Source organism: Pedobacter sp. CFBP9032 (assembly GCF_034045265.1).
Taxonomy (GTDB): Bacteria; Bacteroidota; Bacteroidia; order Sphingobacteriales; family Sphingobacteriaceae; genus Pedobacter.
Map to the genome: position 1 here is coordinate 57,672 of NZ_JAXCWE010000001.1, position 230,686 is coordinate 288,357.

At 37.4% G+C, this 230,686-nt stretch carries 209 protein-coding genes and 1 tRNA gene (2 of these 210 only partly in view); 85 read left to right on the forward strand and 125 right to left on the reverse strand.

Going from position 1 to position 230,686, the window contains the following annotated elements:
- From SOM16_RS00240 to SOM16_RS00255, 4 genes are all read left to right on the forward strand, one after another.
- A protein-coding gene (locus SOM16_RS00240; protein ID WP_320462001.1) for a hypothetical protein crosses the window boundary here: on the forward strand, positions 1 to 42 show its 3' portion. It extends 165 nt beyond the left edge of the window; only the last 42 of its 207 coding nucleotides appear in the window; its start codon lies off the left edge, out of view; its stop codon occupies positions 40 to 42.
- Between the two features lie 62 nt (positions 43 to 104).
- Positions 105 to 614, forward strand: a complete 510-nt coding sequence (locus SOM16_RS00245; protein WP_320462002.1) for a hypothetical protein — start codon at positions 105 to 107, stop codon at positions 612 to 614.
- A gap of 465 nt (positions 615 to 1,079) precedes the next feature.
- Complete coding sequence (locus SOM16_RS00250) at positions 1,080 to 1,637, forward strand: hypothetical protein (protein ID WP_320462003.1); 558 nt, start codon at positions 1,080 to 1,082, stop codon at positions 1,635 to 1,637.
- Positions 1,638 to 2,150: 513 nt separating this feature from the next.
- Complete coding sequence (locus SOM16_RS00255; RefSeq protein ID WP_320462004.1) at positions 2,151 to 2,465, forward strand: helix-turn-helix domain-containing protein; 315 nt, start codon at positions 2,151 to 2,153, stop codon at positions 2,463 to 2,465.
- 104 nt (positions 2,466 to 2,569) lie between these two features.
- On the opposite strand, the gene SOM16_RS00260 is transcribed toward SOM16_RS00255, so the two are convergent.
- Entirely contained in the window at positions 2,570 to 3,034 is a 465-nt protein-coding gene (locus SOM16_RS00260) for a lipocalin family protein (RefSeq protein ID WP_320462005.1), read from the reverse strand.
- 381 nt (positions 3,035 to 3,415) lie between these two features.
- Here SOM16_RS00260 and SOM16_RS00265 point away from each other — a divergent pair, with 381 nt between their 5' ends.
- Complete coding sequence (locus SOM16_RS00265; RefSeq protein WP_320462006.1) at positions 3,416 to 3,874, forward strand: hypothetical protein; 459 nt, start codon at positions 3,416 to 3,418, stop codon at positions 3,872 to 3,874.
- Between the two features lie 332 nt (positions 3,875 to 4,206).
- On the opposite strand, the gene SOM16_RS00270 is transcribed toward SOM16_RS00265, so the two are convergent.
- From SOM16_RS00270 to SOM16_RS00280, 3 genes are all read right to left on the reverse strand, one after another.
- A tRNA-Ala gene (locus tag SOM16_RS00270) sits at positions 4,207 to 4,280 on the reverse strand.
- A gap of 310 nt (positions 4,281 to 4,590) precedes the next feature.
- Entirely contained in the window at positions 4,591 to 5,238 is a 648-nt protein-coding gene (locus SOM16_RS00275) for a chloramphenicol acetyltransferase (RefSeq protein WP_320462007.1), read from the reverse strand.
- Positions 5,235 to 5,930 (reverse strand): HAD family hydrolase, encoded by a 696-nt coding sequence (locus SOM16_RS00280; RefSeq protein WP_320462008.1) that lies wholly within the window; start codon positions 5,928 to 5,930, stop codon positions 5,235 to 5,237. The genes SOM16_RS00275 and SOM16_RS00280 overlap by 4 nt, the downstream gene beginning before the upstream one ends.
- 77 nt (positions 5,931 to 6,007) lie before the next feature.
- Here SOM16_RS00280 and SOM16_RS00285 point away from each other — a divergent pair, with 77 nt between their 5' ends.
- The 3 genes from SOM16_RS00285 to SOM16_RS00295 all read left to right on the forward strand — a co-directional run bounded on the left by SOM16_RS00285 (position 6,008) and on the right by SOM16_RS00295 (position 8,674).
- Positions 6,008 to 6,625 carry a Crp/Fnr family transcriptional regulator gene (locus SOM16_RS00285; protein ID WP_320462009.1) on the forward strand — a complete coding sequence of 206 codons (618 nt, stop codon included), beginning with the start codon at positions 6,008 to 6,010 and terminating at the stop codon, positions 6,623 to 6,625.
- A 297-nt stretch (positions 6,626 to 6,922) separates the two neighbouring features.
- Positions 6,923 to 7,537, forward strand: a complete 615-nt coding sequence (locus tag SOM16_RS00290) for a hypothetical protein (RefSeq protein ID WP_320462010.1) — start codon at positions 6,923 to 6,925, stop codon at positions 7,535 to 7,537.
- Positions 7,538 to 8,047: 510 nt separating this feature from the next.
- A complete protein-coding gene (locus tag SOM16_RS00295) occupies positions 8,048 to 8,674 on the forward strand; it encodes a carbonic anhydrase (protein WP_320462011.1) in 627 nt (208 codons plus the stop codon).
- A gap of 210 nt (positions 8,675 to 8,884) precedes the next feature.
- On the opposite strand, the gene SOM16_RS00300 is transcribed toward SOM16_RS00295, so the two are convergent.
- The 4 genes from SOM16_RS00300 to SOM16_RS00315 form a co-directional block, all read right to left on the reverse strand.
- Positions 8,885 to 9,649: an SDR family NAD(P)-dependent oxidoreductase gene (locus SOM16_RS00300; protein ID WP_414692238.1), complete on the reverse strand. Its 765-nt coding sequence runs from the start codon at positions 9,647 to 9,649 to the stop codon at positions 8,885 to 8,887.
- Positions 9,650 to 9,741: 92 nt separating this feature from the next.
- Complete coding sequence (gene kduI / locus SOM16_RS00305) at positions 9,742 to 10,581, reverse strand: 5-dehydro-4-deoxy-D-glucuronate isomerase (protein WP_320462012.1); 840 nt, start codon at positions 10,579 to 10,581, stop codon at positions 9,742 to 9,744.
- Positions 10,582 to 10,941: 360 nt separating this feature from the next.
- Positions 10,942 to 11,961, reverse strand: a complete 1,020-nt coding sequence (locus SOM16_RS00310) for a hypothetical protein (protein WP_320462013.1) — start codon at positions 11,959 to 11,961, stop codon at positions 10,942 to 10,944.
- 63 nt (positions 11,962 to 12,024) lie between these two features.
- Positions 12,025 to 12,867 (reverse strand): XAC2610-related protein, encoded by an 843-nt coding sequence (locus tag SOM16_RS00315; RefSeq protein WP_320462014.1) that lies wholly within the window; start codon positions 12,865 to 12,867, stop codon positions 12,025 to 12,027.
- Positions 12,868 to 12,963: 96 nt separating this feature from the next.
- Here SOM16_RS00315 and SOM16_RS00320 point away from each other — a divergent pair, with 96 nt between their 5' ends.
- The 3 genes from SOM16_RS00320 to SOM16_RS00330 are packed head-to-tail and all read left to right on the forward strand — an operon-like array spanning position 12,964 to position 15,152.
- The gene (locus SOM16_RS00320) at positions 12,964 to 13,404 is read left to right on the forward strand and encodes a hypothetical protein (protein WP_320462015.1); all 441 of its coding nucleotides are present in this window, start codon (positions 12,964 to 12,966) and stop codon (positions 13,402 to 13,404) included.
- Positions 13,405 to 13,407: 3 nt separating this feature from the next.
- Positions 13,408 to 14,721: a peptidoglycan DD-metalloendopeptidase family protein gene (locus SOM16_RS00325; RefSeq protein WP_320462016.1), complete on the forward strand. Its 1,314-nt coding sequence runs from the start codon at positions 13,408 to 13,410 to the stop codon at positions 14,719 to 14,721.
- A gap of 8 nt (positions 14,722 to 14,729) precedes the next feature.
- Positions 14,730 to 15,152, forward strand: a complete 423-nt coding sequence (locus tag SOM16_RS00330; protein ID WP_320462017.1) for a secondary thiamine-phosphate synthase enzyme YjbQ — start codon at positions 14,730 to 14,732, stop codon at positions 15,150 to 15,152.
- A 90-nt stretch (positions 15,153 to 15,242) separates the two neighbouring features.
- Here the strand turns inward: SOM16_RS00330 and SOM16_RS00335 are convergent, their stop codons facing one another.
- The 16 genes from SOM16_RS00335 to surE form a co-directional block, all read right to left on the reverse strand.
- A complete protein-coding gene (locus SOM16_RS00335; RefSeq protein ID WP_320462018.1) occupies positions 15,243 to 16,223 on the reverse strand; it encodes a YihY/virulence factor BrkB family protein in 981 nt (326 codons plus the stop codon).
- Positions 16,224 to 16,317: 94 nt separating this feature from the next.
- On the reverse strand, positions 16,318 to 18,918 hold the full coding sequence (locus tag SOM16_RS00340) for a PAS domain-containing protein (protein ID WP_320462019.1): 2,601 nt from the start codon (positions 18,916 to 18,918) through the stop codon (positions 16,318 to 16,320).
- 136 nt (positions 18,919 to 19,054) lie between these two features.
- Positions 19,055 to 20,374, reverse strand: a complete 1,320-nt coding sequence (locus SOM16_RS00345; protein ID WP_320462020.1) for an alpha/beta hydrolase — start codon at positions 20,372 to 20,374, stop codon at positions 19,055 to 19,057.
- A gap of 1,131 nt (positions 20,375 to 21,505) precedes the next feature.
- Positions 21,506 to 21,895, reverse strand: a complete 390-nt coding sequence (locus SOM16_RS00350) for a LiaF transmembrane domain-containing protein (protein ID WP_320462021.1) — start codon at positions 21,893 to 21,895, stop codon at positions 21,506 to 21,508.
- Positions 21,896 to 22,043: 148 nt separating this feature from the next.
- On the reverse strand, positions 22,044 to 22,733 hold the full coding sequence (rpiA, locus tag SOM16_RS00355; RefSeq protein WP_320462022.1) for a ribose-5-phosphate isomerase RpiA: 690 nt from the start codon (positions 22,731 to 22,733) through the stop codon (positions 22,044 to 22,046).
- A gap of 296 nt (positions 22,734 to 23,029) precedes the next feature.
- Complete coding sequence (locus SOM16_RS00360) at positions 23,030 to 25,318, reverse strand: GH92 family glycosyl hydrolase (protein ID WP_320462023.1); 2,289 nt, start codon at positions 25,316 to 25,318, stop codon at positions 23,030 to 23,032.
- A gap of 30 nt (positions 25,319 to 25,348) precedes the next feature.
- Positions 25,349 to 26,020 (reverse strand): basic secretory protein-like protein, encoded by a 672-nt coding sequence (locus SOM16_RS00365; protein WP_320462024.1) that lies wholly within the window; start codon positions 26,018 to 26,020, stop codon positions 25,349 to 25,351.
- Positions 26,021 to 26,168: 148 nt separating this feature from the next.
- Positions 26,169 to 27,152 carry a basic secretory protein-like protein gene (locus tag SOM16_RS00370; protein ID WP_320462025.1) on the reverse strand — a complete coding sequence of 328 codons (984 nt, stop codon included), beginning with the start codon at positions 27,150 to 27,152 and terminating at the stop codon, positions 26,169 to 26,171.
- A gap of 331 nt (positions 27,153 to 27,483) precedes the next feature.
- Positions 27,484 to 28,353, reverse strand: a complete 870-nt coding sequence (locus SOM16_RS00375) for an ROK family protein (protein ID WP_320462026.1) — start codon at positions 28,351 to 28,353, stop codon at positions 27,484 to 27,486.
- A 152-nt stretch (positions 28,354 to 28,505) separates the two neighbouring features.
- Entirely contained in the window at positions 28,506 to 30,950 is a 2,445-nt protein-coding gene (locus SOM16_RS00380; protein ID WP_320462027.1) for a glutaminase family protein, read from the reverse strand.
- Positions 30,951 to 31,160: 210 nt separating this feature from the next.
- Complete coding sequence (locus SOM16_RS00385; RefSeq protein ID WP_320462028.1) at positions 31,161 to 32,162, reverse strand: LacI family DNA-binding transcriptional regulator; 1,002 nt, start codon at positions 32,160 to 32,162, stop codon at positions 31,161 to 31,163.
- A 169-nt stretch (positions 32,163 to 32,331) separates the two neighbouring features.
- The gene (locus SOM16_RS00390; RefSeq protein WP_320462029.1) at positions 32,332 to 33,984 is read right to left on the reverse strand and encodes a RagB/SusD family nutrient uptake outer membrane protein; all 1,653 of its coding nucleotides are present in this window, start codon (positions 33,982 to 33,984) and stop codon (positions 32,332 to 32,334) included.
- Positions 33,985 to 33,997: 13 nt separating this feature from the next.
- Positions 33,998 to 37,033, reverse strand: a complete 3,036-nt coding sequence (locus SOM16_RS00395; protein ID WP_320462030.1) for a SusC/RagA family TonB-linked outer membrane protein — start codon at positions 37,031 to 37,033, stop codon at positions 33,998 to 34,000.
- Positions 37,034 to 37,318: 285 nt separating this feature from the next.
- Complete coding sequence (lpxB, locus tag SOM16_RS00400) at positions 37,319 to 38,422, reverse strand: lipid-A-disaccharide synthase (protein ID WP_320462031.1); 1,104 nt, start codon at positions 38,420 to 38,422, stop codon at positions 37,319 to 37,321.
- A 138-nt stretch (positions 38,423 to 38,560) separates the two neighbouring features.
- Positions 38,561 to 38,833, reverse strand: a complete 273-nt coding sequence (locus tag SOM16_RS00405; RefSeq protein ID WP_320462032.1) for a stationary phase survival protein SurE — start codon at positions 38,831 to 38,833, stop codon at positions 38,561 to 38,563.
- 8 nt (positions 38,834 to 38,841) lie between these two features.
- On the reverse strand, positions 38,842 to 39,684 hold the full coding sequence (gene surE / locus SOM16_RS00410; protein WP_320462033.1) for a 5'/3'-nucleotidase SurE: 843 nt from the start codon (positions 39,682 to 39,684) through the stop codon (positions 38,842 to 38,844).
- Positions 39,685 to 39,894: 210 nt separating this feature from the next.
- On the opposite strand from surE, the gene SOM16_RS00415 reads away from it, so the two are divergent.
- Entirely contained in the window at positions 39,895 to 42,828 is a 2,934-nt protein-coding gene (locus tag SOM16_RS00415) for a M16 family metallopeptidase (protein WP_320462034.1), read from the forward strand.
- 778 nt (positions 42,829 to 43,606) lie between these two features.
- Here the strand turns inward: SOM16_RS00415 and SOM16_RS00420 are convergent.
- A complete protein-coding gene (locus SOM16_RS00420) occupies positions 43,607 to 44,656 on the reverse strand; it encodes a glycoside hydrolase family 130 protein (RefSeq protein ID WP_320462035.1) in 1,050 nt (349 codons plus the stop codon).
- A 425-nt stretch (positions 44,657 to 45,081) separates the two neighbouring features.
- Between SOM16_RS00420 and SOM16_RS00425 the strand changes: the two genes are divergently transcribed.
- Positions 45,082 to 48,093, forward strand: coding sequence for a TonB-dependent receptor (locus tag SOM16_RS00425; protein WP_320462036.1), 3,012 nt, complete (start codon positions 45,082 to 45,084; stop codon positions 48,091 to 48,093).
- 14 nt (positions 48,094 to 48,107) lie between these two features.
- On the forward strand, positions 48,108 to 49,475 hold the full coding sequence (locus tag SOM16_RS00430; RefSeq protein ID WP_320462037.1) for a RagB/SusD family nutrient uptake outer membrane protein: 1,368 nt from the start codon (positions 48,108 to 48,110) through the stop codon (positions 49,473 to 49,475).
- Positions 49,476 to 49,544: 69 nt separating this feature from the next.
- Here the strand turns inward: SOM16_RS00430 and acs are convergent, their stop codons facing one another.
- Positions 49,545 to 51,443 carry an acetate--CoA ligase gene (acs, locus tag SOM16_RS00435; RefSeq protein WP_320462038.1) on the reverse strand — a complete coding sequence of 633 codons (1,899 nt, stop codon included), beginning with the start codon at positions 51,441 to 51,443 and terminating at the stop codon, positions 49,545 to 49,547.
- Positions 51,444 to 51,656: 213 nt separating this feature from the next.
- On the opposite strand from acs, the gene rpmB reads away from it, so the two are divergent.
- The 7 genes from rpmB to SOM16_RS00470 all read left to right on the forward strand — a co-directional run bounded on the left by rpmB (position 51,657) and on the right by SOM16_RS00470 (position 55,894).
- Positions 51,657 to 51,890 carry a 50S ribosomal protein L28 gene (rpmB, locus tag SOM16_RS00440; RefSeq protein WP_025145121.1) on the forward strand — a complete coding sequence of 78 codons (234 nt, stop codon included), beginning with the start codon at positions 51,657 to 51,659 and terminating at the stop codon, positions 51,888 to 51,890.
- A 43-nt stretch (positions 51,891 to 51,933) separates the two neighbouring features.
- Complete coding sequence (gene rpmG, locus SOM16_RS00445) at positions 51,934 to 52,116, forward strand: 50S ribosomal protein L33 (protein ID WP_010599807.1); 183 nt, start codon at positions 51,934 to 51,936, stop codon at positions 52,114 to 52,116.
- An 81-nt stretch (positions 52,117 to 52,197) separates the two neighbouring features.
- On the forward strand, positions 52,198 to 52,353 hold the full coding sequence (locus SOM16_RS00450; protein ID WP_231464195.1) for a DUF4295 domain-containing protein: 156 nt from the start codon (positions 52,198 to 52,200) through the stop codon (positions 52,351 to 52,353).
- Between the two features lie 83 nt (positions 52,354 to 52,436).
- Positions 52,437 to 53,399 (forward strand): signal recognition particle-docking protein FtsY, encoded by a 963-nt coding sequence (ftsY, locus tag SOM16_RS00455; protein ID WP_320462039.1) that lies wholly within the window; start codon positions 52,437 to 52,439, stop codon positions 53,397 to 53,399.
- An 83-nt stretch (positions 53,400 to 53,482) separates the two neighbouring features.
- The gene (locus SOM16_RS00460) at positions 53,483 to 53,857 is read left to right on the forward strand and encodes a GxxExxY protein (RefSeq protein WP_320462040.1); all 375 of its coding nucleotides are present in this window, start codon (positions 53,483 to 53,485) and stop codon (positions 53,855 to 53,857) included.
- 83 nt (positions 53,858 to 53,940) lie between these two features.
- A complete protein-coding gene (rimO, locus tag SOM16_RS00465; RefSeq protein ID WP_320462041.1) occupies positions 53,941 to 55,272 on the forward strand; it encodes a 30S ribosomal protein S12 methylthiotransferase RimO in 1,332 nt (443 codons plus the stop codon).
- 118 nt (positions 55,273 to 55,390) lie between these two features.
- Positions 55,391 to 55,894 (forward strand): hypothetical protein, encoded by a 504-nt coding sequence (locus SOM16_RS00470; RefSeq protein ID WP_320462042.1) that lies wholly within the window; start codon positions 55,391 to 55,393, stop codon positions 55,892 to 55,894.
- Positions 55,895 to 55,950: 56 nt separating this feature from the next.
- Here the strand turns inward: SOM16_RS00470 and SOM16_RS00475 are convergent, their stop codons facing one another.
- The 4 genes from SOM16_RS00475 to SOM16_RS00490 all read right to left on the reverse strand — a co-directional run bounded on the left by SOM16_RS00475 (position 55,951) and on the right by SOM16_RS00490 (position 60,550).
- Entirely contained in the window at positions 55,951 to 56,292 is a 342-nt protein-coding gene (locus SOM16_RS00475) for a hypothetical protein (protein ID WP_320462043.1), read from the reverse strand.
- Positions 56,293 to 56,474: 182 nt separating this feature from the next.
- Positions 56,475 to 57,473 (reverse strand): NAD(P)H-dependent glycerol-3-phosphate dehydrogenase, encoded by a 999-nt coding sequence (locus tag SOM16_RS00480; protein ID WP_320462044.1) that lies wholly within the window; start codon positions 57,471 to 57,473, stop codon positions 56,475 to 56,477.
- 166 nt (positions 57,474 to 57,639) lie between these two features.
- Complete coding sequence (locus tag SOM16_RS00485; protein WP_320462045.1) at positions 57,640 to 58,974, reverse strand: efflux RND transporter periplasmic adaptor subunit; 1,335 nt, start codon at positions 58,972 to 58,974, stop codon at positions 57,640 to 57,642.
- A gap of 226 nt (positions 58,975 to 59,200) precedes the next feature.
- Entirely contained in the window at positions 59,201 to 60,550 is a 1,350-nt protein-coding gene (locus tag SOM16_RS00490; RefSeq protein WP_320462046.1) for a TolC family protein, read from the reverse strand.
- Positions 60,551 to 60,630: 80 nt separating this feature from the next.
- Here SOM16_RS00490 and SOM16_RS00495 point away from each other — a divergent pair, with 80 nt between their 5' ends.
- Both SOM16_RS00495 and SOM16_RS00500 read left to right on the forward strand, forming a co-directional pair.
- Entirely contained in the window at positions 60,631 to 61,287 is a 657-nt protein-coding gene (locus SOM16_RS00495; protein WP_320462047.1) for a polysaccharide deacetylase family protein, read from the forward strand.
- A gap of 288 nt (positions 61,288 to 61,575) precedes the next feature.
- Positions 61,576 to 63,855, forward strand: coding sequence for an aconitate hydratase (locus tag SOM16_RS00500; RefSeq protein ID WP_320462048.1), 2,280 nt, complete (start codon positions 61,576 to 61,578; stop codon positions 63,853 to 63,855).
- Between the two features lie 1,616 nt (positions 63,856 to 65,471).
- Here the strand turns inward: SOM16_RS00500 and SOM16_RS00505 are convergent.
- Together SOM16_RS00505 and SOM16_RS00510 are read right to left on the reverse strand one after the other, a co-directional pair.
- On the reverse strand, positions 65,472 to 66,809 hold the full coding sequence (locus tag SOM16_RS00505; protein WP_320462049.1) for a GH1 family beta-glucosidase: 1,338 nt from the start codon (positions 66,807 to 66,809) through the stop codon (positions 65,472 to 65,474).
- A gap of 104 nt (positions 66,810 to 66,913) precedes the next feature.
- Complete coding sequence (locus SOM16_RS00510) at positions 66,914 to 68,728, reverse strand: MutS-related protein (RefSeq protein ID WP_320462050.1); 1,815 nt, start codon at positions 68,726 to 68,728, stop codon at positions 66,914 to 66,916.
- A 43-nt stretch (positions 68,729 to 68,771) separates the two neighbouring features.
- On the opposite strand from SOM16_RS00510, the gene rlmH reads away from it, so the two are divergent.
- Complete coding sequence (rlmH, locus tag SOM16_RS00515) at positions 68,772 to 69,245, forward strand: 23S rRNA (pseudouridine(1915)-N(3))-methyltransferase RlmH (protein ID WP_320462051.1); 474 nt, start codon at positions 68,772 to 68,774, stop codon at positions 69,243 to 69,245.
- 103 nt (positions 69,246 to 69,348) lie between these two features.
- Positions 69,349 to 69,471, forward strand: coding sequence for a hypothetical protein (locus SOM16_RS00520; protein WP_320462052.1), 123 nt, complete (start codon positions 69,349 to 69,351; stop codon positions 69,469 to 69,471).
- A 52-nt stretch (positions 69,472 to 69,523) separates the two neighbouring features.
- On the opposite strand, the gene SOM16_RS00525 is transcribed toward SOM16_RS00520, so the two are convergent.
- Both SOM16_RS00525 and SOM16_RS00530 read right to left on the reverse strand, forming a co-directional pair.
- Entirely contained in the window at positions 69,524 to 70,066 is a 543-nt protein-coding gene (locus SOM16_RS00525; protein WP_320462053.1) for a DUF5606 domain-containing protein, read from the reverse strand.
- Positions 70,067 to 70,138: 72 nt separating this feature from the next.
- Complete coding sequence (locus SOM16_RS00530; protein ID WP_320462054.1) at positions 70,139 to 70,600, reverse strand: peptidylprolyl isomerase; 462 nt, start codon at positions 70,598 to 70,600, stop codon at positions 70,139 to 70,141.
- A gap of 235 nt (positions 70,601 to 70,835) precedes the next feature.
- Between SOM16_RS00530 and SOM16_RS00535 the strand changes: the two genes are divergently transcribed.
- On the forward strand, positions 70,836 to 72,017 hold the full coding sequence (locus SOM16_RS00535) for an asparagine synthetase B (protein ID WP_320462666.1): 1,182 nt from the start codon (positions 70,836 to 70,838) through the stop codon (positions 72,015 to 72,017).
- Between the two features lie 376 nt (positions 72,018 to 72,393).
- Entirely contained in the window at positions 72,394 to 73,140 is a 747-nt protein-coding gene (locus tag SOM16_RS00540; RefSeq protein WP_320462055.1) for an outer membrane beta-barrel protein, read from the forward strand.
- A gap of 94 nt (positions 73,141 to 73,234) precedes the next feature.
- Here SOM16_RS00540 and SOM16_RS00545 read toward each other — a convergent pair whose 3' ends face one another.
- Genes SOM16_RS00545 through lpxK form a run of 3 tightly spaced genes read right to left on the reverse strand, consistent with a single transcriptional unit; the run spans position 73,235 to position 77,082 of the window.
- Positions 73,235 to 75,232 (reverse strand): putative porin, encoded by a 1,998-nt coding sequence (locus tag SOM16_RS00545; RefSeq protein ID WP_320462056.1) that lies wholly within the window; start codon positions 75,230 to 75,232, stop codon positions 73,235 to 73,237.
- Between the two features lies 1 nt (position 75,233).
- A complete protein-coding gene (locus tag SOM16_RS00550) occupies positions 75,234 to 76,049 on the reverse strand; it encodes a purine-nucleoside phosphorylase (protein ID WP_320462057.1) in 816 nt (271 codons plus the stop codon).
- Positions 76,021 to 77,082 (reverse strand): tetraacyldisaccharide 4'-kinase, encoded by a 1,062-nt coding sequence (gene lpxK, locus SOM16_RS00555; protein WP_320462058.1) that lies wholly within the window; start codon positions 77,080 to 77,082, stop codon positions 76,021 to 76,023. Before lpxK ends, SOM16_RS00550 begins: the two co-directional genes overlap by 29 nt.
- 301 nt (positions 77,083 to 77,383) lie before the next feature.
- On the opposite strand from lpxK, the gene SOM16_RS00560 reads away from it, so the two are divergent.
- The 8 genes from SOM16_RS00560 (at position 77,384) to SOM16_RS00595 (ending at position 83,970) form a co-directional block, all read left to right on the forward strand.
- Positions 77,384 to 78,523, forward strand: a complete 1,140-nt coding sequence (locus SOM16_RS00560) for a sterol desaturase family protein (protein WP_320462059.1) — start codon at positions 77,384 to 77,386, stop codon at positions 78,521 to 78,523.
- Between the two features lie 131 nt (positions 78,524 to 78,654).
- Complete coding sequence (locus tag SOM16_RS00565; RefSeq protein ID WP_320462060.1) at positions 78,655 to 79,779, forward strand: NAD(P)/FAD-dependent oxidoreductase; 1,125 nt, start codon at positions 78,655 to 78,657, stop codon at positions 79,777 to 79,779.
- On the forward strand, positions 79,780 to 80,493 hold the full coding sequence (locus tag SOM16_RS00570) for a methyltransferase domain-containing protein (RefSeq protein ID WP_320462061.1): 714 nt from the start codon (positions 79,780 to 79,782) through the stop codon (positions 80,491 to 80,493).
- Positions 80,490 to 81,542, forward strand: a complete 1,053-nt coding sequence (locus SOM16_RS00575) for a type III polyketide synthase (RefSeq protein WP_320462062.1) — start codon at positions 80,490 to 80,492, stop codon at positions 81,540 to 81,542. Before SOM16_RS00570 ends, SOM16_RS00575 begins: the two co-directional genes overlap by 4 nt.
- A complete protein-coding gene (locus SOM16_RS00580) occupies positions 81,536 to 81,991 on the forward strand; it encodes a 3-hydroxyacyl-ACP dehydratase FabZ family protein (protein ID WP_320462063.1) in 456 nt (151 codons plus the stop codon). Before SOM16_RS00575 ends, SOM16_RS00580 begins: the two co-directional genes overlap by 7 nt.
- Positions 81,984 to 83,258 (forward strand): beta-ketoacyl-[acyl-carrier-protein] synthase family protein, encoded by a 1,275-nt coding sequence (locus tag SOM16_RS00585; RefSeq protein ID WP_320462064.1) that lies wholly within the window; start codon positions 81,984 to 81,986, stop codon positions 83,256 to 83,258. The genes SOM16_RS00580 and SOM16_RS00585 overlap by 8 nt, the downstream gene beginning before the upstream one ends.
- Complete coding sequence (locus SOM16_RS00590) at positions 83,255 to 83,509, forward strand: acyl carrier protein (RefSeq protein WP_320462065.1); 255 nt, start codon at positions 83,255 to 83,257, stop codon at positions 83,507 to 83,509. The genes SOM16_RS00585 and SOM16_RS00590 overlap by 4 nt, the downstream gene beginning before the upstream one ends.
- A complete protein-coding gene (locus SOM16_RS00595; protein WP_320462066.1) occupies positions 83,506 to 83,970 on the forward strand; it encodes a 4'-phosphopantetheinyl transferase superfamily protein in 465 nt (154 codons plus the stop codon). The genes SOM16_RS00590 and SOM16_RS00595 overlap by 4 nt, the downstream gene beginning before the upstream one ends.
- 129 nt (positions 83,971 to 84,099) lie before the next feature.
- Here SOM16_RS00595 and SOM16_RS00600 read toward each other — a convergent pair whose 3' ends face one another.
- The 8 genes from SOM16_RS00600 to SOM16_RS00630 form a co-directional block, all read right to left on the reverse strand.
- On the reverse strand, positions 84,100 to 84,900 hold the full coding sequence (locus tag SOM16_RS00600; protein WP_320462067.1) for a type II CAAX endopeptidase family protein: 801 nt from the start codon (positions 84,898 to 84,900) through the stop codon (positions 84,100 to 84,102).
- Between the two features lie 149 nt (positions 84,901 to 85,049).
- Positions 85,050 to 85,250 carry a hypothetical protein gene (locus tag SOM16_RS00605; RefSeq protein ID WP_320462068.1) on the reverse strand — a complete coding sequence of 67 codons (201 nt, stop codon included), beginning with the start codon at positions 85,248 to 85,250 and terminating at the stop codon, positions 85,050 to 85,052.
- A gap of 87 nt (positions 85,251 to 85,337) precedes the next feature.
- Positions 85,338 to 85,646 (reverse strand): HTH domain-containing protein, encoded by a 309-nt coding sequence (locus SOM16_RS00610; protein WP_320462069.1) that lies wholly within the window; start codon positions 85,644 to 85,646, stop codon positions 85,338 to 85,340.
- A 37-nt stretch (positions 85,647 to 85,683) separates the two neighbouring features.
- On the reverse strand, positions 85,684 to 87,891 hold the full coding sequence (locus SOM16_RS00615; protein WP_320462070.1) for a peptidase domain-containing ABC transporter: 2,208 nt from the start codon (positions 87,889 to 87,891) through the stop codon (positions 85,684 to 85,686).
- 51 nt (positions 87,892 to 87,942) lie between these two features.
- Positions 87,943 to 89,103 carry an HlyD family secretion protein gene (locus tag SOM16_RS00620; RefSeq protein WP_320462071.1) on the reverse strand — a complete coding sequence of 387 codons (1,161 nt, stop codon included), beginning with the start codon at positions 89,101 to 89,103 and terminating at the stop codon, positions 87,943 to 87,945.
- Positions 89,104 to 89,997: 894 nt separating this feature from the next.
- Positions 89,998 to 90,456, reverse strand: coding sequence for a type II CAAX prenyl endopeptidase Rce1 family protein (locus SOM16_RS23200; protein ID WP_414692239.1), 459 nt, complete (start codon positions 90,454 to 90,456; stop codon positions 89,998 to 90,000).
- A gap of 51 nt (positions 90,457 to 90,507) precedes the next feature.
- Positions 90,508 to 90,681: a hypothetical protein gene (locus tag SOM16_RS00625; RefSeq protein ID WP_320462072.1), complete on the reverse strand. Its 174-nt coding sequence runs from the start codon at positions 90,679 to 90,681 to the stop codon at positions 90,508 to 90,510.
- 5 nt (positions 90,682 to 90,686) lie between these two features.
- A complete protein-coding gene (locus SOM16_RS00630; RefSeq protein ID WP_320462073.1) occupies positions 90,687 to 90,887 on the reverse strand; it encodes a hypothetical protein in 201 nt (66 codons plus the stop codon).
- 378 nt (positions 90,888 to 91,265) lie between these two features.
- Here SOM16_RS00630 and SOM16_RS00635 point away from each other — a divergent pair, with 378 nt between their 5' ends.
- The 7 genes from SOM16_RS00635 (at position 91,266) to pruA (ending at position 99,401) form a co-directional block, all read left to right on the forward strand.
- Positions 91,266 to 91,733 (forward strand): hypothetical protein, encoded by a 468-nt coding sequence (locus tag SOM16_RS00635; protein ID WP_320462074.1) that lies wholly within the window; start codon positions 91,266 to 91,268, stop codon positions 91,731 to 91,733.
- A 461-nt stretch (positions 91,734 to 92,194) separates the two neighbouring features.
- Positions 92,195 to 93,610, forward strand: coding sequence for a S41 family peptidase (locus tag SOM16_RS00640; RefSeq protein ID WP_320462075.1), 1,416 nt, complete (start codon positions 92,195 to 92,197; stop codon positions 93,608 to 93,610).
- Positions 93,611 to 93,742: 132 nt separating this feature from the next.
- On the forward strand, positions 93,743 to 93,922 hold the full coding sequence (locus tag SOM16_RS00645) for a hypothetical protein (RefSeq protein ID WP_320462076.1): 180 nt from the start codon (positions 93,743 to 93,745) through the stop codon (positions 93,920 to 93,922).
- Between the two features lie 58 nt (positions 93,923 to 93,980).
- The gene (locus SOM16_RS00650) at positions 93,981 to 95,405 is read left to right on the forward strand and encodes a S41 family peptidase (RefSeq protein WP_320462077.1); all 1,425 of its coding nucleotides are present in this window, start codon (positions 93,981 to 93,983) and stop codon (positions 95,403 to 95,405) included.
- Between the two features lie 2 nt (positions 95,406 to 95,407).
- Positions 95,408 to 96,526: a sensor histidine kinase gene (locus SOM16_RS00655; protein WP_320462078.1), complete on the forward strand. Its 1,119-nt coding sequence runs from the start codon at positions 95,408 to 95,410 to the stop codon at positions 96,524 to 96,526.
- On the forward strand, positions 96,523 to 97,245 hold the full coding sequence (locus tag SOM16_RS00660) for a LytTR family DNA-binding domain-containing protein (RefSeq protein ID WP_320462079.1): 723 nt from the start codon (positions 96,523 to 96,525) through the stop codon (positions 97,243 to 97,245). The genes SOM16_RS00655 and SOM16_RS00660 overlap by 4 nt, the downstream gene beginning before the upstream one ends.
- Positions 97,246 to 97,766: 521 nt before the next feature.
- Entirely contained in the window at positions 97,767 to 99,401 is a 1,635-nt protein-coding gene (gene pruA / locus SOM16_RS00665; protein WP_320462080.1) for an L-glutamate gamma-semialdehyde dehydrogenase, read from the forward strand.
- A 372-nt stretch (positions 99,402 to 99,773) separates the two neighbouring features.
- On the opposite strand, the gene can is transcribed toward pruA, so the two are convergent.
- The 3 genes from can to SOM16_RS00680 all read right to left on the reverse strand — a co-directional run bounded on the left by can (position 99,774) and on the right by SOM16_RS00680 (position 102,476).
- The gene (gene can, locus SOM16_RS00670; protein ID WP_320462081.1) at positions 99,774 to 100,430 is read right to left on the reverse strand and encodes a carbonate dehydratase; all 657 of its coding nucleotides are present in this window, start codon (positions 100,428 to 100,430) and stop codon (positions 99,774 to 99,776) included.
- Between the two features lie 2 nt (positions 100,431 to 100,432).
- On the reverse strand, positions 100,433 to 102,037 hold the full coding sequence (locus tag SOM16_RS00675; RefSeq protein ID WP_320462082.1) for a SulP family inorganic anion transporter: 1,605 nt from the start codon (positions 102,035 to 102,037) through the stop codon (positions 100,433 to 100,435).
- Between the two features lie 148 nt (positions 102,038 to 102,185).
- A complete protein-coding gene (locus SOM16_RS00680; protein WP_320462083.1) occupies positions 102,186 to 102,476 on the reverse strand; it encodes a hypothetical protein in 291 nt (96 codons plus the stop codon).
- A gap of 401 nt (positions 102,477 to 102,877) precedes the next feature.
- Between SOM16_RS00680 and SOM16_RS00685 the strand changes: the two genes are divergently transcribed.
- From SOM16_RS00685 to gpmA, 6 genes are all read left to right on the forward strand, one after another.
- On the forward strand, positions 102,878 to 104,419 hold the full coding sequence (locus tag SOM16_RS00685) for an acyl-CoA carboxylase subunit beta (protein ID WP_320462084.1): 1,542 nt from the start codon (positions 102,878 to 102,880) through the stop codon (positions 104,417 to 104,419).
- Positions 104,420 to 104,520: 101 nt separating this feature from the next.
- Complete coding sequence (locus SOM16_RS00690) at positions 104,521 to 105,699, forward strand: MFS transporter (RefSeq protein WP_320462085.1); 1,179 nt, start codon at positions 104,521 to 104,523, stop codon at positions 105,697 to 105,699.
- Between the two features lie 5 nt (positions 105,700 to 105,704).
- Complete coding sequence (locus SOM16_RS00695; protein WP_320462086.1) at positions 105,705 to 106,154, forward strand: GNAT family N-acetyltransferase; 450 nt, start codon at positions 105,705 to 105,707, stop codon at positions 106,152 to 106,154.
- A 24-nt stretch (positions 106,155 to 106,178) separates the two neighbouring features.
- Positions 106,179 to 107,315, forward strand: coding sequence for a M42 family metallopeptidase (locus SOM16_RS00700; protein ID WP_320462087.1), 1,137 nt, complete (start codon positions 106,179 to 106,181; stop codon positions 107,313 to 107,315).
- Complete coding sequence (locus SOM16_RS00705; protein WP_320462088.1) at positions 107,315 to 107,581, forward strand: hypothetical protein; 267 nt, start codon at positions 107,315 to 107,317, stop codon at positions 107,579 to 107,581. Before SOM16_RS00700 ends, SOM16_RS00705 begins: the two co-directional genes overlap by 1 nt.
- Before the next feature lie 128 nt (positions 107,582 to 107,709).
- Positions 107,710 to 108,399: a 2,3-diphosphoglycerate-dependent phosphoglycerate mutase gene (gpmA, locus tag SOM16_RS00710; RefSeq protein ID WP_320462089.1), complete on the forward strand. Its 690-nt coding sequence runs from the start codon at positions 107,710 to 107,712 to the stop codon at positions 108,397 to 108,399.
- Positions 108,400 to 108,414: 15 nt separating this feature from the next.
- On the opposite strand, the gene cobA is transcribed toward gpmA, so the two are convergent.
- A complete protein-coding gene (gene cobA / locus SOM16_RS00715) occupies positions 108,415 to 109,173 on the reverse strand; it encodes a uroporphyrinogen-III C-methyltransferase (protein WP_320462090.1) in 759 nt (252 codons plus the stop codon).
- A 260-nt stretch (positions 109,174 to 109,433) separates the two neighbouring features.
- On the opposite strand from cobA, the gene nirB reads away from it, so the two are divergent.
- The gene (gene nirB / locus SOM16_RS00720) at positions 109,434 to 111,938 is read left to right on the forward strand and encodes a nitrite reductase large subunit NirB (RefSeq protein WP_320462091.1); all 2,505 of its coding nucleotides are present in this window, start codon (positions 109,434 to 109,436) and stop codon (positions 111,936 to 111,938) included.
- A gap of 293 nt (positions 111,939 to 112,231) precedes the next feature.
- Positions 112,232 to 112,624 (forward strand): hypothetical protein, encoded by a 393-nt coding sequence (locus tag SOM16_RS00725; protein ID WP_320462092.1) that lies wholly within the window; start codon positions 112,232 to 112,234, stop codon positions 112,622 to 112,624.
- Between the two features lie 43 nt (positions 112,625 to 112,667).
- Here the strand turns inward: SOM16_RS00725 and xth are convergent, their stop codons facing one another.
- Complete coding sequence (xth, locus tag SOM16_RS00730) at positions 112,668 to 113,450, reverse strand: exodeoxyribonuclease III (RefSeq protein WP_320462093.1); 783 nt, start codon at positions 113,448 to 113,450, stop codon at positions 112,668 to 112,670.
- A gap of 107 nt (positions 113,451 to 113,557) precedes the next feature.
- Between xth and SOM16_RS00735 the strand changes: the two genes are divergently transcribed.
- The 4 genes from SOM16_RS00735 (at position 113,558) to SOM16_RS00750 (ending at position 117,242) form a co-directional block, all read left to right on the forward strand.
- Positions 113,558 to 114,022, forward strand: a complete 465-nt coding sequence (locus tag SOM16_RS00735) for a hypothetical protein (RefSeq protein WP_320462094.1) — start codon at positions 113,558 to 113,560, stop codon at positions 114,020 to 114,022.
- Complete coding sequence (locus SOM16_RS00740) at positions 114,012 to 114,506, forward strand: hypothetical protein (RefSeq protein ID WP_320462095.1); 495 nt, start codon at positions 114,012 to 114,014, stop codon at positions 114,504 to 114,506. The genes SOM16_RS00735 and SOM16_RS00740 overlap by 11 nt, the downstream gene beginning before the upstream one ends.
- Before the next feature lie 1,481 nt (positions 114,507 to 115,987).
- Entirely contained in the window at positions 115,988 to 116,569 is a 582-nt protein-coding gene (locus SOM16_RS00745) for a DUF1543 domain-containing protein (RefSeq protein WP_320462096.1), read from the forward strand.
- Positions 116,570 to 116,654: 85 nt separating this feature from the next.
- Positions 116,655 to 117,242 carry a DUF4142 domain-containing protein gene (locus tag SOM16_RS00750; protein WP_320462097.1) on the forward strand — a complete coding sequence of 196 codons (588 nt, stop codon included), beginning with the start codon at positions 116,655 to 116,657 and terminating at the stop codon, positions 117,240 to 117,242.
- A 122-nt stretch (positions 117,243 to 117,364) separates the two neighbouring features.
- Here the strand turns inward: SOM16_RS00750 and SOM16_RS00755 are convergent, their stop codons facing one another.
- From SOM16_RS00755 to SOM16_RS00765, 3 genes are all read right to left on the reverse strand, one after another.
- The gene (locus SOM16_RS00755; RefSeq protein WP_320462098.1) at positions 117,365 to 119,077 is read right to left on the reverse strand and encodes an FAD/NAD(P)-binding protein; all 1,713 of its coding nucleotides are present in this window, start codon (positions 119,075 to 119,077) and stop codon (positions 117,365 to 117,367) included.
- A gap of 278 nt (positions 119,078 to 119,355) precedes the next feature.
- Positions 119,356 to 121,830 carry a PAS domain S-box protein gene (locus SOM16_RS00760; protein ID WP_320462099.1) on the reverse strand — a complete coding sequence of 825 codons (2,475 nt, stop codon included), beginning with the start codon at positions 121,828 to 121,830 and terminating at the stop codon, positions 119,356 to 119,358.
- Positions 121,831 to 122,459: 629 nt separating this feature from the next.
- Positions 122,460 to 122,882 carry a hypothetical protein gene (locus SOM16_RS00765; protein ID WP_320462100.1) on the reverse strand — a complete coding sequence of 141 codons (423 nt, stop codon included), beginning with the start codon at positions 122,880 to 122,882 and terminating at the stop codon, positions 122,460 to 122,462.
- A gap of 428 nt (positions 122,883 to 123,310) precedes the next feature.
- Between SOM16_RS00765 and SOM16_RS00770 the strand changes: the two genes are divergently transcribed.
- From SOM16_RS00770 to SOM16_RS00800, 7 genes are all read left to right on the forward strand, one after another.
- A complete protein-coding gene (locus SOM16_RS00770) occupies positions 123,311 to 125,728 on the forward strand; it encodes an alpha/beta hydrolase family protein (RefSeq protein ID WP_320462101.1) in 2,418 nt (805 codons plus the stop codon).
- Between the two features lie 531 nt (positions 125,729 to 126,259).
- The gene (locus tag SOM16_RS00775) at positions 126,260 to 126,667 is read left to right on the forward strand and encodes a helix-turn-helix transcriptional regulator (protein WP_320462102.1); all 408 of its coding nucleotides are present in this window, start codon (positions 126,260 to 126,262) and stop codon (positions 126,665 to 126,667) included.
- A 232-nt stretch (positions 126,668 to 126,899) separates the two neighbouring features.
- Positions 126,900 to 127,796: a J domain-containing protein gene (locus tag SOM16_RS00780; RefSeq protein WP_320462103.1), complete on the forward strand. Its 897-nt coding sequence runs from the start codon at positions 126,900 to 126,902 to the stop codon at positions 127,794 to 127,796.
- 5 nt (positions 127,797 to 127,801) lie between these two features.
- Positions 127,802 to 128,098, forward strand: coding sequence for a chaperone modulator CbpM (locus SOM16_RS00785; RefSeq protein ID WP_320462104.1), 297 nt, complete (start codon positions 127,802 to 127,804; stop codon positions 128,096 to 128,098).
- Between the two features lie 98 nt (positions 128,099 to 128,196).
- Positions 128,197 to 129,765 (forward strand): helicase HerA-like domain-containing protein, encoded by a 1,569-nt coding sequence (locus tag SOM16_RS00790; RefSeq protein ID WP_320462105.1) that lies wholly within the window; start codon positions 128,197 to 128,199, stop codon positions 129,763 to 129,765.
- A gap of 59 nt (positions 129,766 to 129,824) precedes the next feature.
- Positions 129,825 to 130,724: a nucleotidyltransferase family protein gene (locus SOM16_RS00795; protein WP_320462667.1), complete on the forward strand. Its 900-nt coding sequence runs from the start codon at positions 129,825 to 129,827 to the stop codon at positions 130,722 to 130,724.
- Positions 130,715 to 131,794 carry an aminoglycoside phosphotransferase family protein gene (locus SOM16_RS00800; protein ID WP_320462106.1) on the forward strand — a complete coding sequence of 360 codons (1,080 nt, stop codon included), beginning with the start codon at positions 130,715 to 130,717 and terminating at the stop codon, positions 131,792 to 131,794. The genes SOM16_RS00795 and SOM16_RS00800 overlap by 10 nt, the downstream gene beginning before the upstream one ends.
- Before the next feature lie 530 nt (positions 131,795 to 132,324).
- On the opposite strand, the gene dnaK is transcribed toward SOM16_RS00800, so the two are convergent.
- Complete coding sequence (gene dnaK, locus SOM16_RS00805; RefSeq protein ID WP_320462107.1) at positions 132,325 to 134,235, reverse strand: molecular chaperone DnaK; 1,911 nt, start codon at positions 134,233 to 134,235, stop codon at positions 132,325 to 132,327.
- A 421-nt stretch (positions 134,236 to 134,656) separates the two neighbouring features.
- Between dnaK and SOM16_RS00810 the strand changes: the two genes are divergently transcribed.
- Complete coding sequence (locus tag SOM16_RS00810) at positions 134,657 to 135,016, forward strand: DUF1304 domain-containing protein (protein WP_320462108.1); 360 nt, start codon at positions 134,657 to 134,659, stop codon at positions 135,014 to 135,016.
- 335 nt (positions 135,017 to 135,351) lie between these two features.
- Here the strand turns inward: SOM16_RS00810 and SOM16_RS00815 are convergent, their stop codons facing one another.
- On the reverse strand, positions 135,352 to 136,581 hold the full coding sequence (locus SOM16_RS00815) for an SAM-dependent methyltransferase (RefSeq protein WP_320462109.1): 1,230 nt from the start codon (positions 136,579 to 136,581) through the stop codon (positions 135,352 to 135,354).
- 279 nt (positions 136,582 to 136,860) lie between these two features.
- Between SOM16_RS00815 and SOM16_RS00820 the strand changes: the two genes are divergently transcribed.
- Complete coding sequence (locus SOM16_RS00820; RefSeq protein WP_320462110.1) at positions 136,861 to 138,597, forward strand: GMC family oxidoreductase; 1,737 nt, start codon at positions 136,861 to 136,863, stop codon at positions 138,595 to 138,597.
- Between the two features lie 10 nt (positions 138,598 to 138,607).
- Positions 138,608 to 139,246: a gluconate 2-dehydrogenase subunit 3 family protein gene (locus tag SOM16_RS00825; protein WP_320462111.1), complete on the forward strand. Its 639-nt coding sequence runs from the start codon at positions 138,608 to 138,610 to the stop codon at positions 139,244 to 139,246.
- 94 nt (positions 139,247 to 139,340) lie between these two features.
- On the opposite strand, the gene SOM16_RS00830 is transcribed toward SOM16_RS00825, so the two are convergent.
- The 35 genes from SOM16_RS00830 to SOM16_RS01000 form a co-directional block, all read right to left on the reverse strand.
- Positions 139,341 to 142,313, reverse strand: a complete 2,973-nt coding sequence (locus SOM16_RS00830) for a glycoside hydrolase domain-containing protein (RefSeq protein ID WP_320462112.1) — start codon at positions 142,311 to 142,313, stop codon at positions 139,341 to 139,343.
- A 353-nt stretch (positions 142,314 to 142,666) separates the two neighbouring features.
- Entirely contained in the window at positions 142,667 to 143,203 is a 537-nt protein-coding gene (gene rplQ / locus SOM16_RS00835; RefSeq protein ID WP_320462113.1) for a 50S ribosomal protein L17, read from the reverse strand.
- 126 nt (positions 143,204 to 143,329) lie between these two features.
- Positions 143,330 to 144,322 (reverse strand): DNA-directed RNA polymerase subunit alpha, encoded by a 993-nt coding sequence (locus SOM16_RS00840; RefSeq protein WP_056848536.1) that lies wholly within the window; start codon positions 144,320 to 144,322, stop codon positions 143,330 to 143,332.
- A gap of 85 nt (positions 144,323 to 144,407) precedes the next feature.
- Complete coding sequence (rpsD, locus tag SOM16_RS00845; protein ID WP_029282720.1) at positions 144,408 to 145,016, reverse strand: 30S ribosomal protein S4; 609 nt, start codon at positions 145,014 to 145,016, stop codon at positions 144,408 to 144,410.
- A gap of 62 nt (positions 145,017 to 145,078) precedes the next feature.
- Positions 145,079 to 145,468, reverse strand: a complete 390-nt coding sequence (gene rpsK, locus SOM16_RS00850; protein WP_131532654.1) for a 30S ribosomal protein S11 — start codon at positions 145,466 to 145,468, stop codon at positions 145,079 to 145,081.
- 98 nt (positions 145,469 to 145,566) lie between these two features.
- Complete coding sequence (gene rpsM, locus SOM16_RS00855) at positions 145,567 to 145,944, reverse strand: 30S ribosomal protein S13 (protein WP_010599886.1); 378 nt, start codon at positions 145,942 to 145,944, stop codon at positions 145,567 to 145,569.
- Between the two features lie 69 nt (positions 145,945 to 146,013).
- A complete protein-coding gene (gene rpmJ, locus SOM16_RS00860) occupies positions 146,014 to 146,130 on the reverse strand; it encodes a 50S ribosomal protein L36 (protein WP_010599887.1) in 117 nt (38 codons plus the stop codon).
- A 1-nt stretch (position 146,131) separates the two neighbouring features.
- Positions 146,132 to 146,350: a translation initiation factor IF-1 gene (gene infA, locus SOM16_RS00865; protein WP_010599888.1), complete on the reverse strand. Its 219-nt coding sequence runs from the start codon at positions 146,348 to 146,350 to the stop codon at positions 146,132 to 146,134.
- A 71-nt stretch (positions 146,351 to 146,421) separates the two neighbouring features.
- Positions 146,422 to 147,207 (reverse strand): type I methionyl aminopeptidase, encoded by a 786-nt coding sequence (gene map / locus SOM16_RS00870; protein ID WP_320462668.1) that lies wholly within the window; start codon positions 147,205 to 147,207, stop codon positions 146,422 to 146,424.
- 90 nt (positions 147,208 to 147,297) lie between these two features.
- Positions 147,298 to 148,638, reverse strand: coding sequence for a preprotein translocase subunit SecY (secY, locus tag SOM16_RS00875; protein WP_132530118.1), 1,341 nt, complete (start codon positions 148,636 to 148,638; stop codon positions 147,298 to 147,300).
- A 7-nt stretch (positions 148,639 to 148,645) separates the two neighbouring features.
- On the reverse strand, positions 148,646 to 149,092 hold the full coding sequence (rplO, locus tag SOM16_RS00880; protein WP_154281254.1) for a 50S ribosomal protein L15: 447 nt from the start codon (positions 149,090 to 149,092) through the stop codon (positions 148,646 to 148,648).
- A gap of 135 nt (positions 149,093 to 149,227) precedes the next feature.
- Positions 149,228 to 149,407 carry a 50S ribosomal protein L30 gene (rpmD, locus tag SOM16_RS00885; RefSeq protein ID WP_320462114.1) on the reverse strand — a complete coding sequence of 60 codons (180 nt, stop codon included), beginning with the start codon at positions 149,405 to 149,407 and terminating at the stop codon, positions 149,228 to 149,230.
- A gap of 4 nt (positions 149,408 to 149,411) precedes the next feature.
- Positions 149,412 to 149,915, reverse strand: coding sequence for a 30S ribosomal protein S5 (gene rpsE, locus SOM16_RS00890; RefSeq protein ID WP_225872289.1), 504 nt, complete (start codon positions 149,913 to 149,915; stop codon positions 149,412 to 149,414).
- A gap of 32 nt (positions 149,916 to 149,947) precedes the next feature.
- Complete coding sequence (gene rplR / locus SOM16_RS00895; RefSeq protein WP_422662190.1) at positions 149,948 to 150,310, reverse strand: 50S ribosomal protein L18; 363 nt, start codon at positions 150,308 to 150,310, stop codon at positions 149,948 to 149,950.
- The gene (rplF, locus tag SOM16_RS00900; RefSeq protein WP_320462116.1) at positions 150,307 to 150,864 is read right to left on the reverse strand and encodes a 50S ribosomal protein L6; all 558 of its coding nucleotides are present in this window, start codon (positions 150,862 to 150,864) and stop codon (positions 150,307 to 150,309) included. The genes rplR and rplF overlap by 4 nt, the downstream gene beginning before the upstream one ends.
- Positions 150,865 to 150,883: 19 nt before the next feature.
- On the reverse strand, positions 150,884 to 151,282 hold the full coding sequence (gene rpsH / locus SOM16_RS00905; protein WP_056869756.1) for a 30S ribosomal protein S8: 399 nt from the start codon (positions 151,280 to 151,282) through the stop codon (positions 150,884 to 150,886).
- A gap of 157 nt (positions 151,283 to 151,439) precedes the next feature.
- Positions 151,440 to 151,709 carry a 30S ribosomal protein S14 gene (gene rpsN, locus SOM16_RS00910; protein ID WP_010599897.1) on the reverse strand — a complete coding sequence of 90 codons (270 nt, stop codon included), beginning with the start codon at positions 151,707 to 151,709 and terminating at the stop codon, positions 151,440 to 151,442.
- The gene (gene rplE / locus SOM16_RS00915) at positions 151,709 to 152,275 is read right to left on the reverse strand and encodes a 50S ribosomal protein L5 (RefSeq protein ID WP_088301915.1); all 567 of its coding nucleotides are present in this window, start codon (positions 152,273 to 152,275) and stop codon (positions 151,709 to 151,711) included. The genes rpsN and rplE overlap by 1 nt, the downstream gene beginning before the upstream one ends.
- Positions 152,272 to 152,613 carry a 50S ribosomal protein L24 gene (gene rplX, locus SOM16_RS00920; RefSeq protein ID WP_025145216.1) on the reverse strand — a complete coding sequence of 114 codons (342 nt, stop codon included), beginning with the start codon at positions 152,611 to 152,613 and terminating at the stop codon, positions 152,272 to 152,274. The genes rplE and rplX overlap by 4 nt, the downstream gene beginning before the upstream one ends.
- A gap of 1 nt (position 152,614) precedes the next feature.
- Complete coding sequence (gene rplN / locus SOM16_RS00925) at positions 152,615 to 152,983, reverse strand: 50S ribosomal protein L14 (RefSeq protein ID WP_010599900.1); 369 nt, start codon at positions 152,981 to 152,983, stop codon at positions 152,615 to 152,617.
- Between the two features lies 1 nt (position 152,984).
- Positions 152,985 to 153,239 carry a 30S ribosomal protein S17 gene (rpsQ, locus tag SOM16_RS00930; RefSeq protein ID WP_010599901.1) on the reverse strand — a complete coding sequence of 85 codons (255 nt, stop codon included), beginning with the start codon at positions 153,237 to 153,239 and terminating at the stop codon, positions 152,985 to 152,987.
- A 13-nt stretch (positions 153,240 to 153,252) separates the two neighbouring features.
- Complete coding sequence (rpmC, locus tag SOM16_RS00935) at positions 153,253 to 153,465, reverse strand: 50S ribosomal protein L29 (protein ID WP_132530128.1); 213 nt, start codon at positions 153,463 to 153,465, stop codon at positions 153,253 to 153,255.
- Positions 153,466 to 153,537: 72 nt separating this feature from the next.
- Complete coding sequence (gene rplP, locus SOM16_RS00940) at positions 153,538 to 153,960, reverse strand: 50S ribosomal protein L16 (RefSeq protein ID WP_010599903.1); 423 nt, start codon at positions 153,958 to 153,960, stop codon at positions 153,538 to 153,540.
- 40 nt (positions 153,961 to 154,000) lie between these two features.
- Entirely contained in the window at positions 154,001 to 154,852 is an 852-nt protein-coding gene (gene rpsC / locus SOM16_RS00945) for a 30S ribosomal protein S3 (RefSeq protein ID WP_029282699.1), read from the reverse strand.
- Between the two features lie 9 nt (positions 154,853 to 154,861).
- Complete coding sequence (gene rplV, locus SOM16_RS00950) at positions 154,862 to 155,224, reverse strand: 50S ribosomal protein L22 (protein WP_320462117.1); 363 nt, start codon at positions 155,222 to 155,224, stop codon at positions 154,862 to 154,864.
- 7 nt (positions 155,225 to 155,231) lie between these two features.
- Positions 155,232 to 155,498: a 30S ribosomal protein S19 gene (rpsS, locus tag SOM16_RS00955; RefSeq protein ID WP_010599906.1), complete on the reverse strand. Its 267-nt coding sequence runs from the start codon at positions 155,496 to 155,498 to the stop codon at positions 155,232 to 155,234.
- Positions 155,498 to 156,322 carry a 50S ribosomal protein L2 gene (gene rplB, locus SOM16_RS00960; RefSeq protein WP_029282695.1) on the reverse strand — a complete coding sequence of 275 codons (825 nt, stop codon included), beginning with the start codon at positions 156,320 to 156,322 and terminating at the stop codon, positions 155,498 to 155,500. The genes rpsS and rplB overlap by 1 nt, the downstream gene beginning before the upstream one ends.
- Before the next feature lie 20 nt (positions 156,323 to 156,342).
- On the reverse strand, positions 156,343 to 156,633 hold the full coding sequence (gene rplW, locus SOM16_RS00965) for a 50S ribosomal protein L23 (RefSeq protein ID WP_029282693.1): 291 nt from the start codon (positions 156,631 to 156,633) through the stop codon (positions 156,343 to 156,345).
- Between the two features lies 1 nt (position 156,634).
- On the reverse strand, positions 156,635 to 157,264 hold the full coding sequence (gene rplD, locus SOM16_RS00970; RefSeq protein WP_088301913.1) for a 50S ribosomal protein L4: 630 nt from the start codon (positions 157,262 to 157,264) through the stop codon (positions 156,635 to 156,637).
- Positions 157,265 to 157,268: 4 nt separating this feature from the next.
- Positions 157,269 to 157,886 (reverse strand): 50S ribosomal protein L3, encoded by a 618-nt coding sequence (gene rplC, locus SOM16_RS00975; RefSeq protein WP_320462118.1) that lies wholly within the window; start codon positions 157,884 to 157,886, stop codon positions 157,269 to 157,271.
- Between the two features lie 262 nt (positions 157,887 to 158,148).
- Positions 158,149 to 158,712 carry a hypothetical protein gene (locus tag SOM16_RS00980; protein WP_320462119.1) on the reverse strand — a complete coding sequence of 188 codons (564 nt, stop codon included), beginning with the start codon at positions 158,710 to 158,712 and terminating at the stop codon, positions 158,149 to 158,151.
- Positions 158,713 to 159,367: 655 nt separating this feature from the next.
- The gene (locus SOM16_RS00985) at positions 159,368 to 159,763 is read right to left on the reverse strand and encodes a DUF1634 domain-containing protein (protein WP_320462120.1); all 396 of its coding nucleotides are present in this window, start codon (positions 159,761 to 159,763) and stop codon (positions 159,368 to 159,370) included.
- On the reverse strand, positions 159,763 to 160,596 hold the full coding sequence (locus SOM16_RS00990) for a sulfite exporter TauE/SafE family protein (RefSeq protein ID WP_320462121.1): 834 nt from the start codon (positions 160,594 to 160,596) through the stop codon (positions 159,763 to 159,765). Before SOM16_RS00990 ends, SOM16_RS00985 begins: the two co-directional genes overlap by 1 nt.
- 412 nt (positions 160,597 to 161,008) lie before the next feature.
- Positions 161,009 to 161,596, reverse strand: a complete 588-nt coding sequence (locus SOM16_RS00995; RefSeq protein WP_320462122.1) for a hypothetical protein — start codon at positions 161,594 to 161,596, stop codon at positions 161,009 to 161,011.
- 9 nt (positions 161,597 to 161,605) lie between these two features.
- Positions 161,606 to 162,883 carry a prephenate dehydrogenase gene (locus tag SOM16_RS01000; protein WP_320462123.1) on the reverse strand — a complete coding sequence of 426 codons (1,278 nt, stop codon included), beginning with the start codon at positions 162,881 to 162,883 and terminating at the stop codon, positions 161,606 to 161,608.
- Positions 162,884 to 163,023: 140 nt separating this feature from the next.
- Between SOM16_RS01000 and SOM16_RS01005 the strand changes: the two genes are divergently transcribed.
- Positions 163,024 to 163,635, forward strand: a complete 612-nt coding sequence (locus tag SOM16_RS01005; protein ID WP_320462124.1) for a hypothetical protein — start codon at positions 163,024 to 163,026, stop codon at positions 163,633 to 163,635.
- A gap of 32 nt (positions 163,636 to 163,667) precedes the next feature.
- Here the strand turns inward: SOM16_RS01005 and SOM16_RS01010 are convergent, their stop codons facing one another.
- From SOM16_RS01010 to SOM16_RS01020, 3 genes are all read right to left on the reverse strand, one after another.
- A complete protein-coding gene (locus SOM16_RS01010; protein WP_320462125.1) occupies positions 163,668 to 164,306 on the reverse strand; it encodes a YiiX/YebB-like N1pC/P60 family cysteine hydrolase in 639 nt (212 codons plus the stop codon).
- Between the two features lie 11 nt (positions 164,307 to 164,317).
- Positions 164,318 to 165,661: a dGTP triphosphohydrolase gene (gene dgt / locus SOM16_RS01015; protein ID WP_320462126.1), complete on the reverse strand. Its 1,344-nt coding sequence runs from the start codon at positions 165,659 to 165,661 to the stop codon at positions 164,318 to 164,320.
- A 249-nt stretch (positions 165,662 to 165,910) separates the two neighbouring features.
- Positions 165,911 to 168,520: an MGH1-like glycoside hydrolase domain-containing protein gene (locus SOM16_RS01020; RefSeq protein ID WP_320462127.1), complete on the reverse strand. Its 2,610-nt coding sequence runs from the start codon at positions 168,518 to 168,520 to the stop codon at positions 165,911 to 165,913.
- A 154-nt stretch (positions 168,521 to 168,674) separates the two neighbouring features.
- Between SOM16_RS01020 and SOM16_RS01025 the strand changes: the two genes are divergently transcribed.
- On the forward strand, positions 168,675 to 169,061 hold the full coding sequence (locus SOM16_RS01025; RefSeq protein WP_320462128.1) for a hypothetical protein: 387 nt from the start codon (positions 168,675 to 168,677) through the stop codon (positions 169,059 to 169,061).
- A 9-nt stretch (positions 169,062 to 169,070) separates the two neighbouring features.
- Positions 169,071 to 169,265 (forward strand): hypothetical protein, encoded by a 195-nt coding sequence (locus tag SOM16_RS01030; protein WP_320462129.1) that lies wholly within the window; start codon positions 169,071 to 169,073, stop codon positions 169,263 to 169,265.
- A 273-nt stretch (positions 169,266 to 169,538) separates the two neighbouring features.
- Here the strand turns inward: SOM16_RS01030 and SOM16_RS01035 are convergent, their stop codons facing one another.
- Positions 169,539 to 169,820 carry a hypothetical protein gene (locus SOM16_RS01035; RefSeq protein WP_320462130.1) on the reverse strand — a complete coding sequence of 94 codons (282 nt, stop codon included), beginning with the start codon at positions 169,818 to 169,820 and terminating at the stop codon, positions 169,539 to 169,541.
- 335 nt (positions 169,821 to 170,155) lie between these two features.
- Here SOM16_RS01035 and SOM16_RS01040 point away from each other — a divergent pair, with 335 nt between their 5' ends.
- The gene (locus tag SOM16_RS01040; protein WP_320462131.1) at positions 170,156 to 170,812 is read left to right on the forward strand and encodes a response regulator transcription factor; all 657 of its coding nucleotides are present in this window, start codon (positions 170,156 to 170,158) and stop codon (positions 170,810 to 170,812) included.
- Positions 170,813 to 170,816: 4 nt separating this feature from the next.
- Here SOM16_RS01040 and SOM16_RS01045 read toward each other — a convergent pair whose 3' ends face one another.
- The 10 genes from SOM16_RS01045 to SOM16_RS01090 all read right to left on the reverse strand — a co-directional run bounded on the left by SOM16_RS01045 (position 170,817) and on the right by SOM16_RS01090 (position 184,679).
- A complete protein-coding gene (locus SOM16_RS01045; protein WP_320462132.1) occupies positions 170,817 to 171,086 on the reverse strand; it encodes a hypothetical protein in 270 nt (89 codons plus the stop codon).
- 75 nt (positions 171,087 to 171,161) lie between these two features.
- Entirely contained in the window at positions 171,162 to 171,467 is a 306-nt protein-coding gene (rpsJ, locus tag SOM16_RS01050; RefSeq protein WP_008244591.1) for a 30S ribosomal protein S10, read from the reverse strand.
- 144 nt (positions 171,468 to 171,611) lie between these two features.
- Entirely contained in the window at positions 171,612 to 173,726 is a 2,115-nt protein-coding gene (gene fusA / locus SOM16_RS01055) for an elongation factor G (RefSeq protein ID WP_320462133.1), read from the reverse strand.
- A gap of 48 nt (positions 173,727 to 173,774) precedes the next feature.
- A complete protein-coding gene (gene rpsG / locus SOM16_RS01060; protein ID WP_109929341.1) occupies positions 173,775 to 174,242 on the reverse strand; it encodes a 30S ribosomal protein S7 in 468 nt (155 codons plus the stop codon).
- Positions 174,243 to 174,259: 17 nt separating this feature from the next.
- Positions 174,260 to 174,673, reverse strand: a complete 414-nt coding sequence (gene rpsL / locus SOM16_RS01065; protein ID WP_012780770.1) for a 30S ribosomal protein S12 — start codon at positions 174,671 to 174,673, stop codon at positions 174,260 to 174,262.
- Positions 174,674 to 175,007: 334 nt separating this feature from the next.
- Positions 175,008 to 177,821 carry a TonB-dependent receptor gene (locus SOM16_RS01070; protein ID WP_320462134.1) on the reverse strand — a complete coding sequence of 938 codons (2,814 nt, stop codon included), beginning with the start codon at positions 177,819 to 177,821 and terminating at the stop codon, positions 175,008 to 175,010.
- 263 nt (positions 177,822 to 178,084) lie between these two features.
- Positions 178,085 to 179,401, reverse strand: coding sequence for an adenosylhomocysteinase (gene ahcY / locus SOM16_RS01075; RefSeq protein ID WP_320462135.1), 1,317 nt, complete (start codon positions 179,399 to 179,401; stop codon positions 178,085 to 178,087).
- A 1,001-nt stretch (positions 179,402 to 180,402) separates the two neighbouring features.
- Positions 180,403 to 181,851: a M20/M25/M40 family metallo-hydrolase gene (locus SOM16_RS01080; RefSeq protein ID WP_320462136.1), complete on the reverse strand. Its 1,449-nt coding sequence runs from the start codon at positions 181,849 to 181,851 to the stop codon at positions 180,403 to 180,405.
- Positions 181,852 to 182,658: 807 nt separating this feature from the next.
- Positions 182,659 to 183,708: a TerC/Alx family metal homeostasis membrane protein gene (locus SOM16_RS01085; protein WP_320462137.1), complete on the reverse strand. Its 1,050-nt coding sequence runs from the start codon at positions 183,706 to 183,708 to the stop codon at positions 182,659 to 182,661.
- Complete coding sequence (locus SOM16_RS01090; RefSeq protein WP_320462138.1) at positions 183,708 to 184,679, reverse strand: polyprenyl synthetase family protein; 972 nt, start codon at positions 184,677 to 184,679, stop codon at positions 183,708 to 183,710. The genes SOM16_RS01085 and SOM16_RS01090 overlap by 1 nt, the downstream gene beginning before the upstream one ends.
- 290 nt (positions 184,680 to 184,969) lie before the next feature.
- Here SOM16_RS01090 and SOM16_RS01095 point away from each other — a divergent pair, with 290 nt between their 5' ends.
- Positions 184,970 to 185,977 (forward strand): alpha/beta hydrolase, encoded by a 1,008-nt coding sequence (locus tag SOM16_RS01095; RefSeq protein ID WP_320462139.1) that lies wholly within the window; start codon positions 184,970 to 184,972, stop codon positions 185,975 to 185,977.
- Between the two features lie 103 nt (positions 185,978 to 186,080).
- On the opposite strand, the gene SOM16_RS01100 is transcribed toward SOM16_RS01095, so the two are convergent.
- From SOM16_RS01100 to SOM16_RS01125, 6 genes are all read right to left on the reverse strand, one after another.
- Positions 186,081 to 187,055: a YpdA family putative bacillithiol disulfide reductase gene (locus SOM16_RS01100; protein WP_320462140.1), complete on the reverse strand. Its 975-nt coding sequence runs from the start codon at positions 187,053 to 187,055 to the stop codon at positions 186,081 to 186,083.
- Positions 187,056 to 187,865: 810 nt separating this feature from the next.
- Positions 187,866 to 189,278, reverse strand: a complete 1,413-nt coding sequence (locus SOM16_RS01105) for an MBL fold metallo-hydrolase (RefSeq protein WP_320462141.1) — start codon at positions 189,276 to 189,278, stop codon at positions 187,866 to 187,868.
- Positions 189,279 to 189,450: 172 nt separating this feature from the next.
- Positions 189,451 to 190,470 carry a type I asparaginase gene (locus tag SOM16_RS01110; RefSeq protein ID WP_320462142.1) on the reverse strand — a complete coding sequence of 340 codons (1,020 nt, stop codon included), beginning with the start codon at positions 190,468 to 190,470 and terminating at the stop codon, positions 189,451 to 189,453.
- A gap of 205 nt (positions 190,471 to 190,675) precedes the next feature.
- Entirely contained in the window at positions 190,676 to 191,443 is a 768-nt protein-coding gene (locus SOM16_RS01115; RefSeq protein WP_320462143.1) for a TatD family hydrolase, read from the reverse strand.
- A 115-nt stretch (positions 191,444 to 191,558) separates the two neighbouring features.
- Positions 191,559 to 194,468, reverse strand: a complete 2,910-nt coding sequence (gene uvrA / locus SOM16_RS01120; RefSeq protein WP_320462144.1) for an excinuclease ABC subunit UvrA — start codon at positions 194,466 to 194,468, stop codon at positions 191,559 to 191,561.
- A gap of 111 nt (positions 194,469 to 194,579) precedes the next feature.
- Positions 194,580 to 195,539 (reverse strand): hypothetical protein, encoded by a 960-nt coding sequence (locus tag SOM16_RS01125; RefSeq protein WP_320462145.1) that lies wholly within the window; start codon positions 195,537 to 195,539, stop codon positions 194,580 to 194,582.
- Positions 195,540 to 195,693: 154 nt separating this feature from the next.
- Here SOM16_RS01125 and SOM16_RS01130 point away from each other — a divergent pair, with 154 nt between their 5' ends.
- Positions 195,694 to 195,903, forward strand: coding sequence for a DUF6364 family protein (locus SOM16_RS01130; protein ID WP_320462146.1), 210 nt, complete (start codon positions 195,694 to 195,696; stop codon positions 195,901 to 195,903).
- A 94-nt stretch (positions 195,904 to 195,997) separates the two neighbouring features.
- On the opposite strand, the gene SOM16_RS01135 is transcribed toward SOM16_RS01130, so the two are convergent.
- Together SOM16_RS01135 and SOM16_RS01140 are read right to left on the reverse strand one after the other, a co-directional pair.
- A complete protein-coding gene (locus SOM16_RS01135) occupies positions 195,998 to 197,041 on the reverse strand; it encodes a ferredoxin--NADP reductase (protein WP_320462147.1) in 1,044 nt (347 codons plus the stop codon).
- A gap of 804 nt (positions 197,042 to 197,845) precedes the next feature.
- Complete coding sequence (locus SOM16_RS01140; protein WP_320462148.1) at positions 197,846 to 198,628, reverse strand: lytic transglycosylase domain-containing protein; 783 nt, start codon at positions 198,626 to 198,628, stop codon at positions 197,846 to 197,848.
- Between the two features lie 265 nt (positions 198,629 to 198,893).
- Between SOM16_RS01140 and SOM16_RS01145 the strand changes: the two genes are divergently transcribed.
- Both SOM16_RS01145 and SOM16_RS01150 read left to right on the forward strand, forming a co-directional pair.
- Entirely contained in the window at positions 198,894 to 200,483 is a 1,590-nt protein-coding gene (locus SOM16_RS01145) for a pseudouridine synthase (RefSeq protein ID WP_320462149.1), read from the forward strand.
- A 181-nt stretch (positions 200,484 to 200,664) separates the two neighbouring features.
- A complete protein-coding gene (locus SOM16_RS01150; RefSeq protein ID WP_320462150.1) occupies positions 200,665 to 201,777 on the forward strand; it encodes a lactonase family protein in 1,113 nt (370 codons plus the stop codon).
- A gap of 280 nt (positions 201,778 to 202,057) precedes the next feature.
- Here SOM16_RS01150 and SOM16_RS01155 read toward each other — a convergent pair whose 3' ends face one another.
- From SOM16_RS01155 to tilS, 4 genes are all read right to left on the reverse strand, one after another.
- Positions 202,058 to 202,504 carry a KTSC domain-containing protein gene (locus tag SOM16_RS01155; protein ID WP_154281500.1) on the reverse strand — a complete coding sequence of 149 codons (447 nt, stop codon included), beginning with the start codon at positions 202,502 to 202,504 and terminating at the stop codon, positions 202,058 to 202,060.
- A 225-nt stretch (positions 202,505 to 202,729) separates the two neighbouring features.
- Complete coding sequence (bshA, locus tag SOM16_RS01160) at positions 202,730 to 203,872, reverse strand: N-acetyl-alpha-D-glucosaminyl L-malate synthase BshA (RefSeq protein WP_320462151.1); 1,143 nt, start codon at positions 203,870 to 203,872, stop codon at positions 202,730 to 202,732.
- Between the two features lie 456 nt (positions 203,873 to 204,328).
- On the reverse strand, positions 204,329 to 204,817 hold the full coding sequence (locus tag SOM16_RS01165; RefSeq protein ID WP_029282618.1) for a hypothetical protein: 489 nt from the start codon (positions 204,815 to 204,817) through the stop codon (positions 204,329 to 204,331).
- Positions 204,818 to 206,149, reverse strand: coding sequence for a tRNA lysidine(34) synthetase TilS (gene tilS / locus SOM16_RS01170; protein ID WP_320462152.1), 1,332 nt, complete (start codon positions 206,147 to 206,149; stop codon positions 204,818 to 204,820).
- 167 nt (positions 206,150 to 206,316) lie between these two features.
- Here tilS and SOM16_RS01175 point away from each other — a divergent pair, with 167 nt between their 5' ends.
- The gene (locus SOM16_RS01175; protein WP_341850287.1) at positions 206,317 to 208,557 is read left to right on the forward strand and encodes an OstA-like protein; all 2,241 of its coding nucleotides are present in this window, start codon (positions 206,317 to 206,319) and stop codon (positions 208,555 to 208,557) included.
- 5 nt (positions 208,558 to 208,562) lie between these two features.
- On the opposite strand, the gene SOM16_RS01180 is transcribed toward SOM16_RS01175, so the two are convergent.
- Together SOM16_RS01180 and SOM16_RS01185 are read right to left on the reverse strand one after the other, a co-directional pair.
- A complete protein-coding gene (locus SOM16_RS01180) occupies positions 208,563 to 209,138 on the reverse strand; it encodes a non-canonical purine NTP diphosphatase (protein ID WP_320462154.1) in 576 nt (191 codons plus the stop codon).
- Positions 209,139 to 209,335: 197 nt separating this feature from the next.
- A complete protein-coding gene (locus SOM16_RS01185) occupies positions 209,336 to 209,989 on the reverse strand; it encodes a hypothetical protein (protein ID WP_320462155.1) in 654 nt (217 codons plus the stop codon).
- Positions 209,990 to 210,083: 94 nt separating this feature from the next.
- Here SOM16_RS01185 and SOM16_RS01190 point away from each other — a divergent pair, with 94 nt between their 5' ends.
- The 6 genes from SOM16_RS01190 to SOM16_RS01215 all read left to right on the forward strand — a co-directional run bounded on the left by SOM16_RS01190 (position 210,084) and on the right by SOM16_RS01215 (position 214,835).
- Complete coding sequence (locus SOM16_RS01190; RefSeq protein ID WP_320462156.1) at positions 210,084 to 210,680, forward strand: hypothetical protein; 597 nt, start codon at positions 210,084 to 210,086, stop codon at positions 210,678 to 210,680.
- Between the two features lie 38 nt (positions 210,681 to 210,718).
- On the forward strand, positions 210,719 to 212,098 hold the full coding sequence (locus tag SOM16_RS01195; RefSeq protein ID WP_320462669.1) for a peptidylprolyl isomerase: 1,380 nt from the start codon (positions 210,719 to 210,721) through the stop codon (positions 212,096 to 212,098).
- A 5-nt stretch (positions 212,099 to 212,103) separates the two neighbouring features.
- A complete protein-coding gene (locus tag SOM16_RS01200) occupies positions 212,104 to 213,066 on the forward strand; it encodes a MoxR family ATPase (RefSeq protein ID WP_320462157.1) in 963 nt (320 codons plus the stop codon).
- A gap of 110 nt (positions 213,067 to 213,176) precedes the next feature.
- Complete coding sequence (locus tag SOM16_RS01205; protein ID WP_320462158.1) at positions 213,177 to 213,716, forward strand: hypothetical protein; 540 nt, start codon at positions 213,177 to 213,179, stop codon at positions 213,714 to 213,716.
- Positions 213,717 to 213,981: 265 nt separating this feature from the next.
- On the forward strand, positions 213,982 to 214,503 hold the full coding sequence (locus SOM16_RS01210; RefSeq protein WP_320462159.1) for a hypothetical protein: 522 nt from the start codon (positions 213,982 to 213,984) through the stop codon (positions 214,501 to 214,503).
- A gap of 128 nt (positions 214,504 to 214,631) precedes the next feature.
- Positions 214,632 to 214,835 carry a hypothetical protein gene (locus tag SOM16_RS01215; RefSeq protein WP_320462160.1) on the forward strand — a complete coding sequence of 68 codons (204 nt, stop codon included), beginning with the start codon at positions 214,632 to 214,634 and terminating at the stop codon, positions 214,833 to 214,835.
- Positions 214,836 to 214,889: 54 nt separating this feature from the next.
- On the opposite strand, the gene SOM16_RS01220 is transcribed toward SOM16_RS01215, so the two are convergent.
- From SOM16_RS01220 to msrA, 5 genes are all read right to left on the reverse strand, one after another.
- A complete protein-coding gene (locus SOM16_RS01220; protein WP_320462161.1) occupies positions 214,890 to 215,774 on the reverse strand; it encodes a glycerophosphodiester phosphodiesterase family protein in 885 nt (294 codons plus the stop codon).
- A gap of 139 nt (positions 215,775 to 215,913) precedes the next feature.
- A complete protein-coding gene (locus tag SOM16_RS01225; protein WP_320462162.1) occupies positions 215,914 to 216,771 on the reverse strand; it encodes a nuclear transport factor 2 family protein in 858 nt (285 codons plus the stop codon).
- An 80-nt stretch (positions 216,772 to 216,851) separates the two neighbouring features.
- Positions 216,852 to 217,835 carry a M28 family peptidase gene (locus SOM16_RS01230; RefSeq protein WP_320462163.1) on the reverse strand — a complete coding sequence of 328 codons (984 nt, stop codon included), beginning with the start codon at positions 217,833 to 217,835 and terminating at the stop codon, positions 216,852 to 216,854.
- 69 nt (positions 217,836 to 217,904) lie between these two features.
- On the reverse strand, positions 217,905 to 219,365 hold the full coding sequence (cysS, locus tag SOM16_RS01235) for a cysteine--tRNA ligase (RefSeq protein WP_320462164.1): 1,461 nt from the start codon (positions 219,363 to 219,365) through the stop codon (positions 217,905 to 217,907).
- A 160-nt stretch (positions 219,366 to 219,525) separates the two neighbouring features.
- Positions 219,526 to 220,125 carry a peptide-methionine (S)-S-oxide reductase MsrA gene (gene msrA, locus SOM16_RS01240; protein ID WP_320462165.1) on the reverse strand — a complete coding sequence of 200 codons (600 nt, stop codon included), beginning with the start codon at positions 220,123 to 220,125 and terminating at the stop codon, positions 219,526 to 219,528.
- Positions 220,126 to 220,362: 237 nt separating this feature from the next.
- Between msrA and SOM16_RS01245 the strand changes: the two genes are divergently transcribed.
- Together SOM16_RS01245 and SOM16_RS01250 are read left to right on the forward strand one after the other, a co-directional pair.
- Positions 220,363 to 221,325, forward strand: coding sequence for an isopenicillin N synthase family dioxygenase (locus SOM16_RS01245; protein WP_320462166.1), 963 nt, complete (start codon positions 220,363 to 220,365; stop codon positions 221,323 to 221,325).
- Between the two features lie 124 nt (positions 221,326 to 221,449).
- Positions 221,450 to 222,292 carry a DUF6929 family protein gene (locus SOM16_RS01250; RefSeq protein WP_320462167.1) on the forward strand — a complete coding sequence of 281 codons (843 nt, stop codon included), beginning with the start codon at positions 221,450 to 221,452 and terminating at the stop codon, positions 222,290 to 222,292.
- Between the two features lie 129 nt (positions 222,293 to 222,421).
- Here SOM16_RS01250 and SOM16_RS01255 read toward each other — a convergent pair whose 3' ends face one another.
- Entirely contained in the window at positions 222,422 to 224,239 is a 1,818-nt protein-coding gene (locus tag SOM16_RS01255) for a serine hydrolase domain-containing protein (protein WP_320462168.1), read from the reverse strand.
- A complete protein-coding gene (locus tag SOM16_RS01260; RefSeq protein ID WP_320462169.1) occupies positions 224,226 to 225,860 on the reverse strand; it encodes an amidohydrolase in 1,635 nt (544 codons plus the stop codon). The genes SOM16_RS01255 and SOM16_RS01260 overlap by 14 nt, the downstream gene beginning before the upstream one ends.
- Before the next feature lie 229 nt (positions 225,861 to 226,089).
- Between SOM16_RS01260 and mutL the strand changes: the two genes are divergently transcribed.
- The 4 genes from mutL to SOM16_RS01280 form a co-directional block, all read left to right on the forward strand.
- Positions 226,090 to 227,928, forward strand: a complete 1,839-nt coding sequence (mutL, locus tag SOM16_RS01265; RefSeq protein WP_320462170.1) for a DNA mismatch repair endonuclease MutL — start codon at positions 226,090 to 226,092, stop codon at positions 227,926 to 227,928.
- Between the two features lie 106 nt (positions 227,929 to 228,034).
- Positions 228,035 to 228,775: a rhomboid family intramembrane serine protease gene (locus SOM16_RS01270; RefSeq protein ID WP_320462171.1), complete on the forward strand. Its 741-nt coding sequence runs from the start codon at positions 228,035 to 228,037 to the stop codon at positions 228,773 to 228,775.
- Positions 228,768 to 229,622 carry a rhomboid family intramembrane serine protease gene (locus tag SOM16_RS01275; protein ID WP_320462172.1) on the forward strand — a complete coding sequence of 285 codons (855 nt, stop codon included), beginning with the start codon at positions 228,768 to 228,770 and terminating at the stop codon, positions 229,620 to 229,622. Before SOM16_RS01270 ends, SOM16_RS01275 begins: the two co-directional genes overlap by 8 nt.
- On the forward strand, positions 229,622 to 230,686 hold the 5' portion of the coding sequence (locus tag SOM16_RS01280; protein WP_320462173.1) for an endonuclease/exonuclease/phosphatase family protein. 60 nt of this gene lie beyond the right edge of the window; the window shows 1,065 of its 1,125 coding nt (coding positions 1-1,065); its start codon is at positions 229,622 to 229,624; its stop codon lies beyond the right edge, outside the window. Before SOM16_RS01275 ends, SOM16_RS01280 begins: the two co-directional genes overlap by 1 nt.

A 230,686-nucleotide genomic window follows, 5' to 3' on the forward strand; every position in this document is an offset into this window, starting at 1 on the left:
GGGGAGCCTTTGACAATAACCATTGAAGAAAACAATACTTAATAATTGCCACCCTATCCTCTGGGGGTATAATACCCTAACCATTTACCACTTACAAACCTGTTATGACTACTCAAAATAAAAACCAAAACACTCGGCTACCTGATCAGGTAGTAGCTAATCTGGAAGATCTTAAGTTTAAGATATCAGAATTTTTTGATATCATAGGTTACGATGATTATAGCGCCCTATTAATTGAATTAGTTAGCGCAGTAAGCGGTCCAGATCCAAGATGCGGTAAAAGAAGTCATTTTGAGATTGCTGGCGCTGTGGATCAATTAAACCTCTTGACGGAAATACTGCGGAGCGCCCAAATACATGTTGAGATATTAAATAACTTACAACCCGGTTTCCAGGGTAATAACTTAGGTTTAATAGATATCATTCATATGGATATTGAGGGGATACGCAGTAATCTGTTCCATTGTTTAGGTAGCTGGATTTACCAAGATGTAACGGGAAATGCAGATTTAGCTTACATAGCTTCAGTCTCTCAACAATTTTTGGAAGTGTTGGATTGGTTATTCTCAGCCAATATGTTTAACGATGAAGCGAAAGGGGGTAACAATGCTTAATAATCAACCCTACTGAAGAAAGATTCTTACATATTGTTATCTCTAAATTTGAAACATTATACAGTATTTCAGACATTGAACACCATCTAAAAGACCTATTGCTAGCTGATAGCAAACATTTCAGCCGGGGATATAGAAACTCATCACTATGCCTTTAAAGTGACCGCAGCGCATGCGATTAGTTCATTTCTGCGGAGTCTTGAATTGGCTTTTAGCTTAATATGCATTACGGATAGACCTGAATTAGAAGCAATTCAGGCGGAATTAGATAAGATAGACTTAATGGATGTGGAGTCCCTATTTGCTAAACCCTTATCATGATGGATAGCGAAGGATTCGGACTATGAAGGCCAAGACATATACGAAATTGCAGAAACTTCCAATACATATAATACAGTTCAATATATCATTGAATTGTGATTTGAACTAAACGAAAAATTAACCACCACTCAAAACTAAACTACCATGCAAACTAACCAAAAAGCTGCGGGCCTGATCAAGACCCTTGAAAAATTAAATAAGGATGTTGCTAAAAGCGGCATCCTTGCCGAAAGCATCAGCGCTGAGCAAGAGTATTTACTTGATCAAATCATTCATAGTTTTTCGCAATCAATACGTCATATCGAAACCGCAGCGCCAGTGCTTAGATTAGACAGATTGAAGGTGTTTTTAAATCATTTGAAAACCGGAAAACTATGTCAAAAGTTTGAATTCGGTGATCATACCCTAACTGCGGAATACGCGGAACTATTCTCTGAATATTGGGGTAAACACTTTGATAAACGGGGAATGATGACCGGTAAGTATAAACTCCTTGAATGCTCAAGCTTTGAAGGTGAAAGGTTTTTCTTTGGTTTAACCTGGAAACAACAAACACACCTTACATTTTGCTATAGTCAAAACCCTGAATGGGGAAATGTTAAGATTACTGGCAGAACCAGTAGAGCCAAGTTAATTGAGAATATAGAACAGTTCGTAGCTTATTTTGAGAATGGGGGCCGTCAATGTTTGGTTTACCAATAATTACAACTCATTGGACACTCACCAATTATACATTAGTAGGTGGTGCTACTAAGTACAAATTAGGAGCAAATCAATCGAGTAAACACCAGTTACAGCGTTATAAATTTGCAGGTAATTTCAAATTACTATCAAACAAGAAGCCATTGTGCGAAAATCACACATTGATAAAAATAGCCTGGTTACAACCATAAGGTGCTGATTTCTGAATTGATAGATTCATGAGCCAGAAAAGCAAACCTATCAGATTCATGTATCCGAAAATCGGACAGGTTGGTGATCGGCTAATATGCGTAAGGGTTAGATTGTAGTGATTCATTTCGAAAATCCAATTTTATAATTTCGTTCATTGTCAGTAAGTTACCTAATAATGGAAGCAAAAATATGCCATATTATTACATGACTAGAGACGGGTTTACTTTCACTGCTATGATAGATTTCTGCCTTAGGAAGATCAAAGGGATTTAAGTCGACCATTAAAGGGGCAAAACGAAACTGTGATTACAATATTTCAGAATGAAAGCAATATTTTTGCTTAAAAAGAAATACATGGATAAGCCAAATGTTGCAATAGTAGACAACGCATTGTTAGAACGATTAATATCAAAGATTGAGAATCTTGAGCAAATGGTCATAAGCCAATTGGAGGAAATTTCAGAAGCTAAAAAATCTTATCTCACATTAGAGGAAACTGGTAGATTGTTGAATATGAGTGAGAAATGGATGCACACTAATAAGCATGAAATAGGATGCTCCAAGACGGGTGGAAAATGGTTATTTCAGAGAAAACATATTAGAGAATACATAGAGCAAGATTTCTTTAAAAAATAGCAGAAGCAAATTCAATTTTTCAAAGTGCGAATTAAAGGTAACACATTTTGTAGATTCAGGTAACAGCAAATGCCGACTAAGCCATACAGAAATGTGTGGCTTTTTTAGTATTCGCAGTTTGGATCACTTTTTTCGCAAGCACCTTTTACAGCATATATCTCTACTATATCAAGTTTCCCATCGCCATCAAAATCAACGGTTATAGAAACATCAAAATTAGTTTCATTTAAACGGAGGATCTTGTAATAAGAATCCTTTGGGCCTCGTAAAACTAAATTTTCGCCTTCCAATCGCCAAATAGTAGAGCCACTAGTAGCAGTACAATTAGCATTGTATAGATTTTCATCATATTGATGATCACGGCCAGGTCGATTTCTAAAGTAAAAGGCATCTTTTGTTTTGCATTTATGAACATATGGCGTATTTACACCATTTAACTTGATGCTTTCATAAACCCACCTGCCTAAAACTTGGGACTCGTTGTATACAATTTTGTTTTGTTCTTCTTCTTTTCCTTTCTTACAAGAGAAAGCAAAAGCAATTATGAGTAGCGCTAAAATTTTCTTCATGCACAAAATTATAAAATTTAAGCTATTAAAATTAGGTTTTCTTTTGGGATTCTGAATTAAAAAATCAATGGTTTCGCGGACCTTTAATGTCCTCGAAGAGGTATGAGATTTATGCTAACTTATTAGCCACTCGAAATAAGTGCCACCAGATATTCCGTATTTTATCGGTAAATTAGCTATTAATCAAGAAAAGCCTTGGATGTAAAGGCTTTCTTTCAAACTAACCAAAGCATGATTTTTATTTTATCGGCTGGATATTTTTAGAGGTTAATGGTTGAAATAGATTAAGCAATATTGCAACATAAATTTCGGTATGTTTAAAGAATTTAACTGTGATGTAAAGCCTAATCATGACCCTACTCCTTTAAATTCATTATAATTATGAAAAAATCTATTTTGACGCTATTCGTATTATTGCCATTTGCAGTTTTTGCACAGAAACAAGAAAGCACTCCCTTCCCTGGAGCAACGAAAATAATTATACAGAATAATAATAGCGCAGCCGATAACTACACCCTTACCGCGGAAAAACTACTCGATCAAAGCTATATGATCGATAAAAGCGATAAAGAGTTTTACCAGCTTTATACTGGTGGAATTAAAGTATACGGAGAAGGATCAGTACGTTTGATGTCGCTTTATGTCTTGAATAGAAAAGGTAGCATTACGATAGTTGGCAGAACAAAGAAAACCGAACAACTTAGAATAGTGAACACGCCACAAGACACGGATAATTATGAAAATGCTGTTTATAAAAAATCTTTATTAATGAAAAATGTTTATGAGAAAATGGAACAGTTTGCGAAATCAATCGGCGGCACTATAGTTTATTCTGAGTAATTTTAGGAATGAGAAGGCTTTACAAACCCGACGTCGTTATTGCTGAACGTGAGAAAACGTGAGATGTTGATTTTTCGTCACACTTGATGTAGATTATTAGCCTCCCCAAAATTGGGGGCATTGAATCTTAATTGAGATCCAAAAAATGGTGAACGTGATCCGGCCTAAATCATTTAATATTTTATCCTAATAGCAACGAAAGGATTATTCAAAGATAAATCAACTTGAAGGACAAACCCTTCTGAAAGTACCCCCTTTAGTACCCCCACAGGGATTTATAATACAAAAAAAGCCTTCAACACTTGCTGAAGGCTTAATATTCGTTTTAAAGGTGGAGAATATCGGATTCGAACCGATCACCTCTTCACTGCCAGCGAAGCGCTCTAGCCAAATGAGCTAATCCCCCTTGTGCAGCAAAAATAGTAATTAGTTTAGCTAAAGCAAATGATAATTAATTATTATTTTCATCTAAATTTTAACGTTCGAATTTAATTGCAAAAACGGCCATAATTGAGATCACACTTAAGGCCGATGGAAAAGGGTGATTAATAAAAAGGAAAAGTATAAAAAAAGCAACCGTTAAGAGCACCAAAAACATGAATGCCTTAAAAATAGTATCCATCTGAAACACGGCTATTATTGCTAAAAGGCAAATACATATGGTAATGGAGGTGAGAAACATAAGCCTAATTTATAAGCTTAATATTAAGCCTTCATTATGTGGCAATTAAGTCGCTGGTTTTTTGATTTAAAAGATCCTGATACACAGAGACAAATTGAGAAACATGAAAGCCATCCATCAAGGCATGGTTAACATGAATAGAAACCGACATTAACTTTCGCCCACCTTCCTCGCGCACCTGGCCAAAAGATAATTTCGGACAGCTGTCTTTAAAAGAGAAATTGCGTGCATGCGAAATAGATTTAAAGTTAAGCCAGGGTAAAGCAGAACAATGGATCACGTTTTCACCACCGGCTGATGGAATCAAACCCGTGCTATTTTCAACTTTATTAATTTCTTTCATCGCCCCAGCTTTAAAAGATTCAAAATCGGGATGAAAGTCGATATACCCAAAGCCGAAAGTTCCGTTTGGCCGGTTAATGGTTGCAGAAGCATGAACTTGCTCATATTTCCAAACTTCACCATCAATAATGCGGTAACGAAACGGCTCTATGCTATTTGCGGCTAATAGAGATTTATGTAAATAGAGCAAAAAGAATGAAACGTCCTTTTCTTTTGCTTCGAGATATGTTGCCGTACAATCTACCGATACTGTTACGCCAAAAAAAGGCTCATCGAATGTATTAAAAAATTCGAAATGGTCTTTCCTAATCCAGCTATTAAGATCTAATTTTTCCTTCATATCATTAATTTTAGTAAAACTTCAGATAGATTTTCCATCTGATAAAAGTTTGGGTGCTCAATCGTATGATCGATATGCTCATGTACCCAGGTGGTATGAAAAGGAATGTGAACGGCATTTCCGCCGATGGCTAAAACAGGCAAAACATCAGATTTAAGTGAATTGCCAAGCATCAAAAATTCCTCAGGTTTACAATCCAGGTGCTTTATTAATTTTTGATAATCTTTATCCTGCTTGTCGCTCATAATCTCAATATGATGAAAATAATGATCAAGACCAGACTTCGTGAGCTTCCTTTGCTGATCAAGCAGATCACCTTTGGTAGCTACAACTAACTTGAATTTCCCGTACAAAGCTTTCAAAACCTCTTCTACGCCATCGAGCAATTCTACAGGTTTATTTAACATTTCCTGTCCTAAATCTATCACCTTCTGAATAATAGCCGGATCTATTTTCCCTTCCGTAATCCGAAGAATAGCTTCAATCATACTCAACATAAACCCCTTAATTCCGTAACCATATAGGGGTAAATTCGCAATTTCAGTTTTATATAACTCAGCTACGGTACTGTGCCTGGGCAGGAAGTTTTCTAAAAGCGCAGCAAACTGCTCTTCAACTTCACGAAAGTAGGGCTCGTTTACCCAAAGGGTGTCATCGGCATCAAATGCAATTACAGTAATTTGGTTATTCATTTTATGCTTATTTTTATTGCGACAAAAGTAAAATATCCAAACCACTCCATAAAGGACATTTGTCCATCACACAAGATATGCTCCGTACCAACCTTCAATTTCTGTCCTTTATCGAAAACTTTTGTCGCGAAAATACCGATTCAAAAATTTTGCTTAAAACTTTCAAACCCAGGCACAGATTTGTTCGCCAGGGAGAAACCATCACTAATATTTATATGATTAAAGATGGCATTACAAAATGTTTCATATCAGAAGAGAATGGCAAAGATTTCATCATGGAATTTTTAGGTAAGGGAGAGGTAATTGGCGAACTGGAAGCGCTAAAAAAAATGGAATGCCTTTGCAATGTGGAAGCCATAAGTGAGGTAACCGTTTATGCCATTCCTGATTATGTTTTTTCTGAACTGATTGCTAAAAACACCGTTTTTACCAACTTCCTCTTACAGGAATTATCCACCCGAATTATTCATACAAGCGCAAGAGCATCTTTTCAACAACTTTATACGCTAGAATATGGCTTATCAAAACTATTAACGCTCCAGGACGAAGCGCAAATCATGATCTCAAAAGAAGATATGGCTGCTTATCTGGGCATCTCTCTAAGAAGTTTTAACAGAACTTTAAGATCACTTATGGATAAAAATACCTTGTCTGCGAACCATAACAATACAAATCTTCATGTGGTTAACGAGTAAAACTTAAAACAACAAACTGATAATCTTACATTTAAAAATAAATATTCCAGCCTTGTAACGTTTTCAATAAAACATTCGTTTAACAGTTGAAACAATAGTATAAAAGAATATATTTGTAAGTCTTATAAACTAACGTTTAAGCATGTTGCAATACAATAAATAAATTTATTCTAACCACATTTTATCAATAAACTAGTGAGAAGCTCGTTTAGGCAAGTTTCAACTAACCAAATTCTTCTTATTACATCATTGATAAGCTGTGAACTGAAGCAGATTATCTTTATTAATATCAAAAATATGAGTGCTCATATAAATATTTACACCAATTCGCTTACGGATAATCTGATCCCAGAAATCGTTGAACGCTTAAATCAGCATGAAAAAGTGTTAAGCCTGGAGCAGTCATTTACTTTTAAAAACCCAAGAAGCATCCTGTCTCTGGCATTTAGATGGACTAAACCTAGCATCGAAATTTTAAATACCAGCGTATTAAAGGTACAATTCAGCACCTCTTTTAAACCTTTTGAACTTTCTGAATTTAAAAAGAAGAATGTTCGCCAAAAAGTGGTGAAGCAAAGCTTCATCGATAAATTATTGCGTAAAAAGAAAAAAAAGGTTTACAAACCAATCAAAATCAGTGCGGAAGTGGAAGCCCAACTTAAAGGATTTAAAAAAGTCTTCTCTATCAAATATTACCCCGGAAATTTATTCGAACATCACCTGGCAACACTATTAGGTAGTATTGTGACCGAAATGGGACAAGGAATTTGTCATTTTACAAATGAAGACATTTGGTACACCGATAAAAATGCTGTTGCAGAATGTATGGCCAATCTTTACTCGTTAGAAGATCTTTCAACATTAGCAGAAGAAAAAGTTATTCCTGTTGCTCCTGTTAAAATCGGTGTCTAAATTTATAGCACTTCGTTTTTAAATAGTTTTCCAGTAATAAATCAGCTATCATTCTTAACTGCTTTTTATTGCCGGTTATAAGGCGCTCTGCTGTTGCATAGTTTAAATAAAGCGTAGCTGTGTTAATTTCATCAAATCCCCTTTGCCATCCTTTTTACAGAGGATCATTGTTTTATGTTTTAAACTTAATTAGCAGTTTAAACAGCCATCAAACTTTTAAAGTAGAAATTTGTTAAATATTCTTTACAATAGACCTATTGTATTTGTCGTTAATAGGTATTAAATACAATAGATTAATTCAATTTAATGGCTTAATTTATTTTGTCTAAACGGGATCGCATCTGCCATATAGCATTTGCAGACAAGATAAAATATAAAATAGTTCATCAGGAATAAAATTATTTTGAGTTGAAAAAATCAATTTCTGATAAAGATTTTTATTTTTGAAGATATCATAAGAATCCTGATTGCATCCTTATTAACATATTACCTTAAATTAGAAAGAAAAACATGAATGTAGAAGACGTTTTTAAAAATAACGAAGAATGGATCGGCAGAAAGTTGGCCAATAATCCTGATTACTTTACTGAGTTAGCAAAGGGACAAACGCCTGAATTTTTATACATTGGTTGTTCTGACAGTAGGGTAACTGCAGAAGATTTAATGGGAATCCAGCCCGGACAAGCATTTATTCACAGAAATATTGCCAACCTGGTAAACAATGTAGATTTAAGTGTGATGACGGTATTAAACTATGCTGTTCGCCATTTAAAAGTGAAGCACATTATCGTATGTGGTCATTACAATTGTGGAGGCGTTAAGGCTGCCATGCAACCAGCTGATATGGGGATTTTAAACCCATGGCTGAGAAACATCCGTGATGTTTACCGCACACACAAAGATGAGTTAAATGCCATTGAAGATGAAGGCGTTCGTTATAACAGATTAGTAGAACTAAACGTTCAGGAACAATGTGTAAACTTGTTAAAAACAGCAGCCGTACAGGAAGCCATTACTTTAAGAGGCTTAACCGTACAGGGCTGGGTTTTTGACATTCATACCGGCCGTTTAATTGATTTAAAAATTGATTTCGAAGCTATTTTAAAAGACATTAAAGAGATTTATAATCTTTTTTAGTCGTTAAAAGACAGCGGTACGAAGCCGGTTGTTCGTTAGGTAAATTTAACCAGATGGTTTAAGACATCAGGTTAGGTCCTAAACGCAAATATTAAAAAAAACCGATGTACGGATTATGAAGCTAATGCCTCACCCCGCACATCGGTCTTTCCATATCTTGACTCCTAAATTTAGACTCTGGACTCAAGACGTTAAACTTACGACTCCAAACTATCTACCCATCCAACCGCCATCTACGGTTAAGATCGTTCCGTGAACGTAATCACTTGCATTAGACGCAAGAAACAATGTTGGCCCTTTAAAGTCTTCTGGCGTTCCCCACCTGCCTGCCGGAATACGAGATAATATAGAAGTACTTCTATCCTGGTCTTCTCTCAATGCCGAGGTGTTATCTGTAGCGATATAACCTGGAGCAATAGCGTTTACATTAACTCCTTTAGCGGCCCATTCATTTGCAAATGCCTTAGTAAGTGAAGCAATTGCACCTTTACTCGCTGCATAACCTGGTACAGTAATTCCACCTTGGAATGATAATAAGGATGCTGTAAAAATAACTTTTCCACTTCCTCTGGCAATCATATCCCGGCCAATTTCCCTGGTTAAAATAAAAGGAGCATCCTGGTTTACCGCAATAACTTCATCCCACATCTCATCAGGATGTTCAGCAATGGGTTTACGTAGAATAGTTCCGGCGTTATTTACAAGGATATCAATCACAGGATGATCAGTTTTTACTTTTGCAGCAAAAGCCACTGTTGCCTCTCGCTGACCAAAATCACACTGATACGCATAAAACTTCCTTCCTAGTGCCAAAACTTCCTTTTCAATCGCACTATCCCGAAGCTCCAGACTCGCCGAAACCCCGATAATATCTGCACCAGCCTCTGCTAAAGCCAACGCCATAGCCTTGCCTATTCCTCTTTTGCAGCCTGTTACCAAAGCAGTTTTACCTGCTAAATCAAATATTTTTGACATTTTAATTTTTTAGTTCTTTGTTATTAAGCGATCTAATATTCAATTTACAAATGCAGAAAGAATAACCGCTAAAATAATGATAGTTGTTTAAATTATTTTAAATCAGTAATTGCACAGTGATCCATATCGCCGTAATCAAGATTTTCTCCCGCCATACCCCAGATAAAGGTATAATTGCTCGTTCCTGCTCCAGAATGGATAGACCAGTTTGGCGAGATAACAGCCTGATCGTTTTGCATCCAGATGTGACGCGTTTCCTGTGGCTGACCCATAAAATGGCAAACACTTTGGTTTTGTGGAACTTCAAAATAAAAATAAGCTTCCATTCTCCTGTCATGCGTATGCGCAGGCATCGTATTCCAAACACTTCCAGATTTTAATTCTGTCATTCCCATCTGCAACTGACAGGTAGGCAAAACACTGTTTACTAAAAGTTTATTAATAATCCGGTGATTCGCCGTTTCAGGTGTACCAAGCTCAACAATTTCTGCTTCAGCTTTACTTACTTTTCTGGTGGGATAGGTATGGTGTGCAGGTGCAGAATTGATGTATAATTTAGTTGGCTCAGCAGCATCTGCCGATTCAAATGAAACTACCTTTGTTCCTTTTCCAATGTATAAGGCTTCTTTATAGTCCAGTTCAAATTGCTCACCATCAGCTGTAACAATGGCCTTTCCGCCTACATTGATCATTCCTAATTCTCTACGTTCTAAAAAGTAAGTGGCTTTTAAATCATCAGGGTTAGGCAAATCCAGTTTCTGGTTAACAGGCATTGCACCACCCACAATATATCTATCAAAATGTGATAAGGTTAAATTAATCTGGTCGGGCTCAAAAACATTTTCAATTAAAAAATTTTCACGCAATGCTGCGGTGTCCATTTGTTTAACTTCTTTTGGGCTTTGGGCGTAACGGCTTTCGAATTTATTCATGGTTAAAGTTTGAGATGTGTTAAAGCTGAATCATCAACTCTTATTCACAAATATATTTAACCCATGCTTATTATTTGAATTAATACTCAACTTTGTAGTCTTTTTTGATAAAAAATCTATAAACTGAGCTGATGGGTTAACTACATTCGATAGTTATTTATGGCCTATTATAAAGGCGTTGTGACTACCATTCTGATGCTTATTTTGTAAAGAAAGTATCCTAAAGCGCCTTATCTATCTTGTACCATAAATTTAAATATTTAAGTGATATTCTACAGATATTTCAACAGCTCCGCTTATTTTCTATTTGATACCACAATTTTCCGCCCATCGTTTAGATAACAAGTGGTATAACCTTTATCACGTTTGTAAAACATATTTGATCAAATACAATTTCTTAGGGCTGGGCGAATAAAAGGCGAAGTCATGCGGCGAACAGTAAAACGCAGGGTTAAAGAGCTCAGCAGCATCACCTGCCTCTTTAACGGTATATAAACTAGGTTTAAAACCATTGTGTTTCTCTTTTTCTATTATTAATTTTTCTACCATAAATTCAAAATCACGATTAGCAATTGTGGTTTTAAAATAACCTTTACCACGCCAGTTGTAGGTACCAAAGCCACCACTGCCGCCGCCTATTACATGATAATATTTCATTTTTTCTTCCGGATGAAAACCAAGAAGCTGCACGTCTTTCGGAATTTGGAAATTAACTTCTCCGGTTCTGAAAACAATATTACGGTACCTATCAGCACTTTCTTCATCAGGCACATTGGTATACGCTGCCATTTTTTGCCACATCAGGTGCCACTTTTCATCCTGATAAAAATAAAATTGCCTGTAATAACCGCTGTCTTTTACAAAACTCTTAAAGAAATAATAAACACTATGCTTTTGTGCCTTTTGTATAATTAACCGCTCCTGCTCTGGATTAAATTTATAGTCGGTATTTAATTCAACCATCTCCTGCCTGGTCGTATCGCCATTTAGCGGCCAGGTGTTAAAATAAGAATCTTCATCGCTGGTGTAAACAATGAAATTACCTACAAATTCTGCCCAATGTTTTTGATTGGCGATGTATAATGAATCGGTAACGTTCCCTTTACGATCAAGTTTATAAAATTGATAATCACCCTTAGTATCTTCATCTTTGCCAGCATCCAAATAAACAATCAGCTGATCATGAACAGATTTGAAAATTCGAATGGGATTCGGAGATGCTGCCACAGAAATTTTTGCTTCACAGAATAAGCTAACCTTAAAATCTTTCGATTGATAGTTTTCATTAATTTCATGGAAGGCGGCATACTTAGCAGGAACTGGCGCTTTGTTCACCTCTGTAATTAATCTTTCAGATCGAAAATAAAAAACTACTGCCACCACTATAAAGATTAAAACAAGTATCCATATCAACATTTTTTTCATTTTCTCCCCATATACAGATTAAAGATTCAACTCCTTTGACCGAAGCCAAATCAATCTATTGTTTGTAGAAAACCTATAAGTATCCTGCCACCAGCGCGCACCTCCACGGCAGGTACTAAATAGTAATTTCTTTTTTTTATCCAAAGTAACATCGCAAAGGCTGCTGCATTCAGCATGTTTAAAATCTGGTTCGATCATTTTTTCAAACCGCTTACTTTCCGGATGATATAACCAAATTCCAAAAGTTCTGTACACTCCCATCCCTGCATCCGGAATGGAAAAACCCAAGTCGTCATAACCGTCAAAATTATAATCTTCAACATAACTTTGCCTTCTGGCATCTGGCGAATCTACATTTGGCAAAATCACTGAAGTGGTTTGTCCGTTAGGATATTTAATCTCCAGCTTGTTGTTACTGATACGGTTGAAATTGATAAGTGCATCATGTACAATCAACGTGCTATTTCCAGAGTCTTCCTTATTTTGAAGCTGCTGTAATTCAAAGCGCCTGCCATCTTTTTTACGGAAATACCAACTATTTTCTATAGCATTTACTTTTTTGGTCAGGCCGTATTGGCCATTTACTTTCCCCGCGATCATCTCGTCCCACACATAAGTTACTACATCCGGTTTCCCGCTACTACGGCCACTGGTATCAACGCCATAACTTTTAATCCGCAAGGCGATCATATTGGCTTGCCCTTTATATTTCACACCAGCACCTTTTCCTTCGTTGCCAAAATAAAGATCCAGCGTAAATGGTTTACTTAAACCTACAGATTGGAGTCTGATGGGTTGTGCAAAAGACTTGCCCGCAAGCATTATTAAAAACCCAAAAATGATAATGGCTATTCTTTTCATGTTAAACTTAAGCTAATCTATCAATTTTGTGCCACCTAGCAAAGCTAAAGCTCCCCTATTTCAAAACAATTTCACCATTAATCGGCTTATAATTACATGAAAGTTTTAAAAGCAATTTTAGCAGGTTTTGCTGGTGCAGCGGCCTTAAATATATTACATGAAACTGTTCGCAGGTTTGACCGTGATGCACCGAGGGTTGATTTATTAGGAGAAGAAGCCCTAACCAAATCTTTGAACAGCCTCAATATTAAAGCGCCTACCGGCGATAATCTTTATGCGGCTACGCTGGCTGGAGATCTCATTAGCAACGGAATTTATTATACCACCATCGCCATGTCTGGCAGTAAAAATCTCTATCTCAAAAGTGCAGTTGCAGGCATAACGGCTGGTTTAGGTGCAATAAAACTTCCGGATAAAATGGGATTGGATGATGAACCCGTTACTAAAACAGATAAAACCAAAGTGCTCACAGTAGCCTGGTACCTGATTGGTGGATTGGTTACCGCAGCTGTTTTTAACCGCTTAAACAGAGATTAGCTGATGAGGAAACTGCAGTATATTTTTATTTTAATACTCACGTCAATCACTTTTATTTCTTGTAAAACAGGTTCGGTAAATCTATTCAAAGCAGCTAGTCCGCACGAACAGTACAAAATAAAACTAGAAACTGCTGGTTTAGACAAAACTGCGATGGGCTTGGCCTGGATAAGCGCTGCAGAATCGAGTATTCAAAAAGCGTTAAACATCAATTTACCCTATAAAGAAACGGGCTATTTCGATGCCGGTAAAATTCCGGCCGCAGCCTATCAGTTCTCCGCAACTAAGGGGCAAAAAATTACCATCAGTTTAAATAAAAAACCTGTGCAATCTGCGCTATATCTGGATCTCTGGCACCTTACCGATATTAATAATCCAAAGCGAATTGCATCAGCCGATACCTTGAACAACCCGATCCAATACGACATAGATGAAACAGGAAATTATTTAATCCGGCTGCAGCCAGAACTACTTCAAAATGTAGCATATACGCTGGAAATTACTACCGGACCTTCACTGGCTTTTCCTACACAATCGAAAAGCAAAAGTATTGGCAGTTTCTGGGGAGATGGAAGAGATAATAATGCGAGGAAGCATGAAGGTGTTGATATTTTTGGACCGCGTAGAAGTCCGGTTGTGGCAAGTGCCGCCGGAACGATTACCCGTGTAAATGAAAATAACCTCGGCGGAAAAGTAGTCTGGCTTAGACCAAAAGGAAAAGACTACACCTTATATTATGCTCACCTGGATGAACAGGTTGCCAGAGAAGGCCAGGAAGTAAAAATTGGCGACACGATAGGCCTGATGGGCAATACCGGAAATGCCAGGACGACTGTTACTCATCTGCATTTTGGCATCTATACCTTCGGCGGCGCAGTAAATCCCCTCCCTTATATCGATCCCGTTACCAAAACGCCTGCCAACATCAATGCGGCACTTGGTAACCTGAACAAGATATTGAGAACCTCTTCCAAAGTAAATTTATATGGTTCACCAGAAAATAAAGCATCGATAGTAACTACATTAAGCCCGGAAACGATCATCAATGTTCATTCAGCAACTGGAAATTATTATAAAGTAGCGTTACCAGATGGAAAAATCGGCTTTATTAATAGCAACGCACTCCGCCAAACGATAAAGCCACTTCGAAAATTAACGATCAAGATCGCGCAGGAAAACGTATATGACCAACCTGATAGTTTAGCGGCAATTAAAATTAATTTAAAGGCAGGTCAAACCGTTAGCGTACTGGGTAATTTTAACAATTATCAGTTAATCAGTGACGAAAATGCGCAAGTTGGATGGATTGTCAAGTAAATTTGAAAATGAAAATATTTCAACAAGCGCTATCGTTAAGGGAACGAAGACGAGGATTTCATATTATAACGGACGAAGTGGAAAATGCACTACCCGAAATTAGGGAAATCAAAACCGGAATCTGCCAGGTTTTTATTCAGCATACTTCTGCTTCCTTAACGATTAATGAGAATGCAGACCCAACCGTTAGGGTAGATTTTGAAATGTTTTTCAATAAAACCGTTAAGGAAAATGACCCCAACTATAGACATGACTACGAAGGATCTGATGACATGCCTGCCCATCTAAAATCTGCAATTCTCGGGAGTTCGGTTAGTATTCCAATCACCAACGGAAGGCTTGCCTTGGGCACCTGGCAAGGAATTTATCTATGTGAGCATCGAAATTATGGTGGCTCCAGAAAATTGGTAATCACTGCCTGGGGTCAGTAATCCGTAGTTAAATCTAATCATTTTGTAATGAAGTTTATTAACGTTACAAACATAAACAACATATCAAACTTAACGGTAGATAACCAGGTACTACTTATCTTCTGCATGTTGCTTAACTTCTTCCACCAGTTCTGGATGGTTATCCTGAATAGAACCGCCACCCGTTTCTACTTCAACTTCTTTTGTTGTTACGGCATAATGCGATGGATAGATTTCTGATCCATAAGCTATAGCATAAGCTTTGGTAAATTCTGCACCGAAGTAAAGGATAATAGAGGAATAATAAGTCCACAGCAATACGACCACTAAAGATCCAGTAGCACCATATGTACCGCCTACGTCACTTTGCCCGATATAAAGTGAAATTCCAAATTTACCAACCATAAACAAAACGGCAGTAACCACAGCACCGGCAATTACGTCTTTCCATTTGATGATGGCATCCGGTAATACCTTAAATATTACACCAAAAATCAGAGAAATAACAGCCAATGTTACCGCTTGGTTAACTACATAGAACACATAGTAAGAAACATCTGCAAAACGAGCTTGCAACCTGCCGCTAAAAGCATCTAAAAGTGATGTTACTCCTAAAGAAACTAACAAAACAAATCCTAAACTAATAATCACAGAGAAGGATAAAAAACGATTTTGAAGCATTTTTACCCAGCCTCTTTTTGGCTTCGGCTTAATTCCCCAAATGGTGTTTATGGAATCCTGGATATCACCAAAAATAGTCGTTGAACCGATTAACAGCGTAACAATTCCAATAATTAGTGCAAAGGTGCTTTTGCCATCCAGGTAGGCATTTTTAATCAGCGTTTGTAACGATGTGGCAGACTCCCGGCCCAGAAAACTTTCTAGCTGCTCATATACCTGTCCTTCTGCAATTTCTCGTCCTAAAAATATACCACACAAGGAAATGACAACAACCAGCAATGGCGCCATAGAAAAAACGGTATAATAGGCCAGTGAGCCACTTAACTTGGTTACTTTATGATCGCCAAAACCTGTAAAAGCTGCTTTAAGCACGCTCCATAATCCCTTTAAAGTTATTTTAGTTTTAGCCATAAGTATCGGATAGAATAAATAGTATCTATGTCTTAACCACCTAAAAGCAGAATTGTTTAGCTTTTATAGGAATGATCAAGATGTTATCTTCCAATCAGGCAATTACTGGAATAGAAAAACAGAATGTAGAACCTTTGCCTTCTACAGAATCAACCCAGATTCTACCGCCTAATCTTTTTACAATTTCTGAAGAGATATACAAGCCTAAACCTAAGCCAGGAAAGGTATGTTCCTTTTCGCCACTTACGCGGTAAAACTGCTCAAAAACATGATCTTGTAATTCGGCGCTGATGCCAATTCCATAATCCCTCACCGACACCTGAACGCTATCCTGATGATCGGCCGTATAAATGATCACTTCATTTGCCTCCGGAGAATATTTAACAGCATTGGTTAACAAATTGGTAATTACCTGGCAGATGCGATCCCGATCACCTACAATAGTTTTTTTAAAGCTTAAATCTGAATGAATGATATGTTTAAATGATGTCCGCTGCACATCTTCTATTACTTCCTCCACCATTTCATTAAAATCAAATGCTGTTTCATTAAACTGCATCCTTCCTGAGTTAATTTTGGTTACATCGAGCAAGTCGCTGATGAGATTAGTTAAACGGTCTACCTGTTTATTCATTTTGCCCAAGAGATCGGCATTTTTGAAATCGCCCGAACGTTTAAACATTGATTCCAGCACCTGCGCATAGGCCTTCAGGCTGGTTACGGGTGTTTTTAATTCATGACTGGCAATACCTAAGAAATTATCTTTTTGTTTTTCCAGTTCCTTTTGGTCGTGCACATCAGTATTTGTACCATACCATTTTATAATGTTTCCATCGGTATCTTTTAATGGAATGGCCCGCACCAGGTGCCAGCGGTAATTTCCAAACTTATCCAGGCTACGGAATTCGGTCTCGTACGGATTACCACTTTTCAGCGAGGCATTCCAAATTTTAACTGCATTTGAAATATCATCCGGATGAACATTTTCTACCCAGCGGTTACCAAGTGTTTCTTCATCGTTTTTACCAGTTTGATCAAACCATCTTTTATTGATATAATCTAAATTTCCATCTGGCTTACTTGACCAAACTACAGGAGGCACGCTATTCGCTAAAAACTCCAGCTCATCAACAGCATTTTGTAAGGCTGCATTTTTATCTGCAAGAATTTTCCTGATATTTAATTCCGGCCTTAAATCTCTTGCTATAGCAGCAATAGCCATCGGTGTATTGGTAAACTCTTCCCTGATCATGTAAAATTGCTTATGAATCGGGATAATCTCTGCTGTTACCTGGTGTAATAGTTCCAATTCTCCAGACCATTTGCCATCAGCAAACAGCTTAGGAAATACCTCATTTTTAATTTTTTCATTCGATGATTCAGTATGGTAATCGAACAGGTGCGTATTTAGAATCTGATCTTCCTTTATACCAATAAGTGCAATCCCGGAAGGATTAATGTACCTGGTATATCCATCAATATCGCAATAGTTACAAAAATCTTCACTACTATCAATAATCGTAGCCAGTTTCTGAAGTTCTGCTTTCACCCGAATTTCCGGTCTCAAATCTCTGGCAGTAGCACCCCTTCCGATAACCGCTCCGGTCTCCGGGTCCTTGATTAATAAATAACTGACCATACAAGGGATTGTTTCCTTCGTTTGATAATTAAGCAGGGTGATGTTGCCTGTCCAGCCCTTCACTTCATCAATTTCATTGATAATCCGATTTTGAACACGGTCTAATTCTTCAGGCGTATAAAAATCTTTTGCACTGAATGTAGTTACATCGGCATCCAGCGCAATGCCCAACATTTTTCTGGAAGCTTCATTCATATAGATCAAATTACCATCCAGATCGGCAATCGTCATGTGATCTGCATTATTATTCACCAATGTTAACAACTGGTGCTCCCGCTGCCTGGCTTTAACTTCGTTGGTAATATCCTGCACGATTCCAGCAAAGCGATAGGCAATATGGTCCTCATTTAAATAAGCCTTCCCCCTACAGTGAACCCACCTGATCTGCTTATTTGCTTCGCCGATGGTGCGGTATTTTATGTCATAATGGCTATCATCATTAATTGCCCGGGCTACAGCATTGCGCACCATTTCTTCATCTTCTGGGTGAATGCAAGACAATACTTCTTCATATCCGATTTCTCCTTCATTACGAAAGCCAAAAAGTTCCCGGCATTTTGCATCCCAGTTAACCTGATTATTAATCAGATCCAGATCCCAAGTACCAATTTCGGCAGATAAGAGCGCAAAAGATAAACGTTGCTGCGTTTCAATAACCTGTTTTTTGGCGTTAACCAGTTCAGTAAGGTGCGCCGCAGTATTGATAATGGCGAAAACTTTGCCATCGTCATTTTTGATTGGCTTATAATTAAAAGTGAAATAAAAGGTTTGTAAAGTGCCATCAACTACCAGATTGGCCGGAAATTCTTTTGTATAATAGGTTTCTCCACTTTGAAAAACCTGCCTCAGGATTTCCAAAAATGGTTGTCCCTCAAGTTCTGGAACAGCTTCCATTAGTTTAGTTCCGATGACTGATGCAGGTTTGCCCCATAGATCAAGCATGGCTTGGTTGGCAGCCATTACAACCGTATCTTCTCCAACATATATAGCCGTTGGCATAGGCGATGCCTCTACGAGCGATTTATATCTCTCCGCCTCAGAAAATTGCGATACCATTAAATAGTTTTGTTCATTAAAGATATAAAATAAGCCATTACTTAATGAAAAATAAAAGGTAATAAAAATACCCCCAAACAGTGTCTAACTTTTTGGGGGCAGTGCATTAATCAGTGCTCTTGTGTTGTTGTGGTAATTATTTGGCTTTAATCCATGTAGCCAGATCATTTATGAGCACTTCTGAAACATTTTTTGGCACCAGGTATTGGGCTGTTGTAGTCTTTTCAGTTTGCTCACTAAGCAGGTGATTTAATGTCGGATAATATTTTAGCTGAACATTCTTCTTTTTTCCTAAAGCAGCGTTCCAAAGGTCGAAATCAGCTTTGCTGACCTGAAAATCATTACCTCCCTGTACAATGAAGATACGTTGTTTGTTTAATCCTTTGGCAACCGAAACCTGATTGTAAACATTTAAATCTATCCAATATTTAGCGGAGATACCTAAAATTACAGAATCTGGTTTTATAGTAGTTCCCAACTGGGTAATTCTGCTTTTATTAATTTCTTTTATCGCATCGCTTAACTGCTTTTTATTCGCTGCTGTTGTATCTTTTGATAAATTAAACATGTATTGATTTTGCTCAATGATGAGATCGGTGAATTTTCTGGCTGGTGCGGCAGCAAGAATAATCCCTGAAACTTCTGGCGATGTTGCTGCCAACCTCGGCGCTAACATACCACCTAAGCTATGTCCAAATACGAATACCTGCTTTGCGTCTGCACCGGGAATGGTTTTAGCCAATGCAATTGCAGCAGTGGCATCATCTAGTACTTCTTCTTTTACCGTATATATCTTAGAAAACTCGTTAGGATAAACTAAAGTTCTTTTTACATAGCGTACAGAAGCAATTCCTTTGGCCGCTAAACCGCTTGCAAGATCTTTGAAGGGTTTATTAGCACCTACGGTTTCGTCCATATCACTTGGCCCTGAACCATGAACAAATACCACTACCGGGAAATTCTTTGCATTTTTTGGGGTAGTAATGATAGTTGCAAGCTGCCTGCCCGCTGGACCTAGATAAACTGATTTTTCGCTATACAGATTGGTATCTGCGTAAACCGGCTTTGAATAGGCAGATGTTGTTTTAGCAGGGGCTAGAAAAATACCAACTATTTTCTGTGCTTTATTAAAGCCTAAAATAAAATTCTGATTACCATTGCTGAACTTGCCTTCAACGGTTACGGCAAAAAATTCACCCTGTGCCCTGCTTTGAATGGCATCAAAAGATTCTGCCTTTCCGAATTTTGTACCCATATCAAACCAGAGTTTCTTAAGACCGTCTTCTGTTAGCTTTGATTTTAAGGTATCATCGAAAGTAGCATGCGCATCGGCAAACTTTTCTTCCTGTAATAATTTAAAAAAATCATTAGCACTGTTGAATAGCTGAATAACGTTTTGGGAGAATGCGCTGGTGGTAAATAATAAAGCGACTACTATTAATATACTTTTTTTCATGTAGTGATGGGAGTTTTCGTACAATATTCAAAGTTAATAATATTTGGCACTCAAAACCTATCGGATCAACTACCCATTTAGTTTTAACTTTTTTTAACATTTATTAAAATTCGGGTAAATACGTGTAGATTCTCTTGCCGAGAAATCAGACATCGACCGATAGAATAAAGGTTTGACCAGTAGAGCTTGGTTACTTGCTTCTGCGAAAATCTTCTTAATCTGCGGGAAAAATTATTGCATACTTATCAGCGCCTTACCAAATAGCCTGCCTTCAACACAAAATCGACTAATTGTCAAATGCTTACATCAATATTGATTTCGGTTGGTGTGACAGCAACTGATAGAAAAAAGCTTGCAAAGCTTGGCCCGCAGATCAAAAGGATTTCGCAAATTTTTGTTAATTGCCTACTAATCGATAGCTCACCAATATGCCTACAATTAACATTACACTAACTAATTATCAATCGCTTACACCAATATTAATTTGGGTCGGTGAGACACCGACTAATAGAATAAAGGTTTGGCCAGTAGATCTTTGGTACTTGCTTCTGCGAAAATCTTCTTAATCTGCGGGAAAAATTATTGCATACTTATCAGTGCCCTACTAATTGGCCTACCTTCAATACAAAACCGACTAATTATCAAATACTTGCATCAATACTGATTTCGGTTGGTGAGACAGCAACAGATAGAAAAATAGCTTACAAAGCTTGGCCCGCAGATCAAAACGATTTCGCAAATTTTTGTTACTTGCCTACTCATCGATAGCTCACCAATATGCCTACGCTTAACATTATAGAATAAAGGTTTGGCAAGCAGAACTTGGTTAATTGCTTCTGCGAAAATCTTCTTAATCTGCGGGATAAATTATTGCATACTTATCAGCGTCCTACTAATTGGCCCATAAACAGCATCAGTAATTATTTTTTTTAAATAAAAATATACCCAAGCACAATATTTCGATATCTCAGCGTTTATGTATGTGAGAGCGTTAATTTAGATGACGGGGATACTGCCTTAATGGTGGAATCCCCGTTTCTTTTTGCATAAGTTTTTCTAAAAATATGGAGATAAAAAAAAGGGACTATTGCTAGAAAGTCCCTTTTGATCTATATGATGGAGTTAAGAATTTTAAAAGTTAATGCCTTCTTTTTTCGCTGTGGAGTGTTGGCCAAATTGATCGAAAGACTTGATTTTTTTAGGTTTTAAAATTAAATACACACCAAGACCTATAAGAACAAGTGCACTAGTGGCTCTTGATAAATCAAAATCGAACAGTGAGATGTCTTTCAAGGTGAAGATGCCGCCGATGATAGCAATGGCCAACCAACTGCCACTTTCAAAGTTTCTACGGTAGCCCAACCATAAACCAACTCCCAACATAGCAGTATGCCAGCTTAAAATCCAGTGGGGAATATCTAACCCTGTGTTTCTCAGCATAAAGATAGCTCCGATTACCAAAAGTAAAATACCTAAGCCAAATTGTTTATTGTCGTGATTTTTGTTAATGAAATTTTCCATGATCGTTTTGATTTATATTCAAATGTATCACGAAAATGAGGGCAGGAAAATGGCTATTCCCTTAACAACTTTAATTCATCGGTGAGTTAAATAATTTTGTCGGTTAAAATATTTCCGATCTTTTTAGCCAACTGATTTTCCCGGTGAATTACTTAAAAATAATGATTTCTGATCGCTCACTCATGATCACCTGGGTAGTTAAATCAATAAATAAGCCATGAGCCAATAAACCATCAATTTTATTTAAAGCGTTAGAAAGTGCTTTGGGGTTGTCTATCAAACCAAAATCTGCATCAATGATCAGGTTTCCGTTATCGGTAAAGTAGTCTTGATCACCTGTCATTCTCTTTTTTCCTTTACCATGCAGTTTAGTGAGCTGATCAAAAACATATTGATAAGCCAGAGGAATCACTTCGATCGGAACTGTGAATGAACCTAATTTCTTAACTCTTTTAGAGGCATCGGTTACAATAATTGCATTTTTACTCATCGAAGCCACAATTTTTTCGCGGAACAAGGCCCCGCCCCCTCCTTTTATCAAATCTAGACCTTCGGTAAATTCATCAGCACCATCAATACTGATATCTACGGAAGAAATTTCTCCCAAATTTAGGACCTCAATGCCTAACGCCTTTGCCAGTTCTTCGGTTCGGAGGGAGCTTGCCACTGCTTTGATGTTCAACCCTTCTGCAACTAATTTACCCAACTCCTTTATTGCAAATGTTGCAGTAGTTCCGGTACCTAAACCCACAATATCTCCATTTTTAACCAGTTTAACAGCCGCTTTTGCAGCTGCAAGCTTCTCTGCATTCTGGTGATTTTGATCGATGATTCCCATAGGGTAAAACTAAGAAAATTTGTTGAGCGTTTTTGCAGGGAGGTTTTTGTTGTTTGTTGATCGCTGGGCGTTTTTTCCTTCTTAGTCTTGCGTTGAGTATTAAATGTTATTCACCTCATTGCAGCTTAAGCACGTAATTAAAGCATATCGGTTAAAGGCAAAATAATATAAACAAAAAAATTATTGCACAGATGCAATAATTCCTTTTAATAACGTTTATATAACTGAGAGCGTTAATTTAGATGATGGGGATTCTGCAACTGTGGAATCCCCATTTCTTTTTGCCCTCAGGTTTTTTATTTTTCTGTTGATAGTGAATAAGGAAAATCAACCGGGTTAGCACCTCTAGTTTTGTTCGGTGTTGCCGTCATATTGAAGTTTAATACTGCTCCTTTTTGCAAACCACTGTGGCTGATCCAGTTTTTTGAATAAGGCTTTCCATTTAACTGTAACGATTGTACATAACGGTTGCTATCGCTATTTGCAGCTGCATTAATGGTTACCGTTTTGCCGTTGTCTAATGTTAAAGTCACCTTCTTAAATAAAGGCGCACCCAACACATACTGATCTACAGCTGGCGTTACCGGATAAAATCCCATCGCCGAGAAAACATACCATGCAGATGTTTGTCCGTTATCTTCATCTCCACAATACCCATCTGGCGTTGGTTTGTACATTCTGTTCATTGTCTCTCTAACCCAATATTGCGTTTTATAAGGCGCACCACCATAATTATATAAGTAAATCATGTGCTGAATCGGTTGGTTACCATGCGCATACTGACCCATATTCGCAATCTGCATTTCACGGATCTCATGAATTACACCGCCATAAGCACTTTCATCAAATACCGGTGGCATAGAGAAAACAGAATCCAGCTTGGTTACAAACTGCTTATGTCCGCCCATTAATTTAGCTAACCCATCCACATCCTGAAATACCGACCAGGTGTAATGCCAGCTGTTGCCTTCTGTAAAGGCGCCGCCCCATTTAAATGGACTAAACGGTGTTTGGAAACTACCATCTTTATTTTTACCCCTCATCAAACCAGAAGCCGGATCAAAAAGGTTTTTGTAATTCATTGCTCTTTTTTTGTAAATATCAATCTCCGATGCTGGTTTGCCTAAAGCTCTTCCTAATTGATAAATGGTAAAGTCATCATATGAATACTCTAAGGTTTTCGCTGCATTTTCATTTTTTTTCACGTCGAAAGGTACGTAGCCCAATTCATTGTAATACTTCACCCCGTCGCGACCAACTGCCTCAATCGGACCTTCATTGTTAGCACCATGTTTTAAAGCATCCCATAAGGTTTGAATATCATAACCACGCAAACCTTTGATATAAGCATCAGAAACCACTGAAGCGGAGTTGTTACCCACCATAATATTTGCATAACCCGGGCTGCTCCACTCCGGCAACCATCCGCCTTCTTTGTAATCGTTTATTAAACCTTCCTGCATTTCTTTATTAATGGAAGGATAAACCAGATTTAAGAATGGATATAACGCACGGAACGTATCCCAGAAACCTGTTCCTGCAAACATATAACCAGGTAAAGTCTGCCCGTTATAAGGACTCCAGTGTACCACTTTATTGTTGGCATCTACTTCATATAATTTGTTCGGGAAGAATAAAGTACGGTATAAGCAAGAATAGAAAGTACGGGTTTGATCAATCGTGCCACCTTCTACTGCAATTTTATTCAGCGTTTTGTTCCAGATGGCTCTGCCTTTTGCTTTTGTAGCGTCGAAACCATCGTTGGCTAACTCTCTTTTTAAATTCAGATCAGCCTGTTCGAAACTGATAAATGATGAAGCTACTTTTGCAGTAACCTGCTCACCTTTGTTGGTTTTGAAACCGATGATGGCACCACTATGATCGCTTTCTAATTCAAGCTCATCGTCTTTAAGCTTATTGCCACTCCAGGTTTTAGCCAGCTTAAAATCTTTATTAAAATAAATAACAAAATAATTTTTGAAGTTCTTTGGCAGTGGGCCACGTGCATATTTTGTAGTATAGCCGATAATTTTGCGTTCAGCAGGAATGATTTTGATGTAAGAACCCTTGTTTAAAGCATCTACTACTACATAAGAACTATCTGTTTTAGGAAAAGTAAATCTGAACTGTGCCGCTCTTTCGGTAGGCGTTATTTCAGTAGTTACATCGGCATCTGCTAAATAAACACTGTAATAATAAGGTTTTGATACCTCCGCCTTGTGGCTAAACCAACTGGCACGTTCATCTTCTGCAAATCTCATCTTACCAGTTACCGGCATGATAGAGAAAGCAGCGTAATCATTCATCCATGGTGAGGGCTGATGCGTTTGTTTAAAACCACGGATTTTATCAGCGTCATAAGTATAAGCCCATCCATCGCCCATTTTTCCAGTTTGAGGGGTCCACATATTCATCCCCCATGGCAAACCAATAGCAGGATAAGTATTTCCGTTTGATAAACTCGGCTTAGATTGCGTGCCCATCAGGGGATTAATCCAGTCTACAGGATCTGTAATTTTGCCCACCGTTTGTGCAAAGCTGGCAGATGCAGCGAAGCTGAGGAAAGCAATAAATAGTTTTTTCATTCTTATGGTATTATGGTGTGTTTTGAAAAGTTAAAGCTCAGGATTTTTTACGTAATCTGCCCACAGTCCGTCTAAATCTTTGCCGGTTAATTTCACCCAGATTTCCGGTTGATAGGTATGGTCTCTTAACGAAGCATCAACTGCTTTTATGGTACCCGACTTCACATTTTTTTCTATCCAGGCAAAAAATCTTGCGGTAATTCTGTAGCTGTTTTTGTAAGTATGTTCGGGTTTTAGTGCTGGTAAAATCCATTTTGCTCCAGCATTATCCACACCGAATTTAAAACGGGCATAATCTGCAATGCCTTCAGTTAACCAACCAGGGCCTACACTTCTGCCATAATCCTGAACAATATGCATTACTTCATGTGTAACTACATCAATATCTTCAGGATGTTTATCCATCCAGATGGAACTGTAGGTTACTTTTCCATCTGATGTTGCTGCAACACCTTTGTAGGCCGTATCAATCGAAAACTTAACCGATTTTAAAGTTTTTGGATTGTATTCTTTCGCCAGTTTCGGATAGACAACAAAGAACGTTTCAATCAATCTTTTTTTCAACTTTGGATCGAGCGCTGCATAGTTACTTTCAAAGGTAAGTGTGTAGCCGTTTTTCTTAATTGTTTCTTGTGCCTGAGTCTTCGAAAATGGCAAAATTGCCGCAAAAGCTAACGAAGTTAAAAGGGATATTTTTTTCATCTAAATTATTTTCAATGTTTTGGTTAGCTATAGTTATGCAAATTAAAGATAATCTGTAAAACGTTTTAGTAATCACTCAAAAATTTTACGTTGTTGGCATATTACCTAATTTAAATCATGTGTTAAGCCATTTAATACTATTAATTTGCTATTCCTGATTGGCTTTACTACTATACTTTAATTTTAACTGATCTGGATTTTGAGCGTATTCCTGCCACAACTGATCAATAGATTTACCTGTTAAGCTACTCCAGCTTTGTGCTGTATATTGATGTGCCCGCAACTGCTGATCCAGATTAGCGATTAAACCTGATTTTACATTTTGTTCCAGCCAGGCGAAAAACCTAGCCGTAATGCGGTAGCTGTTCTGATAACTTTGTTTAGTATTAAAGGCAGGCAAACTCCATTTAGAACCCACATTATCTACCCCATATTGGTAACGTACGTAATCTGCAATGCCTTCTGTTAGCCAAACCGGACCAGCACTATAACCATAACCCTGAACAATGTGCATGGTTTCATGTGTAACTACGTCTATATCTGTTGGATGTGCCTTTAAATAACCTGCACTAAAAAGAATCCGGTTTCCACTGGCTTCTGCAACTGCCTTATAGGCGGTATCCACTACGAAAAGTACATCATGCGTGGATTTATTGTTGAATGTTTTTACAAGTGTGGGATAAATTTCGAAGTAGGTATCAATTAATTTCTGCCTCAACAACGGATCTAGAAGTGGGTCTTTACTAATGAAAGTAAGTTTATAACCTTTCTTTTTTTGTGTTGAAAAGCTTGACCAGTTTTTAGTAAACGCACTCCGTAAATGTTTTTCAATCTTTTTTTGTGATTTTCCTTTTACCCAGTCACTGTTAACAATTATTTCGCCAGCCTTTGCGCTAATATCTGTTGTTTCCCTATTATTGAAAGTCAGGTCTGCACTTCTTTTAGTTCGGTAGCCATCTGCTAATGCAAACCATGGATACACCTTATAAAATGCAGCAGATAGTTTATCTTTTGTTTTCTGATCTGCAATCTGCTGATCGTCTTTAATGGTAACCTGGTAGCCTTTTGATTGAGCAAATGAAGAAAATGAAATGAGCAAGATTACCGTTATTGTAAAGAGATATTTAATCATGTTGTTTGTATTTGGAAACAATTATTTTGTTTGTTTTTTAGTTATATGTGGCACTGGCATTAATCTCACAAATTAAACTAAAACGTTTTAGTTTTTGTGTCTCAAAAAAGCCTGCTATCCAGGCAGGCTTTTAAAGTGAAAAATCTAAATTTCCACTGATCTCCAATTAAATCTACTAAAACGTTTTAAATCATTACAATAATAAGATTATTCTCGAATAAAAAAGATTTTTTTTTGAAGGAAAAACCTAAAAATTTATCAAGTCCTGTAGTTAATTAATAATGTTACTAAACACGCCATTTTTCTTATTTAAAATGTGTGTTTATTTAAATCAAATTCTATCGCAACAACTTGCAGCACCAATTAATGTTGCATGTTCTTTCAGTTGAGATATTCTAATGCTTGCATCCACATCATTCCCTTTCAATGTAGCATTCAGTTCTGGTGCAAAGGCATTAAAAGCCTGAGATATATTGCCGCCAATAACTACCATATCTATTTTATGTTCGTTAATTACAGGAATCAGAAATTGGGCAAGGTTATAACCAAATTCCATAAACACCCTGGTGGCCAAATGATCGGTGTCAGCAATTTCGACTAATTCCTTTACGCCTGCCAATTCCGTTCCGCTAAGATGTTTATACCGTTTAACGAACCAACGGGTAGAAAGATAATCTTCAGCGATCCCCTCCATAAACGGCGAATTCCACAAATCAGCATCAATCGCTTTTAATTTAGTGCTCAATGATGAGCCTAATCCCGTTCCCAATGTTAAACCTAATACATTCGAATTACCTTTTGCGGCTCCTGCAAAAACTTCGCCTTGAAGAAAGCCAGCGGCATCATTTATAAAATGTATGTTTTCCAAAGGAATTTCCAGTCGTTTGGCTAATTCTTCTTTAACATTAACATTGTAAAGTGCCTTAAATTTATCCTGATCTTTAATAAGTGAAATACCTTCTTTGTAATCAAACGGACCAGGCATAGCTATTCCTATATATCGATTCCCGTTTTTGATATTGTTAAACGATTGGTCGATGATCATACACCAGGCGGATAAAATGTCTTCTTTACTCTCCCGCGAATTTACAGGGCTACGTTTGATTGAATCATCAATCAGGGTTCTTGTTTCTAAATCTACCAAGGCGGCCGTAATATGCGAGCCGCCAATATCCACACCCAATGCTACAGGCTTTTCCATTCTTTATTTTTATTTCTATTTTAATTTTATGCTATTTAAGACGCGGCCGTTATTATCTAAACATTTGAGTTTAAAAAGCTGATTCAATTATTATTTAGGAAAGGAATCCATAATTCATTTTTATCAGCTTCATGAATACATTCTATTTTCACTTACTTGATGTTCCACTGATCTGCCAGCAGCTTAATGAAATAACCACCAACAACACTTCGTGCCTGAAATCCAGTTTTTGTTCCCGTTTTGGTTTCATGCCAGTCTGTTAACGGAACCTTGCTTGTGGTTTCAGTGGCAAATTTATGAACAGGCGCTATAAATTTTTCAAAATCTACTTGGTTGTCTGCCAGCGTTGCAGTCCAAATAATCCAATCGGATTTAGTATAATCCTTCCGACTATCTAATGGCAAGCCAAATTCATTTTGTTTAGTTAAATAATAATCTATTTCCTTTTTGTATACCGCTTTCGGGAAGAGATCCAATTTTAAGAGCTTATCCCAAACCAGATTATATTTCTGGCTCCAGGTATTTTTATCATTAAAGGTTAGCGCGAAGTGATCACCACCATCGGCAAGTGTCTGCCAGTTTTTAGCCATTCCTAAGGCTGCATTTCTATATTTCGCAGCTATTCCTTTCTTACCGGATAATTCGGCCATTTGCGCGTAAGCACCTAATCCAACTATTGCTTTCACAGATAAATTTGCGTTTCTGGCAAGGTGGCCAGCAAAATCATCTGTACATAACTGATTAGCCGGATCAAAGCCCTCTTTCAGCAGGTAATCTGCCCAGATAGACATCACCTCCCAATGTTTAGCGGCATATAGCGTGTTACCATCTGCACGCGTAATGGCAGCAGTAAGAATCAACATATTTCCTGCTTCTTCTACAGGCATATCTTCTCCATAAATTTGTCCGTTGGCAACCGGATAAACACCAATATCGTGAGCAGGATAAGGTTTTTTCCATTTGCCGCTTTCAGCATAATAGAAAATTCCGTTCAACATTCCTTTTAATAATTCAGGATTGTAAAGTAGATATTGAGGTGCCGAAGGATAGGTAACATCAACTGTATTGATGAAACCTCCGCTGAAATTTTCTTTGGAGAGGAAAAGTAGATCGCCATTTGGTGCATAAACAATTTTGTGTGCCGCGATACTTTGCCTATAGGCAAGTTTGCATAAATCTGCATATTCTTTCCCGCCCACTTTTGTAGCATCTGCAAGAAGGCTGGCATCGAAAGCTTTAGTTTTGGCCTGAAGCATAGCATAATCCATATTGGCTGCAGATAATTGATCTTCGAAACGGGTTGTTGCAGATTTTCTCCAGATTGGCAACAGCTGATTGCCAAAGTATTCGATTGATTTCAAATCATCATAACCCAGCATCAGATATTTTTCTACGGGTTTAGAAGTCACAGTTCCAAATGGAATTACAGTACCTAAATCCTGTGCTTTAACATTTATCGCTTGTGAAACTTTTGGATATTTCCCTGTTTTAAATGCATTGATATTATCACCTTGCTTCCCAATAAATTGCAGGGCATTAAATTTTGCTGGCACTGCAATGTACAGGTAACCCCAGTCAATCCGGAGATCATCATTCTTCTCTTTCAGCACAGGCTGCTCTACGGTTCCGGCTTTTAAAATAGAAAGTTCGTTTTTAGTACTTTTCCAGGCTGAAACAGGCTGGTTGGGCGTATTTACAGCCAGATTTGAGGAGGCACTAAAATAAACATCAACTTTGTGCGCTCTTGTATCTGCAGATTTTATGGAGTAGGTAATATAACTGATTGGCCTGGCGGTTAGTTTTACGTCGTTTAAAAGCAAGGGAGAGGTAAAAGTTAAATTAAGATTTACACCACCTGCATTAAAAGTATAAGTGGTATTGGTGGCGCCGACAGTTACATTGGTTTGTGTTGCATTGATTATGTTTCCAGCTGCAGGAACTTCTTCTACAATACCGGCATCCAAAAACCTGCCGCCAGCAGTATTTTTACAATCGATGGCTAAGATATTCTCTCCGGCCTTTAAAACACCCTCCGGAATTGGGATATAAATGTATTCGTGCACCCATCCCTCCTTTTGATAAAGGAGTTGGCCATTCAGGTAAACGTTTACATTATCATCATGGTTAAGCTTTAAATACTTTGTTGCAGTCGACTTTTTATCAATAGAGAATTTTCTGCGGTAAAAGATTTCGTCTGTATTCCATTTGGTTTTAGAAAGCTGGTCGTCTCCAAAAGGCGCTTCCCCCTTCATCCAGGAGGCCTCATTGAAATTTAGTGTCGTCCATCCTTCTAAAGGTTTTTTTAAGAAATAACTGGCTTGATATTTTTCTTCATCAGCCGCAGCCAGAATCGTTTTATACGTTTTACTATCTGCGCCTAAAAAGCGGTAAAACCGATTGTCTACTTTTATAATTCCAGTTAGAGAATGTTCCTTGCCGGTCCAATGCTTGGTTGCAGATTGATTTAGTCCATCACCAAAAGACCAGATACTTAAATAAGTATCGTGGGTAATTAAAGGATAAGCTGGCGCTTTGTCTTGTGCGAAGGTACACATGCTGTATACCATTAAAAACGCCAGTGTATAAAAATTTTTCATAATGATTTGGTTAGTTTCTTATTTATAGTGTTTGGCAAGCCAAAACAATGGTGATGATAACTTTATTTACGAATTAGCACTAAAATTGGAACGAACATTTTAAAACTTAAAAAATCAAATTTACGTAAATCGTTTTACCTTTTCAATATTAGAGAGTAAAGTAAACATTTACAATGCCTGGCAGTAACATTTACATTACCGACTTAGAATTTATCTTTGAATGAGTTTAGCAGGGAGTATGATGTGTTGATTATCGAGCTTTGATTTGGAGGAAAGCTGACTTAGAATCAACTGGATCACTGTCTCCGCAATCTCCTCAAGCGGTTGTTGCACAGCAGAAATTCCTGGAGTATGTAGCTCAAAAACTTCATGATCATCATAGGCAATTACACCAAAGTCATTTCCAACTTGCTTCCCCATTTTTTTTAATACCTTGAGTCCGCTTATGGCTAAATAATTAGTTGCGAAGAGTACTGCGTCTATTTCTTTCGAATGGAAAAGTTTTTCCATTTGTGCCATGGTTTCTTTTTCTTCCTGATTAAAATGAACTTTTAGTACCAGGTTTTCATTATAAACCATGCCGTGATCGGCCAGTGCCTTTTCGTAACCCGCCAAACGCTCTGTAATTTGTTGTACATCAATATCGGTAGTAACCAGGGAGATTTTCTTCTTTCCTTGCTTAATAAAACTTTCTACAGATTGGTAAGTAGCTTTGAAATGATCTGCACCCACGTAATTGGTATCTAAATCCGGCAGGTTTCTATCGAACAGGATAACGGGTTTATTATCAGCAATAAGGTGTTGAATATCTTCTTCCAAACCCTTAATTGGCGAGATAATATAAGCATCAACCTTTCTGGATTTGAACATATTGATCAGATCTTTAGCCTTTTCTAAGCTATTTTCTGTACTGGAATAAATGATTTTATATCCTTTTTTGTAAGCCTTATCTTCAATTAACCTGGCTATTCTGGAAAAGAATGAGTTTGAAATATCTTCAATAATTAATCCGATGATATTTGAATTTCCAGTTCTTAAACTTCTGGCAATTTGATTTGGCTTATAGCCTTTCTCTGCAATAATTTTTTCTACTTTTTTAATTACGGCTTCACTAATCGACTTATCTCTGGCTTTACCATTGATAATGAAAGAAACTGTAGTGATTGATACACCGGCTGCAACAGCAATATCTTTTATAGAGAGACTTTTCATTTATAGCATATATTTTACTGGGGTGAATTGCAGGCCAACCAACAAAACCAGCCTGAGTTTAGCTAATATAATGCATAATCATTAACATTGATAAATTTAACGAAATGGAATGCAATTATTTTAACTATAAATAAAAAAAGGCGCCAGTTGGCGCCTTTTTGTTTACTTATTAATAACCCGGATTTTGAGCTAAATTTTCGTTTAAAGTTCGTTGGATTAAAGGAATTGGAAATAACTGTCTGAATGGTGCAGACGGTGTATGATCCCACCATGTGGCGGTATGGAATTTACCAAAACGGATTAAGTCATCACGCCTGAAGCCTTCGAATACAAACTCACGCCCTCTTTCGTTCAATAATTCATCCAGTGTTAAGCTAGCCGTGGTATATTGATTGGCTGGCCAGTTGGCTTCTGTAAAAGCTCTTTTTTTACAATCGTTAATGAGCTGAACGGCTTCTGCATTTGCAGCACCACCGTTTTTACGCATAATGGCTTCCGCCTTAGCAAAGTAAATCCAAGTCAGGCGATACAAGTTCCAGTCAGTACAATTGTAATTTAAATCAATACCAATTGGGTTACCATTCACTATGCCGGCTACGTTGTTACCCAGTTTATATTTGTTAAAACGCACACCACTATTCTCTTCACCTTCACTCATGTTTGAAACCGTTGAATTGGCTCTTGCACGGCGAATTTCATCCACGAAAATAATTTGCTGATCGCTATATTCGTTTCCTCCACTGGCAAGTGCTGGCTGACCATTATCAAAACGAACTTGTGGACCTTGAAGCAACCAGGTAGATTTTCTTAAATCGTCATTGCTGTATTTATTGTAATTTCCAGGAACCATTACTACACCATTGTTTCCGTTTCTGGAACCACCATAAATACGGTCTTGCTGGAAGTGAAAAAATTCACTTGTCCACGAGGGTTGCGAATTTGCAATTCTAAATTCATAAGCAATTGCAAAAATTACCTCTTTCGATAAATCGTTGGTAGTTTTAAATTGATCTGTAATGTTCGGGTCTAGCGCCATTGCACCATTTTGACCTCCACCTTCGTTATTAATCAATTTATTAGCAGCAGCAATACAATCATCCCAACGGGCGGTACCTGTCCAAACTTCAGCATTTAGATAAAGCTCTACCAGCATAGCGTAACCACCAGCTTGAGTCATCCTTCCAATCATGCTTCTGGATAATTTTGGTGCTTTATCAATATTGTCTTTAATTTCCTTTTCAATAAAGGCAAACACCTCCGCACGTGGTCTGGTTTCTGGCTTCGCGGGAATACCAACCTCTGTCACAATTGGAATATTGCCAAAAAGATCCATTAACTTAAGGTAATGGTAAGCCCTGAATAATTTAAGCTCGGCGATATAGGCATCCTTTTCTACCTGGGTAATACCCATTTGCGATAAGGAACGTTTTTCCAGATTTCCAATTGGGTCATTACAAAAACCCATCCCACCGTACATTAAAGACCAGGCATTGTTTAACGGCGCATCATCTACCAGCCAATTGTGATAGTGTAAACGTTTCCACTTACCACCATCTTCACCATGGCGACCTTTAGTTGGCCAGGCCAATTGATCACCGGAAAGTTCTGATGGTCTCCACCAGTTATCTTGCCCTGATGGCGTTGCCCAGGCATTGGCATGGGTGTATGGCCTTAAAACAGCAGATAAAACTTCGTTTTTGTTATTATAATAGTTATCTGTAACTAGTGAGCTATAGATATTCTCGTCTAACTTGGTACAGCCATTAAATAAAATAGGCGATGTAATAAGTGCAGACAATATGATTTTTTTAAAATTTTTCATTTTTATTTAAATATTAAAATCCAAAATTAACACCGAAAACAAATTGTCTTGTTGTTGGATAAGGGCTTCTGGTATCTATACCCAAGCTACGTCCGTTAATTTCTTGTCCTAAACCAGTATCTTGAATAAGATCAGGATCATTACCAGAATAACCGGTTAATAAAGCCAGATTCTGCCCCACTGCATACACACGTAAACTGCGGAACGCTTTATCATTAAATTTGAAAGTATATCCTAAGGTTACCTCGTCAACTTTTAAGAAACTTCCACTTTCCAGATAGTAATCTGAATACATATAGGTATCGTTAATTTCTGAATATTTGGTGAATGCACTATTTAGTAAATTACCTTGTGTACCAAATTTATTTCCGTAAGAAAGTGCTAACGTGTTTAACACATCAAAATCTAATTTACTTCTTAGGAAAACAGTCAAATCAAACTTTTTATACGTAAAGCTGTTTCCGAGTGATAAATAGTATTTAGGAATAGCATTTCCAATAAGTGCTAAATCTGTCTGATCGCGGAATGGAGAAGTATTGATTTGTCCATTGGGTACCACTGCTCCGTTCTTGTTATAGAACGTCCACTTGCCATCTGGTGTAAAACCAGCAAAACGTTTACCCCAGAACTCACCGATATTACGGCCTTCATAGGTACGGAAAGCATCACCGAGTGCACCAGCGCCACCAATACTTCCAAAAGTTCTCATGTCTCTTTTGTATACTTCGTTAGAATAAGTATCAAGCTTATTATCAATTGTACTTCCTGCAAAATTAATGTTCCATGTAAAATCATTTCTCTTCATGGCCTGATAGCTTAACGTTAACTCTAAACCTTTAGCAGAAATGGTTCCCACATTTGTATAAATAGATCCTTGTACAAAAGGTGGCTGAGGTGAAGTGTAAGTATCTAACAAATCAACGATATTACGTTTAAACACATCTATGGAACCACTTAATCTACTGTTAAACATCGCGAAATCTACCCCAAAGTTATACTCGCGCTTGCGTTCCCACCTTAAGTTTGGATTTGGGTTACGGGAAGGACCGTAAGTTTGTAACCATTCGCCATTTGGAAACGGGTAAAGATTACCTGTACCAAGCGTAACGAGTGAAGCATAGTTTGCGAAACCTGAATTACCTGTTTCACCGTAACCCCCTCTGATTTTTAAGAAATTAAGCCATTTGGTGTTTTCCATGAATTTTTCACGGGTAATTTCGTAAGACGCGGAAACGGCTGGAAAACTTGCCCATTTGTTGTTGGCACCAAACCGGGATGAACCTTCTCTTCTTAACACCGCTTCAACATTCACTTTACCATCAAAGGTATAATGCACCCGACCGAATAATGCGATGAGTGTATTGTCATTTTTATTACTTCCTAAAGTAACACGGTTGATCCCGATCGGCACACTGCCCAGGTTATTTTCTTCAAAAATATCATTGGTATAACCCCTGTTACTTGCACTAAATGATTCATTTACCTCATAACGGTAAGAGTACCCAAGCATTCCTGTGATACGGTGTTTATCATTAATAGTTCTGTTATATTCTATTGTAGGTTCGAAGTTGAAATTTTCATTTAACTCCGTTCCTTTATAGGCATAACCACCGCCAGGTGAATCGCCATTCTCTACCGAGTTCTGGCTACCTAAAGTGCGGTATTGGTTATCAATAAATTGGTTGCGTTGGTAAGCTACAAAAGCTGAAGCTTTCAGACCCTTTAAAATATCAACATCAATCTTTCCATCTGCTGAATAGGTTTGTTGAGCTCTTTTAGACGTTTCTTGTTCCAACCGGGCAACTTCGTTGGTAATGTTCCTGGTGAAAAGATAACTTCCATTAGGGTTATAGTAAGATTCTGTTGGGTTTTTGGTTAACACATTTTCCCAACCACCACTACCTAGAAGATTGGCTTTATTGATATTAGACGCTACATTGAATGATGCAGTTACTTTATCTTTAAAACCTTTTTGAGTCAAACTCATTCTAAACTGATATTGTTCTCTACTGTTTTCCCTCGCGAAGCCATCCAATTTATTGTAAGTAAATGAACCTCGGTAAGTTGACTGTTCACCTCCACCAGCTATTGATAAGTTTTGATAATTGGTCAAATTATCTTTGTTTATAATATCATCAAAGTAGTTAAAATCACCTCCAAAATCCTGAGCCTTATACTGTCCGCTGGCAAGTTTTTCTCTAAACTCTGTTGCACTCATAAAATCCGGACGTTCATACAAAGTCTCGTGTTTTACGTAAGCATTGTAACTAAATTGAGATGGTCCTTTTCTTCCTTTTTTTGTAGTCACCAAAATTACACCTGCATTGGCTCTTGTACCATAAATGGCAGCTGCAGATCCATCCTTAAGTACAGAGAATGATTCGATATCATCCTGTTGCAAAAGATCTAGATTACCTCCTGGAATTCCATCAATTACGATTAATGGGCTGGATGTTCCAGAAACGGAAGTTACCCCACGAAGCTGAATCGCTACACCAGAGTTTGGGTTAGAACTGCTCCTGGTAATCTGTAAACCTGCAACTTTACCTTGCAATAAATCAAGCGCGTTTCTGGCACCACTCTGTCTGAATTGAGAAGTATCCACTTTTGTAATGGCAGAAGTTAACTCCCGCTGACTCCGGGTACCATAACCCACTACCACCACATCATCTAACTTAGTATCTGCAGATACCGCAAGCTTAATGTTTAAAGTAGTTTGCGCATTGATAGTTACATTCTGGGTTTGATAACCGAGGTAGGTAAATCTAATCACCTCGTTTTCGTTCGCATCAATTTTAAATTGGCCGTTGGCATCAGTAACAGTCCCCTGGCCTGTGGTAATGTTCTGTACCCCTACACCCGGAACACCAAGATTTTTTTCATCAACTACCTTTCCGGTAATCACTTTCCTCACACTTGCCTTGTGCCAGGGAAATTCGAATTCAAGAAAACCATCGAAATCTTTCCGGTCAGATTCTGCCGAAAACGCTGGGAAACTCGACAAAACAATTGCAGAGATACCAGTGAGTTTGAGTAAATTAATTTTCATTAGCTATTTAGTTTTGTTTTGAAATGCAATAGGATGATCATTGATGAACCAGTAGCTTTTGAGCAGACATAAACTGCCCCTTAGCAAATACATATTGATTCATTTGGTAAAAGTGAATTTGGTTAGTTATCTATTATTCCGATTAGTTAGGTCAATATTAGAAAAAATAATCTTTTATTAAAACGTTTTAGTCAGTAAAAAAAACGTTACAAAAACGTTTTAGCAATTCGGTAAGGGATTTTGACCAGGCTTTGCCTGTTTACGAATTTGATCGATAGGTAGTGCTTATTTTAGGTAACCTGCAATTAAGCCAGCCGTTTTTGCTGATGCGCCTGGTTTTCCCATTAAACTTAATAACTCATTATAATTGTGGAGCATCTCTGTTCTCCCCTGTCCGTCAAGGATGACTTGCAGTTCTAGGTTTACCTGTTCAGGGTTACAGTCTTCCTGAATCAGTTCGGTTACTATTTTCTTATTAACAATGAGATTGACGAGTGAGATAAATTTAATTTTTACCAGCATTCTGGCTATGGCAATGGAGATCGCTCCTCCTTTATAAACCACTACCTGAGGTACTTTAAACAATGCCGTTTCAAGCGTAGCGGTACCTGAAGCAACAATTGCTGCGTGCGCTATATTTAACAGGTTGTAGGTATTATTAAAAAGTAAGTGAACTTTTTTTGTCCCTGTAAACTGGTGGTAATAGCTTTCAGAAAAGGTAGGTGCGGCTGCAATTGCAAAAGTATAATCGGGGTAATTTTCTGTTATACTAAGCATTACCGGAAGCAATCGTTCAATTTCCTGCTTTCTGCTACCTGGCAGTAAGGCAATAATTTTCTGACTACCTAAATTGTTATTCGTTCGAAAATCTGCATCCGCATAAAACTGATCGATTTCATCTAATAATGGATTTCCAACATAATCGACATGCATTCCCCACTCCCGGTAAAAATCAACCTCGAATGGTAAAATGCAAAACATATGATCGACAACCTTTTTGATTTTCAACACCCGTTTCTGATTCCAGGCCCATACTTTTGGAGAAATATAATAGCAAACTTTAATGCCGTGGGCCTTTGCGAAGGCTGCAATTTTCAGGTTAAAACCAGGAAAATCAATCAGCACCAGAACATCAGGCTTCCAGTATAAAATATCATCCTTGCAAGCTTTGAGATTTTTGAAAATCGTTCTCACATTTAAAACCACCTCAGTAAAGCCCATAAAAGCCATTTCGGCATAATGCTTCACCAGTTCGCCACCTTCTGCCTGCATTTTATCGCCACCGAAATACCTGAAAACAGTTTCGCCATCCTCAGCTTTTAAAGCTTTCATTAAATTTGCACCATGTAAATCGCCAGAGGCCTCTCCTGCTACGAGGTAATATTTCATGTTCTAATGTTAAGTCGTGAGTGGTAAGTTGGGAGTTGTGAGTTATAAGTATGAACTTTATGCTTTTTTAATATTCTTGTTTTCGATTTTTAAGTACTCGTTTTCTTTTCCCTATTTGCTATTTCCCTATTCACTCTCTCAAAAAACTTTATATGCAAAAAAAACAAGAGCACACACAAAGGTAGCAGCCAGAATTCCCCTGCCAGTATTTTCTTTATTAATCTTAAAAAAATACTGCATGATGTAGGCATTCACGGCAATCCCACCAATATATAGTAAATCTGCTTTGGCCAATGATGCTACATGATGAATAATAAACCATGCAATACCACAGAGAATTGCCGGCGATAGTAAACCTATCCCCAGCCCTATCCAAACTGAATTATTAAGCTTTTTTAAGCGATTCTCCATCTTTTTAGTTAACCTAAACTCATTCCATCCGGCGCAGATACCTTAATGGCTTTATCGATTTTATCAGCATCATGTGCTTCAAAATTCCAGCTGCTTAAAGTTTGAATAGCATGATGCGCAGTCAAATCAAACTGTACCGGAACAATAGAAACATAACCGTGTTCCAGTGCCCAAACATCGGTATCCTCACCATGATCAAAGTTTTCAAAAACGCCTGTTAGCCAATAATACGGACGATTGTAAGGGTCTGTTCGCTCATCAAACTCCTCCATCCATTTCGCATTTGCCTGTCTGCAGATCTTAATTCCCTTTAAATCTCCACCTTTCGGGAAGTTAACATTTAATAAAGTGCCCTCTGGCAAGCCATTGGCTAACACCTGTTCGCAAATGTTTTTAATGTATTTTTTAGTATGACTAAAATCAGCGTCAGCTGCGAAATCATCCATAGAAAAACCGATAGATGGAATTTTTTCGATTGCACCTTCTACTGCAGCAGACATCGTTCCCGAATACAACACGTTGATCGAATTATTTAACCCGTGGTTGATTCCAGAAACACACAAATCAGGCTTTTTTCCCTTGAAAATTTTATTAACTGCTATTTTAACACAATCTACTGGAGTGCCGCTGCATTTGTACATTTCTACACCCTCATAAATAGAAACTTTATCGAACCGAATCGGCTTACCAATAGTAATAGCATGGCCCATTCCGCTTTGTGGACTATCTGGCGCTACTACTACTACATGGCCAATTTCCTGCATTACTTCCATCAGGTTTTTTATTCCGGTGGCCGTAATTCCATCATCATTAACGACTAAAATATTGGGTTTAGAACTTTGCTTTGTCATGCAGGCAAAAATACAGATTATTAAATTCAGGGCACAATAAACACCCGTTTAATATCTTATTTTCATTAAATATTCCTTTTTTATTTGTGTTTCGTAAAAAGCATTTCATTCAATAAAAGAAAGCATATATATTTGGGTAGAAATGAGCCTAATACCTCAACATTCTGCTTGCTGAAATGGGCTTTCATTTTATAAACCAAAAACAAATCAATGAAAATCAAACTATTTACTTTAGCTTGTTTTCTCATTACAGGTACAGTTGCACAGGCACAAAATACCTACCAATGGAAAACAGGATCATCTGGCGGCTACAGCTATAAATTTGTAACAAACGATCCTACTAAAACACGTTTTTACACCTTAAAAAACGGCTTAACAGTTATTTTATCGCAAAATAATAAAGAGCCAAATATTGTATACAAAATGGCCGTAAGGGCTGGAAGTAATACCGATCCACGTACCAATACCGGTTTAGCACATTATTTAGAACATTTGTTATTTAAAGGAACAGATAAGTTTGGGACGTTAAATTACGCAAAAGAAAAACCACTTCTTAATAAGGTAGAAGCGCTTTATGAAACCTACATCAAAACAACCGACCCGGTAAAACGTAAAGAAATTTATGCGGAAATTGATAAGGTTTCTGGTGAAGCATCAAATTATTCTATCGCGAACGAATACGATAAAATGATGAAATCGATCGGTAGTGGTTCAACAAATGCACACACTTCGGTAGAAGAAACTGTTTACGAAGAAGATCTTCCTTCAAATGCTATTGATAAATTCTTATCGGTTCAGGCTGAACGTTTTCGCGCTCCGGTTTTCCGTATTTTCCATACAGAACTAGAGGCTGTATATGAAGAAAAGAACATCGGAATGGATAACGATGGCCGTAAAATGTACGAGAAAATGCTTTATGCGTTATTTCCTACACATAATTACGGTCAGCAAACCACTATTGGCACCATAGAACACCTAAAAAATCCTTCATTAGTGGAGATCAGGAAATATTATAACAAATATTATGTGCCCAATAACATGGCCTTAATTATGTCTGGTGATATTAATTATGATGATTTAATTAAAAAAATAGAGAAAGATTTCTCCTTCATGGTTTCTAAACCATTATCGTTGTACAACCCAGCTGCGGAAAAGCCACTTACCCAGGTGCAGAAAGTAGACATCTATGGTCCAAGTGCAGAAAACTTATACGTTGCTTACCGAGGCTTTGCTCAGAATACACGTCAGAGTTTATTGTTAGATTTAATCAGTAGCATCTTATCAAACGGCAAAGCAGGTTTGATGGATATTAACATCAACAAGCAACAAAAAATGTTACGTGCAAACGCAGGCTACAATCAGATGAAGGATTACGGAATCTTCATTTTATCTGGCGCCCCTAAAGCCGGACAAAGTTTAGAAGAAGCGCAGAAGTTATTATTGGAGCAAGTTGATTTACTTAAAAAAGGCGATTTCGATGAAAGTCTGATTAAAGCAACTGTGGCTAATATCAAACTGTCAGAACTTCAAGGTTTTGATAACAACGACGTGCGTGCAGATTATACCATGACTGCTTTTATTCAAAATCGTGGCACTGAATGGGATAAAATGTTGGCCTCAACCGATGCCATGGGTAAAGTAACGAAAAAGGAAATTGTAGATTTTGCCAACAAATTCTTCATTAACAACTACGCGTCGATATTTAAGCATAAAGGCGAAGATAAAAGTATTCTTAAAGTAGAAAAACCAACCATTACTGCAGTTAAAACCAACACTAATGAAGTTTCTCCATTTACAAAAACCATAATTGCTGCGCCAGTAAAACCAATCGCACCTAAGTTTTTGGATTACACGAAAGACCTTAATTTTGGGAAAGCCGGCATAGCGGATGTAATTACTGTTCAAAATAATGAGAATGGAATTTTCCGCATGAGCTACCGTTTTGATATGGGTTCTTATAATTACAAACTTCTACCTTATGCTTCGCAGTATCTTGCTTTTTTAAGCACAGATAAATATTCTGCAGAGGATATTAGCAAAGCTTTCTACAATATCGCTTGTAGCTATAGCTTAAATGTAGGTACCGATGTAACTACTGTTTCTATTTCTGGCTTGCAGGAAAACTTTGATAAAGCCATAGCATTAGTAGAGGATGTTTTGGCTAACTGTAAACCAAACGAAAAAGCCCTTGAAGATTTGAAAGGCAGAATCTTGAAATCTAGAGAAAATGCGAAACTTAATAAATCTTCGATTTTAGGTGGACTAATGAGTTACGCGCAATATGGTGCTGATAATCCATTCAATTATGGTTTAAGTAATGATGAGATTAAAAACATGAAATCAGCCGATCTGATTTACCTGTTGCATAACCTCACCAATTATAAACACACCATTACTTATTATGGTCCAAAAACATTAACAGACTTATCTGCTGATATTGTTAAAGTGCACCGTTTGGCCAATGAGTTTACCCCTGTAGCACCGATCAAGAAATTCAATTATACTAAAACAGATTCGAACAAGGTTTATTTTGCAGATTACGACATGGTGCAGGCCGAAATTCGTTGGGTAAGAAATGGTGGATTATACGATCCAGCGAACGCAGCAAAAATTGGTCTCTTTAATAATTATTTTGGCGGTGGCATGGGTTCTATTGTTTTTCAAACCATTCGCGAATCTAAAGCATTGGCCTATTCTACTTTCGCTGTGTACTCTACACCAAATACTAAAGACAAAGAAAATACCGTAGTGGCTTATGTGGGTACACAGGCTGATAAAATGAATGACGCTGTTGCTGGTATGAATGAATTATTAAATACTTTGCCTGAATCTGATAAATCTTTCGACCTTTCTAAAACAAATTCATTAAATGGTTTGGAAACTTCCCGAATCACTAAGGATGGCATTATTGCAAGCTATTTATCTGATCAAAAACTTGGCTTTGACCACGATTCCAGAATTGATGAATACGCTAACTTAAAACCATTAAACTTTTCTGACATTAATACTTTTCACCATGATAATTTATCAACTAAGCCTTACAACTATTGTGTTGTTGCTTCGGAGAAAAAAATCAACCTAGCTGATCTGGCTAAATTTGGACCTGTTACTAAATTAACTTTAGAGCAGATTTTTGGATACTAAAAAGTAGAAAGGTAAAAGCTTAACGCCAGTCGTAAGATGACAAACGACGAACGATAACTACAAAAAATCTGAAAAAAAGCGATTTCTGGAAACAGAAATCGCTTTTTTATTTTGCCTAATAAGTGTTGGTCTGGAAATTCTTTCCAGATCACTGAACTTTGGATTTGTAATCCACTTTTGTAAATACAACAAAATTTCTTCTCAATCCGTCTTTCCGCGGCAAATAAATGTTCATTGGTTCAATAGCCATTTGTTCCTTGGTTTAGGCGCAGAAAAATTCCGTGTCAATCCGTGTCTCCGTGGCAAATAAGATGTTCATGAGTTCAATAGCCATTTGTTCATTGGTTTAGATGCAGAAAGATTCCGTGTCAATCTGTGTTTCCGTGGCAAATAAAATGTTCATGAGTTCAATAGCCATTTGTTCATTGGTTTAGATGCAGAAAGATTCTGCGTCAATCCGTGTTTCCGTGGCAGATAAACGTTCATTGGTTCAATAGCCATTTGTTCATTGGTTTAGGCGTAGAAAAATTAAGCGTTGGTCTGGAAATACTTTCCAGATCATTGAACTGTGGATTTGTAATCCACCTTTAATAACTACAACAAAATTCCGTGTCAATCCGTGTTTCCGTGGCAGATAAACGTTCATTGGTTCAATAGCCATTTGTTCATTGGTTTAGGCGTAGAAAAACTAAGCGTTGGTCTAGAAATACATTCCAGATCACTTAACTGTGGATTTGTAATCCACCTTAGTAACCAAATTGAATTCATGGCAAGCCAATTAAACAGGTTTCAACGCATTTAAAATTTCGCTAATCGAAACCCTTCCGCCACAAACAAATTCATCTGCGGCGCCATAATAAATAGTTAACGCATCACCATTTATAATATGGCCATTGGTAAATACCACTTCTCCAAAAAAACCATTTAGTTCATAGTCAGTTGTAGGCTTCATGATTGGCTCATCGGTTTGCGCAATAACAATAGAAGGATCGTTTAAATCCATTAAAAAAGCGCCCAAGCAATATTGATGATCTGCGTTAGCACCATGGTAGATTTCCAACCAACCCTGGTCGGTTTTTATCGGGGCGGCACCCGCACCAACCCGTGCGCTATCCCATTGATGCTTTCTGGTTTTGACAATACATTTATGATTTCCCCAATGAATACCATCTGGCGATTCTGCCAGCCAGATATAATGGCCACCAAGGCCAACACTACTCGGACGATGAAGTGCGTAAAACTTTCCATTTATCTTTTCTTCGAAAATGGCGCAATCTTTATTGTGCGGAGCGATGATCATGCCGTGTTTTTCAAAAATTTTCCAATCTTTTGTAGTGCGTAAACCAACTCCAACACCATGAGCAGAAACTGCAGTATAAGTTAAATAATAAGTTTCGCCTATTTGAGCGACCCGACAATCCTCTATTCCAAAGACTTCGTTTTCCCCTTCTCCTTGCAATAATGGATAACCTTCTGGTTGATAAAAATGAATACCATCTTCACTGCAAACAAGGCGCAAATGCGAAAGTGTGGTGAGGTAATCAGTTCCTTTAAAGTTAATAATCCGTGCATCCTCAGCCTTTAAATCTGGATCATTTTCATTGATCGTGATGATCTCAATTCCTCCTTCCTTTAAAACAGGAAAGGAAATTACGCCAGGAGTCTGTTCAGGTCGCTCTGCTACCCGAATCAATAACCAAACTTTACCATCAAACCTAAATACACCGGGATTTAATAAACATGCAATCTCTAAACCTGCCCTGCTTGGAACCAGATCTTTTGGCGATAATATCGGATTTTCAGCAAACCTTCTCACTTGTTCTTCCATAATCTAATTTATGACTTCATAACTTATAACAAAACTGGATTTAAAAGTTTAATCGAATTTTAAAAAGCTAATGAATTGTATGGTAAGCGTTCTTCTAAATAGGTTATTATACAGTAGTTACCAACAGAATTATTTACTTAGGACACTAACATTTCAACCTTAAATCACCTATCCAGACTTTCTTTTTAACGAAATTGACTTTCCTTTTATTTCCTGATCACTAAAAAACGACTTAACAAGTCAATTACGATTAAATAATTAATCACTTGATCTAATTTATATTATCTGAAAGTGAAAAGGAAGCGCATAAATGTTAAATAACACAGAGTTGTTATTCTTTATCTGTTTAATGTATATTTTTTGAGTAAATTAAACTATCATTTCTTAAAAAGAACTAATTTCCATCAACTAAAACTAAACAATTAATGAAAAAACTACTACTTAGTATGGTTTTAACTTTCGGATTAATTTCGTTTGCTTTCGCACAAAGCAAAGTAATTAGCGGCAAAGTTACTTCTGGCACTTCCGGTCCAATTCCGGGGGTGAGCGTGTTTGTAAAAGGATTACCAGGTACCATCACTCAAAGTGATGCCGTGGGGAATTACAAACTCAATGTTCCAAATGATGCAAAAACACTTGTTTTTAGCTTCATCGGTTATACCACTTTAGAAATCCCGATTACGGGGACCTCTATCAATGCCGATCTTAAAGAAGAAAATACTACGTTATCTGATGTGGTAGTGGTTGGTTATGGCACGCAGAGTCGACGTGATGTGTTGGGTTCGCAAACTGGAATTACAGCTGCTGACATTAAAGACAGGCCGGTTACAACAATAGAAAGTGCACTTCAAGGTAAAGCCACTGGAGTTTTCATTAATTCCAGCAGTGGCAAGTTAGGTCAGGCTTTGCAAATTCGTGTAAGGGGTATTTCTTCTATATCAGCAAGTAATCAGCCTTTATTTGTAATTGATGGAGTTCCAATTGTATCAGAAGCATTAGGTACTTATACAGAAGCTGATAATCCTTTGGCAGCAATTAGCCCTGATGATATAGAATCTATGGAGGTACTAAAAGATGCAGCCGCAGCCGCAATTTATGGTGCAAGAGCGTCAAATGGTGTAGTGCTTATCACAACTAAAAAAGGAAAACAAGGCAGAACAAATATCGACTTCGGATATTTTGCAGGATTTAGTGACCCTACTCGTAAAGGAGAATTTTTAAATGCGGATCAATATCGTCAATTGTTGGATGCTTCCTTTAAATACAATAACTATGATAATGGAGATTATAATAACGCAGCAGAAATGTGGGAAGATTATACTGGTACAACCGATTGGACCAGCAGTAATAACACCAATTGGGTAGACCAGGCATTTAGAAAAGGTCATATGCAGCAATATAACTTGAACATCAACGGGGGAGATGCAAAAACCAGGTTTATGCTATCTGGAAATTACAATAATAATAATGGAATTATCATTGGAAACCGCTATGTACGCACCGGCGGAAGATTAAGTCTGGATCATACGGTCTCTAAAATTTTAGAAGTTGGTGGATCTGTCAATATATCTAAAGTTGATAATTATCGCCTACCCACAGATAATGCTTTCTCAAACCCATTACAGCTAAATGCGTTGCCTCCTATTCAAGCAGTACGTGATGATTCAGGGCAATTAAATGGTTCAACCGTATACTATAACAGTTTGATTGATATTGAAAATGGCAAAAACCTATCAACAACCTACAGGACTTTTGCCAATGCGTTTGCCAGCTTAAAAATTACCCCAGATTTAGTTTTCAGAAGTGAGTATGGTTTTGATTTCAACAACTTGGAGGAAGAACAATTTTTAGGGTCTAAAACTCAGGATGGTGGAAGCACAGGTGGATATTCTTCAGATTATATGGCGAAATCAATAAATTTTAACACCAATAACACCCTTAATTATACCAAAACCTTTAATGAAAAGCATAGCCTTAATGTATTGGCAGGTTTTGCATTTCAGGACACGAAATTCAGATTCTCATCAGTTGAAGGAACTACACTCCCATCAGATAATTTCACTAAAATTGCAAGTGCGGCAGTTATCTCAGCAGGTAGTTCTTCTGAAACCAGACATACATTTGTTTCCTATTTAGCTAGAGTAAACTATAAATATCAAGACAAGTATCTATTAAGCGCTTCCGTTAGAACGGATGGTTCATCCAGATTTGGCGTTAACAACAGATATGGAACTTTCCCTGCCGTTTCTGCGGGCTGGATTATAAACCAGGAAGACTTTTTGAAGGAAAGTACCTGGTTGAGTCAATTGAAACTTAGAGGAAGTTTTGGTTTAACAGGTAATGCTGAAATTGGAGATTTTGCATCCAGAAATTTATATAGAGGTGTAAATTATGCTGGTGTAGGTGGTACACGTCCATCGCAACTTGGCGATCCAAATTTAACTTGGGAAAATACACAGAATTATAATATTGGTTTAGATTTTGGTTTGCTTGCGGATAGAATTTCTGGAACATTAGAATTCTATAAAAAGAAAACCACAGATTTATTATTAAATGCTCCTATTGCTGCTACAAATGGATTTTCAACCATTACCCAAAATATTGGCGACATGGAGAACAAGGGGCTTGAGTTTACATTAAATACCCGAAACTTAATTGGAGAATTTAAATGGAGTACTTCCTTTAACATTGCCTTCAATAGAAATAAAGTTTTGAGACTGGTGGATGATCAACCTATTTATACGGGCGGAAGATTCTTGGGTAGAGTAGCTGTTGGTGAACCATTAGGCTATTTTTACGGCAAAGCTTATGCCGGCGTAGATCCTTCAAACGGAGATGCGATTTACTATGTTGACGATTCAAGAACTACTACAACGAATGATTATAGTGTTGCCCAAAATCAAAAATTAGGCGATCCAAACCCAAAATTTTATGGAGGTTTTGGAAATCATTTTTCATTTAAGAATTTCGATTTGGATGTTCAAACGCAATTTGTTTCTGGTAACGATATTTATAATATGGCAGGTGTTTTTCAATCGGCAAATGGAGATTATTTTGATAACCAAACCATCGATCAATTAAATTACTGGACACCAACAAATACGAATACTTCAATCCCCCAACCTAGATTTAATGAAGGTAATGGAACAGGTCCATCTTCGAGATGGATACAAGACGGTTCTTACTTAAGGGTTAAAAGTGTTGTGCTGGGTTATAATATTCCCAAATCTTTTGCTAATAAATACAAACTTCAAAATCTCCGTGTTTTTGCATCTGCACTTAACTTATTCACAATTACTGGATATAAAGGTTATGATCCAGAGGTTAATACCCCGGGGGGAGCATCAGTTCAATCCGCGAATATCCAGTTAGGTCATGATTTTTACACGCCGCCACAAGCAAGAACAATTACTTTCGGTGTAAACATTGGGTTATAATAAATACTTTAAATATGAAAAATTATAAAAATATCATAACTGCATTTTTACTTGTTTTGAGCATTAGTAGCTGCAAAAAACAACTAGAAATCGATCCGAAGCAAAATATTGACGCCAATATAGCACTCAATACTACTGCAGACGTACAAAATGCACTAACAGGAGCTTACACGCTTTTAGCAACTGGCGATTTATATGGAACTAATCTTGTCTTTTTGCCAGATCTTTACGCTAGTGATGATTACATTAATTGGAGAGGAAGTTTTTCAACCTATCGCAATATCTCCAGTAAAGCCATAGTTTCAAATAATGCTGATGTAACCAGAACATGGGTAACTGCTTACAATGCAATTAATACGGCAAATATTGTGTTATCCTCACTCAATGTAGTTACTGATGCAGGCATTAAAGATGTAATAGAAGGTAAAGCTTTATTTATAAGGGGAATCACCCATTTTGAATTGGTTAGGTTATATGCATTACCCTTTGATGCATCAACTACAAACTCAAATTTAGGAGTTCCAATTATTACAACAGCAGTAAAAACCATTGATAACATTACGAATACAGTAGCCAGAAATACTGTAAACGAAGTCTATATCGCTGTAGAGAATGACTTGAAGCTGGCGATTACCAAATTAGCTGCAGTTGATGACCAATATGCTGCAAAAGCTTTTTTAGCAAGGGTATATTTGCAAGAAGGTAAATACAATTTAGCTAGAGACATCGCTAATGATATTATAGTGAATAGTCCTTACCGCTTAATTACCAATTCACTTGAAGCACCATTTAGGACCAAAAACTCAAGTGAAGGTATTTTCGAAATTAGACAAAATGAGCAAAGTAATGCAGGAACTTCTAACGATGGACTTGCCACTTTTTACGCAAGTTATCAAAACAGCACAGGTGGAAATGTTGGAAGAGCTGATGCGCTTGTAAGTACTACTTTTTATAATTCATTTGAAACTGGTGATAGAAGACAAACTGATATGATTTACAATGGCACAGGAGCCAGAACAGGATTGTTTACCAAAAAGTGGTATAGCTTTTACGATAACATTCCAGTGTGCAGAATTACCGAACAATACCTTATCCGTGCAGAATGCAACTTTCGATTGGGCAGCAACATCGGTGCTTCTCCGGTAAGCGACATTAATACCTTAAGAACAAGAGCAGGCTTAGGAAATGTCGTTCCTACTTTGGCGATTATTCTTAACGAGCGAGAAAAAGAATTAGATTTTGAAGGATTCAGACTTCATGATTATAAGCGTACGAAACGTTCAATAGGCACCTTTGCTTATAACGATCCAAAATTAGTTTTTCCGATTCCAGACCGCGAGATAAATATTAATAAGGCTCTTATTCAAAACCCGGGCTACTAGTCAAAAGCCTCTTCAAACAAAAAATGCTCCCAAAATTCGGGAGCATTTTTTGTTTAATTACTATTTTGATTACTTCAAAGCCTTCGCTGCTTCGATAATCTCTTCAACTACACTTGGATCAAGTAAAGTAGAGGTATCGCCTAAATTAGCCGTATCACCTTCCGCAATTTTTCTTAAAATTCTACGCATAATTTTACCGGAACGCGTTTTAGGTAAACCTGAAACGAACAAGATCTTATCTGGCTTCGCAATGGCACCAATTACCCGGGTAACCGTTTGCAGGATATCTTTTTTAGTTAACTCAGCCTCGCCATGCATTTCAGGATTAATTACAAAAGCATAAATTCCTTGTCCTTTTACATCATGAGGATAACCTACTACAGCGCTTTCTACCACACCTGCGTGCATGTTAATGGCATTCTCCACTTCAGCAGTACCAATCCGATGCCCCGAAACATTTAAAACGTCATCTACCCTGCCGGTGATTCTATAATAACCATCCTGATCGCGCATACATCCGTCTCCGGTAAAATACAGATCTGGATAAGTGGAAAAGTAAGTTTGCTTGCAACGCTCATGATCGCCATACGTTGTTCTTAACATTCCCGGCCATGGAAATTTAATACAAAGGTTACCCATCACATCATTGCCTACAATTTCTTTTCCATTTTCATCTACCAGAATCGGCTGAATGCCTGGCAAAGGCAAAGTGGCAAAACTCGGTTTGGTTGGTGTTACCGTTGCTATCGGCGAAATCATAATCCCTCCGGTTTCCGTTTGCCACCAGGTATCTACAATGGGCGCTTTACCATGACCAATTTTCTCATCGAACCAATGCCATGCCTCTTCATTAATAGGTTCTCCTACCGACCCTAAAACACGAATGCTACTTAAATCTTTCCCGTCCAATGGCTCATCACCATAACTCATTAAAGAACGAATAGCGGTAGGTGCCGTATATAATGTATTTACTTGATGCTTTTCTACAATATCCCAAAATCGCGATGGCGTTGGATAGGTTGGAATTCCCTCGAACAAAACAGAAGTTGCACCTTGAGAAAGCGGACCATAAACAATGTAAGAATGTCCGGTAATCCAGCCTATATCCGCAGTACAAAAATAAACTTCGCCGGGTTGATAGTTAAATACATTGGCAAAGGTATAGCCCGCGTAAACCATATAGCCGCCACAGGTATGCACTACACCTTTTGGTTTTCCGGTAGAGCCGGATGTATAAAGAATAAAAAGCATGTCTTCGGCATCCATTTCTTCGGCCTCACATATATCATTTACGTGTTTAACTTCATCTTCCCACCATACATCACGGCCTTTCAACATCGAAACCGGGGTACGCACATGCGTTAATACGATACATTTTTCAACAGTAGGACAACCAATTAGGGCATCATCAATTACATCTTTTAAAGGGATTTGCTTACTTCCACGGTAGGCTCCATCAGCGGTAATAACCACCTTACATTGAGAATCATTAATCCGATCTGCAATAGATTTAGCAGAGAAACCACCAAAAATAACAGAATGCACTGCGCCTATTCTTGCACAGGCCAATACCGCGATGGCAAGCTCCGGAACCATGGGCATATAAATACAAATACGATCGCCTTTTTTCGCACCATTGCGTTTTAATACATTGGCGAAACGGCAAACACGTTCGTGTAACATTTTATAAGTCAGGGTTACGCTTTCTTCTTCAGGGTTATTTGGCTCCCAGATAATGGCTGGTTTATCACCGCTTTTTTCTAAATGACGATCAAGACAATTTTCAGTAATGTTAAGCTTTGCGCCTTCAAACCACTTGATATCAGGCGTTTTGAAATCCCATGATAATAATTTAAACCAGGGTTTTCGCCACTGAAAATTCTGCGCTACTTCACCCCAGAATTGTTCAGGATTTTCTACGCTTTTCTTAAAATCTTCTTCGTATTGCTTAAAAGATGTAATTTGCATTGCTCGATTATATGTTTTGGATTAGTATCGGCTAATTTAATTAAATAATAATAAGGAGAAATATTCAAACCATATTAAAATCAATCCCTTCACATTTTTAAAAAATATATGAAAATATTTAGCGCCACTCTTGCGCTTTTCATTTATTATTCAGATATTTGCACACTCTTAAAAAAATTAAGCGGACGATATTAACAACTATATTTACAAGTCATGTCAAGAGTTTGTGATTTAACAGGAAAAAAAGCAATGGTAGGTAACAACGTTTCTCACTCAAACGTTAAAACCAAACGCAAATTTTACCCGAACCTTCAACTTCAGAAATTTTATATTCCTGAAGAAAACCGTTGGATTACGTTGAAAGTTTCTACTTCAGCGATTAAAACCATTAATAAAGTGGGTATCAGCGAAGCCATCAACCGTTTCGTTAAAAAAGGATTTTTGTAAAAAACATTAACTGTTGAGATTAACAGTTTAAATTTATATTATAATGGCAAAAAAAGGTAACAGAGTTCAGGTTATTTTAGAATGTACTGAACATAAAGAAAGTGGCATGCCAGGTATGTCTAGATATATTTCTACCAAGAACCGTAAAAACACAACAGAGCGTTTAGAATTGAAAAAATTCAATCCTGTGTTGAGAAAAGTAACCGTACATAAAGAGATTAAATAGTTGAATGATAGATTGACCGAATGGTTGAATTAATTCAATCCTTCCAACATTCTCTAACTCAATCATTAAAAACATAAGAACATGGCAAAGAAAGTAGTTGCAACCCTTAAAACAGGTACAGGTAAAGAATATTCGAAAGTAATTACAATGGTAAAATCACCAAAAACTGGTGCTTATTCATTCAAAGAACTTATCGTTCACAACGAACACGTAAAAGATGCTATTGCATCTAAATAAGATTAATATTTTTTAATATTGAAAATATTAAAGGCCGTTCCGTTTTAACCGGAAGGGCTTTTTTTGTTATATAAAATTTAGATATGGGTTTATTCGATTTTTTCAAAAAGAAAGAAACTGCACCTGAAGCTCAGGAGGCATTGGATAAAGGTTTAGAGAAAACTAAAGACGGTTTCTTTAACAAAATTACCAAGGCTGTAGCAGGAAAATCTTCTGTGGATGATGAAGTGCTCGATAATCTTGAAGAAGTTTTGGTTACTTCTGATGTTGGTGTAAGCACCACACTAAAAATAATTAAACGCATTGAAGAACGCGTATCAAAAGATAAGTATCTCAATACGTCTGAACTGAATTATATTCTGAGAGATGAGATTCAGCTTTTATTGGCAGAAAACAATAGTAATGATTTTCGCCAGTTCGAATATGGCGACCATAAACCCTATGTAATTATGGTAGTTGGCGTTAATGGGGTTGGCAAAACGACTACCATTGGTAAGTTAGCGCATAAGCTAAAAGAATCAGGACTTAAAGTAGTATTAGGTGCTGCAGATACCTTTAGGGCTGCTGCAGTAGATCAGATTAAACTTTGGGGTGAACGCGTTGGCGTGAGAGTAGTGGCACAGGCAATGGGTTCAGATCCGGCGTCTGTTGCGTTCGACACCTTACAATCTGCTGTAGCTAACGGCGAAGATGTAGTGATCATTGATACTGCTGGTCGTTTGCACAACAAAGTTGGCCTGATGAATGAGCTTGGCAAAATTAAACAAGTGATGCAGAAGGTTATTCCCAATGCACCGCATGAAATTTTATTGGTTCTGGATGCTTCCACTGGTCAGAATGCTTTTGAACAATGCAAACAGTTTACAGAAGCAACTGATGTAAATGCATTAGCGATTACCAAACTTGATGGAACTGCCAAAGGTGGGGTAGTCATCGGGATTTCAGATCAGTTTAAAATTCCGGTGAAATATATTGGTGTAGGAGAGAAAATAGGAGATTTACAGCTCTTCGATAAAAGGGAGTTTGTGAATAGTTTGTTTAAATAACGCAAGCGGTTGATTATTGATCTTTCACTTCGTGGATGATTTCACAGATTGCTGAATTACACAGATTATAAGTAACTTCAACAATGGAAGAATATGAAAATCATGAACTTACCAGAATTATTATTGGTTGCTGCTATGAAATTCATACTCAGCTAGGACCAGGCTTTTTAGAAAAAATATACGTTAATGCACTTAAAATAAAACTTCGCAAGGCAGGATTAAATTTTGAGACGGAGAAGGAGTTCGCAGTAACATTTGAAGAACAAATTATTGGCAAATTCAGGTGTGATCTAGTAATAGAACAAAAAGTAATTGTAGAGCTTAAGTCTGTAACCGGGTATCAGCCAAAGTTATTCCAGCATCAGGTTATCTCTTATTTGAAAGCCAGCAAAATTAGGACAGGATTATTAATTAACTTTGGCAACACCAGTTGTGAAGTAAAGAGAATATCCGTTTGACCCTTTAAAATATTCACATTATAATCTGTGACATCGCCAAATCTGTGTAATCAAACCGCAGGAGAAGCGCAATTATTACAAATATGATTACCAAGACAATAAAAAGTAAAACAGCAATAAAACGACCTAAAATCAATGTAATAACTTTAGGTTGCTCAAAGAATATCTACGATTCGGAGGTGTTGATGGGTCAGCTGCGTGGAAACAATTTGAATGTGGTACACGAATCTGATAAGATGGGGAAAGATGATATCGTGGTAATCAATACCTGCGGTTTTATCGATAATGCTAAACAAGAATCAATCGATACCATTCTGCAATTCAGCGAACTAAAAGAAGCAGGTAAAATCGGGAAAGTTGTGGTAACCGGATGTTTGTCTGAACGTTACAAACCAGAGCTGGAATCAGAGATTACCAACGTTGACGCGTTCTTTGGCACAAATGATTTACAAAATATTCTGCACGAATTAGGTGCAAACTACAAACACGAACTGATTGGTGAACGTTTACTCACTACGCCATCGCACTTTGCCTATTTCAAAATAGCAGAAGGTTGTAATCGCCCATGCTCCTTTTGTGCCATCCCGCTGATGCGTGGAAAGCACCTAAGTAAGCCAATGGAAGAATTGGTGAATGAAGCTAAAATTCTGGCTAAAAATGGCACAAAAGAACTGATCTTAATTGCACAGGATCTTACCTATTACGGACTTGATCTTTATGGAGTACGTAAACTGGATGAATTGATGCGTCGCCTTTCTGATGTACCGGGCATTGAGTGGATTCGTTTACAGTATGCTTACCCAAGTGGTTTCCCTATGGAAATTCTGGATGCCATGAATGAACGTGATAATATCTGTAAATACCTGGACATGCCATTGCAACACATTACTGATAATATGTTGAAATCAATGCGTCGTGGTACCACCAAGCAAAAAACAATAGATCTGGTTAATCAGATCAGAGACAAAGTTCCGAATATTGCCATGCGTACCACCTTAATTTGTGGTTATCCGGGCGAAACACAACAAGATTTTGAAGAAATGGCTGCCTGGGTGGCTGATACTAAATTTGATCGTTTAGGGTGCTTCACTTACTCTCATGAGGAGAAAACACATGCCCATTCTTTAATCGACGATGTTTCTGATGAAGTAAAACAACAACGTGTTGATGACATTATGGAAATTCAACAAGGCATTTCTTTTGATATCAACCAGGAAAAAGTAGGTCAAACATTTAAGGTCTTGGTAGACAAAAAAGAAGGCGATTTCTTTGTAGGAAGAACAGAATTCGACTCACCCGAAGTGGATAACGAAGTTTTAATAGATGCCGCAACAGGTTATGCCGCTAACGGAAGTTTTGTTCAGGTTAAAATAGACAGAGCAGAAGATTTCGATTTGTACGGCACAATCGTTTAAGATAATTACCTTTAAATTAATCCTGATAAGCCACCGCCTATCGGGATTTTTTTATGCACTATTATTTTTGTTCTGTAGCGATATCAAGATTGCAGTCGTTTAAAGAAAAAAACTAATCATGAAAAAAATATTTATCGTTCTCGCTATTATGCTTATCGTAGGCATTGGCTGTAAAAAAAATCTTGATCCAGGCGGTGGAGCCTGTGCTTGCTCTCCAGCTATAGAATCTTATCTGAGTTTATCTATAAAAGGAACCAATAACTTAGACTTACTAAATGTGGCAAATTCAGGAGCCTTCAGTAAAGATCAGATACAGCTTTATTATAAAGATACACAGGGAGCTTCCCAGCCGATTGAGTTTCAAATCCGGCAATCTTACTCCTACGGGCAAATGACATATGCATTTAACCAGCTGTTTTCAAGCAGAATTACCTTGCTCGCTAAAAATATCAACAATAAATTTTTTCTTAAGCTAGGCGACCGTCAGCCGTTGGAACTTCAATTAAAGATGAATGGAAATAAAACGGATCAGCTTTTGATCGATCAAGTTGAAGTGCCTCGCGAAACTTCTACATCCAATGCCGATTTTTATATCCAAAGTATATTTTCCTTAAAATTATAAACGAAAAAAGCAGCTCATTAAAATGAGCTGCTTTCTTTACAAAATGCACCAGCAGACTATTTTTTACCTGCTGGTCTGGTTTTAATCTGGCTAGGTTTTAACCAAATCTTTGCTCCTTTTGCATTCACATAATATTTTTCATTTTTTGCATTGATGTAAACATCAGAGCCATCTGGTGCCATTTTACCTTTCCAGGTTTTATCTGCAACTTTAGAACCACCCTTTACTGCAATTTCAGCAGTTTTATTACCTACTGATTTCGCTCCCTTGCCAATTGCTTTACCCGTATGATCTAATGCTTTCCCTACTTCTGTTTTTTTCTCTTGTGCACCAGCACTGAAGGTTAATCCACCAACTAATGCAAGCGCTAATAATCCGATTGAAAATTTCTTTTTCATGGCCTTTATATTTATTTCAGTTGATAACAGCCAACGCATTGATTTGTTTTAATTCCCAGCATCACAAACTGTTAAATTAATTTTAACAATTCGAAATTGTTATCCACGCTCCTATTAAATCATTTTAGCAGTTAATAATTCGCCCAAAATTAAATTGAGTACCGAATTTGCTTTTTAGTAAATTAATTTAATTTCTCAGCCAGCAACTTCATCTCGATCCGTGGAGAACGGTTTCCATATAGAATATTATGCACGGCCTTGCTGATAGGCATATCTACTTCATAAGCTTGATTTTTGATATGCATACACTTTACCGCATAATAACCTTCAGCAATCATGTTCATTTCCAATTGGGCTGATTTGACGGTATAGCCCTTCCCTACCATGTTTCCAAAAGTACGGTTACGGCTAAATTGAGAATAAGCTGTTACCAGGAGATCGCCTAGATAGGCAGATTCTTTAATATCACGATTAATAGGATGTACAGCATCAACAAAACGTTTAATTTCACGAATGGCGTTGCTAATCAAAACTGCCTGAAAATTATCTCCATAACCAATACCATGGCAAATGCCGCTAGCAACAGCATAAATATTTTTTAATACTGCAGCGTATTCTGTTCCAAATATATCGTCAGATACATTGGTTTTTATATATCTGTTATTCAAGAAAGCAGCAAATGTAGAAGCTACCTGAATGTCTGTACAGGCAATAGTTAGGTAAGAAAGTTTTTCAAAAGCAACCTCTTCTGCATGACACGGACCACTTACCACTAAGATATCATCATAAGGAACCTGGTAAATCTCATGCAAAAACTCACCGATAATTAAGTTATCTTCTGGTACAATTCCTTTAATGGCAGAAACAATTTTCTTACCTTTTAAATCTTCAGCTGTTATCCCATTCAAACTCTCCTTTAAAAAAGCAGCAGGAACATTTAGAATAACAAAATCAGCTGATTTAATAATGCAGCCAATATCAGACGAAATGTTCTTTTCGGGCAATTTAATTTCTACCGAACTTAGATAATGAGGATTGTGTTTGAATTTATTGATATGTTCTATCGCAACTTCATTCCGCATCCACCAATATATTTCCTTCTCTGAAGTATTGTCAGATAGCATTTTTACAATAGCCGTAGCCCAACTACCGCCCCCTATCATCGCTATTTTAGGTACCATGTTTTTAAAAAAAGGTTTAAGGTAAAAAGTGTTTATAAAAAACATAAGGTAAAAGGTGTAAGCTTTAGGGTTTAAACTTTGTGTCTAAACCCTAAACCTTACACCTAAACCGCTCTGTTTACACCTTTAAAAACGCAAGTTACTATTTCTTGCGATTAATTATAAACTACTTTTTACCGTCTTTGCTAAACAATTGGTCTTTAGCCGTTTTCTCTACAATCATTCCATCCTTTAGTTTATTCTGGATAGCAGAATATGGCCCAGTAACAATCTCCTGACCAGATTTTAGCCCTGATTTAACAATAATAAACTGATCATTTTGAATTCCGGTGCTTACCTCAACCTTTTTAACTTTTTTAGTTTTAGCATCGTAACCATATACAAATTGCTTAACTTTTTTATCACTCAATTTGGATTTTTGCTTATCGGCATTCTCCTGGTTACCTTGATTTTGATCACCACCTTTCCCGCTATCGGTAAATACCGCCTGAATCGGAATCGCTAAACCATTAAGGGAAGCACTTTCAATATCTACCGTAGCAGACATGCCCGGACGGAAGATCGACTGTTGTTTACCTTCCATTACCTCTGTTATTCTAATTTTTACAGAGAAATTGGTTACCTGATCTACCGAGGTAGAGGTAGTCGTTCCAACTGCTGTTGATGAACTGGCAATCTCGGTTACCACCCCTCTAAATTTTTTATCTGAAAATGCATCTACTTCAATGGAAGCATTATCACCTACTTTAACACGGGTAATGTCGTTCTCATTCACATCAACATTAACTTCCATAGAAGATAAATTTGAAATCCTCATAATCTCGGTTCCTGCCATTTGTGAAGTACCCAGGATACGATCGCCCAATTCAATTGAGAGTTTGGAAACCACACCATCAGCTGGAGCATAAATAGTTGTTCTGGCGAGGTTAGCACCAGCTTCTTTCACATTTGCGCCCGTTTGTTCCAATGTAAATTTAGCACCGGTTACACTTTCTTTTGCACTGGCTAAAGTGGCTTTGGCCGTTAAATATGCGGCTTTCGCAGAGTCAAATTCTGAAGCAGAAATTACCTTTTTCTGAAAAAGTTCTACATTACGTTTATAAGTGGCTTCTGCATTCACAAAGTTAGCCTGGTTTTGAATCAGCTGTTGTTGTGCCGCGGCAACACTTGCTTTTTGTGCATTGAAGGTTGCTACAGTTCGTTCGTATCCTGATTGTAAAATATCCGGCCGAACCTTACAAAGCAATTGACCAGCCTTTACAATATCTCCTTCTTTAACTGTCAATTGCACCACCTCTCCCGAAACTTCTGAACTTAATTTTACTTCAGTCTCCGGTTGTATCTTGCCACTTGCTGTAACCGTTTCAACAACCGTTTTTGCTGACGCCTTTTCTGTAGTTACTTTTTCAATCTTCTCGCCTCCGATTACTCCGGCAAGCTTTAATACGATTAAAATGGCTATGATAACACCGATGGTAATTAATATGTGCTTCAGTTTCATAATTGTTAAATGTGTTTCGTTTGTTTATTAAAGTTGTAATGTTGTAAGGCTACAATGCTGTAAGAATATTAATCTCTGATTCTCTTCCGGAGGATTACATTGAGTTTGTTCTCAAATTTGCTCTTTGCTCCTTATTCTTTGCTCTTTGATCCTTAATCTTTGTTCCTTAATCCTTGCTCTTTATTCCTTAATCTTTGTTCTTCGTTCTTTGACCCTCAAATCTTATCTAAAACGTAATCTGTTTCCCTAGGTAATAATCGATCACTTTTGCCCTGAAAATTAGATCATATTTTGCCAAAATAAAGTCTATTTCAGCCCTATTCCTATTCGTTTGCGCGGTACTAAAATCTAATGAATTTACTAAGCCTACATTATAGCGCTGCTCAATTACATAAAATGCATCTTTCTGTGCTTCGAACGCATTTTGTGTTGATGAAAATCTACTTTTTGCAGCATTTAAGTCAGCAACGGCCTGATTGATGACCTTAATCAAGTTATTCTTAGCTAACGTTTCATCATTCCTTCTTTGCAATAGCGTAATTTTTGCTCTTCTTACGTTAGAACGAGTTTGAAATCCGTTTAAGATTGGAATCGAAATACCCATACTCAAGAATTTACCAAAGTTATCTGACAATTGGCTAGCAAAACCACCATTTTGGCGAAACTGACTGGCGTTAAATTGATAGTAATAAGCTGAACCTAAGCCACCTCCAAATGTGATTTGGGGAAAGAAGCTGCCTTTAGCAACATCAACTGCTTTTTCTGCAGCTTTAGAATAATTAAAAGCAAGTCTGATATCTGGAAAGGTCTCCATTGCTTGTTTATAAATATCGTTAGGTACATAAGTTGTTTTAACGTTTTCAATTTCGTTTACCAAGGGAGGCTGTACTTTAAACGTCATTGGAGGTTGAACTTCCATCAATTGACCTAGGGTTAAATATGATATTGTTAACTGATTTTGTGCATCTGTAAGATTTAATTCTGCAGTTGCAGCCTGAGATTTTGCTTGGGAAATATCTGCTAACGTCTTATTACCAACATCTAACAAAGCTTGTTCACGCTTTAACGTGGAGTTTGCTACCTCTAGTTGCTGTTGTGTTGCTTTTACCTGATCCTGATTATTTAATACCTGAAGATAAGCCGTTACAACCTGAAGAATCAAGTCATTTTTCACTTTTTCGATATTGGTTTTGCCAGCATCTAACAAGAACTTATTTTGTCGGATTTGATTAATCCTTGTACCTCCTCCAAAAACAGCGATGTTGGCGTTAATGGTCGGATTTAAATTATAATTTTGAGTGTTTTCAAATAAACCAGATAATTGTTGACTCCGCCCCCACTGCATAGATTGATTAATACTTCCGTTTAACGTAGGTAGCAATGCGTTTTTAGATTGCCTTAAATCTTCTTCACTAATAGCAGCACTAAAAGCCGCCTGTTTTATATTCAGGTTATTTTTTAAAGTATTTTCAACAGCTTGCTCAATAGAAATAACTTCCTGAGCGGAAGCGCGCTGACCTAAACTTAAGGCTAACAATAAAGCAGATCCGGTGATTAATTTATTTGTGGTAAACATCTTCATAATTTGGTTTCAAATCTATATAAACGACTTTAATAATTTCAATCTGTTCAGGCATTTACTAACTTTGAAGTTAAATGTACCTGATCAAATCACCGCTTCTGCTAAAATGGTATTATCCATCATTGCTTTGGAATAAATCCCGCACCGAAAAAGTTATTTATTTGACCTTTGACGATGGACCTATACCCAATGTTACAGATTTTGTTTTAAAAACTTTAAAAGCCTTTAACGCAAAAGCTACTTTTTTCTGCATCGGTGATAATATTGTTAAGCATCCCGACGTTTACGCGAATGTCATAAACGACGGACATGCGATCGGAAACCATACTTTTAATCATTTAAAAGGCTGGAAAACCGATGATGAAACCTATATCGAAAATATATTAAAGTGCCAGGCGCTTACTAAGTCTAATCTTTTCAGGCCACCTTACGGCAGGATCAAGAAAAGTCAGATTAGGAGTCTTCAGTCCTTAGTCCTCAGTCCACAGTCAGACTCAAGACTTAAGATTCAATACTCAAGACTAAACATCATCATGTGGGATGTACTAAGCGGTGATTTCGACATCAATCTCTCTCCTGAAAAATGTTATCAAAACGTAATAAGACATACCGAAAATGGTTCTATTATCGTGTTTCATGATAGTTTGAAAGCATTTGATCGTTTGGCGTATGCGTTGCCCCGGGTATTAAAATATTTCAAAAATAAAGGTTTCACTTTTTCAACATTGTAGCGGTGAGCGATTCTTGTGCCATTATAGCGACAATGCCATTACGCAATCAGGATGTAGTTTTATAAGGCGTTTGCCTAAATATCGTGTTCGAAATTGAACAATATCGTTCGGTAACGGACATTATTTTGCTTCATTTTTGATTTTTCAAAATCAAATCAGAAATTTCACATTTTATTTAGAATATTTCCAAATAATACAATGATCTAAGGATGACCGCAAGAGGCGCTTTTTTTTTGTAAATTCGCAGCTATTAGAATAGAAGTATTACCTTTTAACCAATAAAAATCGATGGCTTTTGATATAGACATGATTAAAAAGGTTTATGCGAACTTCGGCCCTCGTGTAGATGCGGCGCGTAAGATTGTTGGCAGACCTTTAACATTATCAGAAAAAATATTATATGCTCACCTTTGGGATGGCGATCCTAAAAAAGCATTCTCTCGCGGAACTGACTACGTAGATTTCGCTCCAGACCGCGTTGCCATGCAAGATGCAACTGCTCAAATGGCGCTTTTGCAATTTATGCAAGCTGGTCGCCCACAAGTGGCTGTTCCTTCTACCGTTCATTGCGATCACTTAATAACCGCTAAAGAAGGTGCTTCAATAGATTTACCTCATGCCAGAACAGAAAGTGCTGAAGTTTTTGACTTCTTATCATCTGTATCAAATAAATATGGTATCGGTTTCTGGAAACCAGGAGCAGGTATTATCCACCAGGTAGTTTTAGAAAATTATGCTTTCCCAGGTGGAATGATGATTGGAACCGATTCACATACTGTAAACGCAGGTGGTTTGGGTATGGTTGCCATTGGTGTTGGTGGTGCAGATGCTTGTGATGTAATGGCTGGCTTACCTTGGGAGCTTAAATTCCCTAAATTAATTGGTGTAAAATTAACAGGTAAATTAAACGGCTGGACTGCCGCTAAAGATATTATTTTAAAAGTTGCTGGTATTTTAACTGTAAAAGGTGGTACGGGTGCAATTGTAGAATATTTTGGCGATGGTGCTATTAACTTAAGCTGTACAGGTAAAGGTACCATTTGTAATATGGGTGCCGAAATTGGTGCAACTACATCTACATTCGGTTATGATGAAAGTATGGAGCGTTATTTACGTGCGACTGATCGTAATGAAGTTGCTGATGAAGCAAACAAAATTGCAACATATTTAACTGGCGACGAAGAAGTTTACACTGATCCTGAAAAATATTTCGATCAGGTTATTGAGATCGACTTAGATACTTTAGAACCTTATTTAAATGGTCCGTTTACGCCAGATTTAGCTACTCCGGTTTCTCAAATGAAAGTGGAAGCAGAAAAAAATGGCTGGCCGTTAAAAGTAGAATGGGGATTGATCGGTTCTTGTACCAACTCTTCTTACGAAGATTTATCAAGAGCAGCATCTATCGCTAACCAGGCGATTGCAAAAGGATTAGTAACTAAAGCTGATTTCGGTATCAATCCGGGATCTGAGCAAGTACGTTATACAGCAGATCGTGATGGTTTCTTGAAAACTTTCGAAGATTTAAATGCAACAATCTTTACCAACGCCTGCGGACCGTGTATCGGTATGTGGGACAGAACGGGTTCAGAAAAAGCAGAAAAAAATACAATCGTACACTCGTTTAACAGAAACTTTGCTAAACGTGCGGATGGCAACCCAAACACTTTCGCTTTCGTAGCCTCACCAGAAATGGTTGCTGCCATCGCAATAGCAGGAGATTTAGGTTTCAACCCGTTAACAGATACGTTAACAAACGATAAAGGTGAGCAGATTAAATTGGATCCACCTACTGGCGATGAATTACCTACAAGAGGTTTCGCGGTAGAAGATGCAGGTTTTCAAGCACCAGCGGCCGATGGTTCATCAGTAGAGGTTTTAGTTTCTGAAACTTCTCATCGTTTGCAATTATTAGATCCATTTACTCCTTGGGAAGGTACAGACTTAAAAGGCTTAAATCTTTTAATTAAAGCTAAAGGAAAATGTACAACGGATCATATTTCTATGGCTGGTCCATGGTTAAAATTCCGTGGTCACTTAGATAATATTTCTAACAACATGTTAATTGGTGCAGTAAATTACTTCAACGATAAAACAGATAATGTTAAAAATAGCTTAACAGGCGAATATGGTCCTGTTCCGGCAACACAACGTGATTACAAAGCAGCGAATATCGGCTCAATCGTAGTAGGTGATGAAAACTATGGTGAAGGTTCATCACGTGAACATGCCGCTATGGAGCCTCGTCATTTGGGCGTTCGTGCAGTATTGGTAAAATCTTTTGCCCGTATTCATGAAACTAACCTGAAGAAACAAGGTATGCTTGGCTTAACCTTTGCCGATAAAGATGATTATGATAAAATTCTTGAGGATGATAAAATCGACATCTTAGGCTTAACAGAGTTTGCTCCTGATAAACCATTAACATTGGTATTGCACCATGCAGATGGTTCTGAAGAGCAGTTCCTGGTTAACCACAGTTATAATGCACAACAAATCGACTGGTTTAAAGCTGGTGGTGCGTTAAACATTATCAGAGCTGAAGCTGCAGCGAAAGCGGCGCTTTAGAAGAGTAAGGATAAAGGAGCAAGGAATAAAGACTGTAAGTTGATTATTCATAGTTTCTTATCACATAAAAAAAATCCCGTTTTAAGTAAAATCGAAACGGGATTTTTTATTTAAGAAGGTGGCGATAACAATACAAATCCAGCTTATGTACTTTCTTAAAAGTTGCTAACTTAACCTATCTCTATACTATTAAAAGTGAGCAGCTTAAATTGAATAAGAGATAACTCCACTTATTCAATCCTTTTAAATCTGAGTTGTTCATCTTCAGATAAGTTTTGTTTATTGGTTGGTTGGGAAATTTTTTCCAAATGCATTAACTGAGGATCTGCACGCTTCATTTTCAGACAAGTTTTGTTCACTCATTGGTTAGGAAATTTTTTCCTGACCCATTAACTGAGGATTTGTAATCCTCATCAAAGTAAACCTGGATGATGAATTCTAAACAGTAAGGAACATCATCAAGGTTTTAAAATCCCTATAAACCAATCTTCATCTTTAGACACGTTTTATTTATTAGCTAGTCAGGAAATTTTTTCCGGATCTTTTAACTGCGGATTTTTAATCCTAATCAAAGCCAATCTGGATGATGAATTCTAAACAGGAAGGAACATCGCCAAGGTTTTAAAATCCATACAAACCCATCCAATCTTCATCTTTAGACAAGTTTTGTTCATTCGTTGGTCAGGATATTTTTTCCTGATCCATTAACTGAGGATTTTTAATCCTAATCGAAGCAAACCTGGATGATGAATTCTAAATAGTAAGGAACATCGCCAAGGTTTTAAAATCTGCATAAACCAATCCAATCTGCGCGCTTCATCTTCGGACACTTTTTGTTATTTTGTTATTGGTTGGTCAGGAAATTTTTTCCTGATCCAATAACTGAGGATTTTTAATCCTCATCAAAGCAAACCTGGATGATAAATTCTAAACAGGAAGGAACATCGCCAAGGTTTTGAAATCCATATAAACCAATCCAATCTGAGCGCTTCATCTTCAGACAAGTTCTGTTTATTCGTTGGTCAGGAAATTTTTTCCTGACCCATTAACTGAGGATTTGTAATCCTCATCAAAGTAAACCTGGATGATGAATTCTAAACAGTAAGGAACATCATCAAGGTTTTAAAATCCCTATAAACCAATCTTCATCTTTAGACAAGTTTGTTCATTCGTTGGTCAGGAAATTTTTTCCTGATCCTTTAACTGCGGATTGTTAATCCTCATCAAAGCCAATCTGGATGATGAATTCTAAACAGTCAGCAACATCGCCAAGGTTTCAAAATCCATATAAACCAATCCAATCTGCGCTCTTCATCTTTAGACAAGTTTTTTTTTATTGGTTGGTCAGGAAATTTTTTTCTGATCCATTAACTGCGGATTTTTAATCCTTATCAAAGCAAACCTGCATGATGAATTCTAAACAATAAGGAACATCGTTAAGGTTTTAAAATCCGCATAAACCAATCCATCTACGCGCTTCATCTTCAGACAAGTTTTGTTCACTCGTTGGTCAGGAAATTTTTTCCTAATCCATTAACTGAGGATTTTTAATCCTCATCAAAGCAAACCTGGATGATGAATTCTAAACAGTAGGGAACATCAACAGGAAAATAAACCTAATTCCTCAGAAACTCCTGCCACCAGTAACCAGAATATTTTATTGTTCGCTCCAAGGTTTTAAAATCCATATGTACCAATCCAAATCGCGCATTAAAACCTTCTGCCCATTCGAAATTATCCATAAGCGTCCAGGCCATGTAGCCCGTGATATTTATACCTTCATTTTTCACCTTTAGCATGGCATTTAGATACAATTGAAAATATTCAATCCTTTCAGCATCTATTACCTTACCATCTGCTAATTTATCATGATAAGCTGCTCCATTCTCAGTAATCATCAGGTTTTTGATGTTCGGATAGGCTGCAAATTGCTTTATAACCCGATAAAAACTATCAGCATTAATCTCCCAGCCCATTGCGGTGTGTGGTTTTTTCCTGCTTTTGGCTTTTACTTCCCAGGCTTGAATAACAGGTATAAATGCATTGTATTTTATAGTTAAGGGGAAGTAGTTTTGAAGGCCAATAAAGTCGAAATCAAATTTCATACGATCATTTAACCGCCAGGTGCCGTATTCAATCTGAAATTTCTCCAGTACATCCCAATTGGCCGTGGGAAAACCTAAACCTTGGGCTGGCTCTACAAATAGCCTGTTCATCAAGCAATCTACCCGGTTTGCCGCCAGAATATCATTGTCGCTTTGCGTATAAGGAATAATCTCTGAACAAGAGTAAGTAGTACCAATATTGGCTTTGCTTACTTCAGCACGTAAGATTTTGCCACCTTCGGCCTGCGCAACAGCCGTATGAAGAACCGCAGGAAAAAAGTTACTCAATCCGCTTTTTCCCGGGGCATGAATTCCCAGCATATACCCGAGTGAAGTGAACCCAAAGGGTTCATTTAAAACCAACCAGTTTTTAACCTTATCACCATATTCTTTAGCACAAATAGTTACAAAAGAATTAAATGCAGCGTTAATGCTAAAACTGGTCCAGCCACCTTCATCCTCTAGTGCCTGTGGCAAATCCCAATGGTATAAGGTAACATAAGGAACGATTCCTTGTGTAAGGCACTCATCAATCACGTTGTGATAAAACCTAATTCCCTCCGGGTTCACCTCACCCCTACCTGTAGGTAAAACTCTTGCCCATGCAATAGAAAACCGAAACACTTTAAAACCTAAAAGTTTCACCAGTGCAATATCTTCCGGGTATCTGTGGTAGAAATCGCAGGCAACATCAAGCTTGTGCCCTTTTTTAATTTTGCCACTTCTTGCAGAAAAGGTATCCCAGATGGTGGCACCTTTACCATATAAAAGCGAAGCACCTTCAATCTGCGGTGCGGCAGTCGCTATACCCCATGAAAAATCTTTTCCGAAATCACTTGCTTTGATCATCTTATCAATTGATTGATCGTAAGTTGCAAGTTTACTATTAAGAAATCATTAACAATTGAATTTGTGTGTAAAGTTTTTCAATCACTTTCTCTTATTCCAGAAGGCTATGATAGTGTTAAACCAATTTCCTTTAATAAAATAGCAGCATTAAAAGTAGAACAGGGCCCTTGCTTCAGTTTATAATCAAATTTCATCTCTCCGGCTGCAATTTGAATATCGAAATGAAAATTACGGAGTGTTTTTTCATGGTCGTTCTTCAGATCTGCCAACTGTAAATCGTGAGTAGCAAACAGCGCCGGTGTTTTTTCATTGATCAGTTTTTCTACAAAAACTTTTGATCCTAAGTATTTATCGCGGCTGTTCGTTCCCCGTAACATTTCATCAATTAACACAAAAGTATCTTTATCACTTACTACATTGTCTAAAATCATCTTCAATCGATTCAGTTCTGCCTTAAAGGTAGAGGTACTTTCATTCAGTGAGTCTTTAATTCGCATATACGTGTTAATAGAAAAAACAGAAAGGCTCATGCCCTCGGCGCAAACGGGCGCGCCAACATATGCCAATACCATATTAATCCCCAAAGTACGCAAAAACGTACTTTTTCCTGCCATGTTCGATCCGGTTATAATATCTACCGTTGGTTCATTCTCCAGGTAAAATGTATTATTTACCCTAATTTTTGGGGCAATTAACGGATGACCAATCTCCTTTGTGTTTAAGTTAAAATTACTGGTAATTTCCGGAAAAACCCATGCAGGCTGGTTTTGAGCCAAAGTAGCAAGAGAAATCAATTCCTCGAAATCACCAAGGTGGTTCAGTGCAGAGATTACATCTTTTGACGAAGACTGATACCAACGATCCAGGTTAATACAACATTTCAAATCCCATAAAAGTAATGCGTTTAGTGCCGTGCCCACCACAATATTTAATCTGGCATCGAAATTTTGAATAATCTTGGAAAGGCTTTTAATTTCTGTACTTACCGGGGTCTTCGATTTAAATAGAGCTAAAATATATGGACTGGACCACTGGTATTTTTCTGTCCATAAAATCGCATCAGCATACCCATTAAGCAGGCTTGATCCACCACCAAAGCTATAAAAAACCTTATTTATCTTTGCACCCCGCAATACAATGAAGCCAATGTTAATGAGGAGATAAACGCTAAGGATATTCCAGAACGCACTGTTAAAGAGAATCGCAGCCAATATAATCGCCCCGGAAATATAAGGTACAATCGCAACATAGAATTTTAATGCCTTATTTCGCACGAAACTAAGTTGTTCACCAAGTTGAGATTTCAGCTGTAGCTTAATTTGTTCAATTTTTTCTACGTCATGGCCATGAAGATTTGCCCTGAAATCGAAAGTATCACCGATTTTAGTTTGCATTTCCTTAACGGCCTGTTGTCGGGCTAAAATTTCATCTTTTAAAGGCTTCTCTGCCAGATTTTTCGCCAACAGCTCTTTTCCATTTTTAGTGTAACACCGATTCAACAAACCATAGAGCGAGGCGTGTCCAAAAATATCAAGATCTGAAGTATAAGGATGTAGCTCAGACTCGAAAGCTTTGCCATCATCATAACCATTTGGTATACCATTTAGCACATTCCATTCATTTTGATAAACCCATAGCAATTGCTTTTGATAATCTATTTCGCGATCCAGCTTGCTTTGCTTTTTTACAATTAAAGCAAAAGCAAAAACGGGCAGCATTAATAAAATCTGAACCAATGTTCTCCATTCATCATCAGCAGAATTCAGGAGCAAAATAAAGAATAGAATTTCGGCCAGGAATAGTCCAATTCTAGCAAAAGAAAGCTGATCTATTAGTTTTTTAGTTTGATCTATCCGATCACTTACATCTGTAATTTTTTGGCTGTAGTCAGATATAATTTGTGCTTGAGTATTTAACATTATCTTTGAATCGCGGAAAATTCTAAAGATAACAAAATATTAAATGAAGATCACTTTAATAGCCATTGGCAAAACAGAAGACAAATATTTGATTGAGGGGATTGATAAATACATTAACCGCCTGAAACATTATATCAATTTCAGTTTCCTGCCTATTCCCGATGTTAAAAATGTAAAAAACCTGAGTGAAGCACAGCAGAAAAACAAAGAGGCCGAACTCCTGCACAAACAAATTAATAATGGTGATGTTGTTATTTTACTGGATGAAAAAGGGAAAAAGTACAGTTCAGTTGATTTTTCAAATTACCTGAATAAACAAATGATTGGAAGTGTACAGCACCTCATTTTCATTATCGGAGGTCCTTACGGTTTCGATGAAAGTATTTATAAAAGAGCAAATGGTCTGATTTCACTATCTGACATGACTTTTTCTCATCAGATGATTCGGTTATTTTTTGTAGAGCAGCTGTATCGTGGATTCAGCATTCTTAAAGGAGAACCTTATCATCATGCGTAAGGATTGAGAAATAAATCAGAAGTTGTGAATAGGGAAATAGAAGATAGAATTTAGAAATTGATATGGATTAACTATTCATTCGTCATCATTAAACAAAAAAGATATGTTAGATAAATATAAACGTCAATACCGATATAGAAGCGATCAGAGTGGTAATAACAAAATGTTATGGATTAGCATCATCATTTCGTTAATTATTGTAGTAATCCTTTATTATTTCACTTAAACAAAAAACACCAGACAGATTGCCTGGTGTTTCTAGATTGTTTAAAAAAAGCTTAAACGCCTTTTTTACTGGTCATGCTTGCTTTCTTAGCAGGTGCTGAAGTTTTAGTAGTGGCTTTGGCACTTGAAGAACCTTTAGCACCTGCAGATTTTTGCTTTTTATCGGCAGCAACTTTTTCTTCAGCTAAGCTTACTTCAGCAGGAGAACCTGGAGTTTCCGGAGTTTCTTCCGTAAATAAAGGCAAATCTTTTAACAGGTTATACCAGGTAATGATTTTCTTCATATCTGAAGCATATACTTTTTCCTGATCATGACCAGGAGCAACTTCTAAGAAGTAAGCACGCAAATCACCTTTTAAATCTGGTGTATTTCCTTTTTCAGAAATTTTAGTGAAAATATCCGATAATTTAATTTCTTCATCTTCGCCATATACGGTAATATCTTCTAACGAAGCTAGTTTTGTATTGGTGATATTAGCTACAACTTTAGTTTTTTGAGCATCTAAACCCTCTAAAATGTAACCCACTTTATTTTGTCCAACCAGTTTAAATAAACCTGGTCTGCCAGATACGGCAACAATTCCTCTTAAATTCATAATATTTTGTTTAGCGGTTAACGCTTGGGGTTTAGCGGTTAAAACGCTTATTCGCCAAACGCTCAACGCAATTTAATCTTCGATTATTTCGATTCCTACAATTTTATCTCCCTGGCGGATATCATCCACAAGATCAACATTTTCAACAGCTTTACCAAAAACAGTATGGTTGCGATCTAAGTGTGCAGTGTTTGCTCTGCTATGGCAGATGAAAAACTGGGAACCACCTGTATTGCGACCTGCATGAGCCATTGATAATACACCACGATCGTGATATTGATTTTCGCCATCAAGTTCACAGTCGATTTTGTAACCCGGGCCACCAGTGCCTGCTAAATGTGCTTTAGCCGGATCTTTTGAATTTGGACAGCCGGTTTGAACCATGAAATTAGGAATTACACGGTGAAAAGTTACACCATCATAAAAGCCCTCACTTGCTAATTTTTTGAAGTTTGCAACTGCTTTTGGAGCATCTTTTTCAAAGAACTCAACAGTCATATCACCTTTTTCGGTTTTTATTATTGCTTTACTCATATCAATTTTGGGTACTAAATTTAATTTTTAACGCCTTAAAAAACAATTCGATTTTTAAGGTAAAAGGCAAAAATAACAAATTTGTATTACATCTGATACCATTAAATTTTTCTAAACAGTTTAAATGAGGTATTTTAGTATTTTAAGCGAGATCATTTTGAGAAAGAAATATTATATCCTGTTATTTTGTCTGTTTTGCGCACTCGGTGTTCGGGCATCCTCCATTTTAATTTATATGGATGAAGACCAGAAAAACCACCTCAAAGCCTATGGAATTGCCTACTGGACCATTAGCAAACAGGTGGAAGTAGACTGGCTTTTAAATTACCGCGGAGGAAGTTTTCTGATCAAGTACAATAAGAGTGTGGAGGATGAATTAAAAATCAGAGGTGTTTCTTATGAAGTAATGGCTGATGGAAAAGTGGTTAACCTTTTAAATGAGATTAGCGATCCGTCGGTGAATATGGAAATGGTTAAACTGGAGAAAACGCCCAAGATTGCAGTATACTCTCCTAAAAGCAAATTACCCTGGGATGATGCCGTAACGCTTGTTCTTACTTATGCTGAGATTCCTTACGAAGTGATTTATGATGATGATATTATCAATGATAAACTCAGCAAATATGATTGGCTCCACCTTCATCATGAAGATTTTACCGGCCAGTATGGTCGGTTCTGGTCTAACTTCAGGTATGCAACCTGGTATCAGGAAGATGTGAAAAATCAGGAAATGTTAGCCAAACGCTTAGGTTTCAAAAAGGTTTCGGAAATGAAACTGGCGGTAGCCAAACACATTAAAGAATATTGTGCAGGCGGTGGTTTTATGTTTGCCATGTGCTCCGGAACGGATAGTTTCGATATTGCTTTAGCCGCTGATGGCGTAGATATCTGTGCGCAAATGTTTGATGGAGATGCCGCTGACCCGAATGCACAGGCCAAATTAGACTTCAATAAAACGTTGGCTTTCCAAAATTTCAAGCTGGATAACAACCCAATGAATTACGAATTTTCGGATATTGATGTAACGCAGTTTAGAACGCTTAATCAAACCAATGATTATTTTACCCTGTTTGATTTTTCGGCTAAATGGGACTTGGTGCCAACCATGCTTACGCAAAACCACGATAAGGTGATTAAAGGTTTCATGGGACAAACAACCGCATTTAAAAAAAGCTTAGTTAAACCAAGTGTAACTGTGCTGGGTGAAAATAAAGGCGCCGCAGAAGTAAGGTACCTCCATGGAGAGATTGGCAAAGGACAATTTACTTTCTACGGTGGCCATGATCCGGAAGATTACCAGCACGCAGTCGGCGATCCGCCGACAGACTTAAACCTACACCCCAATTCGGCAGGTTACCGTTTGATCTTAAATAATGTACTTTTTCCGGCAGCGAAGAAAAAACCGCAGAAAACGTAGAATTTCTGGCTTACGAAATTTAAGTGGCCTGTGTGGTTGAGAAACTTCGTAGGTCTCGAAAAAACTCACAAATTCTTCCACCCTCCTCGCCTTTGAACTTGAACAAGTTGAGAAAGGAAATAAGGTATTGCGTTGAAAACACACCGTTTTTAATAAAATTCCTGATTTGTATACAATTTTAAACAGCGTATAAAATATTCTCGTTATGGGTCCTCCGCTATCAAATCATCAAAAATAAGCGCTGTAAACCAATGGCTTAACATACATCTTGTAACACACCTGATACTTTGGCACAGCTTTTGGAATTGACGCTTGTAATTAACAATGGGTTTAGACCTTAAATTTTAAACAAGATTCTTTATTAAAAGAAAATATCATGAAAAGATTATTATTAAGTGCATCGGTAGTATTATTGGCAACAGGTGCTTTCGCACAAACTACCACAATGACAGGTTCTGATGCTAGATTTGGAATTAAAGCAGGAGTTAACTTATCTAAGTTCCACATGGGCGGAGACAATGCCTTATCAAATGCTTACAATGACAACGTAAAAAGTAATGTAGGTTTCAATGTTACTGCATTTGCAGATTTTGGTGTAGCAAACAACTTTTTCATTCAACCAGGAGTATCATTACAAAACAAGGGTGATAAGTTTGAATCAGTAGGTACAGCAACTGCAAACAACACTACCATTACAACTACCACTACTGGTAAAAGAAATTTGATGGCGATTGAAGTTCCAATTAATGCCGTGTTTAGAATTCCTACTGGTACAGCTGGTGCGGTACAAATCAGTGCTGGCCCTTATGTAGGTTTTAACATCTCTGGTAAAAACAAAGGAGATATTACTACCACTACGGTAAACAACGCGAATAACACAAGTTCATCTTCAACTGTAGCAAACGATACCGATCTATCTTTCGGTAGTGCTACAAACAAAGATTTTGCTAGTACAGACTTCGGTGCAAACTTCGGTTTAGCTTACCGTACTAATTCTGGATTCTTAGTTGGTGCAAACTATGGTTTAGGATTATCAAATCTTATACCGAAAGACTCAAGAACAAATAATGATAACAAATTGACTAACCGTGTATTAGGTTTCTCAGTTGGTTATTCTTTCTAAGAGAAAAACAGTTAATAGAAAGCCATTCTGAAATTAATCAGAATGGCTTTTTTTATGTGGTTAACTTTAATATTTATTTAGAAATCTATCTAGCTTAATCGTAGAAATTCCAGCTTACACCGAATTTCAACAACGCATCCTGCATAGGATAGCGGTTCACCGTATAATAACCGGGAACAAATAAACCTTGATTTACAAAATCATATTTCACGAAAAGATTTGCACGCTTCAGGTTTGCCTTAAAGAAAACGTCAACTATCGGAGTCGATTTGTAAACGGTATTACTTCCAATATAAAATTGTGCGGTAGCAGGCGAATAAGAATAATTAGCATACTCAGAATTGTAACGAACATCAAAACCAAAATTCGACTTCAGTACTTTGAAAAATGTACTATTGAAGTAGAAACTATTGTAGGTATAAAATTCTGGAGTTCTTAAAATTTCGTTTCTATCCGTTTTTTGATACGCCAAATAATTTTCCATTACAAATTCCCCAAACCGCCACTTTTTCGAAACATCAAATCTGATTAAGCTAATATCTCCATCAATCTGGCGTGGTGCAATGGCATTGTTGCCATTAACATTATCTAAAGCAAAATACAAGTAATTTGTTGTTAAGAAATACTTTGCACCAGCTGTAAATTCGTATCGATCATTAATATAACCAAAAGATAGATTAGCAATTTTTGTTTTGTCAAAACCTGTATTTTCCCATCTGTAATGATTGCCGTGGTAATAATTAAAGAGCTGCGATGGCGATTGATTCTGTATGTAAGCACCTAACTCTACACGACCAACTGATTTACCCAGCAAAATTCTGCTTTTGGCCTCATACAAATAATCACCAGCGTTTTCACCTTGCAAAATTTGTTGTAAATCGAGGTTGAAATCAATATTATTAGAAAAGCGGTATCCTGCAGCGCCTAAAATAGTTGTATTCTGATAAGTAAACTGACTTTCTTCATATGTCAATCCATCGGGTTTAAATCCCAGAAAGCGATGGGTATAATAATCATGGCGAATGCCTGCATCAACCTTAAGCTCATTTTTAATTACCGTAGAGTTTTTCGGACGAAGAAAAAAGCTATAAATAAACTCATTTTTAAGGTGGCGCACTTTCGTAGAATCATTCGTAAACGAAGGATCTGCAAAACCTATCGGCATTACATTATTCTCATCGAGTTCATTTTTAGCAAAGCTGTAATTATCGCTGTTATATTCAAAGGTATAGGTAACCTTATTTGTAGGCAAAACGGCATTATTGGCATTTGCAGAGGTATCTATTCGGCCAACATAATAGGTTTGTTTTAAGAATAAGGTATTCTTCTTGTATAAATTTCTGGCAGTTGTTAGGTTTACCACTTCAGATGCACGATCAATTTTACTATACCCAGGCTCAAAAATAGTGGTATCGCCATTTGAACCGTTTTCATAAGCACGCATGGTATTAAAAATAGCCGATGCCCACATGTTGTATCGCTTACTTGGCGATTGATACCACGAGAATACCGCCACATTCAAATTATCCCCACGTTGCCTCCTGTAAAAGCCCCGCGAATCTCCACGATTGAAATTCACCCCAACATTCCAGTTTTTCTTAATGTTCTGACTATGAATCATTTTAAAAAGCTGCTCTTTTTGTCCGGCACTTACTAAATAAAGACTGGTATAAGGTGCTCTGGCTTGATAGTAAATGATATCGTCGGGCGTTAGCGCATAATAATCCAGTGAATGGAAGCCTACATCGAAACCTATCCTTTTACTTGGTTCGTAAAGAAGCGGTCTGGCAGACAACCCCATATTACCATTGTTGATGGTGGGATGCTGAGGTTGTAAAAGCGGACTATAATTCTGGATATTTGTGGTAGAAGTATCAAGCGGCAACAGAACAATACTGTCTTTGCTCAAACCAAGTTTTGTATAACGGATAAATTTTGCCGTATAGATAATAGAATCCTGCCCATCCAGTTTTTTCCGGATAGAATCTGCTTCAGTTTTTCTATTGATGTTCGTTTTTAAATCCTGAGCAAATGCTTTATTGATGCCCGTTAGCAGTAAAATTGAAAGACAAATTTGAGCCAGTTTACCCATCTTATAACTCAGCAATTAGACGGGTCAAAATTTCGGTCATCTTTGGTTCCGCTTTCGCCGCAGCCTCCAAAATCTCGTCAAGATTAAATGGTTGTAAATCTTCAGGAAAACCTTCGTCGGTTAATACTGAAATGGCAAATACTGGTATACCAGCATGGTTGGCTACAATCACTTCGGGCACGGTACTCATTCCAACGGCATCTGCACCAATCAAACGCAGGTATTTATATTCTGCTTTAGTCTCTAAGTTTGGACCGGAAACGGCTACATAGACGCCTTTATGGCAGCTAATCTCCACTTCCTGCGCAATCTTTAAGGCTTTTGCAATAATATCCCTTTGGTAAGGCTGGCTCATATCCGGAAAGCGCGGACCGAGTGAACTTTCGATTAAACCACGAAGTGGATTATCTGGCTGAAGGTTGATGTGATCTTCAATGATCATCAAGTCGCCTTTTTTAAACGCCGGATTTAACGAACCCGCAGCATTAGAAACAATTAAATTCTCGATACCCAGGCCTTTCATTACCCTTACCGGAAAGGTAATCTGCTGCATGCTGTAACCTTCGTAGTAATGCAAACGCCCTTGCATGGCAACAATTTTCTTCCCGTTTAACGTTCCAAAAATTAACTTACCACTATGAAATTCCAGTGTTGAAATTGGAAAATTCGGAATGTTTGAATACATCAGTTGGTGTTCAACCTCAATTTCTTTCACCAAACCGCCTAACCCAGTTCCTAAAATTATACCTATTTCTGGTTTAAAGTTTTCAGTTTTACGTTTTATATATTCAACGGTTTCTTCTATTGCTCTTAACATAGTTTAAAATAAGTTCATCAAAGGTAATCTTATCTTCTTCAAATAATTCAACCTCGATGGGTAAAAAATATACGGGTAAATTTACCAGTAAATCTTTAAATCCCGCAGCTTTTAAACGTTTGCTATCCTTTTCTGTTGTGATGATGATTTTTTCTTTTCTACTGCCTGCATCAAATTCCGATTTAAACTTTTTAATATCATCTGTTTTGAACGCATAATGATCAGCAAATTTTTCATGCTTGATGGTTTTGGTGTACTTTTCCAATTCCTCAATTAAGGGATCTGGATTCGCAATGCCCGTTAACAAATAGATCTCAAAGTCTTTAATTGATTCCAAGGACCTGCTGTCCTCTGAATAAAGATGTTTTAGATCGCCATATTTTAAATAAGAGTGCAGTACTTTCTGTGTGCTATTCGGCTGTAGTTCATTTATCGATGCCTGCTGTGCAACATGTAACAACGGCACGGGCGCTTTGGTCACCAATAATATTTCAGCCCTTTTTCTCGATGAAAAAACATCACGCAGGTTCCCGGCTGGCAGCAAAAACTGCAAAGTACCCAGTTTCCTGAATTCAAAAAGCAGAATATTTAAACCTGCCTTTACCGGGCGGTGTTGAAAAGCATCATCTAAAATAATCAAGTCATGATTTTCTTTTAATTTTTCGATTCCCTTAACACGATCCTCACATACGGCAACCGTAACATCTTCAAATTTTTGATAATATTGTAACGGTTCGTCCCCTATCGTTTCGGCAGTGGCCTGGTCATCCGCTAAAATAAAACCCTTTGTTTCTCTCCCATATCCCCTGCTTAAGATGGCAATTTTATAATCCGCCAGTAACCTGACTAAGTATTCGGTAGTCGGTGTTTTTCCAGATCCTCCTACCGCTAGGTTACCCACACAAATTACAGGTAAATCAAATTTAACCGAGCGCATAATTCCCCAATCGTAAAGCTTTTTGCGAAGGGTGATGGCCATACCATAAATTAAAGAGAAAGGAAGTAGTAAAAGACGTAAATAGTTAAGTAGCATAATCGTATTTTCAAAATTACCTATTATTTAAAAAAGAAAAGCATTCCTATTTTGGCAATGCCTATTAAAGCAACCCTTTCCTTTAAAAAATGTTTCTAATTTTATAAGCTTTTCGAAAGCCTGTGTGTTGATGGATTTCGAAAGTTGATTGTCATTCACGAAAATGTATGCAGATCTGTAATAGTTTAAGAGCTTAAAGTAAATGGACCAAAATTTAGGTAAAACAATCTGATTTAAAAGTTTACGTTTATAAGAATATAATTTTCAGTATAATTGTTGATTAACAAATTTAAATTAAATAATGTCTCCAAATAAACGTTTAGTTGCTGGCCAGGGCCAGATAAGTGGTTATATCTCTATCTTTTTAGCTGTTTTGGCGCTACTTGGAATTCTTTGTTTTCACTATCCTGAAAAGCTGACCACTCCAGAGTTTCGCGAAGTTTACACAAAAGACAGCATGGAAGTTCTGATGCTAGGCGGTGTAATCGCCGCTTTCTTTTTCGCAGCGCTAAGTGTTATCCTGAGCAAAAAACTAAAATGGGGATGGCCGGGATTTGCACTTGCTGCTTTAGCTGTTATTCTTGGTGCCTTAAGTGTTCAAGGAAGAGATGTGGCAAAATCGAGCTGGCATTTTGGATTAGACTGGATGATTTTGGATTTGCTTTTAATGGTTGCAATCTTTGTTCCGCTAGAATTGTTTTTCCCCAAAAATAACGAGCAAACTAAGTTTCACGAAGAATGGCGAACCGATTTAACTTACTTCGTAATCAGCCATTTATTTATCCAATTTTTTGGAATCATTACTCAAAAACCTGCAGTATTATTTTTTGGATGGATGGGATTAGATAAACTCCATACCTGGGTACAAGGTTTGCCTTTTATCGTTGCTTTGTTTCTGGCTTTCTTCACTACAGATTTATTTCAATACTGGGCGCACCGCTTTTTTCATACGCGTGTTTCTTTATGGCGTTTCCATTCCATTCACCATTCTACCCAAAACATGGATTGGCTTGCCGGCAGCCGGACGCATTTTATCGATATCTTTTTCACCAGGGCAATGACTTTTATTCCACTATATATTTTAGGATTTTCTGCTACAGTGTTTAACGTTTACATTATTTTTATTGCTATCCACGCCGTTTTAATTCACGCCAATACGAGGATTAACTTCGGTCCTTTAAAATATATTTTCACTACACCGCAGTACCACCACTGGCATCACTGCGAAGACCCAAAATATTACGGACATAATTTCGCATCGATATTTCCATTTATAGATATGATCTTTGGTACTTATTATCTTCCTAAAAACGAATGGCCTGCAGGCACTGGCGTACACGAAGCATCTTACCCCAAAGGCTTTGTCAATCAATCCATTTACCCTTTTACCAAAAGCCCATTTGATACCAATTTAAATATGGAGGAAAGAAGCGACAGGTAATTGCTGGACTTAAGCTGGTCAATAATGATCTCTACAACATCAGAAGAGGCTTAGGTTAATTTCTGAATATTTGTTATAGCCTTTGGTTTTGTGCAGAACATTGTTGATATAATTATCTTAAATTGCAAGATATGCTTGATGCCGATGTAATCATTATTGGAGGAGGCCTGGCCGGATTAGTCAGCGCTATTCATTTATCCAAAGCAGGCAAAGCGGTAATTTTGATTGAGAAAGATCTATATCCACACCATAAGGTTTGTGGTGAGTACATCTCTAATGAGGTATTGCCCTACCTTTCTTCGCTAGGGGCAGATCCGGCAATACTACAACCTACTCAACTCACTAAATTTGAAATGAGTACGCCTACAAGTAAGCTTATTAAAGCTGATTTACCACTGGGAGGATTTGGTATCAGCCGGTTTACTTTCGATCATTTCCTATATGAAAAAGCGAAATCAGCCGGGGCCAATATTATCCATGATACGGTATTGGATGTCACCTTTGAAAATGAAATCTTCACCGTGTCTACCAAGGAAATAAGTTATCGAAGCAGGTTGGTAATTGGTGCTCATGGCAAAAGATCGAATTTGGATGTGAAATTAAACCGCAATTTCATCAAAGAAAAGTCTGCCTGGCTTGCTATAAAAGCGCATTACAAAGGCGATTTCCCAGATGATCTGGTGGCACTTCACCATTTTAAAGGTGGCTATTGCGGTGTATCTAAAGTAGAAAACAACTTGCTTAACATTTGTTACCTGGTAAATTATGCTTCCTTCAAAAAATATAAAAACATCACAGCACACCGTGAAGAAATATTGTATCAAAACCCATATTTAAAAAAGGTATTTGAAAATAGTACCCTTCAGTTTGAAGCACCATTAAGCATTAGCCAGATCTCTTTCCAGCGGAAAGAATGTGTTAACAACCATATTCTAATGGCTGGCGACACAGCCGGATTAATTCATCCGCTTTGCGGTAATGGAATGGGAATGGCTATTCATGCTGCAAAAATAGCAAGTTCACTAATGATCAGATTTCTGGAAGGGGAAATCCCTGATCTCGAAAAACTCGAACAGGCCTATACTATAGCATGGCAAGATAATTTTAAATCAAGATTGAAAACCGGTCACATACTTTCCGGGTTACTAAGAAAGGAAAAACTCTCCAATTTTTTGATTAATGGGATTGCTAAATTTCCAGCTATTTTGCCAGAAATAATAAAACGTACACACGGAAAACCGATAATAATAAGTTAAATGGCTGTAGATACCAGAACAAGAAGCAACGAGCCCGAGTTGATGGATGATTTTGCTTTAGAAGGTGAAATATTAAGGGATGCGCTTGATAAAATTGCCAGCATAAATAAGCTCTTAGGTGGGAACAAGGTAACGCTGGATGGTGTTAAAAGTCTGATTGGTTCAATAAATAAAGATAGAGAAATCTCTATTTTAGATGTTGGCTGTGGCAACGGCGACATGTTAAGAACGCTTGCCGAGTACGGGCAGGCCAATCAAATAAAGTTTAAGCTGATTGGTGTAGACGCCAATGCGTTCACCATTCGCCATGCTGAAAACTTATCCGGGCAGTATGACAACATCAGTTACCAGTGTATAGACATTTTTACCGATGCCTTCAAAACGATAAATTTTGATATTATTTTATGTACGCTAACCCTGCACCATTTTAAAGATGAGGAAATTCTGAATCTGATGCAGTCTTTTCAGCAGCAAACATCTTTAGGTATCGTGATTAATGATTTACATAGAAGCAAACTGGCTTATCATTTATTTAATGCAATATGTTTTGTTTTCCGGCTGAATGAAATGTCGCGGAAAGATGGTTTGGTATCCATTTTAAGAGGATTCAAAAGAGCTGATTTGGAGCAATATTCCAGAGAGTTAAAATTTAAAAATTACAGTATCCGCTGGAGATGGGCATTTCGCTACCAATGGATTATAAAATCAATATGAGCGTAAAAATTAAAGCCGTTAGCAAAGCATTACCGCCGTTCAGTCGCGCGACACAAGAAATTGTGCCTTTCCTGGATGCCTGGTTAACCGGACAAGATGAGCGGTTTATCAGGAAAGTAAAGAAGATTTTTGAAAATGCTGCTGTAGATAAGCGTTATTCATTTATGTCGCCAGAAGAGGTTTTTAGTGATGCTTCATTTGAAGAGCGAAATAGAATTTACATTCGCGAAGGGATAAAGTTAGGCAGCCAATGTCTCACAGAAGCCTTGGCGAAGGCAAATTGGAAGGCCGAAGACATTGATTTCCTAATTACCGTAAGTTGCACCGGGATTATGATCCCTTCTCTGGATGCCTACCTGATCAATGAATTAAAGCTCCGCCAGGATGTTGTAAGGCTTCCGGTAACCGAGATGGGTTGTGCTGCAGGAGTTTCCGGAATGATTTATGCGAAGAACTTTTTAAAAGCAAATCCAGGAAAACGAGCAGCAGTAGTAGCGGTAGAATCGCCAACGGCTACCTTTCAGTTAAACGATTTTTCCATGACCAACATTGTGAGTGCTGCCATTTTTGGAGATGGTGCGGCTTGTGTACTGTTATCTTCTCATGAGGCAGATGAAGGCCCCAAAATCATCTCCGAAGAAATGTACCATTTTTATGATGCGGAGCACATGATGGGTTTTGACCTTACCAATACTGGATTGAAAATGGTTTTGGATATTGAAGTTCCGCAAACCATTGAAGCCCATTTCCCTGATATTATCCATCCTTTTCTGGCTAAGCAAAACTTAGAAATTAAAGATATAGATTATCTCATCTTTCATCCCGGAGGTAAAAAAATTGTACAAATGGTAGAAAGTCTGTTCGGGGAATTAGGTAAAAATATTAATGACACAAAAGAAGTACTGCGCTTATATGGAAATATGAGTAGTGCAACTGTTTTATATGTTTTGGAACGTTTTCTCGATTCAAAACCCGCTAAAGGCAAAAAGGGTTTAATGTTAAGTTTCGGTCCGGGGTTTTCTGCACAAAGAATTTTAATAGAATGGTAAAGCCAACAGCAAAGCAGATTTTAGATCTACTGCCTTATTCAAAACCATTTCTCTTTGTTGATGAAATTGAAAAAATTAATGAAGAGGGTGTAACAGGATTTTTCACTTTTGATCCTGAACTTGATTTTTATAAGGGACATTTTAAAGATAAGCCCATTACGCCAGGAGTAATTCTGACTGAAACCATGGCACAGGTCGGATTGGTTTGCCTTGGAATTTTTCTGCTGTCTGGCGAGGAAAATGAATTTGGCGGGCAAGTAGCCATGACCTCCTCAAATGTGGAGTTTTTACGGCCCGTCTTTCCAGGAGAGAAAGTAACCGTTATTTCTGAAAAAATATACTTCCGTTTCAACAAACTAAAATGCAGAATCACCATGCAAAATGAAGGTGGTGATAAGGTTTGTTATGGGGAACTTGCCGGGATGTTTATCAAAAATGCCAATGGATAATCGAGTAGTCATTACCGGAATGGGTGTGGTTTCGCCCAATGGCGTCGGACTGGAAAAGTTCACACACGCTATTCAAAATGGGATTTCCGGAATTAAACATCAGCAGCTTTTGAGCGATTTAAAATTTTCTTGTCAGATTGCTGGCCTGCCTGAGGTATCTCCGGAATTAGCTGCTGAATATTTTACGCCCTTAGAACTACGCAATTTTAACAGCACGGGGATTTTATACGGTGTAATTGCTGGTTTGGATGCCTGGAGAGATGCTGGCCTGGAGGTAAACCAAACAGACGAACCCTTCTGGGATTATGGAATGATCTTCGGTGCCGGAACTTCTGGCATCGACCGTTTTAGAGAAGCCATTTATACCATTGATAAATTAGAAATCAGAAGATTAGGAAGTACAGTGGTTGCACAAACCATGAACAGCGGCGTTAGCGCCTATCTTTCCGGAAAAATTGGCTTAGGCAATCAAATCTCCACCAATTCATCTGCTTGCTGTACCGGCACAGAAAGTTTGCTTGCTGCTTATCAACGCATCAAAGCTGGCCAGGCCACTGTAATTCTTGCCGGTGCAACGAGCGATAGCGGTCCTTATATCTGGGGTGGTTTTGATGGTATGAAAGTTTGCACTTACAAACATAATGATACACCAACTCAAGGCTCCAGACCAATGAGCGCAACGGCGAGCGGCTTTGTGCCAGGGAGTGGCGCCGGTGCTTTTGTAGTAGAATCATTAACACATGCAAAAGCCCGAGGGGCAAAAATTTATGCAGAAATTTTAGGCGGACATGCAAATTCTGGCGGACAAAGGGGCGCTGGAACCATGACGGCACCTAACTCTACTGCAGTACAACGGTGTATTGTGAAGGCACTTGAAAATGCCGAAGTAAAAGCCAATGAAATTGATGCGATTAACGGCCATTTAACGGCTACCGCAATGGATGCATTGGAAATTAAAAACTGGACGATCGCCTTGAACAGGCAGGGAAATGACTTCCCTTATATAAATGCTTTAAAAGGAATGACAGGTCATTGTTTAACCGCATCAGGAAGCATAGAATGTGTGGCATCAGTATTGCAGATCCATCATGATTTTCTCTTTCCCAATTTAAACTGTGAAGACTTAAACCCGGCAATAGCGGAATTAATTGATACCGGAAAGATTCCAAAAGCTTTAAAAACAATAAAAATTAATACCTTGATAAAGGCAAGCTTCGGTTTCGGAGACGTAAATGCCTGTATCGTTTTTAGAAAATATAAACCATGAGTAACGACGAAATCATCAATAAACTGAAACCTATTATTACGACTTACGCACCAGTTTCTGAAGCGTTAGATAACCTGAATGAAGATTCTGACTTCATTAAAGATCTGAATATCAATTCGGCAAATTTAGTCGATATTATTTTAGATGTAGAAGAAGCATTCGGCATCACGATCGATAACACCTCAATGGAAAAAATGCTCACCGTTAAAGCTTCTATCGAAGTCATTAAAGAGAAATTAAGCAAGAAGTGATCGGCAATGACATTGTAGATTTGGATTTGGCTAAAGTGCAAAGTAATTGGCGCCGCAAAGGTTATTTAGATAAAATTTTCACGAGGGAAGAACAGTTAATAATCGCTACTGCGACTAATCCGGATCAAATGGTGTGGCTATTATGGAGCATGAAGGAATCTGCCTATAAGATTCATAATCGCAAAACTCGTATCCGTAACTTTGCACCAACTGCTCTTGCTTGTAGTTTGATATCCCTTGATGGTGAGAAAGGAGCGGTAACCGTTGATCATCAGACTTACTTCACTAAATCTGAATTTTCACTAACGTACGTACATACTATTGCGTCAGCTTCAGTGAATAAACTTCTTGATATCGCAATAAAAATTTATAGTCAGCCAAATCATCCAGCAGATTACAAAAGCTTAGCCGCTGATTGTGTAAGCCATCATGGCAGATATTTGGCATTGGTGTATGGATAATAGCTATAAATTTCACTACTTAAGAGGCGAGTACCTTAGCTTTATAGCGCTTTAATATAAAAGTTTTCAAAGCTTATTAGTTGACATTCGTAACTAAGTGTTATCCTCCTAAAATGCTTACCACTTCAATTAAAGATAACTGTTCTTTATGCACATCTTTCTAACAAGTGCGTAAAGTAAGTAGGTCAAACCTCCAACCAAAATTACACTTACGCCAACAGTAAGAATTGTCCACTTTCCATAAATTATATCGGCCCTGCCAGGACCCAAAGTTTGAAATAATAACAAGGCTGTTAACACGCTGGTTAAATTAGATAGGGAATGAAAAATTATTGTAGTACCTAAGGTTCTAGTATAGCCATATATATACCCCAAAAATAATCCCAAAGTTAATGCTCCTATAAGTTGAGGCGGATTTATATGGAAAACACAAAAAATAATAGCTGATAATAAAATGGCAACTTTAAAACTGTAGTTACCAAGAAAACCACGTAAAATAATGCCTCTAAAAATAATTTCTTCACAAAATGGAGCAAGGATTATTGACCCTAAAACTGTGTAAATATCATTTAGAGGGTTTGTTATGTTGTTCGTTTTACTTAGATGATAAGATATAAATTTAGCTAAAGGAATATTTATTCCAACTTGAAAAATTATCACTAGTAAGCATATTATTATGTATGCCACTACATTAAAGGAATCACCAGCCTTGAAAAAGGAGATAAATGATACTGCTCCTTTATTTTTCCATAAATAGAAAAGAACTATTCCAAGAAAATATAATAGAAATATAATATGATTAAACATTTCCTTAGGTATGTTTATGATGTGTAATTCATTAATGGCAATTAAGGGAAGAAGGGGAATAAAGCCAAAAACCAACAACATCATGGCTTGCACAACATTTTTAGGGTATTTTATCATTTTCATATTTAATATTAGATACTCAGTATTACTTAAATGAGGTTTGAAACTATACAAAAGACCGATTTTCAAAATTGAAAATCAGTCTTCATTTAATTATTTAATCATCTCATTTAATAGAAGTTCTAATGAATGATTTTTAGATAAACTGCAAATTAGCTTGTAGCCCAGTTCCATGCAGCAGCAACACCATTGTATATTAATTTACCTCCATTGGCAATAGCTTCAGCTGTATATACGAGTTCGTTATCTGTGTTAGACCAGCTATAATTAGCATATGGAAGTTTACCTCCATCAATATTTACCATTTCAGCGCTACTTAATTCTTGTAAAGCTAGTTGATTTAAATTTTTCATTTTTATATTTTAATAATTTACCTACTCATTTAAGGCTTTTCGGTTTACGCCTTTCGTTGCAACACCACTAAATTACTTTTGTCCACTCTACAAAAAAAGGAGTGGATAATTATTTTGATTTAAAAACCCTGCATTGATATGCCTTAATTCTTCCGTCTTTAAAATTGTAAAATCTGCCCTGATATTTACATCAAATGCCTGGGTATAATGATACGTTTGTAACTGACGGGAATATTCTATTGGTGCACCCATTAGCTTCAATTCATCTAATACTACGTATAATCTTGATGTTGATATGGATAATCTTTGAGCTAGATTTTCTGGTGTTCCTGTACGACTCTCTTTTATTAGTTTATGTATAATTTTAATGCGGTCAATATATTCTAATAGTTTCATTTGAGTTTAATTTAGTCCTATTGATTTAATCAAATCGCTAGGATACGATTTTAGAATTGACAAATTCAAGCGATGGCGTTAACAGGTTGGTTAAATCATCCTCTCCAAACTGCTGTCTCCATAAATTAGCGTAGTGGCCATCCGCAAAAATCATCTCATTATGATTGCCTTCTTCCACAACTTTTCCTTTATCTAAAACAATAATTTTATCTGCCTTTTTAATGGTGGTTAACCGGTGTGCAATAATGATGATCGTTTTATTTTGTTTCCTTAATAAATCTATTGTCCGTTGTACATATTGTTCTGAAGCCGAATCTAGTGAAGAAGTAGCTTCATCTAGTATTAAAATTTCAGGATTACGATATAGGGCTCTGGCTATCGCTATTCTCTGTTTCTGTCCACCAGATAGCGATGCACCATTTTCACCAAGGTAAGTCTGAAAGCCTTCTGGCAACTCTTCAATAAAAGCCATAATCCCCAGCTGAGAACAAATGTTTATGATGCGCTGCATATCCGGCTCATAATCACCTACTGCAATATTATCAATTACATTGCCTGCAAAAAGATCTATTTTTTGCGGAACCACACTTAATAAGCTTCTTAAAGAATTATTGTTTAGATATTTAATGGCGTTGATTCCAATAAAAATATTTCCCGATTGAATGGGGTAAATATTTTGCAGTAAAGACATTAAGGTAGATTTACCAGAGCCACTTTCTCCAACAATTGCAGTAAATGAACCCGCTTCTATATTTAAATTCAGATCTTCAAAAACGTTGACTCGACTACCATAGCGAAAGGCAACATGTTCAAAGCGAATATTTCCGATTAACTCTTTAGTAAGGTGAACACTAGAAGTATCTTGTTCTACTTCCAGATCCATAATTTCAAATAAACGATCGGAAGCTATGATCGCATCTTGGATTGCCTTATTGGCACCAATTAATGACGCGGCCGGGCCAGTGAAATAGCCAATTAAGGTATAAAAAGAAAACAATTCACCGGGTGTAATTTCACCATCTAAAACATAGCCGGCCCCTATCCACAATAAAATAATGGTAAGTAAACGCGCAATAATTTCTGCAGATGTTCCGGAAAAAACGCCATTCATTCCTGATTGATAGATGGTTCTCAGTAAGGAAACAAAATGTGTTTCGGTTTTTTCATTGGTGAAACGTTCCAATCCGAAGCGTTTAATAGTAGCTACATTGTTTAATCCTTCTACCAGTTGTGATTCCAAATCTGCAGACTCTTCCATCAGCTTTCTCTGGATTTTCTTGTTGAGTTTGTTACTTATAAAATAGATCAGCAGGTATAGCGGGATAACCACCAGCATGAGCAGGGCAAGTTTCCAGTAATAACTAAACATGAGGATAAAGGAGAAAATCACGATGAATACATTCACCACCAGGTTAATGGAAACATCGTTAATGAAAGCCCTGATCTTTACCGCGTCATTTACCCTCGAAATAATTTCACCAACACGCATGGTGTCAAAAAACTGTTGTGGCAATTTTAAAAGATGCTTGTAATATCCTAAAATTAAGCGGGCATCAATTTGCTGTCCGGTGCGGATGGTAAAAATGGTTTTAGCCGTGCCAATAAATAATTGCAGCAATAAAATTGCAATCATGGCCATGCTCATCACATTCAGCAGATTCCGGTTACCATCTACCAAAACATGATCCGTTATTTTCTGCACAAAAATGGAGGTCGACAGGCCAAGGATCGTATACATAAGTGCCCCAAAAAGTGCCTGTATGGCTATGGTTTTGTGTGGTTTAATGAGGTGCCAGAACCGACTACCCGTATCTACCTTTTCATTGCCTTTTTTAAAACTTTCATCGGGTAGCATTAAAACCAATACTCCGGTCCATTCTGCTGCAAACTCATCAAGGCTTTTACGATGAAGCTTTCCATCACCCGGGTCCATTACTTCGATGTATTTATCTGTAGCCTTATAAATAACAACATAGTGCTGTAGTTGCTTCCTAACAACCACATGCGCAATGGCGGGCAGTGGAATTTTAGTTAAGCTATCAACCTGCCCACGCACGCCTTTTGCCTCGAAACCTAACTTAACCGCGGCTTCAGTTAATCCTAATACGTTAGTTCCTTTCTGGTCGGTACTGGCCAACTGCCGGATTCTGGCCACTGGCATTTTTAATCGATAATGGGCAGCAACAGAAGCAAGGCATGCGGCTCCACAATCCGTAATGTCGCGTTGTTTAATTAAAATAGACATTAGATTTTCGAATGTGTAATATTTGAAATTTCTGTTCAGCGCTTTAGTCTTTTAGCTTTTACCATTTACAGGGTTTAACCAGTCATCTACCTGGTCATACAACAGTTGATAAAGGCTTCTTTTGGTTATAGTAAAACGAGCGCTGAAACTCATTCCTTTTTTCACCTGACCTTTGTAACCGTTTTTTAATTGCAGGTAATCTTTATTCAGCTTACACTTTACCTTGAAATATGGATTCTGGTTGATCATGACAATATCGTCCGAAATGTCTGTAACCACCCCAATAAGCATCCCCCATTGATTGTAATTGAATGCATCGATCTGAAACCTGGCTTCCTGACCTTTTTTAATCAGCCCGATATCTGATGGTTTGATATAGTTGATGGCAAGTAAAGCGCTGTCGGGAGAAATTTCTCCTATTTTTTGCCCTGCGGATACGAATGAGCCTACCTGCAAACCTGATAAACCTTGAAGGGTGCCATTTATTTGAGCAGTTAATTCATACAACTTTTCTTGTTCTGAGAGCTGCACCTTCTGATCATCCAGGTCTTTCAGTTCTTTGCGATATTGGTTGGCTTCGGTTTGCCATTGTGTTTTATACTTTCTGGCAACTAAATTGAAATCAGACAGTGCCTGATCGTAGTTAAATTTATATTGTTCGTACTCCGCCTGTGTAACCACCTTCTTATTAAACAAGGTCTCATATCTGGTATAGATTTTATAAGCCTGAATTTTTGCGTTAATTGCATTTTGGGTTTGCTCCATAAATTGTTGCCAGCTGGCAGCATATAAGCCGCTATGCAGTGCCGGTATCTCGGCACTGCTTAAATCGACTGTTTTTAACACGAGCGTAGCATCGTTTAACAAATTGTTTAGTTCATTTGTACGAGTGCTTAAAATCATTCCTTGCTTTTGTTGAAGCGTTGGGTCTATATTTAGAAGGATATCTCCTTTTCTGATTTTCTGATTATCAGTTAAATTGATTCTGGTAACCCTGCCAGATATTGGTGCCAGCAATTCATTTTTTTCAATATTACTTTGTAAAGAACCACTGCCTTTTACACTTACCGTAGTATGAATAAAAGGAAGCGAGCAAAGTGCAGCGATAATTGCGAATAAGGTTATGGAATAAATAATCTGAGTACTCACTTTTGTCTGGTGTAAAAAAACCAAAACATTATTCTCCAGATCTGCCTCTTTTTCAACGGCCATATTTGACTACATTAATTTATGAAGGCAATTTTGGATTTATTTTAGCGCGCAACAAAATTGATACACCAACGGGGAGATTGTAGGGATGAAAGGCTTGACAAATCAAATTTAGATGATCATCAAGCATGAATAAAATTCATAATCGAAATGAAATGCTTAAGAAAATTTAAAATAATCAAAAAAGAAAAAGCATCTGCATGTTCATGATGGCTACAATACTAAAGATTGATGTTTTGTAACCAGAAACTAATGTTAATGAGTAAAATAATAAAGCACCTTACCTATAATCTCGCCTGCAGGCAGAGATAATAACATAACGCCAAAAGCTAAGGAAAGAACGTTAAGGATAAACAGACTATTTTTTTTAGGCTTAGTGTCAATCAATACCAAACAGGGTACAACTGTTAAGAGGCTGGAAATTAAGAGAAGCAATATCATATGGTTAGCATAAATGGCGAATATTAAAAAAGTTAATGTAAAATCCATAGGCCTTAGTTTAATTTATGTTTTTCGAAAGATTTTTTCTTTTTTCATTATGTAAATGAACGATAATCATTCCATACGATAGCGTAATTAAACCCATATTTAATTCTTTATCTATCAGTTTGAATTTCAAATTAATAGGTAATAATAAATCAAAATATACTAAACGAAATTTGAACGGAAACATTATTAATGTTTTGCATATTTATTTTTGCCGAACGTTTAGTGGATTAATCTGTCGAAATCATTAAGGCCTGCTTGCAGTCATTGTAAAAATTCTACCCGATAATCGTAGAGGAAGATACACAGAAAACCTACTAAAAATAGTATACTGATTAATTCTTCATTGTTCTTAATTAAGGTATTTTTCATTTTTTTTTAAAAAAAGTGGTTATCGCCTATTTAATAGCACTATCCAACAAATAAAAACCCGTATAAATTATACATTGCATGTAGAGTCATCGTAAGTAAAACTGCAAGTAATTCATTTTTTAATCTATATACTTTTAAATAGAAAATATTGAAAAATAATGCATTAACTAATGTCGCCACCACGTATAGCCAATGATACCAGTGAGCCTGCGAAAAAGCAATTGACATAATTATAATAACAACATATGTATTGCTAATTTTTAACAATAACAGAAAACGGTATAGAAAATACTGGAATATCAAAGTCTCAATTATAGGAGCAAAAACAATCGCGATATAAAAAATTTCATTTTCTGATATTTTTCCAAATTGATCGTTATTAAGTTTAAAATATAAGATATTCAAATAGTTAAATATATAACCGCTTACAATATTAGCCAAAAGAAAAATAAAAAAATACTTAAATATTTTTTTATTTACAGTCTCTATTTTTATCATTTTATATATCAAGCAGACTATTTAAATTCAAATAGTCTGCTATTTAAATTATTATTTATAAACGCTTGCATTGCCATGACTAGGATTATTCCTAAGCGAATTAGCAATATCATATGTTGCATGAGCGGCATATGAAATACCATATATAACATCATACATGAAGTTAGCCATTCCTCCTCCATTAATAGCCATTTGTTCTTCTTCTAATAATTCTTCTAATTTCATAATATTTAATATTTGTTATTATATGTTCCATTCCAACCATCAGATACAGCAATTTTAACAACCTGCCAATTATCCATTATTTCATATCCTATTGCACCCCATATACCGCCTTTCATCCAAGAAGGTAGCTGGCCGCCTTCAATTTCCATTAACTCAATTGTCCCAAGTTGCTGAACACCAAGGCTTCCTAACTTTAATTTTTTCATTTCGTTTAATTTAAATTTTATTCCCTACTCATTTAAGGCTTTTCAGGTTTCGCCTATGTTGGCCTAACATGATACAAGTATTGAACTTATTTATTTAAACAAAAAAAATAATACACAAAATGGCCTATTTGTAAGGACAAAGCCCTTTAAATCCTTGTATTTCAACAGGAATCACCTGTAGTATAAATTACCTATCAGAAGAATGGATAAACAACTAAAATATTTAAACGAAACACAACAGATAGTTATAAAAAATACTACTTTAGGTGTAATGTTAGCCCGAGTTAACATCATTCTTTCCCTATTATTAAATTTAAGGCAGGTAAATGTCTTGGCAATCATCCCATTAAAGAAGATGAAACATTTAATAATAAACATATGAGTACTTCAAACCAGATTTCAACAGAAATACCCGCAGCGGTAATTGAAAGTGTAGCAAAGGCATTACAAGAATGCAAGGCTGCTTTAGCGCCTTATTTGCATGCCCTTACCGACAATGAACGTAGAGCCCTATTTAAAATGGGCGATAAAACAGTAGCTACCGTGCAGAAGGTAAAATCGTATATCGAAACCAATGCTGAATTTGTACCTGCTTATATGGATAAGGTTGAGTTCTTAAAAGATGAAGCCGTTGCCGCTCAGCTTAGTCCGTTAAACAGTTTAGCAGAACAATTGGCAGCCGACCTGAATGATACCGTAATGCTTGCCGGCAGTGAAGCTTTACTATCGGCCATGCTTTACTACGGACAGGTTAAAGAAGCTTATAAGAAAGGAATCCCTACGTCAAAACCGATCTATGAAGATTTAAGCAAAAGGTTTACCAGGAAAGCTAAAGCTACAGTTTAGTAATTAAAAAAATATCCGGAGGCCAGGTCGGGGCTTCTGGATATTTACCGATTCAATCCAACCTGGTGAACATTGTCATGAACGAACTTATGATCTGCTCAATTAAAGATAACAACCTCAAAACAGCATTTATTATCCTCTGACCTGAAGACAATAACCTCAAAATAGAACTTATTATCCTCTAAACCGAAGTTAATATCCTCGAAGATTAACTTATTACCCTCCAAATTGAAGGTAATATACTCGAAACTGATCTTCCTATAATTTGAAGCGAAAAGAGCTTTAATGAATGCTTTTGATTTTGGTAGCCTTAAAAGAGACAAATAACATCTTTGTATAAAGAAAGACAGTGTTCGTCAATTAATTTCGCCAAGTAAGATAATGTTTTATACTTTAAGCCCAAAAAGCAGTAAACACGCAGACCATCCAAGTCTTAGACATTTTACACCATCTATTTAAACATGAAACATCTTTTATTCTCCCTCCTTTTATTGCTTTCACTCACTGGCATTAAAGCCCAAAACTGTAACTGTGCCGATAATTTTAAGTATTTAACCCAACGAATTTCAAAAAATTATGTGGGTTATACAGATAAGGTAACGCCATTAAACAGCAAACAATTTGCAAAATTCACTGATAGCTTACAGCAGATTGCTAATGGATCGAATGCATATCAGTGTTTGACTTTATGCAGAGCGTGGCTCGATTTCTTTAAAGATAAACACATAACCTTTGGTATGGCTTTCGATAAATTAAATCCCGATTCAGTCAGGATTTTTTTTGCAAATGAAGAAAAAACCAACTGGACAGACCGTAGTTTTAAATCTTACCTCATCAAAAATAAAGCGAAACTTGATTCTATAGAAGGCATCTGGAGTACCGGCATTTATGAAGTTGGGATTGTTAAAGACATTAAGCCAAATCAGTTTATGGCCTTTGTGCTTAAAGCAGATTCCGTGAGGTGGATGCCCCAACAAGTTAAATTTAGATTATCGAAGCAGGGTGGGCAGTATCAAACCATTTATTTTAGTGGAGGCGATCACTCCGAGCAGCATCCTACCTTAATAAAAGATGCAGACACGCTGGATTTTGGCTTTTTTAAAAAATGGGTTAAAGCGCCTAAACCTTTAAATACAACAATCAAAAATGAAAAAGAAATTGACCTTTCTCCAAAATTCCGGGTACTGGATGATGAAACAGCCTTGTTTGAAATGCCCTCTTTTGGCAAATTAGGCTATGTAGCCCCAACAACAGCCTTAATTAAAAAAAACGAAAGCATATTAAAAAACACGAAACATTTAATTATAGATTTAAGAAATAATAGTGGCGGTACTGTTTTAGTTTATGAAAAACTGATGCCATACTTATACACCAACCCTATATTAAAAGAAGGAGGTTATGTTTTGGCAACAGCAGATAACATTAGGGATGGCTATTCTAAAGAATATCCTGAAGCTTCAGATAGCATCAGGAATGTATTTAAGAAAGATCTGGAAAAATTAAAGGCCCATGAGGGAGAACTTTATAAGCTTTATCCAATTGATACCATAAAGTTTAATACGGTTTACAAAAACCCTGAACGTATTTCATTTCTGGTGAATAGAAATACGGGAAGCGCTGCCGAATTATTTTTACTGGAAGCGAAACAAAGCAAAAAGGTAAAAATTTATGGTGAAAATAGTAGCGGATCAATTGATTATGTTGAAGTTATTACCATTAAAATGCCATGTAGTTTTTATACGCTTTACTATCCGGCTTGTAAATCCTTCAGGTTACCCGATTACCCTTTAGATAACATTGGCATTAAACCAGATGTAGCAATCCCTTCAAATGTTAACGATTGGATTGATTTTGTAAAGAAGTATAAAGGTAAATAAGACTATACAGTTTACATATCTAATCCAATAATTTCGTATCTCCAAAATGCCATTTGGTGTATCTTTTTTGATCAGACTTATAATAAGCTTTATTTTGCGACCATACGTCTAAAAAACAATTAAACATATCTTATGAAAACGAAAAAATTAGAAAAAAAGACAGTTTTTATTTTCAAGAAAAATAACCTTCGGAATTTAACAGCAGAACAAATGAGAAAGATTAATGGAGGCAACGGTGAGACTGTAGGTGGTGGTTTATCTGGTGATCCAGCTTGCCCCGACAAAACAATCTTTAAAACAGTGGTGGAATAACCCACAATACTAATAGTTAATTTAGTCAAATCTTAAACACATTACCTATTTTTATTAAATGATAAAGTATACATTTTGTCTTCTATTTCTATTTTTATTAGCATTTTCGTTAAAAGCGCAAAACTGTAATTGCGGCGATAATTTTCGCTTTGTGGTTGAAAAAATAAAAAAAAATTACATAGGATACAATGATAAAGTAAGTTCTTCAAATCAGTTGCAATTTCAAAAATTCACAGATAGTTTACAAAATATAGCTACCGCATCAAGTCCTTACAAATGCACAGGACTGATTAGAGATTGGCTTAGTTTTTTTGAAGATAAACATATCGACTTTGGTATAGATTTCAGTAAGCTTTCTCCTGATTCAGTAAGATTTTTTTTTGAAAACGAAGAAAAAACAAGATGGTCGGAAAGCATATTTAAATCTTATTTGAAGAACAACGATGAAAGATTAGATAGCATAGAGGGAATTTGGAATTTTGGTATTTATGAAATCGGAATTGTAAAAGACAGCACCAAAAGAGATTTAGAATTTATTGGCTTTGTAATAAAAGCAGACAGTGCAAGATGGATGCCTCAACAAATAAAGTTTAAAATAAAAAAAACAGGCAATCAGTACGAAACTATTTATTTTAGTGGTGGTGATCATTCGATTAATTATCCTAATTTGATTGTTCAAAAAGATCTTTTAGACTTCGGTTTATTTGGTAGGTGGAAAAGAGGAGAGAAAAAAACAAAAGCAGCTTCTCCATCCAAAATAGTACCTCCAGAATTAATGGCTAGCTTTAAAGTTTTGGACGATCAGACTTCTTTACTCACACTTCCTTCATTTGACATAAAATATAAAAGTAGAATTGATAGCCTTATCGATAACAATAAAGATAATTTGAGTACTACTAAACATTTAATTATTGATGTTCGTGATAATCCTGGAGGCACAACAGGTTGTTTTGAAAAACTAATTCCATATTTATATACCAACCCTATCCACATTGATGGTGGTATCGTATTAGCAACAGAAGATAATATTCGTGATTGTTATGAAAAAGATTATTCTTATTCAAGTCTAGAAACAAGAAAAAAAATAAAGAAAAATAATGAAAAACTAAGAGCACATTTAGGAGAACTTTATCCTCTGTATAAACCTGAAACTATAAAATTATCTAAAACATTAAAAAAACCTGAACGTATTTCTATTCTAATTAATAAAAATACAGCGAGTAGTGGAGAGTATTTCATTTTAAGAGCAGAACAAAGTAAAAAAGTTACCTTATTTGGCCAAAATACTAGTGGAATGGTTGATTATGGAGAAATAGCTATTACACATCCACCTTGTGTGTTTTTTACGTTAATTTATCCAGTAGCCAAATCACTACTCTCATTAAAGCGACCATTAGATAATATAGGAATTGCTCCAAATGTTAGAATACCAGAAAGAGAAAAAGATTGGATAAATTTTGTAAGAAATTATAAAACTAATTAATAGTGAATAATAAATATAAAATAATAAGTTATCACATTGTTTTTTGGCTAGCATATATGTTGTTAGGCAGTCTTCTTGAATATGTACAAGATCCTGCAGGCTATTTTTTTAGTATTGCAGATATATTTTTCACTCAATTTCCTAATATTTGCAGTGTTTATCTATGTATTCTGGTGTGTTTTAAATATGGCAATCCGTTAAAATCCTTACAGCTAGTATTTGGTATAATTTTAGTTTTTGTTTTCTCATTTGGCAACTGGTATACTACAGCTTACCATATAAGACCGCATATAAGTGCAGTTGGACCTACCCCGCCCCCATTTAATTTTATACATTTTGGCGCTTCGGTTTTATGGGTTTTTATCAGATATTCTATTCTTGGATTTGGATATTATTTCGCTTCTGAAGGTATAAAATTTCAAAAAAAACTCCGTCTCATCGAAAAAGAAAAACACGAAGCGGAATACGCTTTCCTTCGTGCTCAAATAAACCCTCACTTTTTAAACAATACATTGAACTTCTTTTTTGCTAAATCCCTTCCCCTTTCAGAAGAATTGGCCAATGGCATCATGACCTTAAGCGAAATTATGCACTATTCGCTCGAAATAGATAAAGATGACCGCATGACTTTAATAGAGGAAGAAATTGAACACATCAAGAATGTAATTAAAATTAACCAACTTCGATTTAATCATAAATTACAAATTGATTTTCAGATTGAAGGAAATACCCACAACGTTCGGGTGATCCCCCTTATCTTAATCACAGTGGTTGAAAATATCCTTAAACATGGTAACTGCACCGATAAAGATTATCCTGTGAAAATTTTCTTAAACATCAATGAGGGGGATGGATACGTTTATTTAAATACTTATAACCAAAAGAAAAAAGGGCCCAAAGAACTCTCAAGTGGTATTGGCTTAGACAATATTAAGAAACGACTTGCGCATCATTACCATAAGAAATTTATATTAAATATTACTGAAACCGAACAAGATTATCGGCTAGATTTGAGCATTCCATTTAGTATAATTGCAGAGAGTAAACAGATGACCAGTCATATAAATTTTATAGAACAGCTACATTTGCAAGCATTGAAGCCAAAACCTTACACCTCATGATTAATTGCATTATTGTTGATGATGAAGAACATGCCATTGAAGTTATCCAACATTACCTCAAATCGATTGCCGCAATTCAGATTTTGGCTACTTTTACGAACCCGATAGACGCACTTAGTTTCTTAAATAACAATTCTGTAGACCTTATTTTTCTTGATATCCACATGCCTGAAATATCTGGCATTGAGTTTATACAAACAATGAATAATAAAGACACAAAGGTAATTCTCACTACGGCATATAAAGAATTTGCAACTTCAGGCTTCGATCTGGATGTAGTTGATTACCTGGTTAAACCCATCCCTCTCCCACGTTTTTTACAGGCAATTGGTAAAGTTCAAAAAAACATCAATTCAAAGAAGGTTATTCAGCCGATTACTCAAGACCATGAATACTTTATGGTTAAAACTGAAGCTAAGGGTAAAATGCTCAAAATTAATATCGCTGAAATTGATTTCGTGGAAGGCATGAAAAATTATGTCGCTTTTCACCACAATGGCATCAGGACATTGGCACTGTTAGCAATGAAAGATGTAGAAGAACATTTGCCTAAAAACCAGTTTATCAGGGTGCAGAAATCATTTATCATCGCACTTAACCGGATTACTTCCATTGATGGTAACCGCGTCATTCTTAAAGGTATTTCTGCAGAAATATTAATCGGCGAAACCTATAGAAAAGATTTTTTAGATAAGATGAGGGAAAAATTATTACTTTAGATTACGCACGCTATTTGGCATTTGCACGTGCTTCTTTCCTCTCCAATAAAAATATGAGCTTATATTTCCGAAAAACTCAACAATCCTATTTATTATAGCCATCATTTTAGTATATTAATCCCAGCCAAGGTTAATATACCTATTCATCTTAAATTGTTTACTCCGCCTCCAGTCCACGTTAACTCCGCCGCTAGCCGCTATCATATCCGTATCCCACCTACTGCTACTTAACTCCCATCAGGATAATGGCTGGTTCACCTTGACACATCCCCTATTCACAACCTATGCGATCAACTTAAAAATAGCAATTAACCATTGTTAATGTTAATAAATTGCAGAACTCATATTGTTAATAAATCAAATAACATAATATTAATGGTGATCTGAGCATGATAAAATAACGCCACGGGTTTTGAAAGATTTGATAAAGTCTACCAAAACCCCTTTCTATTTCTTTACAGAATAATAGAATTGCATCCCTCAAAAAGCCTTATCTTTGCGCAACTCATAAAAAATACACTATGCTTAAAGGATTTTTTAACGTACCCACACCGGTAAACGAACCTATATTAAACTATGGCCCAGGCAGTAAAGAACGCGTGCTTTTAAAAGAAGCACTTGCTGAAGCCCGCTCACATCAACAAGATATCCCGATGTACATCGGCGGAAAAGCCGTTCATACTGATAAGAAAGGGAAAGTTGTTGCACCTCATGACCATCAACATGTTTTAGCCCAATTCAGCATTGGCGATAAAACGCATATCTCACAAGCAATTGATGCCGCATTGGCAGCCAAAGAAGATTGGGAAAACCTTTCCTGGGAACACCGTGCAGCCATCTTTTTAAAAGCCGCAGATCTAATTGCAGGCAAATACCGTTATAAATTAAACGCAGCCACGATGCTTGGGCAAAGCAAAAATGCTTACCAGGCAGAAATTGATGCGGCTTGCGAGTTGATCGACTTCTTGCGTTTCAACGTTAGCTATATGGCCGACATTTATAAACAACAACCTCCGGTTTCGCCACGTGGCAGCTGGAACCGTGTAGAGCAACGCCCCTTAGAAGGCTTTGTTTTTGCACTTACCCCATTCAACTTCACCGCAATTGCAGCAAATTTACCTGCATCTGCAGCCATGATGGGAAATGTGGTGGTTTGGAAACCTGCCGATACACAAGTTTATGCGGCTAACCTCTTAATGGAAATTTTCCGCGAAGCGGGTTTACCAGATGGAGTGGTTAACCTGGTTTACGCAGACGGACCAGAAACAGGTGAAGTGATTTTTAACCACAAAGATTTTGCTGGGATTCACTTTACAGGTTCTACCAAAGTTTTTCAGGAAATCTGGAAAACCATCGGTACAAACATTCATAAATACAGATCATATCCACGCATTGTAGGCGAAACTGGTGGTAAAGATTTTATTCTTGTTCATCCGTCAGCACAAACCGATATTGCTAGTACTGCAATCGTACGTGGAGCCTTTGAATACCAGGGACAAAAATGTTCGGCTGCTTCAAGAGTTTATATTGCAGAAAGCATCTGGCCGGAGATTAAAGAATTAATGCTTCGCGATTTGGCGACATTCAAAATGGGTGGCACAGAAGATTTCACCAACTTTATCAATGCCGTAATTGATGAGCGTTCTTTCGATAAATTAGCGAAATACATCGACCAGGCAAAACAAGACGAAGGTGTGGAAATTATCGCTGGTGGAAACTATGATAAATCTAAAGGTTACTTTGTAGAGCCAACCGTACTTGTAGTTAACGACCCTAAATATACCACCATGTGCGAAGAGTTATTTGGCCCGGTATTAACCGTTTATGTTTACGCAGACCAGGATTTCGATTCAATTTTAGAAGTAATTGACACCACATCACCTTACGCTTTAACAGGTGCCTTAATTGCGCAAGACCGTTATGCTATCGATAAAGCAGCACATGCATTACGCAACTCGGCAGGTAATTTCTACATTAATGATAAATGTACAGGAGCCGTTGTAGGTCAGCAGCCGTTTGGTGGCGCCAGAGGATCTGGTACAAATGATAAAGCGGGTTCAATGATTAACTTATTACGTTGGGTTTCTCCACGTACCATCAAAGAAGTTTTTGAATCTCCTACTGATTACCGTTATCCTTTCTTAGCTGAAGATTAATCATTAGATTTAATACATATTTAAACACCAAAACCCTTGAGCAATCAGGGGTTTTGGTGTTTAAGCAGGTATTCGGCCTTCCATCTTATGAAAAAATATTTGACCATTATTCTTTGAAAGAAATAAAAAAAACCCGACTAATGCCGGGGTTTTTATGACTTTGTTAAGCCAGGAGTCCGATAAACAATATTCACTTGAATACCGTTTGAATGAATTATTCTTGTTTTAACCACCCCGCCCTTTGGGCATCCCTCCAAGGAGGAGAATGGCGATCGTAATTCCCCTCTTTCATCAGGGTAGTCGCAGACCGCGGTGTTAAAAGCGTTGAATATTAATCGAATCGCAGCTTAGATAAATACATTAAGATACATATTAACCAATCTTAAATGCAGGCGTTACATCATCCAGGCAATTACTAGTCACTTCCATGTCCTTGATAATCCCTGTTTTCAAACTATAAACCCATGCATGGACCGATAATTCCTGGCCATTTGACCAGGCAGCCTGTACAATTGAGGTATTCATAATATTTGATGCACCTTCAATGGCATTCAATTCCACTAAGCGATCAAATCTTTCTGTAGGATCTGTAATTGTAGCCATCTCACTTTCATGAGTCCGGTAAACATCACGAATATTTCTCAACCAGTTATCGATAATTCCAACCTGCTTATTACCTAAAGCCGCCTTTACACCTCCACAACCGTAATGGCCGCAAACAATAACATGTTTCACCTTTAATACGTTAACCGAGTAATCTAAAACGGAAAGCATATTCATATCCGTATGCACCACCACATTGGCAATGTTCCGGTGTACAAAAACGTCTCCAGGTTTAGTGTTTGTAATCTGGTTAGCAGGCACACGGCTATCAGAGCATCCAATCCACAATACAGGAGGACTCTGGCTTTCAGAAAGTTTATCGAAAAAGGCCGGATCTTTAGTAATCATATCCTTAACCCAATCTTTATTTCCCTGCAATAATGTTTCGTATGATATATCTTTTGTTTCAATAGTTTTTGCGCACATAATTATTTATTAATGTCTTCAACAAATTTGTTAGTTAATTTCGGCACCGAATAATGCTTCTGTACCTGCTCTAGCGTTACTATAATACCTTTAGTGTAGGCATTATGTTTGTAATTAAAAATGGTTTCCAAAACATCAGGGTCAATATACCTGGCGTTTGAACCATCAATAATTACATTCGTTTCGCGGGGAATATTCGTTAAAACCACTTGTATTGCTGCCTTATTTAAGAAAGAAACTTCTTCTGCCAGTTTAATTCTGATATTCTTTTTATCCCCATCATTACTAATTCTGTAAAAGAATGGATTCCGCATGTTGGTACGCAATAAATAAAATATCGACACCAACATCCCAACAGCTACACCTTTAAGTAAATCGGTAAAGAGAACAGCCAGAACGGTAACCACAAAGGGCACAAACTGATCCCAACCCTTGTGGTACATGTGTTTAAACAGGCCAATGCGGGTAAGTTTATAACCGGTTACCAATAAAATAGCAGCCAAACAGGAAAGTGGAATCATATTAATAACCTGCGGGATAAACAGTAGCGAAAGAAGCAGCCATAAACCGTGGAAAATGGCAGACATTTTGGTCCGGCCGCCAGCATTTACGTTAGCAGAACTCCGAACAATTACCGATGTCATGGGCAAACCGCCAACCATTCCGCTGGTAATGTTTCCAATTCCTTGTGCAATCAATTCCCGGTTGGTTGGAGATACCCTTTTAATCGGGTCTATTTTATCAACAGCTTCAATACTCAACAGCGTTTCCAAACTGGCAACCACCGCAATGGTAATGGCCACGATGTAAACGTTTTTATTAGTCAGCTGAGAAAAGTCTGGCATGGTAAACAAGCCTAATAAACCATTGAAACCACTCACAACAGGAATTTTTACCATTTGATCCGCTCGCAGAGGATAATCTGTTCCTGCGAAAACAAATGTTCCTAAAATCCCTAAAGCCACCACTAATAATGGGGCAGGAACGACCGCTAACTTTGGAAACTTAGGCCAGATAATTAAAATTGCTATCGCCAGTAAACTGATTACCACGGCTGCGAGGCTAAAATGACCTATTGCTGCAGAAATTGCAGAGAAAGTATTTTCATGATCCTGCTGAAAAAAGCCCTCATCGCCACTAAAGTCGGTATCTACACCCAATGCATGCGGCAATTGCTTCAATATTAAAATCAGACCAATGGCTGCCAGCATCCCTTCAATAACACTGGATGGAAAATAGTTTCCGATTGTTCCGGCTTTTACTAAACCCAGGATTAATTGAAAAACCCCGGCCAAAACAACAGCCAGTAAAAAGGTTTGATAATTGCCTAGGGAAGTAATTGCACCTAACACAATCACCGTTAATCCGGCTGCAGGCCCACTTACACTTAACTGCGAACCACTGCACGAAGCAACCACAATTCCACCAATAATTCCAGTAATTAAACCGGCAAACAAGGGTGCACCAGAGGCCAGGGCAATACCTAAACATAATGGCAAGGCCACTAAAAAAACTACGATACTGGATGGAAGATCTCTTTTAAGATTCTTTTTAAGAAAATACTTTCTCACGTCTGAGCCCAAGGAGGCCGTATTAGACTTTTGCATAACGATATAATTATCTGGTAAATTTTAACGAATAAATCGCGGGCATTTTCTTAAAATAGTTTTTAGCGAGTTCGACAAACCGTAGCAAAATACCACGTGTTTACAACAGCCAAAAAAAGCATCATAAAAATTTACCCCAATAAAAAAACTAGATAACGTTAGGCGGAGGTGTGGGTACTGTAGGATGATATGGATCTACATATCGTTTAAAATGCTCAATAAAACTACTCTTCAATACAATGTGACTGGAAGAGAATTCGTAAGAAAAGATAGGATGATTCAATTCCAGCAATTTGAAATCGCTAAATTTAGAAATATCTTTTGAAGTGTCTTTACCCCCATCATGCTCTAATTCAATCTGCATGATCACGGCATTCATAATGTCCTTATCAATACACTTACAAAATACAGGCGCGCCAGATATAACCATCTTCGCCATGAAGATGAACATAAACGCACACACAATAAAATATTTGTATTTTCTAAAAAACATTTGATTTTCTAATCCTGTTCTAATGCAAAAATAGACGGATAATTGACTTTTCAAAACTTTATGTTGTAAAACAAATGTAATTTAAAGAAATTAACCTACTATCCTAGCATAATTTACAGGCATTTCATTTTTTATATCTAAGTCTATGATCAGTTTAAAGACTTGTTATCCTGATTAATAAAGTCTTTTTTTGAGCTCCTGCCGGATATTTGAGTTTATTTTCCTTTCTTCAAATTGAATGTTCACTATCGATACCCATTCTATTGTAAGCAATCACTAAATTATGCGTCCCCTAAACCTTGCAAAACCAATGGTAATTTCTAAATTTAAAATCTCATTAATCAGCAATGGATAAAAAAATAGCATTACTTCAGGATAAAATAAAACAGGCCAATCTGGGTGGCGGTCAGGCGCGTATAGATAGTCAGCATAAAAAAGGTAAGCTAACTGCACGCGAGCGCATTCATTTCTTGATGGATGAAGGAAGTTTTGAAGAAATAGGAATGATGGTTACCCACCGGAGTACCGATTTCGGAATGGAACATGAGCAATATTTAGGCGATGGTGTGGTAACGGGCTATGGAACTATTAATGGTCGTCTAACTTATGTTTTTTCTCAGGATTTTACCGTTTTCGGCGGATCACTATCTGAAACTCATGCCGAGAAAATCTGCAAATTGATGGATATGGCAATGAAAAATGGAGCCCCATTAATCGGACTTAACGACAGTGGCGGCGCCCGCATTCAGGAAGGAGTAGTTTCTCTCGGAGGCTATGCCGATATTTTTTATAAAAACGTTCAGGCATCTGGCGTTATACCTCAATTATCTGCCATAATGGGCCCATGTGCAGGCGGTGCCGTCTATTCCCCTGCCATTACAGATTTTGTTTTAATGGTAGAAAATACTTCATACATGTTCGTAACAGGCCCTAATGTAGTAAAAACAGTTACCCACGAAGAAGTAACCTCAGAAGAATTAGGAGGCGCAGCCACACATGCTACAAAATCTGGTGTAACCCACTTTGCTTGTGCCAATGAAATAGAGGCCATAACCCACGTAAAAAAGCTGTTGAGCTATATGCCGCAAAATTGTGAGGAAATGCCGGAATCTACTCCTTACGAAACGAGTGATGAAAGCAGGGATACATTAAATACTTTTTTGCCACAAAATGCATCCCAGCCTTATGATATTCGCGAAATCATTACTACCGCAGCAGATGAGAATAGTTTCCTGGAGATCCATAAAGATTTTGCTGAAAATATTGTGGTTGGCTTTGCCCGCTTGGCTGGCCGGAGTATCGGCATTGTGGCGAATCAGCCCGCCTATTTAGCTGGTGTATTAGATAGCAATTCTTCCACGAAAGCCGCAAGGTTTGTTCGCTTTTGCGATTGTTTTAATATCCCCTTACTTGTTTTCGAAGATGTTCCGGGTTTCCTGCCTGGAACAGATCAGGAATGGAACGGCATCATCACCAATGGTGCAAAATTACTTTATGCGTTTAGCGAAGCTACCGTTCCCCGCATTACGGTAATTACCAGAAAAGCCTATGGAGGTGCTTATGATGTAATGAATAGCAAACACATTGGTGCCGATATGAATTATGCCTGGCCAAGTGCAGAAATTGCCGTAATGGGTGCAAAGGGGGCAGCAGAAATTATATTTAAAAGAGAGATTACCGCAGCCGAAAATCCGGAAGAAAAATGGCTGGAGAAAGAAAAATTATATTCCGATATTTTTGCCAACCCTTATCGCGCAGCAGAAAGAGGCTTTGTAGATGAAGTAATTGAACCTTCACAAACCCGGATCAAGTTGATAAAAGCATTTAAGATGTTAGAAAATAAGGTGGTCAATCATCCAAGAAAAAAACACGGTAACATACCTTTGTAGAAAATAGTCCATAGTCTTAGGTCTACAGTCAGCGAGTCTATCAATCTCAGCCTCCAGGACTCACGACTTTAGACTTTAGACTCCTGACTTTAGAATTTATTATGCAGACTCCCTCATCATTATCCCGTATCGATATCTTGCTCATGGCATTCTGTACCGGATTAATAGTAGCAAATATTTATTATTGCCAGCCGCTGGTCATCCTGATTGCCAAAGATTTCAAAATTAACGAAACGGATGCCGGGCGAATAACTTATATCACGCAGATTGGTTACGCCCTAGGCTTATTCCTTTTAGTTCCACTTGGCGATATGTTTGAGCGGAAAAAACAGATTTTAAGCATTACTGGCTTAGCCATAGTGGCATTGCTGGTGGCTGCAATTTCGCCAACTTTTTTCCTGCTGGAAATTGCCTCTTTATTAATTGGAATTTGCTCTATTGTTCCACAATTGATTCTACCACTTGCGGCCAACTTAAGTACCGATCAAGACCGTGGCGCCAATATTGGCATGATCATGAGCGGTTTATTGGTTGGGATTCTCGCCTCAAGAGCCGTGAGTGGCAGTATCGGCTTTTGGTTAGGCTGGCGGGCGGTGTACTATATGGCCGCAGCCATTTGCTTATTGCTAATTGCATTAATGGCGAAACGTTTTCCGCAAAGCTTTCCTGCATTTAAAGGCAGTTATAAACAGTTAATGAGTTCGATGTTTAGCTATATTAAAACACAACCAGTTCTTCGTGAAACATCCATTATTAACTTTCTGGCTTTTGCCATTATCAGTGCATTTTGGACAACCATGGTTTTATTCCTGGCCAATCCTCCCTTCAATTTTCAAACCTTGCAGATTGGTTTATTCGGCATTGCCGGAGCAGCTGGCGCATTGGCCGCCCCACTTGTTGGCAAATTGAGCGACGGAAATAATCCTCGAAAAAATCTAATGATTGGCTTCATCCTACAGTTAATCAGCATTGCTCTGTTCTACTTTACAGGCAGCCATTTATACCTTTTTGTTGTCGGCATTGTGTTAATTGATATCGGCCAGCAAGCCATTCATGTTACCAATCAAACCCGGATATACACCCTCATTCCAGAGGCCAGAAACCGACTAAACACTATTTTTATGTCAGTTAGTTTTATCGGTGCCAGTTGTGGCTCAGCCTTGGGCTTATGGCTTTGGGGCCATGGCGGCTGGGCATTGTTTTGTTATGGAATAGCTGCAATTACCTTCCTTAACATCTTAATTTATCAGTTTTACGGCCGAAAAAACAAGACATTATAATCACCATGCTTATTCAAATCGAACAAATCTTCCCATCGTTAACCTGGAAAATCAGGCATGAAGTGATGTATCCGGAGTTACCTTTCGATAGTGTGAAACTCGCAGATGACTTTGAAGGCATCCATTTTGGATTATACTTAGATCATAAACTTACTGGCGTGGTTTCGCTGTTTCATGATGGAGATGTTTACCAGTTCAGAAAATTAGCTATTCAATCGAATCAACAAAAATCAGGCTTAGGCACGCAGCTGATGCAATATATCTTAGATTTTTGTAAAATTCAAAAAGCATCAAAGCTTTGGTGTAATGCCAGAGTAAATGCTAAAGAATTTTATTATAAATTTGGCTTCCACGAAACCGAAAAAACCTTTTTTAAGGATGGGTACGATTTTGTGGTAATGGAAAAGGAATTTAAATATAAAAATCGTCATCCTGATCTGATAACTATCGGATGAGGATGACGAGCAGATAAAATAAATATGGCTAAGAAAAAAGAAGATACCAACCTGCCTGAAGCGCAGGATAAAAAAAATCACGTTCAGGTAGTGACCGAAAAATCATTGCAATTTTTAGAACAATACATTAACAACCCCGCTCCTACTGGTTACGAATGGGAGGGACAAAAACTTTGGTTAAACTATTTGAAGCCATATATCGACGAGCATTTTGTAGATAATTATGGAACTGCAGTAGGCGTTATTAACCCGGAAGCACCTTTTAAGGTTGTGATCGAGGCACATGCCGATGAAATTTCATGGTATGTAAATTACATTACCAGCGAAGGTTTAATTTATGTGATCCGTAATGGTGGATCAGATCATCAGATTGCACCATCAAAAAGAGTAAATATCCATACCGAAAAAGGTTTGGTTAAAGCTGTTTTCGGCTGGCCGGCTATCCACACCCGTCACGGTGAAAAAGAACAGGCACCAGAATTGAAAAATATCTTCTTAGATTGTGGCTGTACCAGCAAAGAAGAAGTAGAAAAATTGGGCATTCATGTAGGTTGCGTAATTACCTACGAAGATGAATTTATGATTCTAAACGATCGTTATTATGTTGGCAGAGCATTGGATAATCGTGTAGGTGGTTTCATGATTGCAGAAGTAGCTCGTTTACTCAAAGAAAATAAGAAAACTTTACCATTTGGGTTATACATTGTTAACTCCGTTCAGGAAGAAATTGGTTTACGGGGTGCTGAAATGATTGCGCAACGCATCAAACCAAATGTGGCCATCATCACAGATGTTACGCACGATACCACTACGCCGATGATTAATAAAAATGTTCAAGGTGATTTATCTGCAGGTAAAGGTCCGGTAGTTTCTTACGCTCCGGCAGTACAAACCAATTTAAATAAATTATTGATCAGAACAGCCCAGGAGAATGAAATTCCTTTCCAACGCCAGGCTTCTTCCCGTTCTACCGGAACGGATACCGATGCCTTTGCCTATTCAAACGGAGGTGTACCATCGGCATTAATTTCTTTACCATTACGCTACATGCACACCACCGTAGAAATGGTGCACAAAGAAGATGTTGATAATGTAATCAGCTTAATATATCAAAGTTTGTTGAACATTGAAGACGGACAGGATTTTAGAGAATTTAAATAATGGATTTTAAAATTTCGCACCAGAAAACAGCCATTAGAACCTTGTTAAAGGTTTTGTTAATGATCGTGGTTATTTTTACCATTAATTCCTGGCCAAGCATAAAACAAAGCCTGGAAGGGAAAACGCCACCGCTTGAATATTGGCTCGACCACAGCTTTAAGTTGAGTAATATCCTGCTGATTGCTGGCTTTGGTGCTTACTTCTACTATAAAGATTTAACTGATCAAAAAGCGCTCATTCAACAGCAAAAAGAGATCGAACAATGATAATTACAGGCTTGAAGTTAACCGCTTCAAGCCTTGTTCTTTTGATGAGATGTTGAATGGTATTTAATTTGACAATCCGCCTACAACGATTAAAATCAAATAGCACTATTAACTGTTATCAAAAGCAAATGAAAAAACTCGTATTAATTCGCCATGGTCAAAGCATTTATAATCTGGAAAACCGTTTCACAGGCTGGACAGACGTAGACCTTTCTGAAAATGGATACCTGGAAGCTAAAAAGGCCGCAGCTATATTAAAGAAACACCATTATAATTTCGATATCGCTTTTACATCGGTATTAAAACGGGCGATTAAAACCCTGCACATCATTTTAGAAGACCTCGATCACCTCTGGATTCCTGAACATAAAACCTGGCATTTAAACGAACGTTTCTATGGCGCGCTACAAGGATTAAACAAAGATGAAACCGCTAAAAAATATGGGGAGGAACAGGTACATAAATGGAGACGAGATCCTGATGAAGAACCACCTCAATTAACAAAAGAGGATGAACGCTACCCTGGAAACGATTTACGTTATCAGCATTTAACGCCAAAACAATTACCATTAAGCGAGAATTTAGCTGATACCATTGCAAGAGTTTTGCCTTTCTGGAATGAATCAGTTGTTCCGGCCATCAGTAAAAATGAAAAAGTAATTATTTCAGCACATGGAAATAGCTTAAGAGCTTTGATCAAATATCTTGATCATTTATCAAATGAAGAAGTTACCGCACTGGAAATTCCGACAGGAGTTCCCTTAGTTTATGAATTAGATGATGATTTAAAAAAGATCAGGCACTATTACCTGGAATAAATATTTTAAATTGGCCTAAACAGCTACAGCCTGTTTATAATAATTTTGGGCAGAAACAATTTCCCTCGCCCTAACTACATCTCCAATTACAATAATTGCCGGGTGCGCCAGGCCTTCCCTTATCGCTGTTTCCTGAAGATCCTTAACCTTACACGTAACTTGTTTCTGCTTTGGTAAGCTGGCATGTTGTATAATGGCTACGGGCGTAGAGCCTAAACCAGCTTGTTTATATGTTGCAGAAATTTCGGCCAATTTCTTCATGCCCATATAAATAACAACGGTAGCAGAACTATTCATTGCACATTTCAAATCTCTGGATAAACTCCCATCTTTTTTGGTTCCGGTTATTGCCCACACACTTTCGCTAATACCACGGTGTGTTAAAGGAACATCTACGAAACCTGCACCTTGCATGCTGCTTATTCCGGGAATGTAATGCGACTTAATTCCATACTTCTCGGCATAAAGCAATTCTTCAAAACCCCTCCCGAATATAAAGGGATCGCCGCCCTTTAATCTTACTACCACATGATAAGCTAAAGCATATTTTACAATCAACTCATTTATTTCATCCTGAGGCGTACACTTAGCATATGGTTTTTTACCTACATATACCATTACACAGTTTTTTGGAGCAATTTCTAATAAATTTTCATTGCTTAAGTTATCGTAAAGGATCACTTCCGCCCTTTTCAGCACATTAAATGCCTTCATTGTGATCAATTCGGGATCGCCAGGCCCCGCACCCATTATAAAAAGTCCAAAATCTTCCATTTTTCCAGTATAATTTTAATGATTTGATTAATTAATTGTAAATATGATTAAATAATATTAAAAATATAAATAAAATATGATAATAATCATGTTTTAACGAAAATATAAACCAATAAATCTATATTTGAATATCTTAAATCATATAAATTTAAGTTAAGACACATAAATTTTGCATACAACATCAATTTTTAATACAAAAAACTTGATGACTGTAAAAAATAGACAAACAAACGGTTAATATTCATTAAAAACAGAAGATTATGAACAAACTAAAGATAATTGTAATTGGAAATGGGATGGTTGGATATAAATTTTGCGAAAAATTAACTTCCAAATCTGATTCCTTTAAATTAATTGTTTTTGGTGAAGAGCCGAGAAGAGCATACGATCGTGTTCACCTCAGTGAATACTTTAATGGTAAAACGGCCGATGACCTTTCTATGTCTACCGAAAGTTGGTATCGCGAACACGATATTGATCTCTATTTAAATAATCCGATAGTTGGTGTAGATCGCAATCTAAAGACAGTCAGAACATCCAACGGTGACATCTACGGCTACGACTTTTTAGTTTTCGCAACAGGCTCTGCTGCATTTGTACCTAATATAGAAGGCATAGAAAAGGAAGGTGTTTTTGTTTACCGGACTATCGAAGATCTTGATCTCATTTCAGATTACGCCAAAAAAGCAAAAACGGCCACAGTAATCGGCGGTGGTTTATTAGGCCTGGAGGCGGCTAAAGCCTTAATAGATTTAGGTATAGCTGAAACCAGCATTGTAGAATTTGCACCTAGACTAATGCCAAGACAAATTGATCTGGCAGGAAGTGAGATGCTGAAATCTATGCTTACCGAACTCGGCCTGCAAATACACCTGAATAAAAACACCAGCCGCATTGAAGGCGAAAAAAGCATTACAGGCTTAAAATTTACTGATGATTCAGAACTGGCGGCAGATATGCTGGTCATCTCAGCTGGTATAAAACCAAGAGATGAACTGGCGAGATTTTGTGGAATTGAAGTGGGCACCAGAGGCGGAATTCTGGTTGATGATAGAATGCAGACTAATGACCCTTGTATTTTCGCTATAGGTGAATGTGCCTTGCATGCTGAGATGATTTATGGCCTTATTGCACCCGGTTATGAAATGGCAGAGGTTTTAGCTACCAATCTATGCGCCGAAGATAAATCTTTTAAAGGCTTTGACATGAGCACTAAACTCAAGCTCATTGGTATTGATGTGGCTAGCTTTGGAGATCCATTTATCAACGAGCCAGATTGCCGCACCATCGTTTTTGAAAATAAACATAAAGGCATTTATAAAAGAATTAACATTAGTAATGACGGGCAGTACCTTTTAGGAGGTATTTTAATTGGCGATGCAGCAGCGTATAATATGCTGCTGCAAACCAGTGTAAACAAAATAGCCTTACCAGAAAATCCCGAAGAGCTGATTATCGGAAGCAGAGGCGGTGAAACATCATCAGGAATCACTTCTCTACCAAATGAAGCATTAATTTGTAGTTGCGAAGGCGTAACCAAAGGAGACATCTGCCATGCTGTAGCTGAACAGGGCTGCGAAACAATAGATAGCATAAAAAAATGTACAAAAGCCGGAACAGGGTGCGGTGGCTGTATGCCGATGGTAAAAGATTTAATGCTTCATACCCTAAAATCGCAAGGCAAATATGTTAGAAATGTTATCTGTGAGCATTTTAGTTACAGCAGACAAGAACTTTACGATTTGATTCATATCCATGAATTAAAATCTTATGATGAAGTGCTGAATAAACTGGGTCAGTCTGATGGTTGCGAAGTTTGCAAACCGTTGGTTTCTTCGCTGCTGGCTAGCCTTTGGAACGAAATGATCCTTAAAAAAGGAAATGATACCGCTCAAGATAGTAACGATCGTTTCCTGGCTAATATTCAAAAAGGAGGCTCCTATTCCGTAGTTCCACGCATCCCCGGCGGAGAAATTACACCTGATAAACTGATTGTAATTGGAGAAGTAGCCAAGAAATATAATTTATATACTAAAATAACCGGCGGACAACGAATCGATTTGTTCGGCGCTCATTTAAATGATCTACCCATTATCTGGGAAGAATTAATCGCCGCTGGGTTTGAAAGCGGTCATGCTTATGGAAAAGGGCTAAGAACAGTAAAAAGTTGTGTAGGAAGTACGTGGTGCCGTTTCGGCTTGCACGACAGCGTAAGCTTCGCCATTAGAATTGAGGAACGATATAGAGGAATCAGGGCACCTCATAAATTTAAATCGGCAGTGAGTGGCTGCATTAGGGAGTGCGCAGAGGCGCAAAGTAAAGATTTTGGCATCATTGCTACAGAAAAAGGCTGGAACCTTTATGTATGTGGCAACGGAGGCAGCAAACCGCAACATGCACAACTCTTAGTCGCAGACGTAGATAGCGATACCTGTATTAAATACATCGATCGTTTCTTAATGTTCTATATCCGTACCGGCGATCCACTTACCAGAACCGCAACATGGCTTAACAAAATGGATGGAGGCATGGAATACCTAAGAAATGTAGTCATCAACGATAGCCTTGGAATGGCAGAAAAATGGGAGAATGAAATCGAAAGCCTGATTGCCAGTTATAAATGTGAGTGGAAAGAAGCCGTGGAGAACCCTGGAATTAGAAAAAGATTTTCACACTTCGTAAATGCACCCGAAGAAAAAGATCCAACAATTGAATTTGTAGATATGAGAGGGCAAAAAAAGACTCCGGAATGGAAAACGGTCTAACTAAAAATAGTTGCAAGATAAAGTATTAATAAATTATAGGGAAGAACAGTAAAGACGTCAGTTTTCGGTTGGTGAGAGACCAACCGATAGAAAAAAAATATTCTCACTAAGACGTTCAAAGAGCAGAATTAATAGCACGCCCTACTAATACGGTCGTTAAGAGAAACGGTTTTTCTCCGTTTCATGGCAACCTCATTGCGGTTTAACTGATTGAAAAAACAAAGAGAAAATTGCTACGAAACATTGGATAGATAAATAAAATCAAACCCTCATACAAAAAACCAACCTAAATTATGAAAAGAAGAAGTATCAGACTATTAGCTAGCCTCGCACTGGCTTTATTTTGTTTTGAAACAAAGGCACAAACTAAAGTAGCATTGTTTGATGGAACAATTGTTGGCGGCTATGTTGATCATGGAGGGTACATTAACTGTATCGGCCCATCAATAAAATACTTAAAGAAACCGTTCTCCATCAGCGCTGGCTTACTGCCTTCATTAAGAATTAAAGAAGATAAAGTGGCAACCGGAGCCACAAAAAACAGCTTAATAACCCCTTCGTTAGGTTTAGGCTTAACAGCGGTATTTAATCACATCGCGCTTCAGCTTCCCTTGTATTATAACGCAAAAACCAGCGCAAAAAATGGCGAATGGAATGTTGGTGTAGGCTTAGGTTATAAATTATAAAATTCCAGACGTGTATAAGCAACACGTCTGGAATTTATTTTCTTTATTTTGCCTGATCAGCAATTTCTATCCACACCGGACAATGATCACTGGTTTTTTCCCAGCCCCGCACATGCTTATCCACTCCACCTTTTAGCAACCTAAGATCTAGTTCCGGGCTTAATAAAAAATGATCAATCCTTAAACCGGCATCACGGCCGTAAGCATTTCTAAAATAATCATAAAAGGTATAAACAGTTTCTGTGGGATAAAGCTTTCTAATGGCATCTGTCCAGCCCTGATCTACCAGGTTTTTAAAGGCTTTCCTAACTTCTGGCTTAAACAAAGCATCGTTTACCCAACGTTCGGGCTTATAAACATCTTTCTCAGTGGGCATTACATTGTAATCACCCGCCAAAACAACTGGCAAATTGTATTCTAAAAGCTTTGCCGCATGAGTGGCTAATCTTTCGAACCAGGCCATCTTATAATCAAACTTTGGTCCGGGCGTGGGGTTACCATTTGGAAGATACAGACAACCAATCACTACATTGTTAATTAATGCCTCTATATAACGGCTATGCAAATCTTCCGGATCTCCAGGTAAATCTCGTTTAAGCTCCTTAATTTCATAACCCCGGGATAGAATAGCTACGCCGTTCCAGCTTTTTTGCCCGTGCCAGATGGCATGATAACCAGCATCTAAAATGGCTTGTTCCGGAAATTTTTCTTGTGGGGCTTTTAACTCCTGAAGACAAACCACATCGGGTTTGGTTTCCTCAAGCCATTGTAACAGAACAGGTAAACGGCCGTTAACACCGTTTACATTATAGGTTGCAATTCTCATGATAAATTAAATTGACTGTATCAATTGATAATAAAATTTTCTTTTTGTAAATGTAAATCAAAATTTGGCCTTATCTTGCAATTTTATTTAATCACTCCCGTTAATTAATGTCTGAAGCTACTTTAAACATCCCAAAAGAAGCCTCAAGCGATATCCGGCAATTCTATGATAAGTATGCAGGTATGCTTTTAGGTTTTATCCAAGGTACTATCGAGGGTTCTAAAAACTCTGAAGAGCACCTGATTAAAATAATAACATCATTTGTATTGAAAACCAGATTAAATGTTAATAGCAATATGAATACGTGGATGCACCTCAGGCAACATGCGAAAGAAGTTTTAGCGCAGCAAAACCTAAGCGAAACTCCAACTGTAATTTTGGATCAGAATAATAATCGGTCTGAAGACAATATGAAAGTTTTAACTGTGCAAGAAAGAATCATCTTCAAGGCTGTATATTATCAGGAAAGATCAATTGCTTGTATAGCAGAATCACTTGGCGAAGAAGAGAACAGCATACGCATTCAACTGAAATCATCAATAGATAAAATGAGGAGGTTACGTGAAAATTAAGGAAATTATCGAAAGTGGCATTATGGAAACCTATGTTATGGGAATCGCCACCGAACAAGAAATTGAACAAGTATTAACGCTTAGAAAAGAATTTCCAGAATTTGAACAAGAACTTAACAAACTAGAATATGATATGGAAGTTCTGGCACATGGCATGGCTGTTCCGCCGCCACCTGGAGTTCTAGAAAAAATTGAACATGAGGTTCATGAAATTCAACTAAGTGCGCAGAAATTAGAAAAATTTTCTGAGCAGGAACATACAACAAACCACGAATCTGCTAAGAAAGACCGATACATCGAGGTAGAATCAGAATCGAGCCACATGCGCATTCATAAAGCATGGCGTTGGGTTTTCGCAGCCGTTTTTGTTTTAGGAAAAATATTTTTAGGCTTTGCTATTTATTTCTACCTGGCAAACAAACAGGCCCAGGAACAAATTCTGGAACTAAAAACCGAGATTAAGCGAAGCGTGCCATTTCGTTAATTGGTGGCCAGCTCGCCTCTATCCTACTGGTCGGTGTCACACCGACCAACATAAGTTTCGTCATATTAATCACTATAAATTTAAGTTATAGATGCATGTATTTATGTGCTGAGGTACTAACCAATAGATGCATAACTTAACGGGATGCCAAGCTTTGGCCCGCGGACCAAAATGATTTCGCAGATTTCTGTTTCCTGCTTCTGCGGAAATCTCCTAAATCTGCGGGATAATTATTTGATCATAGCAATGTCTCATGGTCGGTGTCACACCGACCAACATAAGCTTCATCATATTAATCCCTATAAATTTAAGTTATAGATGCATGACCTAACATGACGTCAAGCTTTGGCCCGCAGATCAAAATGATTTCGCAGATTCCTATTTCCTACTTCTGCGGAAATCTCCTAAATCTGCGGGATAATTATTTGATCCATAGCAATGTCTCCTACTGGCCGACGTCACACCGACCAACATAAGCTTCATCATATTAATCACTATAAATAAGTTATAGATGCATGTATTTATGTGCTGAGGTACTAACCAATAGGTACGTGACCCAACATTACGCCAAGCTTTGCCCCGCAGATCAAAATGATTTCGCTGATTTCTGTTTCCTTCTTCTGCGGAAATCTCCTCAATCTGCGGGATAATTATTTGATCCATAGCAATTTCTCCTACTGGTCGGTGTCACACCGACCAACATAAGCTTCATCATATTAGTCGCTATAAATCTAGTTATAGATGCATGTATTTATGTGCTGAGGTACTAACTAATAGATGCATGACCTAACATGACGCCAAGCTTTGGCCCGCAGATCAAAATGATTTCGCAGATTCCTATTTCCTACTTCTGCGGAAATCTCCTAAATCTGCGGGATAATTATTTGATCCATAGCAATTTCTCCTACTGGTCGGTGTCACACCGATCAACATAAGCTTCGTCATATTAATCACTATAAATCTGAGTTATAGATGCATATATTTGTGTGCTGAGGTACTAACCAATAGATGCATTACTTAACGCGATGCCAGGCTTTGGCCCGCAGATCAAAATGATTTCGCAGATTTCTGTTTCCTGCTTCTGCGTAAATCTCCTCAATCTGCAGGATAATTATTTGATCCATAGCAATTTCTCCTGCTAGTCGTGTGACACCGACCAACATAGGCTTCATCAAATTAAACACTATAAATCTATTTATAGATACATGTATTTATGTGCTGAGGTACTAACCAATAGATGCATGACCTAACATGACGCCAAGCTTTGGCCCGCAGACCAAAATGATTTCGCAGATTCCTATTTCCTGCTTCTGCGGAAACCTCTTAAATCTGCGGGATAATTATTTATTTTCCTCCTATTATCCTACTGTTTGGTGTCTCATCAACCAGCTTAAATCTTCTCCTAATATCACCATGTTCCGTTTAATTCTTATTTTTTTAAACCATAGCCTCTTTAAGGCGTTGTTATAAAAAAATTAAGAATGAGCGAATATCTAAATCATATCAAACAACCCAAATTATACATGCTTTTATTGGGTTCTAAAGCCCCCAAAAGAAATGTAGAACAGCACGACTATTTCTTCGGAATAGCAACATCTCTGAAAGAACTTGTTCCAGAAATTAAAGCCTTCTGGCCAGAAGCTGGGGCCAGTATCCATATAGATGGCTGGAGAGAAGTAAACCACGTGGAAGGTTATGCAATCAAAATTATCCCTAGAGAGGAGGCAACTGAAACCTCCCCGCATAAATTATTCTTCACCAACCTGGGTGGCTATCAATCTGGCAAATTGGCCGAACAACATTATATTGTATTGAGTGTGAAAGATGATCGTGCCGCTGCTATTCAGGATGCTAAAAAAACGGTCTTTTTCAAAACCAATTCTATAAAAGGAGCAAATGCCCATATTGATGAGAAATATGGAATAGATATCGATGATATTTATCGCGTAGAAGAAATCTTAAGTCCGGTTTATAAGGAAAAATACCATATCCAGATTTTGCCTGGTAGCAGTTTACCAGAAGATGAGATTCATTTGGGTTATTTTAAGCTTGATAAATTATAATAATTCCATATTTGTTTAAGCGGCAACATTACGAAACCATTCCCTTAATAACATGTTATTAAGGGTACAACAAAAAACCAATAATATGAAAAAGTTAATTTATGTAATGGCAATTTCTGCTTCGGCATTAGCGTTTCAGGCATGCAGTGGCGAAAACAAAGATGCTAAAGAAAGTGCAGATAGTTTAAATCTGGCTAAAGACACCACCACTAATGCAGCTGCAACCGGCGGCATTGCTGTAGACGAAGCAGATTCTAAATTTGCAACAACAGCTGCTGTAGGTGGAATGGCTGAAGTAGAATTAAGCAAATTAGCCCTTCAGAAAAGTAGCAATGCGCAGGTTAAAGAATTTGCAACAATGATGGTTACAGACCATGGCAATGCAAATATGGAATTGATGGAAATTGCAAAAACTAAAAACATTACACTTCCAAGCACTCTTGATGCTGATCATCAAAAAAAATTAGATGATTTAAGCAAAAAATCGGGTGCAGAATTTGATAAAGCTTATGTAAGTGATATGATCGATGGACACAAATCTACCTTAAAGTTAATGGAAGATGAATCGAGAGATGCTAAAGACACAGAATTGAAAGCTTTTGCTGCCAAAACAGCACCAATAGTGCAAGGTCACTTAGTGATGATTAATAAAATCAATGATTCAATGAAATAATTAATCGTTTGACTGGTTTATTACTTAGTAGAAGGAGTACGTATAACCTAATACTTACAACTTATTACTTAGTGCCCACCATTCAGTTAAAAACCCGGAACTTAAATTCCGGGTTTTTTGTATTATATGCGCTTTAGTATTTCCAATGAAGCCATTTCGCTAAAGTCTATTCCAGAATAATCCGGATTATACCCTCCAATATACGGTACAGCCATCATCAAAATTCTATCATTTGCATTTCCAGAGTCATCCACAACCTGGAAAGAATCATTAATTTTAATACCGGGAACACGTAATAAATATTCGCCAAGCTTATTCTTTTCTACCAGTTTATTTTCTTTATCAGCTTCTTTTTTACCCGCTGCTTCCGATTTAAATTTTAATGTTGCCGGGCTAATGGTTCCACCCTCCACTAAGCCTTTGAAAGGGAAGTCTTCATACGATAAATGCGGCTGACCAATACAATTCACAAATGTTTTATACCTCACAGAAATCTCCTTCCCATCTGCACCTGTATAAGTATATGTTACGCCACCTTTTTCCTCAGGATCTACCGAACTATCCTCACCAACGGAAACAATTTCAAGCACGCCAGCATCATGTAGCGCCATCAAATCTCTACACGAACTTTGGGGAACAAATGCAATTACAATGGAAATTAAAGGCATTAATACTTTCTGCAACCGTTGCATGTCTTCTGCACATAAATACTTTGCAGGATAATTCATTGCAAAACTCAGAATAGCTAAGGCCTCTTTCCAGTAAATAGATTCTTCACGATCGATAGATTTTTCGGCCTCCTCATATTCTTTTTTAAAGAGATCAAACGCCGGAACATTCTCCCGGTAAGACATCATGGCGTCAACGAAGGTCTCCAGCTCCATATCCTTTATTTTCTTGTAAAATGCCGGATCTTTTTTCTTAAACTGATCTTTGAAGTTCTTCTCAAACACATAATCCAACGAGATAAAACCATCGTTATCCTCAATATATTTCTGAATCTGCGCTTTGCTCAGAGTTTCATCTTTTCCCAGATGAGAATCTTCCAAATGAAAACGAATCGCTGGCAGCAAACCGTTTCTGGAATGCATTATAATCTTAAACTTATCGCTTTCAGCATCAGGTATGAATTTATATTTACCATCATCTTCCACCTTAAAAACACCATTATTTCTGGCCAGTGTTCTAATCGCATCTATTGCGGTAAGCGAAGAACCCATTAAAGCGATAGGATGGTTAAATTTCTTCGCCAGCTTTTGTGGAGGATACGGAGAATCGAAATAGTTTTTGATTTTTCCCTCATATTTTTTAGGCCAATTATGTCCAACACACACAATTACACGATCAAAAGGAATAACTTCCCCCCCGTTAACCGTTACCTTAACCTCATTGTTTGCGGCATCATCAATAATATCGGTTACCTGGGTATCAAGGTGAATATTGGTGATGATGCCTTTATCATCGGCCGCTTTTTTAAGGAGATTAAACTGTGCAGATAAATACTCGCCGAAAAATAATCTTGGCAAAACTTTATATTCGTTAAAGTTATTGGCATCGATTTCGAATTTAGTTAAGATTGATTTCGGAGCAATTTTAACCCAATCTTCTATAGAATTAAAGATAACCGGAATTTCGTTGTCAGATACATTCGTAATGTGTTCTTTGTTGGCACCTTCTTCACTATAGGGCATCCCGGATCCAAGCGAGTTTTTCCGCTCAAAAATGTCTATCATGAGATTTTTCAGCTTGGATTCGACCAATCTTTTGTACATAAAAAGCCCGCTGGGGCCACCGCCAAGTATTGCTATTCTTTGTTGGTTAGCGCTTTTAATCATTTGATAATTGATGATCTTTAAATAAAAGAATTGCCACAATACCTGCTACAATTCGAGTATAAATCACTTGTCTACACAATCGAAAAATAAAGGAAATTGTTTTGCCCAACGTTAAAAACTACTTTTAATGTTAGATAAATCATCCACGCCGAAAATAAAATTTAAAATAACTCAAAACCAACACAACTTATAGTTGTTTATAGTGTGATTCATGCATGTTTGAGCGCATGTTTGGGTTTAGATATGGGGATAGGTTTTTGCCTATCCCTTTTTTGTTTTTAATTGAGTGGCAAAGAGAAGTAAAAGGTAGAACCAAGTTCACCATCACTTTCTACCCAGATTTTTCCATCATGGCGTTGAATAATTTCTGCACTCAGGTACAAGCCGATGCCGAAACCAGATATGGTATGATTACTTTGCACACGGTAATAACGATCAAAAAGTTTTTTTGCATCATCTTTGGAAATACCGATTCCCTGATCTTTGACACTCACAATCACATCGTTTTCTTTAACGTTACAATTAATTTCGATGCTGCTTCCGTTAGAAGAATACTTGTGCGCATTACTCAGCAGATTTGAAATTACATTGCCAATTTTATCTCTATCTGCGTGTACAACCACCTCACAAGATAGCGCAAGGATAATTTCATGTGTAGAAGGCGAAATGAAAGTCTCATCTACGGTTTCTTGTAGCAATTCATCTAAACGGAAAGATGTTTTATCAATCATTAGCTTACCAGATTCCAACCTGGAAACGTTTAAAAAGCCATTAATCATGGCTGTCATTTTCCTGATCTGGATATGGGTTTTTTCTAATGCATTACTCGAATATTCGTCAGCTTCTAACCTGGATTTTCGTTGCAATACCTGTACAAAACCATTTATGGCGGTTAAAGGTGTTTTTAACTCATGACTCACCATTCCGATAAAATCATTTTTGCGAAGCTCATCCAGCTTGCGTTCTGTAATATCCATATACATACCGGAGTATTCTGCTACGTTCCCCGTTTCATCTAAAAAGACTTTACCAGTAGCACGCACCCATTTTTCTTCGCCAGTTTTTAAATTGTTAATAATATATTCGGTATCACTTGGTATCTGGCGGTTCATGGCATCATCTAAAGTCTTGGCAACCAATTGATGATAATCCTGATTAATTGCGCTAAAAATATCTGCTACAGAAACAGCTTCATCCATTTCTAAACCTAATAATTCCCGAACGAAACCAGACATCGTAACTTTAAGCGTTTGAGGGTTTACGCTCCAGGTACCCATCTTCCCGGTTTCAATGGCTTGAAGTAATTTTTCTTCGCTTTCTGATAATTTTCTGATATACTGCACCAGATCGTCATGCGTTTGAGCCAATTCCTCGTTAGTGGCTGCAAGTTCTTCATTTGTTGCTGCGAGTTCCTCATTTGCCGCAGCCATTTCCTCATTAATATTTTGTAACTCTTCCTGGTGAGATTTCCTTTCTGTTACATCTGGCCCTACAGTGGCTACTGCAATAAATTCATTCGAGATCGGATCTTTGATAACAATACCATTCCATTCTATCCAAAAAGGCTTTTTAGTTTTCTCATTCCAGTAACGGATTTCATGCCTGAAGTTTCCGTAGGTAAGCAAATTGCTTAGCGCTTTTTGTGCAAAATCCCTATCTTCAGGATAGACACAATCTAGTATCGTTCTGTTTGCTACAGCATCCCATCCAAGTTTTTTCAAAGCGATGGGATTTGCATAAGTCATTTCATAATCCAGGTTTGCCAGCGAGATAAATTCAGAACTTGCATCAACCAGCGCACTTAAGTTTTGCTTTTCGAGTTCCATCATTTTACGCTCGGTAATATCTACACAAGAGCTGATGTACCCGGCAAATGTTCCATCTGAATGAAAACGCGGCGGACCACTGGATAAAAGCCATCGGTAATTACCTTCCTTACTTAATATTCTAAATTCGCCTGCAAAAGCGGTCTTTGTTTCCAAAGCAGTTAGGTAAATGCCTATATAACGATCACGATCTTCCGGATGGATCAAATCTGACCAACCGAAATCAAGAAGCTCATTCATTGATCTTCCTGTCAACGTCATCCAGGGTTTGTTAAAATATATTGCATTTCCACTTTCATCGCCAACAGCAATAAAAATTTCCGTGCCCTCAGCCATGATTCTAAAACGCTCTTCACTTTCAGAAAGTTCTTTAACACGTTCTGAAACGCGGTCTTCCAATTCTGTATTTAATATATTTAAGCGGTTTTGAGCCTTTTGTAACGCTTCATTGGTTGCAGAAAGCTCCTCATTTAAGGCCTGCTCCCTATCTAATGCCGCTTGCCGTTCTGCAACAAGCTCCATCGCTTCCCTTTTTAAAAATCTTTCTGTAACATCAATTGCTGTATGCAGAATACAAATTACTTTGCCCGCTTTATCCTTTATAGCACGATATTCAAAATCGAAATAATAGGTTTGGATCTCCCCGTTAATTTCAAGTTGTGCCGCCGTATCCTTACCCGAAATTACAAGTCCTTCATTCCAAACCCGCTTAAACATATCTACAAAAGGCTGTCCTTTAAGTTCTGGCAACGCATCCTGTAAAGACTTTCCAACCACGCTCCTATCTTTACCCCATATGGTAAGCATGGCATCGTTGACCTCTTGAATAATGGCATCTTCAGTTACATGTATTGCGGTGGCAGTATGGGTGAGGTTAAAAACCCCAAGTAATTCCTCGCTACTTAAAAAATATGATGGACGGATCATGCTACGTTTTAGGGTGAAAGGTGAAAATTATATTTTTTTAAGATACAGTGAGGAAAATTTCTAAAATAAACAACTCCTATTTTCTCTATATTACGATGCTTGAACTACTTTATTTTAATATCTCGTTTTACAAAACCAACATTTGTACTAAATGTTTGAGATGATAAAATTTTAGTTATTCACATTATCCACAGGATGTGTAAAATTTTTTCATAGAATGAAACCAACATTTCACTAAATTGTTATTCATAAACAAAGTGATAAAAAAGTCCTGTGAGCGGGTAATCCGCGGAGGGCAGGCACACCATAAAAAGCAAAACTTTAAAAAGATATAGCCGCTTATTTTTATAAGTGGCTATATCTTTTTTGTAATCAAATTAAATAAGTTCCAGAAGAGTACTTATTTAGTTTTGATAATAACCAGTATCGGTTATATCTCGTTTGGTTGTTAGAATTATATCAAATTCTGTGTAAGGCCTTCCCAGGTATTTAAAATGATTCTTTTTACAAAACTTTTTATAATAGGTATTCCTTGTCATAAAGAAATATCAAATTCTTAAGCTTTAATCTTTTAAATAAAAGGCATTTTACATCGATTTAGATTTTTTTTTAGCAGCAGCTAAAAGGTTTTACTGAAACATGAAGGTTTCTGTTCTTTTGTTTTTTACAGACATAGATTTATCCTTATTTTCAGCATGCGCCTGCTCTTCTTCAACACTCAACATACTATTGTATTTTTCTAATAAATGAATGTATTTATTCATCCAGAAATATACTGAATTTGAATTGCCTGCAGGTTTCTCACTGGCTTCGACAGGGTGTTCTGCCTTGGAATTGCTTTTTGGAAAAACATCAGGAAACGATATTGAAAGATCCTGCCCTAATGAATGTCCAATCTGCCAAATGATTTCTTGATGTAGCCGATCTTGACCGAACCAATTATAAATTGTTCTTCTGCTAACATTCAGCTTTCTTGAAAGCTCACTAATTCCCATTCGATTTCGGCGTACAACGCGCTCCAAAATCTCACCATGTTTTATTTTCGTTGTCATCGAGATAATTAATTTTTAAGTATAAAAAATTCAATTAAATCAATATCGGGGACGATTGACAGAACGAAAGTAGGAAAAAACATAAAATATTGCACAAAACGGGTGCATTTTTTGACATAGATCAACATTTTTAGGTATTTTTCGGTAAAATGGCAATAAATACGCTAATTTAAACCTATAAATACGTAATACTAGAGCTACATAAATAAAACTATTCTGGATAACATTTTGAGATTTTAATCATTTACACGCCATGATTTAATACACACTGCTAACTGTGCTAAAATAGCTTCAATACTAAGTGGCGCTGACTACTAAGATTAGCCAGGTTATAACGATAGCATATTACTGTAAATAAGAAGTTACGAGACGATACCTTTAAATTTCCAATCTTTGAATATTCCTTTCATCAACAACTTATTTAAAATATGATTAAAAATTTATACGCCTGTTTAGTAGTGGCCGGGGCCTTTATTTCCCTAAATGCAGCTGCGCAAGATGCGGTTAGTTATCAAACGCCGCCCAAAGAAATCGCAGATTTATTGCTCGCCAAACCTACTCCCGCAGTAAGCATTGATGGCAAGGCAGAATGGATTTTATTTAGCGAAAAAAATTCCTATCCATCTGTAGAAGAATTGGCAATGCCCGAATATCGGATTGCTGGTTTAAGGTTAAATCCCAATAACTATTCGCCAAGCAGACAGAATTATATCAATAATTTTAGTTTAAAGAATATCAAGTCCAATCAAACCTCACAAGTTACTGGTTTACCTACACCTTTATATGCTGGTAATATTAGCTGGAATCCTGCAGAAACAAAAATTGCCTTTACCAACACCACTCAAAAAGGCGTTGATTTATATGTAATAGATATTGCAACCAAAAAAGCCGTAAAAACTAATAAATCATTTTTAAATGTTGTTTTAGGTAGTGGCTTAATCTGGTTAAACGATAATACAGTAATTTACCGCGCAGTAACCAAGCCGGCAAGTGCTGCCCCAACCAAACCTTTAATGCCTAAAGGACCAACTATTCAGCAAAACTTAGGCAAAGCAGCGCCGAGTGCAACCTATCAGGATTTAATTAAATCGCCTTTCGACGAACAGTTGTTTGAGTTCTTCGCTACTGCTCAATTGGTAAAAAATACCGCAGGCGTAGAAACACCAATTGGCAAGCCGGCAATTTACGGCACAGTAAGCCTTTCGCCAGATAAAAATTATTTAATGACAGAAACCATCCGGAAACCTTTCTCTTATTTAGTTTCTGCCTATGGCTTCCCATCAACAGTTAGCATTACAGATTTAAATGGTAAAACCGTAAAAGTGGTGGCAGAATTACCATCATCTGAAGGTACTCCATCTGGTTACGACAATACCCAAAATGTTGCCCGCGGTTTCGATTGGAGAGATGATGAACCTGCTACATTGGTTTGGGCCAAACCTTTAGATAGTGGTTTAATTAAAAAAAATGTTCCCTTTCATGATGCAGTTTATGCATTAAGCGCGCCATTTACCGGAACTGAAAAAGAATTATTTAAAACACAAACACGTTACCGTGGCGTACAATGGGGAGATGCGAACTTAGCCCTGATAATGGAAGGTTTACGGAGCAAGCAAACCAGCAAAGTAAGCCGGTACAACCCGGCTACAGGCGCAGTTGAAGAACTTTATACCCGTAATCAAACTGATGCGTACGGTAACCCAGGTACTCCGGTAACTACTAAAAACAAATATGGTAAGCAGGTAATTAAAACTGTAGATAATGGCACTAAGCTATTAATGAATAACGCTATAGGCTCATCAGAAAAAGGCGATTTACCCTTTTTAGCAAAGTTTGACCTTGCTTCGAAAAAGAATGAAATTATTTGGCGCAGCGCAGAAGGTACATTTGAATATATTACCGATGTAATTAATCCTGATAAACTGGTTTTATTAACGCGCAAAGAGAGCCAGAAAATGGTTCCAAATTACTTCATCAAAAATCTTGTGCTTCGCATTGCTGATCAGCCAATTACCAGTTTCGCCAACCCTTACCCATCACTTGATGGCATTACAAAAGAAAAAATTTCTTACAAACGTGCCGATGGTGTAGATTTGACTGGTGATTTATATTTACCAAAAGGTTATGATAAGGCTAAGGATGGTCCGCTTCCAACCCTTATTTGGGCTTACCCACGAGAATTTAACTCCGCAGCAGATGCGGCACAAATTCGTGGTTCGAAAGATAAATTTACAGCCATTAGCTGGGGATCGCCAATTTATTGGGTAACCCGCGGTTATGCCATTCTGGATAATGCAGAAATGCCAATCGTAGCAAAAGATGGCAAAAAACCAAACGATACTTTTATAGAACAACTTAAATTAAATGCCGAAGCTGCAATTAATAAACTTGCTGATTTAGGCGTTGGTGATAAGAAAAGAATGGCCGTTGGTGGCCACAGTTATGGTGCTTTTATGACGGCTAATTTATTGGCACATACAGATCTGTTTGCTGCAGGTATTGCCCGTAGTGGCGCTTACAACCGTACACTTACTCCGTTTGGTTTCCAAAACGAAGAACGTACCTACTGGCAGGTTCCGCAACTTTATTATGAAATGAGTCCGTTCAGTTATGCCGATAAAATTAAAACGCCATTGCTTTTAATTCATGGCGATTCTGACGATAACCCTGGTACCTTCCCCATCAATAGTGAGCGTTTATTTAATGCCATTAAAGGTGCAGGCGGCACAACCCGGTTTGTGTTTTTACCTTACGAAGCGCACGGCTACCGTGGTAAAGAAAACATCTTACATACCCTGTGGGAAGAAGACCAGTGGTTAGAAAAATATGTAAAAGGAAAAAAATAATTTGCTCCTAACTCATTAGAAAAAACCATTATGGTACTGGCCTTTGCTGGTATTGTAATGGTTTTTTTAATTAAGGCTATTAACTAATGGCGCTTATTTTTACTTAGGTGCCTTAGGTGGTAAAATAAATAGTCTACTTCCACGCTTATGTTGCTTACTGCGTTCCTTATTCTCCCTACTGCAAAGCTTATGTTGCTTACTGCGCTCTTTATTCTCCCTACCGCAAGGCTTATGTTGCTTACTGCGCACCTTATTCTCCCTACTGCAAAGCTTATGTTGCTTACTGCGCATCTTATTCTCCCTACTGCAAAGCTTATGTTGCTTACTGCGCCCTTTATTCTCCCTACTGCAAAGCTTATGTTGCTTACTGCGTTCCTTATTCTTCCTACTGCAAGGCTTATGTTGCTTACTGCGCCCCTTATTCTCCCTACTGCAAAAGAACAACTATCAATATTCGTTTAGAATCAACGCGCTTGTTAACTACAACTGCATATTGTTTTTTACCACACAAAAATTAAATATATTTGAAGTATGGAAACCACAGGAAAAACAAATGCCACTAACATAGGCAGAAAAATCAGCCGTATAAGAGAGTTACGTGGAATGAAGCAGGAAACGCTCGCTGCAGAACTTGGGGTTAGCCAACAAACGGTGAGTAAATTAGAGCAGAGCGAAGAAATAGAAGATAGTACGTTAGAAAAAATTGCCAGTGTATTAGGCGTAAGCAAAGAAGCAATAAAGAACTATAGTGATGAAGCTGTGATTAATAATATTCAAAATAACTATGACAATACAGTTGTAAATGGCCCGGGAGTAAATTACAACTGTACCTTTAATCCGTTAGACAAACTGATAGATGTAATGGAAGAAAACAAAAAGCTATACGAACGTTTATTGGCTAGTGAGCAGGAAAAGGTAGAGATTTTGAAAGGGAAGTAGATTTCGATGTTATAAATTCCCTTTAAAACAACTTCCATCGAAATCGAATACAATATTTAAGTACAGCATTTAGAAAGGCTGCACACAAAATGCCTCCAAATCTGGAGGCATTTGTGTTTAGAAAACTAACCAATATGAATTTCGCCAGTGAAAAAACAAAGTCCTGAAATATTTACAGTAAATTTATCCGCGAGGCATTTGAACATAAACCTCAATAATTTGTTAACAGCATATGGACTACATAGATTACTATAAAATCCTCGATTTAAATAAAAGCGCATCAATAGATGATATCAAAAAAGCTTATCGAAAATTAGCCAGAAAGTATCATCCAGATTTGAATCCCAATAATGAAGAGGCAAATAAAAAATTTCAGCAAATTAATGAAGCTAACGAAGTTTTAAGTGATCCTGATAAGCGTAAGAAATACGATAAATATGGTAAAGATTGGCAACATGCCGATCAGTTAGATGCACAGCAAAAGCAACGTCCGCAATACCAATCTCAAGGTGGTGGTTATGGTAGTGGCGGTGGTTATTCTGGCGGCTTCGGTGGAGACGATTTTTCAGATTTTTTCTCCTCTATGTTTGGCAGCGGCGGTAGAAGTAGTCGTAATTCGCCCTTTAAAGGCCAGGATTATAATGCCGATTTACAATTAAATTTAACAGATGCTTACACTACACATAAACAAACACTAACGGTTAACGGGCGCCAGGTGCGGATTACCATCCCTGCAGGGGTAGAAAATGGCCAGAAGATAAAACTACCAGGTTATGGTGCACCAGGGGCAAATAATGGTCAACCCGGAGATTTGTATATTAAATTTAATATCAACGAAGATCCTAAATTTAAAAGAAAAGGAAATGATATCTACATCCAGGAAGAGATAGATGTATATACCGCCATTTTAGGTGGAGAAAAGATTGTAGAAACCTTAAACGGCAAAGTAAAGCTGCAAGTTCCCGCAGGCACGCAACCAGATGCTACCTTACGTTTAAAAGGCAAAGGCTTCCCAATTTATAAAAAAGACAATCAATTTGGCGATTTGTATATTAAATGGCAGGTAAAATTACCAACAAACCTGAACCCGGAGCAAAAAGAATTATTTGAAAAACTTTCTAAAAGCTAACTACGATGAGAAATAATTTAATAGCCGTGAGTGATATTTGTACCTATCACCATTTGGAAATTGATTTTATTCAATCACTTGAAGATTTCGGTTTAATCAAAACCACTACTCAAAAGCAATCCAGTTTTCTATCTTTTGATGAACTTTCCAAACTAGAGCGCTACGTTCGGCTGGCGAAAGACCTCGATATTAACCTGGAAGGTTTACACGCTATTGCACATTTATTAAACCAGGTAGAAACCATGCAAAAGGAAATAAATACGTTAAAAGCAGACCTCATCCACAGTAAACATTTCAATTAACAATAAACCAAATTGTGCAATAAATTGAACCGATTGGTAAGCTAAATGCACATTTATTATAAAATTAGTTTCTTAAATTGGCATTCATATAAAACAACATGAGCGAGTCGTCTACATTCATCGAAAAGATAAAAGCATCCTATGCGCCAACAGGCTCGTATATTTACCTGGGTGCAGGTATTTTAGACGGACAGGTTTACAGCGAAGCTGAAGTAAACTTATCTTTAAAAATGATGAACAGGCACGGTTTAATTGCTGGTGCAACAGGTACAGGTAAAACCAGAACGTTACAGCTCCTGGCCGAACAGCTTTCTGATGCCGGTGTACCCGTGTTTATGTTGGATGTTAAAGGCGATTTATCTGGATTGAACCAAGCAGGCTTAGTAAATTCAAAAATCGAAGAGCGTGCCCAACAACTAAATAAATCATTTTCACCTACTGCTTTTCCGCTTGAAATCTATTCGTTATCTGGGAAACTGGGTGCGCAAATGAGGGCAACAGTATTAGAATTCGGGCCTACCCTTTTATCCAAAGTTCTGGATTTGAACGATACACAATCTGGTGTAATGGCCGTCATTTTCAAATATGCAGATGATAATAAAATGCCCATTATTGATCTGAATGATTTAAAAAAACTGGTTTCTTATTTATCAGAAGGTGCCGGAGCAGCAGAAATTAAAAGCAGTTACGGCAGCATCTCAACAGCTACATCTGGCACAATATTGAGAAAAATTGTAGCCATTGAGCAACAGGGTTTAGGTGGCATGTTTGGCGAAAAATCTTTTGATATCGACGATCTATTAGAACGCGTAGATGGTAAAGGAACCATTAGTTTACTTAATATTGCCGATGTACAAAATCAGCCCGTATTGTATTCTACCTTTCTATTGAGCCTGTTAGCTGAATTGTTTAATACCATGCCCGAAGTTGGAGATTTAGAAAAACCCAAGCTGGTTTTCTTTTTCGATGAGGCACATTTATTATTCAAAAACTCTTCAAAAGCCTTTTTAGAACAAATTGAAACCATTATCAGGTTGATCAGATCAAAAGGAATTGGCGTATTTTTTTGTACCCAATCTCCAACTGATGTACCTGAAAGTGTATTGGGGCAATTGGGTAATCGGGTACAGCATGCGCTTAGGGCATTTACTCCAAATGATGTAGATGCACTAAAGAAAACGGTAAATACCTACCCTAAATCTGATTTTTATCAAATTGACAAAGTTTTAACTTCGTTGGGTACTGGCCAGGCATTAATTACGGTATTAAATGAAAAAGGAATACCCACTGAGGTTTCGGCTACCATGCTTACCCCTCCCCGCTCGGTAATGGGTCCCTTAAGTCCGGCAGATTTTGAGCATTTGGTAAATAAAAGTAAGATGTATGCAAAATATAAGGATGCAATCGATCCTGAAAGTGCGTATGAAATGCTAACCAAAAAGATTAATGATCAGGCCGAACTTACAGCGCAAGAAAAACAACAGAAAGCATTACAAAAGCAAGAGGAACAGGGGAATAAGCCCAAGCCAGGAGAGAAAAGTTTGGTAGAGCAAGTAATGGGCGCAACAATTACTCGCCAGATTGGCAAAGAAATTGTTAGAGGTATCTTCGGAATGCTTACAGGAAAGAAAACAAGATCTAAAACCGGAGGCTTTTTTGGTTTTTAAAAAGCCTTGGTAATATAAATTAACACAACAAAAGAAACGCTCGATTTAATATTTAAATGATGAAACCTACACTATTAATATTGGCTGCCGGAATGGCAAGCCGTTATGGAAGTATGAAACAAATCGATGGCTTTGGCCCAAATGGCGAAACCATCATCGACTATTCAATATATGATGCAATTAATGCTGGCTTCGGCAAAGTTGTATTTATCATTAAAGAAGAATTTGAAGAAAATTTTAAATCTATTTTTGAGCCAAAACTTAATGGCAGAATAGAAACAGAATACGTTTTTCAAAATTTCGACCTGAAACAATTCGGAATCGAAGAAGAAATTTATAGAGAAAAACCATGGGGAACAGCCCATGCCATTTTATCGGGCAGGGATGTAATTAAAGAGCCTTTTTGTGTAATTAATGCCGATGATTATTATGGTTTTGATGCCTTTAAAAAAATGGCAGATTTCTTAAATACTGAAGCTACAGATAGCAACTATTCAATTATTGGATACGAAATCGGAAAAACACTTTCTGAGTTCGGTTCAGTATCAAGAGGGGTTTGTAAAGTAGATGAATCGGGTAACTTATCTGAGATTATTGAGCGTACGAAAGTGTATCCAAAGGATGGAAAAATTTTCTATGAAGAAGATGGCGAAGAGTTCCCTTTAGATTTTAGTACGCCAGTTTCGATGAATTTCTGGGGCTTCACTCCCGCTGTTTTTGAAATTACAGAAGGATTATTTAAAGAATTTGCCATGGCAAATAAAGATAAGCCTAAAGCAGAATTTTTTATCCCTTTAATCGGCGAAAGCCTGGTGCAAAATGACACCGCTACTTTCAAAGTAGTACCAACTTCGAATAAATGGTTTGGGGTAACTTACAAAGAAGATAAGCCTTATGTTCAGGATTCTATAGACCAATTGGTTAAAAACGGAACGTATCCTGAAAAACTATGGAACTAAATTTAGCTTCCGAAGTTTTAAACGCTTACGGATTTACTAAAAAAAATACAACAATCACTCAAATAGGTACAGGTTTAATTAACTGTACCTATTTGCTTTCTCCCCATGCTGGAAATCAGAAATACATTCTTCAGCAAATTAACATTGCCGTTTTTAAATCGCCCTGGGCCATCGCAGAGAATTTAAAGGCTATCTCAGATTACCTTGCGCAACACCATCCTGATTATCTTTTCATTAAACCTATTCCTACCATTGAAGGAGCAGAAATGGCTCATATTAATCAGGAGTTTTGGAGATTGTTACCATTTGTACACCATACAGTTTCGCTTGATGTTTTAACTGATCCAAAGCAAGCTTTTGAAGCCGCTAAGCAGTTTGGTAAATTAAGCCGATTGCTTAATAATTTCGATACCCGAACCCTTGAGCCTACTATCCCCGGCTTCCACGATTTAGGATTAAGGTATAAACAGTTTACACAGGCACTAAGTGAAGCACCTGCAGCATTAAGAGAGCAAGCTGAAATTCAGATTGAAGATGCATTGAATCATAAATATATTTTAGATTATTATACCTCCTATTTACAGAAAGATGATTTTCCAGATCGGGTAATGCACCACGATACTAAAATTAGCAATGTACTACTAGATGAAAAAACTTTTAAGGGCATTTGCGTTATCGATTTAGATACCATTATGCCCGGAAAATTCATCTCAGATCTGGGTGATATGATGCGTACCTACCTTTGTGCATGCTCTGAAAATGAAATCGATTTAACCAGGATCAAAATCAGATTGCCCTATTTTGAGGCGATGATTAAAGGGTATCTTTCGGAAATGAAAGCGATTTTAACAGCGACGGAAAAAGAACTAATGCTCTTCTCCGGCCGGTATATTATCTACATGCAGGCTTTGCGTTTTTTATCTGATTTTTTAAACGGAAATACTTATTATCCGGTAAGCTATCCTACTCAAAACTTAGATCGTGCTAAAAACCAGTTTCAATTACTTTCAGAAATAGCTGTAAATGAAAAAGAATTGCAGGGCATTATAGAAGAGAATCTGTTGTATTAAATAGGATAGAAATTAGATTTTTCTTTTTAAAAGCAGTCGGCTGAAGCCGGACTGCAATGAATGGATTGCTCAAACGATCATAAATTGCGAGCTGGAAAATAAATTTCCTTTTAAAGCAGTCGGCTGAAGCCGGACTGCAATGAATGGATTGCTCAAACGATCATAAATTGCGAGCTGGAAAATAAATTTCCTTTTTAAAGCAGTCGGCTGAAGCCGGACTGCAATGAATGGATTGCTCAAACGATCATAAAGAGGGCTAGAAAATAAAATTTCTCTTTAAAGCAGTCGGCTGAAGCCAGACTGCAATGAATGGATTACTCAAACGATTATAAATTGCGAGCTGGAAAATAAAATTCCTTTTTTAAAGCAGTCCGCTAAAGCCGGACTGCAATCGGGGACACCTGCTTGTTCCATCTAAAACGCTCAAATCAAAACCCCAGACTTTAAACTAAAAAAGCGCTCCTGAACTTAATCAGAAACGCTTTTTATATGCTCCAAAGACTCTCGACTTAGGACTAAAGACTTAAGACTTATTTCTTATCGTCTTCTTTTACTTCTTCAAAATCAACGTCAGTAACGTTATCGCCACCACCTTGAGGTTGACCATCAGCTTGTGGTTGTTCGCCACCTTGAGGCTGACCGCCATCTTTGTACATTTCCTCAGAAGCTACGTTCCATGCAGCTTGTAATTCAGCTTGTGCTGCATCGATATCTGCAAAGTTACGAGACAAGTGAGCTGCTTTCAATTTCTCTAAACTTGATTCGATTGGCGCTTTTTTATCAGCAGATAATTTATCACCAAATTCTTTCAATTGTTTCTCTGTAGAGAAAATTAATGCATCAGCACCGTTAATTTTATCAGCTTCTTCTTTTTGCTTAGCATCATCTGCAGCATTAGCTTCCGCCTCTTCTTTCATTTTTTTAATCTCTGCATCAGTTAAACCTGAAGATGCTTCGATACGGATTTTTTGCTCTTTACCAGTAGCTTTATCTTTTGCACTTACGTGTAAGATACCGTTAGCATCAATATCAAAAGATACTTCTACCTGAGGCACACCACGAGGTGCTGGTGGAATACCATCTAAAATGAAACGACCAATTGTACGGTTTTGGCCAGCCATTGGACGCTCACCTTGTAAAATATGGATTTCTACTGAAGGCTGGTTATCAGCTGCAGTGGAGAAAGTCTCTGATTTTTTAGTTGGGATTGTTGTGTTAGACTCAATTAATTTTGTCATTACACCACCCATAGTTTCGATACCTAATGATAATGGCGTAACGTCTAACAACAATACATCCTTAACATCACCAGATAATACACCACCTTGAATAGCCGCACCAATTGCTACAACCTCATCAGGGTTAACACCTTTACTTGGCTCTTTACCGAAGAAAGCTTTAACAGCCTCCTGAATAGCAGGAATACGAGTTGAACCACCAACTAAGATAATTTCGTCAATATCGCTTGTGCTTAAACCTGCATTTTTCAAAGCTGATTTACATGGATCGATAGTACGTTTAATTAAATCACCAGCCAATTGCTCAAATTTAGCACGAGATAATGTACGTACTAAGTGTTTAGGGCCGCTAGCATCAGCAGTAATATATGGTAAGTTAATTTCTGTTGAAGTAGTGCTTGATAATTCAATTTTAGCTTTTTCAGCAGCTTCTTTCAAACGTTGTAAAGCCATTGGATCTTTTGCAAGGTCCATGCTGTTTTCAGATTTGAATTCTTCAGTTAACCAATCGATAATAATGTGGTCAAAGTCATCACCACCTAAGTGTGTATCACCATCAGTAGATTTCACTTCGAAAACGCCATCACCTAATTCTAATACAGACACATCATGTGTACCACCACCACAGTCAAACACAACAATTTTCATGTCTTTATGTGCTTTATCTAAACCATAAGCTAGCGCAGCTGCAGTTGGTTCGTTAATGATACGTTTTACAGATAAACCTGCAATTTCGCCTGCTTCTTTAGTAGCCTGACGTTGTGCATCATTAAAATAAGCTGGTACAGTAATCACCGCTTCAGTAACTTCGTATCCTAAGAAATCTTCAGCAGTTTTTTTCATTTTCTGCAAAATCATTGCAGAGATTTCTTGTGGAGTATATTTTCTATCGTCGATTTCAACGCGAGGTGTATTGTTATCACCTTTAATCACTTTATATGGTACACGTCCAGCTTCTTTCGAACTTTCGTCGTAGCTGCTACCCATAAAGCGTTTAATCGAATATATCGTTTTTGTTGGGTTGGTTATAGCCTGACGTTTAGCAGGCTCGCCAACTTTACGCTCACCGTTTTCTGCAAAAGCAACAATAGACGGTGTAGTACGTTTGCCCTCACTGTTCGCTATAACTACAGGCTCGTTGCCCTCCATTACGCTCACGCAAGAGTTCGTTGTTCCTAAGTCTATTCCAATAATTTTTCCCATTGTATTTCTATTTTCTTCTTTTAAAGTATTGTAATTTCAACCTATTAAACAATGCTTGTGCCAATTGGGTTTTGGCAGAAAATAACGTCAAAAGACTGATAAAATGTAAAAAAACAGGCCATCGAAGACTGACAGCATGACAGAATCAAGAAAACTTGAAGGTGAAGACTGGAGCTGAAAGCTAAAAGAAGAGCGCTTAAAGTAGAAGGCTTGAAACTGAAAATCTTAAGCTAACAGCCGATAGACTAAAGTAAAATTATAATTTATAAAAGGATCTAAATAAGTGCCAGTTTTTTCTTTAAACCGACTGAGATATGCGTATAAATAATCGTTCGATGAATGTAAGCGCTAAGGAGATATTCATCACTGACCATCACAGTGATAAAACTTTTTGTATCTTGAGCTTATAAACCCATACGGAATGCAACTAGCAGCACAGATTTTAATTGGCATCATAGCCATTCTTCACCTCTATATTCTTTGGCTGGAAATGTTCGCCTGGACTACCAAGGCACCTAAAGTTTTCAAAACCATTCCTAAAGAACTCTTCCCGCAAACTAAAGCATTGGCGGCAAACCAAGGCCTGTATAATGGATTTTTGGCAGCAGGATTAATCTGGTCGTTATGTATTAACGATCCTCAATGGAAAATATATGTAGCTATCTTTTTCTTATGCTGCGTAATTATTGCTGGTATTTATGGTGCGGCAACTGCAAGTAAGAAGATTCTTTATGTACAATCGATCCCAGCATTAATTGCTTTGATTTTATTACACTTATAAACTTGATCTTATCGGTTGATATAGAACTAATATGAAATTATCCGTCTCAAAGCTTTGCGTTTCTTCGCGAAAAACTTCGCGCTCTTTGCGGTTAATCTAATCCAACCTTTTACACTTAATCTTGGACTGAAGCTTTGCGTTTCTCTGCGAAAAACTTTGCGTTCTTTGCGGTTAATTTCATCCACCTTTTACACTTAATCTTGGACTGAAACTTTGCGTTTCTTCGCGAAAAACTTCGCGCTCTTTGCGGTTAAATTAACCCAACCTTTTACACTTAATCTTGGACTGAAGCTTTGCGTTTCTCTGCGAAAAACTTTGCGCTCTTTGCGGTTAATCTACAAATCCAGCAACTTTTCCAAATGGTGGTAACCAATCCCAAAGTATGCCTTACTCGCTTTTATTTTTTGTAGGATTTCCTCCTTATTCTTTGCTCTTTCATCCTTACTCCTTACTCCTTTATCCTTACTCTTTGCTCCTTTATCCTTACTCTTCACGCCAACAACAAGTACATTCTTAGGCGTATGCGCGTCAGAAATAAACTCAAACACTTTAGTTTTATATCCAAAGTATTCTAAAATTAAAGCACGGATCCCATCCGTAACCATCTCTGCCTGGCGTTCCAGAAAAATACCGTATTTAGTTAAAAAGGAAACATCATTCTTCGCTTTGTTTTGCTCCATCTCTCTTCTGATCTGCTTATGGCAACAAGGTGCAACAACAATCAGTTCTGAATTGGCTTTAATCCCTTTAAAAATGGCATCATCCGTAGCCGTATCGCAAGCATGAAGCGCAATTAATAAATTAACATTTTCTGCATCAAAATCTTCAATCGTTCCTTTAACAAAACTCAATTGATCAAAATTAGATTTATCAGCAACAGCATTACATAAATCAACCAGATCCTGGCGATACTCCACACCAACAATCTCTGCATCTAACTTCAAAACCGAATGCAAATAATCATATAATGCGAATGTTAAATAACCTTTACCAGCCCCCATATCAGCCACTTTTTTGATGGTTCCTTCTGGTAATTCTTTGATTAACGAACTTAAAATTTCGATATAATGGTTAATCTGGCGGAATTTATCCTGCGCATTCTTAAATACTTTGCCCTCTGCATCCGTAATTTTTAACTCAGTTAAATAAGGTTTTGAATCAGGCTTAATTAACCTAGACTTCTCCTGATCATGATGAGCTGTGGGAACCGCTTTGGTTGATGCTTCCGTTTCTCTTAAAACAATTTTACCATTATTTAATTCTTCAAAAATTAAATCCCTCTTCGTGGTAAATAGTGTAGCAATCTTAAAACCAGTTTGCAGATATTCTGAAATGAGCTTCACTGCTTCTTCTTCGCTAAAGTTTTTTACAATATCACGCGTTTTATAACGAAAAGTAAATGCCAGCTTAGGCTCTCTTTTTATTAAGACTGTTCTAATCAAAAGTTGCTTTAATCCATCTTCCGAACCCTTATAATTTCCCAAAGAAATTTTCACAAACTGCTGCAGGCTTAAGCTTTTTTCTAAGACAGATATAAATTGTTCTATGTGTGCTGAAAATACCATCAATAAAATTTAAAGCACAAAGATAAACCAATTTCTTTGAAGAACCGTAGCAGACAAATCATGTAACAATGAAGCGATGCTGTTATCTGTTGCACAGCTTACTAAACTAATGCGTAGGTATAAAAATTGATTTAAATAGCATCATGGTATTAGATGAGGTAATACGATTTAGAAAACGATAAAGAGACATTATCTGTAATCGTTCCAAAGTAATTAAACGTTTTCATTTAATAAAAAATAGCATTAGATTAGATTTATAGTTTAATCTAACCAATACAAATGAGTGAATTTCAGATTAAAAAATCGCCGACTGTTTACGACGTGATTATCGTTGGTTCTGGTGCAGGTGGCGGTATGTCTGCCTATGTTTTAGCAAACGCCGGACAAAAAGTGCTAATGCTTGAAGCTGGTCAGTATTTTGATCCCAGGATAGATGCACATCAATTAAAATGGCCTTGGGAATCTCCACGTCGTGGTGCTTCTACCACCAGACCTTTTGGTGATTTTGATGCTTCATACGGCGGCTGGGAACTGGAAGGCGAGCCCTATACCACAAAAGATAAAACTGAATTTGAATGGTTCAGATCTCGCATGTTAGGCGGTCGTACCAATCACTGGGGAAGAATTTCCCTAAGAATGGGGCCACTGGATTTCCAAGCCAAAGATGGTTTGACAGATGATTGGCCTATCACCTACGAGGAAGTTAAACCTTTTTACGATCGGGTAGATCGCTTAATTGGTATTTATGGCACGAAAGAAGGCTTGCCAAATGAACCAGATGGCATTTTCATGAAACCGCCTAAACCACGTTTAACAGAACTTTTCATTAAAAAAGGTGCTGATAAAGCTGGTGTAAAGGTAATTCCTGGCAGAGGCTCTGTATTAACAGAACCATTACCCAATAACACTGACCGGGCACCGTGCTTTTATTGCGGTCAGTGCGGTAGGAGTTGTAAAGTTTATGGTGATTTCTCCTCGTCATCCTGCCTTGTCATTCCGGCAGTAAAAACAGGAAATTTAACCGTGATTACCGATGCAATGGTTCGTGAAGTCATTACCGATAAAGATGGTACTGCTAAAGGCGTATCGTATGTAAACAGGAAAGATTTACAGGAGTACCAGGTAAATGGAAAAATCATTATTCTGGGTGCCAGTGCCTGCGAATCTGCAAGAATTCTTTTAAATTCAAAATCATCGTCGCACCCAAATGGCTTAGCCAATAGCAGCGGTATTGTCGGCAAATACCTTCATGATTCAACGGGTGTAAGTGTCTCTGGTTTTCTCCCTCAACTGATGGACAGAAAACGTTACAATGAAGATGGCTTAGGCAGTGTTCACATTTATTCACCTTGGTGGCTCGATAATAAAAAACTTAATTTCCCCAGAGGATACCACATTGAATATTGGGGTGGCATGGGCATGCCTGCATACGGCTTTGGTGGTGGTGTGCCAGAGATGAATGGCATGGTGCCAGGCAGAGATGGCAAAACAAAAGAAGCCGGTGGGTATGGAAAATCACTAAAAGATGATTATCGTCGCTTTTATGGCACCACAGTTGGTATGGCTGGAAGAGGAACAGCCATTGCCCGCGAAGATAACTATTGCGAAATTGATCCGAATACGGTTGATAAATACGGGATTCCCGTTTTAAGATTTCATTATAAATGGGCCAAAGAAGAGATTCTGCAAGCCAAACACATGCAGGATACTTTCCTCACCATGATGAAGGAAATGGGTGGCGTGGTGACTTCAAAAATCCAGGGGCCGGAAACCAATTATGGACTGCTTCCACCAGGGAAAATTATCCATGAGGTAGGTACCATCCGCATGGGTGATGATCCAAAAAAATCTGCATTAAATAAATATTGCCAGGCTCACGATTGTAAAAACCTCTTTGTGGTAGATGCCGGACCTTTTGTGCAACAAGGCGATAAAAACGCTACCTGGACAATTCTCGCGCTCTCCATGCGTACCGCAGAATATATTTTGGCTCAAAAGAAAAAACATAACATTTAAGAATTACAACATGAACAGACGTGATTCCCTAAAAGCATTAGGTTTAACAGCAATTAGTACTACTGTATTATTAGAAGCCTGTAAACAACCCGAAACAAAAACTCCTGAAGTTGTTGCCCCAAAAGAGGAAACCGCTACAGAAGCCGGACGAGAACAATGGGAAATTGACCGTGATAAAAGACTCAAGGCAGAAACCTATTTTAATAAACACGAAATGGCTACCATAACGGTCCTGGCAGATATAATCATTCCGAAAGATAATGTCTCCGGCAGTGCATCTGACGCCAAGGTACCTGAGTTTATAGAATTTATAGTTAAAGACATTCCTGAACATAAAACACCAATGCGTGGTGGTTTAAAATGGCTGGATGTTTATTGCTTTAATAAGTTTGGCAAATCATTTATAGATGCTTCAGCCACACAGCAGATTTCAATAATCGATGAAATTGCTTACCCGAAGAAAGCAAAGCCAGAAGTTCAGGCAGGTGTTACCTTTTTTAACCGAATGCGAAGTTTAACTGCCTCAGGATTCTATACTACCGAAATTGGGGTAAAAGATATTGGTTATGCCGGAAATGCGCCAAACCAGTGGACTGGTGTTCCAGAGGATGTGTTGAAGCAATATGGCATGCAAAATGTAAAAATTTAATTAAGCAATATCTTACTTTTAACCGAAGTGGAGAAATCTTTGTAAATAAGTTCAAAGATTTCTCCATTCTGCTTCCCTCCAGTTAAAAAGACCGTTACTCCACTATCAGAATCAAACCTTTCCCTTTTTGAATAGAAATCGATTTTCCCCCTGGATAATTGCCTTCAGTCTGAAACTGATCAATCGCAGGCGCAGTTATTTTTACTTTATCGGCAGCTAAACCTAACTTAATCCAGTCGATAGTTAAATCAATTTTCACATCACTTTCAGCCCAACTGGCTAAAGCAATCATTGTTTTACCCTTTTGTTTGAAGACTGTTGCTAATACTTTAGCATGGTCTGTTTTTACCGGACAATTCTCACTCCAATAACCGATCATTTCAGCTCCTTTTATCCCAAAGTTATCCCAGGCTTTCCAAAGTGGTTTTGGATTACTCTTATCCGACCAACCTAAGCGGCTCGTCATTCCATAAATCATCCCACGCCATGGATTTCCATCATCCTGCAACATCTCTCCCATTAAACCGAAAGGAATGCCACTAACTTCGGTTAGAAAAAAATCAGGATTATTCTTTTCATAATCGAAATATTCCCCAAACCATAACCGATTCAGATAAGGAAAATGTTCCAGGTATAAAATTGCACTATTATTAAAGCCATCACTTTTATTGTATTGATTGGCAGAATGCAGGTCGATAATACCTGGATGGTTATTTTGAGTTAAAACACGTTTGATCCTCTTCATGGTTACCCGATCGAAGGCTACATCATCTAAGTAGACCCCATCTATTCCAACATTGTTAACCAACCAGTTCATCCCCTCTACATAATAGTTGTGCCAGCGATTCATTCCACTATTAATTACAGCGGCATCTTTAATTTCAGGAACAAACCAAGCCGCGATATAATTAGAATCTAAATGCTCCTGTAACCAGCTAAAACCCCCACCCTTACCTGGAGAATACACTTCAGTGCCTAAGCTTCTCAAAGCCGGCCATTCATATGCATGGTTCGAAAGTTCACGAACGGTATTATAAATCTTCACTTTCAAGCCTTTATGATGCGCTTCTTCAATATAATTCTTCATCTTTTTCCATTCGATGAATGGATAGTTAATCCAGGGGTTAATTGGTGTGGCATGGTGAATGTTCACCACAGAGGCACCGGTAGCCTTAATAGCATCCAGATTGCCATATTTATGATAGAAACGGTTATCCCATTGGAAATCGGTATCTAACAGGTGAAAGGGAGTAATCAGTAAATTGAAATTATAATAAAGTACATCTCCTTTTTTCATGCTTCTTGCGCCCGTATAACTATCAGCCAACATGGAACTGCCTTTTACATTAATCTGAATGCCCCCTTTATTATCGTTACCCCATGATTTTGGCAATATTAATGGTTTCTGGAGATAGAAATTGGTATTCAGCGGTCGAACATAATTTTCATCCCTCAAGTTGTAATACAAACCTGCATTTACATTTCCAATCCACACTGCATCTTGATTCTTGTTTGCCACATCCCATCGCCACTTTACAGTATCTGGCCTAATCCCACCCTTCTCGCCCAACCCCATCAAATATTTTGTTGCAGACTTATCAAATGGAATATGAAAATCTACATTGCTAAATTCCACATCGTTTAACGCCTTAACCTTAATTACATAATGTACATAACCATCAAATTCTAAAGTACCTTCCAAATCCATCGCCAGGTTCTGAGACGTATTCGTTGCTTTCCATTTTACCGTTCCTGCCTCTTTACTGGTAATTTGAAAATTGCTCGACACAAATTTTTCCTGGATCTTAGGCGTATTGTAAAAATGAAAATGAATCGGTTCGTATAACAGGTTATTGGGTTTCTCGCTATAACCAGTCATTTCGGTATTGAAAAAAGTTTGAATCTGTTTGGGAAAACCATCAGTGTTTATCACGAACTTTCTTCCTAAAAGCGAAATTACATTACTATCTACAGTTAAAGGTGTATATGGCGCAACTACTTTATTTGCTTGGGCGAGCGTAGAATTTAACCAGGTTAAACGGGTTTGTTTATCTGGAGTTCCTACACCTGCATCGGCCAATACCTGATTGGTAATAGAAATACTTACATTAACAATCTTAGACTTACCACTACCCTTTACAGTGAATTTACCCGTATAAATACCAGCTGTTGTATTTTTAGGGATATCAACGGTAATCCACATCGGCTGCACCTTACCTGAAGCTACATTTACAGTTTGAACCAAGGGCTTATTATCATAACTTGTCCCATTGGTATTTAAGCAGTTGATGTATTTTGAAGAAATTATTTTTCCGGTGTTTGTTTTCAAATCACCGAAGCTTACAGCTACATTTTGTAAATCTTTTAACGCAAATACCCCTAGTTGAAAGGCGTAATTTTCGCCTTTACTTGCTGTGCCCGCGAAAGAATTTGAAGCCCCTTTTTGTACCCATCGGTAAGGTAGATCATGCTGCATCTTAATAGGGTACATTCTATCCTCCGGAAATACGATAAAAGCTTCCGTTGGATATTTAGCTTTTATAATATTAGTCTCCTTCGTGGTGGCGATTACTTCCATTGGATAAAAAGAGTTAAAGGCATCAATAGATTGGATTTCTAAAACCGAAGTATTCACCTTAACCTGCTTTGCCTTGTTTAACCAGTTTAGATCTGCCTGTTTAGATTTTAGATAAACACCCTTTGGATAGTTACTTTTGCCTTCATTTTTATAAGGAAGATAATAAACATAATACTTACCAGGACCAGAAGAAGGCTCAAAATAGATATCTGCACTTTCCCTAGTGAATTTATCGATTCCAAAAACCGAAACCGCTTTACCCTTAACACCTTGAATGATAATCCCTTTTGATTCTGGATGTTCATCTCTCCTGCGCCAGTCAATTTTAGCATGAGCTATTTTATCATTCCCGGCAAATTGAACAAGAACACGATGGTTGCCTAGTGAATCTGCATTCCAGGCCTTGTTGCCATTGGTATATTTTAACGTTTGAGCTCGGAGAGACAGCTGTCCGAATAGACAGCACAATAAAATTAGCCTAAATTTCATTTTACATTATTTTAAGCTAATTTATAGATACCTAATTGAAATATTACTATAGAATTAAAATTGCCGTGTATTACTTCATTATTAAAATGCAATGGCTAAATGCGTTAAGCTGGAGCGGGAAGTCACATCCAGGTTTTAGACAGTGTATAAAATAATTTTGTTTTGTGGCCTTGGGCAGTGCGTTGCCGAAAAATTAACCATGCCTGTTGAGAAACAAAACAAAGAAAGAGTGGTTTTGCCTTTTTAGGTGGCAAAAGCGAATCGCACTACAACCCTATTTTCAAGAAATTTTAGTCAATAAAAAAGTCCTGATCTTTCGAACAGGACTTTCTAAACTTTTAAAGTTGAATTTATTATTCTCCTTTTGGTTCTTCTGTAGCAGGAGTTTCTTCAGCAGCAGGTGCTTCAGTCTCAACTTTCTCAGCAGTTTCAGCTTTCGCTTCCTCAGCTTTAGGAGCAGCAGCAGATTTACTTCTACCACGACGAGTAGTTTTCTTCTCTTCTTTCGCTTCTACATCTTTACCATAAACTTCATTATAGTCTACCAATTCAATTAAAGCCATTTCAGCATTATCACCTAAACGGTTGTTTAATTTAATGATACGAGTGTAACCACCTGGACGATTTGCAACTTTCTCAGCAATTTCGCGGAATAAAATCGTTACTACTTCTTTATCCTGTAAGTAAGCAAATACGGTACGACGTGAGTGAGTAGTATCATTTTTTGATTTAGTGATAATTGGCTCAACATACACGCGTAAAGCTTTTGCTTTAGCTAAAGTTGTAGTAATTCTTTTGTGCAAAATTAGTGATGAAGCCATATTGGCTAACATCGCTTTTCTGTGTGAGGTAGTTCTACCTAAATGATTGTGTTTTTTACCGTGTCTCATTTCGAGTGTTATAAAGTATATACCGTCTCTTTGCAGTTAAGCTGAGGGAATTATATACCATGAAAAAATATTATTTATAGGTAAGTTTCGGACTCAAGACTTTCGATTCCGAACGCATGACTATTTTTACTCTTCGTCTAATTTAAACTTAGACAGGTTCATTCCAAATGATAAACCTTTTGATTTTACTAATTCCTGAATCTCAGTTAAAGATTTTTTACCAAAGTTTCTGAATTTTAACATATCAGCAACATCGTAAGAAACCAAATCAGCTAAAGTACGAATATCAGCAGCTTTTAAGCAGTTTAATGCTCTAACTGAAAGATCCATATCCACTAATTCAGTTTTAAGGATTTTACGCATGTGTAAAATTTCTTCGTCAACCTCTTTAGTTTCCTCTTTAGCTTGAGATTCTAATACTAAGTTCTCATCAGAGAATAGCATAAAGTGTTGGATAAGAATCTTAGCCGCTTCTTTTAATGCCTCTTCAGGATGAATTGAACCGTCAGTAGAGATATCTAAAACCAATTTTTCATAATCCGTTTTTTGCTCAACACGAAAGTTTTCGATCGTGTATTTTACATTTTTCATTGGAGTATAAATCGAATCGATTGCAATAACACCTACAACAGCATCAGCAACTTTATTTTCTTCAGCAGGTACATAACCACGTCCTTTATTGATGGTTAATTCCACTTCTAAAGTAACAGATTTATCCATATTGCAAATAACATGCTCAGGGTTTAAAACTGTAAAGTTGTTAGAGAATTTAGTGATATCACCAGCTTTAAACTGATCCTGACCATTAACGATGATGAACACTTTTTCAGCATCACCTGAGTCACCAGTTTTCTTAAAACGAACTTGTTTTAAGTTTAGAATGATATCAGTTAAATCTTCTACAACACCTTTCATGGTAGAAAACTCATGAGAAACGCCTGAAAAACGAATAGTAGTAATAGCATAACCTTCTAATGAAGAAAGTAAAATTCTTCTTAAGGCATTACCAATTGTTACACCGAAACCGGGCTCTAAAGGACGAAATTCAAATGTGCCATCGAAATCAGTTGATTTCTGCATGATCACTTTGTCTGGTTTCTGAAATGCTAAAATTGCCATTTATATTTTTTTAAATTCGTTATTGAATATATAGTAATATGAAAAAAGTTAATTACCCTTTTGAGGTAATTAACCAGATCATTTATTACTTTGAGTATAACTCGATGATTAAGTTTTCCTTGATGTTTTCAGGAATCTCATCACGTTGTGGGTAGGTTAAGAATTTACCTGTTAATTCACTGGCATTCCACTCTAACCAAGCGAACTTATTAATTGTTCTACCTGCAACTGAGTTACTAATTGATTCTAAAGATTTAGATTTTTCACGAACAGCAACCACATCACCAGCTTTTAACTGATATGAAGGGATATTTACAACTTCACCATTCACGGTAACGTGTTTATGGCTAACTAACTGGCGTGCACCAGAACGGGTTGTTGAAATACCTAAACGGTAAACTGTATTATCTAAACGTGCTTCTAATAACTGAAGTAAGTTATCACCGGTAATACCAGCACGTGAAGATGCTTTTTTAAACAAGTTACTGAACTGTTTTTCTAATACACCATAAGTATATTTTACTTTTTGTTTCTCCATTAACTGGATAGCATATTCAGATTGTTTTCCTCTTCTTTTTGATGAGCCATGTTGCCCAGGAGGATAATTTTTTCTGTCTAACACCTTATCAGGACCGAAGATTGGTTCTCTGAATTTACGGGCGATTTTTGATTTTGGGCCTGTATATCTTGCCATTTTTTTTTCTGTTTTAAAGTATCATTCGGCCTGTAACCGAAGATTCTTAGCTTTAAAATTAATTAAACTCTTCTCTTTTTAGGAGGACGACATCCGTTGTGAGGAAGTGGAGTGATATCCTTAATAGACATTACTTCAATACCTGCTACTTGCAAAGTTCTGATTGCAGATTCACGACCTGAACCCGGACCTTTTACAAACACTTCAACCTTACGTAAACCTAAATCAAACGCAACTTTACCGCAATCTGAAGCTGCTTGACCAGCTGCATACGGCGTGTTCTTTTTAGAACCTTTAAAGCCCATTTTACCAGCAGAAGACCATGAAATGGTTTGTCCGCCGTTGTTTGTTAAGGTAACGATGATGTTATTGAAGGTAGCATTTATATGGGCCTGTCCAACAGACTCAATTACAACGATACGTTTTTTTGTTACTTTTTTACTCTTAGCCATGTTTTATATTACTATAATGAGAGAATGTTTGAGTGACGAATGAGGGAATGTAAAACATTCATTATTCAATCATTCTATTATTCAATCATTAATTTTTTCTACTTAGTAGCTTTTTTCTTGTTAGCAACTGTTTTTCTCTTACCCTTACGAGTACGTGAGTTGTTTTTAGTACGCTGACCACGAGAAGGTAAACCTTTTCTGTGACGTAAACCGCGGTAACAACCAATATCCATTAAACGTTTGATGTTTAACTGAACCTCTGAACGTAAAGCACCTTCTACTTTAATTTCATCGTTAATCATTGTACGGATTGCTGATAATTCATCATCAGACCAGTCTTGTACTTTTTTGTTTAAGTCGATGCCTGCAGTAGTTAAAATACGTTGTGCAGTAGTTCTTCCTATTCCGTAGATATAAGTTAAACCAATCTCTCCTCTTTTGTTTCTTGGTAAATCAATACCTGAAATCCTTGCCATATTTGTTTATGTTTTACGTAATTCCGAACGGCGGGCCACCGTTGTGCGGATCATTACAATATTTTAAAATTACCCTTGACGTTGCTTGTATTTAGGATTTTTCTTGTTGATTACGTAAAGTTTTCCTTTACGGCGAATAATCTTGCAATCAGCGCTACGTTTTTTAATTGATGATCTAACTTTCATTTTATTTATATCTATAAGTGATGCGTCCCTTTGTTAAATCATAAGGAGACATCTCTAATTTTACTTTGTCACCAGGAAGGATTTTGATGTAGTGCATCCTCATCTTACCTGAAATATGGGCGATAATCTCGTGCCCGTTTTCAAGTTCTACCCGGAACATTGCATTAGACAATGCTTCTCTGATTACTCCGTCTTGTTCAATTGAGGCTTGTTTAGCCATATTTTGTTGATTGTTACTTAATTAGCTGCTTCTAAACAGGGTTGCAAAATTAAATAAAAAATTTTAATTATTTATTTTTTTTGTTGTAAAACTTCTTCTATTATAGAAAAGGTTGATAAAACTTCTGCTTTGCCCCTTTTTATGGCCACTGTGTGTTCAAAATGTGCCGATGGTTTATTGTCTTTACTGGTTACCGTCCATCCATCGTTATGGAATTTAACACCAGCAACACCTGCATTAATCATAGGTTCGATTGCAATGACCATTCCTTCTTCAAGTTTTGGCCCTGCACCACGTTTTCCATAATTAGGAACCTCAGGCTTTTCGTGAAGCTTTACACCAACACCATGCCCAACAAGTTCTCTTACTACACCGAAACCATTGGCTTCTGCATATTGCTGAACGGCAAAGCCGATATCACCAATGCGCATACCTACTACAGCTTTCTCAATACCCAACTCCAGACAGCGTTTCGTAACCTCTACAAGCTTCTGTTTTTCTGCATCTATTTCCCCAATAGAGAAAGTATAAGCCGAATCCCCAAAATAGTTGTTCTTAATTACGCCACAATCAACCGAAATTAAATCTCCTTCTTCGATAACATATTTGCTTGGAAACCCATGAACAACTTGTTCATTAGGCGAAATACATAAAGAATTTGGAAAACCATTGTAGTTTAAAAAAGCTGGAATTGCTCCGTGATCGCTTATAAACTCATAAGCAAGCTTATCAAGTTCAATGGTAGTCATGCCTGCTTTTATCACTTTAGCCACTTCAGCTAAGGTTTTAGAAACAAGCATGGAACTTTCTCTTATTAACTCGATCTCGTCAAGAGATTTGTAATAAATTTTAGACATTAATTTTAAATCTTTGAATGCGTAAATTTTGAGTGAGTGAATAATAAAATAATCCACTCATTCTATCATTCAAAATTCTATAATTTATCTTTACAATGCTGCGTTGCTACTGGCGGCAGGAACACCTGTTCTACCTGTAACTCTGCCTGTTTTCATTAAACCATCGTAGTGACGCATTAATAGATAACTTTCGATCTGTTGAAGCGTATCTAACACTACCCCTACTAAAATTAATAATGAAGTACCACCAAAGAAGTGTGCAAACTCTTGTTTAATACCGAATTTAACCGCTAATGAAGGTAGTATAGCAATAATTGCTAAAAATACTGCTCCAGGGAAAGTGATTTTAGAAATTACATCATCAATAAAAGTTGACGTTGCAAAACCTGGTTTAACACCAGGAATAAAACCACCGTTTTTCTTCATATCGTCACTCATTTGAGTTGGATTTACTGTAATTGCAGTATAGAAGAAAGTAAATGCGATAATTAAAAAAGCGAATGTTAAGCTATAGGCTAACGATGTTGTATTGCTGAATTGAACCAACCATGAACCTTGTAATGACGGAACAAATTGCATCAAAGCACCAGGAATGAACATCAAGGCCTGCGCAAAGATAATTGGCATTACACCAGCTGCATTTACTTTTAATGGAATATATTGACGAACACCACCAAACTGACGGTTACCTACAATTTTTTTAGCATATTGTACAGGCACCTTACGTACACCTTGAACAATTAAAATGGTAAACATTACCACAGCGAATAAAGCAACAATCTCTAAAACAAGCGCTACCGGACCTCCACCTTCACTGGCAGAACCCACACGAGCACTAAATTCCTGGCTGATTGCCTGCGGTAAGCGAGCAATAATACCAGTCATGATAATTAAAGATGTTCCATTACCAATTCCTTTATCCGTAATTTTTTCACCTAACCACATCACAAACAATGTACCTGCTGTTAATACAAAAGTAGATAACACTAAGAATAAAGTATTAGGTAATAAAATAGCTTCTGCCGGAACCTGCGTTTTAACGTAACCTACAGATTGAACGATTGTGATCGCTACCGTTAGGTAACGAGTGATCTGGTTCATTTTCTTTCTACCACTTTCGCCTTCTTTCTGCATTTTTTGAAAAGAAGGAACAGCAATACCCAACAATTGCACCACGATGGATGCAGAGATATAAGGCATTACGCCCAACGCTAAAATAGACACACGCGAGAAAGAACCTCCGGCAAACATATCAAGTATGCCTAAAATTCCAGATTTTTCGTTAGCATCTAAAGCGGTTGGATCCACACCTGGCAAAACCACGTGAGATACAAAACGGTATACCAAAAGAATTAAGAGCGTAAACAAGATACGCTCTTTTAATTCTTGAATTTTCCAGATATTACTTAAAGTAGTAAATAGCTTCTTCATTTAATAATTACAATTTTACAATAGAACCACCTGCAGCTTCAATAGCTTTTTGTGCGGTTGCAGAAAACGCATGAGCAGTAATCTCTAATTTTGCTTTTACTTCACCACGACCTAAAATTTTAACTAAGTCATTTTTTGAAGCTAAACCATGCGCTTGGAGAGCAGCGAAATCGATAGTTGTTAAGCTGTGTTTTTCAGCTAAGGTTTGTAAAACATCTAAGTTTACACCAACATATTCGGTACGGTTAATTGGTTTGAAACCAACTTTAGGCACACGACGTTGTAAAGGCATTTGACCACCTTCAAAACCGATTTTGGTTTTGTGACCTGAACGAGAACCCGCACCTTTGTGACCACGAGTTGAAGTACCACCACGACCAGAACCTGTACCACGACCAATTCTTTTGCTGTTTTTTGTAGAACCCTTTGCAGGTTTTAAATTACTTAAATTCATTTTTTTGAATTTGTGTTGCCCTTCGCTTTCACTAAACAGGTACAACGATAAATAAATAATGATTGAATTTTGAATGATTAAATGTTTGCATGATGCACATTTACTCACTCAAAACTCACTCATTTAATAATTCTATTAAATTGTTTCGATTGCTACCAAGTGGTTCACTTTGCGAACCATACCAATGATTTGTGGTGTAGCTTCAACCTCAACACTTTGGTTCATTTTAGATAATCCCAAAGCTTGAACGGTTCTCTTTTGGCGCTCGCTTCTGTCGATAACGCTTTTTACTTGTGTTATTTTGATCTTAGCCATGATATTATCCGTTAAATACTTTGTTTAAATCTATACCACGGGTTTGAGCTACTGTATAAGCATCACGCATTTTAGTTAATGCATCAACAGTTGCCTTCACCACGTTATGCGGGTTAGATGAACCTTTAGATTTTGCCAATACGTTATGCACGCCAGCACTCTCTAATACAGCACGCATCGCACCACCAGCAATTACTCCGGTACCTACTGCGGCTGGTTTAATTAAAACAAAACCACCTGAGAATTTACCAATTTGTTCGTGAGGAACAGTACCATTTAAAATAGGCACTTTCACTAAATTCTTTTTAGCATCATCCACACCTTTAGCGATTGCTTCAGTTACTTCTTTCGCTTTACCTAAGCCGAAACCAACAACACCGTTTTCATCTCCAACAACAACAATTGCTGAGAAGCTGAAAGTACGACCACCTTTGGTTACTTTGGCAACACGTTGTATACTAACCAAACGATCCTTTAATTCGATATCGGTGGTTTTTACTCTTTTTATATTGATAGTTGACATCTTACTTTTTCTTCAGATTAAAATACTAGACCAGCCTCGCGAGCACCTTCTGCTAACGATTTCACACGACCGTGGTATAAATAGCCATTTCTATCGAAAACAACTTCTTTAACACCAGCAGCAATTGCTTTTTCAGCTACTAATTTACCTACTGCTATTGATTGGTCACTTTTGTTACCTGTTCCAGAAAAATCTTTTGATAAAGATGATGCTGAAGCAATTGTTGTACCGGTTACATCGTTAATTACCTGCGCATAAATCCCTTTATTGCTTCTAAATACAGATAACCTTGGACGTTCGGTAGAACCAGTAAGTCTCTTTCTGATCCCTTTTTTAATACGATCTCTTCTTGATAATTTTTTACCTGCCATGATTACTATTTTTTAGACGCTGATTTACCTGCTTTTCTTCTTAACACTTCACCTACAAACTTGATACCTTTACCTTTATATGGCTCTGGTGCACGTAACGAACGGATTTTCGCTGCTACCTGACCGATCAATTGCTTGTCAATACTTTCTAAGATAATTTTAGGCGTCTGACCTTTTTCTGATGATGTAGTTACTTTAATCTCTTCTGGTAATTGAAATACATAATGGTGAGAATAACCTAAAACCAGGTCTAATGTATTACCTGCGTTCGTTGCACGGTAACCCACACCTACTAATTCTTGAGTTAATTTATAACCATCTGTAACACCAATAACCATGTTATTAAGCAATGAGCGATATAAACCGTGTAATGCTTTGTGTTTCTTTTGTTCTGATGGACGAGAAACTGTTAAAATTCCGTCTTCCTGACTAACAGTGATATCTGTATCTACTGCTTGTGTTAATTCACCTTTAGGGCCTTTTACACTTACTACGTTATCGTTAGATACGGTAATGGTAACACCTGCAGGGATTGTAATTGGGGCTTTTCCTATTCTTGACATTGTGCTGTTCTCCTAATAATTAATAAACGTGACACAATACCTCACCACCAATATTTAATTTGGCTGCTTCTTTATCAGTCATTACACCTTTAGAAGTAGATAAGATTGCGATACCTAAACCGTTTAATACTCTTGGCATATTTTCAACACCAGCATAGTTTCTCAAACCTGGTTTACTAATTCGCATCAAAGTACGAATAGCAGGAACTTTAGTAATCGGATTGTATTTCAAAGCGATTTTGATGGTGCCTTGAACGGTAGTATCTTCAAACTTGTAGTTCGCGATGTAACCTTTATCAAAAAGAACTTTAGTAATTTCTTTTTTAAGGTTTGATGCAGGAATTTCTACAACACGGTGGTTGGCCTTAATGGCATTCCTTACTCTTGTTAAATAATCTGCTATTGGATCTGTATTCATTTTTTATTGTTTTTGATAGTGGTTTCCTTTCCCGATTTCACATCGGCATGGGACCTGCTATCGGTTAAAATTCTTTTAAAAGCAAAAAGACTAAAGCACAAAGACTAAAGCGACATACATTCGCTTTAGACTTTGAGCTTTCAGCTTTAAGCTTATATTACCAAGATGCTTTTTTAACACCTGGTATTTTACCGTCTAGTGCCATTTGGCGAAACGTTACCCTTGAAATACCAAAGGTACGCATATAACCGCGTGGGCGACCAGTTAATTTACAACGGTTGTGTAAACGTACCGGAGATGAGTTTTTAGGTAATTTATCTAAACCCTCGAAATCTCCTGCAGCTTTTAATGCTGCACGTTTTTCAGCGTATCTAGCTACCAATTTTTGGCGCTTAACTTCGCGTGCTTTTACACCTTCTTTTGCCATTATTCTGCTGTTTTTTGATTTTTAAATGGTAATCCGAATTGTTTCAATAACTCAAGTGCTTCAACATCAGATTTCGCCGAAGTTACGAAAGTTATATCCATCCCTAAAATTTTATTGATTTTATCTATATTAATCTCTGGGAAGATGATTTGTTCAGTAACACCTAAAGTGTAGTTACCTTTTCCATCAAAACCTTTATCGTTAATACCTTTGAAATCACGAATACGTGGCAAAGCTACAGAGATCAAACGATCTAAGAACTCGTACATATTGTTATCACGTAATGTTACACGTACACCAACTGGCATACCTTTACGTAATTTAAAGTTTGAGATATCTTTCTTAGAGTTAGCCGGAACTGCTTGCTGACCAGTGATAGTAGACAATTCAACGATTGTCGTATCCATAATCTTCTTATCAGTTACAGAAAAACGACCTACACCCTGATTGATACAGATTTTTTCCAATTTAGGAACCTGCATTACAGTTTTATACTGAAATTTCTCTTTTAATGCATTTACAACTTCTTCTTTGTATTTGCTTTTTAATCTAGGTGTAGCCATTATTTAATTTCCTCCCCTGAAATTTTAGCAACTCTCACTAATTTACCATCCGCGTTTAGTTTACGACCAACACGTGTAGCTTTACCAGATTTTGGATCAACCAACATCAGGTTAGAAATATGAAGAGCAGCTTCTTTTTTAATAATACCACCGTTTGGATTTGCAGCATTTGGTTTAGTATGTTTAGATACTAAATTAACGCCTTCTACAATGGCTCTGTTTTTATCTATTTGTACTGAAAGTACTTTTCCTTGTTGACCTTTTGAATCGCCAGCAATTACTTTAACTAAATCTCCTGTGCGGATTTTAAGTTTCGATGGTGTATTTACTTTGTTTCCCATTTTATAATACCTCCGGTGCTAATGATACAATTTTCATGAATTGTTTTTCACGTAGTTCTCTCGCAACCGGGCCAAAGATACGTGTACCTCTTGGCTCATCCTGTGCGTTCAATAATACAGCTGCATTATCGTCAAAACGGATATAAGAACCATCTTTACGACGAATTTCTTTTTTAGTTCTTACAACAACTGCTTTAGAAACTGTACCTTTTTTAATATTACCAGAAGGTAATGCGCTTTTTACGGTAACAACTACTTTATCACCAATTGAAGCATAACGTTTGCCGGTTCCACCTAGCACGCGAATTACTAATACTTCTTTTGCGCCGCTGTTATCAGCAACGTTTAATCTTGATTCCTGTTGTACCATCTTATTTAGCTCTTTCTAAAATTTGTACCAATCTCCAGTTCTTGTTTTTACTCAAGGGACGAGTTTCCATAATTAATACTGTATCACCGATACCGCATTCGTTTTTCTCGTCGTGAGCCATAAATTTGGTAGTTTTCTTAACGAACTTACCATAAATCGGGTGCTTTACTTTACGCTCAACGCTCACTACAACAGATTTATCCATCTTGTTGCTTACTACTAATCCCGTTCTTGTTTTTCTTAATTGTCTTTCCATGTCGACTCTCAAATTATTTAGTTTCAGTAGCTGACTCAGTGTTTTTCACTTTAGTCAACTCAGTGTTTAAACGGGCTATGTCTTTCCTTACTTTCGCAATACGCGAAGGATTTTCGATAGCTGAAATAGTGTGTGCGAACTTTAATTTTGATAAGCTCTCTTTTTCTTCCGCAATCTTAGCTACTAATTCTTCTTTTGAAAGCCCTGTGATTTCTGAATTTTTCATTTTTCTTTTTTTTTACGTTGAGTGTAGCGGTTATAATAAACAAGTATTTACAACATTCACCTCAACACTTAACTATGCTTCTACGTAATCTCTACGTACTACGAATTTGGTTTGGATTGGTAATTTCTGAGCTGCTAAACGTAATGCTTCTTTAGCTACTTCTAAAGGCACACCTTCAGCTTCGAAAATTACACGACCAGGTCTTACCACTGCTACCCAATACTCAGGAGCACCTTTACCTTTACCCATACGTACCTCAGCAGGTTTTTTAGTTACTGGTTTGTCCGGGAATATTCTGATCCACACCTGACCTTCACGTTTCATGAAACGTGTTACGGCGATACGGGCAGCCTCTATCTGGCGACTTGTGATCCAAGTTGCTTCTAAAGATTTGATACCGAAAGATCCGAATGCTAATTCAGCTCCACGAGAAGCTAAACCCTTCATTCTGCCTTTTTGCATCTTCCTGAACTTCGTTCTTTTTGGCTGTAACATTTTATTTTGTTCTAATCGTTAAACGATGTTAATAAATCAATTATTTACGAGGACCTCTGTTAGCGCCTGCGCCACCACCTCTATTTGCTCCGGGACCACCTTGACCTGGACCACGACCACCACCTTGGTTTCCACCACGTCTGTCGTTACCACCGCCACGGTTATCTCTTCCACCACCTCTGTTATCTCTTCCACCGAATGCTGGTTTCTCTGATGCGCCTTTTGGACCGTTATTTGTCGAACCAATGTTTGGAGACAAATCACGTTTTCCATAAACCTCACCTTTACAGATCCACACTTTAACACCTATTTTACCATAAGTAGTTAAAGCTTCAGCTAAAGCATAGTCGATATCAGCACGGAATGTATGCAAAGGCACTCTTCCTTCTTTGTACTGCTCAGTACGTGCCATCTCAGCACCACCTAAACGACCAGAAGTCATGATTTTAATACCTTCAGCACCCATACGCATAGTTGATGCGATAGAAGATTTCATTGCTCTACGGAATGAGATCCTTGCTTCTAATTGTTTTGCAACACCTTCTGCAACTAATTGTGCATCAAGTTCCGGGCGTTTAATTTCAAAGATGTTAATTTGAATTTCCTTTTTAGTCAATTTCTTTAACTCTTCTTTGATTTTATCAACCTCAGCACCTGCTTTACCGATTACGATACCTGGACGGGCTGTGTGAATAGTTACAGTGATACGTTTTAACGTACGTTCGATAACCACTTTAGCAACACCACCTTTAGCGATACGGGCAGAAAGGTATTTTCTTATTTTCTCATCTTCAACTAATTTATCGGAGTAGTTGTTGCCACCGAACCAGTTAGAATCCCATCCTTTGATGATACCTAACCTGTTACCTATTGGATTTGCTTTTTGTCCCATTTCCTAAAATTAGTTTTGAGTTGTTTCTGTATTTTTACTATCTACAATCAGCGTGATGTGGTTAGAACGTTTACGAATTCTATATCCACGGCCTTGAGGAGCTGGACGTAAGCGTTTTAACTGACGGCCACCATCAACCATAATTGTTTTAACAAAAAGTTGATTTTCTTCAGGGCGGGCACCTTCATTTTTAGATTCCCAGTTTTTGATCGCAGATAATAATAATTTCTCAACTCTTATTGCTGCTTCTTTATTGGTAAACTTTAAAATGCTTAATGCTTTCTCCACACGTTCACCTCTGATAAGATCTACAACCAAACGCATCTTACGTGGTGAGGTTGGACAATTGTTTAATTTTGCTATTGCTTCCATTGTCTAATTATTTTTTCTTTTCAGCGTGTCCTCTGAATGTTCTGGTTGGAGCAAATTCTCCCAACTTGTGACCAACCATGTTTTCTGTAACGTACACAGGAATAAACTTATTACCGTTGTGTACTGCAAATGTATGATTAACGAAATCTGGTGAGATCATTGATCTACGAGACCAAGTTTTGATTACAGACTTTTTGCCTGAATCATTCATAGAGTTTACTTTTTTCTCTACGTTATGGTCAATATACGGTCCTTTTTTTATCGAACGAGCCATTATTTCTTCCTTCTCTCTATGATGTAACGATTAGAATATTTTTTAAGTTCTCTGGTTTTAAAGCCTTTAGCTAAAACGCCATTTCTTGAACGTGGGTGACCACCTGATGATCTACCTTCACCACCACCCATTGGGTGATCGACAGGGTTCATCGCTACCGGTCTAGTTCTCGGACGACGGCCCAACCAACGTTTACGACCTGCTTTACCTAATACTTCGTTTGCGTGATCTGAGTTAGATACCGCACCGATCGTAGCAAGACAAGTAGTCAAGATTAAACGGGTTTCGCCTGAAGGCATTTTTAAAGTAGCATATTTACCATCGCGGGCAGCTAATTGTGCGTAAGCACCTGCACTACGAGCCAATTGTGCTCCTTTTCCAGGGTGAATCTCCACGTTGTGGATAATAGAACCTAACGGAATGTTCGATAATTTTAAAGTGTTACCTACTTCTGGTGCTGCAGTTTCGCCCGATAATAATACCGAACCTACTTGCAATCCTTCAGGAGCAATGATATAACGCTTCTCGCCATCTGCATAATGTAATAATGCAATGCGGGCAGTACGGTTTGGATCGTATTCAACAGTAGCTACTGTTGCAGGAATATCAAATTTATCACGTTTGAAATCGATCAAACGGTATGATTTTTTGTGACCACCACCCATGTAGCGCATAGTCATCTTTCCTGTGTTGTTACGTCCACCAGACTTTTTTGATGATACAACCAATGATTTTTCGGGCGTGGTTGCTGTAATCTCCGTGAAACTAGCACCAACTCTGAAGCGGGTACCTGGAGTAACTGGTTTAAATTTTCTTAAGCCCATAGTTATAATGAATTATTAAATTAAAGGGTTGCGTAATAATCTATTGTTTCGCCGTCTTTCAACGTTACGATTGCTTTTTTGTATTTCGGGCTACGGCCAGATACAAAACCTGCTTTAGTGTAACGTGATTTAGCTTTTCCATCAACAACCATTGTGTTAACTGCAACGATAGTTACACCGTACAATTTTTCAATAGCTGCTTTAATTTGGATTTTGTTAGCCTTGTGGTTAACACTAAAGGTGAAACGGTTAGATTTCTCAGTTAAAGCTGAAGCTTTTTCGGTTAATATTGGTTTTTTTAAAATGTCCATATTATTTGGCAAACGCCTCCTCCAAAGTTTTAACAGAATCTGCAGTTAACACAAGCACACCAGCATTTAATACATCATAAGTATTTAAATCTGCTGCTGAGATTACTTTTGTTTTCTGAACGTTTCTGCTTGATAAATAGATATTATTATTTTGTGCAGGTAAAACCAATAAAGTTTTTTGAGTACCTACGTTTAACGCAGCCAATAAACTTGTATAGTTTTTAGTTTTAGCAGTTTCGAAGTTGAAATCTTCTAAAATTACCACATTGTTATCTTTTGCTTTATAAGCTAAAGCCGATTTACGTGCTAATGATTTTAATTTCTTGTTCAATTTAAAACTATAATCACGTGGCTGAGGACCGAATACACGACCACCACCATTGAATAGAGGAGATTTAATGCTACCAGCACGTGCACCACCTGTACCTTTTTGTTTATATAGTTTACGGGTCGAACCTGCAATCTCATTACGTTGTTTAGATTTGTGAGTACCCTGACGTTGGTTAGCCAAATACTGTTTTACATCTAAATAAATCGCGTGGTCGTTAGGCTCGATACCAAATACCGATTCAGGAAGTTGCACCTTGGCACCTGTTTCTTTACCTGAAATGTTTAATACTTTAACTTCCATCTGATTACTTGTCTAAGATTACGTAAGAACCTTTAGCTCCTGGAATGGAACCACTAACTACTAATAAGTTTTGCTCAGCATAAACTTTCAAAACTTGTAAGTTCTGAACTTTTACCCTGTCTCCACCTGTTCTTCCAGCCATGCGCATTCCTTTGAATACACGTGATGGGAATGACGATGCACCCAATGAACCTGGGGCACGTAAACGGTTATGCTGACCGTGAGTCTGCATACCAACACCGGCAAATCCGTGGCGTTTTACAACACCTTGAAAACCTTTACCTTTTGAGGTACCTACAACATCAACAAAATCGCCTTCTGCGAAAGAATCAACCGTTATCACATCACCTAAACTAGGTGAAGTTGTAAACGAATCGAATTCTACCAGCTTGCGTTTCGGAGTTGTGTTTGCTTTCGCGAAATGGCCTTTCAATGGTTGAGTTGTGTTTTTCTCTTTTTTCTCATCGTAACCCAACTGGATTGATGAATAACCATCTACTTCTTCGGTTTTTACCTGTGTAACTACACAAGGTCCAGCCTCGATTACCGTACAAGGAATGTTTCTTCCTTCGGCATCAAAGATACTGGTCATTCCTACTTTTTTTCCAATAATTCCTGACATTTTATCTTTTCTTTTTTAACACCCATCGAAGCAGTAGGGCTTCGTTCAAGGTGGTTGTACATCCCCCGAAAGGGACGGCAAAGATAGACAAGAAATATTAATTTTCAAATAGTTAGCCAAATATTTTTTCAAATAAATTGCTGATATAATGGGATTTAACCTAAAAAGTGAGGTTAATGGGCTATTAGGGTACTCAAAGTAAAGGCTATAAATTTGATTAAAAGCACTTTAGGCGATATTCAAGGTGTAAAAACACTTTAATTTAATCAATATTTGCCTCTAGTATACTGCTCCCGGTTTGGCTTTTTATCAGCTGTAAAAGATCGAATATAGCATTCTCGCTACAAGCATACTCATAAATCTCAGCAATCAGCGCATCACAACAGATTATGGCATCAATTAAACTGCCATTAGCCATAAAATATCGGCATAATGCGGTATAAAAAAGCATAAACTCGCCTTCGGCAAAAGCTGTCCGCTGTGGAAATGCTTCATCAAGGTTATGCTTTTTATTCAATAACTTGAAGCCTTTTTCCAAGTCACCATCAACCATCGCGGTATGGGCCACATAAAACCTTAAGTATAAGAAATCAGGAAAGAGCTGCATCCCCTTTATAGCTATCGCATCGGCCTTACTATGAAGTCCTATTGTTTTATATTGCAAAAATAATTCTGCATAAAACAATGGCATATCAGGATTTTTGATCAGCAAAGCATTAATTTGACTGATACTTTCGAGGCTTTTGTCTTCAAAAATTGACTCATACTCTTCAGCACATTCAATAATACGATCATCCAGTTCATCATTTAGGCTGTAAAGTCCCAAATCTACCTTTTGAACCCAAATTTCGTCAATATGATCCTCATCCAGCGTAACTGTGCTATTGCCCTCAAGTTTACCGCGGTAGTTGCTGGTTAAAGCATAGTATATATGCTTAAAGCTTTGCTCATTATCCTCTTACGTAATTTCATCAGACTCATCTTCGTCATTATAAAACAGGTAATTGCCCAGACCTACATTTTTATCCAACGTAGCCAAGATTTGATTTATTTTGGCAGGATCATCATTTGGTCCAACATAATATGCAGGAACACCGTCTTCTCCGAATTCGATATCAACTAAAGGGATGTGATCATCATCTTCTTCTAAGATAAATTGGACTACTTTCCAATCTTTATGCGGTTTGAAGCCACAATCGTTGGCAAAAGCTTCTCCACCGTAGATAATGTTATGTACTTTGAACAGTGTTACCTGATTTGGCCATTTGATCTGTATTTGTTATAAATCTTAGAACCTGTTTAAAAATTCAATAAAATTATTTGTATAACAGTCTGACCGTTATAAGGCATTAATAAGAACAAATTTTTGCGCTCAGCCTAACAGCAAACGCTAGGTCATATTTGCTATTAAAATTCAAACAGGATTTTATAACAACAATTTTAGCTGTTTTATCTTAATGTATAATAAAATTATTAAAAAATTAATGTGCTATCCCACCATTTAAACTGATGGTTATGATCGTTAAAATGATGACTCCAATGAGTACATAAAGGTAATCGCGTTCGATTAAAAAGCTGAAAATAGCAAAAACAATGCGTGCAATTGGCGTAAAGATAAGCATGAGGATACCAAACTGTACAATGGCATCGCCCTGGAAGGTTAATACACCTTTAAAAATTGCAGCTATAGAAGAAAAATTGTTAAGCTCGGGTTTAAAAACTTTATAATTGGTAACAGCCCCTTTATTATGAATAAGAAAAATGACGCCACCTATTAATACAATGCTCATTGAAATGATTACGCCTGCACGCAAAAGTGTACCCAGAATTACCTGGATATCTTTATCATTCAGATTTTCTTTTTTTGCTGTCTCCATTATAATCCGCTTATTCCTTTATAAATCATCTGCAGGGCCAAAAAGGCTACTACTACGGCAAACACAATTTTCAATTTATCCGTTTTAGCCCTTAGTAAAACTTTAGAGCCTAATGAAGCGCCTGTTAAAACCCCGATGCAGACTGGCATGGCAATACCAGGATCAATCTGCCCGCGGTGCAGGTACACCACCGCACTTGCTGCAGCGGTAACCCCCATCATAAAATTACTGGTGGTGGTTGATACCTTAAAGGGTAAACGCATGATATTATCCATCGCAATTACTTTTAATGCTCCACTGCCAATCCCCAGCAATCCTGATAAAGTCCCGGCGAAGAGCATCATTAAAAACCCTCCAGGAACATGTTTTACAGCATAAGGATGATCAACACCTTTATCGGGAAAAGACCCGTTGAGTTTAAAAAATTTAGCCCATTTATCGGTATCTTCCAGCGTGCTATGGTCTACCTTTTTCTTTAAAGTCATGATGGCAGAAAAGATGAGGATGCAGCCAAAAAGAATGGCAATGTAATTGGCATTAAGGTAAACGGCTATAATTGCCCCACACACCGCCCCTATCGTAGTTGCGATCTCTAAGAACATCCCAATTCTTATATTTGTAATCCCTTCTTTCACATAAGCTGCAGCAGAACCTGATGAAGTGGCAATCACTGAAACAATAGATGCACCAATCGCATAATGAATATCAACACCTAAAGCTAAAGTAAGTAGAGGAATGATGATGACACCACCACCCAAGCCTGTTAGCGAACCTAATAAACCCGCTAAAAAAGCACCCAATAAAACGATAATCGTAAACAGCAATACCGACATGCGGGCAAATATAATGCACGAATTTTGCGGAAACGAAGGATTAAAGGAATAAAATAAAGTCTATATGTTATATGGATAAATAGAATTTTAAATGAGTGAATGATTGAGTAGGTGAGTTTTGTAATAGAGAAGAATAGGTGTTTACTCATTCAATAATTGATTCATTCAAAATTCAATAATGCTCTCATTCCATAATTACTTATAAAACTTACTTTCTTTATTTTAAATGAGTGAATGATTGAGTAGGTGAGTTTTGTAATAGAGAAGAATGGTGTTTACTCATTCAATAATTGATTCATTCAAAATTCAATAATGCTCTCATTCCATAATTACTTATACAACTTACTTTCTTTATTTACATCAACATCCCGAATTGATTCATTCAAAATTCAATAATGCTCTAATTCCATAATTACTTATACAACTTACTTTCTTTATTCACATCAACATCCCGGAAACTTTCCAACAGCTCAAAAGCAATTTGCCTAACTGTTTCGGCTATTGGGGAAATTGTTGATTTGTTGCCATTGGCGTCTTTAACTGTCCACCCTGAAGTATTAAGCAATAACGGACTGGAATTAGCCAGTGATTTAATTATTTTGGCTCTGGTAAAAGGCGAACCATCCGAATCAATAATCACTTTTTTATTGCTCCACCAGTTTTCTTGTCTTACCGATTTTAAAGAAAAAGGGTCTAGCCTCGCAACATATCCCCAGCCCTTATCAGCACGATGTGTCAGTTTTAATAATCCAATAAAATTAGTAAGGCTTTTAGAATCGTAAATCTCAGAACTGCAATACAGATCCAGGTGACCTAATTTAAGCAGACTTACCAATGCTTTTGTCTGATCGGAATTATGGAAAATCACCACGATTCGATTTGCAATCGGATAGATAACAGATTCGTTTCCGTTATCGTATTCACCACAAAGTATCGCTATCTCTTTTAGTTCTCGCTCCAGCTGCGAAACCAGTTCAGATTTATTTAAAATGGTTTTCATCCTCAGTGGTTACTTACCCAATCGCTTAATCATTTCTGCACTCAAATCCCTGCCATCATTTAAACGGTTGGCAAAAAATGATTTGGCAGCTTCGAAATGTTCTTTGTATCCTTTTAAATCGCCATAACCAATAATCGATGCCCATTCGTGCACAGCCGTATGAAATTCCAGATCATCACCACGGATAGATTTATCGTAAAGTGCAGTGGTGATCGACTCTTCCAGCATTTCTTCGTTTTTGAAAAGATACTCGGCAATACCTAATCTCAATTTAAAAGGTGGCGTTTGGCAGATCAGGTTATCGTAAGGATTTACCCCCATCTTATACCAGGCATAAACCATGCTGAGCAAACTGAGGTGAGAATTCGGTTTTTGCTTATGCGCTGCATCAGATAAGCTGAATTCTTTCATAATGTTATCATCTAAAAGTAATAGCGTTCTGCTTTCATGAAACACAAAATCACGGGCGGCGTAGATTTTCTCCCTAAATTCTATTTCGTTCTCACAAATCATTAATTTGTAAAGTTCAGACTCTGCCTGAGCATAATATTTAACCTGCTTCTGTGCATATGGATTTAGTATAGCCAGGCCGGCATAGATATGAGATTTGTAACTAAAGATTCTAAGCGTAGTTAATATTTTTACATTGTCGATGCCTCCGGCATAAGCTGGATTATCCCATGGGAAAAAGCCAGCGTTCTTCCAGGCAGAGCCCATGCTTTCGAAACCCATATGTGTAACCGCCTGTGTATCGGCTACAATTCTATCGTGTTCCCTGTAATCGTCCATTTCGATAATGTTCGATTTTAAAGACTTGTAAATTTCTAAAGCCTTGGCATAAACAGCATCGGTAGCACGGTGGCGAACCACCACGAGCGTTTGTCCTTCTGGACTAAATGCCGGACCATGTAAAGAATGGCAGGTTACAATCTGGGTATCTTGGGGAAGGTGTTTTTCGAAAGCGGCAATTTCAGGATGTTTTACGGAGGTTTGGCCAGACACAATTGCGCCGAACTTTGTCGACCGTGCAAAGGCTGCCACTACCTCGTCTATTTTCTCAGCTTCTACACAATAAATAATGAAATCTGATTTTCTTGCTACCTCATGCCCATCTAATAAAACCTCAACACCTTTAGGTTCAAGTTCATTTTTTAATTCGGCAAAACGCAATGGCATGTCTGCTCCACATACTTTATAACCAGCACCTGCAAACCATACGGCGTACAATTTACCCATATCGCCTAAACCGATAATTCCTATTTGCATGCAGCAAATGTAATCTATCATGATTAATTTATAATAAAACCCAGATAAAAATGTTAATTTATAAATCGATTTTTTTAGCACTACAGGGTAAAAGTAAAATTAGATTGCCTTGTAATTGTATAAAAATGTAGTTTTACACTTTAACACCTATTATTTAAACTATGCAGAAACTTAAACCAACCCTATTGTTTTTAGCGGTTATGCTACTCGTAAACATTGCATTTGGGCAAGCTAAACAAGACACTTCAAAAAATACGGACCCTTCTCTAAATGGTCAGTATAATTTTTTGCTTAAAAAATCTAAAAGTTTATATGGTGCTAGACTGATCAATCCATCCAGATTAAGTTCTTTATGGAAAAGCGTTAATGATACTTTAAGAAAAGAGCGGAAGCAGCTTACTCAGGCTAAACAAGAAATAAAATCTCAAAAGGATAACATTGCAAGTTTAAAGGGCGAAGTAACAGGAAAAGAAAGCTCACTTGCTAGCGCCACTGCGTCTGTAAACGAAATTAGTTTTCTGGGTATCGCGTTTAACAAAGGAACCTATAATACAATTGTATGGGCCATCATCATTATATTGGGTGCTGGTTTAGCTATCGTAATTTTCCAATCAGGGAAATACCGTAAAGAAGCTAATTACAGAACTCAGCTATACCAGGAGGTTGCTGATGAGTTTCAAACGCATAAGGTTAAGGCAAAAGATAAAGAAATGAGGCTTGCCCGCGAGTTACAAGATGAACGAAACAAATGGGACGACGCCAGAGGCAGGTAATTGCTTACTAAATTTCATCAATTGGCTTTAAGCTAATTGATGAAATTCCCTATTAACATTAGCTTCTCGCTTGCCGCCAAACCATTCGGATTACAACCTGGTTTGCCTTCCGGCACTTCCAGATGTTGTTTTTTATAAAAGTCAATCCAAAAATCATCTGTCTTTCCAGTTTTTGGATTTACAAAAGTCATAGGTTCTAGTCTGAATATGTGATCTTTTCTAAAAGATCTTTCAATATAATCAGCGCAATAATAAGAATTTTCATTCAGGATATAAGTCCAGTTGTAGGGTTTCCCTAGCATTTTCCTGGCAGATATTAAAGCTGCAGAAATAGCATATTGAAAACTATCTTTTAAACGGTAGACCATAATTTTATTGTCTGCCGTTTTTTGTGTCAGATAGAATTGCTCAATACTTTCCCTGATTGAACCTTCTTTGGAGGATGCATTCAAAACAAATAAAGAATCTCGCTCTTTTTCGATAATTCCAATATGATCGAAAGCAATAGCATCCTTTTTTTGGGTAACCCGGTTAATGGCACCCGAAAGGTTGTCTTTTTCGGCGCCAACAAATATTAAATCGCCATTTTTCAAATGAGCAGTGGTAACTGTTTGCGAATTGGCAAAATTAAAAAAAAACAAAAAACCACTGATACAAATAAATATCCTCATAATATTTAGCTTTAAGTTTCTGATGGAAAAGAGATTCCTTTAATGTTCCGATATAAATCCACTGCGTACAAATCCGTCATACCTGAAACAAAATCTAAAACACTCTGCGTACGGGAGTAAATATCAGTCAGATCGGTATGATATTGCTTTGGGATCAGTTTTACCAGCTTCTGATAATAGTGCGTATTGTTGTTAATGAGTGCCGGGACAAATTCTTCCAGCAAACCAGCCATTATTTTGTAGCCCGCAACTTCTTTTTGTATTACCGAAGAGAAGTTATAAATCCGCTCCACAGATACCGCTTCTACTGCTTTCCATGCAGTAAGATAGGGTTCGGGCAAAAGATCTGTGAGGCTATGATTTAGTTCACCTTTTAATAAAGATTCCTGTTCGTGGAAGAAGATACCTGCACAAATATTAGTTAACGTATTGATGGCTTTTGCCCTCAATAAACCAATTTTCGCATCATCATCTTCGTAATCATTTTTCAACCTTTCCTCTATTGTTTTGGAATTGGAGAAAGGCAGAAGATAGTTTTTTACTTCTTCGTAAGATAAAATTTTTAGCCGATGCGCATCTTCCAGATCAATGATGCTATAACAAATGTCATCAGCAGCCTCTACCAAATAGACTAAAGGATGCCGTTTATAAATCAGGTATTCGCTTTCCTCTTGCAATAACCTTAACTCCGTTGCAATCTTTTTAAATGATTCTTCTTCCGATTGGAAAAAACCATACTTCTTTCTATGCAAAAGCTTTTTCTGTTTTCCGGCTATCGATGCACATGGATACTTCGCTATGGAGGCTAAAGTAGAATAAGTTAAAGCATAAGCATCATTCCCCTTTCCTTTTAAAGGATGAGTTAGAATTCGAATGGCATTTGCGTTACCTTCAAAATTTATGAGGTCATGCCACTGCGATTCTTTCATTTCTTTTTGGTAAACACGACCATCCCCATCGGTAAAATAACGTGAAATGGCAGCTTCGCCGGAGTGTCCAAATGCCGGGTTACCCAAGTCGTGAGCGAGTGCTGCAGCAGCTACAATATTTCCAACTTCGCTAATTAACGGAACGTCTCTGATTAATGAGGGCTGGTGTTCTTCCAGGTTATTTAGGAAGATGTTTGCCATAGAGCGGGCCACGCTTGCAACTTCTAAGCTATGCGTTAGCCGATTGTGTACAAAGACACTTCCTGGCAAGGGAAAAACCTGGGTTTTATTCTGTAGGCGTCTAAAAGGTGAGGAAAATATTAAGCGATCGTAATCTCTCTGAAAATCAGATCGGGCCTTATCCCGATCACCCGTCCAGCTTTCCTGCCCAAACCTTTTATTCGAAAGTAAATATTTCCACTCCATTAACTGCTGCTGCTTGATTCGGAGCGAAGTTAGCAAAAAGTGCCTTTAATAAAACTAATCTGATTTTCTAATCAGAACAAATTAAATGCTGTGTTCATTTTTAATCCCCTTTAGTAAAGTATAAATTGCCGTGGCATGTATTAACTGCAAATGGCTTTCTATTCTTTCCTCTTCCTGAAGAAAGGTATAATCTCCCATCATTGTAATCAGCGCAAATTTCTTAAATTATTTTCTACATTTTACACCTTGCTATAAGAGAGCAATTAAGGCGGTCCATCCCGTTTGGTGACTTGCACCTAAACCTTTACCATTATTACCATCAAAATATTCATAGAATAAAATATTATCCATAAAGTGTTCATCATGATTAAATTTAGGTTGGCCGCCGTGAATAGCACGTTCTCCATTTTCATCCTTTAGAAACATACTTTTTAACCTTAAACTTAGTTGATCAGCAATATCAGACAGGGATAAATAACTACCGGAACCTGTTGGATATTCAACTTTAAAATCGTCGGTATAGTATTCATCGAAACGCCTGATGGATTCGATTAACATATAATTAATAGGAATCCATATTGGCCCTCTCCAATTGCTGTTGCCACCAAACATCCTGCTATCACTTTCTGCCGGAATGTATTTAACCGAATAATTTTCATTATTCAACGCATAAGAAAATGGCTGTTCTTCGTAAACCCTCGACATAGAACGAACACCATAGTCAGACAAAAATTCATTGGTATCCAACATCCTTCGAAGTAACATTTTCATCCTATGGCCTCTCAACAGCGAGAATAAGTGTTTATTCGTGCCACTTTTGCCCGTCCAATGGCTTACCAGTTGTGCAAGGTCTGGACGCTGAAGCATGAATGTGGTTAACTGTTTTTTGAGTTTCTGCAACACCTCCCAATCACGATCATTAAAAACAATTACAGCAAATAATGGGATCAGACCTACCAACGAGCGTAAACGCAATCGATCAGAACCTCCATCAGGTCTTCGCAACATATCATAGTAGAACTCATCATGATCATCCCAAAGCCCAATGCCATTCCCGCCCATATCTGACATCGAGCCTGCTATGTATAAAAAATGTTGACTAAATTTTATAGCCATATCTTCGTAAACCAGATTATGAAGAGATAGTTCCAGACTAATTTCGAACATGTTCAATGCATACATAGCCATCCAGCTTGTTCCATCTGCCTGTTCTAAAAAGCCTCCCCCCGGAACGGGTTCGCTACGATTAAATATGCCAATGTTATCCAGCCCCAAGAAACCACCTTCAAAAATGTTATTGCCTTCGCTATCTTTCTGGTTTACCCACCAAGTAAAATTGATCATTAAACGCTGAAAAATTTTCTCCAGAAAAACCAGGTCACCTTTACCTTTTGCCGCTTTATCTGCCATGTAAACCTTGTACGATGCCATAGCATGTACCGGAGGATTCGCGTCAGAGAAATTCCATTCATAAGCTGGTAATTCTCCATTCGGATGAATGTAATTATCGCCTACTAAAAGGCAAAGCTGTTGTTTGGCAAAATCAGGGTCTATAGCTGCCATAGCAATACAGTGAAATGCCAAATCCCAGGCAGCAAACCACGGATACTCCCATTTATCAGGCATCAGAATAATATCATTTGCAATTAAATGGTTCCAATCCGAATTACGTTCCGGTAAGCGAATTGGAGGTGGGGTTAATCCTTTATCGCCTCTTAGCCAGGTATGCACATTGTAACTGTAAAACTGTTTACTCCACAGCAAACCTGCCCATGCCTGGCGTTGAATGCGTTTTTCATCATCAGATATACCAGTCTTGTGCTTAGTGCTGTAAAACTCATCGGCTTCCGCTTTACGTAAATCAAAAATTTGGTCAAAATCTTCAAAAGGTTTTTTTAATTGTTTGTTGCTTAACCTCAACCTGAAAGTTTTCTTTTGTTTAGCCCCAAGCGTTTCCTTAAAATGTAAAGCTACCTTTGTACCAGTCTTAGCCGGATTAATTGCATTCTGATCATTTTTGACGATAAAATCATTAATTCCATCTTTAACATAATGCGAAATATTTTCGGTGTGGTAAAGACGTTGGTTATTGGTTTCGTTATCGGTAAACAGGAACGTCGGCGTGCCATCAACATAACAAAAATATTGTTCTTCAAGCGCTTTGGCATCCAGCAATAATTCCTTATCACCTATACAACTGATTAATGGTTTTGGATCGCTACCTTCCCAGTTCCAGTTATTTCTAAACCATATTTGAGGCAATAAGTGAATTTCTGCCTCTTCTATACTCCGGTTATATACAGTATAATCTATCAGTATGTCTGCTTCATCATTTTTTGCATAATTAATAAATACATCAAAATATTTGTCCTGATCGAAAATCCCTGTTTCAATAATTTCAAATTCAGGATCATTGGTAGATCGCTTTCTTGATTCATCAAGTAATTGCTCATATGGAAAAGCCGTCTGCGGATATTTATACAACATTTCCATATAAGAATGGGTTGGCGTACTATCGAGGTAATAATAAATTTCTTTTACATCTTCACCATGGTTCCCTTCGGCATTGTTTAAGCCGAATAATCGTTCTTTTAGTATTGCATCCTTTCCATTCCATAAAGCCAAACCCAGGCAAAGGATTTGTTTATCATCGCTTATTGCCGCAATTCCTTCTTCTCCCCATCTGAAAGCCTTGCTTCTTGCACTGTCATGCGTAGTATACTCCCAGGTGTCTCCATCGGCACTATAATCTTCTCGAACCGTTCCCCATGCCCTGTCAGAAACATAAGGCCCCCATTTAAACCATTTTTTTTGATATTGATATTGTTCGCTTATACGGGTTTCTTCGGGTTTTTTCATTTCAAAGTGCTGATTGACGGTTCTATTTAACTGGAAATTTATACAAGAAATAGGGGATTAAATCTGCCGATAAGATAAATATAATATGGAAGATATTATGAAACCTAAGCAAACCATTTTGAAGCGTTATTGTTTTTTAGATAAATTACAGCATATGAAAACCAGCGTTTATAATAAAGATGAGCATACGGAAGGTTATTTCGGAAAGGGAAAAAGTGAAGAAAAATCTGATGTTCAGCAGGAATATGAAAAAGGTAATGATGGAAATGAAGTGACCGCTTTTGGTAGAGCTCCTATAGCTGAAGAAAATGCCAATGGTTTTAATGAAGGTAATATCACCGCAAAAGATGGATTGGATAATTCCGGTACTCAAGGTAAAGACTCGCTAAGCGATGATACCTATAACAGCCCTGACACCCAACATACAATAGAAAGCGCAGCAAGCGGAACAGGTAGTTCATCTGAAGATTTCAAAGATGATCAGGATAAATCTAATATTAAACAGAGAGACGAAGACAACGCGCTTAATACTGGTATCTAAATTAAAATTATGGAATTATTGAAATATGCTTTTTGGAGTGCTGCATCTGTTTTTGTGCTTCACTACTTAACCAAAAAAAGATTAATGGACGGAAAGTCTGTAGTTGATGATGTTATTGAAAAAACACCAAAAATAGTTAAAGAAGTGAATACACTGAGTCGTAATATTAAAATGGACTATCAGCAAACCGTTGGCCTATATTAGCACAAGTTAATCTATGGTTAATATTAGAAAGATGAAACTCATAGCTGCATATTGACGAAAGTCAATAAAAAATAGCTTATTATTTTAAATATTACAGCGAATTCTTAATTTTGATATTAATAGAAACTCGCAACTATTTACAATTTAATAAATATACTTGAGGACATTAATGTTTCTGGGTTACACTTTAAGATGTGGAGTTTTTAAGTGTTTCATCTACCGTGGAGCTAAACTATTGAAAAGGGATTAATAAAAATTAGCCCCTTTTCTCATTTATAAATCTTTACCACCCACACCCTTTTCGTCCGTATTATTTCTGTTTGCGAGATCCTCACTTGTACTTAGATTCGTATTTTTAAGATTTTCGTTGACATCAATCTTTGCTTCCTGAACTTGAGCAATATGATCTTCATCCGGAACATCTTTTCTTTTGAAAGTTGAATTGCTGATGCTATGTCCGTATGTAGCATCTTCATGATCCCATTCTATATTCTGGTCATACTTTTGATCCTGATTATCTTTCTGAGCTCCATGTGCTTTATTATCAGTATTCATATCATATATATTTTAGTTACTTTAATGGTAACACCCCCGTTTCTAGAAAGTTTATTAATTTGCTATTTAATTTGCATGACAGTTAGTATAACAATACAGTTTTGTTAATGTCAACATCATTGAACGTTCAATAAATTCATGTAATTCAAACGGCTTATTATGGGCATAAGAGCTCACTCAACTAATCCTTAATACATATCGTGTATTTAAAATTTAATTCTACTAAAATGATTTAAAGCGTATAAATACCTACATTTTCCGTATAAACACATATTTCCGATTTTGATATTATTTCGATATTTGGCTTTAACTAGATTGACTAATATCAAACAAATTTGAAGATTCCAATTAAAATTTTAATCGTTGACGAACACGCAATTGTAAGAAATGGAATTATTTCCCTTCTGGAAAAAGAGATAAATATTGAAGTAATTGGCGAGGCAGCTCATGGAATAGAGGTTCTTCGCTTAATTCAAAATGGCTTAAGGCCCGATGTGATCATTACCGACATCGAAATGCCTGAGATGGATGGTCTGGAACTTACCTCTTTGGTTAAGTTGAATTACCCTGAGATTAAAGTACTGATTCTTACCACAACAGATAGTAAAAATGATGTAATCAAATTTTTCGATGCAGGCGCTGATGGTTACCTACTTAAAAATATTTCGATAGCTGAAGTTGTATTTGCCATCGAACAGATTTATACGGGTTACAAATACATTTGTTCTGCAATTGGCATTAAACTATTGGGCCATTTTCGATCTTCTTCAAGTGGCCAGCAAGACTTGAAAGCTAATATCCAAATTTCTAATAGAGAGAAGGAAATTCTGAGTTTGATTGCTGAGGGTTACACCAATAGCGAAATTGCTGAAAAGCTCTATACAAGTAAGCGAACAATCGAAGGAAACCGACAGACGCTGCTGGACAAAACCGGCAAAAAAAATACTGCAGCCTTAATCAATTTCGTGGTAAGGAATGGAATAATAGATTAATCCGTTATTTTACTCCTTTTTGCTGATCTAAACCAGTATTGCTATCTACATCCTTTTTACCAGATCCATTTTCGTCTCTGTGTTCAGGTGGATTTTCCATTCTGCTTTCCTCCAGTTCAGAAAAATCACCACCTTTTTGATTGGCAACCTCACCATGCGAGGATGGTTTTTCTTTCAGTTCTTCTTTTGGATCTGCAAAATCCTGACCTTTCACCGGTAAACTTTCTTCTTCTTTTAATGGCTTGCTCATGAAAATTAAACCTCTGGTATTCATTTTTGTTTGAAAAGATAGGCAATAAAAAAAAGTCGTAATTTTCATCACGACTTTTCTTTAACCTTTTTAAATCAATTAAACTTTGATTTCAACTTCAACACCGCTAGGTAATTCAAGTTTCATTAAAGCATCAACTGTTTTAGAGTTAGAGCTATAAATATCTAATAAGCGTTTGTAAGCGCATAATTGAAATTGCTCTCTAGCTTTTTTGTTAACGTGTGGAGAACGTAAAACAGTAAAGATTTTTTTCTCTGTAGGAAGTGGAATTGGTCCACTTACAACTGCACCCGTAGGTTTTACAGTTTTTACGATTTTCTCAGCAGATTTATCTACTAAATTGTAATCGTAAGATTTTAATTTGATTCTGATTCTTTGGCTCATCTTATTTTCAATTATGATTCCCTGTTAGAGCTATTAACAACAGGAATCGGATTTATCATTTGTAGTATCGAGTATTTAGTATCGAGTATCAAGATAATAATCCGTCTTGATACTCAATACTTGATACTAAAATACTTATTCTAACTAGTCTTCAGATTTTACTCTTCCTTTAGATTTAGCAATTACTTCATCCTGTACGTTTTTAGGCGCAGCTTCGTAATGGTCAAATTCCATTGTAGAAGTTGCACGTCCTGAAGTGATTGTACGTAACTGAGTTACATAACCAAACATTTCAGAAAGCGGCACAGTTGCTTTAATTACCTGAGATCCGTTACGGGTATCCATACCTAATAACTGACCACGACGACGGTTCATATCACCGATTACATCACCCATGTTTTCTTCAGGGGTTAAGATTTCGATTTTCATGATTGGCTCCATCAAAGTAGGTTTACATTTAGGTAAAGCTTCGCGATATGCCATTTTAGCTGCTAACTCAAATGATAAAGCATCTGAATCGACTGCGTGGAATGAACCATCCGTTAAACGAACTTTCATATCAGGAAGTGGGTAACCTGCTAATACACCATTAGCCATAGAAGCTGCAAAGCCTTTTTCTACAGAAGGAATAAATTCACGTGGAATTGAACCACCTGTAATTTCGTTTACGAATTGTAAACCACCTTTTTCAAAATCAGCATCAATTGGTGAGATAATTACAGAAATATCTGCAAATTTACCACGACCACCTGATTGTTTCTTGTATGTTTCACGGTGAGTAGTTGTACCGAAAATAGCTTCTTTGTAAGCTACTTGTGGTGCACCTTGATTAACTTCTACTTTAAATTCGCGTTTTAAACGATCAATTAAGATGTCTAAGTGAAGCTCACCCATACCAGAAATTACAGTTTGGCCAGTTTCCTGATCAGTCTGAACTCTGAATGTTGGATCTTCTTCCGCTAATTTACCTAAACCAATACCTAATTTATCAACATCAGCCTGAGTTTTAGGCTCAATAGCTAAACCGATAACTGGCTCTGGGAAATCCATTGATTCAAGAACAATTGGATGTTTCTCATCACAAAGTGTATCACCTGTTTTGATGTCTTTAAATCCAACTACTGCAGCAATATCACCAGCAGCCACATTTGGCACAGGATTTTGCTTATTAGCATGCATTTGGAAGATACGGGAAATACGTTCTTTATTTTCTGAACGAGAATTATAAACGTAAGAACCTGCTTCTAAGTTACCCGAGTAAACACGGATAAAACATAAACGACCTACGAAAGGGTCAGTTGCAATTTTAAAAGCTAAAGCTGCAAATGGCTCACTAATGCTCGGTTTTAATAAAACTTCTTCGCTAGTATCCGGGTTAGTACCAATAACACCTTCGCTATCCATAGGTGAAGGCAATAATTCCATCACATAATCAAGCATAGTCTGAACACCTTTATTTTTGAAAGATGAACCACAAACCATAGGTACAATTTTAGCATCTAAAACAGCTGCACGTAAAGCATCTAAAACTTCACGTTCTGTGATTGTTTCTGGCGCCTCGAAGAATTTCTCCATTAACGACTCATCATAATCAGCAACTGATTCCAGTAATTTCTCTCTCCATTCAGCAACTTCATCAATCATATCCTCTGGGATAGGCACTTCAGTAAAGGTCATCCCTTTATCGTGCTCATTCCAAACAATACCACGGTTGTTGATTAAATCAACCACACCTTTAAATCCGTCTTCAGAACCGATAGGTAATTGCAATGGAACTGCATTACTACCTAACATTTCTTTAACTTGTTTAACAACTTTTAAGAAGTCTGCTCCGGAACGGTCCATTTTATTAACGAAACCAATACGAGGCACACTGTAGTTGTTTGCTAAACGCCAGTTAGTTTCCGATTGAGGCTCAACACCATCAACAGCCGAAAACAAGAACACTAATCCATCTAATACACGTAATGAACGGTTTACCTCTACGGTAAAATCCACGTGACCAGGTGTATCAATAACGTTAACATGATATTTTTGACCTCTGTAATTCCAATCAACCGTAGTTGCTGCAGAAGTAATTGTGATACCACGCTCTTGCTCTTGTGCCATCCAATCCATTGTTGCAGCACCTTCGTGCACTTCACCAATTTTATGACTTACACCAGCATAATAAAGAATACGCTCTGTTGTTGTAGTTTTACCTGCATCAATGTGAGCCGCGATTCCAATATTTCTTGTAAATTTTAAATCTCTTGCCATTATGTTTTTAGTATCTGTGTAATCTTACTAATCTGTTAATTCTAATTACTAGAATCTGAAGTGAGAGAACGCTTTGTTAGCTTCAGCCATTTTGTGCGTATCTTCTTTCTTCTTAACAGCAGCACCTTCGCCTTTAGCAGCAGCAACGATTTCACCAGCTAATTTCTCTTTCATGGTTTTTTCACCACGACGACGAGCATATAAAATTAACCATTTCATACCTAAAGCTGTTTTACGCTCTGGTCTAACCTCAGTTGGAACCTGGAAGTTAGCACCACCAACACGACGAGATTTAACCTCTACAGCTGGCATAATGTTAGTTAAAGCACGTTTAAATATCTCTAAACCGTTTTCACCTGCTTTTTTCTCAGCAATTTCAACAGCATCGTAAAAAATATCATAAGCGATAGATTTTTTTCCATCGTACATCATATTGTTTACAAAACGAGTTACCTGAACATCGTTAAATTTTGGATCAGGAAGAATAATTCTCTTTTTTGGTTTTGACTTTCTCATTTCTTATTTCCTCCCGATTATTTTTTCTTTCCTTTTGCAGGCGCAGCAGCTACTTGACCTGGTTTAGGACGTTTTGTACCATATTTTGAACGACGTTGGTTACGACCAGCTACACCTGATGTATCTAATGCACCACGGATGATGTGATAACGTACACCTGGTAAATCTTTAACACGACCACCACGGATCAATACGATTGAGTGTTCCTGTAAGTTGTGACCTTCTCCAGGAATGTATGCATTCACCTCTTTACCGTTCGTTAAACGAACACGGGCTACTTTACGCATTGCTGAGTTTGGTTTTTTAGGGGTAGTGGTGTACACACGTGTACATACACCTCTTCGCTGTGGACAGCTGTCCAACGCTGGAGACTTACTCTTGAACTCCAGTGCTACTCTACCTTTTCTAACTAATTGTTGAATGGTTGGCATTGTGCTTTTTTATGTTTTTATTAAAAAATTACCGCTCCCCCGGCATCTTCGCAGATAGCCTATAAAACGGACTGCAAAAGTAGAACAATTCTTTTTAATAATCAAGGGGTTAAGGCAAAAAATTTCCGGTTCGCTGTTATTCGTTTACAGTTGAAGACTAGCGGGTTGCAATTCTGTTAATATTTTCAGTTAACAATTTAATAGATAAGTGCTTTAATTTTGTTGTCAGTCTTTAGGTTATCGTTGATCAGGTTCCTAACGCTTATCTGCATCATGCCTAATAAGCGTTAGGAACTTTCATCATAACAACTTAAACCCGCATTTTTATGGAACGTTAATTCACCGTACTCCTGGGATTACTTCTTTCTTTTGACGATCCTGCATTGCTAATTTTATAATTTAGAGATAAATAAAAATACCGCGTAATGGTATTAAAACGAATATCCTCTATCCTGCTTCCATTAATGGTTCGGTCTATATTTGTATTCTGATTTAAAATATCAAAGCCTTTCAGGGCCAGGGTTATTCTCCTATCCATAAAATATTGTTCAAAACCTGCGTTCAATAAAAACACATTATTATTAAATCCATCGGCCCTGCCAGCCGTACCATTATGCTGCAACTCGCCATTTAAACGCGTATTTTTGATAAACTCATAGCTAATACTTGCACTGTTGGAGAAATTGAAATACTTGTTATCGATAGCACTGGGCTGTGAATTATTTACCCTGCTATATTGAACACTGATATAAATTCCGGCATTTATCTTATCGTCAATATCATAACTCAAATTGGCATTAGGTCCGAAGTTATAGCGATTGGTCATATTTTTCTCGCTATTGATAAAAGAGGTGCCGTGTGAAATAAATAAATTAATCCCATAACCAGTTCTCAAACCTTTAATTTTTGTAGGTTGTCCAAAATTTGTCCCAGTGTTAATATAATAGTTGCCATCTACATTTACAGGTTGCACAAATTGAACACCATCTCTGTAAACAATACTATTCCCTACATCGTCTAAACTATAATTGATTAAGAAGTATCCGTTCCAATACTTGTTATTATCAGGACTGAAAGTGTTAAAATTAACAGATAACCGATGGCTTTTTCTGGCTTCTAGATTCGGATTTCCTTCACGCCTGTACAACGGATTGGTATTATTTTGAACAGGCTGAAGATCATTTACAGATGGCAGATTAACATTAGCATTGTAATTTAGTTGTAGCGTTTGGTTGGTAGCGTTTCTAAAATTAAAACTAAACCTTGGCAGGATGTTGTAATATTTCTTTTCGATATTATTGATATTTGTGCCTAAACTATTAAAAGCCGAAGCGTCTAACCCAGTCTCCTGAAATCCAAACCCCAAATTGTAGGTCCATTGCGTACGGTTGTAGATCAAACCTATTCGGGCAGTTTGTGTCCAGGTTCTGTTTTCTAACAGGTTACTGAGATCAGGCACAACGGTATCATAAGTATTATTTAGGGGATTATAACTCCATGTGGATTGTTGCGCGTTTACTTTACCATCATTGCGAATATAAGCGATATTACTATTGAGTTTTTTATTAATAATAGGCCTGATGTAATTGATAGAAACAGAGGTAGTTCTCGACTTATTTTCTTGTTCTGCTTGCTGGTTTAAGTCGGTAATATCTACACCACCAGTCTGGTAATTATTAATGATTGATTGGTTTAGCCAGTTAGAATTAAAAGTATTTTGCGTTCCGTTTAAGCCGAAAATAACAGAACCTTTATTTAGGCGGCGTGTAGCCGAAAGCTCTCCAAAAAAAGCTGGTGTAGAATTCTTTTGATCCAGTAGCTGATTTCCATCATTTACTTCTCCAGCCCGGTCTAAAGTGGTATTAAAATCCCGGCTGTTAATATTAGTGGTATAATTTAAAATCGCATTCGATCTAAAGAGAAGGTCTGTTAATGAATCTGGATGATATTCTACCTTAAAGTTGAAACGATGGGCCTGATTATCAGAGTTGCGATTTGACGTTTCGTTCGTTCTCAATACATCATCCTCATTAATGTCTTGTACATTAGAAAATCGGGTACCTAAACCTTTACTAAAATAGGTGAAATAACTACTACTTAATGTTAATTTATCCTTAGCTCCCCAACTGTTGCTAAAATTAACGCCGCCACTGTGAGTAGTTACCTCACCCATGGCACTATTGTCGAAAACGCCTGAGCCGCCGATGGTGGTTCGTCCGTTATTTACGTTGATTGAAAAACCTCCGCCACCTGGAGGAGCGAAAATGTTTCCTAAATTACCACCAGTAAAGCTGTTTAAATCCTCATATTGGAAACTGGCATTACTCACATTGTTACTCATACCCAAAACTGCAAACTGCATCTTTTTAGTAAAATGATTTGCACTCAGATAACTACTATATCGTGCTGTTGTGCCGCCTAATAAATTTGCATTACCGAACCAACCATTCTTTTTATCTTCTTTAATAGTTAGGTTGAGGACCTTTTCCCGCTGACCATCATCTATTCCTGTAGCCTTCGCTTCTAAGGTTTTACTATCAATTAACTGCACTTTTGCAATTACGTCTGCAGGCAGGTTCTTCGTAGCTGTTTTAGGATCAGTGCCGAAAAAATCTTTCCCATCTACCGTGAGCCGGGTTACTTTCTGTCCTTGCACCAGAATGCTTCCATCTTTATCAATGGTTACACCAGGCAGTTTTTTTAATAAATCCTCAACAGCTGCATTGGGTTGCGTTTTATAAGCATCAGCATTAAACTCTACAGTATCTTTTTTAATGGTGGCGGTTGCATATTTCCCAGCTACTGATACCTCTTTTAATGCAATGGCATCTTCCTTTAATTTTATTGTTCCGAAATTCACTCCTTTACCATTAACCGTTAATGATTTTGAAAAAGAGAGATAACCCATAGCTGATATTCTGATCAGATAATTTCCATCAACTACGTTTCTCAATAAAAACTCCCCTGCTTTATTAGTTACCACACCAATTTTTTTTGTTGAATCAGATTTATGAGTTAAAATAATCCCCACATATTCCAATGGCAAATTTGTTTTATCATCAACTACTTTACCAATGATAGCGGCTCCTTCTTGTGCGAAGACCTTCGTAGATAAAAAGCAAAGTAAAATAAGTAAGTAGTTTTTCATAAAATGAAGTCGTTTTTTAGTTTGTTTATGATGAGGAGTTCGGCTCAATTCAACCATAAGACGCAGGAAGAATCAAAATGTGACAATATTTTTCATTTTATTTGAAAAATAACTCACAACTAGTGATCAGATGAATATCTATATACTGTACATTTTTATCAGATCACTGAAAAAAATAAACGTAAAAAAAAGGGATATGCAATTTGCACATCCCTTTTGATATTTAAACTCGTGACTCCGAACTACAGACTCATGACTAGTTTTTAGTAACGATATTCGTCTGATTTGAATGGACCTTCTACCGGCACACCAATATAATCAGCCTGGTGTTGATCTAGAACATCTAATTCCACACCGATTTTAGCTAAGTGTAAACGTGCAACTTTCTCATCTAAATATTTAGGTAAAACGTAAACTTTGTTTTCGTATTTATCTGTATTTGTCCAAAGTTCCAATTGAGCTAAAGTTTGGTTAGTGAATGAATTACTCATTACGAAACTTGGGTGGCCAGTTGCACAACCTAAATTTACCAAACGACCTTCGGCCAATAAGATGATATCTTTACCTTCGATAGTATATTTATCTACCTGTGGTTTAATTTCAACTTTAGTTGAACCATATTTTTCGTTTAACCACGCAACATCAATTTCATTATCAAAGTGACCGATATTACAAACGATTGCTTTATCTTTCATCACTAAGAAATGCTCGCCGCGTACGATATCACGATTACCAGTCGTAGTTACAATAATGTCTGCTTCTTTAACAGCTGTCGCAAATTTCTTAACTTCATAACCTTCCATTGCCGCTTGTAAAGCACAAATTGGATCAATCTCCGTTACAATTACGCGTACGCCTTGTGAACTCAAAGATTCTGCAGAACCTTTACCCACATCACCATAACCACAAACAACAGCTACTTTACCAGCCATCATTACATCAGTTGCACGACGAATTGCATCTACTAATGACTCACGACATCCGTATTTGTTATCGAATTTAGATTTAGTTACAGAATCATTCACGTTAATTGCAGGTAAATGCAATGTTCCGTTTTTCATTCTTTCGTATAAACGGTGAACACCAGTGGTGGTTTCTTCTGATAAACCTTTGATGCCAGCAATAAGCTCAGGATATTTATCAAAAACCATATTGGTTAAATCGCCACCATCATCCAAAATCATGTTTAATGGTTTCTGATCTGCACCGAAGTGTAAAGTTTGCTCAATACACCAGTCGAATTCTTCTTCGTTTAAACCTTTCCAGGCATAAACCTGAATACCCGCAGCAGCAATTGCCGCAGCAGCATGGTCTTGTGTAGAAAAAATATTGCATGATGACCAGGTTACTTCAGCACCCAAAGCCACTAATGTTTCGATTAAAACAGCCGTTTGGATGGTCATGTGCAGACAGCCTGCAATGCGAGCACCTGCTAACGGTTGCGAAGGACCGAATTCTTCGCGTAAGCTCATCAAACCTGGCATTTCTGCTTCGGCTAATTCGATTTCTTTACGGCCCCATTCTGCCAGTGAAATGTCCTTAACTTTGTAAGGGATATAAGTTGTCTCTACTGATGACATAATTATTTGTTTTTAAATGTGATGCAAAGTTACGGCATCCCTTTGTGAAAGCCAAATATTTAAAAGAGCAACCCGGTTTGTTGAATGTAAAATAGTTTATCTTTTATTCAACGGAGATATTCCTCAAGCCAAACATTTTACTTCTTCAGCAAATATAAAAAGCAGCGACTTGCAAGTCAGATTGCCTCAATAATTTTTTTGCTACGGAAACACAGATCGCACTAAATTATTTTTTCTAACCCTTTAAACATATTCATTAAAAAAAAATAAAACAAAATGCATACTAAATGGTTTTAATATCATCTATTCCCTATTTCATGCAACGTATGTTTACCGTTATCCAATGGATAACTTATAAAATCTGCAATTTGTCTGTAAAGCAATCTCTGTTTTATAAATACTTCGAAAGTATTGCTTATACAGTTATAGGCATAGCCATTTTACTTTTTCTATGGTGGAGTGGGATCCTTGCTTCTTCAGTAAGGGAATTATTTGTTAGCTAATTAAAAATATTCTTCCTGAGAATACTTTAAATTTTGAGAATGAATAAACAATTACTCTCTTAACATTAATAATTCCTCAAAGCATTTTTAACCAAGGCTGTCTGATAGACAATTACAATGCATCTGATAAATTCTTTATTACGCCGGCATCTTCAGGAACCAGAACATTTACACCAGCAAACGGAAATAATTATTTAGAATAGGTTGGTGACTACAGGCATCATTCTTATGCTGAATAAGAAGTGATTCTGATGAAATATGCTCGTAATAAAAGTTAGTCTTGCGAAAATGAGACTCACTATCTATTGGTATTTTAACTATTTCTATAAACTTATCTACCTTTCAATGATAACTTGATTGAATAAAGCTATTGTTTATATGAGCATCATATTTGTATGTTAAGAAAAGAAATCAAATAATCGATAACTCGAAATCTAAAATCAAACACTTATAACACAAGTTTATAGTTCTTAAGATAAACTGGTAAATTTTTAGATATTATTTCCACCTCCACTCACCAGCAATCGTTAGTGGTTCTTTTAGGTTTTGAGATTCCAGGAAAGCCCTCAGTTCATCTTCTTCCTGAACACCGACAGGAATTTTTGGAGTGTTAGCTAATGCATAAGTAAGCATAGCACTGTAACGAACAGTATTTTTTAATTCCTGTTCATCTACCAATTTGAATGAATCGCCATCAGAGTGATAGAACGGGCCCGAATTGTTTGGCAATTTACCACCAAAGCCACCACCAGTCGGAATTCCTTCCAGCATAAATGGCTGATGATCGCTGTGTAATCCTGCACCTGCGTTAAACAAGTTTTTAAACCCGGTATCGATTTTTACAATGTCGGCTCCCCAGGCAGTGAACAATTCTTTCATTTCAGCACGGGATGTAGCGAACCCTTTTGGATCATTCGTCATATCGTAATTCAACATAAACTTAACCTGATCCAGATTTTTATCTTTCTTAGCTTGATCGATATAGGCTTTAGAACCCAATAAACCCTGCTCCTCACCCATAAACAAAACAAATTCTACGGTACGCTTTGTTTTTAGGTTTAACTTTCTAAAAGTCCTCGCCATATCTATAACAGCGAATGAACCAATCCCATTATCAATTGCTCCAGTGGCTAAGTCCCAGCTATCTAAATGCCCGCCGACAACAATTTTATCTTTTGGTAATTCAGTTCCTTTAAATGTTGCCACTACATTTCTGGCTTTAATTACTCCTGAAAAATTGGTCATGGCGATGTGTGCGGTTTGCGACTGGCTTTTAAGTTTTTCTTTCAATGCCATTCCGTCTTCCAATCCGATACAAATTGCCGGAATTAAAATCAGTTTTCCGGTTACCGAGGCTGTACCTGTTAGTAAAACGCCATTTTTAACAGTATTAATGATAATTACGCCTGTAGCACCATATTTTGTTGCAATTGCCGTTTTTTCTGAACGATGTAGTGATTTTGTTTCGGCAGGTGAACCAGGCAAAATGCCTAAATATATTAACGCAATTTTACCTTTAAATTTAGCTGGATCGGCTTGATAGTCTGTTTCCATACCATTGCCCGCATCTACGATTTCGCCAGTGATATCTGCATTAATTGGAGAATGTGCCAAGGTTACGGCTTTCATTTTGGTTAAGTTTCCTTTATCCGTCCCTATTTCTACCGATATTGTTTTTCTGGCCCAACTTTCGACTTCGAACGGTTGAAATTTAACGTCGCAACCATAAGATTTCAATAAGTCATAGGCATATTGTTCTGCCTTCGCTCCATTTGCAGAACCTGTTAACCGATGGCCGATGGTTTCGGTTTCATACTTTAGGGTTTGATATGCTTTAGAATTTTGCTGTACATCCGTATTAATTTTTGAGAAGATACCTCCAAATTTATCCTGAGCATTAGAGAAAAGGGTACTACAAATAATTATTGTTGAGAAAAGGTATTTCATTTAGTTGGTTTATGTGCTAAAATTACAAATTTACAGGGTAGTTTTTATGCTGTAACATAGATTTTGCTTAGCTGGTATTTTAATCTACTACAGATAATAGCTTTGTAAAAAACTTACACCACCTCAGACATCTTAGTGAATATAAACTAAGATCATCGACGGTTTAACGACTTAGGTGTCTAAGGTGGTTATATTATTTTAACTGGATTGAGTACGACGATAAGGAATGTTTCCTAAAAATTTACACCACCTAAGACATCTTAGTAAATATAGACTTAGGTCATAGACGGTTTAATGGACTTAGGTGTCTAAGGTGGTTATGTTATTTTAACTTGATTCAATACAGCAATAATGACTTTTTGCAAGAAAATTTATACCACCTAAGACATCTTAGTAAATAAAAGCTAAGATCATCGACCTTTAATGGACTTAGGTGTCTAAGGTGGTTATGTTATTTTAACTGGATTGAGTACGACTATAAGGAATGTTTCCAAAATACTTACACCACCTAAGACATCTTAGTAAATAGAAGCTAAGATCATCGACCTTTAAAGGCCTTAGGTGTCTAATGTGGTTATATTATTTTAACTGAATTGATTACAATGATAGGGAATGTTTCCAAAATACTTACACCACCTCAGACATCTTAGTAAATATAAACTAAGGTCATAGACGGTTTAATGGACTTAGGTGTCTAAGGTGGTTATATTATTTTAAAGGAATGTTTTCCAAAAATCTTATGCCTTTTAAGACACCTCAGAAAAATAAACTAAAACAATGACTTAAGAAGCCTAAAGTGGTAATATATTATTTATGCAATATCTTCTTCGGGAAAACCAGTGATGCCACAACGCTGATCACTAAAATACTCACTATGATAATTAGCGAGTGCTGGGTAGTGAAACCTAACTTTTCCAGGTAGACATGACCTAACATTTTCACCCCAATAAAAGCCAGCAACACGGCTAAACCCGTTTTTAAATAGTGGAATTTATGGATAATATTCACCAGTAAAAAGAACATGGAACGTAAGCCCATGATGGCAAAAATGTTTGAAAAAAATACAATATATGGATCTTTTGTAACCGCGAAAATAGCCGGAATCGAATCTACCGCAAATAATAAATCTGTAAATTCTACAATTAGTAAAACTAAAAACAGGGGCGTAACCAGCGTCTTATGATCTATTTTAACAAAGAAATTCTTTCCCTCATATTTAGGGTGTATGGAGAATATCTTCGAGGCCCATTTAACAACAGGATGGTTTTCAGGATCGATTTTTTCATCCTCTTCTTTACTGAAAAACATTTTCACCCCGGTAAAAACGAGGAAAGCACCAAAGATGTAGAGGATCCATGCAAATTTAGTAATCAATGCCGCACCAACGAATATGAAGATGAAACGCATAATGATTGCACCTAAAATCCCCCAGAAAAGCACCCGGTGGTAATATTTTTCCTCTACTGCAAATGCAGAAAAGATCAGTACAATAACAAAGATATTATCAACAGATAAAGCGTATTCAATTACATAGCCTGTTAGAAACTCTAAACCTAAATTCTTTTTATAAACGCCCAGACTGCCTTCAAAATCATTTGGAATCAGCTTAATATGATGTTGATGCTTGGTAACAATTTCCTGTAGATGGGCAAAATCCTTAATTCCGTGTAATTGATGCCCTTCGGTAAGCAATACAAAGTAAAAACCAATGGCAAAAGCCACCATGATCAAACTCATAATTCCGGCCTGCTTCAAACTTACTACATGTTCTTTACGACTAAAAAGCCCTAGATCCAAAGCTAGAATGATGACAATAAACAACAGAAAACCAATACTAAAAAGCAGCTCGTTACTCATTATTTTTTACGTTCGGTAGTGTAAAGCACAAGTTCCTCTAAACCTGTTCTGGCTTCTCCCGCATCAAACTGACGCAGAATATCAAATGCTTCTTCCTGGTATTGTAACATTTTCTCGTTTGCGTAATAAACACCCTCGTGTCCATTTACAAAATCTATAATTTGCTGAATCTTTACCGGATCATCCTGATGGTTTTTCACCAGATTAATGATTCGTTTCCGTTCAGATTTATCAGCGCGGTTTAAAGCATAAATTAGCGGAAGAGTTACTTTTTTTTCTTTAATATCAATCCCCAATGGCTTCCCAACATCATCTGTTCCAAAATCGAAAGTATCATCCTTAATCTGAAAAGCAATTCCAACTTTCTCTCCAAATAAGCGCATCTTTTCGATTACTGTATCATCAGCACCAGCCGAAGCCGCTCCTGCAGCACAACATGATGCAATTAATGAGGCTGTTTTCTGACGGATAACATCAAAATAAAGTTCTTCAGAAATATCCATTTTCCGCACCTTTTCAATCTGTAGCAACTCTCCCTCACTCATCTGCTTAACGGCTTCAGATACAATTTGTAACAATCTATGTTCGTTATTGTTTACAGAAAGCAGCAATCCTTTAGCAAGTAAAAAATCGCCAACCAATACGGCAATCTTGTTTTTCCAAAGTGCGTTGATAGAGAAAAACCCACGGCGTTCATAAGCATTATCAACCACATCGTCATGCACCAGCGTTGCCGTATGTAACAACTCCACTAAAGCAGCGCCACGATGGGTAGATTCGGTTATACCGCCACACAGTTTAGCCGCAAAAAACACGAACATCGGTCGCATTTGTTTCCCCTTTTGCTTTACAATATAGTGGGTAATCCTATCCAACAACGGCGCGTCGCTATGCATAGACTCCTTGAACGTTTTTTCAAACGCTTTGATATCAGTTGCTATAGGTTTTTTTATCTGTTCGATTCCCGGCATTAAGTCGAAAAATTTTGATTGCAAACTTAAGCTAATTTCCCATAAAAAAGTAATGTATTATGAAGCATTATAATGGGTTGGAAAGCAATGGCCGTAATTATTAACATCTCCCCTCCTGCTTTTGCCTATAGTCCTCGCCCTCATACTTCAGGCTGCGGGCTATTGGGGCGCAATCAGGTTTAAATTGAACGTTGCTGCTCGTAATCTTCCCCTCAAGCCGGAACATCAGATGATCAAAAATTTACTTTCATCCTTCAAAAGTTTACATTTAAACCGATAATTTAGGATTTATGAAAAAGCGCTATAAAGTACTAATTGGTTTTTCGGTATTGATAATCGCCGGATATCTGCTTGGGCCAAAGCCAAAGAAACCAATGTATGATACCTCGCTGGCATCTGTTCCTGATATTCAGGATCTTGATGACTATGTTAGTGCAATGGAAAAAGCCAATAAACTGAAGCCAGGAAATGAGGCCGAAATTGTCTGGGCAGATTCCAGTCACCAACAAACAGAATATGCAGTGGTTTACTTACACGGGTTTTCTGCTTCAAAAATGGAAGGAAATCCGGTTCATCTGAATTTAGCAAAAGCATTAAATGCCAATTTATACCTGGCGCGTTTAGCAGACCATGGAGTAGACACAGTAGCACCTATGCAATATTTTACAGCAGACAGGCTTTGGGAAACCAGTAAGCAAGCTTATGCAATTGGTCAGAAATTAGGTAAAAAAGTAATTTTGGTTGGCACTTCTACCGGTGGCACCGCAGCCTTAAAGCTTGCATCAACCTATCCAAAAATTAATAGCCTGATATTAATGTCGCCCAATGTGGCCATCAATGATAGAAATGCTTGGTTGCTAAACGATCCCTGGGGTTTGCAAATTGCCCGTCGGGTTTTAGGCAGCGATGAAAGAACGGTGGATGGAAGAACAGCAGTATACAAAAAGTATTGGTACACTAGTTATAGAATCGAATCTCTGGTAGAATTGCAGGAGTTTGTGGAAAGCACCATGAATAAATCCGTTTTCGAAAAAGTTAAACAGCCGGTTTTACTCCTTTATTATTTCAAGAATGAGTTGGAGCAAGATCCCGTTGTACGGGTAGATGCCATGCTTAAAATGTTTAATGATTTAGGCACACCAGATGATTTGAAACGTAAAGTTGCCATTCCAAATGCCGGGAACCATGTGCTGGGCTCTTACTTAACTTCGAAAGATTTACCGAGTGTAGAAATTGCAATTAATAGTTTTTTAGAGAGCGTTTTGAAGGAGCCCATTAATTTAACTTGCAAATCGTAAACGTATAAATGAGCTCAAAAAGACTTCGAAAGATTCATCAAACATTTAAATTCATTGTTAGATTGACGAAGTTTTTCCTACTCCGCACGGCCTACTAAATTTCTTAAACCGGATTTACTATATTCTTCACAATCATCTCCGCATGCACGCGAGAATTCTCAATAAAAAGCTTGTGGGTATCTAGTCCGCCGCAAACTACACCTGCCAGATAAAGGCCTTTTACATTGGTTTCCATCGTTTCTTCATTGTAAACCGGACAAAGGGTTTCCGGCAAATCGATTCCGAATTTTCTCAACATGGAAAAATCAGGCTGATAACCTGTCATGGCAATCACGAAATCATTGGGAATGGTTTTGATGCCTTCAGGCGTTTTAATATCTACTTCGCCTGCTCTGATTTCAACAAGTTCTGAATTGAAAAGGGCAGTTACTTCTTCTTCCTTTATCCGGTTTTGAATATCAGGGCGAACCCAATATTTTACATGTGGACCAAGGTCTCCGCTGCGGATAACCATGGTTACGTTTGCACCTTTTCGATAAGTCTCTAATGCAGCATCTACACCAGAATTATTGGCCCCAACCACGACTACATTTTGGAAAGCATATAGGTGTGGATCTTTATAATAGTGTGTTACTTTCGGCAAATCTTCGCCAGGGATATTCATCAGTAATGGAACATCATAAAACCCTGTAGCAACAATGACGTTGCTGGCCGTGTAGCTTGACTTCGCCGATTCAATTTCGAATATACCTTCAACGTTTTTTTGAATTTGATTTACCCTTTCGAATAAGTTAATCTTTAAGTCGAACTTCTCCGCAACCCTGCGATAGTATTCAACTGCTTCATTGCGATTAGGTTTCGGATTAATCGTTACAAAAGGAGCGCCTCCAATTTCTAATTTCTGTGAAGTAGAAAAGAAAGTCATGAAGACGGGGTAATTGAATAAGCTATTCACCAGCGCGCCTTTCTCAATAATGAGATAACTTAAACCTGCTTGTTTCGCCTCTATTGCGCAAGCCATACCAATCGGTCCGGCGCCAATAATGATGATATCGTAATGATTTTCTTTTTGAAGCATTCTAAAAATATTAACCACCTTAGATTTCTAAGGGGTAATCCAGTTCAAATACAAAACAGGATGATGAAAGTTTAATTCTAAAACAATAAATGTTCTAAGGTTTCTGGCTGCTTACTAAATTAACCACGTGAGACAGCTAAGGGCATATAAGTTCAAATATAAAATAGAGCAATGATAATTTAATTTTTAAACAATTAATCACTTAACACTTCTAAGGTGTCTAAGGTGGTGATTACTAAATTAACCACCTGAGACACCTAAGATCATATAAGATCAAATATAAAAATAGGGTAATGAAAGTTTAAATCTAAAATGATTAACCACCAAAATTTTCGAAGATTTCTGAGGTGGTGATTACTAAATTAACCACCTGAGACAGCTAAGATCAAATATAAAAATTGGGTAATGATAATTTAATTCTAAAATGATTAATCAAGTAAATGTTCTAAGGTTTCTGGGTGCTTACTAAATTAACCACCTGAGACACCTAAGATCATATAAGTTCAAATATAAAAATAGGGTAATGATAATTTAAATCTAAAATGATTAATCACCTAACAGTTCGAAGGTTTCTAAGGTGGTGATTACTAAATTAACCACCTGAGGCAACTAAGAGCATATAAGTTCAAATATAAAATAGGATGATGAAAGTTTAATTTTAAACAATCAATCACCGAACAGTCCTAAGGTTTCTAAGGTGGTGATTACTAAATTAACGACCTGAGACAGCTAAGATCATATAAGCTTATCATATCAAATAAAGGAATGATAGTTAAAACCTTCTCACCTTCTTAGGTAGTACCTACCTAATTAAACCTTCATGGCTTTACTTGGGCAAGCAAAATTAGTCCTTTTCAAACCTGTATTTTTAATCGCTCCGTAACCACCTGCAATATCTACGACGTTTTCAACCCCTCGAGATTTCAGAATAGAGGCTGCAATCATCGAGCGGTAACCACCAGCACAGTGCACATAATAGGTTGCTTTAGGATCTATTTCTCCCATCCAATCGTTAATAAAGTCCAGCGGGCGACTTAAGGTAAAATCTAAATGTTCTGATTCATACTCACCGGGCTTACGCACATCAAGTGCGATAACCTCGCCAGTAGTGGCTGCTTCTTCAAAAGCCTCGGCAGAAATAGATTCTATCGTATCGATTTCTTTTCCAGCATCTGTCCAGCGCACAAAACCCCCTTCTAAATAGCCAATTGTGCTATCATAACCTACACGGGTTAAACGGGTGATGGTTTCCTCTTCTTTGCCTTCATCTGTAATGAGTAAAATGGGTTGCTGTAGATCGGTGATCAAGGCACCAACCCATGGCGCAAACTGGCCATTTAAACCGATGTTGATTGAGTTAGGAATAAACCCTTTCGCAAAAAGTTGTGGATCGCGGGTATCCAGCATAATTGCACCTGTCTGGTTTGCGGTATCTTCAAAAGCCTGCGGTGTTAAAGCATTTAAGCCTTTCTCGTAAACATCATCAATACTTTCTACGCTACCTTTATTTATGGCTGCATTTTTAGCAAAATATTGTGGCGGCGGCATCATGCCATCCGTAACTTCTCTTATAAATTGTTCTTTTGTTTCGGCTTTTAGCGCATAATTAACCTGCTTTTGATGCCCTAAAGAATCAAAAGTTTCTTTACTCATGCTTTTGCCACATGCAGAGCCTGCGCCATGAGCCGGATAAACAATTACATCATCAGCCAGTGGTTTAATTTTCTCGTTCAATGAATCGTAAAGCATTCCTGCTAAATCTTCCATGGTTAAATTACCTTTTTGTGCTAAATCTGGTCGACCGACATCACCAATAAAGAGTGTATCGCCGCTAAAGATGCAATGGTCTTTTCCGTTCTCATCTGTTAATAAATAAGTAGTAGATTCTAACGTATGGCCTGGTGTATGTAATGCGGTGATGGTAAGTGCGCCAACTTTGAATTGCGCTCCGTCTAATGCAATATGAGATTCAAAGCCTGTTTTAGCAGTTGGTCCGTAAATGATTTTAGCCCCGGATTTTTCCGCTAAATCTACATGCCCGGAAACGAAATCTGCATGAAAATGAGTTTCAAAAATATATTTAATGGTTGCACCAGCTTTTTCAGCTTTTTTTAAATAAGTGGCCACTTCTCTTAAAGGATCTATAATTGCAGCCTCGCCATTACTTTCTATATAATAAGCAGCCTCTGCTAAACAACCGGTGTATATTTGTTCTATTTTCATTTTACTGCAGTATCGAATAGTGAGGATCAAGTATCTTGCATCAAAAATAGCGCTAAATAATTATAACCAAAATGATCACAGTCATAATTGCAGAAGTTTTACTTATTAACAAAGCTGGCTGGCTGTGTACCAATAAACCTCTCAGGTTTAAAATGCCTAATAAGTTTAAGTGTTAATCTTTTGTTAGCTCTCCACGTAAAGATTCGTCCATTAGCTTGCGGCTTTGTTCGAGTGGTAAACCAAGCCCAAGAACGAACATCAATTTGGTTACTGCAGATTCGAAGGTAAGGTCGTAACCACTAATAATACCCATTTTAAGCAATTCCCGACTGGTTTCATACCTACCTAAGTGAACGGAACCTTTTTTACATTGAGAGATATCAATAATAATTTTTCCACTTAGAATAGCTTGACGAAGTGCATCCAAGAACCATTGAGCCGTTGTGGTATTGCCAGAACCGAATGCCTCCAGAATGATGGCATCAACCTTTGAGTCTGTTATGGCCGTTACCGCTTGTGGGGTGATACCTGGATATAACTTGAGCACACCAATATTGGAATTGAACTTAGTATGTAAGGTTAACTTATCTTTTGGTGCTTTCATCACATAGTTTGTATTAAACTGCATGTGTACACCTGCTTCAGCAAGCACGGGATAATTTGGCGACCGGAAAGCCTCAAACTTTTCACTGTTGTATTTTATAGAGCGGTTTCCACGAAACAACTGCGAATCAAAATAGATACAAACTTCCGGAAAGAGGGACTTACCATTTTCTTTTGTTGCTGCTATTTCCAAAGCAGTAATTAGATTCTCTTTGGCATCTGTTCTAATTTCTCCAATTGGTAGTTGTGAACCTGTTAATATTACGGCTTTGCCAAGATCTTCGAGCATAAAGCTCAATGCTGAAGCCGTAAAGGCCATCGTATCTGACCCATGGAGAATCACAAAACCATCATAAAAATCATATCGATTGTAGATCAACTCTGCTAAAGTTTTCCAGATCTCCGGATCCATATTTGAGGAATCCAAAACCGGATTGAAGGAATGGACATCCAGTTCATAATCCAGCCGACTTAGTTCGGGCACATTTTCTTTAATCTGCTCAAAATTAAAAGGAATTAACATCCCGTTATTCGGATCATTCACCATACCGATGGTTCCACCGGTATAAATTATTAGAATTTTAGTCATTTGGTTGGTTTGGTTGCTCCTCACAAAGAAACTAAAAGAATTTAATTTTATCGGGCTAATAAATGATAAAAATCAGGTAAAATGGCTATTTCGATTTATTTAATTACCATTTTAATAATAAATGTTAAAAGAACGTTTAAGACCATATTAGAATTCTCTAACCGCCGTTTCGATGTTGACATTCTAAAAAACAATCACTAATGTCTTAAACTCCGAAAATTGTTTTAGAATTTTCTGTGGTCACGTTTGCAATTTCTTCCACTGAAACGCCGTAAATGTCTGACAGCTTTTGAGCAATATAAATCAAATAACTGCTTTCATTCGGCTTTCCTCGAAAGGGCACGGGGGCCAGGTAGGGTGAATCTGTTTCTAATACCAGGTTATGTAAAGGAATTTCACTCAAAACTAAATCTAATCCAGCTTTTTTATAGGTGACTACACCACCAATTCCTAAATGAAAATTTAGATCGATGGCTTGTTTGGCCTGCTCCACGTTTCCGGTAAAGCAATGGAAAATTCCACGAAGCTTTTCATCTCTTTCACTTTCTAATACTTCAAATACTTCATTGAAAGCCTCACGACAATGGATAACTATTGGTAAGCCTAAATCTTTAGCCCAGCCAAATTGCTTACGAAAGGCATCTTGCTGAAATTCCAAGGTGGTTTTATCCCAATATAAATCAATCCCGATCTCACCAATGGCATAAATCTTTCTTCCGGATATGCTGTTATATATTTCCTCCAATACCGCAAGATAATCCTCTTTTACATCACAAGGATGCAAGCCCGCCATTGCAAAACAGTTTTCAGGATACTTTTTCACCAGATCATCAATCATTTCAATTGATTTTACATCAACATTGGGCAGGAACAAACGGTTAACGTCGTTTTCAAAACATCGCTCCATTAGTTGCGCTTGCTTTTCGGCATCCTGCTCGTAATATAAATGGGTATGGGTATCGGTGAAAATCATTTTTTTAGTGAGTATTTAGTTTTAGGTAGTGGGTATCAGGTAATGAGTAGTGAGTATTAAGTATCAGGTAGCGAGTATCAGGTAGCGATTGTTTAGTAGCAAGACTACAGTCTAACTATTTCTTCTCAATTTTTGCTTTTTTCGGTTTCTTCTCTTCAGCCTTTTGACTACCTAACTGGGAATCAAATTCCATCTCCTTTTTTAAGAATTTACCGGTTAAGCTGATCGGGTTCTGAATTAAACCTTCGGGTGTACCTTCAAAAAGGATTCTTCCGCCGCCGGCTCCTCCTTCTTCACCCAAATCAATTACCCAATCGGCCACTTTGACCACATCTAAATTATGTTCGATTACCAAAATCGTATTTCCTTTTTCTACCAATTCCTGCAACACGCCTAAAAGCACGTTAATATCTTCAAAATGAAGTCCGGTGGTTGGTTCATCTAAAATATAAAAGGTTTTTCCAGTATCCTTTTTTGAAAGTTCGGTAGCTAATTTCACCCGTTGCGCCTCACCACCTGATAAAGTAACAGACGACTGACCTAACGTGATATAACCTAAACCAACGTCTTTCAACGTTTTAATTTTCCGGTAAATGATTGGAATGTTTTCGAAGAAAACGCAGGCATCTTCGATACTCATATCCAACACATCGCTGATCGATTTTCCGCGGAAGCGAACCTCCAGTGTTTCTCGGTTGTATCTTTTACCACCACATTCTTCACATGGCACCTGAACATCTGGCAAAAAATTCATTTCAATTACCTTCAATCCTGCTCCCTGACAGGTTTCGCACCTTCCACCTTTCACGTTAAAAGAAAAACGACCCGGTTTATAACCCCGAATCTTCGCCTCTGGTAATTGTACAAAAAGGTTTCTAATATCTGAGAAAACACCTGTATAAGTAGATGGATTAGAACGTGGTGTTCTACCAATTGGTGCCTGATCAATCTCAATAACTTTATCAATTTCCTTTAATCCACTTATCTTCTCATACGGAAGCGGCGTTTTCTTCGCCCTGAAGAAATGATGATTTAAGATTGGATACAAAGTCTCCGTAATTAAACTTGATTTTCCAGATCCTGAAACGCCGGTAACCGCGATGAATTTTCCCAAAGGGAAATCAACAGAAACTTCTTTTAAGTTGTGACCAGTGGCTTTGATGATAGAAAGTTTATGTCCGTTTCCAGCTCTCCGAACTTTCGGAGTTTCAATTTTCTTATCTCCGTTTAAATATGCCGCAGTTAAGGTTTTCGATTTCAAAATCTGTGCAGCCGTTCCTTCCGCCACTACCGTTCCGCCGTGAATTCCCGCACCAGGCCCTACATCAATTACCCAATCGGCTTCTAAAATCATGTCTTTATCATGTTCTACCACCAAAACGGTATTGCCTAAATCTCTCAGATTTTTTAGTGCATTAATCAAACGTTCGTTATCACGCTGGTGCAAACCAATACTAGGTTCATCCAGAATATACATCACATTCATCAGCTGAGAACCAATCTGGGTAGCCAAACGAATTCTCTGCGCCTCACCACCAGACAGTGTACGTGCAGTTCTATCCAAAGTTAAATAGGTTAAACCTACATCCGTAAGGAAACCGATTCTTGCCTTAATCTCCTTTAAAATCTCTTTTGCAATGATGTTCTGGCGATCTGAAAGACGCTCATCAACATGCTCAAACCATTTAAACAGGTTGTTGATATCCATTGAGGAAAGCTCGAAGATATTTTTTCCATCAACCTTAAAATGGAGACTTTCTTTTTTTAAACGGGCACCATGGCACTCCGGACAAGTTTTTAACTTACGGAAAGCATCCATATCATCAGATGCAGATTCGCTTCGCTTTTCATTCTGCTCTTCCAACATCTTGATGATCCCATCAAAGGTGATGTTGTAATTCTGCACATTCCACTTATTATATTCTACTTCTACCTTAATTAAATCTGGCGAGCCATTTAAAATGATGTTAATGACCTCATCACTTAACTTTTCTATTGGTGTAGATAGGGAGAAGGCATATTTTTTAGCCAGTGATTTTAATACCTGAAACATCCAGATGTCGCGGTATTCGCCAAGTGGCGCTAGGCCACCATTTAAAATACTCAATTTAGGATTTGGAATCACCGATTCCTTATCTACCACGAATATATAACCTAAACCATCACAACGATCGCATGCCCCATACGGAGAGTTAAACGAAAAGCTATTGGGTTGTGGCTCATCATAAGAAATACCCGTAGTTGGGCACATCAAAAATTTACTAAAGTGGGCAACATGATTATCCTTATCGCTGATTTTAATTACGCCTTTACCCATCTTCATCGCCGTTTGAACAGAATCTAACAGGCGTTTTCTATCTTTATCATCTACAATCAGGCGATCGATCACTACTTCAATATCATGAATTTTATAGCGGTCTACCTGCATTTTGGCGGTGATGTCTTTAATCTCACCATCTACCCGAACCTTTACGTAACCTTGCTTACGGATTTGCTCAAACAGTTCGCGGTAATGCCCTTTTCTTCCCTTAACCACTGGCGCCAGGATATTCACGGCCATGCCATCAAATTTATTGAAGATGTTTTGCAAAATCTGATCTTCACTCATGCGCTCCATCTTCTCTCCTGTATTATAAGAGAAGGCATCGGCTACCCGGGCATAAAGCAACCGCATAAAATCGTAAATCTCGGTGATGGTACCTACCGTAGAGCGTGGATTCTTGCTTGTTGTTTTTTGTTCAATGGCAATTACCGGGCTCAAACCAGAAACCTTATCTACATCCGGGCGTTCCATACCACCCATAAACTGGCGACTGTAAGCGCTAAAAGTTTCCATGTAGCGGCGCTGACCTTCTGCATATATGGTATCAAAAGCCAAAGAAGATTTTCCGCTACCACTTAAACCAGTAATGACCACCAGTTGGTTTCGGGGAAAACTTACATCAATATTTTTTAAATTATGTACCCTTGCTCCGTAAACTTCTACTTCTTTCTGCTCGCCAAGGTCGATAGATTTGTTGCTCATATATTATTGAAAATTGGATGGAATTTTGGCAAAAAACAAGGCTGAATTCCAATCTGCAAAATTGCTAAAAATTTTATCAAAAAGAAAGTGTAATTCAATCTGTATTAAGGATTAATTGTCATAATGTCGGCGCCGATTTCGAAGGAAACCGGAAGAAAAACCAAATCGCATATAACCATAATGATCCTGAAAATAAATATTGTAATTATCCTCTCCATAATAGCCAACTGCCGCCATTAAAAACACATTATTCATAAATGGGAAGCTATAATTAAAATTTACTTCTGCATTTAAACGCTTCCCCACATTTATAAAATTCTTCGCCGGGATTTTATTCACGGCATAAGAAACTTCAGTATTTAAACGCCAGGTTTCTTTCTCGGTTTTAACTTTCGCTTTATTTGTTGCATTTCTTTCGATCTGATCATATTTCCGCCAGGAGAAATTATAAAGCACTCTGGTAAAACCAAAGCCTAAATCCAATGCAGGCTCATATCTGAAAAACTTGTGCCATTGAAAACCCACACGTTGATTAAATGAATAATAACTTCCATTTTCAACCACAGGTGACGAATGACCAAACCGATAGGAAGCTGTTAAATAGTTGGCATTGAAATTTCCAGTAAGCGTATTTATCGTTCCATCCAGATTGAGTGCACTTTGATCCTGTCCGTTGGAATGATGGGTAAATGCCAGTTCTGCGTATTGATAACGATCGGGATCTGGATTTAACCGCGCATATGCAGCAAAGCCTAAACGGTAACTCGGTGTACGCACACCAGCAGAAGCTTCATTTCGAACCCGCACTGTAAAATCAGGAATTATTGAAAATGCTATTGGCGATTTATAACTACCTAATAGCATATAAGTGGTAGTTAAACGTCCGTTAATGACGTATTTAGATGGTGCACCTAACTCTCCTGCTGGCGCCGTGTAAGAAAAATCTGAATTTTCCTTATATAGATTTACATATTCCTTATTGGCAAATTCTCGTCTGATGGTTAGCGAATCTTGCGCCAGAAGATGAAAACTAAGAAAAGATAGGGCAAGTGTTAACAGCGTTTTCATCATACCATATAAACGTTAGTTAGGAGATGATAGTTTTACAACGGGAGATATATTCGTTGGTGAATTAATACAATTTCAGATAACACTTTAATTTTATTTGCTAGCCTTGAATAGTTGCGTCCCAAATCCATATGTCTGTACGTATAGATTTTTAGTTATGGATACGAAATTAACATTAAAGCTCAATCAAGAAATTATCGAGCGGGCCAAGTTATATGCTTCCGATAAAAAATTAAGCTTATCCAGGTTAATAGAGAATTATTTAAATGCGCTAACTGCCGATCAGAATAAAGTCCAATATTTTACAGCGATGCGTGCTAACTGCAATATTATCAATTCCAGAAAGGGCAAAGATTTTAAGCATTGAACAATCCCAATTATGCCTGCTGATGAATATTTAAGCAACAGATATTAGTCAACTGTCGCTAATTATTGGTTCAGGACGAATATCTACTTCAATTTTACCACTCAATCGTTGTTCCATTTTCTGTTGGGTGCCCAGTACAAACTAAAACTCTTCCTCTTTCAATCTCATCGTCTGTAAGCACTTCATTGTAATCCATACGCACATTACCTTTGGTACAATTGGCCACACAAGTACTGCAAACCCCTCCCCTGCAGCTATAGGGTAACTTGATTTTATTTTCAAGCGCAACATCTAAAATCCGTTTTGGCCAGGGAACTGCCAGATTGTAAATTTCTCCATTAAAGTTTAAAATAACCGAATAGGTACTTTTGTCTACCACTTTTTCCGAGCTATCATCTTCATCCACCTCATCTTCTGGTAGTACGAATGTTTCTCTTTTAATCTGTTTGAGGTCGAAACCCATTCCTAATAAGGTGATTCTGCACAAATCCATATATATAATAGGTCCGCAGGTGTAGAACAGTGCATTTTCACGGGCGAAATGTAAATTTTCTTTCAGTAACTTTTCAATATAAAACTTATTCAGCCTGGCCGTCATTAAATTTTTACTGTTACTAAAGATCCAAACAATTTTTAATCGTTCCGGATACCGGGCTTGCCACTCCAGCAGTTCATTATAAAACAAGGCATCTTCCATCGACCGATTGCTGTAGATAAGCGTAATCAGCGATTTCCGCTCACGAACCAAAGCCGTTTTTAAGATGGAAAATAAGGGTGTGATCCCCACTCCCGCAGCAAAGAGAAAAAGATCTCTCGCTAAATTTTCTTCAGGCAAATAACTGAATAAGCCTTGTGGCTCCTGCGCGAATAAAATATCGCCAGTGGCCGTTTTATGGTGAAGAAACCTGGAAATCTCTCCATTTTCTACCCGCTTAACCGTAATAGCTAAAGGCTCATCTACATCCGGGGAGCTGTTAAATGAATAGGATCTTCGAACCTCCCTATTCTTTCCTTCAAAAACCAACGATACAAACTGACCTGCCAAATAAGTTGGATATGGTGAGTCAACCTCTTCAAATTGAAAAGTAATATTGTCTCCCGGTTGATTAATCATTTTATTGATTCGAAGTCTGAACATATTGCAAAGAAAAGAATTTGAGTTGGAAAGTCTTTAGTCTTTAGTCTTTAGTCTTTAGTCTTTAGTCTTTAGTCTTTAGTCTTTAGGAGAAACAACCGCCAACCAGTGGTGTTTGACCGATGGGAAATATTTTAATTAGAGAGGTTAGTGGTTTAGAAGGTTATAGGGTTAGGTGGTTAGAAAAAATAATTCCGTGCGATCTGTGTTTCCGTGGCAAAAAAATTATTAGTTCATTGATAAAAGGGCAATAAGATGAATTTGGGTTATTGGGTTAGTGGGTTAGGTGGTTAGGCGGTTAGAAAAACATTCTGTGCAATCTGTACTTCCGTGGCAAAAAAATTATTCGTAGTTAAACTATAAGATGAATTTGGGTTAGCAGGTTAGAAGTTTAGATGGTTAGAAAAACATTCCGTGCGATCTGTGCTTCCGTGGCAAAAAAATTATTAGTTCATTGGTAGTTGGGCAATAAGATGAATTTGGGTTAGTGGATTAAATGGTTAGGTGGTTAGAAAAAATAATTCCGTGCGATCTGTGTTTCCGTGGCAAAAAATTTATTAGTTCATTGGTATTTGGCAAAAAGATGAATTTGGGTTAGTGGGTTAGAAGTTTAGATGGTTAGGTGTTTAGGCGGTGAGAAAAAATAATTCCGTGCGATCTGTGCTTCCGTGGCAAAAAAACCATTACTTCACTAGTCAGCGATTCAGTGTGGAATCAAACCATCTATGAAATCATTTTCCCAAAAAAAAACGCCCCGATTCAAAAATCGGAGCGTCTTACCAAATGCTTGTCTTTATCTTACCTATATTATTCGGCGTTGTAGGCCAATAACACACGCTTTTTTTCATATCCGTAGCGTTTCGGATGTTCTACAATCTGTTTCATGGAAATCACTTTATAAACGTAGCGGCCAGTTTCCTGGTTCAGCTTCATTTTATAATAATTATCCTGATTTTGATTGGTTATTTGTTTGCGTAAACGGCCATCACCTACATTGTATGCCGCAGCAACAAGGGTCCAGCTTTCTAAACCTTTATACATCTCTTTAATGTATTTGCAGGCCGCAACAGTAGATTTGCGTAAATTATAGCGCTCATCAACTCTTCCGTTTACCTTCAAACCGTAAGAGCGTGCCGTACCAGGCATAAATTGCCAGATTCCGGCTGCACCTTTTGGAGACACTCCGCCCGCCATTCCGGATTCAACCAAAGCCAAATACTTGAAATCATTGGGAATTCCATAGGCGGCAAGAATCGGCTCTATAACAGGAAACCATTCTTTTGCCTTTTTATGCAAACGATTTGTTTGCGTACTGCCATAGCTATGAGCGGCAAGGATTTTTTTCATTTTGCGTTCCACTTTTTTATCGCCTAAAGGCAAAGTTTCATCTGCAAAATTCAACTGAGCCATTAAAGATTGAGGCTTTTCCTCTTTTTCAACCTTGAGGCTATCAGTTTTGGGTATTGTAATATGTAATTTTTCTTCTTTTAAAAGACTTTTTTGTGCTAAGGGCATTTGGTAAGCGAACACTTTAGCCATGATAAATAGTGTTGCCACTACCGCAAATGGTACGATGTGTTTCTTTAACATCTTCCTCCTTTTTTTGGTGAACTTATATAAAAACGTCGGCAAAGCTAAAAAATAATAAGCACATTATCAAATAGTTACATAAATACACCCCAAAACCATGCCCTAAACCGCTTAAAACGTGGATTTTAAATTTCCAAAATCAAGCTATTTTTTCTATATTAGAGGCTATTTTTTTATTATAGTTTTCCGCTTCTCAACATTGTAATATTCACCAATTTTTCATAAATTTGCAACCCGCATTTCAGGATGCGGTTAAAAGCGTATCATGATAAATAAAAACAACAGGAACAGTCGGGATGACAAGTCCAAACCGGGTAGCCGGAACACTGATGGCAGAAGTAGTTCGGCCGGATCTGACAGAAAAAGATCAGACGACAGAGACGATAAATTCAAAAAATCATCCGATTCTAAAGACAACTTCAGACCTAGAAGTTCAGAAGGCAAAGATTTTAAATCAAAATCATTTAGCGACAGAAAAGATTCAAGACCAAGAACAGGCGGACGTGATTTCAAATCGAAAGATGCAGAACCTCAAAGTTTCAAATTTGGAGATCGTGAGTTCAAATCCAAAGATACTGGCGCTAAAGAAGAACGCAGTTACAAACCGAGAGAAGGCGGATCAAGAGATTATAAACCTAGAACCGGAGACAGAGATTTCAAATCAAAAGATGGCGGATCAAGAGATTATAAACCCAGAACCGGAGACCGTGATTTCAAATCAAAAGATGGTGGATCAAGAGATTATAAACCCAGAACAGGTGACAGAGATTTCAAATCTAAAGATGGCGGATCGAGAGACTTCAAACCTAGAACTGGCGACAGAGATTTCAAACCTAGAGAAGGTGGAGCAAGAGACTATAAACCTAGAACAGGAGAACGCGATTTCAAATCTAAGGATGGAGATTCGAGAGATTTTAAACCGAGAGAAGGCGGATATAAAGATTACAAATCAAGAGGTGGCAGAACAGACGATTTCAAGCCAAGTGCTGGAAGCTCAAGAGATGTAAAACCTAGAGAACCAAGAGAAGGCGATTCCCGTCCGTTTAGAAAACGCGAAGAAACGCAACCAAGAGACACAGAATTTAACCGTCCGGAACGTACCGTAATCGCTCCTGCCCGTAAAACAAATGAAGATAAAGGCTTAATTCGCCTGAACAGATATATTTCTAATGCTGGAATCTGCTCTCGCCGTAAAGCCGATGAGTTAATTGCAGCAGGTGTGGTTTCAGTAAATGGTGAAGCCGTTACTGAATTGGGACATAAAGTGGATCCCTCAAAAGATTTAGTTCGTTATAATGGCGAGTTGCTTAAACGTGAAAAGAAAGTTTACGTTTTATTAAACAAACCAAAAGACTACATTACCACTACGGATGACCCACAAGAACGTCGTACCGTGATGCAATTGGTTGATAAAGCGAGTCGCGAACGTATTTATCCGGTAGGCCGTTTAGATCGTAACACAACTGGATTGTTATTGATGACAAATGATGGTGAGTTGGCAGATAAACTATCTCATCCAAAAAACGGAATCACTAAAATTTACAATATTGAACTGGATAAATCTTTATCACAAGGTGATTTAAATAAAATTGCCTTTGGTTTAGAGCTGGAAGATGGATTAATTAAACCAGATAACATTTCTTATGTAGCTGGTGGAACTAAGAAAGAAATCGGAATTCAGATTCACAGTGGTAAAAACAGAATTGTTCGTCGTATTTTCGAACATTTAGGATATAATGTAGAAAAATTAGACCGGGTTGTTTATGGCAATTTAACGAAGAAAGATTTACCTCGTGGTAGATGGCGTTATCTGGAAGATCATGAATTGATCCAGATTAAACACTTAATAAAATAATAAAAAAGGCAATCGAAAGGTTGCCTTTTTCCTTGCTATCCAATAGGTGATTTAGGAGTTAGAACATTGGATTCCCCGCTCATTTTACCTTCTTGAATTTAGTAAATGTTGCTCTCCAGAAAATATTTGACATTTGCCTCAACAAATTTTTATCATATTTGTTCAAAAAGAAGATCATCGTATGAAAAAATATATTGGAATATTCTTAATGTCGTTACTATCAACAATTGCAATCGCCCAAAAAACCAATTACAATCTCATCATCGGCACTTACACCGCTCCAGGTAAAAGCGAAGGAATCTATACTTATGATTTCGACGTTGCCAATGGGAATACCAGCTTAAAAAACATTACCAAAGGCATTCCAAACCCAAGTTATCTGGCCATTTCCCCCGACAAAAAATATGCTTATGCTGTAAATGAAACGGGAGATAAGAGTACGGTTACTGCTTTTAAATATGAAGCAAAGTCAGGGGCATTAACATTTATAAACAAAGTTGACAGTCATGGTGCCGATCCGTGTTTTATTACTGTTGATGCCAAAAATGTTTTAGTGGCAAATTATTCTGGCGGTAGTTTAGCTGTATTTTCACGCAATGCTGATGGATCTTTAAGTGAAGCTGTTCAAGTGATCAAACACACAGGAAAAAGTATAGATCCTAAAGGCAGACAAAATAGCGCGCATGTACATATGGTAAAGTTTACTCCAGACCATAAACATTTAGTCGTTAATAACTTAGGAGAAGATCAGACTTACGTTTACAATTATAATCCAACAGGAAAGAATCAAACACTCATAGAAAAGTCAGTGATTAAAACCAATGCAGGAACAGGTCCACGTCACATTGTTTTTAGTCCGAATGGAAAGTTTGCCTACCTTGTTCATGAATTTAATGGCAGCATTACTGCTTTTGACTATAAGGATGGTACACTCACCAAAATACAGGAAATTGGTACCACGCCAAAGGATTTTAATGGCACTGTAGATGCAGCTGATATTCATGTTTCTGACGATGGAAAGTTTCTTTATGAAACCAACCGTGGCGATGCAAATAGCATTTCAACCTTTGCTATTCTTCCGACAGGTAAGCTACAATTTGTTGAAACCTTAGGTACCTTAGGCAAAGGACCTAGAAACTTTACGATAGACCCGACTGGTAAATTTCTTTTAGTTGGTCACCAGTATACCAATAACGTCGTAATTTTTAACAGAGACGTTAAAACAGGTAAATTAACGGATAGTGGAAAAAGAATTGACGTAGGTGCGCCGGTTTGCTTGGTGTTTGATAAATAACGGCGGAATTTAATTTCGAATATAGAATAGGTGGCCTAAGTGTACAAAAATAGAAGCTTATTTAAAGTTATTGTGATAGAGATCCCAAAACACTACAGACTTATTAAGCACTTTTAAAACAATCGCTATCTGAATCATTCATCTCATGCCCTTGGTTGAAACCAATGGCGATGAATACCAAGCAAATTGCTATAAAAAGTCACTCGCTGGGCGAGAAATTTAAAACAAAATAAAAAAGACCCGCCTTTCAGCGAGTCTTTCATTCTATTTCAATGTTAAACTATGCAGGTTCTGCAACTTTAACTACGTTACGATATGGAAACGAATTACAGATATGACGACGGGCAAAACGACCCGGAGAATCTGCATTAACTAATTTGATGTAAATTGCTCTTGGCACATCAAAATACTCATAAGCACTTCCATCAAAAAACTGGATATTTAAAACAGATTGTTTGTATTCAAAATCTAAAATATTAGAGTTTGTAATCGTTTGTGTGTAAGTCTCAATGTTTTGCTCACGTGTTTCTGGTGCAATACTAACCAGGAAATGGTAAGCTTCTATAATTTCTTTACTTCTTGCCTCTGCCGCTAATTTCTCCTCTTCAACCTGGAATTTGTCAGGATGGAACTCTTTCATCATCGTGCGGTAAACTGACTTAAGCGCTGCAAGCTCGGCCGTTTTATCTACGTTCAAAAGCTTTCTGTAATCTACTATCTTTTTCATTTGGCGCAAAGGTACGATTTATAATGATTTGATTTAGAGAAAGTTTAATTTCATAATGATTTCTTTATAAGAATCTTACATCGTGAATATTAACGCTAAAATAGTTTTATTCCCATATTGAATAGATATATTACAAAATCAGCATTAAGCGGTTTAAAATCACACTTCCATAAAAAAAAGTCGTTTGGTCAATCAAACGACTTCTAACTATTATGATAACGGTATCTAGTATTTTGCCTGTAAGGATTTTTCTATTATCTCTTTATAAAAATCTACATAAGATGGTAAGATTTTTTTCAGATCAAAATCCTGAGCGCGTGTAAATGCATTTTCCTTAAACTGTTTTAAAGTCTCATCATCTTTTAAGATCGAAATGGCATTTGCCGCCATTGCCTCTACATCACCCACATTGCTCATGTATCCACAAAAACCATCTACATTTAATTCTGGCAAGCCACCGGCGTTTGTGGTAATTGCAGGTACTTTACACGCCATGGCCTCTAAAGCAGCCAGACCGAAACTTTCAGATTCTGACGGCATTAAAAACAGATCGGAAACAGATAGAATTTCTTCTACCGCATCTTGTTTCCCAAGAAAACGAACATTTTCTCCTATATTTAAGCTGCGACAAAGCTGCTCATCATAAGCACGTTCTGGTCCATCGCCCACCATCAATAACTTAGAAGGAATTACAGCCTGTACTTTTTCGAAGATCTTGATCACATCAGAAGTCCGTTTTACTTTTCTGAAATTAGAGGTATGAATTAAGATCCGCTCGTTATTTGGTGCAATCGCTTTTTTGAAGTGATCTTTGGCCTGCAAACTGAATCGGCTAAAATCTATGAAATTTGGAATCACCTTAATATCTTTAGTGATCTCAAAATGGTTGTAGGTATCTTCCCTTAAATCATCAGAAACAGTTGTTACACCATCACTTTGATTAATAGAAAAGGTTACTACAGGTTTATAGGTTGGATCTTTACCAACAAGGGTAATATCAGTTCCATGCAAGGTAGTTACCACGGGAATATGAATACCATAACTGGCTAAAATCTGCTTTGCCATAAAAGCCGCAGAAGCATGTGGAATAGCATAATGCACGTGAAGAACATCTAACTGCTCAAAACGAACCACATCAACCAGTTTACTGGCTAAAGCCGATTCATACGGCGCATAGTCGAAAAGCGGATAGTCTCTTACTGAAACTTCGTGATAAAATAAATTTGCGGAGAAAAAATCCAGTCTGGCTGGCTGGCTGTATGTGATAAAATGAACCTGGTGTCCTTCATTTGCAAGTGCTTTTCCAAGCTCTGTTGCAACTACTCCACTACCCCCAAAGGTTGGGTAGCAAACAATTCCTATCTTCATTTATAAATGCGTTGTTGTTATGCAAATGTAGCCCATTTGACTGTATAATGCATGTCGGAATATTGCAATAAAAACTAGGAAAGTTAAGCCGCTAATTCGCAAGTAAAATATTTTAAAAACAGTTTAAAGCACCAATGTATCTGCACTCTATTTCAAATTATTCATACCAACATTATAGATTTATTTAGTTTTTACAATGCGTTGCTATACCAATCATTGCATAACACTCTTTTTGAAACGAATAATCATCAACATTGAAGTGATCACTCATATTTAATTAGTTTATTAATCCGCTAATTTGCGGCCGATAGCCAATAGGATAGACACCTCATAGACACATTAATAATTCAATTTAGATGCCATTAATAAAATATTACCTGGAAGCTCTGAAAACAACGAATAAGAAGTAACCATGGGGAAAACAAAAGATATTGGGCAAATAATGCCTCACCTTAATTATTTCAAATTCCTCATTTCTTCTTTAATAACAAGAAAAAGCTCATTTGGCCTTTGGGTACCGATAAAATATTCCAATCCATCACGGTCGGTTAATACCACGGCATCTTTACCAGAGGAATAGAAACGAATGGTGCCTTTGGTATGAAGGTTATACACTGGGTTATTGAAAAAATAGCGACTATAAGTGGCTTTCCGAACATCTACAATACTGTTCAAATCAATTTTGACCCGTTTGGTGGTCCATAAACCATCCAATATCATGCTTCCATTATCTACAACGATTTTATATTGAATGAGAAAAAGCAAGAGCATAGAAACGCCAATGATTCCAAAACCGACTACCAAAAAAAGATCTTGAGTATTGTCGCGATCGCGCTCGTAAACATAAGCTGCAAAACAGAACGCCGCCATGATCAATCTGATGAAAATGCGAACATAATCCCGGCCAATGTATTGTTTTTCGATATAGGCGTATTTGCTTTCCACTTAATTATTTTCGAGCTCGAATATAGCAACTTTTTTTGTTGCAGTAGTTAATTTATAACGATTATCCTGTCGCATGCCAGCAATCCAAACAATCTCCCCATTTCCATTTACCAGGATCGGCGTATTATGCTTTAAATGAAGTGGAACTTTTTCATCAATAAAAAAATCGCTCACCTTTTTGGGAAAGCGCATGCCAAGCGGAATAAATTTATCTCCGTTTTGCCATTTCCGCAACACTAAAGGAAAGATCAGTTGATCAGCATTTACAAAGGCTTTTGAAGCATCAATTTCAAACTTTATTTCTGTAGAATAGTGTAAAGAAATGCTGTAGTCGCCAAAATTAGTTTTTGCCGCTGAAGGGTGAATAAACTGATTAAGCAATGTGTTAGCTTTCTTTTCCACAATCACCAGATTGGTTCTATCTACAATCGCCTGATGGCTTAAACTAAAAAAGTGCGTGCCGCTTACAGCGCTTAAGCTATTCAAAATCTCTTCGGTTACAGGCGCTGTAAAATGAAATGGTTTAAGCAACTCATACAATAAAAGTTGCTGGGGATTCAGCTTTGCGATCTCTGCCAAGGACAAATACCATCCATCAGATTTTCGGATTAGAATTTCTCTACGAAGCTGGGCTACCTGCACATCCAAAAAACTTTCTAATGCAGTAAAACGGGCAATGTTTTCTGCAAAAGTTTTTTCGAGGTTTGGGTTAATTTCCTGCAGATGCGGAATTACCTGTAACCTCAGCTTATTGCGGGTGTAATTTGTACTGGAGTTAGAACTGTCTTCCACAAATGCGATATGATCTTCTTCGATAATGTCATTAATCTGTTGCCGGCTTAAAAAAAGCAATGGTCTGATTAGTTGATCTCTTTTAGGTAAAATTCCGTGCAAACCACTAATACCGGTACCTCGGGTAAGGTTAATTAATACGGTTTCAACGGCATCGTTCTGGTGTTGCGCCAAAGCAATATAATCATAGCCGTTTACTGCCCGAATCTCCTCAAACCAGGCATAGCGTAAATTCCGCGCCGCCATTTGAGTAGAAATTTTATTTTCAACAGCGTATTTTTTGGTTTCGAAATGCGTTACATAAAATGGAAGATCGTGAGCATCGGCAAGTATTCTAACAAAATTCTCGTCGCGTTGCGCTTCATCTGCCCGCAAACCGAAATTACAATGTGCCACACCTATATCAATGCCTAATGCCTTAAACAGATGCAACATCAATACCGAATCTTTTCCTCCGCTAACGGCTAAAAGAATCTTGTCACCATTGGTAAACAACTCGTTTTTCTTTATAAAATCCTGAAACTGAGATAAGGGTAACATCCACCAAAAATATTTAATTTTAACTGGTATTCCGAACGTTCGGAACAAAAAACTAACTTTGTAGGGTGCAAAAAATATTTGTTTTTCTATTTCTTCTAATAAGTCCTTTTTTTCTATTCGGCCAAAAGCAGATTAAGATCGTTTCATACTCCAAAATTAGCGGAGATATGAAAAATAGTGTTACTTATTTAAGAAATCCAGTCTTTCAACAAGACAATGCTACGCTAACCTGTGATAGCGCAGTTTTCTACAATAAGCGGAATTATTTTGAGGCTTATAGAAATGTGCACATCAACCAGCTTACCACCGACATCTATTCTAATGAGCTGCAATATGATGGGAATAAGAAGCAGGCCCATTTAACCGGGAATGTTAGAATGACAGACCCTACATCGGTTTTGACCACTGAAATTTTAGATTACAATACCGTAAGCAAAATCGGAACTTATACCAGTGGTGGAAAAATTGTAAATCAGCAGGTTACCCTCACCAGCAAGAATGGTTATTATTTCAGTGGAAGTAATGATGCTTATTTCAGATACAACGTGGTGGTGGTTACTCCACAGGTAACCATCAAATCTGACACGTTGAGGTACAATACCCAAACCAAGTGGACTTACTTCTATGGGCCAACTAATATAAAAGGTAAAGACGATAATTTGTATACCGAAAATGGCGCTTACAATACCGCTACAGAAGATGCTTATTTTGGAAAGAAAAACCTCTATACGCAAGGAACAAGATCGCTTAAGGGTGATAGCTTATATTATTTCGGCAAAATTGGTTATGGTAAAGCGGTAAAAAATATTGTGTTTTCTGATACGAAGGATAAAATGAAGATGTTTGGCGATTTAGGTTATTACTATAAAATCGACCAGCGAACTTTAGTAACCCGAAATGCCTATTTAGGAATTGGAACGGAAGATTCCGTACTGGTTAAAGGCAAGAAGCGCCCGGATAGCTTATGGATGGGCGCAGATACACTGGAGACTCAGATGGTTTTACAGAAAAATTTAAAACTGGTTCCCAAAATTTCGATAAAAGCAGATAATGAAGTTGGCGAAGACGATGAAGAGGAAGCTACAAAAGATAAAGCTGAATCGACAGAGCAAAACCCGATAGAAAATTCAGAAGGCAATGTAAAGGAAAAGCGAGGTCTTCCATCCCGAAATGACAAAGCTGTCAAAAATAAACCTAAAAGTGATCGTAAAAATAATGACCCTGGCAATGCGCAAGAAAAATTGCAGGTAGACTCAGCCAAGATAGACTCACTTGCCAAAAAACTCCCCAAACTAAATACCGATAGTTTGAAAAACGGAAACGTTTTAAAAGAAAAAGCAGATTCTATTGTTAAAAATCTTCCAAAAATAAAAGCGGACAGCCTTACTCAAAAGATAATTAAATCCAACGCTTCGATTGGAAAGGATGCTGTTGGCAAAGTAGATAGTTTAACTAATAAGGCAGGTAAAACAGATTTAAAAAACCTGGGCAAAGGTGTAATTTCAGCATTAAAACCAGGTATTATCAAAAACGACACCACAAAGTTTAATCCTGCCGATACCGTTCAGGCCAGGATTATAAAGGCTTATCACGGTGTTAAAATCTTCAAAACTAATATTCAGGCAAAAACTGATAGTTTATTTTATACCAGTGCAGACTCTACATTAAGGTGTTTCGTTAATCCAATTATCTGGTCTGAAGGTTCGCAGCAGATTGCCGATACCATTTACGTGCAGTTTAAAAATAAAAAGCTGAATAATTTGCAGGCCATTAGAAATGCCTTTTTAGTAAATACGCCGAAAGATTCGTTACGGTTTAACCAGATTAAAGGCAGGTTAATGACGGGCTTCTTCAACAATGGCAAACTCAAAACTATGTATGTTGACGGCAACGCAGAAAGTATTTACTATACACAGGATGACAGCACTAAAGTGTATAAGGAAATGAACCAGACCCTGAGTAGCAGGATCAAGTTTGTTTTCCAGGATAATGAGAATGACATTGAAGACATTGTGTACATTAAAGGTGTTGAAGGTGCATTGAACCCAGAAACTAAGATTTCGAAAGACAATGTGTTAAAAGGCTTTTCCTGGAAACCTAAAGAGCGGCCGAAATCTAAGAAAGATGCAATAGGATCATCAGGGAAGGCAAAACCTAAAGCAAAAGGTAAAACTGTTATCGCTAATAAATCAGGCACGAAACCTGCCACCAATGTAAAGCCAGCTGTAATTCCTGACAAAGGTGCTATTAAAATAGTAGATCAATCAAAAGTGAAGGCTGTTAAAGATACAGTCAACACAAAAAGAAATCTGTTTCAGGCAAAACCTGCTGACACGAGTAATTTCGGTATCAAACCGATTTTACCCAAAAAGGATTCTACCCAGCTGAAACAGTTAAAGAAAATGTAATCTTTTTATTGAGCTTTAAGAAAATCAAGCATCTTTTTCAATGCCTGCGCCCGATGGCTGATGGCATTTTTTTGTGCCATATCCATTTCTGCAAAAGTAATGTCGTAGCCATCCGGCTGAAAAATTGGGTCGTAGCCAAAGCCCTGCAAACCTGATAAACTTTCCCTGATCGTACCGTTGATTGTGCCTTCAAAAATATGGTTCTGTCCGCGCTGCTGTAATGAGATAACGGTTTTAAATCTCGCTTTTCTATTGGTAACTCCTTCTAGTTTTTTTAAAACCAGGTTAATATTCGCTTCATTATCCCGACTACCAGCGTAACGTGCAGAAAACACCCCTGGCTCATTATTGAGCGCTTCTACTTCTAAGCCACTATCATCTGCAAAACAATCCAACTGAAAGTTTTCCAACACGTAAGTACTTTTTAGCGTTGCATTGCCCTCAAAGGTATTTGCTGTTTCAGGAATATCTTCTTCACAACCGATATCGTTCAAATTCAAAACCTCGTAAAGTCCGGCCAGTGCCAAACGAATTTCATCGGTTTTATGTTGATTATTAGTGGCAAAAACGAGTTTAGTCATTAGGGGTTAGGTGGTTAGGTGGTTAGGTGGTTAGGTGGTTAGGTTTTGAATAAGCCAAGAAACTAATGTTACAATATCTAAAAATATTTGTCTGCACATTTCGGGGCGTGACACCTGATACTCAAGTCTTGATACTTTATACTTGATACTATATACTTTATACTAAATACTTCGCACCAAATACCTACAACCTGATACTACTTAATTTTCTGAAGATTAGCCCAAAGCTGTTTTTTTGCACTTAAGTCGCTATCCAGAAGATGCAGATTCGGCGCAAAGATGATTCGGGTGGTTTCATGATTGATGATTTCATTTTTCCATTCATAATTCAATTCCAAATCGGCAATTTCAACACCGAAAGAAAGCATAATTATCGGTTTAAAAAACTGATGAAGCGCAACAAAGTTAACCCCGGAATAATGTGCATAATTTAAAAGCGCAAAATCAGCCGTGCCTAAATCTACAGCCTTGACAATTTTCCGAAGCAGTTCCCTACCCTGTTCTGTACTTACATCATGCTGAGGATCATTCACTAAAATCAGAACAGATTTTTTATTTCCTCCTAAAAATTTAAATGAATTTTCTCGCACCGATGGCGTAATAACAGGCAGAATCTCAACACTATCTTGCTGAACTTGTATTACTTCTACAACTTCCGGCGCTGAAATGGTACTGTTTTGCATTGGTAAAGTAGTATTTTCTCCAGATTTACTTTCAACAACAGGTTGTGGCAAAACAGGCGCTACAGCAACGTGATGCACGATTTCTACACTTTCATCTTTTACTAAAAAAACATCTTCAGTAAAAAATAAACGTAAAGCGTTCGCATTGTTGGTAACCTGGTTTTCCATTCGTATTTTTGTAGATAATAATTTCTGTTAAAAATAGTTAAATATCTTATAATAGCGCCGCTAATTGTTACTTTTATCCCTTAAAATTTACAGAGTGTTACCTGCAAAGAAAGCTTATTCCTTGTTCGTTTTTAGCTTTATTTGTAGCTACTCACTTGCTCAAAACATTGCTCTGGTAAATGGTAAACCTATAAGTTCCAAAGAGTTTATTTGGTCGTACAAGAAAAGTCACAATGGCAATGTAAGCTCAGATTATGCAGATTTAGCATCCTATCTTAATTTGTATTTAAATTTTAAACTAAAGGTTTTAGATGCCCGTGAGATGGGATTAGATAAAAATCCGGTTTATCAGGAAGAAATTAAAACTTATGAGACCGCTTTGGAAGCTCATAAAAAAACGAGTGTAAAAAGTAAAAATCACGATTTTTTGCTTAACGAATATCGTGAGGGAGTTTTGATGTTTAACATTTCAGAACAAAAAATCTGGAATAAAGCACAGGAGGATGAGCAGGCAGTAAAAGATTTTTATCATCATCATAAAAAGGATTATAAAGAACCGTTAAGCGAAATTAAAGGATTGGTTATTGCAGATTATCAGCAAAACTTAGAAGAAAACTGGCTGGAAAGCCTTAAACAAAAATATCAGGTAAAGGTGAATGAAAACGAGTTAAGAAAACTCACTAAACCCTAAAAAACTGGTACCGGATTAGTATAATAATAGAGAAAAATATAAATAATAGAATGAAAAAAGTTTTTTTAGTAGCAATCGCATTGGTTTGCTTGTTTTTAAATAGTTATGCGCAAACAAAAAAACATAACATCGATAAAGTTGCTGCTGTTGTAGGAAATAACATCGTACTCCTTTCTGACATAAATCAACAATACACGCAATATCTTTATCAGGGAAACCCTGCAAATGAAGACGTTAAATGCAAAATTTTACAAAATACGCTTACGCAAAAGCTATTGAAACAGCAGGCAGAAATTGACTCGGTAATGGTTGATGATGCACAGGTTGATGATGAGGTGAACAAACGGATGCGTTATAGTATGCAACGTGCTGGTGGACAAGAACGCCTGGAGCAATTCTTAAATAAATCTGTACTTCAGTATAAAGATGAGATCAGGCCATCAGTAAAAGATGAGTTGATTGCACAGAAAATGCAATCTAAAATTACTGAAAACATTAATGTTACACCAATGGAAGTCGAAAAGTACTTCAAAACATTGGGAGATAGTGTTCCAGAGTTTAATACAGAAGTTGAGGTTGGTGAGATTATTTTAGATCCAAAATTAACCAAGGCAGAAAAACAAAGGTTTCATGATAAAATTGAAGCCCTTCGTTTAAGGGTGAAAAGTGGCGATGACTTCGGCGTTTTAGCTAAAACGTATTCTGAAGATCCAGGGTCATCTGCTGATGGTGGTGATTTAGGTTTCTTTGATAGAAGTACCATGGCAAAAGAGTTTACAGCATGGGCTTTTAAACTTAAGGCAGGTGAAATGTCTCCAGTTTTCGAAACAGAATTTGGTTTTCATATTTTACAGGTAATTGAGCGTAGAGGTGAGCAGGTTCATGCCCGCCACATCCTGGTAAGACCGGCAACAACACCAGAAAGCTTAACCCGTTTGCAACTTCACGCGGATAGTATTTACAATAATATCTCATCAAAGAAAATCAGCTTTGCTGCCGCTGCGAGTTTATTCTCTGATAACAAAGAATCTAAGTTTAATGGTGGTATGATGCTGAACGCAGAAAATGTTCAGGCCAGAAGTACTTTCATCCCTATTGATAAATTGGATCCCTCCGTATTTTTAGTGATAGACACCATGAAGATTGGAGCCGTTTCTAAACCGAATTTATATACCGCGGCCGATGGAAAACAAGGATATCGTATTTTATATCTGAAATCGAAAATTCCGCCTCATAAAGCAAACATGGCACAGGATTTTCCAAAAATCAGAGATGCTGCTCAAAGTGATAAAATTAATCGTACTTTAAGCGAATGGTTTGAAAAACGTCGTGAAAGCACTTATATTAAAATTGACGACGAATTTAATACCTGTGACGAATTAAAAATCTGGACTAAAACGTCCACAGCCGCAAAATAACACGAATGCAGTACAAAAACGAAGTAGAAGCTGTCAACGCACTTCACCAGGCTTTTAACAACATTAAAGCTGAAATTGGTAAAGTTGTAGTTGGACAAGATGAAATCATCAAATCTGTATTAATCGCCATTTTTAGCAACGGACATTGTTTGTTGGTAGGCGTACCCGGATTAGCTAAAACTTTGCTCGTTCAAACTGTAGCCGGTGTGCTGGATCTGGATTTTAACCGCATCCAATTTACACCAGATTTAATGCCAAGTGATATCATTGGCGCAGAAATACTAGGAGAAGACAGGCATTTTAAATTTATTAAAGGGCCTGTTTTTTCCAATATTATTTTAGCAGATGAGATCAACAGAACTCCTCCAAAAACGCAGGCTGCTCTATTAGAAGCCATGCAGGAGAAATCAGTTACCGCTGCAGGTCAAACCCATACTTTGCCGAAACCTTTCTTTGTTCTGGCTACTCAAAATCCAATTGAACAGGAAGGAACCTATCCCCTGCCAGAAGCACAGTTGGATCGCTTCATGTTTAACATTCAGCTAAATTATCCTGCGTTTGCAGATGAGCTGAACATCGTTCGAAATACGACAAGCAATAAAACTGTTCAATTACAAAAAATCATTCATGCAGCAGATATCCAGTATTTTCAGCAATTGATCAGGAACATTCCGGTTACGGATAACGTATTAGAATATGCCGTTAAACTGGCTTCGAAAACGCGTCCGAATAGTGAATTTGCAACTGATGCTGTTAACAAATACATTAGTTGGGGCGCTGGCCCAAGAGCTTCACAATTCTTGGTTTTAGGTGCAAAATGCCATGCTGCGGTAACTGGCAAATATGCACCGGATATCGAGGATGTCCAAGCCGTTGCAGAACCTATTCTACGCCACCGTATTGTTCGGAATTATCGCGCAGAAGCAGAAGGTCTATCTATCGAAAAAATTATTAAAGATCTTTTATAGCATCCTTAATTCAACACTTCAATTTTGTAGTCTTTTTCGGCCAACATTTTTTCAAGATTTGCTTCTTTTGATATCTTTAAACATAAATTGTTTAACCTTAAAACATTTAGATGAAACCCAAAGCGTTTGCCCTAGTCATCTTGTTTCAACTGCTATTAGCCACTACTTTCGCTCAGAAAAATGCAGGGTTGGGCACATTATTAAATAAAAATGCGGAGTTTATCTTTCCCCAAACGACTGAAAAAATTTCTCATGCTTTAAATGTAAAAGCTGTAGTCACTGAAAACGAAAATGATGGAGCGCAAAATGCAGAATGGATAACCAAATCGGGTTTAGGAGTCTATACTACTATCGGAGATCAGAAGGCCATCAATGAAATCTGGTTCAGTGTTCCTGATGATAAATTTTTGATTGTTTCTGGCTTGCCTTACAACTTAATACTCAACAAAACTACTGTTCAGGAAACATTGGCAAAATTTAATAAATACAAAGTTAAAAAGACAAAACCCAACTTATACGGTACACTCGAGGGAGGTACAAAGCTCGAAGTTAAAATAGGCGAGCGATATGTAACCTTATTTTTTGATAGCAAGAATGTTTTAAACTCACTCTACATTTTACGCAGTTTTATAGATCCCGCAGCTGGATAACCCGCTTCTATCACTTACTAATAAAGTATTAGCATTTTGTAATTTATCAAAAATAGATATATTTGCATCGAAATATAAATCAAATGCTACGTCACCTACATATTCAACCAGCAAACTTTAGCCTGTCTTGTGGCTCAAAGGGCTTGGATATTGACTTAGTTTTTCATTCCAACCCTTAAGTTTTCCTTTTTACGAAGATTACTTTTATTTAAAATCAATTTATTAAACTTTTTCAATATCATATTGAAAATCAACTATATCCATCATGGACATTTTTACTACTGTGGAAGAAAAATATCTACAGGCCATTGAAGAATTAAACTGGGGCGAGCTCCCAAAAGCCCATCAATATTTCAACGAGCTCATTGCATTTGATCCTGATTATGCCAGAGCTTATTATCAATTGGGTAATTTTAACCATTATCATTTCAAAAATTATCAAAGTGCCGGTTACTATTACAAAAGATGCATTGAAATTGACGCAAGTTTCCCGGAGGTATACGAACCTTACTTGAAATTGGTAATCACACTAAAAATGCACAAATTAGTAAAGCAGGTTGCAGCGCAGGCATTGGCAGTTCCCGGCGTTTGTGAAGCAAGCATCTATGAAAGTTTAGGCTTTTACGCAGAAAGACAGCAGGATTTTAAATTGGCAGATAGCTATTTTAAGAAGGCAGAAATGCTCAATGCTGTTCAGGATAAGCAAAGTGTTTTTAAGGAACATCAGAACAGGATTAAGGGCAAGATAAATAGCACTAAAACGATGATTTACGATTTATTGGCATAGGTGCAATACCACTTATGCTCATAAATAATCTGCTTTACAAATAGCGCTTTGAATCTTTATTTTCTATTTTTGTTGCTATATTTACCATTCAATTAGAAAGCATAAATTTAAAATCAAAAATATTCGATATGTCAGCTCACGATTCACACGCTCCGGTTCAGGAAACAAAAGGCATTTGGACACTTCCTTTAGCAGCATGGATTCTTACTTTAATCCTTCTTGTCGCATTTACCCGACCTATTTTCGTGCATGATGCAGCAGGGTCTGCACACGAAAAGACTGAAGCTAAGCCACATTCTAAAGCAGAAGAAGCGGAGACATCACACCACTAAAAAATTATTATCATATAAAAAAAGCGATGACATCATCGCTTTTTTTATATGTTGTTATTTTATTTGATTCATGAGGTTTGGAAAATCTGTAATGACTCCATCTACACCTAAACTCATAAAATACTTCAGGTCTTTTATGGTATTTACCGTCCATGGGATAATTTTGATACCCATTTCGTGGCAACGATCTACCAGGCCTTTCCCAACAAGCACCGAATAAGGGCTATAAATGGTGGGTTTAAATCCAAGTTTGGTAATGTAATCTTCGAACGGCTCTTTTTCATCAATAAGCAATGAAGTTTGAATCTTCGGATACTTCTCATGTAGATATTGAAGTGTCCTCATGTCAAAAGATTCTATAATCACACGCTTTGAAATCTTTTTCGCATTCACCACTTCCATAATCAAGTCTACAAATTCTGCCGGCTCCGGATGGAATTCATTGTCGCCATTTTTGATGGTTTTGGTTTCGATATTATATACGGGCCTGGCTAATCTGTTTTCTTTAACATAAGCTTCAACAGCATCAATAGTTTCAGAAAGTAATGGCTTATAGGCTTTGAACTTCATTTGCCCCGGGAAACGGGCATGAACTTTACTACCCACATCGAACTTCTTCACTTGTTCGTAATCCATTTTATAAATATTGTAGTTTTTCTGGTCTTTGAAAGTAATGGCCTTTCCGTTAGGCATTAAGGAGATTTCATTATTAAAATAGGGCTCCTGCGACAATACGACTTGTTTATCCTTAGAAATGACCGCATCCATTTCCAGGGTAGTAACGCCCAGATCCAACGCTTTTAACATTCCCTGAATGGTATTTTCGGGCATAATCCCTCTGGCGCCCGCCTTGCCCTGAACATCAAACTTTCGTTTCTGGGCAGAAGCATTGAAAAGTAAGAAAATAGCAACAGAAAGAATAAGGAGTTTTTTATGCATAAACTTTAATTTTAGGGTAAACGTAAAAGCTAATTTTAAGTTGTAAAATAATTTATAAATAGGCTATACTTCATAGCCAGTCGAAAACAAAAAAAGCTTCCCTTTAACAAGAAGCTCATTCAATTCACATTTTTGATTATTATCTTTCTGCTGGCACAAATGCCTGAACAATTAAGTTCCAACTGGCATCAGCAGCTTTTTCATAAACGAACACATAGTTAAAACTTTCGCGCAAGTCTGCCTTATAATCGATGGTGGCCACACCAAAAGTATAAGCCAGATCACTACCCAATGCCTTATCTACGCCAGTGGTTTTCAAGTTAATTTTACTGATCATTCCACTATAGAACGAAAGTATTTTTCCTTTTCCAATGATTGGTTCATTCCCAGGGAATAATAAACGCGCATCATCCGTCATAAACCCACCAAAGGCACCAATACCATGTGTTTTCAAAAACGTATTTAATGTTTTCTCGGTAGTTGAGATGATCTCACGGCCAGCTTTAATTTCTTTTTCGTTTAAAAATTTTGGTGCAACATGATCTTTTGGCTCTACGAATCGAGGAGCAGTTTGATCAAGCGGTTTATTACTGGTAGTTTCCAGGTCAATCGCCAATTTCCATTTGCCATTTTCAGCTTTCCAAATGGATAAATATTGACCATATTGTTTTTCTTCACCGTTAACGGCATAAGGACCGGTTGTGAAACCTAAATCACCACTCCGTGAAACTTTTGCAAGATTTGGTTCCCAGGTAACTGATTTTTCATCTTTTGTCTGCGCATTATAAAATGTTTTTACGTTTACCGGATTCGGGCGAAATACCAAAGCACTTGCTAAAGAATATTCCAGGTACGAATCTTTATCTCCCTTTTTTGCTATTGATTTCGCAAACTCTTTTTCTGCATTAACCAGAGATTTTGTAGTTCCATCATTTTTTTGTGCAAAGGCACTTATTGCTAAAAGCGATGCTATTGCGGTTGTAAATATTTGTTTCATTATAAGTTTTAATATAGTTGTGGGCGAATATAAAATTTTATAAGGTGGCGGGCTTCAAAAGTAATCAACAATTACACATTTTATTTTTCCCGGTAGATGGTTTCCAATACGGTTTGACCAGTAGCTTTGAGTGTATTTCTATCAATATTAGCAAGATTATCCAACTGTGTATGCCAATTAATGTAGAAGCCACTGTTATCATTATAGTGAATGATATCTATCGACGGAACGCCTGCCTTATTCATCCAGAAATGATCATCAACTAATTTCCCACTGGGCAGGTTAACGAAATAAGAACTATAACCAATTTCATTCCCGATTGCCCAAACATTGCTTACTACATCTGGCGCAGCCTGACGGGAAATTTCATCTTGTGTAAATTGTGCGTTTCCACCACCAACCATATCCAGATTGATGCCATAACGGGCTTTATAACCTTTGGCTATTGCTGTTTTAGCCCAATATTGCGAACCCAAACACCAGGTTGTTTCATCAGGGGTTTCATCATTTGCTTTTCCATAATCTTCCAGATCCCAGAGAATGAAATCTACTCCTACGTTTGGTTGCTTTTTTTGTACCTGCCGGGCCATTTCCAAAATCACGGCTACACCACTTGCGCCATCATTGGCCGCATCAAAGGGTTTGTTGTGGTTTGAAGGATCAGTATCCTGATCAGAAAATGGGCGTGCATCCCAATGGGCGGTGATTAATACTCTTTCCTTTTTCTCCGGGTTGAAGCTGGCTTCAATATTTTTCAACTGAAATGTTTTGCCATCGTAGGTTTTGGTTTTTTCTCCATTCACTTTAACCGTAGCACCGAATGATTGGAGTTTAGCCACCAGATAATCCTCACATTGCTGATGTGCGGCTGTGCCAGGAATACGTGGGCCAAAATCTATCTGTGCTTTGGTATAAACGTAAGCGCTATCTGCATTAAATTCAGGCGAAACCACTTTGATCTCTTCAGTGGAAGAAGTTTCTGTAGATTCGGTTTTTGATTTGTTTTTACATCCCTGAAATGCAATAAATCCGATTAATGGGATGATTAAAAGTTTTTTATTCATTTGGTAAATTTTATAGCTGGAATTCAATCAGGTAAACGCCAAACTCCCGACTTAAGACGCTAAATTCAATTATGCCTTACTCCACGTAGTCCCTTCTTTACTGTCTTTTAATTGAATACCCAATTCCTGTAAACCGATTCTGATTTTATCAGAGGTAGCATAGTCTTTATTTGCTTTTGCTTCAGTGCGAAGATCAATCACCATATCCAACACTCCATTTAAATCATTGCTTCCGGCATCTTCGCCTTTTAAACCGAGAATATCAAAAACGAAATCATTAATTAATTGCTTTAACTGATCTAATTGTGCTGCTGAAATTTTCGCTTTGCCATCGTAAACCGTATTGATAATTCTCACGGCTTCAAATAATTCGGCAATCAAAATCGGACTATTGAAATCATCATTCATCGCCGCAATACATTTCGCTCTTATCGTTTCGATATCGAAGTCACTTTCTGAAGAAACGGTAAGTTTATCTAACAAACTAATGGCCGCCATTAATCGCCTGAAACCTTTTTCTGACGCATCCAAAGCATCATTTGAAAAATCTAACGTACTGCGATAGTGTGCCTGCAGCATGAAGAACTTAACCGTCATTGGGCTATAACCTTTCTTCAAAAGCGGGTGAGCACCAGTGAACAATTCTAAGGGAAGAAAACCATTTCCTGCAGATTTAGACATCCGCGTACCATTCACGGTAAGCATATTGGTGTGCATCCAGTAACGGGCTGGTTGTTTATGACTGCAAGCTTCAGATTGTGCAATTTCGTTGGTGTGGTGCGTTGCCGCAAGATCCATTCCGCCTCCATGAATATCAAATTCATCGCCTAAGTATTTAGCGCTCATGGCTGAACACTCAATGTGCCAGCCCGGGAAACCTAAACCCCATGGAGATTGCCATTGCATTAATGTTTCTGGCTTTGCTTTTATCCAGAGTGCAAAATCTAAACGGCCACGTTTTTCATCCTGCCCACCCAGTTCTCTGGTGTTATTGAGCATATCTTCCAGATTCCGGTTGGTTAGAATAGTATAATTGTATTCTTTGCTATATTTTTCTACATCGAAATAAACATTTCCGCCGATTTCATAACCATAGCCGTTGGCAATAATTACTTTGATCATTTCGATCTGCTCAATGATATGGCCTGTTGCGGTTGGTTCTATGCTAGGCGGCTGCGTGTTAAACATGCGCATTACATCGTGGAAACCCAAAGTATACTTCTGTACAATTTCCATTGGCTCCAGCTGCTCCAATTTCGCCCGTTTTGCAAACTTATCATCACCTTCGTCCCGATCGCCTTCCAGGTGACCTGCATCGGTAATATTTCGCACATAGCGAACCTTGAAACCTAAAAACTTCAGGTATCTGAAAATTAAATCAAATGATAAAAAGGTACGGCAGTTGCCCAGATGCACATCGCTATAAACTGTTGGACCACAAACGTACATCCCAACATGGTTTTCATTAAGCGGTTGAAAAAGTTCTTTCTTACGTGAAAGCGTATTATAAAGCTGTAAGCCAGTATTCATATTGCAAATGTAATATTTACCAGCGTAAAGTTTCAGGAATGAAGAATTGTTTAATCGGGAGGAACGTTTATTGACAATTCTTAAAGGAAAAGCATTCATAAAAAGTTACTAACGCTAATTAGCACGATGCCAATCAGCGCTAGTAACTTTGAAGCTGTAATTATTTCTTCAGTTTTGATTTAAAAATCTTTTCTAGTTTTTCAATCTTCGGCTGAATAACTAACCTGCAATAAGACTCATTACCATTTTTATTGAAATAATTCTGATGATAGCTTTCGGCAACATAAAACGGCTTTGCCGCCTCAATTGCAGTAACTACCTTTTTGCCATAAGCATTGGTCTTGTTTAATTCTGCTTTATACTTATCTGCTAAAGCTTTTTGTTCTGCAGTATGATAAAAAATTACCGAACGATACTGTGTTCCGCTATCTGCTCCCTGACGGTTCAATGTAGTTGGATCATGACTTTTCCAAAAAACTTCCAACAACTCATCATAAGAAATCTCCATCGGGTTATAAGTTATCTGCAGCACTTCAGCGTGGCCCGTGTTACCTGTACAAACCTCTTCATAAGTTGGGTTAGCCAATTGACCACCTTCATAACCAGATTTAACAGCAGTAACACCTTTTAAACGTTGAAATATCGCTTCCGTACACCAAAAACATCCCATTCCGAAAGTTGCCTTTTCTGTTTTCTTGGTTTGGGCATTGGCCTGACTGATACTTAAAACTGTTAATAAAACTAAAATTATCCTCTTCATATGATCTGTTGCTCTTTAGGGTTTTACTTGTTACACTATATTACGAAAATATATGCACCATAGTTTCTGTTGAAACAATAATGGATTTCGAATGACAATCACGCAAAACATCAGCGAAGCGCGCTATTGTTAATAACTTAAAACACTGACTAACAGAACTATAAATTGATTCAAAAAACCGAAATCTCACTTATTAACAATTCTTTTTTAAATTCGTAATACATTAAATTAAAAATCATGTCTACACCGTATATTCCTTGTTTGGATTTGGGTTCATATATCAATGGAACTGAAGAAGAACGTAAAAAATTTTCTGATGAGTTGGGCCGTGCCTTCAACGATTCGGGTTTTGCAACCATCACCAATCATGGTTTAAGTCAGGAATTAATTGATAAACTTTACGAAAACATCCGTGCTGCTTTTACTTTACCTGTAGAAACCAAGCGCAAATATGAAAAGCCAGAGCTTGCTGGTCAGCGGGGTTATACCAGTGCAGGGAAAGAGACCGCAAAAGGTGCTAAAACGCCTGACTTAAAGGAGTTCTGGCAGATCGGGCAAGAGGTTACTGATGGTGACCCTGTTAAAGATCAGTATCCCGACAACGAAGTACTGGAAGAGTTGCCGGATTTTAATAAGGTAACGGGTGATATTTACAAGAAACTGGAAGAAAATGGCACCCACCTTTTACGTGCCATTGCAACTTACCTGGAATTGCCCATTGATTATTTTGATCAGCATGTTCACAATGGAAACTCTATTTTAAGGGGAATTCACTACTTCCCGATTGAGAATCCAGAAGTTATTCCTGATGATGCAGTTCGTGCGGGCGCACATGAAGACATTAACTTAATTACTTTATTAATTGGCGCAAGCGCTGATGGCTTAGAAGTATTAACCAGAAGCAACGAGTGGTTGCCAATTAAAGCGCATCACACAGATATTGTAGTAAACGTTGGCGATATGTTGCAACGCTTAACCAACAACAAATTAAAATCTACCACGCATAGAGTGGTAAATCCGCCTCGTGAATTAATGAAGACTTCCCGTTTTTCTGTTCCGTTTTTCTTGCATCCGCGTAGCGATATGGATTTAACCAGTTTACCATCTACCATAGATGCGGAACACCCAAAAGCTTATAGCGACATGACCGCGGGAGAATACCTGGATGAAAGGTTAAGAGAAATTGGATTGAAGAAGTAGTCGGGAGTCTTTAGTCCGGAGTCGGGAGTCCAGAGTCTAAAACCCACAGTTTAGAGTTAAAAGTTTAAAGTTAAATAGTATAGAAAGCATCGGCAAAGTCGGTGCTTTTTTGTTACCTTAAAATATGTATTCTACTCATTTAGAAATTTTCAAACAGATAAAAGGCATTGGTTCTGCTTCTGGTATATTTACGGAGTCAAACCAACTTTACATTGTTGGCGATAACAGCGCTTTTTTGAATAAATATAATCTGAGCACTGATGTATTGAGAAAAATTCAAATCTTATTGGATGAGCAACTCACTAAAAAGGAAAACATTCCAAAACCATTGAAGCCAGATTTTGAAGTGCTTTGTCATGCGGATAACAACCTTTACATTTTAGGCTCTGGCTCAACTCCAGCAAGAAACATCATGATTAAATACGAACTGGCAAACGGAAAAGTTAGCCAGCAAAGTTTAAGCAAAACTTATGCGCAAATGAAACAGGTTTCTGGCATTAATAACGAGAACTTTAATATCGAAGGTGCCGTATTTAACGGAACAAATTGGTTACTTTTTAACCGTGGAAATGGAGATGAAGCCAAGAATGGCATTTTCTCATTATTAGGAAATGATCTTATTAATGCGACAGACATTAAATTCAATACGCTTCAATTACCCAATATCAATCATGTAGAATCATCATTTACCGATGCCACAATAATAGGCAATGAAATATACTTTATATCCACTGCTGAAGATACCCAATCCACCTATCATGATGGCGAGATTTTAGGCAGCTTTATTGGGAGCATTGATGCAAAGACGCTAAAACTCAACTTCAGTTATAAAATCCCTGGTCAACATAAATTTGAAGGCATTACCGTTTATAAACAGGCGAAGAACAAAATAGAGTTTCTATTGTGCGAAGACCGCGATACTGATGAATTGAATACAACGATTTATAAGTTGAGCTTAACTTTATAGGAGGGATAGAATTGTTGAGTAGTCACTTCTAGCCAAACTGTACTAAGTAGACAACTTTATATTATGAATATTTAAACCTCGCAGGTTTTTTTAACCTGCGAAGTTTCATGAAACAACAATTCCCCTCCTTTATTTCTTTGCATCATCAATTGCCTTATTGACCACATCCTGAATCCTACCCCTTATTTTTAAGTTAGAAAGCCTGTCGCTCACCGTTGGATTTACCCGGTTGGATAAGAAAATATAAACCAAACCGCGGGATGGATCTACCCAAACACAGGTGCCTGTGTAGCCGGTATGGCCATAGGTTTGTGGTGAGGCCAGGTTTGATGGATAATGTTTTGTGGTATCTGGATCCCAACGATCAAAACCTAAACCCCGGCGACTGACATTGGATTGCTTCGCCGTAAAGGTATCTACAGTTTGTGGTTTAAAATATTCCGTTCCGCCGTAAGTACCCCGATTCAACATCATTTGATAAAGAATGGCCAGGTCGTTTGCACTGGCAAATAAACCTGCGTGGCCAGAGATTCCTCCAGCCAATGCGGCACCCTGATCATGAACATAACCTACCAATAAAGTCTTCCTGAAATAAGTATCCTGCTCTGTTGGAACAATCTGATCCCTGCTAAATCTGTTTCTCGGCAAAAAGCCCGCGGTTTGCATACCGAGTGGTTTATAGAAGTTTTCGTAGGTATATTGGTTTAATGGCTCTTCACTAATGTGTTCCACAATATCTTTCATTACATACATGCTGATATCGCTATACACATACTTCCCGCGGGTTCTGATCGGCGAATTGAGCATTTTTGGCCACATAAAATCTTTAAAGAAACCTTTCTTAATATAATACTGATCAGCCACCTTAGTAGGATAAGCCGCAGAAGAATCTCTGCTATAATCACCTGTTTTTACATAATCATGGAAAGGGATATAAGGAATAAAACCTGCCTGATGCAACATCACTTCGCGCACCTGGATATTATTCATTGGAGAAGTTCTGGCTTTTGCAATGTAGGTACCAATAGTGGTATCTAATTTCAGTTTACCTTCTTCAACCAAACGCATCACTGCTGGCGTTGTTGCCGCGATTTTCGTTACCGATGCCAAATCGAAAATATCGGTAGTACGATCAGGCACATTGGTATCGTAAGTATGCGTTCCATACGCTTTATTAAAAATTACTTTGCCATCTTTAGCCACTAAAACTACCAGGCCAGGTGTAGCTTTCTGTTGAATAGCTTCTGCAGCAATGGCATCTATGTCTGTAAGTGCATTTGAATTTAAACCCGCGTCTTCAGGCACGGTATATTTTAACCGGGTTTTTGGAGTAATAAATCCCGAGCCCAATGTATAACGTGCGGAGAAAGCAGTGGCAAGTTTATTTTCTGCAGCAATGCCACCGAAAATATATTGCGGAACCAGGGCTGCTGCATCCACACTATTTTGTGCGGTGTACACGATTGGCGAATTTAAGGCGTCGAAAGTTTTCAACCCGGTTCCATTTCCAAAGAAAGCTAAAATTAGTTTCTTCGTTTTACTGATGTTGTTGATAAAATTGATGTATCTAGCTTTCGTAATATTCTGATCATCAATGGAAACCAGTACCGTATTGTAATACTTTAAATCGTCCTCCAGGTCGTTAAGATTAACACTATCGCGATAGCTATCTGCAGAAAAAGAGGTTACTTTATCATATTTATTCGCCAGGCTATCGAAAACCACACTATAGGCAAAACTTAAACTTACCGAAGCAATCGTCTTCTTTTCCAGCGATTTTAAGGGAATAATCGTATCCTGATTGTTTAATACCACCGTTGTTTTGGAAATGGTATTTGCAATAGTGAGCTTCCTTTCATTATTGGTATGCTCTTGTGCACAAGCCATCAGGCACAGAATATTTAAAAAACTTGCGGCAACCAATATCACTAATCTATTTCGCTTCATATACTTTCTCTCCGTTCAGGTAGGTTTTTAATACTTTAGTTTTTAATATGTTTTGTGGTGAAGATTTCAAAATATCCTGATCCAGAATTACGAAATCGGCCAGTTTTCCTTTTTCCAGACTACCCTTTTCCTGCTCTTCAAAGTTTGCTTTCGCCGCCCAGATGGTCATTCCCCGTAATGCTTCCTCCGGCGTTAAGGCATTTTCCATCTGAAAACCGCCTTTCGGAAAACCTTTAGCGTCTTCTCTCACTGTTGCAGCATAGAACGTCAATAACGGATTAATGTTTTCTACCGGAAAATCTGTTCCCAGCGGAATCCATCCATTTTGTTTCAGTAATTGCTGGTAAGCATAAGCACCTTTCAATCTGGCTGCGCCTAAACGTTGTCCGGCCCAATACATATCTGAGGTAGCATGGGTAGGCTGTACAGATGGTACAATACTCGCGCTACCAAATAAGTTAAAATCTTTCGGGTTCACAATCTGCGCATGTTCAATCCGCCAGCGTTTATCATTCTTACCTTTCAAAATTTTATTATAAATTTTAAGCATCACCCGGTTAGCAGAATCACCTATGGCATGGGTACACATCTGAAATCCTTTAGCCGCAATTTTCTCCGCAACCTCTTCGAAGTGTTTTTGGTTGCTCAATAGAAAACCAGTTTTGGCAGGCATATCTGCATATGGATGGAGCAAGCATGCCCCTCTTGATCCCAGCGCACCATCTGCATAAACCTTAAAAGAGCGAACATTTAATCGATTGGTTTTTATAGCGCCACGTTTAAAAAGGTAATCATAATTTTGAGGTGCATCTGCCAGCATGACATATAATCGCATTTTCAACTTGTTTTCCTGTTGAAGTTTCTCGATTAAATCAACGGTTTGATAAGGTAAGCCACAATCGTCTATGGTGGTTAAGCCTGCTGCAAAACAGTTTTTTTGTGCATCCGTTAAAATTTTTTCTGCAAGTTTTGTATCTGGTGAGGGGATTTTGCTTTCTACCAAACCCACTGCATTATCAATAAGCACACCAGTAAGTTTTCCATTTTCTGTGAGCATATCACCCCCGGTTAGTTTCTGTTCTTCGATGATCCCAGCTTCATCAAATGCTTTTTGATTCACAATAGCTGCATGGCCATCAACCCTATTAAGAAAAACAGGACGGTCAGGAAACAACTTAGATAGTTCTTTATTATTCGGAAAGGCTTTATTTTCCCAATCATTCTGATCCCAGCCATTGGCTATTAACCAGCCTTCGGGATGGGTTTTAGCAAATTCGGCTAGGCGCTGTAAAATCTCCTTCCAGGATTTTGTGTCTCGTAAATCTGCTGCCTGCAAACTTTGTCCGTAGCCAAAAAAATGAGCATGCGCATCTATAAAACCTGGATAAACGGCTTTACCTTTTGCATCAACCTTATCTTTCGAAGTGTATTTGTCTTGAATATCCTTACTCGAACCGAGGTCGAGTATTTTTCCATCCTTTACGGCAAAAGCTTCAACAGCATCAAATTGATCATTAACCGTGTAAACCTTGGCATTGTAAATAATTAGATCGGCCTGTTCTTTTTGACTGCAAGCGGACAGCATAGCTGAAAAAAGAAGCGCGTATAAGATGGATTTCATACCGATAAAGATAGAAATTTGTAACCAATCAGTTTTGTAATTTCAGCTTTACAGTTGAAATGAAAATAAAGTTGGAATATTTTTTCTTTAAAAACCAATTCCCGTAGAACTTATCTACGACAATCTATTTCCAGCCTTTGTTCATCGTCATTTACATGTTGAGTTTTAAACAAATCCCTTTCCTTAAGCTTATTTTCTATAATTTAGCGAATTCACTTTGCCATAATACATGACTGATATTATCCATTTATTGCCTGATGCTGTTGCTAATCAAATTGCTGCCGGAGAAGTTGTTCAACGGCCAGCTTCGGCGGTAAAAGAACTGCTTGAAAATTCTATTGATGCCGGCGCAGACAAAATACAACTGGTGGTTAAAGATGCCGGAAAAGCATTAATTCAGATCGTTGATAATGGTTGTGGGATGAGCGTAACCGATGCACGTATGTGTTTTGAACGACATGCTACTTCAAAAGTAAAAAAGGCCGAGGATTTGTTTGCCATCCGCACCATGGGTTTTCGTGGCGAGGCCATGGCATCCATAGCGGCAATTGCCCAGGTGGAAATGAAAACCCGCCGCCATGAAGATGAAATCGGCACTTGCATTTCTATAGAAGGCGCACAAGTAATTGCACAAGAACCAGTTGCAACAACTGCCGGAACACAAATTTCCATCAAAAACTTATTTTTCAACACGCCTGCTAGAAGAAATTTTCTAAAAAGCAATCCGGTAGAAATGCGCCATATTATTGATGAATTTCAACGGGTGGCATTGGCACATCCTGGTGTATTTTTCAGTTTATACCACGATGGGACAGAAATCTTCAACCTTCCGAAGGGAAATCTGAAACAACGCATCGTCCATCTTTTTGGCAACAACTATAACGAACGTTTGGTGCCTGTAGAGGAAGAAACCACTATCATTAACCTGAAAGGCTATATTGGCAAACCCGCTTTCGCAAAGAAAACCCGGGGCGAACAATTCTTTTTTGTAAACAACCGTTTCATTAAAGATCCTTATTTAAATCATGCGGTAAGTTCTGCCTTCGAAGATCTTTTACCCGACGACAGCTATCCGCTTTATGTTTTATTTATTGAGATTGATCCGGCAAAAATTGACGTGAATGTTCACCCAACCAAAACTGAAATTAAATACCTGGATGAAAAATCCATTTATGCGATTTTAAAATCGGCTGTTAAGCGCTCGATAGGTAGGTACAACATTGCCCCTACGCTAGATTTTGATCAGGAAACCGGTTTCAGTAATATGATTACCCACAAGGCAGTAGAAGATATTGTTCCACCGAGCATCAACTTTAATCCGGATTTTAATCCCTTTGCGAGTGATAGCAGTTCTGTTTCCGGCTATGCATCTTCCCCAAGAAATTACGATGCAAAACCGAGCGCTAAAAACTGGGGATCATTGTATGAAATTACAGATCAACCGATTATAGAACAAACGTCGATTTACGAGGAAGATACCAATGAGTTGGAAACGCCTAAGAAACAGTATATGCAGTTGCACAATCGCTACATTGTTTCGCAGATCAAATCTGGCTTAATGGTGATTGATCAGCAAATGGCACATGAACGAATCCTTTACGAACGTTTCCTCGTACATCTCGATGATCGAAAAGGGGCCTCGCAACAAAGCTTATTCCCACAAACGATTACTTTAAATGCCAATGATTTTGAACTGGCCAAAAGTTTATTGGATGATATAAAAAGTTTGGGCTTTGATGTACGGGAATTTGGTAAAAATACGTTGGTGGTAGAAGGAGTTCCCGTCGACTTAGGCAGTGGCAGTATTAACGAAACGCAACTGTTTGAACAATTAATTGAAGGTTTTAAAAACACTCAGCAGGAATTAAAGTTAACTAAACGTGATCGCCTGGCCAGGAGTTTAGCGAAAAATAGCGCCATTAAAGCTGGCACCGCTTTAGCACAGGAAGAAATGAATACCTTGATTGATGAACTTTTTGCCTGCAAAACGCCTAACTTTAGCGTGAGCGGAAAACCAATAATCCAAACCATTACCCTTGGAGAATTGGATAAGAAGTTTGAGAAGTAAGGGGCAAAGAGTAAAGGGTAAGGAACAAAGAGTAAGAGCAAAGAGCAAGGAACAAAGAGTAAAGAGCAAAGAACAACGAAAGACCATAAATAACGAATACTAATAAATGAATAACATACATATCCCACCAGTAGTAAAAAACCTGCTGATTATTAATATTTTATTTTTCCTTGCTACTTTATACTTCGAAACAAAAGGGATCAGATTAGGCTTCAGCCTTGGTGCTTTTTATTTCGATTCGCCACTAGCGAAACCTTGGCAGCCGCTTACCTACATGTTTATGCATGGTGGCTGGGCGCATATTTTCTTCAACATGTTTGCCCTTTATTCTTTCGGCACATTATTAGAAAGCCGTTGGGGAGCTAAGAAGTTTTTAACATTCTATTTAATCACCGGACTTGGCGCCTTAGCATTACAGTTGGGTGTACAGGCATTCGAAACTTATCAGTTAACGGGAGCGGTGGTAAATCCTGGAGCAGTTTCAATTGATTTTGCATCCAACATGGTTCAATCAAATGTGAAGGGCTTAAATAGTGAGCAACTAAACAAATTGATTGAGATTTACACGACTCCAATGGTTGGCGCATCTGGTGCTATTTTTGGTTTATTAGTGGCGTTTGGCATGCTTTATCCCAATGCAGAGCTTATGATTATGTTCATTCCAGTACCCGTAAAGGCAAAATACATTATTCCTTTTTATATTTTAGTAGAGCTATTTTTAGGCATCGGCCAGTTTGAAGGCGATTCTATTGCTCATTACGCACACTTGGGTGGGGCTTTAATCGGCTTTATTCTTGTTAAAATATGGAAGGATAAAAACACAAATTTTTACAATTATTATGAATAATACTTTTAAAGATTTAAAGTATAAGATCTTTCAATCTGGCAATCCATTATTTTTCTACATTGGTATTAATGCCATTTTATTCCTGGCCACAGCAATCATCTCTGTATTTTTGTTTTTAGGCAAAAGCGACTTTATTGTAGGGGAATGGATCAGGGATTATTTTGGGGTGCCTGCGGCGGTTTCATCACTACCAACCCGCTTCTATACGGTACTAACCTACATGTTTTTTCATGATGGCTTTCTTCACCTCTTGTTTAATATGCTTGGATTATTCTGGTTTGGAAACATTTTCATGAATTTTTTAAACAGCAAGCAGTTCCATTTCGTGTACCTTGCCGGTGGTTTTGCCGGAGCGCTGATTTATATTGCGGGTTTAAACATCTTTCCTGCTTATGCCGGCGGTTTGGTTGGTCAAACGGTTATTGGTTCTTCTGCTGCAGTAATGGCCATTATTGTGGCTACGGCTACACTCGTTCCAAACTATACCATTATGCTGATGCTGATTGGCGAAGTAAAAATTAAATGGGTAGCAATTGCTTATTTCCTGATTTCATTTATTGGATTATCATCTGTTAATGCAGGAGGAAATCTGGCCCATATTGGTGGTGCCATTTTAGGCTTTGCATTTATAAAAAGCTTACAAAGTGGCCGCGACTGGAGTAAATTATTTGAGCGAAAACCAAAACTGCGGGTAGTTAAAAATGAAACACCACCAGTTAAAAAGCCTGCTTTTAAAGACGTTTCGCAAAAAGAAATTGATGAGATCTTAGATAAAATTTCATCTTCAGGTTATGATAAACTGACGCCAACAGAGAAGGAAAAATTGTTCAAAGCAAGCAAAGATTAATGGCAAACAAAAGGTACAATTTACTAGATAAGCTTTTATTACCCATTGCAATTATATTAGCAATCGCATTGATATTGGGAACAGTTGCAGGAAACATGGATCCAAGACAACACCCCATTATTGCTTTTTTTGGCTTGGCTTATCCATATTTTTTATTTCTTCACCTCATTTTTATCGCCTGGTGGTGCATCAGCAAAAAATGGATTTTTGCACTGGCAAGCATATTAGTCATCGCCTATGGCTACAAAACACTAAGGGCAACTTTTTCCATCAGCGGAGATGAGGGGCCTGAAGCGAAGATTGAAAACAGCATCAGGATGATGACTTACAATGTTCATAATTTTAAGTTATATGGAGGCGAAAACGATGAATCGGTAAAAGAGAAGATGCTTCAGGTGATAAGTGAGCAAAACCCTGACATTATCTGCTTTCAGGAATTTTATACCCGTTACAAAGGAAACTTTGATACCATCGACAGCCTGAAAACGATCCTAAAAACAAAACATTTCTACTTCGTACCCACGAATAAAAATGATTACGAAGCCATTGGTTTAGCTATTTTCTCCAAATTCCCCATTAAGCATTCTGGCAAAATTTCTTTCGCAGAGGGTTATGCCGGAAACATGAGTATCTACACCGACTTGGATATTAAAGGCCAGACTTTAAGGGTGTATAATGTGCATTTTCAATCCATTTCTTTTGAAAAACAGGATTATGAATACCTGGATAAGGTGAAGGAAATGAACACGCAGATTCAACCGTCTAAACGCATCTTAAGAATGCTAAAAAGTGCATTTTTAAAGCGAAGCAGTCAGGTAGATGAAATGAAAAAGGAAATGGATAACTGCAAAATACCCTACCTGATTGCCGGCGATTTCAATGATACACCAGCTTCTTACGTAGTAACACAGATTACGGAAAAGCTAAATAATGCCTTCATTAAAAAAGGATCTGGATTTGGCACTACCTACAATGGTAAATTTCCAAATTTCCAGATCGATTATATTGCTACTTCAAAGGATTTGGAAGTGTTGAATTATAAAATTGAAAAGGCAAAATTATCC

Coding starts and splice junctions, on each gene's coding strand:
- SOM16_RS00245 (WP_320462002.1), top strand. CDS start 105: ATGACTACTCAAAATAAAAACCAAAACACTCGGCTACCTGATCAGGTA.
- SOM16_RS00250 (WP_320462003.1), top strand. CDS start 1,080: ATGCAAACTAACCAAAAAGCTGCGGGCCTGATCAAGACCCTTGAAAAA.
- SOM16_RS00255 (WP_320462004.1), top strand. CDS start 2,151: ATGAAAGCAATATTTTTGCTTAAAAAGAAATACATGGATAAGCCAAAT.
- SOM16_RS00260 (WP_320462005.1), bottom strand. CDS start 3,034: ATGAAGAAAATTTTAGCGCTACTCATAATTGCTTTTGCTTTCTCTTGT.
- SOM16_RS00265 (WP_320462006.1), top strand. CDS start 3,416: ATGAAAAAATCTATTTTGACGCTATTCGTATTATTGCCATTTGCAGTT.
- SOM16_RS00275 (WP_320462007.1), bottom strand. CDS start 5,238: ATGAAGGAAAAATTAGATCTTAATAGCTGGATTAGGAAAGACCATTTC.
- SOM16_RS00280 (WP_320462008.1), bottom strand. CDS start 5,930: ATGAATAACCAAATTACTGTAATTGCATTTGATGCCGATGACACCCTT.
- SOM16_RS00285 (WP_320462009.1), top strand. CDS start 6,008: ATGCTCCGTACCAACCTTCAATTTCTGTCCTTTATCGAAAACTTTTGT.
- SOM16_RS00290 (WP_320462010.1), top strand. CDS start 6,923: ATGAGTGCTCATATAAATATTTACACCAATTCGCTTACGGATAATCTG.
- SOM16_RS00295 (WP_320462011.1), top strand. CDS start 8,048: ATGAATGTAGAAGACGTTTTTAAAAATAACGAAGAATGGATCGGCAGA.
- SOM16_RS00300 (WP_414692238.1), bottom strand. CDS start 9,649: ATGTCAAAAATATTTGATTTAGCAGGTAAAACTGCTTTGGTAACAGGC.
- kduI (WP_320462012.1), bottom strand. CDS start 10,581: ATGAATAAATTCGAAAGCCGTTACGCCCAAAGCCCAAAAGAAGTTAAA.
- SOM16_RS00315 (WP_320462014.1), bottom strand. CDS start 12,867: ATGAAAAGAATAGCCATTATCATTTTTGGGTTTTTAATAATGCTTGCG.
- SOM16_RS00320 (WP_320462015.1), top strand. CDS start 12,964: ATGAAAGTTTTAAAAGCAATTTTAGCAGGTTTTGCTGGTGCAGCGGCC.
- SOM16_RS00325 (WP_320462016.1), top strand. CDS start 13,408: ATGAGGAAACTGCAGTATATTTTTATTTTAATACTCACGTCAATCACT.
- SOM16_RS00330 (WP_320462017.1), top strand. CDS start 14,730: ATGAAAATATTTCAACAAGCGCTATCGTTAAGGGAACGAAGACGAGGA.
- SOM16_RS00335 (WP_320462018.1), bottom strand. CDS start 16,223: ATGGCTAAAACTAAAATAACTTTAAAGGGATTATGGAGCGTGCTTAAA.
- SOM16_RS00340 (WP_320462019.1), bottom strand. CDS start 18,918: ATGGTATCGCAATTTTCTGAGGCGGAGAGATATAAATCGCTCGTAGAG.
- SOM16_RS00345 (WP_320462020.1), bottom strand. CDS start 20,374: ATGAAAAAAAGTATATTAATAGTAGTCGCTTTATTATTTACCACCAGC.
- SOM16_RS00350 (WP_320462021.1), bottom strand. CDS start 21,895: ATGGAAAATTTCATTAACAAAAATCACGACAATAAACAATTTGGCTTA.
- rpiA (WP_320462022.1), bottom strand. CDS start 22,733: ATGGGAATCATCGATCAAAATCACCAGAATGCAGAGAAGCTTGCAGCT.
- SOM16_RS00360 (WP_320462023.1), bottom strand. CDS start 25,318: ATGAAAAAACTATTTATTGCTTTCCTCAGCTTCGCTGCATCTGCCAGC.
- SOM16_RS00365 (WP_320462024.1), bottom strand. CDS start 26,020: ATGAAAAAAATATCCCTTTTAACTTCGTTAGCTTTTGCGGCAATTTTG.
- SOM16_RS00370 (WP_320462025.1), bottom strand. CDS start 27,152: ATGATTAAATATCTCTTTACAATAACGGTAATCTTGCTCATTTCATTT.
- SOM16_RS00375 (WP_320462026.1), bottom strand. CDS start 28,353: ATGGAAAAGCCTGTAGCATTGGGTGTGGATATTGGCGGCTCGCATATT.
- SOM16_RS00380 (WP_320462027.1), bottom strand. CDS start 30,950: ATGAAAAATTTTTATACACTGGCGTTTTTAATGGTATACAGCATGTGT.
- SOM16_RS00385 (WP_320462028.1), bottom strand. CDS start 32,162: ATGAAAAGTCTCTCTATAAAAGATATTGCTGTTGCAGCCGGTGTATCA.
- SOM16_RS00390 (WP_320462029.1), bottom strand. CDS start 33,984: ATGAAAAATTTTAAAAAAATCATATTGTCTGCACTTATTACATCGCCT.
- SOM16_RS00395 (WP_320462030.1), bottom strand. CDS start 37,033: ATGAAAATTAATTTACTCAAACTCACTGGTATCTCTGCAATTGTTTTG.
- lpxB (WP_320462031.1), bottom strand. CDS start 38,422: ATGAAATATTACCTCGTAGCAGGAGAGGCCTCTGGCGATTTACATGGT.
- SOM16_RS00405 (WP_320462032.1), bottom strand. CDS start 38,833: ATGGAGAATCGCTTAAAAAAGCTTAATAATTCAGTTTGGATAGGGCTG.
- surE (WP_320462033.1), bottom strand. CDS start 39,684: ATGACAAAGCAAAGTTCTAAACCCAATATTTTAGTCGTTAATGATGAT.
- SOM16_RS00415 (WP_320462034.1), top strand. CDS start 39,895: ATGAAAATCAAACTATTTACTTTAGCTTGTTTTCTCATTACAGGTACA.
- SOM16_RS00420 (WP_320462035.1), bottom strand. CDS start 44,656: ATGGAAGAACAAGTGAGAAGGTTTGCTGAAAATCCGATATTATCGCCA.
- SOM16_RS00425 (WP_320462036.1), top strand. CDS start 45,082: ATGAAAAAACTACTACTTAGTATGGTTTTAACTTTCGGATTAATTTCG.
- SOM16_RS00430 (WP_320462037.1), top strand. CDS start 48,108: ATGAAAAATTATAAAAATATCATAACTGCATTTTTACTTGTTTTGAGC.
- acs (WP_320462038.1), bottom strand. CDS start 51,443: ATGCAAATTACATCTTTTAAGCAATACGAAGAAGATTTTAAGAAAAGC.
- rpmB (WP_025145121.1), top strand. CDS start 51,657: ATGTCAAGAGTTTGTGATTTAACAGGAAAAAAAGCAATGGTAGGTAAC.
- rpmG (WP_010599807.1), top strand. CDS start 51,934: ATGGCAAAAAAAGGTAACAGAGTTCAGGTTATTTTAGAATGTACTGAA.
- SOM16_RS00450 (WP_231464195.1), top strand. CDS start 52,198: ATGGCAAAGAAAGTAGTTGCAACCCTTAAAACAGGTACAGGTAAAGAA.
- ftsY (WP_320462039.1), top strand. CDS start 52,437: ATGGGTTTATTCGATTTTTTCAAAAAGAAAGAAACTGCACCTGAAGCT.
- SOM16_RS00460 (WP_320462040.1), top strand. CDS start 53,483: ATGGAAGAATATGAAAATCATGAACTTACCAGAATTATTATTGGTTGC.
- rimO (WP_320462041.1), top strand. CDS start 53,941: ATGATTACCAAGACAATAAAAAGTAAAACAGCAATAAAACGACCTAAA.
- SOM16_RS00470 (WP_320462042.1), top strand. CDS start 55,391: ATGAAAAAAATATTTATCGTTCTCGCTATTATGCTTATCGTAGGCATT.
- SOM16_RS00475 (WP_320462043.1), bottom strand. CDS start 56,292: ATGAAAAAGAAATTTTCAATCGGATTATTAGCGCTTGCATTAGTTGGT.
- SOM16_RS00480 (WP_320462044.1), bottom strand. CDS start 57,473: ATGGTACCTAAAATAGCGATGATAGGGGGCGGTAGTTGGGCTACGGCT.
- SOM16_RS00485 (WP_320462045.1), bottom strand. CDS start 58,974: ATGAAACTGAAGCACATATTAATTACCATCGGTGTTATCATAGCCATT.
- SOM16_RS00490 (WP_320462046.1), bottom strand. CDS start 60,550: ATGTTTACCACAAATAAATTAATCACCGGATCTGCTTTATTGTTAGCC.
- SOM16_RS00495 (WP_320462047.1), top strand. CDS start 60,631: ATGTACCTGATCAAATCACCGCTTCTGCTAAAATGGTATTATCCATCA.
- SOM16_RS00500 (WP_320462048.1), top strand. CDS start 61,576: ATGGCTTTTGATATAGACATGATTAAAAAGGTTTATGCGAACTTCGGC.
- SOM16_RS00505 (WP_320462049.1), bottom strand. CDS start 66,809: ATGATCAAAGCAAGTGATTTCGGAAAAGATTTTTCATGGGGTATAGCG.
- SOM16_RS00510 (WP_320462050.1), bottom strand. CDS start 68,728: ATGTTAAATACTCAAGCACAAATTATATCTGACTACAGCCAAAAAATT.
- rlmH (WP_320462051.1), top strand. CDS start 68,772: ATGAAGATCACTTTAATAGCCATTGGCAAAACAGAAGACAAATATTTG.
- SOM16_RS00520 (WP_320462052.1), top strand. CDS start 69,349: ATGTTAGATAAATATAAACGTCAATACCGATATAGAAGCGATCAGAGT.
- SOM16_RS00525 (WP_320462053.1), bottom strand. CDS start 70,066: ATGAATTTAAGAGGAATTGTTGCCGTATCTGGCAGACCAGGTTTATTT.
- SOM16_RS00530 (WP_320462054.1), bottom strand. CDS start 70,600: ATGAGTAAAGCAATAATAAAAACCGAAAAAGGTGATATGACTGTTGAG.
- SOM16_RS00535 (WP_320462666.1), top strand. CDS start 70,836: ATGGATGAAGACCAGAAAAACCACCTCAAAGCCTATGGAATTGCCTAC.
- SOM16_RS00540 (WP_320462055.1), top strand. CDS start 72,394: ATGAAAAGATTATTATTAAGTGCATCGGTAGTATTATTGGCAACAGGT.
- SOM16_RS00545 (WP_320462056.1), bottom strand. CDS start 75,232: ATGGGTAAACTGGCTCAAATTTGTCTTTCAATTTTACTGCTAACGGGC.
- SOM16_RS00550 (WP_320462057.1), bottom strand. CDS start 76,049: ATGTTAAGAGCAATAGAAGAAACCGTTGAATATATAAAACGTAAAACT.
- lpxK (WP_320462058.1), bottom strand. CDS start 77,082: ATGCTACTTAACTATTTACGTCTTTTACTACTTCCTTTCTCTTTAATT.
- SOM16_RS00560 (WP_320462059.1), top strand. CDS start 77,384: ATGTCTCCAAATAAACGTTTAGTTGCTGGCCAGGGCCAGATAAGTGGT.
- SOM16_RS00565 (WP_320462060.1), top strand. CDS start 78,655: ATGCTTGATGCCGATGTAATCATTATTGGAGGAGGCCTGGCCGGATTA.
- SOM16_RS00570 (WP_320462061.1), top strand. CDS start 79,780: ATGGCTGTAGATACCAGAACAAGAAGCAACGAGCCCGAGTTGATGGAT.
- SOM16_RS00575 (WP_320462062.1), top strand. CDS start 80,490: ATGAGCGTAAAAATTAAAGCCGTTAGCAAAGCATTACCGCCGTTCAGT.
- SOM16_RS00580 (WP_320462063.1), top strand. CDS start 81,536: ATGGTAAAGCCAACAGCAAAGCAGATTTTAGATCTACTGCCTTATTCA.
- SOM16_RS00585 (WP_320462064.1), top strand. CDS start 81,984: ATGGATAATCGAGTAGTCATTACCGGAATGGGTGTGGTTTCGCCCAAT.
- SOM16_RS00590 (WP_320462065.1), top strand. CDS start 83,255: ATGAGTAACGACGAAATCATCAATAAACTGAAACCTATTATTACGACT.
- SOM16_RS00600 (WP_320462067.1), bottom strand. CDS start 84,900: ATGAAAATGATAAAATACCCTAAAAATGTTGTGCAAGCCATGATGTTG.
- SOM16_RS00605 (WP_320462068.1), bottom strand. CDS start 85,250: ATGAAAAATTTAAATCAACTAGCTTTACAAGAATTAAGTAGCGCTGAA.
- SOM16_RS00610 (WP_320462069.1), bottom strand. CDS start 85,646: ATGAAACTATTAGAATATATTGACCGCATTAAAATTATACATAAACTA.
- SOM16_RS00615 (WP_320462070.1), bottom strand. CDS start 87,891: ATGTCTATTTTAATTAAACAACGCGACATTACGGATTGTGGAGCCGCA.
- SOM16_RS00620 (WP_320462071.1), bottom strand. CDS start 89,103: ATGGCCGTTGAAAAAGAGGCAGATCTGGAGAATAATGTTTTGGTTTTT.
- SOM16_RS23200 (WP_414692239.1), bottom strand. CDS start 90,456: ATGATAAAAATAGAGACTGTAAATAAAAAAATATTTAAGTATTTTTTT.
- SOM16_RS00625 (WP_320462072.1), bottom strand. CDS start 90,681: ATGAAATTAGAAGAATTATTAGAAGAAGAACAAATGGCTATTAATGGA.
- SOM16_RS00630 (WP_320462073.1), bottom strand. CDS start 90,887: ATGAAAAAATTAAAGTTAGGAAGCCTTGGTGTTCAGCAACTTGGGACA.
- SOM16_RS00635 (WP_320462074.1), top strand. CDS start 91,266: ATGAGTACTTCAAACCAGATTTCAACAGAAATACCCGCAGCGGTAATT.
- SOM16_RS00640 (WP_320462075.1), top strand. CDS start 92,195: ATGAAACATCTTTTATTCTCCCTCCTTTTATTGCTTTCACTCACTGGC.
- SOM16_RS00645 (WP_320462076.1), top strand. CDS start 93,743: ATGAAAACGAAAAAATTAGAAAAAAAGACAGTTTTTATTTTCAAGAAA.
- SOM16_RS00650 (WP_320462077.1), top strand. CDS start 93,981: ATGATAAAGTATACATTTTGTCTTCTATTTCTATTTTTATTAGCATTT.
- SOM16_RS00660 (WP_320462079.1), top strand. CDS start 96,523: ATGATTAATTGCATTATTGTTGATGATGAAGAACATGCCATTGAAGTT.
- pruA (WP_320462080.1), top strand. CDS start 97,767: ATGCTTAAAGGATTTTTTAACGTACCCACACCGGTAAACGAACCTATA.
- can (WP_320462081.1), bottom strand. CDS start 100,430: ATGTGCGCAAAAACTATTGAAACAAAAGATATATCATACGAAACATTA.
- SOM16_RS00675 (WP_320462082.1), bottom strand. CDS start 102,037: ATGCAAAAGTCTAATACGGCCTCCTTGGGCTCAGACGTGAGAAAGTAT.
- SOM16_RS00680 (WP_320462083.1), bottom strand. CDS start 102,476: ATGGCGAAGATGGTTATATCTGGCGCGCCTGTATTTTGTAAGTGTATT.
- SOM16_RS00685 (WP_320462084.1), top strand. CDS start 102,878: ATGGATAAAAAAATAGCATTACTTCAGGATAAAATAAAACAGGCCAAT.
- SOM16_RS00690 (WP_320462085.1), top strand. CDS start 104,521: ATGCAGACTCCCTCATCATTATCCCGTATCGATATCTTGCTCATGGCA.
- SOM16_RS00695 (WP_320462086.1), top strand. CDS start 105,705: ATGCTTATTCAAATCGAACAAATCTTCCCATCGTTAACCTGGAAAATC.
- SOM16_RS00700 (WP_320462087.1), top strand. CDS start 106,179: ATGGCTAAGAAAAAAGAAGATACCAACCTGCCTGAAGCGCAGGATAAA.
- SOM16_RS00705 (WP_320462088.1), top strand. CDS start 107,315: ATGGATTTTAAAATTTCGCACCAGAAAACAGCCATTAGAACCTTGTTA.
- gpmA (WP_320462089.1), top strand. CDS start 107,710: ATGAAAAAACTCGTATTAATTCGCCATGGTCAAAGCATTTATAATCTG.
- cobA (WP_320462090.1), bottom strand. CDS start 109,173: ATGGAAGATTTTGGACTTTTTATAATGGGTGCGGGGCCTGGCGATCCC.
- nirB (WP_320462091.1), top strand. CDS start 109,434: ATGAACAAACTAAAGATAATTGTAATTGGAAATGGGATGGTTGGATAT.
- SOM16_RS00725 (WP_320462092.1), top strand. CDS start 112,232: ATGAAAAGAAGAAGTATCAGACTATTAGCTAGCCTCGCACTGGCTTTA.
- xth (WP_320462093.1), bottom strand. CDS start 113,450: ATGAGAATTGCAACCTATAATGTAAACGGTGTTAACGGCCGTTTACCT.
- SOM16_RS00735 (WP_320462094.1), top strand. CDS start 113,558: ATGTCTGAAGCTACTTTAAACATCCCAAAAGAAGCCTCAAGCGATATC.
- SOM16_RS00745 (WP_320462096.1), top strand. CDS start 115,988: ATGAGCGAATATCTAAATCATATCAAACAACCCAAATTATACATGCTT.
- SOM16_RS00750 (WP_320462097.1), top strand. CDS start 116,655: ATGAAAAAGTTAATTTATGTAATGGCAATTTCTGCTTCGGCATTAGCG.
- SOM16_RS00755 (WP_320462098.1), bottom strand. CDS start 119,077: ATGATTAAAAGCGCTAACCAACAAAGAATAGCAATACTTGGCGGTGGC.
- SOM16_RS00760 (WP_320462099.1), bottom strand. CDS start 121,830: ATGATCCGTCCATCATATTTTTTAAGTAGCGAGGAATTACTTGGGGTT.
- SOM16_RS00765 (WP_320462100.1), bottom strand. CDS start 122,882: ATGACAACGAAAATAAAACATGGTGAGATTTTGGAGCGCGTTGTACGC.
- SOM16_RS00770 (WP_320462101.1), top strand. CDS start 123,311: ATGATTAAAAATTTATACGCCTGTTTAGTAGTGGCCGGGGCCTTTATT.
- SOM16_RS00775 (WP_320462102.1), top strand. CDS start 126,260: ATGGAAACCACAGGAAAAACAAATGCCACTAACATAGGCAGAAAAATC.
- SOM16_RS00780 (WP_320462103.1), top strand. CDS start 126,900: ATGGACTACATAGATTACTATAAAATCCTCGATTTAAATAAAAGCGCA.
- SOM16_RS00785 (WP_320462104.1), top strand. CDS start 127,802: ATGAGAAATAATTTAATAGCCGTGAGTGATATTTGTACCTATCACCAT.
- SOM16_RS00790 (WP_320462105.1), top strand. CDS start 128,197: ATGAGCGAGTCGTCTACATTCATCGAAAAGATAAAAGCATCCTATGCG.
- SOM16_RS00795 (WP_320462667.1), top strand. CDS start 129,825: ATGAAACCTACACTATTAATATTGGCTGCCGGAATGGCAAGCCGTTAT.
- SOM16_RS00800 (WP_320462106.1), top strand. CDS start 130,715: ATGGAACTAAATTTAGCTTCCGAAGTTTTAAACGCTTACGGATTTACT.
- dnaK (WP_320462107.1), bottom strand. CDS start 134,235: ATGGGAAAAATTATTGGAATAGACTTAGGAACAACGAACTCTTGCGTG.
- SOM16_RS00810 (WP_320462108.1), top strand. CDS start 134,657: ATGCAACTAGCAGCACAGATTTTAATTGGCATCATAGCCATTCTTCAC.
- SOM16_RS00815 (WP_320462109.1), bottom strand. CDS start 136,581: ATGGTATTTTCAGCACACATAGAACAATTTATATCTGTCTTAGAAAAA.
- SOM16_RS00820 (WP_320462110.1), top strand. CDS start 136,861: ATGAGTGAATTTCAGATTAAAAAATCGCCGACTGTTTACGACGTGATT.
- SOM16_RS00825 (WP_320462111.1), top strand. CDS start 138,608: ATGAACAGACGTGATTCCCTAAAAGCATTAGGTTTAACAGCAATTAGT.
- SOM16_RS00830 (WP_320462112.1), bottom strand. CDS start 142,313: ATGAAATTTAGGCTAATTTTATTGTGCTGTCTATTCGGACAGCTGTCT.
- rplQ (WP_320462113.1), bottom strand. CDS start 143,203: ATGAGACACGGTAAAAAACACAATCATTTAGGTAGAACTACCTCACAC.
- SOM16_RS00840 (WP_056848536.1), bottom strand. CDS start 144,322: ATGGCAATTTTAGCATTTCAGAAACCAGACAAAGTGATCATGCAGAAA.
- rpsD (WP_029282720.1), bottom strand. CDS start 145,016: ATGGCAAGATATACAGGCCCAAAATCAAAAATCGCCCGTAAATTCAGA.
- rpsK (WP_131532654.1), bottom strand. CDS start 145,468: ATGGCTAAGAGTAAAAAAGTAACAAAAAAACGTATCGTTGTAATTGAG.
- rpsM (WP_010599886.1), bottom strand. CDS start 145,944: ATGGCAAGGATTTCAGGTATTGATTTACCAAGAAACAAAAGAGGAGAG.
- rpmJ (WP_010599887.1), bottom strand. CDS start 146,130: ATGAAAGTTAGATCATCAATTAAAAAACGTAGCGCTGATTGCAAGATT.
- infA (WP_010599888.1), bottom strand. CDS start 146,350: ATGGCTAAACAAGCCTCAATTGAACAAGACGGAGTAATCAGAGAAGCA.
- map (WP_320462668.1), bottom strand. CDS start 147,207: ATGTCTAAAATTTATTACAAATCTCTTGACGAGATCGAGTTAATAAGA.
- secY (WP_132530118.1), bottom strand. CDS start 148,638: ATGAAGAAGCTATTTACTACTTTAAGTAATATCTGGAAAATTCAAGAA.
- rplO (WP_154281254.1), bottom strand. CDS start 149,092: ATGAATTTAAGTAATTTAAAACCTGCAAAGGGTTCTACAAAAAACAGC.
- rpmD (WP_320462114.1), bottom strand. CDS start 149,407: ATGGCTAAGATCAAAATAACACAAGTAAAAAGCGTTATCGACAGAAGC.
- rplF (WP_320462116.1), bottom strand. CDS start 150,864: ATGTCAAGAATAGGAAAAGCCCCAATTACAATCCCTGCAGGTGTTACC.
- rpsH (WP_056869756.1), bottom strand. CDS start 151,282: ATGAATACAGATCCAATAGCAGATTATTTAACAAGAGTAAGGAATGCC.
- rpsN (WP_010599897.1), bottom strand. CDS start 151,709: ATGGCAAAAGAAGGTGTAAAAGCACGCGAAGTTAAGCGCCAAAAATTG.
- rplX (WP_025145216.1), bottom strand. CDS start 152,613: ATGGGAAACAAAGTAAATACACCATCGAAACTTAAAATCCGCACAGGA.
- rplN (WP_010599900.1), bottom strand. CDS start 152,983: ATGGTACAACAGGAATCAAGATTAAACGTTGCTGATAACAGCGGCGCA.
- rpsQ (WP_010599901.1), bottom strand. CDS start 153,239: ATGGAAAGACAATTAAGAAAAACAAGAACGGGATTAGTAGTAAGCAAC.
- rpmC (WP_132530128.1), bottom strand. CDS start 153,465: ATGAAAAATTCAGAAATCACAGGGCTTTCAAAAGAAGAATTAGTAGCT.
- rplP (WP_010599903.1), bottom strand. CDS start 153,960: ATGTTACAGCCAAAAAGAACGAAGTTCAGGAAGATGCAAAAAGGCAGA.
- rpsC (WP_029282699.1), bottom strand. CDS start 154,852: ATGGGACAAAAAGCAAATCCAATAGGTAACAGGTTAGGTATCATCAAA.
- rplV (WP_320462117.1), bottom strand. CDS start 155,224: ATGGAAGCAATAGCAAAATTAAACAATTGTCCAACCTCACCACGTAAG.
- rpsS (WP_010599906.1), bottom strand. CDS start 155,498: ATGGCTCGTTCGATAAAAAAAGGACCGTATATTGACCATAACGTAGAG.
- rplB (WP_029282695.1), bottom strand. CDS start 156,322: ATGGGCTTAAGAAAATTTAAACCAGTTACTCCAGGTACCCGCTTCAGA.
- rplW (WP_029282693.1), bottom strand. CDS start 156,633: ATGGACATTTTAAAAAAACCAATATTAACCGAAAAAGCTTCAGCTTTA.
- rplD (WP_088301913.1), bottom strand. CDS start 157,264: ATGGAAGTTAAAGTATTAAACATTTCAGGTAAAGAAACAGGTGCCAAG.
- rplC (WP_320462118.1), bottom strand. CDS start 157,886: ATGTCAGGAATTATTGGAAAAAAAGTAGGAATGACCAGTATCTTTGAT.
- SOM16_RS00985 (WP_320462120.1), bottom strand. CDS start 159,763: ATGGAGACAGCAAAAAAAGAAAATCTGAATGATAAAGATATCCAGGTA.
- SOM16_RS00990 (WP_320462121.1), bottom strand. CDS start 160,596: ATGTCGGTATTGCTGTTTACGATTATCGTTTTATTGGGTGCTTTTTTA.
- SOM16_RS00995 (WP_320462122.1), bottom strand. CDS start 161,596: ATGAAAACCATTTTAAATAAATCTGAACTGGTTTCGCAGCTGGAGCGA.
- SOM16_RS01000 (WP_320462123.1), bottom strand. CDS start 162,883: ATGATAGATTACATTTGCTGCATGCAAATAGGAATTATCGGTTTAGGC.
- SOM16_RS01005 (WP_320462124.1), top strand. CDS start 163,024: ATGCAGAAACTTAAACCAACCCTATTGTTTTTAGCGGTTATGCTACTC.
- SOM16_RS01010 (WP_320462125.1), bottom strand. CDS start 164,306: ATGAGGATATTTATTTGTATCAGTGGTTTTTTGTTTTTTTTTAATTTT.
- dgt (WP_320462126.1), bottom strand. CDS start 165,661: ATGGAGTGGAAATATTTACTTTCGAATAAAAGGTTTGGGCAGGAAAGC.
- SOM16_RS01020 (WP_320462127.1), bottom strand. CDS start 168,520: ATGAAAAAACCCGAAGAAACCCGTATAAGCGAACAATATCAATATCAA.
- SOM16_RS01025 (WP_320462128.1), top strand. CDS start 168,675: ATGAAAACCAGCGTTTATAATAAAGATGAGCATACGGAAGGTTATTTC.
- SOM16_RS01030 (WP_320462129.1), top strand. CDS start 169,071: ATGGAATTATTGAAATATGCTTTTTGGAGTGCTGCATCTGTTTTTGTG.
- SOM16_RS01035 (WP_320462130.1), bottom strand. CDS start 169,820: ATGAATACTGATAATAAAGCACATGGAGCTCAGAAAGATAATCAGGAT.
- SOM16_RS01045 (WP_320462132.1), bottom strand. CDS start 171,086: ATGAATACCAGAGGTTTAATTTTCATGAGCAAGCCATTAAAAGAAGAA.
- rpsJ (WP_008244591.1), bottom strand. CDS start 171,467: ATGAGCCAAAGAATCAGAATCAAATTAAAATCTTACGATTACAATTTA.
- fusA (WP_320462133.1), bottom strand. CDS start 173,726: ATGGCAAGAGATTTAAAATTTACAAGAAATATTGGAATCGCGGCTCAC.
- rpsG (WP_109929341.1), bottom strand. CDS start 174,242: ATGAGAAAGTCAAAACCAAAAAAGAGAATTATTCTTCCTGATCCAAAA.
- rpsL (WP_012780770.1), bottom strand. CDS start 174,673: ATGCCAACCATTCAACAATTAGTTAGAAAAGGTAGAGTAGCACTGGAG.
- SOM16_RS01070 (WP_320462134.1), bottom strand. CDS start 177,821: ATGAAAAACTACTTACTTATTTTACTTTGCTTTTTATCTACGAAGGTC.
- ahcY (WP_320462135.1), bottom strand. CDS start 179,401: ATGTCATCAGTAGAGACAACTTATATCCCTTACAAAGTTAAGGACATT.
- SOM16_RS01080 (WP_320462136.1), bottom strand. CDS start 181,851: ATGAAATACCTTTTCTCAACAATAATTATTTGTAGTACCCTTTTCTCT.
- SOM16_RS01085 (WP_320462137.1), bottom strand. CDS start 183,708: ATGAGTAACGAGCTGCTTTTTAGTATTGGTTTTCTGTTGTTTATTGTC.
- SOM16_RS01090 (WP_320462138.1), bottom strand. CDS start 184,679: ATGCCGGGAATCGAACAGATAAAAAAACCTATAGCAACTGATATCAAA.
- SOM16_RS01095 (WP_320462139.1), top strand. CDS start 184,970: ATGAAAAAGCGCTATAAAGTACTAATTGGTTTTTCGGTATTGATAATC.
- SOM16_RS01100 (WP_320462140.1), bottom strand. CDS start 187,055: ATGCTTCAAAAAGAAAATCATTACGATATCATCATTATTGGCGCCGGA.
- SOM16_RS01105 (WP_320462141.1), bottom strand. CDS start 189,278: ATGAAAATAGAACAAATATACACCGGTTGTTTAGCAGAGGCTGCTTAT.
- SOM16_RS01110 (WP_320462142.1), bottom strand. CDS start 190,470: ATGACTAAAATTCTAATAATTTATACCGGTGGAACCATCGGTATGGTG.
- SOM16_RS01115 (WP_320462143.1), bottom strand. CDS start 191,443: ATGATTTTCACCGATACCCATACCCATTTATATTACGAGCAGGATGCC.
- uvrA (WP_320462144.1), bottom strand. CDS start 194,468: ATGAGCAACAAATCTATCGACCTTGGCGAGCAGAAAGAAGTAGAAGTT.
- SOM16_RS01125 (WP_320462145.1), bottom strand. CDS start 195,539: ATGATGAAAACGCTGTTAACACTTGCCCTATCTTTTCTTAGTTTTCAT.
- SOM16_RS01130 (WP_320462146.1), top strand. CDS start 195,694: ATGGATACGAAATTAACATTAAAGCTCAATCAAGAAATTATCGAGCGG.
- SOM16_RS01135 (WP_320462147.1), bottom strand. CDS start 197,041: ATGTTCAGACTTCGAATCAATAAAATGATTAATCAACCGGGAGACAAT.
- SOM16_RS01140 (WP_320462148.1), bottom strand. CDS start 198,628: ATGTTAAAGAAACACATCGTACCATTTGCGGTAGTGGCAACACTATTT.
- SOM16_RS01145 (WP_320462149.1), top strand. CDS start 198,894: ATGATAAATAAAAACAACAGGAACAGTCGGGATGACAAGTCCAAACCG.
- SOM16_RS01150 (WP_320462150.1), top strand. CDS start 200,665: ATGAAAAAATATATTGGAATATTCTTAATGTCGTTACTATCAACAATT.
- SOM16_RS01155 (WP_154281500.1), bottom strand. CDS start 202,504: ATGAAAAAGATAGTAGATTACAGAAAGCTTTTGAACGTAGATAAAACG.
- bshA (WP_320462151.1), bottom strand. CDS start 203,872: ATGAAGATAGGAATTGTTTGCTACCCAACCTTTGGGGGTAGTGGAGTA.
- tilS (WP_320462152.1), bottom strand. CDS start 206,149: ATGTTACCCTTATCTCAGTTTCAGGATTTTATAAAGAAAAACGAGTTG.
- SOM16_RS01175 (WP_341850287.1), top strand. CDS start 206,317: ATGAAAAATAGTGTTACTTATTTAAGAAATCCAGTCTTTCAACAAGAC.
- SOM16_RS01180 (WP_320462154.1), bottom strand. CDS start 209,138: ATGACTAAACTCGTTTTTGCCACTAATAATCAACATAAAACCGATGAA.
- SOM16_RS01185 (WP_320462155.1), bottom strand. CDS start 209,989: ATGGAAAACCAGGTTACCAACAATGCGAACGCTTTACGTTTATTTTTT.
- SOM16_RS01200 (WP_320462157.1), top strand. CDS start 212,104: ATGCAGTACAAAAACGAAGTAGAAGCTGTCAACGCACTTCACCAGGCT.
- SOM16_RS01205 (WP_320462158.1), top strand. CDS start 213,177: ATGAAACCCAAAGCGTTTGCCCTAGTCATCTTGTTTCAACTGCTATTA.
- SOM16_RS01210 (WP_320462159.1), top strand. CDS start 213,982: ATGGACATTTTTACTACTGTGGAAGAAAAATATCTACAGGCCATTGAA.
- SOM16_RS01215 (WP_320462160.1), top strand. CDS start 214,632: ATGTCAGCTCACGATTCACACGCTCCGGTTCAGGAAACAAAAGGCATT.
- SOM16_RS01220 (WP_320462161.1), bottom strand. CDS start 215,774: ATGCATAAAAAACTCCTTATTCTTTCTGTTGCTATTTTCTTACTTTTC.
- SOM16_RS01225 (WP_320462162.1), bottom strand. CDS start 216,771: ATGAAACAAATATTTACAACCGCAATAGCATCGCTTTTAGCAATAAGT.
- SOM16_RS01230 (WP_320462163.1), bottom strand. CDS start 217,835: ATGAATAAAAAACTTTTAATCATCCCATTAATCGGATTTATTGCATTT.
- cysS (WP_320462164.1), bottom strand. CDS start 219,365: ATGAATACTGGCTTACAGCTTTATAATACGCTTTCACGTAAGAAAGAA.
- msrA (WP_320462165.1), bottom strand. CDS start 220,125: ATGAAGAGGATAATTTTAGTTTTATTAACAGTTTTAAGTATCAGTCAG.
- SOM16_RS01245 (WP_320462166.1), top strand. CDS start 220,363: ATGTCTACACCGTATATTCCTTGTTTGGATTTGGGTTCATATATCAAT.
- SOM16_RS01250 (WP_320462167.1), top strand. CDS start 221,450: ATGTATTCTACTCATTTAGAAATTTTCAAACAGATAAAAGGCATTGGT.
- SOM16_RS01255 (WP_320462168.1), bottom strand. CDS start 224,239: ATGAAGCGAAATAGATTAGTGATATTGGTTGCCGCAAGTTTTTTAAAT.
- SOM16_RS01260 (WP_320462169.1), bottom strand. CDS start 225,860: ATGAAATCCATCTTATACGCGCTTCTTTTTTCAGCTATGCTGTCCGCT.
- mutL (WP_320462170.1), top strand. CDS start 226,090: ATGACTGATATTATCCATTTATTGCCTGATGCTGTTGCTAATCAAATT.
- SOM16_RS01270 (WP_320462171.1), top strand. CDS start 228,035: ATGAATAACATACATATCCCACCAGTAGTAAAAAACCTGCTGATTATT.
- SOM16_RS01275 (WP_320462172.1), top strand. CDS start 228,768: ATGAATAATACTTTTAAAGATTTAAAGTATAAGATCTTTCAATCTGGC.